This is a genomic window from Pseudomonas sp. A214 (assembly GCF_900156295.1).
Taxonomy (GTDB): domain Bacteria; phylum Pseudomonadota; class Gammaproteobacteria; order Pseudomonadales; family Pseudomonadaceae; genus Aquipseudomonas; species Aquipseudomonas rhizophila.
Window position 1 is genome coordinate 113830 of the sequence record NZ_LT707062.1, and the last position, 230686, is coordinate 344515.

The 230686-nt window shown below is 61.3% G+C and carries 190 protein-coding genes, 2 tRNA genes, 6 pseudogenes and 1 riboswitch (2 of these 199 running past the window's edge); of the genes and pseudogenes, 95 read left to right on the plus strand and 103 right to left on the minus strand.

Annotation, left to right across the window (positions count from 1 at the left end; genetic code table 11):
• On the minus strand, nucleotides 1-322 hold the 5' portion of the coding sequence (gene azu / locus BW979_RS00495; protein WP_047227329.1) for an azurin. Its footprint begins 125 nt before the window's first position; only the first 322 of its 447 coding nucleotides appear in the window; it begins with the start codon at nucleotides 320-322; the stop codon falls past the left edge of the window.
• Between the two features lie 156 nt (nucleotides 323-478).
• On the opposite strand from azu, the gene BW979_RS27945 reads away from it, so the two are divergent.
• The 3 genes from BW979_RS27945 to BW979_RS00505 all read left to right on the plus strand — a co-directional run bounded on the left by BW979_RS27945 (nucleotide 479) and on the right by BW979_RS00505 (nucleotide 1513).
• Complete coding sequence (locus tag BW979_RS27945) at nucleotides 479-604, plus strand: hypothetical protein (RefSeq protein ID WP_257220608.1); 126 nt, start codon at nucleotides 479-481, stop codon at nucleotides 602-604.
• A gap of 61 nt (nucleotides 605-665) precedes the next feature.
• On the plus strand, nucleotides 666-1253 hold the full coding sequence (locus tag BW979_RS00500) for a TIGR00730 family Rossman fold protein (RefSeq protein WP_047227328.1): 588 nt from the start codon (nucleotides 666-668) through the stop codon (nucleotides 1251-1253).
• A gap of 68 nt (nucleotides 1254-1321) precedes the next feature.
• Complete coding sequence (locus BW979_RS00505; protein ID WP_047227327.1) at nucleotides 1322-1513, plus strand: hypothetical protein; 192 nt, start codon at nucleotides 1322-1324, stop codon at nucleotides 1511-1513.
• A 107-nt stretch (nucleotides 1514-1620) separates the two neighbouring features.
• On the opposite strand, the gene BW979_RS00510 is transcribed toward BW979_RS00505, so the two are convergent.
• The 14 genes from BW979_RS00510 to rnr form a co-directional block, all read right to left on the minus strand.
• Nucleotides 1621-2514, minus strand: a complete 894-nt coding sequence (locus tag BW979_RS00510; protein WP_047227326.1) for a transglutaminase family protein — start codon at nucleotides 2512-2514, stop codon at nucleotides 1621-1623.
• Complete coding sequence (locus tag BW979_RS00515; RefSeq protein WP_076382890.1) at nucleotides 2514-5000, minus strand: circularly permuted type 2 ATP-grasp protein; 2487 nt, start codon at nucleotides 4998-5000, stop codon at nucleotides 2514-2516. Before BW979_RS00515 ends, BW979_RS00510 begins: the two co-directional genes overlap by 1 nt.
• Nucleotides 5001-5101: 101 nt before the next feature.
• The gene (locus BW979_RS00520) at nucleotides 5102-8377 is read right to left on the minus strand and encodes a transglutaminase family protein (RefSeq protein WP_076382892.1); all 3276 of its coding nucleotides are present in this window, start codon (nucleotides 8375-8377) and stop codon (nucleotides 5102-5104) included.
• A 175-nt stretch (nucleotides 8378-8552) separates the two neighbouring features.
• A complete protein-coding gene (locus BW979_RS00525; protein ID WP_076382894.1) occupies nucleotides 8553-9014 on the minus strand; it encodes a hypothetical protein in 462 nt (153 codons plus the stop codon).
• A complete protein-coding gene (locus tag BW979_RS00530) occupies nucleotides 9015-9476 on the minus strand; it encodes a hypothetical protein (RefSeq protein WP_047227322.1) in 462 nt (153 codons plus the stop codon).
• Nucleotides 9476-10393, minus strand: a complete 918-nt coding sequence (locus tag BW979_RS00535; RefSeq protein WP_047227321.1) for a hypothetical protein — start codon at nucleotides 10391-10393, stop codon at nucleotides 9476-9478. Before BW979_RS00535 ends, BW979_RS00530 begins: the two co-directional genes overlap by 1 nt.
• Before the next feature lie 224 nt (nucleotides 10394-10617).
• The gene (locus tag BW979_RS00540) at nucleotides 10618-12918 is read right to left on the minus strand and encodes a YgiQ family radical SAM protein (protein WP_076382896.1); all 2301 of its coding nucleotides are present in this window, start codon (nucleotides 12916-12918) and stop codon (nucleotides 10618-10620) included.
• Between the two features lie 220 nt (nucleotides 12919-13138).
• On the minus strand, nucleotides 13139-14536 hold the full coding sequence (gene dnaB / locus BW979_RS00545) for a replicative DNA helicase (protein WP_027911801.1): 1398 nt from the start codon (nucleotides 14534-14536) through the stop codon (nucleotides 13139-13141).
• Nucleotides 14537-14672: 136 nt separating this feature from the next.
• Entirely contained in the window at nucleotides 14673-15119 is a 447-nt protein-coding gene (gene rplI, locus BW979_RS00550) for a 50S ribosomal protein L9 (protein WP_047227319.1), read from the minus strand.
• A gap of 18 nt (nucleotides 15120-15137) precedes the next feature.
• Complete coding sequence (locus tag BW979_RS00555) at nucleotides 15138-16031, minus strand: hypothetical protein (protein ID WP_047227318.1); 894 nt, start codon at nucleotides 16029-16031, stop codon at nucleotides 15138-15140.
• A 36-nt stretch (nucleotides 16032-16067) separates the two neighbouring features.
• Nucleotides 16068-16298: a 30S ribosomal protein S18 gene (rpsR, locus tag BW979_RS00560; RefSeq protein WP_002551829.1), complete on the minus strand. Its 231-nt coding sequence runs from the start codon at nucleotides 16296-16298 to the stop codon at nucleotides 16068-16070.
• A gap of 28 nt (nucleotides 16299-16326) precedes the next feature.
• Nucleotides 16327-16755 carry a 30S ribosomal protein S6 gene (rpsF, locus tag BW979_RS00565; RefSeq protein WP_003186395.1) on the minus strand — a complete coding sequence of 143 codons (429 nt, stop codon included), beginning with the start codon at nucleotides 16753-16755 and terminating at the stop codon, nucleotides 16327-16329.
• Between the two features lie 302 nt (nucleotides 16756-17057).
• Nucleotides 17058-17825: a 23S rRNA (guanosine(2251)-2'-O)-methyltransferase RlmB gene (gene rlmB / locus BW979_RS00570; protein WP_047227317.1), complete on the minus strand. Its 768-nt coding sequence runs from the start codon at nucleotides 17823-17825 to the stop codon at nucleotides 17058-17060.
• The gene (rnr, locus tag BW979_RS00575) at nucleotides 17822-20440 is read right to left on the minus strand and encodes a ribonuclease R (RefSeq protein ID WP_047227316.1); all 2619 of its coding nucleotides are present in this window, start codon (nucleotides 20438-20440) and stop codon (nucleotides 17822-17824) included. The genes rlmB and rnr overlap by 4 nt, the downstream gene beginning before the upstream one ends.
• 226 nt (nucleotides 20441-20666) lie before the next feature.
• On the opposite strand from rnr, the gene BW979_RS00580 reads away from it, so the two are divergent.
• Nucleotides 20667-20753, plus strand: a tRNA-Leu gene (locus tag BW979_RS00580).
• A 175-nt stretch (nucleotides 20754-20928) separates the two neighbouring features.
• Nucleotides 20929-21015: transfer RNA gene (locus BW979_RS00585), tRNA-Leu, on the plus strand.
• Nucleotides 21016-21239: 224 nt separating this feature from the next.
• Here BW979_RS00585 and BW979_RS00590 read toward each other — a convergent pair.
• From BW979_RS00590 to BW979_RS00645, 12 genes are all read right to left on the minus strand, one after another.
• Nucleotides 21240-23174, minus strand: coding sequence for a methyl-accepting chemotaxis protein (locus tag BW979_RS00590; protein ID WP_047227315.1), 1935 nt, complete (start codon nucleotides 23172-23174; stop codon nucleotides 21240-21242).
• A 150-nt stretch (nucleotides 23175-23324) separates the two neighbouring features.
• Nucleotides 23325-24617 (minus strand): adenylosuccinate synthase, encoded by a 1293-nt coding sequence (locus BW979_RS00595; protein WP_003186407.1) that lies wholly within the window; start codon nucleotides 24615-24617, stop codon nucleotides 23325-23327.
• A gap of 54 nt (nucleotides 24618-24671) precedes the next feature.
• Complete coding sequence (locus BW979_RS00600; protein WP_047227314.1) at nucleotides 24672-25859, minus strand: ATP phosphoribosyltransferase regulatory subunit; 1188 nt, start codon at nucleotides 25857-25859, stop codon at nucleotides 24672-24674.
• A 313-nt stretch (nucleotides 25860-26172) separates the two neighbouring features.
• Nucleotides 26173-27042 carry a protease modulator HflC gene (gene hflC, locus BW979_RS00605; RefSeq protein WP_047227313.1) on the minus strand — a complete coding sequence of 290 codons (870 nt, stop codon included), beginning with the start codon at nucleotides 27040-27042 and terminating at the stop codon, nucleotides 26173-26175.
• Entirely contained in the window at nucleotides 27042-28214 is a 1173-nt protein-coding gene (gene hflK, locus BW979_RS00610) for an FtsH protease activity modulator HflK (RefSeq protein WP_047227312.1), read from the minus strand. The genes hflC and hflK overlap by 1 nt, the downstream gene beginning before the upstream one ends.
• A gap of 85 nt (nucleotides 28215-28299) precedes the next feature.
• The gene (gene hflX / locus BW979_RS00615; RefSeq protein ID WP_047227311.1) at nucleotides 28300-29601 is read right to left on the minus strand and encodes a ribosome rescue GTPase HflX; all 1302 of its coding nucleotides are present in this window, start codon (nucleotides 29599-29601) and stop codon (nucleotides 28300-28302) included.
• A gap of 12 nt (nucleotides 29602-29613) precedes the next feature.
• Nucleotides 29614-29874: an RNA chaperone Hfq gene (gene hfq / locus BW979_RS00620; protein ID WP_047227310.1), complete on the minus strand. Its 261-nt coding sequence runs from the start codon at nucleotides 29872-29874 to the stop codon at nucleotides 29614-29616.
• 91 nt (nucleotides 29875-29965) lie between these two features.
• Nucleotides 29966-30937, minus strand: a complete 972-nt coding sequence (gene miaA, locus BW979_RS00625; RefSeq protein ID WP_047227309.1) for a tRNA (adenosine(37)-N6)-dimethylallyltransferase MiaA — start codon at nucleotides 30935-30937, stop codon at nucleotides 29966-29968.
• Nucleotides 30937-32850: a DNA mismatch repair endonuclease MutL gene (mutL, locus tag BW979_RS00630; protein WP_076382898.1), complete on the minus strand. Its 1914-nt coding sequence runs from the start codon at nucleotides 32848-32850 to the stop codon at nucleotides 30937-30939. The genes miaA and mutL overlap by 1 nt, the downstream gene beginning before the upstream one ends.
• On the minus strand, nucleotides 32847-34277 hold the full coding sequence (locus BW979_RS00635; RefSeq protein ID WP_047227307.1) for an N-acetylmuramoyl-L-alanine amidase: 1431 nt from the start codon (nucleotides 34275-34277) through the stop codon (nucleotides 32847-32849). The genes mutL and BW979_RS00635 overlap by 4 nt, the downstream gene beginning before the upstream one ends.
• Nucleotides 34277-34747, minus strand: a complete 471-nt coding sequence (tsaE, locus tag BW979_RS00640; protein ID WP_047227306.1) for a tRNA (adenosine(37)-N6)-threonylcarbamoyltransferase complex ATPase subunit type 1 TsaE — start codon at nucleotides 34745-34747, stop codon at nucleotides 34277-34279. Before tsaE ends, BW979_RS00635 begins: the two co-directional genes overlap by 1 nt.
• Nucleotides 34735-36234, minus strand: coding sequence for a bifunctional ADP-dependent NAD(P)H-hydrate dehydratase/NAD(P)H-hydrate epimerase (locus BW979_RS00645; protein ID WP_076382900.1), 1500 nt, complete (start codon nucleotides 36232-36234; stop codon nucleotides 34735-34737). The genes tsaE and BW979_RS00645 overlap by 13 nt, the downstream gene beginning before the upstream one ends.
• Nucleotides 36235-36297: 63 nt before the next feature.
• Here BW979_RS00645 and queG point away from each other — a divergent pair, with 63 nt between their 5' ends.
• Nucleotides 36298-37377, plus strand: coding sequence for a tRNA epoxyqueuosine(34) reductase QueG (queG, locus tag BW979_RS00650; RefSeq protein WP_047227304.1), 1080 nt, complete (start codon nucleotides 36298-36300; stop codon nucleotides 37375-37377).
• Here queG and BW979_RS00655 read toward each other — a convergent pair.
• The gene (locus BW979_RS00655; protein WP_171061284.1) at nucleotides 37359-37973 is read right to left on the minus strand and encodes a trimeric intracellular cation channel family protein; all 615 of its coding nucleotides are present in this window, start codon (nucleotides 37971-37973) and stop codon (nucleotides 37359-37361) included. The genes queG and BW979_RS00655 overlap by 19 nt on opposite strands.
• A 260-nt stretch (nucleotides 37974-38233) precedes the next feature.
• A complete protein-coding gene (gene orn, locus BW979_RS00660; protein WP_047227302.1) occupies nucleotides 38234-38776 on the minus strand; it encodes an oligoribonuclease in 543 nt (180 codons plus the stop codon).
• 252 nt (nucleotides 38777-39028) lie between these two features.
• Here orn and rsgA point away from each other — a divergent pair, with 252 nt between their 5' ends.
• Nucleotides 39029-40060, plus strand: coding sequence for a small ribosomal subunit biogenesis GTPase RsgA (gene rsgA, locus BW979_RS00665; protein WP_047227301.1), 1032 nt, complete (start codon nucleotides 39029-39031; stop codon nucleotides 40058-40060).
• A gap of 168 nt (nucleotides 40061-40228) precedes the next feature.
• Here rsgA and motB read toward each other — a convergent pair whose 3' ends face one another.
• The gene (gene motB / locus BW979_RS00670; protein WP_047227300.1) at nucleotides 40229-41266 is read right to left on the minus strand and encodes a flagellar motor protein MotB; all 1038 of its coding nucleotides are present in this window, start codon (nucleotides 41264-41266) and stop codon (nucleotides 40229-40231) included.
• 1 nt (nucleotide 41267) lies between these two features.
• A complete protein-coding gene (motA, locus tag BW979_RS00675) occupies nucleotides 41268-42119 on the minus strand; it encodes a flagellar motor stator protein MotA (RefSeq protein ID WP_047227299.1) in 852 nt (283 codons plus the stop codon).
• Nucleotides 42120-42285: 166 nt separating this feature from the next.
• Here motA and BW979_RS00680 point away from each other — a divergent pair, with 166 nt between their 5' ends.
• From BW979_RS00680 to BW979_RS00695, 4 genes are all read left to right on the plus strand, one after another.
• A complete protein-coding gene (locus BW979_RS00680) occupies nucleotides 42286-43824 on the plus strand; it encodes an HDOD domain-containing protein (RefSeq protein ID WP_047227298.1) in 1539 nt (512 codons plus the stop codon).
• A 42-nt stretch (nucleotides 43825-43866) separates the two neighbouring features.
• Complete coding sequence (locus tag BW979_RS00685) at nucleotides 43867-44682, plus strand: rhodanese-like domain-containing protein (protein ID WP_076382902.1); 816 nt, start codon at nucleotides 43867-43869, stop codon at nucleotides 44680-44682.
• A 19-nt stretch (nucleotides 44683-44701) separates the two neighbouring features.
• Nucleotides 44702-45562: an archaetidylserine decarboxylase gene (gene asd, locus BW979_RS00690; RefSeq protein ID WP_047227296.1), complete on the plus strand. Its 861-nt coding sequence runs from the start codon at nucleotides 44702-44704 to the stop codon at nucleotides 45560-45562.
• A gap of 195 nt (nucleotides 45563-45757) precedes the next feature.
• Nucleotides 45758-47518 carry a hypothetical protein gene (locus BW979_RS00695; protein WP_047227295.1) on the plus strand — a complete coding sequence of 587 codons (1761 nt, stop codon included), beginning with the start codon at nucleotides 45758-45760 and terminating at the stop codon, nucleotides 47516-47518.
• A gap of 92 nt (nucleotides 47519-47610) precedes the next feature.
• On the opposite strand, the gene serB is transcribed toward BW979_RS00695, so the two are convergent.
• Entirely contained in the window at nucleotides 47611-48825 is a 1215-nt protein-coding gene (serB, locus tag BW979_RS00700; protein WP_076382904.1) for a phosphoserine phosphatase SerB, read from the minus strand.
• A gap of 133 nt (nucleotides 48826-48958) precedes the next feature.
• Between serB and BW979_RS00705 the strand changes: the two genes are divergently transcribed.
• Nucleotides 48959-50476, plus strand: a complete 1518-nt coding sequence (locus BW979_RS00705) for an AhpA/YtjB family protein (RefSeq protein ID WP_047227293.1) — start codon at nucleotides 48959-48961, stop codon at nucleotides 50474-50476.
• 237 nt (nucleotides 50477-50713) lie between these two features.
• Here BW979_RS00705 and BW979_RS00710 read toward each other — a convergent pair whose 3' ends face one another.
• From BW979_RS00710 to BW979_RS00735, 6 genes are all read right to left on the minus strand, one after another.
• A complete protein-coding gene (locus tag BW979_RS00710) occupies nucleotides 50714-51418 on the minus strand; it encodes a PqiC family protein (RefSeq protein WP_047227292.1) in 705 nt (234 codons plus the stop codon).
• Between the two features lie 179 nt (nucleotides 51419-51597).
• The gene (gene parC, locus BW979_RS00715) at nucleotides 51598-53862 is read right to left on the minus strand and encodes a DNA topoisomerase IV subunit A (protein WP_047227291.1); all 2265 of its coding nucleotides are present in this window, start codon (nucleotides 53860-53862) and stop codon (nucleotides 51598-51600) included.
• A gap of 10 nt (nucleotides 53863-53872) precedes the next feature.
• Complete coding sequence (locus BW979_RS00720) at nucleotides 53873-54394, minus strand: retropepsin-like aspartic protease family protein (protein ID WP_076382906.1); 522 nt, start codon at nucleotides 54392-54394, stop codon at nucleotides 53873-53875.
• Nucleotides 54391-55377 carry an esterase-like activity of phytase family protein gene (locus BW979_RS00725; RefSeq protein WP_076382908.1) on the minus strand — a complete coding sequence of 329 codons (987 nt, stop codon included), beginning with the start codon at nucleotides 55375-55377 and terminating at the stop codon, nucleotides 54391-54393. The genes BW979_RS00720 and BW979_RS00725 overlap by 4 nt, the downstream gene beginning before the upstream one ends.
• Nucleotides 55377-57281, minus strand: a complete 1905-nt coding sequence (gene parE, locus BW979_RS00730; RefSeq protein WP_076382910.1) for a DNA topoisomerase IV subunit B — start codon at nucleotides 57279-57281, stop codon at nucleotides 55377-55379. Before parE ends, BW979_RS00725 begins: the two co-directional genes overlap by 1 nt.
• A 41-nt stretch (nucleotides 57282-57322) precedes the next feature.
• Nucleotides 57323-57931, minus strand: a complete 609-nt coding sequence (locus BW979_RS00735; RefSeq protein ID WP_047227287.1) for a YqiA/YcfP family alpha/beta fold hydrolase — start codon at nucleotides 57929-57931, stop codon at nucleotides 57323-57325.
• Nucleotides 57932-58641: 710 nt separating this feature from the next.
• On the opposite strand from BW979_RS00735, the gene BW979_RS27700 reads away from it, so the two are divergent.
• Nucleotides 58642-58944, plus strand: a complete 303-nt coding sequence (locus BW979_RS27700; protein ID WP_047230570.1) for an IS3 family transposase — start codon at nucleotides 58642-58644, stop codon at nucleotides 58942-58944.
• A complete protein-coding gene (locus tag BW979_RS00750) occupies nucleotides 58941-59777 on the plus strand; it encodes an IS3 family transposase (RefSeq protein ID WP_047230569.1) in 837 nt (278 codons plus the stop codon). The genes BW979_RS27700 and BW979_RS00750 overlap by 4 nt, the downstream gene beginning before the upstream one ends.
• Before the next feature lie 255 nt (nucleotides 59778-60032).
• Here BW979_RS00750 and BW979_RS00755 read toward each other — a convergent pair whose 3' ends face one another.
• From BW979_RS00755 to BW979_RS00770, 4 genes are all read right to left on the minus strand, one after another.
• Nucleotides 60033-60389, minus strand: a complete 357-nt coding sequence (locus BW979_RS00755) for a DUF6124 family protein (protein ID WP_047230571.1) — start codon at nucleotides 60387-60389, stop codon at nucleotides 60033-60035.
• A 911-nt stretch (nucleotides 60390-61300) separates the two neighbouring features.
• A complete protein-coding gene (cpdA, locus tag BW979_RS00760) occupies nucleotides 61301-62116 on the minus strand; it encodes a 3',5'-cyclic-AMP phosphodiesterase (RefSeq protein ID WP_047225882.1) in 816 nt (271 codons plus the stop codon).
• A 123-nt stretch (nucleotides 62117-62239) separates the two neighbouring features.
• Nucleotides 62240-62692 carry a DUF1249 domain-containing protein gene (locus BW979_RS00765; RefSeq protein WP_047225883.1) on the minus strand — a complete coding sequence of 151 codons (453 nt, stop codon included), beginning with the start codon at nucleotides 62690-62692 and terminating at the stop codon, nucleotides 62240-62242.
• Complete coding sequence (locus BW979_RS00770; RefSeq protein WP_076382912.1) at nucleotides 62683-63300, minus strand: NUDIX domain-containing protein; 618 nt, start codon at nucleotides 63298-63300, stop codon at nucleotides 62683-62685. The genes BW979_RS00765 and BW979_RS00770 overlap by 10 nt, the downstream gene beginning before the upstream one ends.
• 214 nt (nucleotides 63301-63514) lie before the next feature.
• On the opposite strand from BW979_RS00770, the gene BW979_RS00775 reads away from it, so the two are divergent.
• Nucleotides 63515-64261: a DUF3298 domain-containing protein gene (locus BW979_RS00775; protein WP_076382914.1), complete on the plus strand. Its 747-nt coding sequence runs from the start codon at nucleotides 63515-63517 to the stop codon at nucleotides 64259-64261.
• Here the strand turns inward: BW979_RS00775 and cytX are convergent.
• Both cytX and thiC read right to left on the minus strand, forming a co-directional pair.
• A complete protein-coding gene (gene cytX / locus BW979_RS00780) occupies nucleotides 64230-65522 on the minus strand; it encodes a putative hydroxymethylpyrimidine transporter CytX (RefSeq protein WP_076382916.1) in 1293 nt (430 codons plus the stop codon). The genes BW979_RS00775 and cytX overlap by 32 nt on opposite strands.
• Nucleotides 65523-65692: 170 nt before the next feature.
• Nucleotides 65693-67582, minus strand: a complete 1890-nt coding sequence (gene thiC, locus BW979_RS00785) for a phosphomethylpyrimidine synthase ThiC (protein WP_076382918.1) — start codon at nucleotides 67580-67582, stop codon at nucleotides 65693-65695.
• A gap of 175 nt (nucleotides 67583-67757) precedes the next feature.
• A riboswitch (TPP riboswitch) is annotated at nucleotides 67758-67863 on the minus strand.
• Nucleotides 67864-68017: 154 nt separating this feature from the next.
• Here thiC and BW979_RS00790 point away from each other — a divergent pair.
• Entirely contained in the window at nucleotides 68018-69457 is a 1440-nt protein-coding gene (locus BW979_RS00790; protein WP_047225888.1) for a TolC family outer membrane protein, read from the plus strand.
• A gap of 124 nt (nucleotides 69458-69581) precedes the next feature.
• Here BW979_RS00790 and waaA read toward each other — a convergent pair whose 3' ends face one another.
• Both waaA and BW979_RS00800 read right to left on the minus strand, forming a co-directional pair.
• Nucleotides 69582-70856: a lipid IV(A) 3-deoxy-D-manno-octulosonic acid transferase gene (gene waaA, locus BW979_RS00795; protein ID WP_047225889.1), complete on the minus strand. Its 1275-nt coding sequence runs from the start codon at nucleotides 70854-70856 to the stop codon at nucleotides 69582-69584.
• Nucleotides 70857-70878: 22 nt separating this feature from the next.
• Nucleotides 70879-71769 carry a LysR family transcriptional regulator gene (locus BW979_RS00800; RefSeq protein ID WP_047225890.1) on the minus strand — a complete coding sequence of 297 codons (891 nt, stop codon included), beginning with the start codon at nucleotides 71767-71769 and terminating at the stop codon, nucleotides 70879-70881.
• Nucleotides 71770-71873: 104 nt separating this feature from the next.
• On the opposite strand from BW979_RS00800, the gene BW979_RS00805 reads away from it, so the two are divergent.
• The 4 genes from BW979_RS00805 (at nucleotide 71874) to BW979_RS00820 (ending at nucleotide 75396) form a co-directional block, all read left to right on the plus strand.
• Entirely contained in the window at nucleotides 71874-72206 is a 333-nt protein-coding gene (locus tag BW979_RS00805; protein ID WP_047225891.1) for a DMT family transporter, read from the plus strand.
• A gap of 205 nt (nucleotides 72207-72411) precedes the next feature.
• Nucleotides 72412-73587: an NAD(P)/FAD-dependent oxidoreductase gene (locus tag BW979_RS00810; protein ID WP_076382920.1), complete on the plus strand. Its 1176-nt coding sequence runs from the start codon at nucleotides 72412-72414 to the stop codon at nucleotides 73585-73587.
• A complete protein-coding gene (locus tag BW979_RS00815) occupies nucleotides 73584-74396 on the plus strand; it encodes an aldo/keto reductase (protein ID WP_047225893.1) in 813 nt (270 codons plus the stop codon). The genes BW979_RS00810 and BW979_RS00815 overlap by 4 nt, the downstream gene beginning before the upstream one ends.
• A 34-nt stretch (nucleotides 74397-74430) precedes the next feature.
• The gene (locus tag BW979_RS00820) at nucleotides 74431-75396 is read left to right on the plus strand and encodes a hypothetical protein (RefSeq protein ID WP_047225894.1); all 966 of its coding nucleotides are present in this window, start codon (nucleotides 74431-74433) and stop codon (nucleotides 75394-75396) included.
• Between the two features lie 152 nt (nucleotides 75397-75548).
• On the opposite strand, the gene hldE is transcribed toward BW979_RS00820, so the two are convergent.
• The 5 genes and pseudogenes from hldE to BW979_RS00840 all read right to left on the minus strand — a co-directional run bounded on the left by hldE (nucleotide 75549) and on the right by BW979_RS00840 (nucleotide 80820).
• Entirely contained in the window at nucleotides 75549-76970 is a 1422-nt protein-coding gene (hldE, locus tag BW979_RS00825; protein WP_047225895.1) for a bifunctional D-glycero-beta-D-manno-heptose-7-phosphate kinase/D-glycero-beta-D-manno-heptose 1-phosphate adenylyltransferase HldE, read from the minus strand.
• A gap of 90 nt (nucleotides 76971-77060) precedes the next feature.
• The gene (gene cysC / locus BW979_RS00830; protein WP_076382922.1) at nucleotides 77061-77672 is read right to left on the minus strand and encodes an adenylyl-sulfate kinase; all 612 of its coding nucleotides are present in this window, start codon (nucleotides 77670-77672) and stop codon (nucleotides 77061-77063) included.
• Nucleotides 77665-77780 (minus strand): annotated as a pseudogene (locus BW979_RS27705) (sulfotransferase family 2 domain-containing protein); the annotation flags it as partial. The pseudogene BW979_RS27705 and the gene cysC, both read right to left, overlap by 8 nt.
• Nucleotides 77781-77826: 46 nt before the next feature.
• Complete coding sequence (gene msbA / locus BW979_RS00835; protein ID WP_047225897.1) at nucleotides 77827-79632, minus strand: lipid A export permease/ATP-binding protein MsbA; 1806 nt, start codon at nucleotides 79630-79632, stop codon at nucleotides 77827-77829.
• Between the two features lie 15 nt (nucleotides 79633-79647).
• The gene (locus BW979_RS00840) at nucleotides 79648-80820 is read right to left on the minus strand and encodes an O-antigen ligase family protein (RefSeq protein ID WP_076382924.1); all 1173 of its coding nucleotides are present in this window, start codon (nucleotides 80818-80820) and stop codon (nucleotides 79648-79650) included.
• 111 nt (nucleotides 80821-80931) lie between these two features.
• Between BW979_RS00840 and BW979_RS00845 the strand changes: the two genes are divergently transcribed.
• Complete coding sequence (locus BW979_RS00845) at nucleotides 80932-81537, plus strand: lipopolysaccharide kinase InaA family protein (RefSeq protein WP_047225899.1); 606 nt, start codon at nucleotides 80932-80934, stop codon at nucleotides 81535-81537.
• On the opposite strand, the gene BW979_RS00850 is transcribed toward BW979_RS00845, so the two are convergent.
• The 13 genes from BW979_RS00850 to glnE all read right to left on the minus strand — a co-directional run bounded on the left by BW979_RS00850 (nucleotide 81523) and on the right by glnE (nucleotide 97904).
• Nucleotides 81523-82626: a glycosyltransferase gene (locus BW979_RS00850; RefSeq protein ID WP_076382926.1), complete on the minus strand. Its 1104-nt coding sequence runs from the start codon at nucleotides 82624-82626 to the stop codon at nucleotides 81523-81525. The genes BW979_RS00845 and BW979_RS00850 overlap by 15 nt on opposite strands.
• Nucleotides 82627-82674: 48 nt before the next feature.
• Nucleotides 82675-83439: a hypothetical protein gene (locus tag BW979_RS00855; protein WP_076386488.1), complete on the minus strand. Its 765-nt coding sequence runs from the start codon at nucleotides 83437-83439 to the stop codon at nucleotides 82675-82677.
• 56 nt (nucleotides 83440-83495) lie between these two features.
• Nucleotides 83496-84452, minus strand: a complete 957-nt coding sequence (locus BW979_RS00860; RefSeq protein WP_047225901.1) for a glycosyltransferase family protein — start codon at nucleotides 84450-84452, stop codon at nucleotides 83496-83498.
• Between the two features lie 115 nt (nucleotides 84453-84567).
• Nucleotides 84568-85698: a glycosyltransferase gene (locus BW979_RS00865; RefSeq protein WP_047225902.1), complete on the minus strand. Its 1131-nt coding sequence runs from the start codon at nucleotides 85696-85698 to the stop codon at nucleotides 84568-84570.
• Complete coding sequence (locus BW979_RS00870; protein ID WP_047225903.1) at nucleotides 85682-87439, minus strand: carbamoyltransferase family protein; 1758 nt, start codon at nucleotides 87437-87439, stop codon at nucleotides 85682-85684. The genes BW979_RS00865 and BW979_RS00870 overlap by 17 nt, the downstream gene beginning before the upstream one ends.
• A gap of 252 nt (nucleotides 87440-87691) precedes the next feature.
• On the minus strand, nucleotides 87692-89131 hold the full coding sequence (locus BW979_RS00875; protein ID WP_076382928.1) for a lipopolysaccharide kinase InaA family protein: 1440 nt from the start codon (nucleotides 89129-89131) through the stop codon (nucleotides 87692-87694).
• Nucleotides 89131-89883, minus strand: coding sequence for a lipopolysaccharide kinase InaA family protein (locus BW979_RS00880; RefSeq protein WP_076382930.1), 753 nt, complete (start codon nucleotides 89881-89883; stop codon nucleotides 89131-89133). Before BW979_RS00880 ends, BW979_RS00875 begins: the two co-directional genes overlap by 1 nt.
• Nucleotides 89880-90614 carry a lipopolysaccharide kinase InaA family protein gene (locus BW979_RS00885; RefSeq protein WP_076382932.1) on the minus strand — a complete coding sequence of 245 codons (735 nt, stop codon included), beginning with the start codon at nucleotides 90612-90614 and terminating at the stop codon, nucleotides 89880-89882. Before BW979_RS00885 ends, BW979_RS00880 begins: the two co-directional genes overlap by 4 nt.
• The gene (rfaP, locus tag BW979_RS00890; RefSeq protein ID WP_047225907.1) at nucleotides 90614-91420 is read right to left on the minus strand and encodes a lipopolysaccharide core heptose(I) kinase RfaP; all 807 of its coding nucleotides are present in this window, start codon (nucleotides 91418-91420) and stop codon (nucleotides 90614-90616) included. Before rfaP ends, BW979_RS00885 begins: the two co-directional genes overlap by 1 nt.
• Complete coding sequence (locus BW979_RS00895) at nucleotides 91417-92541, minus strand: glycosyltransferase family 4 protein (RefSeq protein WP_047225908.1); 1125 nt, start codon at nucleotides 92539-92541, stop codon at nucleotides 91417-91419. Before BW979_RS00895 ends, rfaP begins: the two co-directional genes overlap by 4 nt.
• On the minus strand, nucleotides 92541-93599 hold the full coding sequence (waaC, locus tag BW979_RS00900) for a lipopolysaccharide heptosyltransferase I (protein ID WP_047225909.1): 1059 nt from the start codon (nucleotides 93597-93599) through the stop codon (nucleotides 92541-92543). The genes BW979_RS00895 and waaC overlap by 1 nt, the downstream gene beginning before the upstream one ends.
• 1 nt (nucleotide 93600) lies before the next feature.
• Nucleotides 93601-94635, minus strand: coding sequence for a lipopolysaccharide heptosyltransferase II (waaF, locus tag BW979_RS00905; RefSeq protein ID WP_076382934.1), 1035 nt, complete (start codon nucleotides 94633-94635; stop codon nucleotides 93601-93603).
• 329 nt (nucleotides 94636-94964) lie between these two features.
• A complete protein-coding gene (gene glnE / locus BW979_RS00910; protein WP_076382936.1) occupies nucleotides 94965-97904 on the minus strand; it encodes a bifunctional [glutamate--ammonia ligase]-adenylyl-L-tyrosine phosphorylase/[glutamate--ammonia-ligase] adenylyltransferase in 2940 nt (979 codons plus the stop codon).
• A gap of 383 nt (nucleotides 97905-98287) precedes the next feature.
• Here glnE and aceE point away from each other — a divergent pair, with 383 nt between their 5' ends.
• The 5 genes from aceE to msrA all read left to right on the plus strand — a co-directional run bounded on the left by aceE (nucleotide 98288) and on the right by msrA (nucleotide 107906).
• The gene (aceE, locus tag BW979_RS00915; protein ID WP_047225912.1) at nucleotides 98288-100933 is read left to right on the plus strand and encodes a pyruvate dehydrogenase (acetyl-transferring), homodimeric type; all 2646 of its coding nucleotides are present in this window, start codon (nucleotides 98288-98290) and stop codon (nucleotides 100931-100933) included.
• Nucleotides 100934-100944: 11 nt separating this feature from the next.
• Nucleotides 100945-102585, plus strand: a complete 1641-nt coding sequence (aceF, locus tag BW979_RS00920; RefSeq protein ID WP_047225913.1) for a dihydrolipoyllysine-residue acetyltransferase — start codon at nucleotides 100945-100947, stop codon at nucleotides 102583-102585.
• A gap of 311 nt (nucleotides 102586-102896) precedes the next feature.
• Nucleotides 102897-104291, plus strand: coding sequence for an alkaline phosphatase D family protein (locus tag BW979_RS00925; RefSeq protein ID WP_076382938.1), 1395 nt, complete (start codon nucleotides 102897-102899; stop codon nucleotides 104289-104291).
• A gap of 194 nt (nucleotides 104292-104485) precedes the next feature.
• Nucleotides 104486-107179, plus strand: a complete 2694-nt coding sequence (locus tag BW979_RS00930; RefSeq protein WP_047225915.1) for a putative bifunctional diguanylate cyclase/phosphodiesterase — start codon at nucleotides 104486-104488, stop codon at nucleotides 107177-107179.
• A gap of 79 nt (nucleotides 107180-107258) precedes the next feature.
• A complete protein-coding gene (gene msrA / locus BW979_RS00935; RefSeq protein WP_047226186.1) occupies nucleotides 107259-107906 on the plus strand; it encodes a peptide-methionine (S)-S-oxide reductase MsrA in 648 nt (215 codons plus the stop codon).
• 118 nt (nucleotides 107907-108024) lie between these two features.
• On the opposite strand, the gene BW979_RS00940 is transcribed toward msrA, so the two are convergent.
• From BW979_RS00940 to tssI, 3 genes are all read right to left on the minus strand, one after another.
• Nucleotides 108025-108864: a 23S rRNA (adenine(2030)-N(6))-methyltransferase RlmJ gene (locus tag BW979_RS00940; protein ID WP_076382940.1), complete on the minus strand. Its 840-nt coding sequence runs from the start codon at nucleotides 108862-108864 to the stop codon at nucleotides 108025-108027.
• A gap of 94 nt (nucleotides 108865-108958) precedes the next feature.
• Nucleotides 108959-109693, minus strand: coding sequence for a DUF4123 domain-containing protein (locus BW979_RS00945; protein WP_076382942.1), 735 nt, complete (start codon nucleotides 109691-109693; stop codon nucleotides 108959-108961).
• Nucleotides 109690-111747: a type VI secretion system tip protein TssI/VgrG gene (gene tssI, locus BW979_RS00950; protein WP_076382944.1), complete on the minus strand. Its 2058-nt coding sequence runs from the start codon at nucleotides 111745-111747 to the stop codon at nucleotides 109690-109692. Before tssI ends, BW979_RS00945 begins: the two co-directional genes overlap by 4 nt.
• Nucleotides 111748-112013: 266 nt before the next feature.
• Between tssI and BW979_RS00955 the strand changes: the two genes are divergently transcribed.
• A complete protein-coding gene (locus BW979_RS00955; RefSeq protein WP_076382946.1) occupies nucleotides 112014-112508 on the plus strand; it encodes a DUF2165 family protein in 495 nt (164 codons plus the stop codon).
• Nucleotides 112509-112599: 91 nt separating this feature from the next.
• Here the strand turns inward: BW979_RS00955 and putP are convergent, their stop codons facing one another.
• Nucleotides 112600-114084, minus strand: a complete 1485-nt coding sequence (putP, locus tag BW979_RS00960; RefSeq protein ID WP_076382948.1) for a sodium/proline symporter PutP — start codon at nucleotides 114082-114084, stop codon at nucleotides 112600-112602.
• A 466-nt stretch (nucleotides 114085-114550) separates the two neighbouring features.
• On the opposite strand from putP, the gene putA reads away from it, so the two are divergent.
• Nucleotides 114551-118504, plus strand: a complete 3954-nt coding sequence (putA, locus tag BW979_RS00965; protein WP_076382950.1) for a trifunctional transcriptional regulator/proline dehydrogenase/L-glutamate gamma-semialdehyde dehydrogenase — start codon at nucleotides 114551-114553, stop codon at nucleotides 118502-118504.
• A 245-nt stretch (nucleotides 118505-118749) separates the two neighbouring features.
• Nucleotides 118750-120552, plus strand: coding sequence for an acyl-CoA dehydrogenase (locus BW979_RS00970; protein ID WP_076382952.1), 1803 nt, complete (start codon nucleotides 118750-118752; stop codon nucleotides 120550-120552).
• Between the two features lie 164 nt (nucleotides 120553-120716).
• Here the strand turns inward: BW979_RS00970 and BW979_RS00975 are convergent, their stop codons facing one another.
• Together BW979_RS00975 and BW979_RS00980 are read right to left on the minus strand one after the other, a co-directional pair.
• The gene (locus BW979_RS00975; RefSeq protein ID WP_047225923.1) at nucleotides 120717-121019 is read right to left on the minus strand and encodes a cell division protein ZapA; all 303 of its coding nucleotides are present in this window, start codon (nucleotides 121017-121019) and stop codon (nucleotides 120717-120719) included.
• Nucleotides 121016-121246 carry a hypothetical protein gene (locus BW979_RS00980; protein ID WP_047225924.1) on the minus strand — a complete coding sequence of 77 codons (231 nt, stop codon included), beginning with the start codon at nucleotides 121244-121246 and terminating at the stop codon, nucleotides 121016-121018. Before BW979_RS00980 ends, BW979_RS00975 begins: the two co-directional genes overlap by 4 nt.
• 324 nt (nucleotides 121247-121570) lie before the next feature.
• On the opposite strand from BW979_RS00980, the pseudogene BW979_RS28030 reads away from it, so the two are divergent.
• The 5 genes and pseudogenes from BW979_RS28030 to selO all read left to right on the plus strand — a co-directional run.
• Nucleotides 121571-122227, plus strand: a pseudogene (locus tag BW979_RS28030) (MCP four helix bundle domain-containing protein); the annotation flags it as partial.
• A gap of 303 nt (nucleotides 122228-122530) precedes the next feature.
• A pseudogene (locus BW979_RS28035) lies at nucleotides 122531-123130 on the plus strand (methyl-accepting chemotaxis protein); the annotation flags it as partial.
• Nucleotides 123131-123421: 291 nt separating this feature from the next.
• Nucleotides 123422-125164, plus strand: a complete 1743-nt coding sequence (locus BW979_RS00990; RefSeq protein WP_047225926.1) for a potassium/proton antiporter — start codon at nucleotides 123422-123424, stop codon at nucleotides 125162-125164.
• A gap of 34 nt (nucleotides 125165-125198) precedes the next feature.
• The gene (mscK, locus tag BW979_RS00995; protein ID WP_076382954.1) at nucleotides 125199-128561 is read left to right on the plus strand and encodes a mechanosensitive channel MscK; all 3363 of its coding nucleotides are present in this window, start codon (nucleotides 125199-125201) and stop codon (nucleotides 128559-128561) included.
• Between the two features lie 37 nt (nucleotides 128562-128598).
• The gene (gene selO, locus BW979_RS01000) at nucleotides 128599-130062 is read left to right on the plus strand and encodes a protein adenylyltransferase SelO (protein ID WP_076382955.1); all 1464 of its coding nucleotides are present in this window, start codon (nucleotides 128599-128601) and stop codon (nucleotides 130060-130062) included.
• Between the two features lie 124 nt (nucleotides 130063-130186).
• Here selO and BW979_RS01005 read toward each other — a convergent pair whose 3' ends face one another.
• The 4 genes from BW979_RS01005 to BW979_RS01020 form a co-directional block, all read right to left on the minus strand.
• Entirely contained in the window at nucleotides 130187-130588 is a 402-nt protein-coding gene (locus BW979_RS01005) for a helix-turn-helix domain-containing protein (protein ID WP_076382957.1), read from the minus strand.
• Complete coding sequence (locus BW979_RS01010; RefSeq protein ID WP_076382959.1) at nucleotides 130585-130881, minus strand: type II toxin-antitoxin system HigB family toxin; 297 nt, start codon at nucleotides 130879-130881, stop codon at nucleotides 130585-130587. The genes BW979_RS01005 and BW979_RS01010 overlap by 4 nt, the downstream gene beginning before the upstream one ends.
• Before the next feature lie 165 nt (nucleotides 130882-131046).
• Complete coding sequence (locus BW979_RS01015; RefSeq protein WP_047225931.1) at nucleotides 131047-131328, minus strand: hypothetical protein; 282 nt, start codon at nucleotides 131326-131328, stop codon at nucleotides 131047-131049.
• A gap of 165 nt (nucleotides 131329-131493) precedes the next feature.
• Nucleotides 131494-132399 carry a LysR family transcriptional regulator gene (locus tag BW979_RS01020; protein WP_188252209.1) on the minus strand — a complete coding sequence of 302 codons (906 nt, stop codon included), beginning with the start codon at nucleotides 132397-132399 and terminating at the stop codon, nucleotides 131494-131496.
• 156 nt (nucleotides 132400-132555) lie between these two features.
• Between BW979_RS01020 and ycaC the strand changes: the two genes are divergently transcribed.
• Nucleotides 132556-133182 (plus strand): isochorismate family cysteine hydrolase YcaC, encoded by a 627-nt coding sequence (gene ycaC, locus BW979_RS01025; protein ID WP_047225933.1) that lies wholly within the window; start codon nucleotides 132556-132558, stop codon nucleotides 133180-133182.
• A 173-nt stretch (nucleotides 133183-133355) separates the two neighbouring features.
• Nucleotides 133356-133778: a thioredoxin TrxC gene (trxC, locus tag BW979_RS01030; RefSeq protein WP_171061286.1), complete on the plus strand. Its 423-nt coding sequence runs from the start codon at nucleotides 133356-133358 to the stop codon at nucleotides 133776-133778.
• 122 nt (nucleotides 133779-133900) lie between these two features.
• On the opposite strand, the gene BW979_RS01035 is transcribed toward trxC, so the two are convergent.
• Entirely contained in the window at nucleotides 133901-134671 is a 771-nt protein-coding gene (locus BW979_RS01035; protein WP_047225935.1) for a ParA family protein, read from the minus strand.
• A gap of 359 nt (nucleotides 134672-135030) precedes the next feature.
• On the opposite strand from BW979_RS01035, the gene BW979_RS01040 reads away from it, so the two are divergent.
• The 21 genes from BW979_RS01040 (at nucleotide 135031) to BW979_RS01140 (ending at nucleotide 157457) form a co-directional block, all read left to right on the plus strand.
• Entirely contained in the window at nucleotides 135031-135750 is a 720-nt protein-coding gene (locus BW979_RS01040; protein WP_076386490.1) for a beta-ketoacyl synthase chain length factor, read from the plus strand.
• Complete coding sequence (locus tag BW979_RS01045) at nucleotides 135726-136535, plus strand: lysophospholipid acyltransferase family protein (RefSeq protein WP_047225936.1); 810 nt, start codon at nucleotides 135726-135728, stop codon at nucleotides 136533-136535. Before BW979_RS01040 ends, BW979_RS01045 begins: the two co-directional genes overlap by 25 nt.
• Nucleotides 136516-136776, plus strand: a complete 261-nt coding sequence (locus BW979_RS01050) for a phosphopantetheine-binding protein (RefSeq protein WP_047225937.1) — start codon at nucleotides 136516-136518, stop codon at nucleotides 136774-136776. Before BW979_RS01045 ends, BW979_RS01050 begins: the two co-directional genes overlap by 20 nt.
• A 9-nt stretch (nucleotides 136777-136785) precedes the next feature.
• A complete protein-coding gene (locus tag BW979_RS01055; protein WP_030140951.1) occupies nucleotides 136786-137040 on the plus strand; it encodes an acyl carrier protein in 255 nt (84 codons plus the stop codon).
• Entirely contained in the window at nucleotides 137037-137582 is a 546-nt protein-coding gene (locus tag BW979_RS01060; RefSeq protein ID WP_047225938.1) for a membrane protein, read from the plus strand. Before BW979_RS01055 ends, BW979_RS01060 begins: the two co-directional genes overlap by 4 nt.
• A complete protein-coding gene (locus BW979_RS01065; protein ID WP_047225939.1) occupies nucleotides 137579-139258 on the plus strand; it encodes an AMP-binding protein in 1680 nt (559 codons plus the stop codon). Before BW979_RS01060 ends, BW979_RS01065 begins: the two co-directional genes overlap by 4 nt.
• Nucleotides 139259-139419: 161 nt before the next feature.
• Complete coding sequence (locus BW979_RS01070; RefSeq protein ID WP_076382961.1) at nucleotides 139420-140154, plus strand: glycosyltransferase family 2 protein; 735 nt, start codon at nucleotides 139420-139422, stop codon at nucleotides 140152-140154.
• A complete protein-coding gene (locus BW979_RS01075; RefSeq protein WP_047225941.1) occupies nucleotides 140151-141095 on the plus strand; it encodes an LpxL/LpxP family acyltransferase in 945 nt (314 codons plus the stop codon). The genes BW979_RS01070 and BW979_RS01075 overlap by 4 nt, the downstream gene beginning before the upstream one ends.
• Entirely contained in the window at nucleotides 141076-142620 is a 1545-nt protein-coding gene (locus BW979_RS01080) for an HAL/PAL/TAL family ammonia-lyase (protein WP_047225942.1), read from the plus strand. The genes BW979_RS01075 and BW979_RS01080 overlap by 20 nt, the downstream gene beginning before the upstream one ends.
• On the plus strand, nucleotides 142613-143038 hold the full coding sequence (locus BW979_RS01085; protein ID WP_076382963.1) for an acyl-CoA thioesterase: 426 nt from the start codon (nucleotides 142613-142615) through the stop codon (nucleotides 143036-143038). The genes BW979_RS01080 and BW979_RS01085 overlap by 8 nt, the downstream gene beginning before the upstream one ends.
• Nucleotides 143035-143628 (plus strand): outer membrane lipoprotein carrier protein LolA, encoded by a 594-nt coding sequence (locus BW979_RS01090; RefSeq protein ID WP_047225944.1) that lies wholly within the window; start codon nucleotides 143035-143037, stop codon nucleotides 143626-143628. Before BW979_RS01085 ends, BW979_RS01090 begins: the two co-directional genes overlap by 4 nt.
• The gene (locus BW979_RS01095; RefSeq protein ID WP_076382965.1) at nucleotides 143612-145951 is read left to right on the plus strand and encodes an MMPL family transporter; all 2340 of its coding nucleotides are present in this window, start codon (nucleotides 143612-143614) and stop codon (nucleotides 145949-145951) included. The genes BW979_RS01090 and BW979_RS01095 overlap by 17 nt, the downstream gene beginning before the upstream one ends.
• A gap of 8 nt (nucleotides 145952-145959) precedes the next feature.
• On the plus strand, nucleotides 145960-147105 hold the full coding sequence (locus tag BW979_RS01100) for a sodium:proton antiporter (RefSeq protein WP_419417251.1): 1146 nt from the start codon (nucleotides 145960-145962) through the stop codon (nucleotides 147103-147105).
• Nucleotides 147092-148339: an NAD(P)/FAD-dependent oxidoreductase gene (locus BW979_RS01105; protein ID WP_076382969.1), complete on the plus strand. Its 1248-nt coding sequence runs from the start codon at nucleotides 147092-147094 to the stop codon at nucleotides 148337-148339. The genes BW979_RS01100 and BW979_RS01105 overlap by 14 nt, the downstream gene beginning before the upstream one ends.
• 10 nt (nucleotides 148340-148349) lie before the next feature.
• Complete coding sequence (locus tag BW979_RS01110; RefSeq protein WP_076382971.1) at nucleotides 148350-149078, plus strand: class I SAM-dependent methyltransferase; 729 nt, start codon at nucleotides 148350-148352, stop codon at nucleotides 149076-149078.
• Nucleotides 149075-149557 carry a DUF3261 domain-containing protein gene (locus tag BW979_RS01115; RefSeq protein ID WP_076382973.1) on the plus strand — a complete coding sequence of 161 codons (483 nt, stop codon included), beginning with the start codon at nucleotides 149075-149077 and terminating at the stop codon, nucleotides 149555-149557. Before BW979_RS01110 ends, BW979_RS01115 begins: the two co-directional genes overlap by 4 nt.
• Nucleotides 149554-150750, plus strand: a complete 1197-nt coding sequence (locus BW979_RS01120; protein ID WP_076382975.1) for a beta-ketoacyl-[acyl-carrier-protein] synthase family protein — start codon at nucleotides 149554-149556, stop codon at nucleotides 150748-150750. The genes BW979_RS01115 and BW979_RS01120 overlap by 4 nt, the downstream gene beginning before the upstream one ends.
• Nucleotides 150747-151214 carry a hotdog family protein gene (locus BW979_RS01125; RefSeq protein WP_047225951.1) on the plus strand — a complete coding sequence of 156 codons (468 nt, stop codon included), beginning with the start codon at nucleotides 150747-150749 and terminating at the stop codon, nucleotides 151212-151214. Before BW979_RS01120 ends, BW979_RS01125 begins: the two co-directional genes overlap by 4 nt.
• A complete protein-coding gene (fabG, locus tag BW979_RS01130; RefSeq protein WP_076382977.1) occupies nucleotides 151211-151939 on the plus strand; it encodes a 3-oxoacyl-ACP reductase FabG in 729 nt (242 codons plus the stop codon). Before BW979_RS01125 ends, fabG begins: the two co-directional genes overlap by 4 nt.
• On the plus strand, nucleotides 151939-153165 hold the full coding sequence (locus BW979_RS01135) for a beta-ketoacyl-ACP synthase (protein ID WP_047225953.1): 1227 nt from the start codon (nucleotides 151939-151941) through the stop codon (nucleotides 153163-153165). The genes fabG and BW979_RS01135 overlap by 1 nt, the downstream gene beginning before the upstream one ends.
• 239 nt (nucleotides 153166-153404) lie before the next feature.
• Entirely contained in the window at nucleotides 153405-157457 is a 4053-nt protein-coding gene (locus tag BW979_RS01140) for a dermonecrotic toxin domain-containing protein (protein ID WP_076382979.1), read from the plus strand.
• A gap of 105 nt (nucleotides 157458-157562) precedes the next feature.
• On the opposite strand, the pseudogene BW979_RS01145 reads toward BW979_RS01140, so the two are convergent.
• A pseudogene (locus BW979_RS01145) lies at nucleotides 157563-157842 on the minus strand (addiction module antidote protein).
• A 230-nt stretch (nucleotides 157843-158072) separates the two neighbouring features.
• On the opposite strand from BW979_RS01145, the gene BW979_RS01150 reads away from it, so the two are divergent.
• On the plus strand, nucleotides 158073-159014 hold the full coding sequence (locus BW979_RS01150; protein ID WP_076382983.1) for a lipid II-degrading bacteriocin: 942 nt from the start codon (nucleotides 158073-158075) through the stop codon (nucleotides 159012-159014).
• Nucleotides 159015-159469: 455 nt separating this feature from the next.
• Here the strand turns inward: BW979_RS01150 and BW979_RS01160 are convergent, their stop codons facing one another.
• Nucleotides 159470-160372 carry a LysR family transcriptional regulator gene (locus BW979_RS01160; protein ID WP_076382987.1) on the minus strand — a complete coding sequence of 301 codons (903 nt, stop codon included), beginning with the start codon at nucleotides 160370-160372 and terminating at the stop codon, nucleotides 159470-159472.
• Between the two features lie 140 nt (nucleotides 160373-160512).
• On the opposite strand from BW979_RS01160, the gene BW979_RS01165 reads away from it, so the two are divergent.
• Nucleotides 160513-161766: an MFS transporter gene (locus BW979_RS01165; protein ID WP_223194559.1), complete on the plus strand. Its 1254-nt coding sequence runs from the start codon at nucleotides 160513-160515 to the stop codon at nucleotides 161764-161766.
• Nucleotides 161767-161801: 35 nt separating this feature from the next.
• On the opposite strand, the gene gspM is transcribed toward BW979_RS01165, so the two are convergent.
• The 12 genes from gspM to BW979_RS01230 form a co-directional block, all read right to left on the minus strand.
• On the minus strand, nucleotides 161802-162158 hold the full coding sequence (gspM, locus tag BW979_RS01170) for a type II secretion system protein GspM (protein ID WP_230682596.1): 357 nt from the start codon (nucleotides 162156-162158) through the stop codon (nucleotides 161802-161804).
• 177 nt (nucleotides 162159-162335) lie between these two features.
• The gene (hemE, locus tag BW979_RS01175) at nucleotides 162336-163403 is read right to left on the minus strand and encodes a uroporphyrinogen decarboxylase (RefSeq protein ID WP_076382989.1); all 1068 of its coding nucleotides are present in this window, start codon (nucleotides 163401-163403) and stop codon (nucleotides 162336-162338) included.
• A gap of 240 nt (nucleotides 163404-163643) precedes the next feature.
• The gene (locus BW979_RS01180) at nucleotides 163644-165062 is read right to left on the minus strand and encodes an FAD-dependent oxidoreductase (protein WP_047225960.1); all 1419 of its coding nucleotides are present in this window, start codon (nucleotides 165060-165062) and stop codon (nucleotides 163644-163646) included.
• A gap of 33 nt (nucleotides 165063-165095) precedes the next feature.
• The gene (gene gltB, locus BW979_RS01185) at nucleotides 165096-169544 is read right to left on the minus strand and encodes a glutamate synthase large subunit (protein ID WP_047225961.1); all 4449 of its coding nucleotides are present in this window, start codon (nucleotides 169542-169544) and stop codon (nucleotides 165096-165098) included.
• Nucleotides 169545-169893: 349 nt separating this feature from the next.
• On the minus strand, nucleotides 169894-171456 hold the full coding sequence (locus tag BW979_RS01195) for an AAA family ATPase (protein ID WP_076382990.1): 1563 nt from the start codon (nucleotides 171454-171456) through the stop codon (nucleotides 169894-169896).
• 10 nt (nucleotides 171457-171466) lie between these two features.
• Nucleotides 171467-172567 carry a 3-dehydroquinate synthase gene (gene aroB / locus BW979_RS01200; protein ID WP_047225963.1) on the minus strand — a complete coding sequence of 367 codons (1101 nt, stop codon included), beginning with the start codon at nucleotides 172565-172567 and terminating at the stop codon, nucleotides 171467-171469.
• Between the two features lie 147 nt (nucleotides 172568-172714).
• Nucleotides 172715-173233: a shikimate kinase AroK gene (gene aroK / locus BW979_RS01205; protein WP_003196983.1), complete on the minus strand. Its 519-nt coding sequence runs from the start codon at nucleotides 173231-173233 to the stop codon at nucleotides 172715-172717.
• 4 nt (nucleotides 173234-173237) lie between these two features.
• Nucleotides 173238-175310: a type IV pilus secretin PilQ gene (gene pilQ, locus BW979_RS01210; protein ID WP_076382992.1), complete on the minus strand. Its 2073-nt coding sequence runs from the start codon at nucleotides 175308-175310 to the stop codon at nucleotides 173238-173240.
• A complete protein-coding gene (locus BW979_RS01215) occupies nucleotides 175307-175852 on the minus strand; it encodes a pilus assembly protein PilP (protein WP_076382994.1) in 546 nt (181 codons plus the stop codon). Before BW979_RS01215 ends, pilQ begins: the two co-directional genes overlap by 4 nt.
• Nucleotides 175849-176472, minus strand: coding sequence for a type 4a pilus biogenesis protein PilO (gene pilO / locus BW979_RS01220; protein ID WP_047225966.1), 624 nt, complete (start codon nucleotides 176470-176472; stop codon nucleotides 175849-175851). The genes BW979_RS01215 and pilO overlap by 4 nt, the downstream gene beginning before the upstream one ends.
• Nucleotides 176469-177035, minus strand: a complete 567-nt coding sequence (locus BW979_RS01225; RefSeq protein ID WP_047225967.1) for a PilN domain-containing protein — start codon at nucleotides 177033-177035, stop codon at nucleotides 176469-176471. Before BW979_RS01225 ends, pilO begins: the two co-directional genes overlap by 4 nt.
• Nucleotides 177035-178099, minus strand: a complete 1065-nt coding sequence (locus BW979_RS01230) for a pilus assembly protein PilM (protein ID WP_047225968.1) — start codon at nucleotides 178097-178099, stop codon at nucleotides 177035-177037. Before BW979_RS01230 ends, BW979_RS01225 begins: the two co-directional genes overlap by 1 nt.
• A gap of 207 nt (nucleotides 178100-178306) precedes the next feature.
• Here BW979_RS01230 and BW979_RS01235 point away from each other — a divergent pair, with 207 nt between their 5' ends.
• Nucleotides 178307-180751 (plus strand): penicillin-binding protein 1A, encoded by a 2445-nt coding sequence (locus tag BW979_RS01235; protein WP_172833808.1) that lies wholly within the window; start codon nucleotides 178307-178309, stop codon nucleotides 180749-180751.
• Between the two features lie 256 nt (nucleotides 180752-181007).
• On the opposite strand, the gene BW979_RS01240 is transcribed toward BW979_RS01235, so the two are convergent.
• The 3 genes from BW979_RS01240 to rpmE form a co-directional block, all read right to left on the minus strand.
• The gene (locus BW979_RS01240; RefSeq protein WP_047225970.1) at nucleotides 181008-182276 is read right to left on the minus strand and encodes a malic enzyme-like NAD(P)-binding protein; all 1269 of its coding nucleotides are present in this window, start codon (nucleotides 182274-182276) and stop codon (nucleotides 181008-181010) included.
• A 181-nt stretch (nucleotides 182277-182457) separates the two neighbouring features.
• Complete coding sequence (locus tag BW979_RS01245) at nucleotides 182458-183243, minus strand: thermonuclease family protein (protein ID WP_076382998.1); 786 nt, start codon at nucleotides 183241-183243, stop codon at nucleotides 182458-182460.
• Between the two features lie 41 nt (nucleotides 183244-183284).
• A complete protein-coding gene (gene rpmE / locus BW979_RS01250) occupies nucleotides 183285-183506 on the minus strand; it encodes a 50S ribosomal protein L31 (protein WP_047225972.1) in 222 nt (73 codons plus the stop codon).
• A gap of 292 nt (nucleotides 183507-183798) precedes the next feature.
• Here rpmE and BW979_RS01255 point away from each other — a divergent pair, with 292 nt between their 5' ends.
• The 10 genes from BW979_RS01255 (at nucleotide 183799) to BW979_RS01300 (ending at nucleotide 196941) form a co-directional block, all read left to right on the plus strand.
• Entirely contained in the window at nucleotides 183799-186018 is a 2220-nt protein-coding gene (locus BW979_RS01255) for a primosomal protein N' (protein ID WP_047225973.1), read from the plus strand.
• Between the two features lie 196 nt (nucleotides 186019-186214).
• Nucleotides 186215-187951, plus strand: coding sequence for an arginine--tRNA ligase (gene argS / locus BW979_RS01260; RefSeq protein WP_076383000.1), 1737 nt, complete (start codon nucleotides 186215-186217; stop codon nucleotides 187949-187951).
• A 1-nt stretch (nucleotide 187952) separates the two neighbouring features.
• Nucleotides 187953-188648: an SPOR domain-containing protein gene (locus BW979_RS01265; RefSeq protein ID WP_047225975.1), complete on the plus strand. Its 696-nt coding sequence runs from the start codon at nucleotides 187953-187955 to the stop codon at nucleotides 188646-188648.
• Nucleotides 188649-188929: 281 nt separating this feature from the next.
• A complete protein-coding gene (gene hslV, locus BW979_RS01270; RefSeq protein WP_003186641.1) occupies nucleotides 188930-189460 on the plus strand; it encodes an ATP-dependent protease subunit HslV in 531 nt (176 codons plus the stop codon).
• Between the two features lie 49 nt (nucleotides 189461-189509).
• On the plus strand, nucleotides 189510-190847 hold the full coding sequence (gene hslU / locus BW979_RS01275; RefSeq protein ID WP_047225976.1) for an ATP-dependent protease ATPase subunit HslU: 1338 nt from the start codon (nucleotides 189510-189512) through the stop codon (nucleotides 190845-190847).
• A gap of 169 nt (nucleotides 190848-191016) precedes the next feature.
• Nucleotides 191017-191394, plus strand: a complete 378-nt coding sequence (locus BW979_RS01280) for a gamma-butyrobetaine hydroxylase-like domain-containing protein (RefSeq protein ID WP_076383002.1) — start codon at nucleotides 191017-191019, stop codon at nucleotides 191392-191394.
• A 275-nt stretch (nucleotides 191395-191669) separates the two neighbouring features.
• Complete coding sequence (phaC, locus tag BW979_RS01285) at nucleotides 191670-193349, plus strand: class II poly(R)-hydroxyalkanoic acid synthase (protein ID WP_076383004.1); 1680 nt, start codon at nucleotides 191670-191672, stop codon at nucleotides 193347-193349.
• A 258-nt stretch (nucleotides 193350-193607) separates the two neighbouring features.
• A complete protein-coding gene (gene phaZ / locus BW979_RS01290; RefSeq protein ID WP_047225979.1) occupies nucleotides 193608-194465 on the plus strand; it encodes a poly(3-hydroxyalkanoate) depolymerase in 858 nt (285 codons plus the stop codon).
• Nucleotides 194466-194577: 112 nt separating this feature from the next.
• Nucleotides 194578-196260, plus strand: a complete 1683-nt coding sequence (gene phaC / locus BW979_RS01295) for a class II poly(R)-hydroxyalkanoic acid synthase (RefSeq protein ID WP_047225980.1) — start codon at nucleotides 194578-194580, stop codon at nucleotides 196258-196260.
• 60 nt (nucleotides 196261-196320) lie between these two features.
• Nucleotides 196321-196941 (plus strand): TetR/AcrR family transcriptional regulator, encoded by a 621-nt coding sequence (locus BW979_RS01300; RefSeq protein WP_076383006.1) that lies wholly within the window; start codon nucleotides 196321-196323, stop codon nucleotides 196939-196941.
• A 245-nt stretch (nucleotides 196942-197186) separates the two neighbouring features.
• Here the strand turns inward: BW979_RS01300 and BW979_RS01305 are convergent, their stop codons facing one another.
• From BW979_RS01305 to BW979_RS01315, 3 genes are all read right to left on the minus strand, one after another.
• Entirely contained in the window at nucleotides 197187-198059 is an 873-nt protein-coding gene (locus tag BW979_RS01305; RefSeq protein WP_076383008.1) for a phasin family protein, read from the minus strand.
• Nucleotides 198060-198069: 10 nt separating this feature from the next.
• Nucleotides 198070-198492, minus strand: a complete 423-nt coding sequence (locus BW979_RS01310) for a phasin family protein (RefSeq protein ID WP_076383010.1) — start codon at nucleotides 198490-198492, stop codon at nucleotides 198070-198072.
• A gap of 252 nt (nucleotides 198493-198744) precedes the next feature.
• On the minus strand, nucleotides 198745-199020 hold the full coding sequence (locus tag BW979_RS01315; protein WP_076383012.1) for a polyhydroxyalkanoic acid system family protein: 276 nt from the start codon (nucleotides 199018-199020) through the stop codon (nucleotides 198745-198747).
• Nucleotides 199021-199175: 155 nt separating this feature from the next.
• Here BW979_RS01315 and ubiE point away from each other — a divergent pair, with 155 nt between their 5' ends.
• From ubiE to BW979_RS28045, 11 genes and pseudogenes are all read left to right on the plus strand, one after another.
• Entirely contained in the window at nucleotides 199176-199946 is a 771-nt protein-coding gene (gene ubiE, locus BW979_RS01320; RefSeq protein WP_047225985.1) for a bifunctional demethylmenaquinone methyltransferase/2-methoxy-6-polyprenyl-1,4-benzoquinol methylase UbiE, read from the plus strand.
• Nucleotides 199946-200570, plus strand: a pseudogene (locus BW979_RS01325) (ubiquinone biosynthesis accessory factor UbiJ). Before ubiE ends, BW979_RS01325 begins: the two are co-directional and overlap by 1 nt.
• The gene (gene ubiB / locus BW979_RS01330) at nucleotides 200567-202171 is read left to right on the plus strand and encodes a ubiquinone biosynthesis regulatory protein kinase UbiB (protein WP_047225986.1); all 1605 of its coding nucleotides are present in this window, start codon (nucleotides 200567-200569) and stop codon (nucleotides 202169-202171) included. The pseudogene BW979_RS01325 and the gene ubiB overlap by 4 nt, the downstream one beginning before the upstream one ends.
• Nucleotides 202172-202252: 81 nt before the next feature.
• Nucleotides 202253-202651, plus strand: a complete 399-nt coding sequence (gene hisI, locus BW979_RS01335) for a phosphoribosyl-AMP cyclohydrolase (RefSeq protein WP_003196931.1) — start codon at nucleotides 202253-202255, stop codon at nucleotides 202649-202651.
• Entirely contained in the window at nucleotides 202644-202976 is a 333-nt protein-coding gene (locus tag BW979_RS01340) for a phosphoribosyl-ATP diphosphatase (protein WP_003186671.1), read from the plus strand. Before hisI ends, BW979_RS01340 begins: the two co-directional genes overlap by 8 nt.
• A gap of 24 nt (nucleotides 202977-203000) precedes the next feature.
• Nucleotides 203001-203288, plus strand: coding sequence for a twin-arginine translocase TatA/TatE family subunit (locus tag BW979_RS01345; protein WP_076383014.1), 288 nt, complete (start codon nucleotides 203001-203003; stop codon nucleotides 203286-203288).
• Nucleotides 203289-203298: 10 nt separating this feature from the next.
• The gene (gene tatB / locus BW979_RS01350) at nucleotides 203299-203718 is read left to right on the plus strand and encodes a Sec-independent protein translocase protein TatB (RefSeq protein WP_047225989.1); all 420 of its coding nucleotides are present in this window, start codon (nucleotides 203299-203301) and stop codon (nucleotides 203716-203718) included.
• A complete protein-coding gene (gene tatC / locus BW979_RS01355; protein ID WP_076383016.1) occupies nucleotides 203715-204509 on the plus strand; it encodes a twin-arginine translocase subunit TatC in 795 nt (264 codons plus the stop codon). Before tatB ends, tatC begins: the two co-directional genes overlap by 4 nt.
• Nucleotides 204506-205213 (plus strand): 16S rRNA (uracil(1498)-N(3))-methyltransferase, encoded by a 708-nt coding sequence (locus tag BW979_RS01360; protein ID WP_076383018.1) that lies wholly within the window; start codon nucleotides 204506-204508, stop codon nucleotides 205211-205213. The genes tatC and BW979_RS01360 overlap by 4 nt, the downstream gene beginning before the upstream one ends.
• 215 nt (nucleotides 205214-205428) lie before the next feature.
• Nucleotides 205429-206397: pseudogene (locus BW979_RS28040) on the plus strand (methyl-accepting chemotaxis protein); the annotation flags it as partial.
• Nucleotides 206392-207255 carry a methyl-accepting chemotaxis protein gene (locus BW979_RS28045; protein ID WP_442793065.1) on the plus strand — a complete coding sequence of 288 codons (864 nt, stop codon included), beginning with the start codon at nucleotides 206392-206394 and terminating at the stop codon, nucleotides 207253-207255. The pseudogene BW979_RS28040 and the gene BW979_RS28045, both read left to right, overlap by 6 nt.
• A gap of 147 nt (nucleotides 207256-207402) precedes the next feature.
• Here BW979_RS28045 and BW979_RS01370 read toward each other — a convergent pair whose 3' ends face one another.
• The 6 genes from BW979_RS01370 to BW979_RS01395 all read right to left on the minus strand — a co-directional run bounded on the left by BW979_RS01370 (nucleotide 207403) and on the right by BW979_RS01395 (nucleotide 217668).
• Nucleotides 207403-207870, minus strand: coding sequence for a chemotaxis protein CheW (locus BW979_RS01370; RefSeq protein WP_047225993.1), 468 nt, complete (start codon nucleotides 207868-207870; stop codon nucleotides 207403-207405).
• Complete coding sequence (locus BW979_RS01375) at nucleotides 207863-213781, minus strand: Hpt domain-containing protein (RefSeq protein WP_076383020.1); 5919 nt, start codon at nucleotides 213779-213781, stop codon at nucleotides 207863-207865. The genes BW979_RS01370 and BW979_RS01375 overlap by 8 nt, the downstream gene beginning before the upstream one ends.
• 221 nt (nucleotides 213782-214002) lie before the next feature.
• Nucleotides 214003-216063: a methyl-accepting chemotaxis protein gene (locus BW979_RS01380; RefSeq protein WP_047225995.1), complete on the minus strand. Its 2061-nt coding sequence runs from the start codon at nucleotides 216061-216063 to the stop codon at nucleotides 214003-214005.
• Nucleotides 216064-216276: 213 nt separating this feature from the next.
• Nucleotides 216277-216816, minus strand: a complete 540-nt coding sequence (locus BW979_RS01385; protein ID WP_047225996.1) for a chemotaxis protein CheW — start codon at nucleotides 216814-216816, stop codon at nucleotides 216277-216279.
• Between the two features lie 10 nt (nucleotides 216817-216826).
• Nucleotides 216827-217192 (minus strand): twitching motility response regulator PilH, encoded by a 366-nt coding sequence (gene pilH / locus BW979_RS01390; RefSeq protein WP_047226188.1) that lies wholly within the window; start codon nucleotides 217190-217192, stop codon nucleotides 216827-216829.
• 47 nt (nucleotides 217193-217239) lie between these two features.
• On the minus strand, nucleotides 217240-217668 hold the full coding sequence (locus BW979_RS01395) for a response regulator (protein ID WP_047225997.1): 429 nt from the start codon (nucleotides 217666-217668) through the stop codon (nucleotides 217240-217242).
• A 223-nt stretch (nucleotides 217669-217891) separates the two neighbouring features.
• Between BW979_RS01395 and gshB the strand changes: the two genes are divergently transcribed.
• The 7 genes from gshB (at nucleotide 217892) to BW979_RS01430 (ending at nucleotide 223894) form a co-directional block, all read left to right on the plus strand.
• Entirely contained in the window at nucleotides 217892-218845 is a 954-nt protein-coding gene (gene gshB, locus BW979_RS01400) for a glutathione synthase (protein WP_076383022.1), read from the plus strand.
• A 77-nt stretch (nucleotides 218846-218922) separates the two neighbouring features.
• Nucleotides 218923-219819, plus strand: a complete 897-nt coding sequence (locus BW979_RS01405) for an energy transducer TonB (RefSeq protein WP_047225999.1) — start codon at nucleotides 218923-218925, stop codon at nucleotides 219817-219819.
• A 179-nt stretch (nucleotides 219820-219998) separates the two neighbouring features.
• Complete coding sequence (locus BW979_RS01410) at nucleotides 219999-220568, plus strand: YqgE/AlgH family protein (RefSeq protein ID WP_047226000.1); 570 nt, start codon at nucleotides 219999-220001, stop codon at nucleotides 220566-220568.
• Nucleotides 220568-221005: a Holliday junction resolvase RuvX gene (gene ruvX, locus BW979_RS01415; RefSeq protein WP_047226001.1), complete on the plus strand. Its 438-nt coding sequence runs from the start codon at nucleotides 220568-220570 to the stop codon at nucleotides 221003-221005. Before BW979_RS01410 ends, ruvX begins: the two co-directional genes overlap by 1 nt.
• Nucleotides 221006-221090: 85 nt before the next feature.
• Nucleotides 221091-221597: a bifunctional pyr operon transcriptional regulator/uracil phosphoribosyltransferase PyrR gene (pyrR, locus tag BW979_RS01420; protein WP_047226002.1), complete on the plus strand. Its 507-nt coding sequence runs from the start codon at nucleotides 221091-221093 to the stop codon at nucleotides 221595-221597.
• A 24-nt stretch (nucleotides 221598-221621) separates the two neighbouring features.
• Nucleotides 221622-222626: an aspartate carbamoyltransferase catalytic subunit gene (locus BW979_RS01425; protein ID WP_047226003.1), complete on the plus strand. Its 1005-nt coding sequence runs from the start codon at nucleotides 221622-221624 to the stop codon at nucleotides 222624-222626.
• Nucleotides 222623-223894 carry a dihydroorotase gene (locus BW979_RS01430; RefSeq protein WP_076383024.1) on the plus strand — a complete coding sequence of 424 codons (1272 nt, stop codon included), beginning with the start codon at nucleotides 222623-222625 and terminating at the stop codon, nucleotides 223892-223894. Before BW979_RS01425 ends, BW979_RS01430 begins: the two co-directional genes overlap by 4 nt.
• Before the next feature lie 121 nt (nucleotides 223895-224015).
• On the opposite strand, the gene BW979_RS01435 is transcribed toward BW979_RS01430, so the two are convergent.
• On the minus strand, nucleotides 224016-224444 hold the full coding sequence (locus BW979_RS01435; protein ID WP_047226005.1) for an NINE protein: 429 nt from the start codon (nucleotides 224442-224444) through the stop codon (nucleotides 224016-224018).
• 249 nt (nucleotides 224445-224693) lie between these two features.
• Between BW979_RS01435 and BW979_RS01440 the strand changes: the two genes are divergently transcribed.
• Nucleotides 224694-225305, plus strand: coding sequence for a C40 family peptidase (locus tag BW979_RS01440; protein WP_047226006.1), 612 nt, complete (start codon nucleotides 224694-224696; stop codon nucleotides 225303-225305).
• A 144-nt stretch (nucleotides 225306-225449) separates the two neighbouring features.
• Here BW979_RS01440 and BW979_RS01445 read toward each other — a convergent pair whose 3' ends face one another.
• Complete coding sequence (locus BW979_RS01445) at nucleotides 225450-226484, minus strand: type IV pilus twitching motility protein PilT (RefSeq protein ID WP_047226007.1); 1035 nt, start codon at nucleotides 226482-226484, stop codon at nucleotides 225450-225452.
• 54 nt (nucleotides 226485-226538) lie between these two features.
• Between BW979_RS01445 and BW979_RS01450 the strand changes: the two genes are divergently transcribed.
• The 6 genes from BW979_RS01450 to BW979_RS01475 form a co-directional block, all read left to right on the plus strand.
• Nucleotides 226539-227231, plus strand: coding sequence for a YggS family pyridoxal phosphate-dependent enzyme (locus BW979_RS01450; protein WP_076383026.1), 693 nt, complete (start codon nucleotides 226539-226541; stop codon nucleotides 227229-227231).
• A 36-nt stretch (nucleotides 227232-227267) separates the two neighbouring features.
• Nucleotides 227268-228086 carry a pyrroline-5-carboxylate reductase gene (gene proC / locus BW979_RS01455; protein ID WP_047226009.1) on the plus strand — a complete coding sequence of 273 codons (819 nt, stop codon included), beginning with the start codon at nucleotides 227268-227270 and terminating at the stop codon, nucleotides 228084-228086.
• Nucleotides 228087-228096: 10 nt separating this feature from the next.
• Nucleotides 228097-228687, plus strand: a complete 591-nt coding sequence (locus BW979_RS01460) for a YggT family protein (RefSeq protein ID WP_047226010.1) — start codon at nucleotides 228097-228099, stop codon at nucleotides 228685-228687.
• A gap of 139 nt (nucleotides 228688-228826) precedes the next feature.
• A complete protein-coding gene (gene metX / locus BW979_RS01465; protein WP_047226011.1) occupies nucleotides 228827-229966 on the plus strand; it encodes a homoserine O-succinyltransferase MetX in 1140 nt (379 codons plus the stop codon).
• Between the two features lie 7 nt (nucleotides 229967-229973).
• Nucleotides 229974-230594, plus strand: a complete 621-nt coding sequence (gene metW, locus BW979_RS01470; protein ID WP_047226012.1) for a methionine biosynthesis protein MetW — start codon at nucleotides 229974-229976, stop codon at nucleotides 230592-230594.
• 25 nt (nucleotides 230595-230619) lie between these two features.
• Nucleotides 230620-230686, plus strand: the start of a protein-coding gene (locus BW979_RS01475) for a DUF4426 domain-containing protein (RefSeq protein ID WP_047226013.1). 368 nt of this gene lie beyond the right edge of the window; the window shows 67 of its 435 coding nt (coding positions 1-67); the start codon lies at nucleotides 230620-230622; its stop codon lies beyond the right edge, outside the window.

Consider the following 230686-nt stretch of genomic DNA (forward strand, 5'->3'; position numbering starts at 1 on the left):
CAATGAGCTTGGTGTGAGCGATGATGCGCGCATCGTCTTCTTTCAGGTAGTTCTTGTCGATGCCGGCTGCCAGGCCATCGGTAGCAATCGGCTGCATGTCAGCCTCTTTGCTCAGTACCCAGTTATGGCCCATGACGTTCTTCGGCAAGCTGCCTGAGTGAGTCAGTTCAACGGTGAAGGTCTTGCAGCTCTTGTCGATCTCGATGGCCTTGGTGCTGAAGGACATCTGGTCGGTCGAGTCGATGGTGGTCTTGCACTCGGCTGCCATCAGCTGGCTGCTGGCCAGCGTCAACAGGGATACTGCAGCAAGTTTGGCAAACATGGTGAATCTCCAAGGCATGGTTAGAAAAATTCCGTCAATGGGGAAGACTGCCTGAATTTCAGACAAGTTCCTATGACCTGAGTCAAAGATTGTATACAACTTAAGGCTATCAGCCTGATGAGCATAATCAACCAGCCAAAGGTATGAGGCGGCCATATGATCAGCTCCATCACCTCTCTGGAGTACCGCATCATGAACCTCAACGGCCTGCTGTGCAGCTTGCTTGCCGCCTACGCCTGCGGTGCCAGTGGCACCTACGAAAAACCCCGGCGCGAGGTTTAATTGCTTTGCGCAGCCAAAGCCAGGCTTTACTCTGGTCCAGTTACTGACCACGGAGTAAGGCATGTCTTTAGCGTCTGTTTGTGTATTTTGCGGCGCCAGCACCGGTAGCCACCCAGCCTATCGTGAAGCGGCGCAGGCCTTGGGGCGTGCGTTGGCAGAACGAAAACTGACCCTGGTCTATGGCGGCGGCGCGGTCGGCTTGATGGGCATCGTCGCCGATGCGGCCCTGGCGGCCGGCGGCGAAGTGATCGGTATCATCCCGCAGAGCCTCAAAGACAAGGAAATCGGCCACAGCGGCCTGACCCGCCTGGAAGTGGTGGACGGCATGCACGCCCGCAAGGCACGCATGGCTCAGCTCAGCGATGCCTTCATCGCCCTGCCCGGCGGCCTTGGCACGCTGGAGGAGTTGTTCGAAGTCTGGACCTGGGGCCAGCTCGGCTATCACAACAAACCGCTGGGGCTGCTGGAAGTGAACGGTTTCTACAGCAAACTCACCGGTTTTCTTGATCATATCGTCGGCGAAGGCTTCGTCCGTGGGCCCCACCGTGACATGCTGCAAGTGAGCGAATCACCCCACCACCTGCTCGATGCGCTGGACGAATGGCAACCGTCGGTGCAGCCAAAGTGGGCCGAACAAAAACCCAGCTAACGGCTCGACCCCGATACAGGGCAGAATACGCGCCGCTCAACCTCACCTTCGACCCCAGAGGATCGCCCATGGCCAAACCCAATTATTCCTTCGCCAAACGTCAGAGAGACTTGGCCAAGGAGCAGAAGAAAGAGGAAAAGCTTCAGCGCAAGAAAGCTACCGCTGAAGAAGAAGCAGCAGCACTGACCCCGGATACCGAAGGCGACGTGGCAGCAGACGTAGATGTTGATGCACCGAAAGATCAGACGCCCGACGCCTGATACCCTCAGGGCCCGATGATCTGATCCGGCCCCCCGGTTCTGTGTCCAGGGTCGGCAGCCTCGCTGCCGGCCCTCACAGCCCAGTCCGTTCCCACACTGGGATCTGTTTACGATTCAAGCGGCATCACCGTCACCCGCACTTCGGGGTCATGATCACCGCCGCCCAGAATGACTCCCCGCAACGGCGACACATCGGAAAAATCCCGGCCCCAGGCCAATGTGATGTGTTCCAGCGCCGGCTGAACGTTGTTGGTCGGGTCGAAGTCCACCCAGCCCAGCACCGGGCAAAACACCGAGATCCAGGCGTGCGAGGCATCGGCACCGATCAACCGTGGCTGACCCGGCGGCGGTTGAGTCAACAGGTAGCCGCTGACGTAACGCGCCGCCAACCCGCGGGAGCGCACGCAGGCCAGCATCAGGTGAGCAAAGTCCTGGCAAACGCCCCGCCGCCGTTCCAGCACCTCCACCAGCGGCGTTGCCACCTGGGTGGCTTCGGCATCGAAGGTGAACTCCTCGAATATTTTCTCCATCAGCGCCCGCACGCCGAGCATCAATGGGCGCCCCGGCGCGAAACAGCTTTCGGAAAACTCGACAAAGCTGCGCTTGAGGTGCACATAGGGTGACTCGAAACGATAGCGGCACGCATCCAGCAACGGAGCAGCCATTGGCCGGCCGCTGTAGGTCAACGCATGACGGGTTGACTCCCAGGCGGGGGACAAACTGAAGTCCAGCACAGGACGCGCCAACACTTCCACGCTCAGACGCGCGTTGACCAGCAACTCGTCATGGGGCCGTTCGAACGCCAGGCGGGTCAGTGGGTTGCCGAACACATCCAGCTCATCGCGGCGGGTCGTCGGCTCCGGGCTGATCAACAACTGCTGCTCGGTGCAACGCTGCCACTCACAGGGGCGCGGCCACAGGTGAGCAAGCTGCTGGGCCAGGGATACCGGGCTGTCGTAATGGTAGTGGGTGTCGTGGAATATCTGGTAACGAGCGCTCATCAGACGGACACCGTACGCTGGCTGACGTCATCGACGTGAGCGAAATGACGCAAGGCCAGGCGATCGGACACCTGGCCGCTGACGTCGGCCACTTCCTGCAACAGATCGGCCAAGCCATCGAGGGCTGCGCGCAGGCTGGCCTCGCCGAACAGCGGACTCTCCAGGCAACGCAGGTCAAAGCATGACAGGCGAGCGACCAGCTCTGGCAAGGCGGTTTCCCTGGGCGCGCCGAAGTCATCGTTCAAGCGCTTGAGGGTACGGGCCACCAGTTTCAACTGGAAGAGCACCGCGTGAGGGTTTTGTTCGTCCAGCAACAGCAGGTCGAGCACCGGAATCAACTGGGCCACCGCCAGGTAACGCGAACGATAGGTGATGCTGCTGTTGCCCAGTTCCAGCAACCAGTCCAGCCCCGCCTGGTCGAACACCGCCTCGCCTCGCAGGAACGCCGCAAGGCTGCTGCTGAGAAATTGCAGGCGCTCCAGACGACGACCGATCATCAGGAAACGCCAGCCCTCGTCGCGGGTCATGTCGTCCAACGCGAATCCGGACAACGCCGCCAGGGACATCACCAAACGGTTGAGAAAATCCAGCAACTCACCGAAATCCGGCTCCGCGGTTTCCAGCTCCATGGCTTCGCGCTGCAGCTCCACCAGTGCCTGCCAGTTCTCCCGGGACAGCTTGCCGCGAACCTGGGAGGCCGCCCACTGCAATCGCTGCAGGTTGGAACGCAGGCTGAACGACCAATCGTCCCCCAACAAGGCCGCCAGCAGTCGCTCGGGCAGCTCGCCCTCCTCCGGCAACAGCATCAGGCTTTCCCCCAGGGATACCGCCGACTGCAGCGCTTGCGGGTCGTCGCCATCGACATAGCGCGCCAGCATGATCCGCAGCAGCCGCGCACTGTCGTCACAGCGCTCGCAGTAGCGACCGAACCAGAACAGATTTTCCACGACGCGGGACGGCAGATAGGGATCACGCCGAACCAGATCGTGGACGCCCACGGTTCGCTGGGCCTTCCATTGTTCGCCACTGGGCGGCTGTTCTCCCAAGACCCAAGTGTCCTTACTGGCGCCACCTCGCTGCATCGACACCACTTCGGCGTCGGCCTCGGCCGCCACGCGGGTCAGGCCGCCCGGCAGCACCCGATAGTCATCCTCCCCGGAAACGGCATACACGCGCATGCCGATGGCCCGCGGCTGAAGCTGACCGTCTTCGGCTTGCCAGACCGGTGCCTGGGACAGCTGCGCCAGTTCCTGGGCGACATAGGCATAGGGACGCGCCTGCATGCGCGCGGCCAGAAGTGCACGCTGTTGTTCGTTCAGGTCGCGCCCCAATACCGGGCTGAAACTTTGGGAAGGAAACGCCGGTTTGATCAGCAAATGCGGCAGTTTTTCCAAGGCCTGGGCCAGCACCGGCGGCTCACCGCACCACCAGGTGGCGATGGACGGCAGTATCAGTTCCTCACCGAACAGAAACTGGCTGATCTTTGGCAAAAAGCCCAACAGGCCCGGTGATTCCAGCACGCCGCTGCCCAAGGCATTGGCCACCAGCACCCGGCCCTGGCGCACCGCCTCCAACAATCCCGGTACACCCAAGGCCGAATCGGTGCGCAGCTCCAACGGGTCGCAGAAATCATCGTCGAGCCGGCGCATGATGGCGTGAACCCGTCGTAGCCCGCTCAGGGTCTTGAGGTACACCGTGGCGTCGCGAACGGTCAGGTCGCTCCCTTCCACCAGCGGATAGCCCAGCTGGCGCGCCAGGTAAAGGTGTTCGAAATAGCTTTCGTTGAACCGTCCAGGCGTCAACAGCACCACCAGCGGCGACTCGCCATCACTGGGGGCCTGACGCGCAAGGGTCTGCTGCAAGGTGCGGAAGAAACCGGCCAGGTGCTTGACCTTCAGGTCACGATACAAATCGGGAAAGGCGCGGGAGACGATCATGCGGTTTTCCAGCGCATACCCGGCCCCCGAAGGCGCTTGGGTCCGATCCGCCGTGACCCACCAGCGACCGTCGGGCGTACGGGCCAGGTCCACGGCGTACAGGTGCAGGAAAATGCCGTCCGGCGGCGTGATGCCCTGGCACGGCCAGAGAAAATTGTTGTGCCCGAACACCAGTTCCGCCGGCAGCAGCCCTTCACTGATCAGCCGTTGCGGCCCGTACAGGTCGGCCAGTACTGCGTTGAGCAAGCGTGCACGCTGGGCGATGCCCGCCGACAGTTGCTTCCACTCCTGCGCATCGATCACGTGGGGCAGCAGGTCCAGCTCCCACGGCCGGTCGGCGCCCTTCGGGTCCGCATAGACGTTGTAAGTGACACCGTTTTCCTGGATCTGCCGGGCCAACAGTGCCTGACGCTGGAGCAGTTGGGCCGGCGTACTGCGCTGCAAATGGTCGAGCAGGCGGCGCCAGTGCCCGCGCACCGCGCCACTGTCGTCCATCAATTCGTGATAGGTGCCCGTCGTCAGCGGGTAACGGTCAAGCAGGTCAGGCATGGAAAGCTCGGCAGACAGCAATGAAACGTGAGACTAGCGCAAGCGCATGACACCCGGATAGTTGAAATATCCGGGTGTCGTGTACGACTTAGGGAGCGCTCTCAAAAACGTCGCAGATCGAGCGTGAGGGGAAACTCGTCGTCCACTGTCAGGTGAGGTATCGGAAGTTTCCCAGGCGTGTGTCCGAGACGGAAAAACCGCGCCATTCGCCGGCTCTCCGCCTCATTGGCATTGACCGGCAGGCTGTCGTAATTACGTCCCCCCGGATGAGCCACATGATACTGGCACCCCCCCACCGAACGTTGCATCCAGGTGTCGAGTAAATCGAAGACCAACGGCGCATGGACCGCAATGGTCGGTTGCAGACAGTTGGCCGGTTGCCAGGCGCGAAAACGCACCCCGGCGACAAATTCGCCGACCCGGCCGGTGGCTTGAAGCGGCACCGGTATACCGTTGCAGGTCAGCAGATACCGTTGCGGCGCCAGGCCGCTGAGCTTGACCTGCAAACGTTCAAGAGAAGAGTCCACATAGCGCACGGTGCCGCCCACCGCCCCCTCTTCTCCCAGTACATGCCAGGGTTCAAGGGCCTGGCGCAATTGCAGTTCGATGCCGCTGACCGCGTAATCACCCACCTTGGGAAAACGAAACTCCAGGTGCGCGGCGAACCATTCGGCCCGCAGCGGGTAACCGGCGGCGTTCAGTTCATTGATGACGTCGGCAAAATCCTGTTCGATAAAATGCGGCAACAGGAAGCGGTCATGCAGTTCGGTCCCCCACCGCGCCAGCTTCGCAGGCAGGTAGGGCTCACGCCAGAACCGCGCCACCAGCGCCCGCAGCAATAGCTGCTGGGCCAGGCTCATCCGGGCGTGGGGCGGCATTTCAAAAGCCCGCAGCTCCAATAGACCGAGACGCCCGGTGGCGCCGTCCGGCGAATAGAGCTTGTCGATGCAAAATTCGGCACGATGGGTGTTGCCGGTCACGTCGATCAACAGATTGCGCAACAGCCGATCAACCAGCCAGGGCGGGCACTCTTCGCCAGGTTGCGGCATTTGTGCGAAGGCAATTTCCAGCTCATACAACGCATCGTTGCGCGCTTCGTCCACCCGGGGCGCCTGGGACGTCGGGCCGATGAACAAGCCGGAAAACAGGTAGGACAACGACGGGTGGTTATGCCAGTAGCTGATCAGACTGCGCAGCAGGTCAGGGCGCCGTAGAAAGGGAGAGTCGGCCGGGGTTGCGCCCCCCAGTACGAAATGGTTGCCACCACCGGTGCCGGTGTGCCGACCGTCGATCATGAATTTCTCGGTGGTCAGCCGGGTCTGTCGCGCCTCTTCGTAAAGAAACTCGGTGCGCTCGACCAGTTCATCCCAGGTCGCGGACGGCTGCACGTTAACCTCGATCACACCCGGATCGGGGGTGATGCGAAAGTTACTCAGGCGCGGGTCGCTCGGTGGCTCGTAGCCTTCCAACAGTACCGGGCAATGCAGCTCCTCGGCTGTCGCTTCGATGGCGCTGACCAGTTCCAGATAATCCTCGACCCGCTCCAGGGGCGGCATGAACAGGTACAAACGCCCCTCGCGAGCCTCGGCACAAAACGCCGTGCGGGTCAGCCAGTCGGCGGATTCGTCAATCTGCGGGGCACGATCCTGCTCGGTTGCCGGCTCACCATGACGGGCCAGGCGTTCGGCATCGGGCAGCACCGGCAGGTCCTGGTTCGGGTCGGTGGGATGAATGAAGGGGTATTCGGCCGCTGTCACCCAGGGCTGGGAAGCCAATGGCAGGCGGTAGCCCAAGGGCGAATCCCCCGGAACCAACCGGCAGTGACTATCGCGCAGGTACCATCGACCGCTTTGCCATTGATCGCCCTTGGCGGTACGCGCCAGCGGCAGGACCTGCCCGATCACTTTATCCAGGCCCTGACTGAAGACCTTGCGCAACCGTTCCCGCTCCAAAGCATCTTCCAGGCGGGGGTCCTGGGCCGTGACGTTCGATGGCAATGCACCTTCGCGCCAGAGGTAATAGAAATTGTCCTCGTAGGCTGGGAACACGAATCGCGCAGGAATTTTCAAACGCTCGGCAACGCTTGTCAGAAAGCGCCCGGCCATTTCGCCGTCGGCGCCGTAGTCCTGCTGCTCGTCAGCGATCAACGCGCTGTTGTGCCAGATCGGCACTCCGTCACGCCGCCAATAGCAGTTGAGCGACCAGCGCGGCAACTGCTCACCGGGGTACCACTTGCCCTGGCCAAAATGCACAAGCCCCTGGGGCGCATAATGCTTGCGCATGCGCTGGAACAGCTCGGCGGAGAGGCGACGTTTGTCCGGCCCCAGCGCGGCGGTGTTCCATTCGGCGCCGTCCGGGTCATCAATCGAGACGAAGGTCGGTTCGCCCCCCATGGTCAGGCGCACATCGCCTTCCAGCAGGTCGGCATCAATTTTCCGGCCCAACGCCTGAATCGCCAGCCACTGCTCTTCGGTGTAGGGCTTGGTGACCCGTGGCGCTTCCCAGATCCGCTCGACGGACATTTCGTGGCTGAATTCGCACTCGCACGGTTCCACCAAGCCACTGATGGGCGCCGCCGAGGACGGATCGGGACTACAGGCCAACGGGATATGCCCTTCACCGGCGAACAACCCGGACGTCGCATCCAGGCCGATCCAGCCGGCACCGGGCAGGTAGACCTCGCACCAGGCATGCAAGTCGGTGAAATCCACCTCGGTACCGGACGGACCGTCGAGGCTTTTCACGTCGGCGGTCAACTGGATCAGGTAGCCGGAAACGAACCGCGCGGCCAGGCCAAGGTTGCGCAACAACTGCACCAGCAACCAGGCCGAGTCGCGGCAGGAACCGGACGCATGCTCCAGGGTGTGCTCCGGGGTCTGGACGCCCGGTTCCATACGGATCAGGTAGTTGATGTCTTCGCTCAGGCGCTGGTTGAGCGCCACCAGGAAATCCACCGCCGGCAACGGCGTGCGGTCGATGCCGTCCAGATAGGCCTGGAATCTCGGCGTCAACGGCAGGGTTTCAAGGTAAGGCGCCAACTCCTTGCGCTCGTCGGCGGCATAGGTGAACGGGATTTTTTCCGCGTAGGGCTCCAGGAAAAAGTCGAACGGATTGAACACCGCCATTTCAGCCAGCAGATCGACTTCAATGCGCAGCTCCCGGGTTTTCTCGGGAAACACCAACCGCGCCAGGTAATTGCCCTGGGGATCCTGCTGCCAGTTGATGAAGTGCTGATCGGGCGCGACCTTCAGCGCATAAGAAAGAATGCGCGTGCGGCTGTGGGCCGCCGGGCGCAGGCGAACGATCTGCGGACCGAGCTCGACAGCGCGGTCGTATCGGTAATGCGTGACATGGTGCAATGCGACGTGAATCGACACGACGTACCTCCTGCGAGCCTGGGCGTTATCGAAAGCGGCGCAAGACTTATGCCATGCAGGCAAGCCGGACACTTTCTTCGTCTACTCAAGGCAGTAGAGCACTAAAAGCGCGCGATGCTCGCATTCGGGTGCAAAGCTAAGCACATAAATGTGGCAGCGGCGGTAGCGAATCGACTCAACGCCGTGAGCGGGAGGCTTTGGCGGCCTGGATGAAGAGTTCGCGTTGGCGGCGGACTTCTACCAGCTTGCTGCGCATTTCGCGGTGACGTTTGCTGTTGAGCAATAGCAGCCCGAGCAATGGAAAAAACAGACCCGCCGCATAAACGAATCGATTCGGGCGATAACCAATAGTCGGCAAGACACACAACAGACAGACCACAAAAAGCCCGGCAAACACCCAGACCCAACCCGCTCTGCCGCGCACGACCATAAAGTTGCTATGGACCAGAACCAACGTACAAATAGCAATGCATACAGCGGAAATTTTCGCTTGGCTCGACAACGTAGCGCGCACAAAAAAACTGTCGAGAAGAGCAAAGAGCGCGAGTAAACACGATATTTTCGCCACGAATATCGTTGCGATGAAGGTCGGAAAGTAGCGCTTCATAAAATGGATGAAAGTCGGATAGTTTTCCATCTAGCGTCCTTTCCTTTTCTTCTGTAAACGGACGGCAGACCTTATCGCCATACGCTCCTCGCGCAACTCCGACAATTTCTGGCGCATCTCTCGATGGCGCTTACTGTTGAGCAATAGCAGCCCCAGCAACGGGAACAACAACCCCGTCACATAGGCAAAAGGATGCGGCTTGTAGCCGTAGGTGGGGAGGACCGTGAAGAGACACGCCAGATAGAACACAACGATGGCACGAACACCCCATGACCGCCCCCTGATCATGACGAAATGGCTCAACGCCAAGAGCAAAGAGAGGATCAACGCAACCAGAAAAGAATACTTGGCCCGTTCAGGATCGCCTCGAAAGTAAGTGCTAGAGACTAATGAAATTGAAGCGGAAACCGCGAAACAGGCTAGAAAAAAAGCGCAGATGAAGGTTGGAAAATAATGAGCGAGGAAAGCGTTCAATGAATGCTTGCGGTCCATTATTCAACTTCCTCATACAGCCCCACGGCAATTGTCTTCAGGTTCCCAGACAAGCTACTGCCCGTTAAGCCGATGGCTGCCCCCAGAGAGTCGCGAATCTGGGTCACGGTCGCGTGATTGATCTGGGTAGCCGTGAAACGCTTTGCAAGCGTCCCCGAACGCTGGCGAAGCTTTAATAGTTTGTTAGTCAGGCTTGGGTCCTTCAGTGTTAACAACTCTTTGGTCAATGCCTTTCTTTGCTGACGAGTCAAACCTTTGGAAAGCTCGTACCAACTCCTGCCAGTCGAGACCTTCCTCGCTTGCAAGAGTTTGAGCGTTGTTAAAGTGGATGCCCCGGCTCCCAGCAATGATGCGGCATCCAACACTGGCATTGCGTAGCGATACCAGTCCTCACTGTCCATATCATCATTAGCTGCTGGATCGTTGAGTTCGTTGTAGGTACGCATGCTCCCAACCACGCACTGCGCAGTACTGGCAGCGGCGGCGGTTGCCCCCACGGCTGTGACAACCAGGCTTGCACCCGCTGTAAATGGAACTGCGATCGTGCCACTGAAAACCACAATCCAGCCCAGAATGGCGCCAGCGCAGGATAACGTCGTATTGACAGCCTCTCCCACTAAACGAGACTCACGCGGGTTGTTCTTTACCTGATCAGCAAACTGAGCCGGCGCAATGTACTTCTGCGCCTCGCGCAAGATGATCCGCTTGGGCTTGATACTGCAAATCGGCTTGAACTCGCGCAGGGTCACCACGTTGAATTCGGCATCGATGTACACCACGCCAGCGCCGACGATACTGGGATCGGCGTCGATGGCCGCGAACAGGCGCGGCAGGTTGATCTGGCTTTCGATGCGTTGGCGGGCCATGAACTGGGAGGGGCTGTAGTCCATGCCGATACCCGGTAAAGGGGTACTCATATGAATCGTCCTTGAAAATCCGAGGGTGAGAACTTTATTGCCTGTGTGGCCGTGATTGCGGGCAAGCCGGGCCCTCCCAGGGCCAACACTGACAAGAGCGGTGTTTGGCTTTATTGCACGGAACTGACTGGCATTGGCGGTCGCCACGATAGCAAACGAGTAGCACAGCCGCTAGAAAGCAAAACGCCAGCTTTTAAGCTGGCGTTTGCAATGTGGCTTGGCGATCAGCGCGGTACGACTGGCTTGCGCGCCGGTTTCGGCCCTTTGCCCTTGGCGGCGTCCTTGCGCTCCTTGGCGGCCTGCTGGTTGCGGGCGAATGCCGCGGCCTTGGCCTGCTCGCGCTTGTCCCACGGGTTGCCGCCGTCGCTGGCGCGCGGTGGCAGACCGGTGTGCTGGGTCAGGATCTTGGTGGTTTCCTTGCCTACCTTGTGGCTGCCAGCCGGCGTCGAGTTCTTGCGACGGGCGCTCTGGTAGCTGTCGGTGGCTGGCTGGTGCAACGGAATCAATTGATTCTTGCCCGGCCCGATCAGGTCGGCGCGACCCATGCGGGTCAGCGCTTCGCGCAGCATCGGCCAGCCCTTGGGGTCGTGATAACGCAAGAAGGCCTTGTGCAGGCGGCGCTGCTCCTCGCTCTTGACGATGGTCACCGCGTCGCTCTTGTAGGTGACCTTACGCAGCGGGTTCTTGCCCGAATGGTACATGGCCGTGGCGGTGGCCATCGGCGACGGATAGAACGCCTGCACCTGGTCAGCGCGGAAACCGTTGCCCTTGAGCCACAGAGCCAGGTTCATCATGTCTTCGTCGGTGGTGCCCGGGTGGGCGGCGATGAAGTATGGAATCAGGTACTGCTCTTTGCCGGCTTCCTTGGTGTACTTCTCGAACATCCGCTTGAATTTGTCATAGCTGCCGATGCCCGGTTTCATCATCTGGTTGAGCGGACCTTCCTCGGTATGTTCCGGGGCGATCTTCAGGTAACCACCCACGTGGTGGGTCACCAGTTCCTTGACGTATTCCGGCGACTCGACCGCCAGGTCGTAACGCAGGCCGGAGGCAATCAGGATCTTCTTCACCCCAGGCAATGCCCGGGCGCTGCGGTACAGCTGGATGAGCGAAGAATGGTCGGTATTGAGGTTCGGGCAGATACCGGGGAACACACAGGATGGCTTGCGGCACGCGGATTCGATTTCCGTGCTCTTGCAGGCAATGCGGTACATGTTCGCGGTCGGGCCGCCGAGGTCGGAAATGACGCCGGTGAAGCCCGGGACCTTGTCGCGGATCTCTTCAATCTCGCGAATGATCGATTCTTCAGAGCGGTTCTGGATGATCCGGCCTTCGTGCTCGGTGATCGAGCAGAAGGTGCAGCCGCCAAAGCAGCCACGCATGATGTTCACCGAGAAACGGATCATCTCGTAGGCCGGGATCTTTTCCTTGCCGTACGCCGGGTGCGGAACACGCGCGTAAGGCATGCCAAACACGTAGTCCATTTCCTCAGTGGTCATCGGAATGGGTGGTGGGTTGAACCAGACATCGACTTCACCATGCTTCTGCACCAGAGCACGGGCGTTGCCCGGGTTGGTTTCCAGGTGCAGCACGCGGTTGGCGTGAGCGTAGAGCACCGCATCGCCACGAACCTTTTCCACCGACGGCAGACGAATCACGGTCTTGTCGCGAGTCATGCGCGGGCTCGCCAGAATCTGCACGACCTTGGCTTCGCTCGGGTCTTCAACCGGACCTTTCTCTTGCTCGATGGCGCAGGCAGCGGTGTCCTGGGTGTTCACATACGGGTTGATGATCTTGTCGATCTTGCCCGGGCGGTCGATGCGGGTGGAATCGACCTCGTACCAGCCTTGCGGGGTGTCGCGGCGGATGAACGCGGTGCCACGGACATCGGTGATGTCTTCAATCTTGTGGCCATAGGACAGGCGCTGGGCGACTTCGACAATCGCCCGCTCGGCGTTGCCGTAGAGCAGGATGTCGGCGCAGGCGTCGATCAGGATCGAGTTGCGCACCCGGTCCTGCCAGTAATCGTAATGGGCGATGCGGCGCAGGGAGGCTTCGATACCGCCGAGCACGATCGGCACATGCTTGTAGGCTTCCTTGCAGCGCTGGCTGTAGACCAGGCTCGCACGGTCCGGCCGCTTGCCCGCCATGCCACCCGGGGTGTAGGCGTCGTCGGAACGGATTTTCTTGTCGGCGGTGTAGCGGTTGATCATCGAGTCCATGTTGCCGGCCGCGACGCCAAAAAACAGGTTCGGCTCGCCGAGCTTCATGAAGTCGTCTTTGGACTGCCAGTTTGGCTGGGCAATGATCCCGACGCGAAAGCCCTGGGCTTCCAGCAGCCGACCGATGATCGCCATGCCGAACGACGGGTGATCGACGTAGGCATCACCGGTCACGATGATGATGTCGCACGAATCCCAGCCGAGCTGATCCATCTCCTCCCTGCTCATGGGCAGGAACGGCGCGGGGCCGAAACATTCGGCCCAGTACTTGGGATAGTCAAATAACGGCTTGGCTGCTTGCATGTCGATGACCGGTATGAAAGATGAAAAATCGCGGGCGCGGAATATAGCACAAAATTTGACCAATTCCGACGACTATGGTCGGAAATGGTGACGCCCTCATCGCGAGCAGGCTCGCTCCCACATTGAATCGCATTCCCTTTGAAGGAACTCGGTCAACTGTGGGAACGAGCCTGCTCCGGGCGGCGTTCCGACGATGGGGCCAGTTCAGGCGACGACGAACTTACTCATCATCATCAAAATTGTAGCTACCCGGCGCCAGGTTCTCGAATCGGGTGTATTTACCGATAAAGGCCAGGCGAATGAAGCCGATCGGGCCGTTACGCTGCTTGCCGATGATGATTTCGGCGATGCCCTTGTGCTCCGTCTCCGGGTGGTACACCTCGTCACGGTAGACGAACATGATCACGTCGGCGTCCTGCTCGATCGCTCCGGATTCACGCAAGTCGGAGTTCACCGGGCGTTTGTTGGGGCGCTGTTCCAGGGAACGGTTCAACTGAGAGAGCGCCACCACCGGGCAGTTGAATTCCTTGGCCAGGGCCTTGAGGGAACGGGAGATTTCGGAAATCTCGTTGGTCCGGTTGTCGCCACTGGAGCCCGGAATCTGCATCAACTGCAGGTAGTCGATCATGATCAGCGCGATATCACCGTGCTCACGCACCAGGCGACGGGTCCGGGCGCGCATTTCCGAAGGGCTGATACCGGCAGTATCGTCGATGAACAGCTTGCGGTCGTTGAGCAGGTTGACCGCCGAAGTCAGGCGCGGCCAGTCGTCATCTTCCAGTTGGCCGGAACGGACCTTGGTCTGGTCGATACGCCCCAGGGACGAGAGCATACGCATGATCAGCGATTCACCTGGCATCTCCAGGGAGTACACCAGAACGGCCTTGTCACTGCGCAGCACGGCGTTTTCCACCAGGTTCATCGCAAAGGTGGTTTTACCCATGGACGGACGGCCAGCGACGATGATCAGGTCCGATGGCTGCAGGCCGCTGGTCTTCTCATCGAGGTCGGTGTAGCCGGTGGACAGGCCGGTGATGGCGTTGTCGGTGTTGAACAGGGTGTCGATGCGGTCGATGGCCTTGGTCAGCAGATCGTTGACGCTCACCGGGCCACCGGTTTTTGGCCGGGCCTCGGCGATCTGGAAGATTTGCCGTTCCGCTTCATCGAGGATCTCGGCAGCGGTTCGGCCTTCCGGGTTGAAGGCGCTGTCCGCGATTTCGGTGCTGATACCGATCAATTGGCGCAAGGTCGCCCGTTCGCGCACGATCTGGGCATAGGCCTTGATGTTGGCGACAGACGGCGTGTTTTTTGCCAACTCACCCAGGTAACCGAGGCCGCCAACCTGAGACGTCTGGCCTTCCTTGTCCAATTGCTCGGCCAGGGTCACCACGTCGATCGGCATGTTCTGATCGGCCAATCTTGCGATGGCACGGAAAATCAGGCGGTGGTCATGTCGGTAGAAATCGCCGTCGGATACTTGATCGAGCACGCGTTCCCAGGCGTTGTTGTCCAGCATCAGACCACCGAGCACGGCCTGTTCGGCCTCGATGGAGTGCGGAGGCACCTTCAGGGCTGCGGTTTGCAGATCGTATTGCTCGGGAGCGGTGATTTCGTTCATGGCCACTTGATTCTTTTGGAAACGCAGGGGGTTTTGAAAATCAGCAATTGCAGAAAGACAAAGGGCACGACCTGTAAACAGGATCGTGCCCGATGTTACCGACTAGTACCCGAGGGTGCCAGCCGACAGGTATTGCTTAAGCTGCTACCACGACAACGCGTACGGTGGCTTCAACTTCGGCGTGCAGGTGCACGGCCACGTCGAATTCGCCTACGTTGCGGATGGTGCCGTTCGGCAGACGAACTTCGCTCTTCGACACTTCAACGCCAGAGGCGGTCAGTGCGTCAGCGATGTCGTGAGTACCGATCGAACCGAACAGCTTGCCTTCGTCGCCAGCGGTGGCAGTGATGGTCACTTCCAGCTCGGCCAGTTGGGCAGCACGGCTTTCAGCCGAGGTCTTACGGTCTGCTGCGGCTTTTTCCAGCTCAGCGCGACGCTCTTCGAACGCGGCCAGGTTGGCAGCGGTCGCAGCGGTGGCTTTGCCGTAAGGCAGCAGGTAGTTACGACCGTAACCGGCCTTAACGTTTACTTTGTCACCCAGGTTGCCCAGGTTGGTGACTTTTTCCAGAAGGATCAGTTGCATGTGAAAATCCTCTAACTTTTAACCTTCACCGTTCGCGTTGTCGGCGTCTTTCGGCGCCATACGACCGCGAAAATCAATCAGGCTGTCGACGATGGCCAGGACCACCAGCAACGGATAGATCAGCTGCATGAACAGCAACAACGTGACGTACAACCCCACCAGCCAGAACCTGGCCAGTCGCTTTTGCGCCACCAGCCCGTGAATCAGGGCCAGAGCGGCAAATACCAGCGGTACACTGCACAACGGCGTGAGCATGGCCATCTGCGGACCGAAGTTCGGCCCCAGAAGCATGCCCGCCAGCAGCAACATCGCCAGCCCAAGCGGGAAACGGATGGCGCGAAATTCGCGACCAAAACCACCCGGGTTGTACAACAACGCCTGCCAGTAGCGCCCGATAATCAGGCTCAGCACACTGACGATTTGTAACAAGGCCGCAATCAGGCCGGTCAGGACCGGTGCGATCAGGGACGCGAAACGCGCTTGCTCCTCTACCGACATCTGCTGGTAGAGATCACCGAGGGCCTCGGGCAGGATTTTTATCAAAGCCTGCGACAGCATCTCGATCTGGGGCGCGAAAGCCACCCCGAGCACCACTGAAAACACCACTCCCATCGCTATGCTGACCAGCAGCACGCGGTTCCAGGATTCGCTTGCGCGCAACACCAACGCCAGCGCCGAAGACCCCAGCAGCACCATCAGTGCCCGCGGGTCAGCGGAATACAACCACCAGAGCAAAGCCGGCAGCAGTCCCAGAGCAAGAACGCCAAGGGCGTCCTTCAATCCGCGCCGCAGGAGTACAAGACTCACCGCGGCAGCACCCAACCAATACAACAACGGCAATGCCGCGCATCCAGCCACTACCAGAGTGGCCTGCATACGACCGCGCATGATGAACTCAGCTAAGGCGCGCATGCATTCAATCCTTTGCTACGTGTCGACTGCCCGGTCTCAGCGGCCGTGGCTGTCGGTGTAGGCCAGCAGGGCCAGGAAGCGGGCGCGCTTGATAGCGGTGGCCAGCTGACGCTGATAACGAGCTTTGGTACCGGTGATACGGCTTGGAACGATTTTGCCGGTCTCGGATACGTAGGCTTTCAGAGTGTTGAGATCTTTGTAATCGATCTCTTTCACGTCTTCAGCGGTGAAGCGGCAGAATTTACGACGACGGAAGAAACGTGCCATGTGATTGGCTCCTTAAAAGGTCCGTGGATTACTCGTCAGCGTTATCGCTGTTGTCGCTGTCGCTATCGCTGTCATCGCCATCGGCGCTGTCAGAGTGCTCAGGACGGTCGCGACGCTCACGGCGCTCACTGCGGTTTTCTTCAGCCTTGAGCATCTCGGATTGGCCGGTGACGGCTTCTTCGCGACGGATGACCAGGTTACGGATCACTGCATCGTTGTAGCGGAAGTTGTCTTCCAGCTCGGCCAGGGCCTTGCCGGTGCATTCAACGTTCAGCATCACGTAGTGAGCCTTGTGAACATTGTTGATTGCATAGGCCAGTTGACGACGGCCCCAATCTTCCAGACGGTGGATTTTGCCGCCGTCTTCTTCGATCAGCTTGGTGTAACGCTCAACCATGCCGCCGACTTGCTCGCTTTGATCCGGGTGGACCAAAAAGATGATTTCGTAATGACGCATGAATGCTCCTTACGGGTTGTAGCCTGCCGCTCAAAAACGGTCAGACAAGGAGTGAATGACACTTATGGACTTGTGGACGCTAGACACATAAGTGCCTGCCATCACAGCAAGGGGCGCAATTGTAGAGAAGGGCCGAGGGCGGCGCAAGGTGATTGGTGATTATTTGAACAACCACCAATCCTTACCCACACAAACCAATGTGGGAGCGAGCCTGCTCGCGATGAGGGCGCTCCATTCAACATTTGCGTTGAACGGCACTCCGCTATCGCGAGCAGGCTCGCTCCCAAAGGAATACAACTGGATCAGGACTTCTTGGCGGCCGCAGCAGCCTTGACGCTACGCTGGCGCTGAGCCTCGAACAGACACACGCCGGTCGCGACCGAAACGTTGAGGCTGCTGACACTGCCGGCCATCGGCAGCTTGACCAGGTAGTCGCAATGCTCGCGGGTCAGGCGCCGCATGCCCTTGCCTTCGGCCCCCATGATCAGGATCGTCGGGCCCGTCAGGTCCTGGTCATAAATGCTGACCTCGGCCTCGCCCGCCGTGCCGACCACCCACAGGCCACGCTGCTGGAGTTTCTCCAGGGTACGCGCCAGATTGGTCACGGCCACCAACGGGATAACTTCCGCCGCGCCACAGGCGACTTTACGCACCACCGGCGTCAACGTCGCCGACTTGTCTTTAGGTACGATCACCGCCAATGCACCCGCCGCATCGGCCGAGCGCAGGCAAGCGCCAAGGTTGTGAGGATCGGTCACGCCATCCAGTACCAGCAACAATGGCGCGCCTTCGGTGCGATCGAGCAACTCGTCGAGCATCGCCTCGCCCCAGACCTGGCTCGGGCTGACCTCAGCCACCACCCCCTGGTGCACACCTTCAACCCAGGCGTCCATTTCCCGCCGTTCAGCCTGGCCGACCGCTACGCGATTCTCGCCAGCCAGCTCGATCAGGGTCTGGACCCGCGGATCACTGCGGCCTTCCGCCAGCCAGATCTGCTTGACCCGCTTGGGATGGTGACGCAGCAATGCTTCCACGGCATGCACACCGTAGATTTTTTCCAACTGACTCATGACTTGGCCTTGGGTTTACGCGCCCCGCCGCTCTTGGCTGGGGCCGAGCCCGCTTTCGGCGGGCCTTTACGGTGTTTGCTCGGCTTGCCGGTCGCCTTGTCCGGCGCCGACCGTCCGGTCTTTCCCCCAGACGCCGCTTTACCGCCGCTCTTGGCTTCGGCGAGCAACGCCTGTTTCATCTCACGACTTTTGCGCAGCTCGGCGTTTTTTGCCGCCGCATCGCTTGGGCGATAGGCTTCGACGGCCTTTTCCTTGGCCGGGCCGCGACGCCCGGACTTGGCCGCAGCAGGCTCGGCGGCGGTCTTGGCCGCAGGCGCAGAAGTTTCAGTGCCGCGCTTCTTGCGGCCAATCGGCGCGCTGATGGTTTTTTCCGCCATCTCGAAGTCGATCTTGCGCTCGTCGAGATCAACGCGCATGACCCGCACTTCGACCGTATCGCCAAGACGGAAGCTGCGGCCGGTGCGCTCACCCGCCAAGCGGTGATGCACGGGGTCGAAGTGGTAGTAATCGCCCGGCAGCGCGGTGACGTGCACCAGGCCTTCGACGTAGATGTCGGTCAGCTCGACGAACAGGCCAAAACCGGTCACGGCAGTGATCACGCCCGGGAACGACTCACCCACGCGATCCTTCATGAACTCGCACTTGAGCCAGTTCACTACGTCACGAGTCGCTTCATCGGCACGGCGCTCGCTCATTGAGCACTGCTCGCCGAGTTGTTCCAGGGCCGCCTCGTCGTAGGGGTAGATGCGCGCCTTGGGAATGGTCATCGCACCGGCACGTTTGACGTGCGGGGTGTCCATCTTCGAGTGGATCACGCTGCGGATCGCCCGATGCGTGAGCAAGTCAGGGTAACGACGGATCGGCGACGTAAAGTGGGTATAAGCTTCGTAATTCAGGCCGAAGTGGCCCTGGTTATCGGCGCTGTATACCGCCTGGCTCAACGAGCGCAGCATCACGGTCTGGATCAGGTGGAAATCCGGACGATCCTTGATACTGGCCAGCAGGGCCTGGTAATCCTTGGGCGACGGACCGTCCTTGCCTTTGTGCAAGGACAGGCCGAGCTCACCGAGGAAGGCCCGCAGTTTTTCCAGGCGCTCCGGCGGCGGGCCATCGTGGACCCGGTACAGCGCAGGAATCTCGTGCTTCTTCAGGAACTCAGCAGTGGCGACGTTGGCGGCCAGCATGCATTCCTCGATCAGCTTGTGGGCATCGTTGCGCACCGTCGGACGAATCTCGGCGATCTTGCGCTCGGAGCCGAAGATGATCCGGGTTTCCTGAGTTTCGAAATCGATCGCGCCACGCACGTGACGGGCCGCCAGCAGCACTTTGTAGAGCGAGTACAGCTCTTTGAGATGCGGCACGACATCGGTGTATTCGCCACGAAGCTTGCGCGATTCGGCAAGTTTCGGGGTTTCCAGCATCGCGCTGACCTTGTTGTAGGTCAGACGGGCGTGGGAATGGATCACCGCCTCGTAGAAGCAGTAGTCGGTCATCTCGCCGGATTTGGAGATGGTCATCTCGCAAACCATGGCCAGGCGATCGACGTGAGGATTGAGCGAGCACAAGCCGTTGGACAGTTGCTCTGGGAGCATCGGTACGACGCGCTCGGGGAAATACACCGAGTTGCCGCGCACCTGGGCTTCGGCGTCCAACGCCGAGCCGAGTTTCACGTAGCTGGAAACATCGGCAATCGCCACGTACAGCTTCCAGCCGCCGGAGAACAGGCGCAGCTTGCCAGGCTTGGCTTCGCAGTAGACCGCGTCGTCGAAGTCCCGGGCGTCTTCGCCATCGATGGTGACGAACGGCAGGTGACGCAGGTCGATGCGCTTCTCTTTGTCTTTCTCTTCGACTTCCGGTTTGAGCTTGGCGGCTTCTTTCAGGACCGCTTCGGGCCAGACGTGGGGAATGTCGTAGGTGCGCAAGGCAACATCGATTTCCATGCCTGGGGCCATGTAGTTGCCGACCACTTCCACCACATCGCCCTGGGGCTGGAAGCGCGGGGTTGGCCAGTGGGTGATTTTCACCTCGACGAACTGACCGACCTTGGCGTTGGCATTGCGGCCCGGGGTGACCAGCACTTCCTGCTGGATCTTCGGGTTGTCGGCGACAACAAAGCCGATGCCACCTTCTTCAAAGTAACGGCCGACGATGCTTTCGTGGGCACGGGACACTACTTCGACGATCACGCCTTCACGGCGGCCGCGGCGGTCCAGGCCGGAAACCCGGGCCAAAGCCCGGTCACCGTCAAACACCAGACGCATCTGCGCCGGGCTCATGAACAGGTCGTCGCTGCCGTCGTCCGGGATCAGGAAGCCGAAACCGTCACGGTGACCGGCGATGCGGCCCAGGATCAGGTCAAGCTTGTCCACGGGCGCATAGGTGCCGCGCCGGGTGTAGATCAACTGCGCATCGCGCTCCATGGCGCGCAGACGGCGGCGCAGGGCTTCGAGCTGGTCTTCGGTGGTCAGACCGAACTCTTCGACCAGTTGCTCGCGGCTAGCAGGCGAACCCCGATCGGCGAGATGCGCCAGGATCAGTTCGCGGCTAGGAATAGGGTTTTCGTATTTTTCCGCTTCACGAGCGGCCTCGGGATCGAGGGACTGCCAATCGGCCATTAGAGAGTTTTCACCTTGTCTATATGCGGGTTAGTTTGGCATAGGCGTAATGAAACGGGAAATTTCAAGCATCCAATGCCTTTTTCTGAAGCCTTTTGACCCCTCTTGAAGCCCGGAAATGCACCGCTCGTGAAATTTAGCGGTTTTTTTCTCGTGAGGGGTTTACAGTTAAAAACACGCTCCGTATAGTGCGCGCCATCGACGACGCACACACGTTGCCGATACTGCCCAGATGGTGAAATTGGTAGACACGCCAGCTTCAGGTGCTGGTGACCGCAAGGTCGTGGAAGTTCGAGTCTTCTTCTGGGCACCAATTTCGAGCGACAGATCAATGATCTGCCAGCTCCCCAAAAACCCGCGAAAGCGGGTTTTTGCATTTTCGGCCCCTGGAATCCGACTGGTAATTACTAAAACAAAAACAGGGGTTTACAGATCAAAACTCGCTCCGTATAGTGCGCCACATCGACAGCGGCAACGCTGAAGATGCTGCCCAGATGGTGAAATTGGTAGACACGCCAGCTTCAGGTGCTGGTGACCGCAAGGTCGTGGAAGTTCGAGTCTTCTTCTGGGCACCAATTCAAGCTTCAAGGTTACGGCCTTGAACTCACAAAAACCCGCGAAAGCGGGTTTTTGCGTTTCTGGGGTTGGCGATTTATTGGCTGACGACAAGATGCCTCTGAGCCACTGAAACCGCTATCGCGAGCAGGCTCGCTCCCACACGGGATCTCCAGCGCTCACAGATACTCTGTTCACAGTGGATCAATGTGGGAGCGAGCCTGCTCGCGATGAGGCCAGCCCATCAAGCCCGGAACTGCCCCAGGCTCGCCTTCAACTGCGCCGCCAGACTATCCAATACCTTGCCACTGGCCGTGGTCTCGACCACAGCCTGAGCCGCTTTCTCGGCCTGGGCGTGAATGGTTTCCACCCGCCCACGCACCGCTTGCGCACCTTGCGCCTGGTGAGCCGCCGCTTGCGTGGCCAGACCGATGGCCGCATGCACCTGCTCTACAGAGGTCTGTACCGACTGCTGCAAGCGCGCGCTGTCACGCAACACCAACAACCCCTCACTGGCCTGACGCCCGGCCTGGCCGATGGCAGCCACCGCCTCGCGAGCGCCCTGCTGCAGCGCGACGATATGCGCCTGGATGTCGCCGGTCGAACTCTGGGTCTTGCTTGCCAGCGCCCGCACCTCGTCGGCAACCACTGCGAACCCACGCCCGGTTTCCCCGGCCCGCGCCGCTTCGATGGCCGCGTTCAAGGCCAGCAGGTTGGTTTGCTCGGCAATGCCGTGAATGACCGTGAGCACCACTTCGATCTGCTCGCTCTGTTGCGCCAGCCGCTCGATGACTTTTGCCCCCGTATCGACCTGCCCTGCCAGCGCTTCGATCAAACCACCGACCTTGGCCGAGGTTCGGGTGTTTTCGTCGGTAGCCTTGCGAATCTCCACCACCTGCTGCAAGGCAGCCTGCATCGCCTGGCTTTCCGATTGCGCTTCATCGGCCATCTGCGACAGCGCCCGCAAGCTCTCGGCCACTTCATCACGCTGCATTCCGGCCGCCGCATCGGCACCGGAGTTACGCAAGGTCATTGCACCGATTTCCACACCGGTGCGCTGGGCCACATCCCCCGCCTCTCGCACGATGGGCTGCAACTTATCCACAAAACGATTGACCGCCGAGGCCATCTCGCCGATTTCGTCCTTGCTGCTGATTTGCACGCGCTTGGTCAGGTCGCCCTCACCCGCCGCCAGATCGTTCATCGCGGCAATCAACAGTTTCAAACGATTGACCACTCGCCGCCCCAACACCACCGCCAGCAGCACCAGCACGCCAAACCCCACCAGCGCTAGACCCAGGCCGATCCGCCAGCGCAAAGTGCCCGCAGCGTCCTGTACGGTGGTGGCGGTGTTGGCCTGCATTTGCGTCGCGGTGGACTGAGCCGACTCCAGGCGCCCGCGCATTGCCGTGGCGCTGTCGGCTGCCGCCCCCTTGAGGCTATCACCCACCAACTGGTCACCACTGGCGATCAAGGCCGAGAAGCGCTGGTCCAACGCCTCCAGGTCAGCTTCAACGGAGGCCGTGGAAACGCCCATCAACACCTTGCCGATCTCTACGCCGTTGGGGTTGATCGAGGCCTCAAGGTAATACACCGAAGGGTCGTTCTTCGCCGCGTCCAACACCTTGTCCAGCGCCCGGTCGCCCTGGCCTTTCTCCAACAAAGCCTTGTTGATCGGGTTCTCCCGATTCAGGTAGCGAGTCAGGTGCTGGCCGGTGGCGTCGTCATAAATGACGAAGAGTACGTTGGGATTGCGCTGGGCCCGACGGGCAAACTCGGAGAGCGCAGGCACGTCGCTGTCCCACATGGCGCGGGGCGCAACCGAAGCCAGGAGTTGCGCCATATCATTGGCAGAGTCCTTGAGCGATTTTTCCAGCGTCGCCCGCAACTGTGCCTGCTCATCCTTCAGTCGCGCAGATAAACCGGCGGTGAGGCGCTGACGAGTGCTGGCAGACAAGCTGTCCAGGCTCGACGTGACTTCACGCCCGGCCTGCTCCAGTTCGCCAGACAACTTCTGGCTGTCGCCGCCGAGCCGCGCCTCCAGATCAGCCTCCAGCGCAGTGACCGTGCTTCGCGTCAGCGCGACAGCGACCAGCACCTGCACCAAAAGGGCGACACCAAGAGTAACGAACACAGGCCGCAACAGGCGGCTTTGTAACAATGAGAGAACGGCCGACACAGGGAATCCCTCTACTAACGCCATTAATTTGATGGCACTTCACAAGAAGCACTTATTATTCATGGTGTATAGCAAGTGTCGTGCCGTCTGGCAGGCAGAAACGACAAAGGACCCAAACGAGGGTCCTTTGTGTTTTACATCAACGGCTTATCAGGCAAACGGGTGACGCAGAACGATGGTTTCGTTGCGGTCCGGCCCCGTCGAAATAATGTCGATCGGTGCACCGACCAACTCTTCGACGCGCTTGATGTAATTGCGAGCCGCTACTGGCAGCTCTTCCAGGGTCTTGGCACCCACGGTCGACTCAGTCCAGCCTGGCATCTGCTCGTATACCGGCTCCAGACCGATGTAGCTGTCAGCGTCAGTCGGTGCGTCGATGACCGCGCCGTCCTGATTCTTGTAGCCCACGCAGATGTTGATGGTTTCCAGGCCGTCCAGTACGTCCAGCTTGGTCAGGCACAGGCCCGAGATACTGTTGACGTCGATGGCGCGACGCAGGATGACGGCATCGAACCAGCCGCAACGACGGGCACGGCCAGTGGTGGCGCCGAACTCATGGCCACGCTTGGCCAGGAACGCACCAACATCATCGAACAGCTCGGTCGGGAACGGACCCGAACCGACGCGAGTGGTGTATGCCTTGGTAATACCGAGGATGTAATCCAGGTACATCGGGCCGAAACCCGAGCCGGTGGCGATGCCGCCGGCAGTGGTGTTGGAGCTGGTGACGTACGGGTAGGTACCATGGTCGATGTCCAGCAGCGACCCCTGGGCACCTTCGAACATGATGTCCTTGCCAGCGCGACGCAGCTCGTGCAGCTCGGCAGTGACGTCGAGCATCATCGGCTTGAGCAGCTCGGCGTACTCCATGCATTCATCCAGGGTCTTCTGGAAGTCGATGGCCGGCTCTTTGTAGTAATTGACCAGAACGAAGTTGTGGTAGTCCAGCAACTCGCCCAGCTTGGCGGCGAAGCGCTCACGGTGAAACAGGTCACCGATGCGCAGGCCACGACGGGCCACCTTGTCTTCGTAGGCCGGGCCGATGCCGCGACCGGTGGTGCCAATCTTCAGCTCGCCACGGGCCTTTTCGCGGGCCTGGTCCAGCGCAACGTGATAGGACAGGATCAGCGGGCAGGACGGGCTGATACGCAGGCGCTCGCGCACCGGTACGCCTTTCTCTTCCAGCTTGATGATTTCCCGCAACAAGGCGTCAGGGGCAACCACCACCCCGTTGCCGATCAGGCACTGCACGCCTTCGCGCAACACGCCCGACGGAATCAGGTGCAGTACGGTTTTCTCACCGTCGATCACCAAGGTGTGACCTGCGTTGTGGCCACCCTGGTAGCGCACTACGGCGGCAGCATGTTCGGTCAGCAGATCAACGATCTTGCCTTTGCCCTCATCACCCCACTGGGTGCCCAGGACTACGACATTCTTACCCATAACACTTGTCCTCATTCGCGCAAACTTGGTGCCGGCCGCGGCCGGCAGGAAAACTCAAGAAGCCAGCGGCAATACTTGCCAAAGCCCGTTCTGCTGAATCAATTGCCGGTCGCAGTCCGCTTCACGGGCGGCGGCCAAAGGCTGCCCAGGCAAGGCCTGGACGACACGCTGACCCTCACTGCGCAACTGGCAGACCGTCTGCCAGAGTGCTGCATCCGTACTGTCAGGCATCCAGATACCGCCAGACGGTAGCTCGACTTCAGCACGCCCCAGGGTCACCAGGGTTTTCAAATCGGTAGAGAAGCCGGTCGCCGGACGGGCACGACCGAAGTCGGCGCCAATATCATCGTATCGACCGCCCTGAGCGATGGACTGGCCAACCCCCGGCACGAACACCGCGAACACCACACCGGTGTGGTAGTGATAACCGCGCAGTTCACCCAGGTCGAAGTACAGCGGCAACTCGGGGAAACGCACCGACAGTCGCTCGGCAATCGCCAGCAAATCGTCCAGTGCCGCGAGCACCGGCGCCGGCGCATGGGCCAGCCGCTCGCGGGCAGCGGCCAGCACTTCGCGACCGCCGCACAGATCCACCAGCGCCCGCAACATGCCGGACAGATCGGCCGGCAGGCCTTCGGTCAGACTGATCACTTCATCGATGGCCTTGCGCTGCAAGGCATCGAACAACTGCTGCTCCACTTCGCCGGACAAACCGGCCGCACGCGCCAGGCCACGATAGATGCCAACGTGGCCCAGGTCCATGTGGACATCCGGTACGTCGGCCAGTTGCAGCATGGCAAGCATCAGGCTGATGACTTCCACGTCGCTGCTCGGGCTCGCATCGCCATACAACTCGGCACCCAGCTGGATCGGACTGCGCGAAGACGACAGGGCGCGCGGCTGGGCGTGCAGCACACTGCCGGCATAGCACAGACGGCTCGGACCTTCACGACGCAGGGTGTGGGCGTCGATACGCGCCACTTGCGGCGTGATGTCGGCACGAAAGCCCATCTGCCGGCCCGACTGCGGGTCGATAACCTTGAAGGTGCGCAGATCCAGGTCCTGGCCCGCGCCGGTCAGCAGGGATTCCAGGTACTCGATATGCGGGGTAACGACGAATTCGTAACCCCAGCTCTGGAACAGATCCAACACCTGCCGACGCGCTACTTCAATACGCGCAGCTTCCGGTGGCAGTACTTCTTCGATGCCATCTGGCAGCAGCCAGCGGTCTACCGTTGCCATTACGCCATTCCCCTATGGTCCGGGCGGCCAGCCCTCGGGCAAGCCTTGAGTGAAGCAGAAAGTGCCCGCCACATGCGCAAACCCCGCGCATGAGCAACGTGACGAATGGCCTGTAGTCGGCCTCGCCAAGCACTTTCCTCGAAAAACCTGTCGAGCCGTTCAACCCGACGCCTGCAACAAAAACCGCAATCGAACGTGCAGACGCAAAAAAGCCGGGAATTTCCCGGCTGCCGCATCATACACACGTTTTCCCAAAGGATCACCCCGCCCGACGCTTTAGCCGCCGGGCGGAGTGCTTCAGGTCAACGTCGCATCAAGGCTTGGACTTTTCCAGGTACTGGAAGAAGTCGCTGCTTGGGTCAAGGACCAGGACGTCGGATTTGTCCGCAAAGCTTTCACGGTAGGCACGCAGGCTACGGTAGAACGCGTAGAACTCCTGATCCTGACCATAGGCCTTGGCGTAGATCGCAGCGGCCTGGGCATCACCGTCACCGCGCAGCTCTTCCGATTCACGGTAGGCTTCGGCCAGCAATACGCGACGCTGACGATCGGCGTCGGCACGGATGCCTTCAGCCAGCTCGTTACCCTTGGCGCGGTGCTCGCGAGCTTCACGCTCACGCTCGGTGCTCATCCGCTCGAACACACTGCGGTTCACTTCCTTGGGCAGGTCGATGGCCTTGACCCGGACATCGACAACTTCGATACCCAGCTCTTTTTCCGCCATCGCGTTCAGCGAACGAGTGATGTCGGCCATGAGCGCATCACGCTCACCAGACACGACTTCATGCAGCGTACGCTTACCGAACTGGTCACGCAGGCCCGACTCAAGACGACGGGACAGACGCTCGTCGGCAATCTGCTTGAGACCGGAAGTCGCGGTGTAGAAGCGCTCGGCATCTTTCACGCGCCACTTGGCGTAGGCGTCCACCATCACGGCTTTCTTTTCCAGCGTCAGGAAGCGTTGTGTCGGTGCATCCAGTGTCATCAGGCGGGCATCGAACTTACGCACCTTGTTGACGTACGGCACTTTCACATGCAGGCCCGGCTGGACATCCGCCTGGACCACGCGACCGAATTGCAGCAACACCGCACGCTCGGTCTGAGCCACGATGTAGAAGCAGTTCCAGGCAGCGATCGCCACGACGACACCGACAATAAGGGCGATCAGCGATTTATTGCTCATCAGCGACTCTCCCTGGTACGTGCTTGCTGTTGCTGCTGCTCCGCCGCCGCGCGGGCATTGGCTTCATTGCTGGCCGCTGCCGTGCTGGACGGTGGCGTGCCGGTTTTACGACCGCCTTCGACCATCTTGTCCAGCGGCAAGTACAGCAGATTGCTCTGGCCGTTCTTGTTGCCGGTCACGAGGACCTTGCTGGTGTTGCTGAAGACTTCCTGCATGGTGTCCAGGTACAGACGCTCGCGGGTGACTTCAGGCGCCTTGCGATACTCGCTCACCAGTTTGGTGAAGCGATCCGCCTCACCCTTGGCGCGGGAGACCACTTCGTCGCGGTAACCGTTGGCATCTTCAATGATGCGCTGGGCCTGACCACGGGCTTCCGGCACGACGCCGTTGGCGTAGGTCTCGGCCTGGTTGCGCGAACGCTGCTCGTCTTCACGGGCACGGATCACGTCATCGAAGGCTTCCTGGACTTCACGCGGTGCCGCTGCGCTCTGAACGTTGACCTGGGTAACGGTGATACCGGTGCGATAGGTATCGAGGAACCTTTGCAGGCGCTCCTTGATTTCGCTGGCCATCAACTCACGACCTTCAGTCAGCACCTGGTCCATGGCGGTAGAGCCCACCACATGACGCAAGGCACTTTCAGTGGCGTGCTGCAGGCTGATTTCCGGTTGGTCGACGTTCAGTACGAAGTCTTGCAGATTGGAAATCTTGTATTGCACGGTCAGCGGCACTTCGACGATGTTCTCGTCTTCGGTGAGCATCTGGCCCTGCTTGGTATAGGCACGCTCACGCGTGACGTTTTCCATGAACTTCTTGTCGATCGGCGGGAAATAGATGTTCAGACCCGGACCGACAGTCTCGTAGTACTTGCCGAAGCGCAGCACCACGGCCTGCTCCTGCTCGTCCACGACATATACCGCGCTGTACAGCCAGACAGCCGCGAGCACGACGAGACCAATGCCGAGCAGGCCATAACCGCCACCCTTGCCCGAACGGCCACCACCATCGTCACCGCGTTTCTTACCACCACCGAACAAACCGTTCAGGCTTTCCTGCAGCTTTCGGAAGGCCTCGTCGAGATCCGGTGGCCCCTTGCGGTCGCCGTTGTTACGACGTTTTCCACCCCAGGGATCCTGATTATTCGAGTTGCCACCCGGCTCATTCCAAGCCATAGCGCTCTCCATCTGATAAAGCAAAGACGCACCCACGGCGCGCCGACCAATGCTACAGAATGCCTGACACAGCTTTCTCAGGCTTTTATTGCAAAGTGTGTTGCTCGATGAATTCCATCGGCTGCAGCCCTTCGCGACTGACCAGTCGATTGAGCTCCGTCCGAGGCAGGCGAACCGCCAGCAGGCAGACGCCTTCTTCGTCGTGTTCTTCTTTCTGCACCGCTCCGAGCTCAAAGAACTGGGCCCGCAGCCGAGCGAAACGTTGCGGCAACTTCAGCGTGCCAACAAACAAGTCGTTGCCCAGCAGCTCCGCCACGGCCTGCTTGAGCAGGTCGAGGCCGGAGCCGTCGCGGGCCGATAACCAGACCCGCTGCGGTTTGCCATCGGCATCACGCTGGATCTGCGGCTCCACGCCTTCGAGCAAATCGAGTTTGTTGTATACCTCGAGGATCGGCAAGTCCTGGGCTCCGATCTCGCCCAGCACCACCATGACCTGCTCGATCTGCAGCATCCGGTCCGGCTCGGCGGCATCGATCACGTGCAGCAGCAGGTCGGAGTTGCTCGACTCTTCGAGCGTAGCCCGGAAAGCCTCCACCAGCTTATGCGGCAAATGCCGAATGAAGCCCACGGTGTCGGCCAGCACAATCGGCCCGAGGTCGTCCAGATCGAGCCGGCGCAGGGTCGGATCGAGCGTGGCGAACAACTGGTCGGCGGCGTAGACATCGGACTGGGTCACGTTATTGAACAGCGTCGATTTGCCGGCGTTGGTGTAACCCACCAATGAAACCGTCGGGATATCAGCACGCTTGCGGCCACGCCGGGATTGCTCGCGCTGGCTGCGGACCTTTTCCAGACGCCCCTTGATCTGGCGCAGGCGAACCCGCAGCAGGCGCCGGTCGGTTTCCAGCTGGGTCTCACCCGGACCGCGCAGACCGATCCCCCCCTTCTGCCGCTCAAGGTGGGTCCAGCCACGAACCAGGCGCGTACTCATGTGCTCAAGCTGGGCCAGTTCGACCTGGAGCTTGCCTTCATGGGTACGGGCGCGTTGGGCGAAGATATCGAGAATCAACCCCGTCCGGTCGATCACGCGACACTCGAACACACGCTCGAGGTTACGCTCCTGACTGGGCGTGAGGATGTGATTGAAAATCACCAGGTCGACCTGCTCGGTTTTGACCAGGTCGCGCAATTCCTCGACCTTGCCGCTACCTATCAGGTATTTGGCGGTTGGCCGATGACGCGGCACGTTAAAAAACGCGACGGTCTCGGCGCCGGCCGAAAGTGCCAATTCCTGAAACTCCTGCGGATCTTCGCGCGCCTCAGGGTCTTGTCCATCCAAGTGAACGAGAATGGCCCGCTCACCCCCACCGTGGCGCTCAAAGAACAAAGGAGACTCCTATCAAGCGTTACCCGGTTCAGCGTCACCGGCTTCGGATTCGGTTGCGCTAGGCAGACGAATCGCACGCACAGGCACTACTGTCGAGATCGCGTGCTTGTAGACCATCTGGCTGACGGTGTTTTTCAACAGGATGACGAACTGGTCGAAAGACTCGATATGGCCTTGCAGTTTGATCCCGTTGACCAGATAGATGGACACCCCAACTTTCTCTTTACGTAAAGTGTTCAAGTAAGGGTCTTGTAGCGAATGCCCTTTTGACATGTGCCGCACTCCTTTAAGGATCAATAATTAAAATCGGAATCAGATGGCTTGGGCCGTCACACCCCCAAGGATAGACGGCAATTGCAAGGACTCAGCTCAATATGGAGATGGTCCCAAGGTATTTCAAGGCGCGCGGCAGATTGTCGCAATCAAGACTGTCAAGCCAATGCAAGTCAGTCCAGCTCCGCAGCCAGGTGAACTGGCGTTTCGCCAATTGGCGCGTGGCAATGATTCCACGCTCCTGCATCTCGGCTGACGTCAGCTTGCCGTCCAGATAGTCCCAGACCTGTCGATAACCCACCGCACGTATAGACGGCAACCCGGCATGCAGGTCACTTCGCTCACGCAGGGCTACGACCTCGTCTATGAATCCCTGTTCCAACATTAATGTGAATCTTTGTTCAATTCGCCGATGCAGCACTTGCCGGTTCGCCGGAGCGATGGCCAGATTGGCGACAGTATAGGGCAATTGTTGCATTCCCGAAGCGGCTGCTTCAGTACTTTGCGCAGATTGTCGCTGTCGCAGGGCCGTCATGCTCTGCCCGCTGACCCGATAGACCTCCAGCGCCCGGCTGAGCCGTTGCGGGTCGTTGGGGTGAATGCGGGCCGCCGACTCCGGGTCGATGACCGCCAGTTGCTCATGCAGGGCTTGCCAGCCAAGGCGTGCAGCCTCTTCTTCGATCTGCGCGCGCACGCTGGGATCGGCAGCCGGCATGTCCGCCAGCCCCTCGACCAGAGCCTTGTAGTACAGCATCGTGCCGCCCACCAGCAGCGGAATCTTGCCTCTGGCGGTGATGTCGGCCATGGCCTGAAGGGCATCGCGACGAAAATCCGCTGCCGAGTAAGCTTCGGCCGGATCCAGGATGTCGATCAGTCGGTGCGGGAACTCGGCCAGCAGCTCTTTTGACGGCTTGGCCGTGCCGATGTCCATGCCCCGGTAGACCAAGGCCGAATCGACGCTGATCAGCTCGCAGGGCAGCACTTTGGTCAACTCAATGGCCAGGTCGGTCTTGCCGGCTGCGGTCGGCCCCATCAGAAAGATCGCAGGTGGTAACTGGCTCATCAACGACCGCGCAGGAACAGTTTGTCCAGGTCGTCCAGGCCCAGTTGGGTCCAGGTCGGCCGGCCATGGTTGCATTGGCCGCTGCGCTCGGTGTTTTCCATATCCCGCAGCAGGCCATTCATTTCCGGCAAGGCCAGACGCCGGTTGGCGCGGATTGCGCCGTGGCAGGCCATGGTGCCGAGCAGTTCGTTCAGGTGCGCCTGGATCCGGTCGCTGGTGCCGTACTCCATCAGGTCCGCCAGCACGTCGCTGACCAGTCGGTTGGCCTCGGCCTGCTTCAACAACGCCGGGATCTGCCGGATCGCCAGGGTTTCCGGGCCCAGGCGCTGCAGCTCAAAGCCCAGGCGCTGGAACCAGCTCACATGCTCCTCGGCGCAATCGGCCTCACGCTGACTGACCGCCAGGGATTCAGGCACCAATAGCGGTTGCCCGCTAAGGCCTTCGCTGGCCATGGCGATCTTCAGCCGCTCGTACATGATCCGCTCGTGGGCGGCATGCATGTCTACCAGGACCAGGCCCTGGGCATTTTCCGCGAGGATATAGATGCCTTTGAGCTGCGCCAGGGCATAACCCAGTGGCGGAATGTCACCCTGGCCGTCCGGCAACGCCGCCGCACCGGCCTCAGGCAGGGGCTTGAAGAACTCGCGATAAGCCGCCTGAGCTTCGGCGGCGGGCACGCTCGATTGCGCACGCGGGGTGTATTGGTACTGGTAACCGCTGCCCGCGCCGGTCCCGGCGGCGTTGTAGGTCGGCTGGGGCTGGGGTTGCTCCAGCAGTGCGTTGGCGGCCAGGCGCATTTCGCCCTGAGGCCCGAATTCGCCAGCCTCCAGCCCCGTTGGCCGGACCATGCCGGCAACTGCCGCCGGTGCCGCCAATTGATCTTCGGGGCGCACATCGCCCAAGGCGCGGTGCAAGGTGCCGTAAAGGAAATCGTGCACCATGCGCCCGTCACGGAAGCGTACTTCATGCTTGGTGGGATGGACGTTGACGTCCACCACCGCGGGATCGACTTCGAAAAAAAGCACGAACGTTGGATGCCGACCGTTGAACAACACGTCGCGATAGGCCTGGCGCACCGCATGGGCCACCAGCTTGTCGCGCACCGCCCGCCCGTTCACGTAAAAGTACTGCAAGTCCGCCTGGCTGCGAGAAAAAGTCGGCAGCCCGACCCAGCCCCACAGGTGCAGGCCATTGCGCTCCACTTCGATGGGCAGAGCCTGCTCCAGGAACCCGGCACCGCACACCGCGCCGACGCGTCGAGCACGGGCCGCATCATCATGGGCCTCGTGCAGGCTGAGGATGGTCTTGCCGTTGTGGCGCAAATGGAACGCCACGTCAAAACGCGCCAGCGCCAGACGCTTGATGACTTCCTGCAAATGATCGAATTCGGTCTTCTCGGCCTTGAGAAACTTGCGCCGCGCCGGGGTATTGAAGAACAGGTCGCGCACTTCCACCGAGGTGCCCACCGGATGGGCCGCGGGCTGGACGCGAGAGGCCATGTCCCGGCCTTCGGTCTCGACCTGCCAGGCCTGGTCGGCTTCGCGGGTACGCGAGGTGAGCGTCAGGCGCGACACCGAACTGATGGAGGCCAGCGCCTCGCCACGGAACCCCAGGCTCATGACCCGCTCGAGGTCTTCCAGATCGCGGATCTTGCTGGTGGCGTGGCGCGCCAGGGCCAACGGCAGGTCGTCGGCAGGAATGCCGCCACCGTCATCGCGCACACGCAGCAGCTTGACACCGCCCTGCTCGACATCCACATCGATGCGCCGGGCCCCGGAGTCGAGGCTGTTCTCCAGCAACTCCTTGATCACCGACGCCGGACGCTCGACCACCTCACCGGCAGCGATCTGGTTCGCCAGCCGGGGGCTGAGCAGTTCGATGCGGGCAGTGCTGCCGGTCAGTTCATCGCTCATTGCTTGACCACCACTTCGTTGCCGGGAATGGTCAGGGTCTGGCCGATCTTGAGCTCGTCGCTCTTGAGATTATTGGCACTGCGCAACGACGCGGGCGACACCTGATAGCGCACCGCGATCATTGCCAGGGTTTCGCCAGGATTGACCCGATGGTCTCGCGGCCCCTGGGCGATCTTGCCGGAGTCTCGTAGCCAGGCGATGTAGGTGCCCGGTGGCGGGTTCTGCTGGAAGAACTGTCGCACGCCGCTGCTGATGGAACGGGCCAGGGCCTGTTGGTGGCTGGAGGATGTCAGCTTCGAGGCTTCGTTGGCGTTGGAGATGAACCCGGTTTCCACCAGAATCGACGGGATATCCGGTGACTTGAGCACCATGAACCCGGCCTGCTCGACGCGTCGCTTGTGCAGCGGCGTGACACGTCCAATGTTGCTCAAGACTTTTTGACCGACGTTCAGGCTGGACGTCAGCGAGGCGGTCATCGACAAATCGAGCAGCACGCCGGCGAGCATGCGGTCCTTGTCATCGAGGCTGACGTTACCGGCACCGCCAATCAGGTCGGAACGGTTTTCGCTGTCAGCCAGCCAACGGGCGGTCTCGGAGGTGGCCCCCCGGTCAGACAGGGCAAACACCGAGGCCCCGAACGCGGCTTTTGAAGGGGCGGCGTCGGCATGGATCGAGACGAACAGGTCCGCGCCCTTCTTGCGGGCGATTTCGGTACGGCCACGCAAGGGGATGAAATAGTCTCCGGTACGGGTCAGCTCCGCGCGAAAGCCCTTCATACCATTGACCTGGCGCTGCAACTCACGGGCGATGGACAACACCACGTCCTTTTCACGCTGCCCTCGCGAGCCAGAGGCACCCGGGTCCTCCCCCCCGTGACCGGCATCGATCACAACGATGATATCGCGCTTGCCGGAAGGCGCCGGCGGTAGCTTGAGAGCAGGCTCGGTCGGCGTGACCGGCACCGCCGGCACTGTGGCGACTTTGGTCGGCGGCGCAGGCGGTGGCGCGGCATCGCCCGGGTTGTCGAACAAGTCCACCACCAGTCGGTTGCCGTACTGGGCGTTGGGCGCCAGGGTGAAGCTTTTCGGGGTCACCGCCTTATTCAGATCGACGACCACCCGCAGGTCAGTCGGCGTGCGCTGAGCCGAGCGAATGGCCGTGATCGGCGTGTTGGCGGTGGCGGCTGTCAGCGGCGCCCCCAGGGATGCGCCATTGATGTCGATCACCAGGCGATCCGGAGCGGTCAGGGTGAATACGCTGTGCTGCACCGGCCCCGTCAGGTCGAACACCAGACGAGTGTTGTCCGGCGCCCGCCACAGACGAACGCTGCTGACCTTCGTCTGTGCCACAGCATCGACGGCCAGTGCCGTAAGCAACATTCCTACGACAGCAACCACCGCGCGAAAGCGCATACCAAACCCCATCATCAATTAGTTTCCAGTGCCAAAGCGGCACACCACGACTCGCCACGCGAGCCTTGCGGCGTCAGTATCAACGAACGCCCGCCGTTCTGCGCGCCAATGGTAATGGTCAGGTCGGGCTTTGGCAAAAAGCCTGCACCCTTCTGGGGCCATTCGATCAGACACAAGGCGTCATCTTCGAAGTAATCGCGGATACCGAGGAATTCCAACTCTTCAGGGTCCACCAGTCGGTACAGGTCAAAATGGAAGGCACGAATGTCGCCGATTTCGTAGGGTTCAACCAACGTGAACGTAGGGCTTTTCACTGCGCCGACGTGTCCCAGGCCACGAATAATGCCGCGGGACAAGGTGGTTTTTCCCGCGCCGAGGTCGCCCTCCAGAAAAATCAGACCATGGCCTGCCGTGGTACGCGCAATGCGCGCCCCCAATTGCGTCATGGCTTGTTCGTCCGCCACGTACAGGGTTACTTCAGACACGGTGAATGCTCCTCCAACAACTGACGAATGGCCGGGATCAGATCGGTCGCCGCCAATCCCCGGCCCGACTGACCGGCTTGCGCACCGGCATTGGCATGCAGCCACACCGCCAGGCAGGCGGCGTCAAAGCCATCCATGCCTTGGGCGAGCAACGCACCGACCACCCCGGCCAGTACATCCCCGAGGCCTGCCGTGGCCATGGCCGGATGGCCCTGGCTACAAACCGACAGGCGACCGTCTGGACTGGCAATCAGGCTGCCAGCGCCTTTGAGAATCACTGTGGCCGCGTATTGTTTGCTCAATGCGTGGGCCGCCGCCGGACGATCGGCCTGCACCTGAGCCGTGGAGATACCCAGAAGCCGCGCCGCCTCGCCCGGATGAGGGGTGATCACACAGTGCGCGGGCAAACTGACCGCGCCACTGCTCAGCAGGTTCAGCGCATCGGCATCCCACACCTGGGGCAGCAATGCGTTGGCCGCCGCCGACAACAAGCTACGTCCCCACGCAGCCTGACCGAGGCCCGGCCCCACCACCAACACACTGACCTGCTCAAGCAACCCCATCAATTGGTTTGCTGAGTGGGTGCCCTGCACCATGACTTCGGGTAAACGCGTCAGCGCAGCGGACACATGCTCGTTGCGAGTGGCCATGGACACCATCCCCGCGCCGCAACGCAGGGCACTCTCGGCGCTCATCTGGATAGCCCCGCCAAAACCTCGATCGCCGCCGATCAATAGAACATGACCGAACTTGCCTTTGTGGGGTGTGCGCGCGCGCGGCGTCAGACCCGGCAGATTAGCGGGCTGCAGAAGCCGGGCCGTGGCCGGCGCCGCCTCGACGATGTCGGGATCGGCATGCAGATCATTGAATATCAGTTCACCGACCCGGTCCGCCGCATCGCCTGTGAACAGGCCCAGCTTCAGGCCGATAAAGGTTACGGTCAGGTCGGCCGTCACTGCCGTACCCAGCACCCGTCCCGTGTCGGCACACAGCCCCGAAGGGATATCCACCGCGGCCACTGGCAGGCCACTGACATTGATGGTGTCGATTGCCCGAACGTAGGGCTCGCGTACTTCGCCACTCAATCCCGTGCCGAGCAAGGCGTCGAGCAGCACGCCGCGCAAGTCGGACTCGTCCGACCATGGCTCCACCGGCACACCCACCGCCACCGCCTCGGCGTGGGCATTGGCGGCATCCCCCTGCAAACGCCGGGGCTCACCCACCGTCAGCACCCGCACTGACCAGCCGGCACGGCGGGCCAGGGTCGCCACCAGATAACCGTCGCCGGCGTTGTTGCCATGCCCGGCCAGCACGGTCAGCTCGCTGGCGTCTGGCCAGTGCCGGACAATGGCGCGCCAGGTGGCGCGGGCGGCTCGCTGCATCAATTCGAAGCCAGTCGTGCCTGCCGCAATCAGCTGTGCGTCAAGGGCCCGAACCTGCGCGGCACTGTACAGCGCGTCGGGAAAATCATCTTTAGTGTGCGGCATGCGTCTTCGGGCTCCGATGTCTGGCAGAATTATACGCATCTCAGCTCCGGTTTCTCTCGCCTCATGCCCGTCATTCCCACAGACCTCCCCGCCCTCGCCCAATCCATCAAGGACTGGGGCCGCGAGCTGGGTTTCCAGCAGGTCGGCATCAGCGGCCTGGACCTGGCCGTGCATGAGCAACATTTGCAGCGCTGGCTCGACGCGGGCTATCACGGCGAGATGGACTACATGGGCGCCCACGGCAGCAAACGCTCGCACCCCGAGGAACTGGTGCCGGGCACATTGCGTGTGGTTTCCCTGCGCATGGACTACCTGCCGGGCGACACGCAAATGGCGCAGATGCTCGGCCAACCGGAAAAAGCCTACGTCTCGCGTTATGCATTGGGCCGCGATTACCACAAATTGATCCGTAAACGCGTGCAGCAACTGGCAGAAAAAATTCAGGCGGTCATTGGCCCCTTCGGTTATCGCGCCTTCGTTGACAGCGCACCGGTGCTGGAAAAAGCCATCGCCGAGCAGGCCGGCTTGGGCTGGATCGGTAAAAACACCCTGGTACTGAACCGCAAGGCCGGCAGCTATTTCTTCCTGAGCGAACTGTTCGTCGACCTGCCGCTGCCGGTTGACCCGCCCCACGCCAGCGAACACTGCGGAAAATGCACCGCATGCCTGGACATCTGCCCTACGAATGCCTTCGTCGGCCCCTACGTCCTGGATGCCCGACGCTGCATTTCCTACCTCACCATCGAACTCAAAAGCGCCATCCCCGAGGAACTGCGGCCATTGATCGGCAACCGGGTGTTCGGTTGCGATGACTGCCAGATCGTCTGCCCGTGGAACCGCTTCGCCCGACCGTCCGGAGAAAGCGACTTCAAACCGCGACACAACCTGGACAATGCCGGGTTGGCCGAGTTGTTCATGTGGGACGAGGAAAAATTCCTCAGCAGTACCGAGGGCTCGCCCCTGCGCCGCGCCGGGTACGAACGCTGGTTGCGCAACCTGGCGGTGGGGCTGGGAAATGCACCTTCAACCATCCCGGTCATGCAAGCGCTTGAAGCGCGGCGCGATTACCCATCGGAACTGGTGCGCGAGCATGTGGAGTGGGCGTTGCGCCAACACGCCGAGCGTCAGACCTCGTCGTTGTAGACGAACTTCGGCATTTCCCAGTGAAAGCGGATCGCCAGGAGCCGCAACAGGAAACCGCCGAACAAGGTGATGAGGATCGCCTGCTCGCTCGGCAACTGCAGATAGACACACAGCATGTAGCACCACGCCGCGGCAAACGAAACGCTGGCATAGAGCTCGCGACGGAAGATCAGCGGGATATCGTTGCAAAAAATGTCACGCAGGATGCCACCGAAAACGCCGGTAATCACGCCACTGACCGAAGCCACCAACATGCCATGGCCCATTTCCAGGGCGGTCATGCAGCCGATCAGGGTGAACGCCACCAGGCCCACGGCGTCAAGCACCAGGAACAACGAGCGCAAATGGCGCATCCAGCGCGCCAGGATCACCGTCAGCATCGCGGCCGCGGTGGTCAGCACCAGATATTCCGGGTGCCTGACCCAGGTGAGCGGGTAATGACCGAGCAGCACATCGCGCACCGAGCCGCCACCCAACGCGGTGACGCAGGCGATCAGCACCACGCCAAACCAGTCCATGCCACGACGCCCGGCAGACAAAGCCCCAGTCATGGCTTCGGCGGTGATGGCGATCAGGTAAAGCATCAGCAACATGATGGCGGTCCTTGCAGGAAGGCGCGCAGTCTAGCCAGTTTGGGCAGGCACCAAAAGAGGGCGCGACACCGTCTTCTGCCTGAGCGCCATGCCGCCCGTTCAAACTACCCCTGTGGCGAGGGAGCTTGCTCCCGCTCGGCTGCGCAGCAGTCGCCAAACCGGACAACTCGATCTACCTGAAGCTGTTGGGCCTGCTTCGCAGGCCAGCGGGAGCAAGCTCCCTCGCCACAAAAGCGTGCTCGCACAACAGCCGAGGAGCCGACTTAGAACTTGATGAAGTGCTTACGGTAGTGCTGCAGCTCGGCGATGGACTCGCGGATATCGTCCAGGGCCAGGTGGCTGCCGCCCTTCTGGAAGCTGTCACGCACCTCAGGTGCCCAGCGGGCGGCCAGTTCCTTGAGGGTGGAGACGTCCAGGTTGCGGTAGTGAAAGTAGCTTTCCAGGGATTTCATATGGGTATAGAGAAAGCGACGATCCTGGCAGATGCTGTTGCCACAGATCGGTGACTTGCCCTTGGGCACCCACTGCTCAAGAAAGGCGATGGTTTGGGCTTCGGCCTCAGCCATGCTGATTTTGCTCTCGCGCACCCGTTGGGTCAGGCCTGAGCCGCCGTGCTGGCGAGTGTTCCATTCGTCCATACCCGCCAGGACCTCGTCGCTGTGATGGATCGCGATCACAGGGCCTTCGGCCAGGGTGTTGAGATCACTGTCGGTGACGATGGTGGCCATTTCGATGATGACGTCGGTGTCCGGGTTCAGACCGGTCATTTCCAGGTCGATCCAGATCAGGTTCTGCGGGTTCTGCATGGGGGAGCTCCTCGGCGTAGCTGCGCAGTTTAGCTTAGGCTTTGAACGAAAAGTGCCTGCGCGACGATCATGCTGCGTTGAAAACAGCCTCGGAATGCTCATTGACCACCAGTCAACGACGTTTCCTCGCCTGTTTTCGCCCTGCCTGATCGCTGCTCGGCGACTTTTCGTTCAAACCCGAGGCAGGGCCTTGAGCGTGCTAAACTCGCGGCCGTTTTTACCTAATCGCTGCATTCTTCATACGGAACACCCATGGCCAAACGCCAACTCAATCGTCGTCAAAACTGGCGCATCGAAAAGATTCAGGGCGAGCGCGCCGCCCGCGCCGCCAAACGCGAATCCAGCGCGGTACAAGCGCTGGAGGGCGGCGACCTGGGCCCTGAACAGACCGGCCTGGTGATCGCGCACTTCGGTGTACAGGTCGAGGTCGAGGCCCGTGAAGGCGAATTGGCCGGCCAGGTATTCCGCTGCCACCTGCGAGCCAACCTGCCGGCCCTGGTCACTGGTGATCAGGTGGTCTGGCGTGCCGGCAACCAAGGCATCGGCGTGATCGTGGCTCAACTGCCGCGCCACACCGAACTGTGCCGTCCGGACAGCCGAGGCCAGCTCAAGCCGGTGGCGGCCAACGTCGACATGATCGTCATCGTCTTCGCCCCGCTACCCGAGCCCCACGCCAACCTGATCGACCGCTATCTGGTCGCGGCCGAACACGCCGGCATCCGCCCCTTGTTGCTGCTCAACAAATTCGACCTGATCGATGAACACAACGCCCCGGCGCTGAACGCACTGCTCTCGGTCTATCGGCACTTGGGCTACCCGGTGCTGGAGGTTTCGGCTCACCACGGCGACGGCATGGAAAAATTGCAGGAACAACTGGACGGGCGCATCAGCGTGTTTGTCGGCCAGTCCGGTGTCGGTAAGTCGTCGCTGGTCAACAGCCTGCTGCCGGAAGTCGAGACGCGCGTCGGGCCGCTGTCCGAGCTGTCCGGCCAGGGCACTCACACCACCACCACTGCGCGGTTGTTCCACTTCCCCGGCGGCGGTGAATTGATCGACTCGCCGGGCATCCGCGAGTTTGGCCTGGGCCACGTCAGCCGAGCCGATGTGGAAGCGGGGTTCATCGAGTTCAACGACCTGATCGGCACCTGCCGTTTCCGCGACTGCAAGCACGACCGCGAACCCGGTTGCGCCCTGCTCAAGGCGCTGGAAGACGGTCGTGTGCAGCAGCAACGGATGAACAGCTATCGCTCGATCATCGCCAGCTTGCCGGAAAGCAGTTACTGATCTGAAAGGAAGGCAAGCCGGACACAGTTGTGGCGAAGGGATTTATCCCCGCTGGGGCGCGAAGCGCCCCCCCTTTATCACCCCGAATATCAGATGAAAAAAGAGGGGCTGCTTCGCAGCCCAACGGGGATAAATCCCCTCGCCACAGGTTTACGCTCGCCAGTCAGGTCACTGCGCAGGCGGCTCGGCCGGTTTCGGCGCGAGATCATCGAACAGATTCAGACGTTCGCGCACCTCATGGGCGGGAATAGGCTGCTGGTCCGCCGGCAATGCGTTCGGATCCGCCGCCGCGCCGGGCGTAACCGGCACTTCACCCGGCGCGCCGGCGCCCTGGGCCGGGTCCGGCGCCGGGTCATCGGTTTGCGAACCTTCGATGGCTTTCTGGGCCTTCTTGGTCAACACCACGATATCGATCCGCCGGTTGACCGGGTTGAACGGGTCTTTGCGGTCGAACAGCGCCGAGGAGGCATAACCGACCACCCGCGCCACCTGCTCGTCCGGATAACTGCCGGCCACCAGGGCCCGACGAGCCGCATTGGCGCGATTGGCGGAGAGTTCCCAGTTACCGAAATCGCCTTTGCCGATGAAGGGCTTGGCATCGGTATGACCACTGATGCTGATCTTGTTCGGCACCGCTTTGATGGTGTCGGCCATGGCCAGCAGAATATCTTCGAAATAAGGTTTCAGGCGCGCGCTGCCAGAGTCGAACATCGGACGGTTCTCGGCGTCCATGATCTGGATGCGCAAGCCGTTCGGCGTGATTTCGAACAGGATCTGGTCCTTGAACTTCTGCAGTTGAGGGTTCTCTTCGACTTTGTTCTGCAACTCTTGCAGCAACAACTCCAGACGCTCTCGCTCGACCTCCTCGGCCATGCCTTCGGCGTCATTGGCGTCTACCTTCGCCTTGTCGGGCTGAGGCTGGGATTCGACTTCAGGGTTGAGGGTGTTTTCCGGCGCCAGGACCGGCGAGCCGCCCAGGTCGATGATATACGGCGTGCCGCTTTCGGAAAAACCCACCGGGTCCTTGAAATAACCGGCGATGGCGATTTTCTGCTCTGGAGTCGCGGTGGACAGCAGCCACAGCACCAGAAAGAACGCCATCATCGCCGTCGCGAAGTCGGCGAAGGCGATTTTCCAGGCGCCCCCGTGATGCCCGCCGGCTATGCGCTTGACGCGCTTGATAATGATCGGCTGGTTGTTTTCCATCTTAGCGACCGCGAACCGCTTGTTCTAACTCGGCGAAGCTTGGACGGTGCGCCGGGTACAGGACCTTGCGACCGAACTCCACAGCCAGCGATGGAGGCATGCCCGAAGCCGAGGCCACGAGCGATGCCTTGATGGCTTCGTAGACATTGAGTTCTTCCTTGGCGTCGTGGGCCAGGGAATGGGCCAACGGGCCAAAGAAGCCATACGCGGCGAGAATACCGAAGAAGGTACCTACCAGTGCCGCACCTACGTGCAGGCCGATAGATGCCTGGTCGCCTTCGCCCAGGGAGGCCATGGTCACCACGATGCCCAATACCGCCGCGACGATACCGAAACCCGGCATGCCGTCGGCGATGCCGTTGACCGCGTGAGACGGGTGCTCCAGATCTTCCTTGAGGCTGTACAGTTCCATGTCGAACAGGCCTTCGAGCTCATGGGGAGCCATGTTGCCGGACGACATGATGCGCAGGTAATCACAGACGAACGCCGTCATGCGCTCATCCTTGAGTACCGTGGGGTACTTGGCGAAGATCGGGCTGGACGCTGCGTCTTCGATATCCCCTTCGATCGCCATCATGCCTTCGCGGCGGCTCTTGTTGAGGATCTCGTAGATCAGCCCCAGCACCTCAAGGTAGAAAGTGTGGCTGAAACGCGAGCCGAACATGCTCAAGGACTTCTTGAGCACGTGCATCGTCATGTAGCCGGGGTTGGCTTGCAGGAATGCGCCAAGGGCCGCGCCGCCGATGATCAAGACCTCAAAGGGCTGGACCAGGGCGGCAATCTTGCCATGGGAGAGCACGTATCCGCCCAGAACGCTCGCGAACACGACAATGATGCCGATAATTTTAGCCATAGATAGAAAGTACTTATTTAAGTCGGGTTCAAGGTCATATTCGGAAGCTGAAAAATCTCTTCTTCTACTTATCGGCAAAACTGCGCCAGACTATAGCCAGTTCAGGCGAAAAGCCAATTTGCCCCGTTCCGGGCGTAGATACTCCCTATGATGATCGCGTCCAGCCATGGCTAATGAAACGAAGGTTCCAACTCCACGACCGAACACGCTCGAAGGCTGGGTCAAGCTGCTCGAGGGCGTCCATCTGCCAGTGCCGCAAGCCAGTCATGACCTGGTCTGCAAAGCCATTGCCGACAGCCGCCGCTCACTGCGCGACATTGCCGAGCTGATCCAGGACAGCCCCGCCCTGGCGCTGAGCGTCATTCGTGAAGCCAACCATCACACCCATGGCAACTTTGCCGAACCGGCAGAAAATCTCGAAGTGGCCATCAACCGCCTCGGCCTCAAGCGCACCGAAGAACTGCTCGCCCGACTGCCCTCGTTGCCGGAACAGCAAATCCCCCTCGCGCTGCGCCAACTGCAATTGATCAGCCAGCACGCAACGCAACAGGCCAATGGTTTTTTTGCCAGCCGCCTGGCGCGGCTATGGCAAGACATCCACTGGGGCAGCCTGCTGTTTCTGTCACCGCTCTGGCCGCTGGCCCTGACTCATCCGGGATTGCTGGGCGAGTGGGAATTGCGGGTTGTCCATAAAGGCCAGTCAGCGAGCAAAGTGGAGCGCGAGTTGTTCGGCGTCAGCCTGCTGAAAATCTGCCTGGCGCTGGTAGAGACCTGGCGCCTGCCGGTCTGGGTGGCGCAGGGCTACCGCCTGCTGCTCAACGAACGCCGCGAGCTGGTGAAAGTCCTACGCATCGCCCGGGACAGTGAACACCCGCTGCGCCAGCAGAATCGCCTGGACGATGACCCGACCCTGCGGCGCTGGCTCAATCAGCCAGCCAACACAGTGCTGCTAGCCAACGGCCTGGCCCTTTCAGCGCAACAGGCGTGGGACGGCCCTCACAGCACCCGCTGGCAATATCTGACAAGTTTGTATCTGCAGATGTCCATGGATGACGTCCAGCAGCAATTGCACCAGCAAGCCGTCATCAGTGCCCGCCACAACACCATGCCGGACCTCTGGCATCCGGCTGTGGCGTTGATCTGGCCCTGGGGCAGCCGACGCGTCCACCCGGGGCTGCTGCCGGCCGCCCCGCCCAGCGCCGAAGACCTGACCCAGTGGCGCAAGCAATGCGCCGAATTGCTGCTGGAACCGAGCCCGTTCAGCAACGCCATGCACCTGACCACCTCGGCACGGGACGCCTTGGTGGCCTGCGGCATGCGGCGAGTGATGATTCTGATGGCCGACCGCAGCCAGACCAGCTTGCGCGTGCATCAGATCGCCGGCCTGCCCAAAGAAGCGGCGGCCATGAGTTTTTCCATCAGCCAAAGCAAAGTGTTGCAACGGTTGCAGGCCCAGCAGGCCCAGGTTCGCCTGAACCCGGACAACAACGCTCAGTTTTCGGCGTTGCTGCCGCCGGGCCTGCGCAGCCTGTTTCGCGGCGAACACCTGCTGTTGCGTTCACTGACCTGCAACGGCCGGGTGATCATGCTGGTGGCGGTGGACCAGGGCGGCGGGCCCTTCTCGGACGTGACGGTGCAGGCCTTCGGCAAAACCGTGCAGTGTATCGAACGCGCCTTGCACAGCTTTACCAACCGCGGTCGCTGATCTTGATACAATCTTTTCCCTTTGCGCCCCTGGAGACCTCACATGCCTGACTTCTCTGGCTTGCCGCTGGTAATCGAGCCGAGCGACCTGCTGTCGCGCCTCGACGCCCGCGAACTGATTCTGGTGGACCTGACCAGCGCCGCCCGCTATAGCACCGGGCACATCCCTGGCGCACGCTTCGTCGACCCCAAGCGCACCCAACTGGGCCAGCCCCCGGCACCAGGCCTGTTGCCAGCAAAAGCCGACCTCGAGACGCTGTTCGGCGAACTGGGGCACAACCCGAATGCGGTCTACGTGGTCTATGACGATGAAGGCGGTGGCTGGGCCGGGCGCTTTATCTGGCTGCTGGATGTGATCGGCCATTCGAACTACCACTACCTCGACGGTGGTTTGCTGTCGTGGCTGGACGAAGGCCTGCCGGTGTCCACTGAAGTGCCGCCGCCCGCCACAGGCCCGGTGAGCCTGACCCTGCACGATGAACCCACCGCCACCCGCGAATACCTGCAAAGCCGCCTCGGTGCCGCTGACCTGGCGATCTGGGACGCACGCGGGCCGCTGGAATATTCCGGCGAGAAAGTCGTCGCAGCCAGGGGCGGACATATTCCCGGCGCGATCAACTTCGAATGGACCGCCGGCATGGATCAGGCACGCAACCTGCGCATCCGCAGCGACATGCCGCAGATCCTCGAACAGTTGGGCATCACGCCTGACAAAGAAATCATCACCCATTGCCAGACCCACCACCGCTCTGGCTTCACCTATCTGGTGGCCAAGGCGCTCGGTTATCCGCGAGTCAAAGGCTATGCCGGCTCCTGGGGCGAATGGGGCAACCACCCTGATACCCCCATCGAGCTCTGAAGGTTCTTAAGGACAGTTAATGAAAAACCGCTTGTTCATCCTCAGCCAATACCTGCTACCCCACCACCTGCTGTCTCGGCTGGCCGGCTGCATTGCCGAATGCCGCGTGCGCTGGTTCAAGAACGCCTTCACCCAATGGTTCGCCAAACGTTATCAGGTGGACATGTCCCAGGCGCTGGTCGAAGACCTTACGGCCTACGAGCACTTCAATGCGTTCTTCACCCGAGCGCTGAAAGAAGGCGCCCGCCCGCTGGACCCAACACCGGGAGCGATCCTCAGCCCCGCCGACGGTGCCGTCAGCCAACTCGGTCCCATCGAGCACGGCCGGGTATTCCAAGCCAAGGGCCACAGCTTCAGCGTGCTGGAACTGCTGGGCGGCGATGCAGCCAACGCAGCGCCGTTCATGGGCGGCGATTTCGCCACCATCTACCTGTCGCCCAAGGACTATCACCGCGTGCACATGCCACTGGCCGGCACCCTGCGGGAAATGGTCTACATCCCGGGACGGATTTTCTCGGTGAACCAGACCACCGCCGAAAACGTTCCGGAACTGTTCGCCCGTAACGAGCGCGTGGCGTGCATTTTCGACACCGAGCGCGGGCCGATGGCCGTGGTGCTGGTGGGCGCGATGATCGTTGCCTCCATCGAAACCGTCTGGGCCGGCCTGGTGACGCCACCCAAGCGCGAACTGAAAACCTTCCGTTACGACGAAGCCGCCCGGGCGCCGATCCACCTGGAGAAAGGCGCCGAGCTGGGCCGCTTCAAACTGGGATCGACCGCCATCGTGCTGTTCGGCCCGAATCAGGTGCAATGGGTCGAAGACCTGGTGGCCGGTTCGCCGGTGCAGATGGGCCAGGGGTTGGCATTGCCAAAAGCCTGATTCACGCCCTTGGAAGCCGGCCTGTGGGAGCAAGGCTTGCCCGCGATGAACGATAACGCAGTCTGAAACAAAGACCGCGGCGCCTGCATCGCGAGCAAGCTTGGCTTCCACAGCACATCCAGCGCGGCGCGCTTCTCTGTCAGCTGCTAGAGTTGGGAACATCCCTTTCATTTCCCGCCGGAGCCCATCCACGGCATGAATGAGACCAGCCCTCTCCAGCTTTCGCGCGTTCTGACACCGACCCAGTCGCGCCTGTCGTTCTGCGACGCCACGCCGCGCGACCTCAAGCGCTGGATCGCCAACCTGCCCAAGGCCAATATCGGCGAAACCGCACGCCTGTTGTACCAGGCCATCGGCGAACTCAACCAACTGATCACCCCCAGCGATAATCGCCTGCAACTGCTCGAATTGTTGCGGCCCGAGGTGTATTACGTCTGCAAACACCTGGAGCGGCATTTTTTGCAACAGGCCATCGTTCTGGATGAGCGCTCGCGCAAGATCGTCAACCTGTGCCAGGCCCTGCAAACCCAATTGGCCATGGGTTACAAACAGATCGTCGCGCGCATCTCGCCGAAATACTCCAAGGACCGCGCCCGGCTGCTGAGCACCGCGCTGCAACGCGCGATGCATGCCCTGGACGGCACGCTGCTGCGTATCAGCCAGTTGTATAGCCCGGTACCCGAAGGGCTGTGGCTCGATTTGCATCAGTTGTACCGAATCGCCTGCCACCATCGGCTGCAACACCTCAGCGTCAGCGATGAACTGGCCAGCCAGGTGCACCAGTTGAATGTCGAGCAAACCTACGTGGTCGCCCTGCTGCTGGGCACCTCACGCAGCAATCAACTGCGCCAGGGCCAGATTGCGCGACTCGTCGAGGTGCTCGAATCCTGGAGTCAGAAGGTCACGCTGGACCCGGCCACCACCGCCACGAGCCTGTTCGCCGTTGCACCGCAACTGGATATCGGGCCGCGCTATCGCTCCAAGTTCAGGGCCGAGCAACAGCCCAGCCTGCTGGGTTTCGATCCGCAGCCGCTGGTGCGCGCCATTGCCACTCATCTGGAGCAACCCGACGATCACACCTTGCCCGTGCCTGGCGCAATGAACGCCGACACCTTGCATCACCTGCAAGCGGCCTGGGGCGAAGCGGTCGAACGCAGCTTCCAGCGCACGGAGGGCAACGGCACGCTGACGCTCTGCGTGGGCATGAGCGCTTTGCACTATTACCTGGGCGGCGAGCGCTCTTTCAGCGAAATCCTCAAGGACTCTGCAACGCGCAAGGCCCGGTTCGAGGCCACACCGACCAAGACCAACGACACCTGGAGCCAGGCTTTCGACGCAGCTGCGGCCGGTGACAGTGATCTGTTGCCCTATGAAGAAATCGAGTACCCGGTCAATCCAGCCGATGACGACGGCGCCAGCTCCGACAACCAGCACCACTTCGCGACCTACGACCTGCCCATCATCAATCACAGCCCCGGAGGTTACTGCCTCGGCTGGCCGAAGGAGGTGCCTGAGCAACTGCAGGCCGGGGAAATGGTCGGCATTCGCGACACTAACGATCAAGCCTGGAGCATCGCCGTGGTGCGCTGGATCAGGCAAGTGCGCAATGGCGCCATGCAAATGGGTATCGAGCTGGTCGCGCCCCATGCCCAGCCTTGCGGGCTGCAACTGGTACGAGAGAAGGATGAGCATGGTCACTACCTGCGAGGGCTGCTGCTGCCTGAGATCAGCGCCATTGATCTGCCTCCCACCATGATCGCGCCCCGTCTGCCTTTCCAGGAAGGCCAGCAAGTGCTGATCAACACCAACGGCCAGGAACGCCGCGCCAGCCTGGACCGACGGGTGACCAGCACGCACAGCTTCAACCAGTTTGCTTATCGACAGGAAGACTCAGCGACCACCGGAGATGGCCACGACAATGAAGGGGATTTTGATTCGTTGTGGAAGTCGCTTTAGACCGCCAATACATAACCCTTTGTGAAGAGAGAGCTCTCTGTGGGAGCAAAACTTGCTCCCACAGATAAATCCCCTTGCCACAGGAGATTGAGTCAGAGCTGCCCGTCGCGATCCCTGAAGCCCAGCAGATACAACACCCCATCCAACCCCAGGGTTGAGATCGCCTGCCGGGCCGACTGCTTGACCAGCGGCTTGGCCCGGAACGCCACGCCCAGACCGGCGATCGCCAGCATTGGCAGGTCATTGGCGCCGTCGCCGACGGCGATGGTCTGTTCCAGGCGCAGGCCTTCCTTCTCGGCCAGTTCGCGCAACAGATCCGCCTTGCGCTGGGCATCGACGATCGGCTCGACGGCCACGCCCGTGACCTTGCCATCCACGACTTCCAGTTCATTGGCGAACACGTAGTCGATGCCGAGTTTGGCCTGCAACTGCTTGGCAAAGTAGGTGAAGCCCCCGGACAGGATCGCGGTCTTGTAGCCCAGACGCTTGAGTTCGGCGAACAGGGTTTCGGCGCCTTCGGTCAGGCGCAAGGAAGCGCCGATGGAGTCCAGCACGCTGACGTCCAGCCCCTTGAGTAGCGCCAGGCGCTCCTTGAAGCTAGCGCGAAAATCCAACTCGCCGGCCATGGCTCGCTCAGTGATGGCCGACACCTTGTCGCCCACGCCGGCGGCCTTGGCCAGTTCGTCGATGACTTCGGCTTCAATCAGCGTCGAATCCATGTCGAATACCGCCAGGCGACGGTTGCGGCGGAACAGCGAGTCTTCCTGGAACGCGATGTCGACATTCAACTCCTGGGCCACGCTGAGGAACTCGGCACGCAGCGCCTGGGGATCGGCCGGCTCGCCGCGCACGGAGAATTCGATGCAGCCCTTGCCCTTGTCATCCGGCGTATCCAGCGGCATGCGCCCGGACAAACGGTCGATGTGGTCGATGTTCAGGTCGTATTTGGCAGTGATCGAACTGACCCGCTGCAATTGCTCGGCGGTAACCTTGCGGGTCAACAGGGTCACGATGTGACGCTTCTTGCCCTGGCCATTGACCCAATGCTGGTAATCGGCTTCGGACACCGGGGTGAAACGCACCTGTTGGTCGAGCTTGTAGGCGGTGAACAGGATGTCCTTGAGCACCGACTTGCTTTGCTCGGCGTCCGGGATTTCAACCAGGATGCCGAACGACAGTGTGTCGTGAATCACCGCCTGACCAATGTCGAGAATGTTCACACCACCCTGGGCCAGAACGCCGGTAATGGCCGCAGTCAGACCCGGACGGTCACTGCCAGTGATGTTTATCAGGACGATTTCGCGCAAGGCGCACCCCCGCAGGTGGAAAAAAACCGCATTCTACCCACTTTCAGTGACCATCGGGCACCGTCGGTGCTTTGCCGGTCATGGGCCTGTCGCTATACTGCGCGTCAATTTCACGGACAAAGAGCCGAGCTCAGTGAACCGGCCCACGCCAGTCAAAACCGACAATTTCTTTCTGCTGATCTTCCGTGCACTGCGCCACCGTCGCGTGCCGATTGCATTGCGCATTGCCAGCCATAACGTGATCCTGGTCGCCCTGGCCCTGGTGATCTATGCCTGCGTGATGGGCCTGCAGTTCAAGCAGGCAATGCACGAACAGGCCGACGCCCTGGGCGAGAGCCTGACCACGCAGACCGCCACGTCCGCCACCGAGCTACTGGTGTCCAACGACATCCTCAGCCTCAACGTGCTGCTCAACAACCTCACCAAAAACAAACTGGTGGCCCACGCCGCCATTTATAGCGTGGACAACCGCATCCTCGCCGAAGCCGGCCAGCGTCCCAAGCCGGGCCTGCTGGGCGAATCCGGCGGCATGTACCAGAGCAGGATCACTTTCCAGGACGTGACCGCCGGGCAACTGCGCATCAGCCTGGACATGGACCAGTTCCAGCAGCCGATGACCATCAGCCTGCAAAGCATGGGCATCCTCAGCGCGATATTGCTGGCGCTGGCGCTGGCCTTGAGCTTGCGCCTGGGACGGCACATCTCTACGCCATTGCTGCAACTGCGGGTCTGGCTGCGGGATATCGACGAGCACACCCCAGCGACCCAGCGCCAGGACGAAATTGGCGATCTGGCTCGGCAACTGCACGCCAGCTTCGCCCCGGAACCTGCCCCCGTGCCGGAGCCTGAAGACATCGACTACAGTGACGACGACGAAGCCGAACCAGGTTTCGAAGTGCGTAACCTGCGGGACCCGGACTTCGATGAAAGCCAACCTCTACCCGCCTCCAGGCCCGGGCCACGCCGCGTGGTCCGCACGGTAGAGGACGATGAAGACGACGATGCTTTCGCCGACCTGCGTGACGACTCAATCGCCGATGAGCCGCAATCGGTCGCCAGACCCGTCGCCTCGGACCTGCCCCAACACAGTGCCGTGCTGGCCGTGCAACTGGGCGCCCAGGACCAACTGCGCCGGCTGCCCCAGGCGCGCCTGAAGGAACTGCTTGAGCGTTACCGCGACTGCCTCGACCAAGCCGCATCGCTGTATCAGGGCCAACTGCACACCCTGAACGATGGCAGCACGCTGATGCTGTTCCACACCGAGGACAGCGGTGATGACTACCTCACCAACGCCATTTGCTGCGGTGAGTTGCTCAGAGCCCTGGGACACCAGTTGCAGATCGAAGTCGCCGACAGCGGCATCACCCTGCAATTGCAGTTGGGCCTGACCTTGGGTGACGGGCTGTTCGGCCTGAGCCAGATCGACCTGCTGCTGACCGAAACCGCCCAGGACGCCCTGGCCCTGTCGCAACACAGCCGCAATCTGCTGCTGGTGGAGCGCAAGATCAACGACGACGCCCTGATCCGCCAGCGCGCCCGCATCCGCCCTATCGCCAGCCCGGAAGGCGCATGCTGCGTCGAGCGACTGATGGAGCCTTATCCGTCGATGCTGGAGCGACAACTGGCGCGGATGCATGAGCGTCAGGCCTGAGCCTCAACACCTGAAATGACGAAGCCCGCAGATGAGTGATTGTCTGCGGGCTTTTTTGTGGCCTTCGCCTACCTCATCGCGAGCAAGCTCGCTCCCACAGGGACCTCTGCCAGCCACAGATCCAGTGTGGGAGCGAGCCTGCTCGCGATGAGGCCGGCATAGACACCCGAGACTGCACCCCACAGAAACAACAAAGCCCGCATCAACGCGGGCTTTGTTTTGCATCCAGTTCAACCATCAGAACCTGAACACTTCCATGTCCGTACGGATCGGCAAGGCCATTGGAATCTTGTCCTTTTCCTTCTCGACCTTTTTGGTCGCTGCAGGAGCAGATTTGCGCGGCACCTCTGCGACAGGCGGCTGGTTGGCCAAAGGCTTGAGCGCCACGGACAGTTGCTCGGCCAGACGTTGCAGCAGCACGCCCTGAGCCTGAACCTGCGCAGCGGTACCGCCGGCATGTTGCTCCTGCAGATGAATGATCCGGTTCTCGCGAACCTTGCCGCGACGATCGATCAGGCGCCACTGGGCATCCAGTACCGCCGGTTGCGATTCGCCCGAATCCAGCCGGGTAATCGACAGCAAGACCTGAACATCCGGGGTAAAGCCCTGGGTGGCCGGCGCGAGTACCACGCGCTGGCTGTCCAGATGCCCGGCGACCTGACGCAGCAGCAGCTGGTCAATGTCCGACGACAGGCTGCCGGCCCAACGACCGTCGGTGGCGGCTTGCAGGCTGCCGTCCGGTTGGCGTTGCAATAGGGTTTCACGTTGCAGGTAATCGGCAATCAATACCGGGCCCAGTAATACCGCCATGCCTGCGCTTTGTGCAGGCTGGGCCGGGTTTCCGCTGTCGAGTTGATACAGCGACACTGGCTGATTGACGCTACAGCCCGCCAAGCCAAGCAGGCCGGCGAGCCACAAAATAGGAAGGCGCAGAGCAGTCATCGTCCCGTCCAGGTGGCGGCCACAAGGCTTACCACAGTGAAAAAATACTCGGTCAATATGAAGAACGCTCGGCCACGCCGGCGCTTGAAAGGGCCTATCATCCGTGAATATGCGCTCCGACTCCAGCGCGAAAGTGCCGATCTGCGGCTTTTAATCGCAGACCGAGCGCTCTAGCACGCTTAATTGAGGTTTTCGACGAGCAGTGCATCGACCCGCTGAAACCCTCTCGGAAGCTTGTTGCCCCGCCGACCGCGTTCACCTTTGTAGTGTTCAAGATCGTCTGCCTTCAACGAAAGCGTACGCTTTCCAGCCTGCAGCACAAGCGTGGCGCCTTCCGGCAACACTGCAATATCCGTGACATATTCCTCACGACTTGCCACCCGTTCGCCGGAAATACCGATGATCTTGTTGCCTTTACCTTTACCCAACTGTGGCAAGTCACTGATTTTGAAGACCAGCAACCGACCTTCGGTCGTCACCGAAGCCAGCCAGTTGTTCTCACGATCGGACACAGGTCGCGGCGCTATGACCTTGGCGTTATTCGGCAGGCTCAACAACGCCTTGCCCGCCTTGTTCTTGGCTTGCAGGTCCTCACCCTTGACGACAAACCCGTAGCCGGCGTCCGACGCAATAACGTACAGCCCGTCATCATCAGGCATCAGCACGCATTCAAAAGTTGCACCCGGTGGAGGAGTTAATCGACCGGTCAGTGGCTCGCCCTGTCCGCGAGCCGATGGCAGGGTATGCGCCGGCACCGAATAACTGCGCCCGGTGGAGTCGACGAACACCGCAAACTGGTTGGAACGCCCGGCCGCCAGGGCCTTGAAGCCATCCCCGGCCTTGTAGGAAAGCCCCGTCGCGTCAATATCATGACCTTTGGCAGAGCGTACCCAACCTTTTTCTGACAGCACGACAGTCACTTTCTCGTTCGGCAGCAGATCGTGCTCACTCAGCGCCTTGGCTTCGGCGCGCTCGACGATAGGCGAGCGACGGTCGTCGCCGTAGGTTTCGGCGTCCTTGAGCAGTTCGGTGCGCACCAGCTTCTTGAGCTTGGCTTCGCTGCCCAGCAAAGCTTGCAGCTTGGCCTGCTCCTTGAGCAGTTCATCCTGCTCGGCCCGCAGCTTCATCTCTTCCAGCCGCGCCAATTGCCGCAGGCGGGTATCGAGAATGTAGTCGGCCTGGATTTCGCTCAAGGCGAAACGCTCGATCAGGCTGGCCTTGGGGTGCTCCTCGGTACGGATGATATGAATCACTTCATCCAGGTTGAGGTAGGCAATCAGCAAACCGTCCAACAGGTGCAGGCGACGTTCGACCTTGTCCAGGCGAAATTGCAGGCGCCGGCGCACGGTCTTGACCCGGAACTCCAGCCATTCCACCAGCAGCGCCCGCAGGTTTTTCAGCTGTGGCTTGCCGTCCAGACCGATGATGTTGATGTTGACCCGGTAGCTGGACTCAAGATCGGTACTGGCAAACAGGTGCTGCATCAGCGCGTCATGATCAACCCGACTGTTGACCGGAATAATCACGATCCGGCAGGGGTTCTCGTGGTCGGATTCGTCGCGCAGGTCAGCGACTTGCGGTGCTTTCGACGGTTTTGCCTGCATCATCGCGGCAATCTGTTCCAGCACCTTGGCCCCGGAAACCTGGTGCGGCAGGGCGGTGACGATGATGTCGCCATCTTCGATGTGGTACACCGCGCGCATACGCACCGAACCGCGACCGGTTTCGTAGATCTTCAGCAGGTCGGCGCGCGGGGTGATGATTTCCGCTTCGGTTGGGTAGTCCGGGCCCTGAATGTGTTCGCAGAGCTGCTCCACCGTGGCTTTGGGCTCGTCCAGCAAGCGCACGCACGCGGTGGCCACTTCCCGCAGGTTGTGGGGCGGCACATCGGTGGCCATGCCCACGGCGATACCGGTGGTGCCATTGAGCAGGATGTTCGGCAAACGCGCTGGCAACACCAGGGGTTCATCGAGAGTACCGTCGAAGTTCGGCCCCCAGTCCGCGGTGCCCTGGCCCAGCTCGCTGAGCAGCACTTCGGAATAACGCGACAGCCGTGCCTCGGTGTAACGCATGGCAGCAAAAGACTTGGGATCGTCTGGCGCACCCCAGTTCCCCTGGCCGTCCACCAGGGTGTAGCGGTAGCTGAACGGCTGGGCCATCAGCACCATGGCTTCGTAGCAGGCCGAGTCACCGTGAGGATGGAACTTACCGAGCACGTCACCGACGGTACGCGCCGACTTCTTGTGCTTGGAATCGGCATCCAGCCCCAGCTCACTCATGGCGTAGATGATCCGCCGCTGAACCGGCTTCAGACCGTCGCCGATGTGCGGCAAGGCGCGGTCCATGATCACGTACATGGAGTAATTGAGGTAGGCATTTTCGGTGAAGTCAGCCAGCGACCGGCGCTCTACGCCGTCTAAGCTGTCTGCAAGAATGTCGCTCATGCGGGCCTCATCAGTTCGTTGTCTGGCGCAGCAACATGGTGCCGCCGCGCTGGGTAAATTCAAGTTTGTTCAGGGCGCTCATGCCCAGCAGCACTTGCGTGCCGCCCAGGCCTGGCGCCACCAGGGCACGGACATCGCGCAATACGATGTCACCCAATTGCAAACGGTCGATACGGGTGCGATAACCCTCGCTCAAACCGTTGGCGGTGCTCAACGTCACACCGAAACCTTTTTCCAGCTTGAGGCGCGCAGCCAGCTCCTGCGGGATCGCCACGTCCGTGGCGCCGGTGTCGAGCATGAAGTCCACCGGTTGGCCGTTGATCTGGCCGCTGGCGACAAAATGCCCCTGTTTATTGCTGACCAGCTTCACCTCGATAAAACCTTCACCCTTTTGCGAATACACCTCGGTATTGGGATTCTGCGCACGCTGCTCCCACTGGGCAAAAAACCGCGTCGCCAGAAACAGCGCCGCGCACCAGGCCAGTATCATCAACACCCGGCCGGCGCGCTTGCCCGGCGGTTGCTGGCTCATGGCGTGGCGCCCCAACCACCGTCCGGCGCGGCAAAGCGCCAGATGATCGGCCGCCGTTCACCGTCGGCCCGTGCCCCGTCGTTGTTATCCAGACCAACCCAGGCGCCCTCGGCATCCACCACCAGCGCTTCGGCCAAGCCGTAGTTCTGTGAATAACGACGGTTTTCCTGCAACGCCTCGGCGGCGAACGACCAGCAACGCTCCACTTGAGCGGTTTGCGAGTCACGCCGGCAAATCTGATAAGCGTTGCGCTCCAGGGTAAACAGCTTGCCGTCGAACAGTGACAGATCGGCGAAATCCCGTGATACCGCCCGGGCATTGAGAAACTGCTCAGGTTGCATCTGCTTCCCCGCTTCACTGAGCAACACGCAGTTGCCATCACACTCCCACACCGCTTGCTGACGCTTGATCAGCAACAACCCGCGACGCTCCCGCTCAGCGGCCAGCCATAGCTGATCACCGGCCGGATTGATCGCCAAGCCTTCAAACAACGCATTGAAATGCAGCAACATGCCGCTGGCCCGCGCCTGGCGGATCATCGCCGGTCCGATTTTCAACCAGGACGCGGCGCCCGTCGGCGACACCTGCAACACCGCGGCATGGGATTCACTGACCACGTAGCGATTGCCGGCACTGTCACAACTGATGCCTTCGAAATCCAGCTCGCCACCGCGCAGGTACGACGCAGCCCAGGTCCGCGATCTCAAACCCCACGGCAAACCGCTGTCCGGCACCGGCGGCACCTCGATTTCAACGGCTTCTGCCTGCCAGACCGGCGCATCAGAAGACTTGAGACGGTAGATCCGATCGTCATCGCGATCCGACACCGTCCACATTTCACCCCCGCACACGGCCAGCCCGGACAAGTTACCGCCACGCAAATCCTCGACGGCATGCTCGGACAGCAACTTCAACTGCGGTGCAGGACCTGCGACCACCACCCCCGCCCACAGCAACAACGCCAGGGCGAAACCGTTGCGCATCAGGCCAGCACCTCGGCCAGGTCCCCTTTGGATTCGAGCCAGGACTTGCGATCGCCAGCGCGTTTTTTCGCCAGCAGCATGTCCATCATTTCCGAGGTCGCTTCGAAATCATCCAGGGTCAACTGCACCAGGCGGCGCGTGTTCGGATCCATGGTGGTTTCGCGCAGTTGCGGCGGGTTCATCTCGCCAAGGCCCTTGAATCGGGTCACCTGCGGTTTGCCGCGTTTCTTTTCGGCCACCAAACGATCAAGAATGCCATCGCGCTCAGCCTCGTCCAGGGCGTAGTAGATCTCTTTGCCCAGGTCGATGCGGTACAGCGGCGGCATCGCCACGTAGACGTGACCGGCGTCCACCAGCGGGCGGAAATGCTGGACGAACAACGCGCAGAGCAACGTGGCGATGTGCAGACCGTCGGAGTCGGCGTCGGCGAGGATGCAGATCTTGCCGTAACGCAGTTGGCTCATGTCCGCGGCGCCCGGATCGACACCGATGGCCACGGCAATGTTATGCACTTCCTGGCTGGCCAGCACTTCGCTGCCGTCCACTTCCCAGGTGTTGAGGATCTTGCCGCGCAACGGCAGGATCGCCTGGAACTCTTTGTCCCGCGCCTGCTTGGCCGAACCGCCGGCGGAATCACCTTCCACCAAAAACAGCTCGGAACGCATCGGGTCCTGCCCGGCACAGTCAGCGAGCTTGCCGGGCAACGCCGGCCCCTGGGTGATGCGCTTGCGCTCGACCTTCTTGCTGGCCTTGAGGCGCCGGCCGGCGTTGTTGATCGCCAGTTCTGCCAGGGCCAAGCCGGTTTCCGGGTTAGCATTGAGCCACAGGCTGAACGCGTCCTTGACCACCCCGGAAACAAACGCCGCCGCTTCGCGGGACGACAGACGCTCTTTGGTCTGGCCGGAGAATTGCGGCTCCTGCATCTTCATCGACAATACGAAGGCAATGCGCTCCCAGACGTCTTCCGGCGCCAGCTTCACGCCACGGGGCAGCAGGTTGCGGAACTCGCAGAACTCGCGCATGGCGTCGAGCAAACCCTGGCGCAACCCGTTCACGTGGGTGCCGCCCTGAGCGGTGGGGATCAGGTTGACGTAGCTTTCCTGGACGCTTTCGCCGCCTTCGGGCAGCCACAACAGCGCCCAGTCCACCGCTTCCTTATTACCGGCCAGGCTGCCGCAGAATGGCTCGTCCGGCAGGCGTTCGAAACCGTTGACCGCGTCAACCAGGTAAGAACGCAGGCCGTCCTCGTAATGCCACTCGACTTTCTCGCCGGTGGCCTTGTCCTCGAAACTGACCAGCAGCCCCGGACACAACACGGCCTTGGCCTTGAGCACATGCTTGAGGCGGCTGACAGAGAATTTCGGCGAATCGAAATACTTCGGGTCCGGGGCGAAATACACGCTGGTCCCGGTGTTGCGCTTGCCGACGGTGCCGACCACTTCCAGTTCGGTGGCCTTGTAGCCATCGGCGAACGTCATCTGGTATTCGTTGCCGTCACGCTTGACCCGCACGCGGACCAGGGTCGACAAGGCGTTGACCACGGAAATACCTACCCCGTGCAAACCGCCGGAGAACTGGTAGTTCTTGTTGGAAAACTTGCCACCCGCATGGAGCTTGGTGAGGATCAACTCGACGCCGGATACGCCCTCTTCAGGGTGAATATCCACCGGCATACCGCGACCGTCGTCGCTGACTTCCAGCGAGTGATCGGCGTGCAGGATGACCTGCACCGAACGGGCGTGCCCGGCCAAGGCTTCGTCGACACTGTTGTCGATGACTTCCTGGGCAAGGTGGTTCGGCCGACTGGTGTCGGTGTACATGCCGGGGCGCTTGCGCACCGGGTCGAGGCCCGAGAGGACTTCGATGGCGTCTGCGTTATAAGAGCTAGCGCTGGGAGTGGCCATGGGGTCTCGTCGTCAGTGTTCAATGAAAAAGAGGCGATGGCTCACAGCGACGTGAAGTCGATCGCCTGGTACAAATCGGCGCCAATGCCGGCAAAACTCAACAGCGCCGGCAACTGCTGGGCAAACCCTTGAAAACTGTGGTCGCCGCCGGCCTGGATGCGCAAGGCACAGGCGCGGTAATACTGCTGGGCGTGGCGATAATCCAGCGTTTCGTCACCGGTTTGCAACCATACCTGATACCGCTGCGGATCCTGGGGCGCCGGCACTTCCAGTTCGGCCAGGGCCGTGACGTGGTCGTGGGTCAATTCCCAGGTTTCATCGGTGTACAAATTCTTCTGCGTGCCCAGGTAACCGTCGAACATCCGATGGGGGCTGACCGCAGGGTTGACCAGCAGGGCCTTGAGCCCGTGGCGCTCGGCCAAGTGAGTCGCATAGTAGCCGCCGAGCGAGCTGCCGACCAGCAGTGGGCGGCCCAGTTGTGCAATCGCCTGTTCCAGCTGACCGATGGCCTGGCGGGGGTGGTGATGCAAGGCGGGCACCTGTAGCTGGTCGCTGAGGCCGAGGCGTGCCATTACTTCGATCAACTGACTGGCCTTGGTCGACGCTGGGGCGCTGTTGAAGCCGTGGATGTAAAGGATCGAACCCGACATTGCCGACTCCCTGGGTGTTGGGCAAAGGGCGGAGTTTACAGGGAGATTGCGGTGATTGGGGGGGATTTGCCCGTGTTGTCGCCTCCTATGACCCGTCGATCACAGCACCCGTGGGAGCAAAGCTTGCTCGCGAGGCGGCTTTGTAGCCGATCTGTTTCTCCCGGTTGTACTTCGATCAAACTGTGGGAGCGAGCCTGCTCGCGATGGCGGTCTGATTGAGTACATATCCATTGCTGCGGTAACGGCTACTTATGGTTCCGCTCTTACAGCGGCTCACTTTTGAGAAGCCGGAATGCCGGCCCAGGCAAAAGTAAGCAAAACGCTTTTGCCCCACCACTCGGCACCTCGCCTAGGCTCGGCGTGCCCTCACTCCGGCATTGCTCCGTGGGCCCGCCGCGAAGGGCCATCCATGGCCCAGCGCGGCTATCCCGGCATCCATGCCGGGATGCCCACTCCACAATGCCTGCGTTCGGCCAGCGTGGTTAACGGGGCGCCCAAGATCAACGTCCACCGCGAGGCGGCCTGAGAGCCGACCTGGCTTAGGGTGATCGCGTTTCTCCTGTGGGAGCGAGCTTGCTCGCGATGGCGATGGGTCTGCTTGCATCAATGCTGAATGTGCCGCTGCCATCGCGAGCAGGCTGAACTGGCCTAATGATTTTGGACACTTCAATCGGGCGCTATGATGGCGCCCAAATCTGAGGTGTTTGGATATGCGCAAATCTTATTCCAGTGAGTTCAAGCTCAAGGCTGCCAGCATGGTGCTGGACGAGGGCCAGTCCGTTCCCGAAGTCTGTGCCAGCCTGGATATTGGCCCTACCGCCTTGCGCCGTTGGGTCGACCAGGTTCGCAAAGAGCGCTTGGGTTCGACCCCCGAGGGGGCTAAGGCGATTACCGCCGATCAGCGAGAGATTCAGCAGCTCAAAGCGTTGCTCAGGCAAAAAGACCTGGACATTGAAATCCTAAAAAAGGCCAGTGCTCTCCTGCTTTTGGACTCCAAAGATCATTCTCGTTGATCAACGAGCTGGACGAGCAGTACGGCGTTAACAATTGCTGTCGGGCGTTTGGGGTCAACCGCAGCAGCTTTTACGCCTGGCGTCAGCGCCAAGGCAAGGTGAAGCCTGAGCGGGAGAAACTCAAAGCCGTGCTGGTCGAGCATCACAAGGAATCCAGAGCATCCGCCGGGTCTCGCACCCTTTCCAAGGAACTGCAAGCAAAGGGGCATCGTGTCGGGCGACATCTGGCTCGCAGTTTGATGCGCGAAGCCGGTGTTGCCAGTCATCAGCGGCGGCGGCACAAGTACAAATCTTCCGGCGTGGAAGCGCTGGTAGCGCCGCATGTGCTCAAGCGCAAGTTTGATGTCACGGCGATCAACCAGGTGTGGTGTGGAGATGTGACGTACATCAAGGTGGGTAAGCGCTGGATGTATTTCGCGGCAGTGTTGGATTTGTTTGCTCGCCGGATCGTGGGGTGGTCGTTTTCAATGATTTCCGATGCCACGCTGACCTGCGAAGCGTTGCGAATGGCGGTTCAATTGCGAGGCTGTCCAAAAGAGGTGCTGTTTCATTCTGACCAAGGTTGCCAATACACCAGCCACAAATTCAGGAATGAGATGCGCAAGCATGGACTCCTGCACAGCATGAGTCGTAAAGGTGAGTGCTGGGACAACGCCCCGATGGAGCGTTTCTTTGGGAGCCTGAAATCAGAGTGGGTGCCAGACGATGGCTACAGCTCGGAGCATGAAGCCCGCGTGGATGTGCAACGTTATGTGATGCGATACAACAACGTCAGGCTCCATAGCTACAACGACTACCGGTCGCCGGTAGCCATGGAGAAACTGGCGGCGTGAAACCTTAACTGGTGTCCAGAATTACTTGACCAGTTCAGGCTCGCTCCCACAGGGATTTGTGGTGAATGCGATACCTGAGAACAACTCGAAAAAAATGTGGGAGCGAGCCTGCTCGCGATGGCGGTGGACCAGCTTGCATCAGCGTTGGATGGACCACCATCTTCGCGAGCAAGCTCGCTCCCACAGTTGGATTGAAGTACTGCCACCGGAGACAGGTCGGCGATAAGTGCTCCCCCACAATGCTTCCGCTCGGCGCTAGCGCGGATCGACGATATCCAACGCCCGGTTCGCCAACAATTCACTGAGTTCGATCATCTGCTGGACTCCCAGGGCGAAATGCCGACGCGAGCCTTCCAGGTCGAAGGTCAGGTCGCCGAGCATGGCGTTGGCGGAGGCTAGGGTTTCGCTGAGGTTGGCTAGGAGGGTTTCGGTGTCTGCGCTCTCCGCGACGGAGAACAGTTGGCTTGAGGGTTGTTTCTTCTTGGGTTGGGGCTTGGGGTCGAGATAATGGTCGATGGCGCGCTTGGCGGCTTCATCGAGTTTTTGGGGATCGAGACCGGCGTGGGGTGATGAGGGATCAGTTTCGGGGGGATTGGGTGTGGCTTTGAACATAGGGTGACACTCCGTTTACTGGTTGGAGCTACCACGTTCGTTTCCAAGCGAGGGGGTGGCAGCCGTACGCAGGTTGGAAAACCGGGGTAAACGAGCCCGACAGACCCGAAGGTCTCCCGCGCACAGCCGCCATAACGAAAGCATGGTCAAAAAACGACCGCAAGCATACGTTATGAAGGGCGCTTTCGCGCCGTCTACTTATCGGATTTCCAAGCCCGGCCGCTGAATTTGCAGCGACGGAAAAAGACTAGCGACAGCCCTTCCCACCCGGCAACCGCCAGAGTTCGTCGGAAAAATCTACTGCAGCCCGGAGGCCTGTCCGACCATTCCCACAATCCTGGTCGGCTGTCAGGCCGCCATCGCGAGCAGGCTCGCTCCCACACTGATTTCGGTCGCTTATAAGATCAGTGCCCACCGCCAATCTTGTGGGAGCAAAGCTTGCTCGCGATAGCGGTGAGTCTGCTTGCATCAATGCCGAATGTACCGCCGCCTTCGCGAGCAAGCTTTGCTCCCACAGGTCCAGCTCAAACAAGTCTGATGGGTGTACACCTGCAAGAGCCAGGCCGGCTCTCAGGCCGCCTCGCGGTGGAGGTTGATCTTGGGCGCCCCGTTAACCACGCTGGCCGAACGCAGGCGTTGCGTAGTGGGCAACCCGGCATGGATGCCGGGTTAGCCGCGCTGGGCCATGGATGGCCCTTCGCGGCGGGCCCACGGAGCAATGCCTTCGTTCGGGCATGCCGAGCCTAGGCGAGGCACCGAGTGGTGGGGCAGAAGCGCTTTGGTTACTTTCGCGCTTTTCGAAAGTGACCCGCCGTAAGGGCGGAACCATAAGCCGCCGTTACCACAGCAATGGATATGTACTCAGTCAAGCCGCCATCGCGAGCAAGCTCGCTCCCACAGTTGGGCCGAACTTAATACCCGTTGGAGCCATAGTCCGGGGTAAACGCAAACCCAACCACCCGCTCAACCCCCGTCTCCAACCGCCCATCCGGCAAAAGCCGCAACCACCGATACCCCGGCGCCTGCCCCCCCACCGCAAAATCCTCACTCCCCGGCTCAAACTGAATACAGGTCGAAGGCGAAGCCAACAAACGAATCCCCTCACGCACCTGATCAACCTCCTGATGCACATGCCCCCACAGAACAGCACGCACCTGAGGAAACCGATCCAACACCGCAAACAGCGCCTCAGGATTACGCAACCCAATCGGCTCCATCCACGCACACCCAATCGAAACAGGATGATGATGCAGGCACACCAAGTGATGTCGCTCCGGCGCCTCGCTCAAGGCATTGGCCAACAGAATCAACTGCTCCTCAGCCAAAAACCCCGGCACAGAACCTGGCACGGCAGAATCGAGCATCGTCACCCGCCAATTGCCAATGTCCACCACCGGATCGAGCAACGTACTCTTGACCGCCGCCTCAAGCATCACCTGCGGCTCATCATGGTTACCGGGAATCCAACGCGCCGGCGCGTCGATACGCGCACTCAGTTGCCGAAACGCCTCATAGGACTGCAGCGTTCCGTCCTGGGACAAATCCCCAGTGGCAAGCATCAGGTCAATGTTCGGCTGCTGCTTGAGCACCAAGTCAATGACCGCCCGCAGGCTGTCGCGGGTGTTCATGCCCAGCAACGAAGCGTCGGCCTCGGCAAACAGGTGACTGTCAGACAGTTGGACCAGCAGCGCCGTATCGGCGGTGGTCAAGGTGGATACGCTCGGCAAATCGCTCTCTCCCAGGCGCGACTACGCCATTGGATGAAGCGGCAATTATGCTGGGGAAGATCGAAAGGGGAAACCCGCGAACCGGAACCGGTTCACAACCAGTGTCCAGTTTTTGACCGGCAGCTACCGAACAACCTCGAATTCGTGGCCCAGCGCCAGGCAATGACTCAGCCATTCCCCCAGAAACAGGTTCAACTGGGCCTTTTCATCCGGTTGGTGCATCGACGCATTGGGATAAGGATAGATGCCGCGAAAACGTCGCGCATGTTCGGCGCTCACGACTTCGGCCATGCGCGCATCGTGATAGACCTGCACTTCCAGTTGCGGCACCGGCAACCAGGGCAGGCTGTGTTCCTGGCGCACTTGCAAGGTGGTGGTGTATGGGCAGGTTTGCAGCACTTCAATGGCCAGCACGCCGAGCATCTGGTCGCCATGGGTCACGGCGATGCGCCGGGGCGCGGGGTCGTTGCGCATGTCCGGCAACAAGCGCATCAGGCGGGCGTAGTTGGCCTCGCAGGCGGCCTGCAACCCGACCAGATCGACGCGATAACGGTCGCGCAGCTTGCTTAAGACCATAGCCCCCTCACTTCATCGCGATTCAAGGCCAGCCATTGCAAGGCAATGATGCTGGCCGCGTTGCAAATCTGCCCGTCGCGCACTGCTTGCAAGGCATCTTCAAAAGCCCAGACCTTCACACGAATGTCCTCGGCTTCTTCCACAAGCCCATGCAGGCCACCTGCCCCCGCACTGTCGCAACGCCCCAAATAAAGATGCACGAATTCATTACTGCCGCCCGGCGATGGAAAATACTTGGTCATCGGCCAGAGCGCAGCGAAGACAAGCCCAGCTTCCTCCTGCGCTTCGCGATGAGCAACTTCTTCCGGTTGCTCGTCCTTGTCGATCAGGCCGGCCACCAGTTCCACCAGCCAGGGGTTGGTGGTCTTGCCAATGGCGCCGACGCGAAACTGCTCGATCAGTACCACCTCATCGCGTTGCGGATCGTAGGGCAGCACGCACACCGCGTCATGACGCACGAACAGTTCACGGCTGATTTCACGGCTCATGCCACCGGCAAATAACTCGTGGCGCAGGTGGACGCGATCGAGTTTGTAGAAACCCTGAAAGCAGTTTTCACGCTTTACGATGTCCACGGCGCTCGGTGTGGCGTTGGCGAAATCGGTCATGACAGTCCTCGTTTGCAGCGGATCGATGCGAGGTTCCAGCCTCGGCTTCGCGCCATCCTAACGCGCCCGTACCGTTTGATGCAGCCCCTTTCCAGTCATCGGGATAGACGGCTGCCCTCAAAGCCACTCTAATGAGCTTAGTGGCGAACTGATTGCCCTGCCGACAGTCGAAGCGGGTAACTTTTCGCCTTTCCCTGTTTCATGAAGGACGCCCATGTCGCTTTTCAAAACCCTTTGCGTGGCCACTATTGCCCTGACCCTGGGCGCTTGCCAAAGCCTGTTCCAACCCAACTACCGCGCTCCGCTGGAAACTACCCGCGATGCCTCGGAACAACTGCAACCAGGATGCGCCAGCGCCGACTGCCCCCTGGTCAACATTGACACCCTGCGCTTTCCCGCCGAGCCGGCCTTGGACGGCATTATCGAGAAACGCCTGCTGCAAATGACCCGCACCACACCGGACGCTCCGGTGGCGCCGACGCTGGCCGCCTACCGCGAGCAGTTTTTGCGCAGCGCCGCGCCGCGCAACAGCAGTTACTTGCAAGCCAAGGTACGGGAACAGCATGACGGCTTGGTGATCATCGAATTGTCCAGCTACCTGGACACTGGTGGTGCGCACGGTACGCCGGGGCGCGGTTTCATCAACTATTCGCGCCAGCAGCACAAAGTATTGACGCTGTCGGACATGCTGCTGCCGGGCCAGGAAGAGGCGTTCTGGAAAGCCGTGCAGGTCGCCCACAACAGCTGGCTGATCAGCACCAAACTGGATCAGGAACCGGAGTTCGTGAAGCAGTGGCCGTTCCAGAAAACCCCGAACGTGGCGCTGACCTACGGCGGCGTGATCCTCAAGTACCAAGTGAGCACCATCGCGCCATACGCCCTGGGCCACATCGAACTGAAGATCGCTTACCCGCGCCTCAATGGCATCCTCAAGCCCGAGCTGTTTCCCGGCCGTAGTTGAAAGCCCGGCCCAGTATCAGTTGCAGCAACCCTGCCAGGACCAGCGACGGCAGGGTGGCGCCGATGTCCGGGTAGAAGTTGGCCAGCAGGTGATAGGTGCTCACCCCGCCCAGCCAGGCCAACAGTGCCGGCCAGCACAACGCCGCTGACACGACCCGGCTGGCGCGCTTGCGCAGGATGAAGTGGTCCACCAGCACCACCCCGAACAGCGGTGCGAACACCGAGCCGATCAGCAACAGGAAATTCTGATACTGCGCCAACGGCGCGAAGCAGGCGATCAAGGTGCAGACCACGCCAATCGCCAAGGCCAGGTGCTCGACTTTCAACCCCGTCAGCATGCCGCTGGACACCGCCGCCGAGTGGATATCAGCGAAGGCATTTTCCGATTCATCCAGCAAAATCAGCAGCAGCGGGATGCCCAGCCCGGCGCCCGCCAGGGCCAGCAACAGCGCGTTGACTTCACCGCTCGGCGCGAACGCCAGGGTGTAGGCCACGCCCAGGCTCATCAGCCAGAAATTACCGATAAAGAACCCCAGCGCGGTGCCGCCGAAGACGTTTTTTGCGCGTTTGCCGAAGCGCGAGTAGTCGGCAATCAGCGGCAACCAGGACAGCGGCATGGCTATCGCAATGTCGAAACCGACGGCAAACGGCATCGAACCATCTCCCGCCCGCGCCCACAACGCCGCCAGATCAGCCTTGGCAAACAGGTTCCAGGTCAGCCAGATGCACGCCGCCAGCAGCAGCCAGATGCCCCACTTGCGCAGGACCTTACGCACGAACGTCAGCGGCCCGCTCACTGCCAGCAGGGTCGCCAGTGCGCCGAAAAACAATGTCCACAGCAGTGGGTTCGAGCCCAGGCTGCCCTCGTTGAAGGCCCGGGCGCCGAGCAGGCTGGCGGCGTCACGCATGACGATGATTTCGAATGAGCCCCAACCGATCAACTGCAGCAGGTTCAACACCGCCGGCACGCTCGCGCCCTTGCCGCCGAGGCTGAGCTTGAGGGCAGCCATGGCCGACAGGCCGGTGTCACTGCCGATCACCCCGACGGCCGCCAGCAGCAGGACGCCCACCAGCGTGCCGAGGAAAATCGCCAGCAACGAACCGCTCAGGCCCAGGCCCGGCGCGAGCAAGGCGCCAACCTGCAAGACCATGAGGCCGATGCCGAGGGAGAACCACAGGGAAAACAGATCGCGGGCGCCGAAGACGCGCCTGTCCAGGGGGACGGCGGCGTCGGGGGAGTAGGTGCTGGGTTGGATGTTCAAAGTTGTTATCTCGGAGGGATATTTGTTGTTCTGATGATTGCTATCGCGAGCAGGCTCGCTCCCACAGGAGATTTGCGGCGAACACAAAATTTGTGAACAACCGAGATCCACTGTGGGAGCGAGCCTGCTCGCGATGACGGCGGTGAAGTCACCGCCGCCCTCAGCACCGATCAGACTTTCTTGTAAAGCTGACTACCTTCCTTCTTGAACCGCTCAGCCTGTTCCGCCAAGCCCTGGGCGACCTCGACATCCACCGCTTCAATGCGCTGGTTGGCCGCGTATTCGCGCACTTCCTGGGTGATTTTCATCGAGCAGAACTTCGGCCCGCACATCGAGCAGAAATGCGCGACCTTGGCCGAATCCTTGGGCAGGGTTTCATCGTGGTACGAGCGGGCGGTGTCCGGATCCAGGCCGAGGTTGAACTGGTCTTCCCAGCGGAACTCGAAACGCGCCTTGCTCAAGGCGTTGTCGCGGATTTGCGCGCCTGGGTGCCCTTTGGCCAGATCGGCCGCATGCGCGGCGATCTTGTAGGTGATGATCCCAGTCTTCACGTCATCCTTGTTCGGCAGTCCCAAGTGTTCTTTCGGGGTGACGTAGCAGAGCATGGCGCAACCGAACCAGCCAATCATCGCCGCACCGATACCGGAGGTGATGTGGTCATAGCCCGGCGCAATATCGGTGGTCAGCGGGCCGAGGGTGTAGAACGGCGCCTCGTCGCAGCACTCCAGCTGCTTGTCCATGTTCTCTTTGATCAACTGCATCGGCACGTGGCCCGGGCCTTCGATCATGCACTGCACGTCATGCTTCCAGGCGATCTTGGTCAGCTCGCCGAGGGTTTCCAGCTCACCGAACTGCGCTTCGTCGTTGGCGTCGGCAATCGAACCCGGACGCAGGCCATCGCCCAGCGAGAAGCTGACGTCGTAGGCCTTCATGATTTCGCAGATGTCTTCGAAGTGGGTGTAGAGGAAGTTCTCTTTGTGGTGCGCCAGGCACCACTTGGCCATGATCGAACCACCACGGCTGACGATGCCGGTGACGCGCTTGGCGGTCATCGGCACATAACGCAGCAGCACGCCGGCGTGGATGGTGAAGTAGTCGACGCCCTGCTCGGCCTGTTCGATCAACGTGTCGCGGAACAGCTCCCAGGTCAGGTCTTCGGCCACGCCGCCGACTTTTTCCAGGGCCTGATAGATCGGCACGGTGCCGATCGGAACTGGCGAGTTGCGGATGATCCACTCGCGGGTTTCGTGGATGTGCTTGCCAGTGGACAGGTCCATGACCGTGTCCGAACCCCAGCGAATCCCCCAGGTCAGCTTCGCCACTTCTTCTTCGATGGACGAGCCCAGTGCGCTGTTGCCGATGTTGCCGTTGATCTTCACCAGGAAATTACGGCCGATGATCATCGGTTCCAGTTCGGTGTGGTTGATGTTGGCCGGGATGATCGCGCGCCCCCGGGCGATTTCGTCACGCACGAATTCCGGGGTGATGACTTTCGGCACACTGGCACCGAAGCTGTGGCCGGCGTGTTGCTGGTCCAGCAGGCCGGCGGCGCGGGCCACTTCCAGCTTCATGTTTTCGCGGATGGCGACGTATTCCATCTCAGCGGTGATGATGCCTTTGCGCGCGTAGTGCATCTGGCTGACGTTGGCGCCGGGTTTGGCGCGACGCGGGTTGTTCACATGGGCGAAGCGCAGTTTGGTCAGCTCGGGATCGGCCAGGCGTTCCTGGCCGAAGTTGGAGCTCAGGCCGGCCAGGCGCTCGGTGTCGCCACGGGCTTCGATCCACGGTGAGCGCACATCGGCCAGGCCTTTGCGTACGTCGATGATCACATTCGGGTCGGTGTAGGGACCCGAAGTGTCGTACACCACCACGGGCGCATTGATTTCGCCGCCAAAGTCGGTGGGGGTCACGTCGAGGCTGATTTCGCGCATGGGCACGCGAATATCCGGGCGGCTGCCCTGGACATAGATTTTTTGCGAGCGGGTAAAGGGCTGAACCGATTGCTCATCGACCTTGGCCGAATCACTGAGGTTGGTCGCGTTTTTTGATTTTGTCGTCATCACGGGCTCTCCAGACACACATCCAGGCAGTGGATTTTTGTCGGAGCGAACCTGTAACGAATGGACGCGTCCCTGCACGAGAGTGCGGACGCTGTGCTTGCTGCTCGAGGATGCTCGAAGATCGAAAGTCGATTGTCGAACAACATCCCGGACGAAGCACAAGAGGACTCGCCGGGTGACGAGAAATCTTGTTCCCTACGCAGGCGCTAACCTGATCAGGTTCAACGGGATCCGAAATTATTCGATCTCAGCCTCATAGCAAGGCACCCCGACAAGAACCCGGCCAGTCTAGACATAACCACCGCAGAACGCCATCGCGACGGCAAAAGGCGTGATGAATGGCGCATATACAGGATTGTTGCCGTGCGTGCGCGCAACTACACTCGCTACGCCGCGCCTCTTGTGCGCAATCATTTGAGAAGTAGGGAACGCCTCATGCTGCGCAAACTCTCACTGGCCCTTGCCGTGTCTTGTGCGTCCAATGGAATGGCCTGGGCTGCCGAAGCGCCCTTGACCACCAAAACCGATCTGGTGAGCGTGTATCAGGAAGCGGTGGACAACAACGCCGACCTGGCCGCCGCCCGCGCCCAGTATGGCGCCCAGAAAGAAGTGGTGCCCCAGGCGCGCGCCGGGTTGTTACCCAACCTGTCGGCCGGTGCCGACCTGAACAACACCCGTACCGAGCTCGACGAGCCCGCCATGACCGCCTCCCGTAGCGGTACGGTCTACCAGGCCACGCTGTCCCAGCCGATTTTCCGTGCCGATCGCTGGTTTCAGTTCCAGGCGGCGAAGTCGGTCAACGAACAAGCGTCGCTGCAACTCTCGGCCACTGAACAGAACATGATCCTGCAAAGCGCCGAGAGCTATTTCAACGTGCTGCGCAGCCAGGACAACCTGGCCTCGACCAAGGCCGAGGAAGCGGCGTTCAAGCGTCAGCTCGACCAGTCCAACGAGCGCTTCGACGTGGGTCTGTCGGACAAGACCGACGTGCTGCAATCCCAGGCCAGCTACGACACCGCGCGAGCCAACCGGATCCTGGCCCAGCGGCAGGTCGACGACGCCTTCGAAGCCCTGATCACCCTGACCAACCGCCAGTACAACTCGCTCCAGGGCATCGTCCACACGCTGCCGATCCTGCCGCCGGCACCGAACGACGCCAAGGCCTGGGTCGATACGGCCGCCAAGCAGAACCTCAATCTACTGGCCAGCAACTACGCCGTCACGGCCGCCGAAGACACCCTGCGTCAGCGCAAGTCCGGGCATGCCCCGACCCTCGATGCGATCGCCCAATACAAAAAAGGCGACAACGATGGCCTCGGTTTTACCAACCCCAGCCCCACCGGTCAGCGTTATGGTGGCGATGCCGAGCAACGCACCATCGGCCTGCAATTGAGCATCCCGATCTACAGCGGCGGGCTGACCAGCTCTCAGGTGCGCGAATCCTACTCGCAACTGACTCAGACCGAACAACAGCGCGAAGCCCTGCGCCGGCAGGTGGTGGAGAACACCCGCAACCTGCACCGGGCGGTGAATACCGATGTGGAACAGGTCCAGGCCCGCCGCCAGTCCATCATCTCCAACCAGAGCGCAGTGGAAGCCACGGAGATCGGTTACCAGGTGGGCACGCGCAACATCGTCGATGTACTCGATGCCCAGCGTCAGCTGTACACCTCGGTGCGCAACTACAACAACGCCCGCTACGACTACATCCTCGACAACCTGCGGCTCAAGCAGGCAGCGGGTACGTTGAGCCCGTCGGATCTGCAGGACCTGTCGCGCTATCTCAAACCCGACTACAACCCGGACAAGGACTTTCTACCGCCGGATCTGGCACAGGCTGCGGCGGAGCAACTGCGCTCGCGGCCGACGCAGTAACCCCTCGGAGGGAAGCCCTGCCAGCGACCTCCTGTGGGAGCAAGGCTTGCCCGCGATGAATACAACTCGATCGCCCTGGAACTGGGGCGCTTGCATCGCGAGCAAGCGTTGCTCCCACAGATACTCAGTCGATCAACCGCCCCAACCCCTCCAGTAACCGCTGCAACGCGCCCTGATTGGTGCGCATCACCGCAAGCCCCGCCTCGGCCATGCGCTGGGCATCGCGAGGCAGTTCGAACAGGCGTTGTACCGCCAGGGCCAGGCTTTCGGCGTCTTCGACTTCCGTCAGCGCCCCGGCCTCGCGCAGTTGCGCGGCAATTTCGAGGAAGTTGAACAGGTGCGGCCCGCTGAGCACCGGTTTGGCCAGTGCCGCCGGTTCCAGCAGGTTATGGCCGCCGTTGGGTACCAGGCTGCCGCCGACAAACGCGCTGTCGGCCAGCGCGTAGAGAAACAACAGCTCGCCCATGGTATCGCCCAACAGCACCGTGGTCTGGGCAGTGACGGGCTGTGCGCTGGAACGCCGCACCGTGGCGAAACCTTCGTTCTCACACAATTGATGCACTGAATCGAAACGCTCGGGATGGCGCGGCACCAGGATCAGCAACGCATCGGGATAACTGGCGAGCAACCGACGGTGGGCGGCCAGCACCACCTCATCTTCGCCTTCATGGGTGCTGGCGGCGATCCATACCGGGCGCTCCGTCGCTTGCCACTCATGGCGCAAGGCGCTGGCGCTTTCCAGCAGTTGCGGATCGATGGTCAGGTCGAACTTGATCGAACCGGTGACCTCGACGGTTTGCGCCCGGGCACCCAACTGGCGCAAGCGCTCGGCCTCGGCTTCGGTCTGGACAGCGAACAGGCTCATCTCGGCGAGCATTGGCCGGGTGAGTTTGGGCAAACGTGCATAACCGCGCGCAGAACGCTCCGACAGTCGCGCGTTGGCCAGGGCAACAGGGATGCCGCGCCTGGCGCATTGATGAATGTGGTTGGGCCACAACTCGGTTTCCATGATCACCGCGAGCACCGGCCGAACCCGATCGAGGAAACGGTTGGCCGCGCAGGGCAAGTCGTAGGGCAAATAGCAATGCTGGATGCGTGGCTCGTTGGCGAACAACGCCTGGATGCGCTCGGAACCGGTGGGCGTCATGCAGGTGACCGTGATCGGCAGCTGTGGATAACGTTGCAGCAAGGCGCGGATCATCGGCGCGGCGGCAATGCTCTCGCCCACCGATACGGCGTGGACCCAGATGCCTCCCGGCACCATCACCGGCAACCCCCAGGAAAAACGCTCGCCGATGCGCCGGGCGTAGGCCGGCGCCTTGCGTGCCCGCAACCAGAGCCGAATCGCTACCAGTGGCAGCCCCAGATAAAACAATGCGCTATAGAGAGTTCTGTTCATGGCGGCGGAGTTTATCGGGTTTTCAGCCGATCGCCTGCAACTGCACGGCAAAACGTTCCGCCAGCCAGCGCGCGGCCGGGCCCAAAGGCTCGTCGCGGCGCCAGACCAGTTCCACCACCAGGGCCGGCGGGGTCCACTCACTGTTGAGCTCGACCATATCCCCCAGGTACGCCGGGTACTGCACCACATGCCGTGGCAGCCACGCCCAGCCCAGGCCGCTTCTCAGCCATTCGGCCAAGACGTAGAAACTGTCGGCGCGCCAGACCTGCGGGCTGGCCTGTTCACTCCCGGGGTAGACACTGGACTGGGTCGCCATGAGCAATTGCCGATGCCGGGCCATTTCCAGGCAGGTCACGTAATCATGGCTCGCCAGTGGATGCCCCCTGCCACAGACCGTGACCATCTCGACGCTGCCCAGCACCCGGCGCTCCAGCGCTTCGGGGATCTGGTCGTGATAAAACAACAACCCCAGGTCAGCGCGGCGCTCCACCAGTTTGCGCGCCACATCGCCCTGCGCGGCGCTGGCCAGTTGTACCTCGAGGGTCGGGAACCGCTCGGCCAGGGCCGCCAGGCTGTCGATGACCGGCTGATAGGGCATCGCCTCATCCTGAGCCAGGCGCAACATCGCCTCCTGACCGCGCATCAGGGCCAGGGCCCGGCCATTGAGACGCTCACACTGGCGCAGCACTTCCCGCGCCTCTTCCAACAAGGCCTCGCCGGCTTCGGTGAGCTTCGGCTGGCGGCCACTGCTGCGCTCGAACAGCGTCACGCCCAGGTCGGTTTCCAACAACGCAATCGCGCTGCTAATGGCCGATTGAGCCTTGCGCTGGTCCCGCGCCACGGCGGAAAACGAACGTTTCTCGGCGACACCGACAAACAGCCGCAGCTGCTCCAGATTCCACAGAACACTCATGCCCCGACCTATCTCGTATACAGATAGGTAATGACTTTACCCCATCTGACCGTGCCCTAAAATGTCCACACAGAAAGACGCACCCTTCAAGAGGATTTTCGCCTATGAACGCTTACTACTACCTGGCCATCGCCATCTGCGCCGAAGTGATCGCCACCGTGTCGATGAAAGCGATCAAAGGCTTGAGCACACCCCTGCCTCTGCTGCTGGTGATCGCCGGCTACGGCATCGCATTCTGGATGCTGACCCTGGTGGTGCGCACCGTTCCGGTGGGCGTGGCATATGCGGTCTGGGCTGGGATGGGGATCGTCATGGTCAGCGTGGCGGCGCTGTTCATCTACGGGCAGAAGCTGGACGTGCCGGCGATGCTGGGGATGGCGTTGATTGTACTGGGGGTGGTGGTGATCCAGCTGTTTTCCAAGACTGCCGGGCACTGAAAACATGGATTAGTGGGGCTGATAGCACATGTGCGGCAAGGAGAAATCTGTGGGAGCAAGGCTTGCCCGCGATAAAATGACGCGGTCTCTCTGGAACCGAGGCGCCGGTATCGCGAGCAAGCGTTGCTCCCACAGGTTGAGCGGCGAAAACTCCATCCATCGAGTCTGTATACTGCGCCCTCGTCTTGAACACTGAGGTCGCTGCATGCCATCCGTTATTTCCACCGACGTTCTGATTGTCGGCGCCGGAGTCGCCGGCCTCTGGCTGAATGCGCGCCTGCGCCGCCAGGGCTTTTCGACTGTGTTGGTGGAAAGCGCCAGCCTCGGCGGCGGGCAGAGCATCAAATCCCAGGGCATCATCCATGGTGGCGCCAAGTACGCCTTGCACGGTGCCCTCACCGGCGCCTCGGAAGCCATCGCCGACATGCCGCGCCGCTGGCGCGAAGCCCTGGCCGGCGAGGGCGAACTGGATCTGTCCGGCGTGCGCCTGCTGTCCGAAGCTCACTACCTCTGGTCTCCCGGCACCCTGGCCGGCAACCTCACCAGCTTCTTCGCCAGCAAGGCCGTGCGTGGGCGGGTCGATCAGGTCAAGGGCGAGCAACTGCCGCCGGCCCTGCAAGACAAGCGCTTCAAGGGCAAGGTCTATCGCCTGGCCGAGTTGGTGGTGGACGTCCCCAGCCTGCTTGCGCGGCTGGCAGATCTGGCCGGCGATGGTTTGCTGGCCGGCAAAGATATCGAGCCGTTGCGCGACGGCGACGAACTGATCGGCCTCAAGGTTGATGGCCGCGAGATCCGCGCCCAGCGTATCGTCCTCAGCGCCGGGGCCGGCACCGCCGATCTGCTCAGTGCCCTGGGCCTGGAGCAACCGGCCATGCAGCGTCGGCCATTGCACATGGTGCTGGTCAAGGGACCGAGCCTCAAGCCGCTGTACGCTCACTGCCTGGGGGGCGGGCCGAAGCCGCGCATCACCGTGACCACCCACCCGGCCGCCGATGGCCAATGGGTCTGGTACTTGGGCGGCGACATTGCCGAAGCCGACGGCGTGGCCCGCGAGCCCGCCGCGCAGATTGCTACCGCCCAGAAAGAACTTGGCCAATTGCTGCCCTGGGTCGACCTCAGCGCCGCACAATGGGCCACGCTGCGGGTCGACCGCGCCGAACCGCTGCAATCGGGCCTGACCCGCCCGGACAACGCCTTTCTCGCCGAACAGGATCGCCTGCTGGTGGGCTGGCCGACCAAACTGGCCCTGGCCCCGGACTTTGCCGATCGAGTGATCGCCACGCTGCAACGCGATGGCATCACCCCCAGCCATCCGGCGCCATTGCCGGACCTGCAGAAACCGCCCATGGGCATCCCGGCCTGGGAGCAACTGCTGCCATGAGCCAACCGACCCTGCACGACTTGCATCGCCCGCTGGGCAATAACGGCCCGCGGGTTTCACCCCTGGGCCTGGGGACCGTCAAGCTCGGCCGCGACCAGGGGGTCAAATACCCCAACGGTTTCCAGATTCCCGATGACGACGAAGCGCGCATGCTGCTCAAACTGGCGCGTGACCTGGGCATCAACCTGATCGACACCGCGCCGGCCTATGGCCGCAGCGAAGAACGCCTGGGCCCGTTGTTGCGCGGCCAGCGTCAGGATTGGGTGATTGTCAGCAAGGTCGGTGAAGAGTTCAGTGACGGCCAGTCGCACCACGATTTCAGTGCCGCCCACACCCGACTCTCGGTGGAACGCAGCCTCAAGCGCCTGGAAACGGACTACATCGACATGGTGCTGGTGCACTCCGACGGCAACGACCTGGCGATCCTCAACGACAGCGAGGTCTACCCAACCCTGGCGGCGCTCAAGCGCGAGGGCAAGATCGGCGGCTTCGGCTTTTCCGGCAAAACCGTCGAGGGCGGTTTGAAAGCCCTGGAGCAAGGCGATTGCGCGATGGTCACCTACAATCTGAACGAACGAAACGAGAAGACTGTCATTGACTACGCAGCCTTGCATGGCAAGGCCATTCTGGTGAAGAAAGCCTTGGCCAGCGGTCACGTCTGCCTGAACCCGGGTGTGGACCCGGTCCGGGCCAGCTTCGAACTGTTGTTTGAACATCCCGGTGTCGCCAGTGCTATTGTCGGCACCATCAATCCGCTGCACCTCGCCCATAACGTCGCGACCGTAGCCAAGGTCCTACGTAAAAACTGACGCCGCCCTGCGCGGCCTTAAGGAAGGAGCCGACATGCCGCGCACGCTCATCAGAAAAAACCCCAGCAACTTCAAGACCCTGCCCCTGTTCGTCGAAGCGACACCCGAAGGCCTGACTTACCAGAGCGTCGGGATGCCATTGAATTTTTCCCAGACCTTGCAGCGGCGCCGTCCGGTGACGGTGGACGACCCCGAGCGTTTTTCCCTGGAACTGGCAAACCTTGGTGTCTCGGTGCGCCTGACCCTGCACTGGCAGAACCGCGACTATTGGGTGCTGGTGCGCCAGCGTCGACAGGACCGCGGCGACGTGGTGCTCAAGTTGATTTCCGGTTATGTCCCGGCCCATGAGCTTAACCTGCCGCTGCTCACCGCCATCAGTGAAATTGCCGAAGAATGCCTTCTGGAAACCCCCGAGGGCTGGCTTGGTGGACGCTTCAATGACACCTGGTTGCCCGCGCCCTACGCCACCGCCCTGCATTATCGTGAAGCCTTGCCGTTTCGCCTGACGCCGCTGTCCGGTTCGGCCCGCCCAGTGCGCAGCGCCAACCTGCAACTGATCGAGCGACCACGCGCCTACGTACACCTGCCGACGGCCTCGCTGCAACTGATTTACGATTTGCGCCTGGATGTGCCCAAGGAAGCCAAGTCCCTGAGCCTGTTTCATGTGGATGAGCGCCTGGAGGGAGACCAACTGGTGGCGCGCCTGGACCGCAAGCGACCTGATCTTTACCTGATGCCGCTACAGGACGGCCAACCCTTGCCCGAGCTGTACACCTTGAAGAAGGATCAACTGTACCCGGCCAGCACCCGCGGGCTGTACCTGGCGGAGAGTTTTGCCAGGCAGGACGGCTGGCTGGTACGAGACGAGCGGATTCGCTGGAAGGATTGGCTGCACCAGCAAGGGCTGACGCCACCGGGCAAGGAGTCGGGGCTGACCCGGCTGAGGGGCAAGGCCCGGCAATTGCTCAAGAAGATCGTGCCGCGCAAGGTGGCTCGTTAACGTCATCGAGTTGGTGATGGGCCCTGTGGGAGCGAGCCTGCTCGCGATGGCGTTGGACCCGTCAGCCTCGATTTGGCTGACACATCGCTATCGCGAGCAGGCTCGCTCCCACAGGTTGGCGCATTGCCTGACACATTGTCACCAGCAAAGGCTCAGTGATTGCGGATCTTTTCCACAATCGCCGTCGTCGAGCTGTTTTCCACCAGCCCCAACACCTTCACAGTGCCGCCGTAGGCCGCGACAATGTCCGCTCCCACGACCTGATCGATCCCGTAGTCACCGCCCTTGACCAGCACATCCGGCTTGACCTCGCGCAGCAGGTTTTCCGGCGTGCCTTCGCTGAAGCTGATCACCCAATCCACCGCGCCAAGACCAGCCAGGACCGCCATGCGCCGGTCGACGCTGTTGATCGGCCGCCCCGGCCCTTTGAGACGACTCACGGATGCATCGTCGTTGACCGCGACGATCAGGCGATCGCCCTGGGCCCTGGCTTGCTCGAGATAGGTCACGTGGCCAGCATGCAGGATGTCGAAGCAGCCGTTGGTGAAAACGATTGTCTCGTTGTGGGCACGGGCGTCGTCGACGGCCAGCAGCAATTGCTCCAGGCCCAGCACGCCCCGCTCGGAGCCTTCTTCGCGCTGGATCGCGCGGCGTAGCTCCGGGGCGCTGATGGCGGCAGTACCGAGCTTGCCGACGACAATGCCCGCCGCCAGGTTCGCCAGGGCCACCGCATGGGGCAGTTCCTCGCCGGCGGCGATGGCCGCGGCCAGGGTGGAAATCACGGTATCGCCGGCACCAGTCACGTCGAACACTTCACGGGCACGCGCCGGCAGGTGCAACGCCGGATGATCGGGACGCAGCAGGGTCATGCCATGTTCGCCACGGGTCACCAGCAAAGCGCCGAGGTCGAGGTCTTGCATCAGCTGAGCGCCTTTGCTCACCAGTTCGTGCTCATCGGCGCAACCGCCGACGATGGTTTCGAATTCGCTGAGATTCGGCGTGATCACGCTCGCGCCGCGGTAGATCGAGAAATCCTTGCCCTTGGGGTCAGCCAGTACCGGAATGCCACGGGCACGAGCGGCCTGGATCAGCGCCTGATGGTTTTTCAACGCACCTTTGCCGTAGTCCGACAACACCAGCACCTTGACGCCTTCGAGCAGGTTATCGACCTCCGCCCCGAGGGCCAGGGGATCGGTGGCGAACGGTTCTTCGAAATCGATCCGCAACAGTTGCTGGTGACGGCTCATGACCCGCAGCTTGACGATGGTCGGCTGGTGCGCAACCCGCTGGAATATCGCCCGCACGCCGGCGCCATTGAGGCTATTGGTCAGGCTGTCGGCGGCTTCGTCGTCACCGGTCACCCCCACCAGAGAGGCCGGTGCACCAAGGGCGGCGATGTTCAAGGCAACGTTGGCGGCACCACCGGGACGGTCCTCGATGTGTTCGACCTTGACCACCGGAACCGGCGCCTCAGGGGAAATCCGTGAGGTACCGCCATGCCAATAGCGGTCGAGCATGACATCGCCGACCACCAATACAGGGGCTTGATCGAATCGCGGCATGGACAACTTCATGGAGCATCCCACATACAAAATGAACAGGGCCGCGATATTAGCACAGGGTTGGCGAAGGCTCGTCCATGGCCCTCCTGACCTGCGCTTTTTTCATTCCTTTTGCAGCAGTGCCGAAAGTCGGCCAACGGCTTGGGCCAGTTCCACCTCGCTGGTATCGATCTCACAGTCGGGCGACAGCGGCGCCTCGTAGGGGCTGTCGAGCCCGGTGAAATTCTTGATCCGCCCGGCGCGCGCTTCCCGATACAACCCCTTGGGATCACGCTGGGCGCAAACTTCAAAAGGCGTGCTTACATAAACCTCCAGAAAGACGCCCTGAGGGAACAATTTTCGCGCCGTCTCCCGATCAGCGCGAAACGGGGAGATTGCTGCCACTATCACGATCAGGCCGGCATCGACCATCAAGCGCGCCACTTCGCCAATCCGCCGGATATTTTCCTTGCGCGCCTCGGCGTCCATCCCCAGGTCACGGCACAACCCCCGGCGCAGGTTGTCGCCGTCGAGCAGGCAGGTGTGCAAGCCTTGCTGGTTGAGCTGCACCTCCAAAGCATTGCCCAGCGCAGACTTGCCCGCACCTGATAGCCCAGTCAGCCAGATACAACGCGGCCTCTGGGACTTGATCGCGGCCCGGTCCTTTGGCGCAACAGCCAGTGCGCAAGGGCCAATCTCTGACTTTGGCATCAACACCTTTGGCGCGTCACTCATAGCCGAGCATCTCGTAGTCACGTGGGTACACTCGCCGTACCAACCGGCGGGTACGCGCAAGCAGATTTCCCGAACCGGCAACCCCACGCGGTGCTGGGTACGGTTTAGTACAAATGCCTGCAGGAGCACAGCCCCCCACAGGCTTGACCCGTACTCAGGCGATGTCCTGAGTGGGAGCGTCCAATCCCATGGCGTGGAGACGAGCATAGTAGCCATTCTGCGCCAATAGCTCGCTGTGAACACCACGCTCGACAATCCGGCCCTGATCCATCACCAGGATCAGATCGGCCTTTTCGATGGTCGACAAACGATGCGCAATGACCAGCGTAGTGCGGCCTTTCATGACCTGATCCAGCGCGGCCTGGATATGCCGTTCGGACTCGGTATCCAGGGCCGACGTGGCTTCATCGAGAATCAGCAACGGTGCGTTCTTCAATAGGGCCCTGGCAATGGCCAGACGCTGACGCTGCCCGCCGGACAACAGCACGCCGTTTTCACCCACCTCGGTGTCCAGCCCCTTGGGCAGCTGCGCAATAAAGTCCATGGCGTAGGCGTCTTCAGCCGCCTTCTCAATATCGGCCCGTGGCGCGCCGGCCAAATCCCCGTAGGCGATATTGTTGGCCACCGTATCGTTGAACAGTGTGACGTGCTGGGTGACCTGGGCGACATGTCGACGCAGGTTGCGCAGGCGATAGTCTTCTATTTCCACCTCGTCGAGAAAAATCTGCCCGACGTCATGGTGATAGAAGCGCGGGATGAGGCTCGCCAGGGTCGACTTACCGCTACCTGAACGCCCCACCAGTGCAATCATCTGCCCAGGTGCCGCCGTGAAACTGATGTCCTTGAGCACCTCCCGATCAGCGCCAGGGTAGGTGAAACTCAGATTGCGAACCTCGAGACGGCCGCTGACGCGCTCCTTCTCGACCGTTCCCCTGTCGACTTCCGGCTCGACGTCCAGTTGTTCAAAAATGCTTTCAGCACCGGCCACGCCTTTCTGGATGGTGGAGCTGACTTCCGAAAGCTGGCGAATCGGCTTGGGCAACAAGCCCGCCGCGGTAATGTAGGCCACCAGATCGCCGGCCGTCGCATCGCCACGCAGAAAAAGCACCAGGAACATCAGAGCCGCCATGGCGGTGTAAATCACCAGTTGCAGCATGGGTGTATAGACAGCGCCGGTGCGAGTCATGCGCAGTTGTTTATCGGTATTACCCTGGCTGGCATTGGCAAAGCGCTGCTTTTCGTAGCCCTCGCCACCAAAACTGCGCACTACGCGGTACCCCTGGATGGTTTCGGACGCGACATGAGTAACGTCGCCCATGGCCACCTGGATTTTTTTACTTTGCTTGCGGAATTTTTTACTGGCGCTGCTCACCATTAATGCAATCAAAGGCAGGATCGCCAACATCACCAGCGTCAGCTTCCAGTTCATCCAGACGAGGTAAGCGAAGAGGAAGACCACTGTGAGACCTTCACGAATCACCACCTTGATAGCATCGGTGGCGGCGCCGGTAACCATGGTGACGTTAAACGTGATTCGGGAAATCAGATGCCCGGAGTTGTGCGTATCGAAGTAGCGGTTGGGCAGCACCAACAGCTTGTTGAACAGTTCGACCCGCAGGTCGTGCACCAGTCCCAGGGATACCCTGGCCAGGTAATAGTTTCCCAGGAACGACCCCAGGCCCTGCCAGGCAGCGATCAGAATGATCAGCAGCGGCACCGCCATCAGCAGTTTCAAGTCCTTGAGATACGGAACGGTGGGAAAGAGCACCGCATTGGGATTGCTCAGACCATCGACAAAATATTTGAGAATCCCCGCCAACATGGGTTGGGTGGACGCAAATATCACGAAGCCCAGGATACTCAGCAGGAAAATGCCAGCGTAGGGTTTGACGTATCCCAGCAAACGAAAATAGATCTTCAGGCTGGAATCCTGTTCCGTTTTGGGCGGTGCGTCACTCATTGTCGAGCTCACTGATTAAGAAGAACACGGAACTTTATCACAGGCGCCCGGCTTGGCCCGTGCCCAGACCAAAACCCCGGCCAAGCCGATCGGCAGCCAACTGATGAACCATTCCGCGCGAGGGGTTCCTGTCAGGCTCGCGGCGTCGAACTGCATCGCCAGGAATGAAAATACCCACATGCCCAGCACGCCTCGGCCCAGCAGGGTGTCCCGGGCACGCCAGGCTTCACGCAGCACAGCGAACCAGACCGTGCACCAAAGCAGCAGCCCAGGTAGCCCGAGCTGAATGGCAACGTGGCTGAACAGGTTATGCGCGTGATCAAAAGAGTGACCTGGAGTCGCGACCCTGTAGTCACCCGCCAACCCCAAGCCACCCCACGGCCGTTCGGCGATCATATGCAGGCTCGACATTAAAATCTCGGGCCGATAGGACGCACCTCTGGCCATCACCAGCGGCTCAAGCAACCAGAAGGTCAGCATGGCCAGCACCACAGTCATGGCGGCGATGACCCGTGTACGCTGGTCGGTGCAGTAAAGAGGCATTGCCAGCACACTTAGCAACAAGGCCAGGGCCGCGCCGCGACTCTGGGACATCACGACAAAGACACCCAGCACAGCCAACGCCAACGCCCAAAGTACCTGCAACCCGATATGGCGCGGCACCCAGTGCAGCATCCAGACCGCCGCCAGCCCAATCACGTAGGTGCCCAGGATCGGATGGGAAAGCTTGCCCAACCCCTCCAGGCGCGCCACCCAGTTGCGCCCTTCAATGCCGTAGAAGTCGACAATCGACACCAGCGCGACGAGCGCAAGCCCCAGCCCTCCCCACTGCATGATACGAATCACTCGCTCGGGCTGACGATTGGCAAGGATTGGGAAAAACAACAGGAACGCCAGGATATAGAGCAGTCGCTTGGCTTCGCGGCCTGGCTCCGGCACCTCGGACCATAACAGTGTAATCAGCGCCCAGGCCGCCAACGCCAGAAGCGCCAGGTAAATCAACCGCTGGGCACGCCACACCTCCAACAGCCGATGGCGCGCTGACCAAGCGAAGATAATCACCGGCAACCAGAGAAACGCGATCAAACCTTGCTGATAGACCTTGTTGGTCGGTGCCAGGGCTATCGCCATCAAAAACCATAACAAGCCAAAGGCCATCCACGCCTGTGCCCAACGCGTCGCGTACATCTATCGCTCCTAAACGGTCTACCAGCCAAAACCGGCATGGTTAAAACACAAACTTTTGGGCATCATGGCCCGCTACGGCACCGGTTCTTTTTTCAACAAGGCTTTCCTACGATGCAATCCTCACGGCTTCCCCAAGCCGCTTTGAATCAATTGATTGAAGGCGCCAGTATTCTGGAGGCCGACGGCCACGGCCCGAAAGTCTATCTGTTGCAGGATGGGAATATCCTCAAATTGTTTCGCCTCAAGCGGTTTTTTTCTTCGGCCCTTTTACGGCCTTATTCAGCGCGGTTCATCAACAACGCGACCCGATTGCAGGAACTCGGCGTGCCTACGCTCGAAGTGCTGGCCTTCTACAAATTGCAAAAGCCCGGCATGACCGCCGTGCTGTATCGACCTCTGCCAGGAAAAACCCTGCGTCAACTATCGAATCAGGAAAACTTCAGTTGGCAGCAGACCCTTCCGACACTGGTCGAGCTGATTCGCAGCCTTCACGCTCGTGGCATTTATTTTCGCTCATTGCACCTGGGTAACATCGTCGTCACTCCTGAGAACAAGCTGGGACTGATCGATGTGGCCGACATGCGCTTCCTGCGCTCCCCACTGCCACGCCGCCTTGTGCGTCGCAACCTGCAACATTTCGCTCGTTATATTGCCAGGGAGAACCTGAACGAGAGCTTTCCCATGCAGGCACTGGAAAGCGCCTTACTGTCTGCCTGAGATCAACTCCCGAGCAGTCTGGCTGAAACTCAGCCAAGCCTGCTCAGGGGCCAGCGCCTGGTACTGGGCCTGCGCCACGGCGTCGGCTGGAGCCTGTGAGGCCAGCGTAATCACCTCACTCCATGCCACTTCGTCATTGACCGGTGCGTACCAGCCGGTATCCCCCAGTTGCTCACGGAATACAGCGATTTCGCTGGCCAGTACCGGGATGCCTGCCAGTATTGCTTCCTGAAGGATCAGACCAAGCCCTTCGTCGAGTGACGGAATCAACACCCAGTCGAATGCCTTATAAAGCGTCGCGACATCCTCCAGATGCCCAGTCAACAAGACCTTGCCAACAAGATCCGGCTGGGCGATCCGAGCCTGGAGCGCATCGCGTCTCGGCCCTTCACCTACAATGACCAAGCGCCAATCGCCATGGCCCGACGCCGCTCGCGCGAACGCGTCCAACAAGCTGGCAAATCCCTTTTTACCCACCAGCCGGCCGACGGCACCAAATACACGCCGATCTGCAGAGGACAAACCCAAACGAGCGCGAGCCTCCTCACGGGGCTTGAGTGAAGCCTGAAAGGCAACCGGATCGAACGCGCTGCGTAATGCAACGACCGGCAGGCCGAGTTCGTCCTGCAGCGACGTAGCCAAGGTCTCGGAGACTGCCGCCAGACTCAGGCGCGAAGCGGGAAACCCGCGCAGCAACTCACGGCTTGTAATGTGCAGGCGTGTCGCGCCATGGAAGATCACCACCACGCGGATCTGAGGCATGTCCTTGAGCACAGGCAAGAGAGTCCGGGCCACGCCCAGGCCATCGAGCAATACCACGCGGGCATCACTGTCGAGCAAAGCCTCCCGAAAACGGCTTCGCATCCAGGGTCTGAACAGACGCCAGATGTGCCGCCCCTTGAGTCGGGCTGACGTCAGATTCCACTCATGCGCGGGCCCGACATCGACCTGACAGTCAGAAGCCGCCCCCTGCAAAAGCCAGGTTTTTACGGGCATCCCAGGCTCGATTCGCGAAAGGATCTGATGATGGACCTTGTGTACCGAAGCAAACGGCAAACCGCCTGCCCACATAACATTGATAATGCTCATCAAGCAGCAAACCTTTTATCGCCGACCAGGATTCGTGCTTCGAGACATCTAATAATTGATAATCCAGCCAACGCAGACTCCGAGCAAAAGAACCAGAAAGAGCTTGATTTGCTCTCTGCGTCTGCGACGCGCTTTGCGCTGACGCTCGACAGGGACTTCGACATGGACGCCGAATCCGGTATGCAAAACAGCATCCCCTTCCAGCGTGACCGCCGTCAAGTTCAGTTGCGCATAGCGAAGCGACAGTGCCTTCTCGCCGCCATAGCCCGCAAACGGGGCACACAGCTGATACTCCTTCAGGCGTCGCAGGCCGGGATTGAGGGAAAAACTCTGCCACTCGGGCTTGTCGGATATAAGCGGATAACACGGCACGCCGCCGACGATCTCACGCTCGCCCAGGCGAATGTAAGGGCTGTGTACACACAGGTCGTAAACATAGTTGCGCAGCCAGACCTGTAGGATCTCTGGACGTAATTCGAGAATCTTGCGCGAGTCTTCTACAAAGGCCGGGCGATAGAACTCCCAGTCGTCTTCACAGTGAAAAATGTAAGGGGTCTTCACATGCCCGTACGCCAGGTCAATAGACGCCAATTGCCCCAGCTTCGGTCGATTGACTAATACGGTACAGCGATCCCTCCAATGCGCTGGGATAACTGCATTTACGCCCTCGTCGCCGGCATCTTCGGTAATGAAGACTTCACGAATCGGCGCGGTGTTGAAATGGTCGAAGCTCTCAAGGGTTCGCTTGAGCAGATCGAGCCGACCGCAACTGGTCACCACCAGGGTAATGTCACTTTCGTCGGAAAACTGCACCTGAAATACCATTTAGTCAAACGCCATCCGAACGCCAGATGGCTGAACGGTTCCCGTCAAACGCCCAGTTTCAGGCGCAATTTTTCCAGCAGACTCAACGGTGCACGAGGCCGCAAGGGCGGCTCCAGTGCCTCAACGATTTTTTGCCCGATGCGTGCGAAACTGAACTGTTCCAGCGCCAGCTCGTGGCCGTTGCGCGCAATACGATGGGCCAGTTCGGGGTCAGCTCGCAGTCGGTAAAGCTTTTCCTGAAGCTGCGCAACGTCGCAATACAACACCACGTTATGCATGTCCTGCAACCCCAGCGCACGCGCTTCATCGACCCCCTGATCGAAAGCCAGCAGCACACAACCACAGGCCATGGCTTCGAAATTCTTGATCATGAACTCGCCCATACCCACATCGGCGCTGACAAAAAAACGAATGCGGTTCAGGGTCTCGCAATACTCTTCCCCGGACTTGGTGCGGGTTACCACCAGCGGCTCAACGCGTGCCAACTCATCCAGCAGTATCTTGCGCCCACTGTAGGCGGCGCTGTTGGTGCTTCCTACAAAGGCCAGTTCGATATCCCGCTCGCGATTCTGATTTTGCAATAACGATTGATCGTAGCCTTTGGGTACGAACACCGCATCGAAACCTTCGGTGCGAAGACGTTGAGCAACCATGAAACCGGAGCTGATGACCCGCACCCATGGCAGACGACGATAATGGGCACTGAACTTGCCCGTGTATTTGCACGCAATGTAGTTCTGATAGGCGTCGTGTTCCAGGATCACCAGATTCGGGATCGTGCGAATGAATGCCGCCTGGCGGATCTCCTGCTTGAAGCGCAGGAAAAATACGATCCGATCGTAACGCGATACGTCCACGTGACGCCGGAAATACCCTCGCAAGTTACGCTGCTCATTGCTGTCGAGCCAGCGCAGGTCACACTCGCAATGGGCTGCCACGCCTTCATAGAGGCGGTCCAGGATGGCCCGCTGCTCTTTCTGGACCAAAAATAAAACTTTCATCGTCTTCCTTGCGGCACCGAACGACTTGATAAATAACCCGGTATCGCGCCGGGCGGACTTCCCCGCCTCATCATGCGAGGCTGCTACGCCGACGCCAACTGCGGATCTTATTGGATCAGGCCCTTGACGCCAGTTCGGCGACCATAGGCAAACGCCAGAAAGCCTCACGAGCAGCCCGATCGGAAAAGCGTTCACGCAAGCGATCAAGCATCAGCTCTGCACACCTGCGACGCTGCAACTCGTCCATGGCCGCCAAGTGTTGCAGTCCCTGCGCCATATGCTCGGCATCGCCTAGCGGAAATAAAATGCCGACACCCTCCACCACTTCCTTTGCTCCACCGCAGGCGGTGGCCAGTAGCGGCACACCGGCGGCCATGGCTTCGAGCAGCACCATGCCGAACGGCTCATGGTCAGAACTCAGAGCGAATACATCAAAGGCGCGAAAATAGCGACGCGCTTCAGGCACCTGACCGAGGAACAGCACACGGTCGGCAATGCCCAGTTCCAGCGCCAGTTCCTTAAGGTCTTGTTCCAGACGGCCCTTGCCGAGAATCACCAACTGGCTATTGGCGGGCAAATACTCCAGCGCCAGGGCAAAACCTCGCAACAGCGTGGCCTGGTCCTTGTCCGGGTGCAGACGGCCAACATTGCCGACAATCCAGGCCTGGGCATCCAACCCCAGGCTATGCCGCGCTTCGTCCCGGGACACCAGGCCAGCCTGTACGGCTTCCAGGTCGATACGGTTGTAGAGGGTCTGGATCCGGCTAGCCGGCCATTTCGGCAAGAGACGACGAATGTCGTCACGCACTGCATCGGAGACACCAAGCAGGCTCAGGCGTTTGCGGAAAAACTGGACGAACACCCGTCTGGTCAACCGCTGATAGTCCCCCAACGCGTGGTGCACTCCGATCACCGGCAGACCGGTAGCGAGCAAGGTGATGTAGATCGGCTTAAAGCGATGGGCGATGCAAAAACTGAAATTGCGCGAGGCGGCAATCTTTCTCAAATCGCTGATCGCGCCCAGCTTCAAGCCTCTGATGGCACTGGAGCTGTACTCCATGAACAGCACCTCGTCAGAGGCGCAACGGGCGGCCACTTCCGTATCGGCCGCCCCGGTAAGAAACACTGTCGTCACGCGATAGCCAGTGCCTGCGAACAGACTGGCATACTGACGGGCGCAGTCGAGGAACGGCCCATCGTAACCGTGACAGAACTGCAATACATGCCGCTCAGCCGAACGTGTCATATGCATCCACGCCGTCTTTGACCACCAGAATATCCTCCATGATCAGGTATTGCAGGTCAGAGCCAAAGAACATATTCAGAGCGTCCGTAGGCGAGCAGATCATCGGTTCGCCACGGCGGTTGAGTGAGGTGTTCAGGGATACGCCGTTGCCGGTCAGTACTTCCAGGGCCTTCATCATGTCGTAATAGCGTGGGTTGTATTCACGCTTGAGTACCTGGGCCCGGGATGTGCCGTCTTCGTGGACGACTTCCGGCACGCGGGTTTTCCACTCTTCAGCCACTTCGAAGGTGAACGTCATGAACGGCGCGGGGTGATCGACCTTGATCATCTGCGGTGCGACCGTGTCGAGCATCGACGGGCAGAAAGGCCTCCAGCGCTCGCGGAACTTGATCTGTTCGTTGATGCGATCGGCCACGCCGCTGGCGCTCGGGCAACCGATGATCGAGCGACCGCCCAAGGCACGCGGGCCAAACTCCATGCGCCCTTGGAACCAGGCCACCGGGTTGCCGTCGACCATGATCTTGGCGATGCGCTCAGGGGTGTTGTCGATCTTGCGCCACGCAGGCTTGCTCGGATGGCGGGCGCAGGCGGCGATGACGTCTTCGTTGCTGTAGGCCGGGCCGAGGTAGACGTGTTCCATCTTCTCCACCGGCACGCCACGGGCGTGGGACACATAAGCTGCCGCCCCCACGGCGGTGCCGGCATCGCCGGAAGCCGGTTGCACGAACAGTTCCTTGACGTCGTCACGGGCGATGATTTTCTGGTTCAGCTTGACGTTCAACGCACAGCCACCGGCGAACGCCAGCTTGCCGGTTTCCTTGAGCACGTCGCCCAGATAGTGGTCGATCATCTGCAGCGCAAGTTTCTCGAACAGCGCCTGCATGCTGGCCGCGTAGTGGATGTACGGCTCGTCGGCGATGTCGCCTTCACGTTTCGGGCCGAGCCATTCGATCAGCTTCGGCGAGAAGTAGAAGCCTTTGCCCTTCTCTTTATAGCGACGCAGGCCGATCACGTTGGCGTAGTCGGTATTGATCACCAGTTCGCCATTTTCAAACGAGGCCAGGCGCGAGAAGTCGTACTTGCTGGCATCGCCGTAAGGCGCCATGCCCATGACCTTGAACTCACCGTCGAGCATCTCGAAACCCAGGAACTCGGTGATCGCGCCATACAGGCCGCCGAGGGAGTCCGGGTCGAAGAATTCCTTGATCTTGTGGATCTTGCCGTTTTCGCCGTAGCCGAAGAAGGTCGTGGCGTATTCACCCTTGCCGTCGATGCCCAGGATCGCGGTTTTCTCCTGGAAGCCCGAGCAGTGGTACGCACTGGAGGCGTGGGCCAGATGGTGCTCGACCGGCTCGATCTTGATCTTTTTCGGATCAAAACCCAGCTGCTCCAGGCACCAGACAATCTTGCGGCGATAGCGCTTGTAGCGACGGTTGCCCATCAGGATCGCATCGAGGGCGCGATCCGGGGCGTACCAGTAACGCTTGGCGTAATGCCAGCGCGCTTCGCCGAACAGGCTGATCGGGGCGAACGGGATCGCCACCACGTCGACGTCGGACGGCTTGATGCCGGCCTGTTCCAGACAGAACTTCGCCGACTCGTAGGGCATGCGGTTCTTTGCATGTTTATCGCGTACGAAGCGCTCTTCCTCGGCCGCCGCGATCAGCTTGCCGTCGATGTACAGCGCTGCGGAGGGATCATGGCTAAGGGCGCCGGACAGGCCAAGAATCGTCAATGCCACAGGGGTCTAGCCTCTTAATGTCTGCATGCGAGGCGACAAACGCCTCGAAAAAAGATGTGCCGCACGCCGGGGCGCGGGGCAGCTAAAGGGCGGGATTATAGCTTAAAAGCGTTGGCAAGCCTCGTAGGAGCTGCCGAAGCTGCGATCTTTTGATTTTGATCTTTCCCTTGAACCTCAAGGGGTAAAACAAAGATCGCAGCCTTCAGCAGTTCCTACACAGAAGACGTGCCAAAGCAGCTATCGGGGCACCCTTCAAAAACTTTTGGGCAACCGCTGATCAATCACCTGATACAACGCACTGTCTTGCGGCCAGTTGCGCATGAACCGCGCACGATCCCTGGCATAGGCGGGGGTGAAGCTGGAGAGGCTGCGGTGCTGGCACATGGAGTCCAGGTCGATCAGCGCCCAGCGATCGTCCTGCCAGAGCAGGTTGTGGCCCTTGAAATCGCCGTGACTGATACGCTCGCGGATCAGGCCGGCGAACAACCGGTCCAGCGCCAGCAACTCAGGCTCGGGAGCGGCGCCGTTTTCGACGTAAGGGGCCAGGCGTTCGATGATGTCAGGCCCCGACAGGTGCTCGGTCACCAGGTAGGCGCCGCGACGCAGCCACAGAAAACGCTTTTCCAGCAGCGCCAGCGGCTTGGGCGTGGCGATACCGAGGAACGTCAGGCGATGACCTTCGCGCCAGGCATGCCAGGCGCGGCTCGGACGCCAGAAGCGCTTGAGCCAGTGGGCGAAGTTTTTGATGTTGTAGCGCTTGATCAACACAAAGCGCCCGTCCACATCGACTTTACCAACGCTCGCCGACCCACCGGTCTTGTATAAGTGGCCTTGGTCAAGCAAGGCATCGGCCTGCTCCAGTACCGGCGCCATGACCGCCTCTTCATCACGACGAATCGCTCGCAAACCGAACGGACCACGCTGCACGCTGAACAGACTGCACTCACGCCCGACTTTTTCCAGAAAGTCATTCAGGCGCCAGGCGTACACCTTGTCGATCTGTTTTTGCAGCGCCTCCATGGGCAATGCGTGCTCGGCGTTGCCCAGCAGGTAATGCACCAACAACTCTTCGTTGAAAGGCTCGAGGGATTTGGGCAACTGGGCGAAAAATACCCCCAGGTTTTCGAGCACTTTGTTGCGCGACAATGGCTGGCCCGGGGTTTCGGCGCGGATGCCGCCTCCGTCGATCAAATAGAGTTTGCCGCCGTGACGCAACAGATTGTCCAGGTGCAAATCTTCCTGCCACAGGCCTTTGCTGTGCAGTTGTGCAATCGCTCCCAACGCCTCGGCCAGTACCGCCGTTTGTTCGTCGGCGAGCAGTGGCAGGCCCTCGACCTGTTTCCAGGCGTCCCCGAGGCTTTCGGCCCCCTCGAGCAATTCGAACAGCAGCCAGCCACCCTCGCCTTCTTTCAGGCCATCGGCCAGCAACAGCGGCGTAGTCAGCCCCTGCTCGGCCAGCAGGCGCACGCCTTGCAGTTCGCGGTGAAAGTGCCTGCCCGCTTTACTGCCGACCAGCAACTTGGCCAACACCGGACGACCGCGCCAGACGCCAGCACCGACGTAGCGCTGTCCCGGCAACACACGCAACAGGGAAAGCAGCTGCAATTGCGCCGGGCCGGCGGCGTCCGCCAGCTCCAGGCTCAAAGGCAGGCTGGGACTGCGGCCGGCGTTCTTCAATTCGGATAAATGCATCAACGAGCCTCCTTATGGCTGCGCCGGGCGGTCAGACGAGTCATCCAGCGGTCAACCAGTGCACTCTTGAGCGGTTGATCCAGGTAGGTGCAGAGCATCTGGCGCACATCGTCGTCACTCCAGGCTCGCGCGCGACGCAGCAAGGGCTCCAGGTCCTTGATTCGATCCCGCTGACCGAACAATAGCGGCCGGGTCTTTTCGAGGTCGATCAACTGCGCCTGATAACCACTGGCGGTGGCTTGCAGAAAAATGTGCTTGGGGTAGAAGCAACCATGGACCTGGCGCATGCCGTGCAGGCGTCGCGCCAACTGCCCGCAAGCCTGCAGGACGGTGGCGCGTTGCGTCGCCGCCAGGCTGGACCAGCGTTGCAGCAATGAATCCAGGTCATCCCAACCGTCCAGGGCACGCGTCAGCAGAATCGCCCGCACCTCCCCGCCCACATTGCGCTGACCATAGAACACCGCTTGCAGAGCCGGAATCCCCAGTTGGCGGTAGCGGCTGATATTGCGAAACTCCCGGGAAAAGCTGGGCTCGCCGAAGGGGTGGGACCACGTCCTGGTGAGGTAATTACTCTGGCGCTTGAGGTAATAACCCCGCCCTTCCAGTTCCAGCCGGAAGACACTGCTCCAACCGCCGCCCGCAGTGTTGGGTTCATCCACCGCATCCAATTGCAGGTCCCAAAGGGCTTCGAAGCTATCCAGGCCGTGGCGTTGCAACAATGACTGGTCTTCAGTCGCCAGAAAATCAGTCATTCACGCCCCTCGAAAAATCTCACTACGTGACGGATGCGCTTCTTGTCACACGCATCGAGCCGGTTACGCTGGCGATACTGCAGGTAAAAACGCAGGCGCTGAGTGGCCGACAAATGATACTTGGCGACCTTGTCCAGGCACGCCAGGTCTTTGGTGATGCGATAGTTGAGCCAGAAACCGCGCCAGAAATCGCCGTTGGGGCAATCGATAAAGAACAGCCGTGACTGCTCGTCGATCAGCAAGTTGCGCCATTTCAGATCGTTATGGGTAAAACGATTTTCGTGCATGGTCCGGGTATAGCCGGCCAGTTGCCGACTCACCCCGTCGACCCAGGCACGATTGGCCAGCCTTGGATCGTGACGCCTTGCCAATGCCGAGAGGTCTTCGGTGCCCGGCAGCTCGCGCGTGATCATCGCGCCACGGTCATAGGCTGCGCCACGTCGCTCCAGCCCCCAGGCCACGACTTCGGCAGTGGGGATGCCCCACTTGGCGAAGCGCTTGAGGTTCTGCCATTCGGACTTGACCCGCGGCTTACCCAAGTATCGCCGCAGCCCCTTGCCGGCCCCGGTGTAGCGCTTGACATAGTAATTCACGCCGCTGCGCTGTACCCGAATCACCTCGGACAGCGGGTCCCGCGTCAGACGCTCGCCCTCTAGGGCGAACACTGCATCAAGACTGCCGAAATCCTCTGCCAGCTCAGCGTAGGAAGGCTCCAGTACCCAACCCGACATCAGAGCGCGCCCCCGTACCGCAGCTTGCGCGCATAAAGCCGGTTGGCTTTGCCTTCGAGCCAGGTCAGCAGCGAAGCTTCTTCGGCCAGGATCCGCCGTAGCGGCTGCTGGAAATAACCCTTGAGGAAGCGCAACTTGTCACGCCGGGTCAGACCGATGTCCAGTGCAGAGAAATACAGCGCCGCCAGGTCCTTGTTGCGCCAACGAAGGGGGATGGCCGGACGGATCTGCGCACGGTGCAGGTCAATCACAGAAAGTTTGAAATCCGTGGCGGTCACGGGCTTATCGGTGTGCAGCAGAAAGTGGCAGATGTAGCAGTCGCGATGGTTGACCCCGGCCCGATGCATCATGCCGGTCATGCGCGCCACTTCGGCGATCAGGGCTCGCTTGAGCTTCGGCTGTGGCGGCTGCTTGACCCAGTCCATGCTGAGATCTTCAAGACTGACGGTCGGCGCCAGTTCTTCGGTGACGATGAACGAATGCTGGTCGGCCGGGTTGCTGCCTTTCTCGCCATAGGCGACGGCGGTCATGGTTGGCACACCGACTTGCTGCAAGCGCTGGATGGCTTTCCATTCCTGTCCCGCACCCAGTACCGGCAACTTGGCGGTCAGCAGGTTCTTGAAGATCTCGCGCCAACCGATGCCACGGTGGATTTTCACGAAAAAGCCACGACCATCCACCTCCGTGCGCAAGGTGCGCCGGGCTTCCAGTTCGCGATAGACCTCGCCCTTGAGCGCCTCGACTTCGGCGAACGCATCGCGTCCGGCCCAAAGGCTCTTGAACGGTTCGGCCAGCATCAATTTCATTGTGCGTGCTCCGCCAATATCACATCGGCCGCGTGCTGCGGCATGCTGTAGAGGTCGGCCGTCTCGGCGAAGGCCAGACCGTTGCGGCTCCAGGCCGCGCGTGCGTCGGCGTCACCCAACATCCGCCCCAGGTACTCGGTGAGCTGCGCCTGTTCGAACGGCTCGTCCAAGACCAGGCCACTGTCGGCCTCGGCGATGTAATGGGCGTATCCACACACCGCGCTGACCAGCACCGGCAAGCCGGCCACCAGCGCTTCAAGCAGTACGGTGCCGGTGTTCTCGTTGTACGCCGGGTGGATCAACAGGTCGGCGCCCAGCAGGAAACGCGGAATGTCGCTGCGGCCCTTGAGGAAGCGTACGTTGTCACCAAGCCCCAACGCGGCGCTCTGCAATTGGAATACTTTGGGGTCGTCCTGGCCGATTACAAACAGGCGGGTGCGTTTTTTAAGCTGCGAAGGTAGCGCGGCCAGGGCCTTGAGGCTGCGATCCACGCCCTTGGTCTTGAACCCGGAACCGATCTGCACCAGCAGCAGGTCATCATCGGCCAGATCGAATTCGGCACGAAACGCGGCGCGAACCTCATCGGCGTCGGCGGGCCGGCGACGATCCTGGGCGATGCCCGGTGGCAGCAGGTGAAAGCGCTCCAGCGGCGTAGCGTAGTGCTTGATGAACAAAGGCTGTTGCACTTCGGAAATCATCAGTATTTCGGTCTTGGCATCCTTGGCGAATACCGCTCGCTCGTACTCGGAAAAGTGGCGGTAACGCCCCCAACGCCGGTACAGCGAATTGCGCAGGTTCTGCGCCTTGTCTTCAAAGCAGCCGTCAGCGGCGTAATACACGTCCAGGCCGGGCATTTTGTTGAAGCCGATCAAACGGTCGACCGGACGCTTGGCCAGGTCATTTTCCATCCACGCACTGAGTTTCTCATTACGACGGTGGTTGAACAGCGCCTTGACCGGCGCCACCAGCACTTCGAAGCCCGGCGGGACGTCACCTTCCCAGATCAGCGTGTAGACGCGGATCTGGTGACCACGCCGCTGGCATTCCAGGGCGATGCGCATGAAGTCACGCTGCAGGCCGCCGAAAGGGAAGTATTTATAAAGGACAAAAGCCAATTGCATCAGCGCGGCTCCTCAGCCAATAACGTGCTCAAGTGGCTGGCAACACGCTCGGGATTCAGACGCGTGAAGCACAGAGGCTGCTCGCGTTTCAGGTCAAACCGACGGGCATCTTCGGCGGTCGGCGGATAAGTGCATTGTTTCTGCATGCAGGGCGCGCAAGGGAAATCACTGGCAAGGTGAATCTGCCCCTTGCCATAGGCACCGGTCAGCACCGGATTGGTGGGGCCGAGCAGTGAAATGGTCGGTACATCCAGGGCCGCGGCCAGATGGCCAAGGCCGGTGTCCACGGCCACACAGGCCTGTGCGCCGGCCAACACCTTGCCCATCCCACCCAGATTCAGCTTTGGCAATACCAGGGCGTTGCGCAGGCCATTGGCAATCCGCTCGGCCCGGGCTTTCTCCAGCGGGCTGCCCCATGGCAGCTTCACCACGACGCCGAACTGCCCCATGCGCTCAACAAGTTGACGCCAGTAGAGCTCAGGCCAGTGCTTGGATTCCCAAGTCGTGCCGTGCAGGAACACCACGTAAGGGTAACTGCGCGGCAATTCAACCAGGCGATCGACATTCAGGCCGTAGCTGCCCATGGTTTTGGGCAGGTCATAACCCAGTGCCACAGCAAACAACTGGCGCACGCGCTCTACCGCATGCTGACCGCGAGCCACGCCCAGGCGACGGGAATAGAAGCGCGCTGCAAGGGGTTCGCGGGCCGATTCTTTATCCAGGCCTGCCACCGGGGCCTTGACGTAGCGGGTCAGCCAGGCGCTTTTCAGCAGGCCTTGGGCGTCGATCACCAGATCGTACTTCTTGGCACGCACGCTTTGCTTGAAACGTCGCCACTCGCCGCTTTTGATGGTTTGCCAGAGGTTCTTGCGCCAGCGACGAATCGCCACCGGAATGACTGTATCCACCGCCGGATGCCAGGTAGGAATTTCGGCAAAGCCTTCTTCCACCACCCAGTCGAACCTGATGCCGGGAATCGCCCGCGCCGCGTCGGTCAGCGCTGGCAGGGTGTGAACCACATCCCCCAGCGAAGAGGTCTTGATCAGCAATACCCGCAAGTTACTGAACCTCCACCGGTGCGCCCTGCAAACGCCCCAGGGCATCGTTCACCGACGGCGGCATGAGCTGGCGCAGGCAGTTGTAATGACCGAAGCGACAGGTGCGGTCGAAGCACGGACTGCATTCGATGCCCAGGCGTACGACTTCGACTTTTTCGGCCAGCGGCGGCGTAAAGCCCGGCGAAGTGGAACCGTACACGGCCACCAGTGGCCGGTTCAGGGCGGCGGCCACGTGCATCAGGCCGGAGTCGTTGGACACCACCGAATCGGCGCAGGACAACAGGTCGATGGCTTCGGCCAGGGAGGTATCGCCGCTGAGGTTCACCGACTCCTCCCGCAGGCCCGGGATCAGGCGCGAGCGGATGTCCTCGCCCACCGAATGATCGTTTTTCGAACCGAACAACCAGACCTGCCAGCCTTCGCGAATCTTCGTCTCGGCGACCTGGGCGTAATGCTCCGCCGGCCAGCGCTTGGACTCACCGAATTCGGCGCCTGGGCAGAGAGCCAGTACCGGGCGGTCCAGGCTCAGACCGAACTTGGCCAGCGCCGCTTCGCGGGTCACCGGGTCGATCGCAAGACTTGGGCGCGGATACGGCTTGGGCAACTCGACACCTGGCTCGTAGGCCAGGGCCATGAAGCGCTCGATCATCAGCGGGTAGCGTTCTTTGTCCAGCGTGCGCACGTCATTGAGCAAGCCGTAGCGGAACTCGCCACGCCAGCCGGTGCGTTTGGGGATACTGGCGAAGAACGGCACCAGTGCCGATTTCAACGAATTGGGCAACAGGATCGCCTGGTCGTACTGACCGGCCAGGGACTTGCCGATGCGTCGACGGGTCGCCAGCTCCAGCACACCGTGGCCGAGCGGGAAGCTCAAGGCCTTGCGCACCTGGGGCATGCGCTCAAGAATCGGCCGACTCCACTCGGGGGCCAACACGTCGATTTCGCACTGTGGGTGGCGCTGCTTGAGGCACTGGAACAGTGTCTGCGCCATCACCATGTCACCGACCCAACTGGGCCCTACGATCAGAATATTCATGTGGCTTCCAAAAACGATGCGGGGAGGCCTACGCCTCCCCGCCTCGACAATCACTGTGGCTTAGGACGTTGCCTGCTGCCGTCACTCTACAACTGCGGGAGCGAGCCTGCTCGCGATGAGGCTCTCACATCCAATATCAATGTCGCCTGACACTCCGCTATCGCGAGCAGGCTCGCTCCCACAGGGAAATTCATCTACTTCAAGTATGGTGCAGCACCACAAATCCATTGTGAGAGCGAGCCTGCTCGCGATGGGGCCGGCACATCCAACATCAATGTCACCTGATACTCCGCCTTCGCGAGCAAGCCCGCTCCCACATTACTTAATCTTCAGCTCAGCCCCAGTTCTCGCCAGATTCGCAGCACCTGCCTGCGCTCATCCACAAACTGGTCGCCTGTAATCACCCCGGCGTCTTTCTGTAGAGCCTGGCGGTGGGCGGCTGAGCGGTAGGCTTTGTAGGCCTCGCGCAGCAGGGTAGCGTCTTCGACCGGCATCAGCCCGACGTCCTGCAACCCTTCCAGAATGCGGATGTTATCGGTGTAGCGCAGCAGCGACGGGTGCTCCTCGGACCACGCCAGGGCCGCGTATTGCACCATAAATTCAATGTCGACGATACCTCCGGCATCCTGCTTGAGGTCGAACGGCGCGGTGGCTTCGAAGGCATTCGCTGCGGTTCCGGCAGCGGTGACCTTGCTGCCGAGGTTATCGCGCATCTTGGCGCGCATCTCGCTGACTTCCTGGCGCAGCGTCGACAAATCACGCTTGCGCCCCAGCACCTGGGCACGAACTTTCTCGAACGCCTGACCCACGTCCTGGCTGCCCACCAGCACCCGAGCCCGCACCAAAGCCTGATGCTCCCAAGTCCAGGCCTCGTTCTCCTGATAGCGTGCAAAAGCCCCGAGGGAGCTGACCAGCAACCCCGACGCCCCGGACGGCCGCAAGCGCATGTCCACTTCGTAGAGCTGTCCAGAGTTGGTCTGGGCCGTCAGCAAATGGATGATTCGCTGGCCGAGCCGGGTGAAAAACTGCGCGCCGTCGATGGGTTTCGGGCCATCGGTTTCCGCCTGCGGATCGCCATCGTGGATGAACACCAGATCCAGGTCGGAACCATGCCCCAATTCCAGACCGCCGACTTTCCCATAACCGACAATGATGAAGCCCGGATCGCACAGGCTGCCGTCAGTGCGCAGCGGCACGCCATACTTGGCCACGGTCTGGCGCCAGGCCAGGGCCAGCACTTGTTCAAGAATTGCTTCGGCCAGCCAGGTCAGGTAATCGCTGACTTTCATCAACGGCAGGCTGCCGGCGATTTCCGAGGCGGCCACCCGCAAACGGTGCGCAAGCTTGAAATGCCGCAACGCCTCCATCTGCTGCTCGAGATCATCCTCGGGGATGCGTGTCAGGCGTTCACGCAACTCCGCCGCCAGTTCCGGCGCCAGGGGCGGCTTGAAAAGTCGCCCCTCGTTGAGCAATTCATCGAGCAACAGGGGAAAGCGGGTGATCTGCTCGGCAATCCACGGGCTCGCCGCGCACAGCGTCAGCAGGCGTCGCAGGGCGCCGGGATTTTCCGTCAGCAGCACCAGATAGGCCGATCGGCGCGCCACGGCTTCCACCAGCGGCAATACGCGCTCAAGCACCAGGTCCGGATTGGCATGCTCCACCGCCTGGGCCAACAGGCGCGGAATGAATGCATCCAGACGCTCGCGCCCCAGACGCTGCATGGCGCGCAATTGCGCACTGCCGCGCAGGGCGGCCAGGGCTTTGAGCGCCTTGGGTGCGTCGGCGAAGCCGCCCTCCTCCAGTTGACGACACGCCGCCCCTTCATCCTGGCTGTCTTCCCACAGCGGCAACCATTCGCCGCCCACCGTCACTTCGCTTTCGCCATCCTGCTCTTCATCCGGGTCGGCGATGACCTGGCCGAAGTGCCAGGCTACGCGACCGCGCCAGTACATCAATTGCTCATGGAAGGCCGCCCAGTCGGCAAAACCCAGCAGGAACGCAATGCGCGCCTGATCCTGCGGGGTGTCCGGCAGCATCTGGGTCTGGCGGTCGGCGATGGCCTGGATCGCGTGCTCGGTGTAACGCAAGAATTCATAACCCTGGCGCAGCTCATCGACCACCTTGGCCGGCAGATAGCCCTGGCCTTCCAGGGTCGCCAGCACTTTCAACAGCGGGCGCTGCTGCAAACTCAAGTCACGACCGCCATGGATCAACTGGAACGCCTGGGCAATGAACTCCACCTCACGGATGCCGCCCGAACCCAGCTTGATGTTGTCGGCCATGCCCTTGCGCCGCACTTCCTGCTGGATCAACTGCTTCATGGTGCGCAGCGCTTCGATGGCGGAAAAATCCAGGTAACGGCGATAAACGAACGGACGCAGCATGTCGAGCAGTTGCGCGCCGGCCACCTGGTCACCCGCCACCACCCGCGCCTTGATCATCGCGTAGCGTTCCCAGTCACGGCCCTGATCCTGGTAATACTGCTCCAGCGCGTTGAAACTCAGCACCAGCGCTCCGGCCGAACCATAGGGGCGCAGGCGCATGTCGACACGGAATACGAAGCCGTCGACGGTCATTGGGTCCAGGGCCTTGATCAGGCGCTGCCCCACACGAATGAAAAACTCCTGGTTATCCAGGGCCCGCTTGGCGCCAACGGTCTCGCCGCCCTCGGGGTAGGCGAAAATCAGATCGATGTCCGACGACAGGTTCAGCTCCACCGCGCCAAGCTTGCCCATGCCCAGGATAACCATGTGCTGCGGTTCACCACTGCGCCGCCCGGTAGGCGTACCGAATTGCTGACTGTGGCGCTGGTACAGCCATTGATAGGCCTGGTCGATGCAGGTATCGGCCATGTCGGAGAGATCGCGGCAGGTCTGGACCAGGTCGGCCTGGCGGGTCAGGTCGCGCCAGATGATCCGCACCTGTTGGCGGCTGCGCTGGCGACGCAGGATGCGACCCAGTTCGTCTTCAGTCTCGGCGGCCTGGACGGCTGCGCCAATCTGAGCGCACATTTCGCCGGGAGCCAGGTGGCGGTCCAGTTCGCCGCTGCGCACCAGTTCCAGCAACATAGAGGGGTCACGAACACTCTGCTCGATAAAAAAATCACTGGCGGCGGCGACACGGTTGAACTCGCTCCAGCGTTCGGGCGCCCAGGTGGACAGCCCGTGGTCGTCGTCCAGGGAAGCGACCGCCGCACGGAACGACTGCTCGGCACGACTGACCAATGACTGGAGAATTGCCGGAACTTCGGTAAGCGGGGGCAGGCTCATGGTCTATCCTTGATCGGCGCGGGGAAAGGCTGGATGTAGTGTTTTTTCAACTGCCACTACCTGATCGACTGTCGAACAAAGATGATAAATAGCTGAAAATCTGATTTTATTGGCAGCCGACATCAAGTTTTTACCTGTACGAGTTGGCTAACGACCAACAGTAACGATTATTCTCACAACGAAACGAGGGGCCATAAGCCGCTCATGTGTAGTTTTACTACTCGTCTATACATTCGAAAGGCTGAAACGGCCGACGATTTGTAGTAAAACTACACGCCGCCGAAACAACCTTCGGCAATCCAAGAATTTATACCGTCTGCCCACAAGGCCAGTCGCAAACTCAGGCAACCGATTCTGGTAGCCTTTCCGCCCTGGAGCAAGCCATGCAAGACCTCGATCCCGTCGAAACCCAGGAATGGCTGGACGCCCTGGAATCGGTTCTCGACAAAGAAGGCGAAGACCGTGCTCACTATCTGATGACCCGTATGGGCGAACTCGCAACCCGCAGCGGTTCGCAATTGCCTTACGCCATCACCACGCCATACCGCAACACAATCCCCGTTACCCACGAAGCACGCATGCCCGGCGACCTGTTCATGGAACGCCGCATTCGCTCGCTGGTACGCTGGAACGCGATGGCCATGGTGATGCGTACGAACCTGAAAGATTCTGACCTGGGCGGTCACATCTCCAGCTTCGCCTCCAGCGCAACCTTGTACGACATCGGCTTCAACTATTTCTTCCAGGCCCCGACCGACGAACACGGCGGCGACCTGATCTACTTCCAGGGCCACACCTCGCCAGGCGTTTACGCCCGTGCATTCATGGAAGGCCGCATCAGCGAAGAGCAGATGAACAACTTCCGCCAGGAAGTGGATGGTCAGGGCCTGTCGTCCTACCCGCACCCTTGGCTGATGCCTGATTTCTGGCAGTTCCCGACGGTATCCATGGGTCTGGGCCCGATCCAGGCCATCTACCAGGCGCGTTTCATGAAGTACCTGGAAGCCCGTGGCTTCATTCCCGAAGGCAAGCAGAAAGTCTGGTGCTTCCTGGGCGACGGCGAGTGCGACGAGCCGGAATCCCTGGGCGCGATCTCCCTGGCTGGCCGCGAGAAGCTGGACAACCTGATCTTCGTCATCAACTGCAACCTGCAGCGCCTCGACGGCCCCGTTCGCGGCAACGGCAAGATCATCCAGGAACTCGAAGGCGTGTTCCGTGGCGCCCAGTGGAATGTGACCAAAGTCATCTGGGGCCGTTTCTGGGACCCACTGCTGGCCAAGGACGTCGACGGCATCCTGCAGCGCCGCATGGACGAAGTCATCGACGGCGAATACCAGAACTACAAGGCCAAGGACGGCGCGTTCGTCCGTGAGCACTTCTTCAACACGCCTGAACTCAAGGCAATGGTTGCCGATCTGTCCGACGACGAGATCTGGAAGCTCAACCGTGGCGGCCACGACCCGTACAAGGTCTACGCGGCGTACCACGAAGCAGTCAACCACAAGGAACAACCGACCGTCATCCTGGCCAAGACCATCAAGGGTTATGGCACCGGTGCCGGCGAAGCGAAAAACACTGCGCACAACACCAAGAAAGTCGACGTCGACAGCCTGAAGTTGTTCCGCGACCGCTTCGACATCCCGGTCAAGGACGAGGAACTGGAAAACCTGCCGTTCTTCAAGCCGGAGCCCAACAGCGCCGAAGCCCGCTACCTGAGCGAGCGTCGCACCGCACTGGGTGGTTTCGTGCCCCAGCGCCGCGCCCAGAGCTTCAGCGTGCCGACCCCATCGCTCGATACCCTCAAGGCGATCCTTGACGGCTCGGGCGACCGTGAAATCTCCACCACCATGGCCTTCGTGCGGATCCTCGCGCAATTGGTCAAGGACAAGGAAATCGGCCCGCGCATCGTTCCAATCATCCCGGACGAAGCCCGTACCTTCGGTATGGAAGGCATGTTCCGTCAGTTGGGCATCTACTCCTCCGTCGGCCAGCTCTACGAGCCAGTCGATAAAGACCAGGTGATGTTCTACAAGGAAGACAAGAAGGGCCAGATCCTCGAAGAAGGTATCAACGAAGCAGGCGCCATGAGCTCCTTCATCGCTGCCGGTACTTCGTACTCCAGCCATAACCAGCCGATGCTGCCGTTCTACATCTTCTATTCGATGTTCGGTTTCCAGCGTATCGGCGACCTGGCCTGGGCCGCTGGCGACAGCCGGACCCGTGGCTTCCTGATCGGCGGTACCGCCGGCCGGACCACGCTCAACGGCGAAGGCCTGCAACACGAAGACGGTCACAGTCACATCCTGGCTGCCACCATCCCGAACTGCCGCACCTTTGATCCAACCTACGGCTACGAGCTGGCAGTGATCATCCAGGACGGCATGAAGAAGATGACCGAAGAGCAACAGGACGTCTTCTACTACATCACCGTGATGAACGAATCCTACCAGCAGCCAGCCATGCCGGCCGGCGTGGAGGAAGGCATCATCAAGGGCATGTACCTGCTCGAAGAAGACACCCGCGAAGCGGCGCACCACGTCCAGCTGATGGGCTCCGGCACCATCCTGCGCGAAGTGCGTGAAGCAGCGAAGATCCTGCGTGAAGAGTTCAACGTCGGCGCTGACGTATGGAGCGTTACCAGCTTCAACGAACTGCGTCGCGATGGCCTGGCCGTGGAGCGCAGCAACCGTCTGCACCCGGGCCAGAAGCCGAAACTGAGCTACGTCGAAGAATGCCTGAACGGCCGCAAAGGTCCGGTCATCGCCTCTACCGACTACATGAAACTGTTCGCCGAGCAGATCCGTCAGTGGGTTCCTTCCAAGGAATTCAAGGTGCTGGGCACCGACGGTTTCGGCCGTAGCGACAGCCGCAAGAAGCTGCGTCACTTCTTCGAAGTCGACCGTAAGTTCGTTGTGTTGGCAGCCCTGGAAGCCCTGGCTGACCGTGGCGATATCGAACCCAAGGTGGTGGCCGAGGCCATCGTCAAGTTCGGCATCGATCCGGAAAAACGCAACCCACTGGACTGCTGAGGAGAATTTCCGTGAGCGAACTCATTCGCGTACCTGACATCGGCAGCGGTGAAGGTGAAGTAATTGAACTGTTTGTGAAGGTCGGCGACCGTATCGAAGCCGAGCAGAGCATCCTGACGCTTGAATCGGACAAGGCCAGCATGGAAGTGCCTGCGCCGAAGGCCGGTATCGTCAAAAGCCTGAAAGTGAAGCTGGGCGATCGCCTGAAAGAAGGCGACGAACTGCTGGAGCTGGAAGTCGAGGGCGCCGCTGCGGCGCCTGAGGCGGCGGCTCCTGCTGCCCCGGCGGCGGCTGAAAAGCCTGCCGCCGCACCGGTTGCCGAGGCGGCTCCCGCCCCTGCCGCCGCGCCTGCCGCTGCCACGGTCCAGGACATTCATGTTCCGGACATTGGCTCCTCGGGCAAGGCCAAGATCATCGAAGTGCTGGTCAAGGTCGGCGACACCGTCGAAGCCGACCAGTCGCTGATCACCCTGGAATCCGACAAAGCCAGCATGGAAATCCCGTCGCCGGCCGCCGGCGTGGTGGAAAGCGTCGAGATCAAGCTGGAAGACGAAGTGGGCACCGGCGACCTGATCCTGAAGCTGAAAGTGGCCGGTGCTGCGGCACCTGCTGCCCCAGCCCAGGCTGCTGCGCCTGCCGCCAAGGCCGAAGCCGCTCCAGCTCCGGCTCCGGCTGCCGCGCCTGCCGCCAAGGCCGAGACAGCTCCTGCTCCTGCCGCCACACCTGCACCCAGCGGTGCCAAGGTGCATGCCGGCCCTGCGGTGCGTCAGCTGGCCCGTGAATTTGGTGTCGAGCTGTCCGCCGTCAGCCCAAGCGGCCCACATGGCCGCGTGCTGAAAGAAGACGTGCAGACTTACGTCAAGGCCATGATGCAGAAGGCCAAGAACGCTCCGGCCGAAGGCGCTACCGGTGGTGCGGGCATCCCGCCGATCCCGGCAGTGGATTTCAGCCGCTTCGGCGAAACCGAAGAAGTGGCAATGACTCGCCTGATGCAAATCGGCGCGTCGAGTCTGCATCGCAGCTGGCTGAACATTCCACACGTGACTCAGTTCGACCAGGCCGACATCACCGAACTGGAAGCTTTCCGCGTCGCGCAGAAAGCCGTGGCCGAGAAGGCTGGCGTCAAGCTGACCGTGCTGCCCCTGCTGCTCAAGGCCTGTGCGCACCTGCTCAAGGAATTGCCGGACTTCAACAGCTCGCTGGCCCCAAGCGGCAAGGCTGTCATTCGCAAGAAATACGTGCACATCGGGTTTGCCGTCGACACCCCGGAAGGCCTGCTGGTACCGGTCATCCGCAACGTCGACCAGAAGAGCCTGCTGCAACTGGCTGGCGAAGCCGCTGCCCTGGCCGAAAAAGCCCGGAGCAAAAAGCTCACCGCCGACGACATGCAGGGTGCCTGCTTCACCATTTCCAGCCTCGGCCACATTGGCGGTACCGGCTTCACGCCGATCGTCAACGCGCCGGAAGTGGCGATCCTGGGAGTCTCCAAAGCCACCATCCAGCCCGTCTGGGACGGTAAAGCCTTCCAGCCGAAGCTGATGCTGCCACTGTCGCTGTCCTACGATCACCGTGTGATCAACGGCGCCGCCGCTGCACGCTTCACCAAGCGTCTGAGCGACCTGCTGGGCGACATCCGTACCATCTTGCTGTAACACCGGGCGACCCTCCTCACGGAGGGCCCTTCGGACCGCTGTTTTCCGAGCGCCACGCTCGTACCTCAACCCCGCCCGTTTGGCGGGGCTTTTTTTTGCCTGAAATAAAGTCGAACTTGCAGAGCAGCCCGTTCCAGGGCCCAACTTTCCTACTGCACTCCACCTAGATGACTACGTCATCTATTGGACGTTTCCCACAACACACGCCCCCTCTCCTATCAATATTTATCCCATGCATCGCTTTAGGATGAGTTCAGGGAAGCCATTAACTACTTACCTAAAAAAACTTTAACTTCGAATGGACTCGAATGATGTTCAAACCCACTGTTGGCCCTATTGTCGGCCACACGACACCTCATCACACGCGGATATTCCTGCGAGGGGATAACGATAAGAACAGCCTGGTATTTGCCGCCATCCGTTACCGGCGCCAGGGAGATTCAATCTGGTCGAAAGGACACTTTGTTCAGTTGCATGCTTACCGCGACATGTCCGATGTCATCGTATTGAAGAACCTTCAAGCCGATACCGCCTATGAATACCAAGCCGGCTGGTTCAGCCGCCTGAGCCCTACTCATACAATCGAAACCGTCCAGGAACTGCCGCTGCAATGGCCTCGGGATATTTACCAGATGCGCACGCCGTCCAGCAAAATCAGTGCACCGCGCAGTTATATCGTGGGTTCCTGCCGCTACCTGCGGGTGACGGCCGGCGTCCCCTCCAGACCTGAACTGGGCGACCGGACTTTCGCTGGCATCAACCGCATCGTGGCCCAGGCCGACCCGCCGATCAGTGCTGTAGTGATGACCGGCGACCAGGTTTATCTAGACGATTTGAATATTGTCGCCCCGGACCGGAACCCAAAGGATATTCTTTTCAAATACCGCACCGCCTTTTCCCAGCCGCATATTAGAAAGTTGATGGCGGGAACACCGAGCTACATGATTCTCGACGATCATGAAATCAAAGATAATTGGCCTGCCAGCAAGAAAAAAGGCGACGAAAACTTTTATGCCAATGCCGTGGATGCCTATGCGCTTTATCAAGCCAGCCATAGTCCGGCACATGAACTGTTAAGTGACGGAACATTAAGCAAACCATTGAGACAATGTTGGTATCAGTTCGCTCACGGCGATATCGAATGGTTCGTCACCGACAGTCGGACCCAGCGCAATCTATCGGCGGATGATCGACGTATCCTGGATCAAGCGCAGGAACGATCGCTGATCAAATGGCTGGTCAACAGTCCGGCGCGGGTCAAGTTCATCGTGACCGGCGTGATGTTCTACCCGGACCGCAAGCTCAATACCTCGGACGCCTGGCAGGCCTTCCCGGAACAGCGTCTGCGCCTGCTGGAAACCGTTCGCCGCCATCGGATCAAGAACGTTATTTTCGTGTCCGGCGACGTCCATGGCTCTCTCACCAGTCGCCTGAGTCACAGCCAGGACCCTGACTTCGAGGTACATACCATCGTTTCCTCGCCGTTTTGCAACAGCAAACTGCTTCCTTATGCCAGCGCCGCGAGTTTTATTTTTGGTGATGCCATGGCTCGGACGCCCAGCGGGGACTATCGCTATGGGTTGAGCGGCAAGGTCATCAGCCAGGACAACTTCGCCCACCTGAAAGTCACGGCGCAGAGCGTTCAGGTCACGTTTCACGACCGTGATGGCAGCCCATTACAGACAGTAGATATCCCGCTGCGCTGACGGGTGGTATAACCACCCATGCCGTCTGATCGGCGGGCGACTGGAGAAATCCCTTCGTCGGCCGATAAAAGGTTTATAGCACTTGGCCTTCATCTCTCTTGTCAGCCAGTGCCGCAATGATGCAACCTTGCGGCAGTCCGTAATAACGAGGGCGTCAGCCCGGCGCGATCAGCATTTTCGAAGCGAGTTTCCCCATGAAAAGCCAACCCGATGCCGCCAGCCGTATGGCGGCCGAGGTAGTGACGCAGTTACCGGTGCCCTCGCGGCTCGGCATGCTGCGTTTCGAACGGCTGAATGAAGCAAGCTGGGCTCTGCTGTTCCTCGACCCCAACTGCGAGCGTTACTTCGGTCTGCCGGCCGTCGAGCTTTGCTCGCTGGTCAGTTCGCCCTACGCCAGCCTGATGGAGCCCGAAGCGCGCTATCAACTCCACGATGCGATCCAGCAGCAGTTGGCCCAGGCCCCGCATTACCTGATCCGCTACACGCTCCACACCGCCAAGGGCGCCATGAATATGCTGGAAATGGGCGAGCCCTATAAACAGCACAATCGCCATCTACTACGCGGCTACCTGCTGGCCGTGGACGATTTGCTGGCAAGCGAGCCGTCGATGCCGGCCCTGGACCTGGAAACTCAAAACTCGCGCCTGCAAATTGCCCTGGAACTGAACCAGCGCGCCCAGCAGGAGCAGCTGCAACACCTGGACCGGGTGCGCGCCCAGCAGGACCTGATCCTGCTGCTGACCCGCCAGCGCTACAGCGCCAACAATTCCCTGCAGGAAGCCGCCGAGCTCATCACCCGCAGCGCCTGCGACATCTACCAGATTGATTGCGCCAGCATCTGGAACCTGGAAGATGGCCAGTTGGTGCCGATTTCGGCTTATAACCGCGCCTCCCAAGACTACTTTCTGCCGGACGTGATCAACGCCAACGAGTTTCCTGACTACATGGAGGCGCTGCAGACCTGCCGCGCCATCGACGCGCACAATGCGATGCGCGACCCGCGTACCCGGGAAATGGCCGCAAGCCTGCGCACCCGTGAAGTCAACGCCATGCTCGACGCCAGCGTTCGTATCGACGGCCAGGTGGTGGGCGTACTGTGCCTGGAGCAGATAGGCGTCACCCGCGCCTGGCAGTCCGACGAGATCGCCTTTGCCGGTGAACTGGCTGACCAGTTCGCCCAGGTCATCAACAACCACAACCGCCGGACCGCCACCAACGCCCTGCACTTGTTCCAGCGCGCCGTGGAGCAGAGCGCCAACGCGTTCCTGCTGGTCAATTGCGACGGCGTGGTGGAATACGTCAACCCCAGCTTCACCGCCATCACCCAATATTCCACCGAGGAAGTCCACGGCCAGCGCCTGTCGGAACTACCGGCCCTGGAAAACCTCAGCGAGCTGCTGTTCGATGCACCGTCGGCCCTCGCCCAGAGCAATAGCTGGCAAGGTGAATTCAAGAGCCGACGCAAGAATCTGGAACCCTACTGGGGCCAATTGTCGATTTCCAAGGTCTATGGCGATAACCGTGAACTGACCCACTACATCGGCATTTACGAAGACATCACCCAGACCAAACTGGCCCAGCAGCGCATCGAGCGCCTGGCCTACACCGACAACCTGACCAACCTGGGCAACCGCCCGGCGTTCATCCGCAACCTCGATGAGCGCTTTGCCCGGGACAGCGATTCGCCCATCAGCCTGTTGCTGGTGGACATCGACAACTTCAAGCGCATCAATGACAGCCTCGGCCATCAGACCGGCGACAAGCTGCTGATCAGCCTGGCCCGCCGCCTGCGCAACAGCCTGAGCCCCAGCGGCAGCCTGGCACGGTTCGCCAGTAATGAATTCGCCGTACTGCTGGACGACACCGACCTGGAAGCCGGGCAGCAGATCGCCAGCCAGTTGCTGATGACGCTCGACAAGCCGATGTTCGTCGATAACCAACTGATCAGCGTGACCGGCTCCGTGGGCCTGGCCTGCGCGCCACTGCACGGCCGCGACCCCCAGACCCTGATGCGCAACGCCGGACTCGCCCTGCACAAGGCCAAAGCCAACGGCAAGCATCAGGTCCAGGTATTCACCGAGGCGCTGAACGCCGAGGCCAGCTACAAGCTATTCGTGGAAAACAACCTGCGCCGCGCCTTGACCCAGAACGAGCTGGACGTGTTCTACCAGCCAAAACTGTGCCTGCGCAGCGGTCGCTTGCTGGGCATGGAGGCGCTGCTGCGCTGGAACCATCCCGAGAAGGGCATGATTCGCCCGGACCAGTTCATCAGCGTGGCCGAAGAAACCGGCCTGATCATCCCCATCGGCAAATGGATCGCCCGTCAGGCATGCCGCATGAGCAAGCAATTGACCGCCGCCGGCCTGGGCAACCTGCAAGTGGCGATCAACCTCTCGCCCAAGCAGTTCTCCGACCCGGACCTGGTCGCCTCGATCGCCAGCATCCTCAAGGAAGAACAACTGCCGGCCCGCCTGCTGGAACTGGAACTGACCGAAGGCCTGCTGCTGGAGGCCACCGAAGACACCCACCTGCAGCTCGACCAACTCAAGCGCCTGGGCCTGACCCTGGCCATGGACGACTTCGGCACCGGTTACTCATCCCTGAGTTACCTGAAAAAATTCCCGATCGACATCATCAAGATCGATCGCAGCTTCATCCACGAGATCCCGGACAACCAGGACGACATGGAAATCACTTCCGCGGTGATCGCCATGGCCCACAACCTGAAACTCAAGGTGGTGGCCGAAGGTATCGAAACCGCACAGCAACTGGCGTTCCTGCGGCGCCACCGCTGCGACGTCGGCCAGGGCTACCTGTTCGACCGACCGATCCCCGGCGCGGAGCTGATCGAGAAGCTCAAGCGTTATCCGCGCGGCCCAATTGCCTGACAAGCGGTGTAACACTCGGGCACACTGACGGTCTCATTGCTTACATTCGCTCAACTCAATCTGACTGAGAGGACTGATGATGGTCTTGCGCTCGGAAATCCTGGTGAACAAAAACGTGCTCCCTACTCAAGAACAAGCTCTGCCTGGCCGCGAAACCCCAATGACCGTGCCGGAAAAACACTTCGTCCACGATGCGCCGCTGCTGGGTCCGTTTGCCATGGACGTGGATTTCGCGATCTTCGGCCTGGGCTGTTTCTGGGGCGCGGAACGCAAGTTCTGGCAGCGCGAAGGCGTGGTCAGTACAGCGGTGGGTTACGCCGGTGGCTTTACGCCGAACCCGACGTACGAAGAAGTCTGCTCGGGCCTTACCGGCCACAGCGAAGTGGTCCTGGTGGTCTACGAGCCAGAAAAAGTCAGCTACGAGCAGCTTCTGAAGATGTTCTGGGAGCTGCACAATCCGACCCAGGGCATGCGCCAGGGCAATGACATCGGCACCCAGTACCGCTCGGTGATCTATGCCACCAACCCAACCCAACTGGCTGCCGCCAAGCACAGCGCGCAAGTATTTCAGGCTGAATTGACCAAGGCCGGTAAAGGCGTCATTACCACCGAGATCGAAGAAGCCCCGACGTTCTTCTTCGCCGAGGCTTATCACCAGCAATATCTGGCGAAGAACCCTGAAGGTTATTGCGGAATTGGCGGTACGGGCGTGACTTGCCCGATCTGACTTTTTGCCGCTGAAAAGCTTCGCGAGCAAGCCCGCTCCCACATGGTTCTGAGTCTGACCAATGTGGGAGCCGGCTTGCTCGCGAAGGCGCCCTATCAGACGGTATCAATGCATCTGATCAGCTTTCAGCGATCAACCAATCCATCTGCCAGCCGCCCTGGGTCTGCCCAAGCTTCTTCGACAACCAAGGCAGCAGCTCGCGCAATTCCTCCTCCAGCCCCCATGGCGGATTGGCAATCGCCAAGCCGGAGCCGTTCAGGCTATTGGGCGTGGCCAGCGGATGCACCAGCAATTCCACTCGCAACAATTTCGGCGCACCGGTGCCGGCCAGGTCCTGGTAGAAACGGCGCAACATCCGCTGGTCTTTCACCGGGTACCAGATTGCTGCCACTGTCTGGCGCATCCGGCCGATGGCCTCCTTGAGTGACGCGGCGCAGCGTTGCATCTCGTCCAGCTGTTCAAAGGGCGGATCGATCAGCATCAGGCCGCGCTTTTCCGCCACCGGCAGCAGCGCCCGGGGCACATGCCAGCCTTCGCCCAAGTGCACCGCCACGCGACGATCGCCTTTCATGTTGTCCTTGAGCAGCACACCGTCTTCTGGATGTTTTTCGTTCAGAAGTACCCGATCCTGTGGACGGGTCAGGCGCCGCGCCAGTTCCGGTGACCCCGGGTAGTAACGCAACTGCCCGTCCGGGTTCATTTCGTGCAGCACTTTCATGTAGTCGGCGGTCAGCGCGGGCAGATCCTCCTGGCCCCACAACCGCGCGATGCCTTCAAGGTATTCGCCGGTACGATTGGCCTGATCGCCCTGCAAGTCGTACAGCCCGATGCCCGCATGGGTATCGAGATAGGCGAAGGGCTGCTCCTTGCGCGACATCAAAGCGATGAGACGGGTCAAGGTCAGGTGTTTGAACACATCGGCGTGATTGCCGGCGTGGAAGGCGTGGCGATAATTCATGGCGGCTCCTGCGAAGGCCGAGGAGTTTACCTTGAAGCGCGCCCAACGTCAGGGGGTCGCAGCCGAGCGGACGGGCCGTGACCACACCCGGTGGTCATCTGCCCAACTCCTGCATCAAGTATTCTTGCAGGGGGGCTTTTGGCCCATGGACCATCCCTGGCGCCCCAAGAAAATGCCTGATCTTGCAGCGCAGGATGCTTTCGTCGGCCTGTTCGAACAGATACGGATGCTCTTCGCTCAACCACTTGAGCAGGTTATTGAGCAGACAGTCCGTCGTATCCCCGGCCAGTTCCTGCAACAACAGCGCAGGCACTTCCCACCAGGGGAACGCCCGGGCCGGGCGCAGGGCATTTCCCGGGATCTCGAAAGACCGACCGTTGATCAGGCAACGGCTGATGGCGGGCAACAGCTGGCTGACCTCCACCGCATCCGATCGCAGGATCGGCTGGATAAAACGCCCATCCCAAAAGCGGAAAAAGACCGACTTGCCACCGGGCAGGAGAACCTGGGTGAGCCCACGCAGATGTTCGGCAAGGCTTTGCTGGCTGCAAGCGGTCACCGCCAGCCAGCCCCAATCAAGCGAGTCGGTCGTCGCGACCCAGTCAAGAAACTCGCTGTCCGGGGCGACAGCTCCGACATAGGGCATGACCGTTTCCCAGTCGGCGTAAGGCGTATCGGCCCAGATCGGGCTGGGCGCCACCGTCATCGAACGCCTCCAGGCCATCAGCGGCCCGGCGGTGCTGGCGCTGCTGAAAATGGCGTAGAGCTGCTCGGATGCCTGCAAGGGCTGTTGCTCAAGCCAGGCGCGGGGAGATTGACCGGTACTCATGGACGCTCCTGGACACCAGCCCGCCTGGGCATCACCGGCAATGGTTCGCAGACGCCTCCTTTGCAACGCTCACACTCCTCACAGAATGGCGCCTGGCCCTGCAGGCTGAAAACTTGCGCGAGGGAAAGTTGCGCGGCTGCGGCCGCGACAAGTGCTTCGGGACTGCCAGGTGAACCTGGCGCGGCATTCCTGGCCGTCATCGGTGCCCCACCCACCTGGATCGGCACGCTGCTGAAGATCCCCCCAGCCCCGATGTTGATCCAATGCCCACCGGCCTGAATGGTCGCGCTGACGCCGCCATCCAGTACCACTTGCTGCCCGGCGCTGACGTGAAATTGCTGGGTGGCATTGAGGGTCTGACTGGTTACCCGAATATACCGCTCGCCGGCCACCACCAGATGATCATCCTGCCTGACCTCAACCTGGCGCTGACCATGGGTGATGCGCAACTCATCGGCCTTGAGCTCATGCCGCGCGGTGCCGGTGACAACGATGCTGCGTTCGTGATCAACCTGAACCCGCTGATCATGCAGCACATGCTGGGTCCAGTTGCGTTGAGCCCGCAGGTAAATCTCCTCGGCGCCCTGGCGATCCTCGATGCGCAATTCGTTATAACCGCCCCCGCCAGGGCTGCTCTGGCTGCGCAATATGCTGCGGGTTTTATCGGCCGGCAGGTCCAGGGGCACCGGGGTCGCGCCGTTCGGCAGGCAGCCCACGACCAATGGCTTGTCCACATCACCGTCGATGAAACCCACCAGCACCTCCATGCCGACCCGGGGAATCATCACGCTGCCATAGCGATCATGGGCCCAACCCGTGGCCACCCGTAGCCAGCAACTGGAGTGCTCGTCGCGCTGACCGTGGCGATCCCAGATCAGTTGCACCTTGACCCGTCCGTATTCATCGCAATGGATCTCGCTGTCCACCGGCCCCGTCACCACCGCCGACTGATAACCGTGGGCGGCTGGCTTTTGGTGGGACAGGGGCGGACGAAAGAAAACATCCCAGGGGGTGGCGAGGAACGTATTGCTGTAGCCCTGGAACTCATCCGGGCTGTCACTGACCGTTTCCTCCAGCACTTGTGGCTGGCGACCATGGTGGGTGACTTGCGTGAGCAGCCAGAGATCGTTCCATTGCGCTCGAGGATGCCCGTTGATTTGGAGGAAGTGCCCACTGACGAGTGCGCATTGGTCGCTGCGCCCCTCGGCCAGACGGTGGTCGGCGCCATGGCGCTCCAGTGCGCGCCGGGTAAGGTGCCGGCCATGGTCGCGATCGGAAAACCGGCCGGGGTAGTGATACGCCTCCAGAGCCGGTTGCTGCTGACTGTCCAGACTGGTTTGCAACAGCAGACCGGGCTTTTGAAAATCGTAGTCACGCAGCGTCACCGCCGTGGTCCGGGTCTGTAGACGCACAGCCAGGCGCTTGATCGCCGGCTCGCTGGCGGCCATGCCACTGCCGGGCAGATACAACGTCGCCTCGGGCAGGCGGGGAAACACCGTCTGGTCGTCACCGAACACCAACAGATGGCCGTCGCGGCTGTGCCGGAAGTGATAATGGATCCCGGCCTCGGCGCAGATCCGCCCGATGAAGGCCAGGTCGCTTTCACCAAACTGCACACAGTATTCGCGTTCGGGGTATTGCCCACCGAGGTTGAACTGGAACGCGTCACCCTGAATCCCGTGATCCGTCAGGATCAGGGTAATGATTGCCGGCACGCTCAGGTGCTGGAAAATCCGCTGGTTGATTCGATGGTCCAGGTAAGCCAGGCGTGGTACCAGTCTGATCTGGTAACGAGTCAAGCGCTTGCCCGAGTCGCCTTGGGCCGCGCTATAAACCTGGCCGTGTATGCCCCGCCCCTGATCATCAAAAGCCAGAAAGGCCTGACGATGCAGGAGCTCTTCCAGCGCCAGATCCGGCCGCTCACTGACCAGTTCCAGATCAAAGCAATAGGGTTGACTGATGGCTTCCTTGCCCCTGAACTCAAGCACCTTGAGTTCATTCGGCCCGCTGTCGAGTGCCAGGGTGAAACGTGGTTGGTTGGCAGGCGCGAACATCCGATGTGCCTCTGCTGAATAAAAGCGGGCGATTCTGCATGAGCACCAGGGAGAGTTGATCGGACCTCAGGAAAAACAGAATTGCCTTACATTCAAGGAGATTAAAGCCGCATTGTCCGCTGCGTTTTCCGACAGACATTCCGCGCATGGTGGTGACCGAAGTCGCCGCAGGAAACAATCAGCAAATTCCTACAACCTGACGGCCTCAGGACCGCACTGGGCCGTGCTAACGTCCTTTCGTCGCAAAAAAGCAAAGGACGCAACCCATGACGACTCGCTACGCAAAAATCGCAATGACCCTGGCTCTCGCCGCTTTCGCCTTGCTGACCGTGTTCAACAACATCACGGACTACCATTCCAACTTCAATTTCGTCCATCACGTGCTGAGTATGGACACCACCTTTCCCGACAATGCCGCGCGCTATCGCGCCATCGACCAGCCTTGGGCATGGCACGGCGCCTACTGGCTGATCATCCTTGGCGAAGCGCTCACCGCAGGCTTGCTGGGCTATGGCGCGCTCGAACTATGGCAGGCACGTAAAACCCCGAGCGTGGTTTTCGCTCAGGCCAAACGCTGCGCCATCATCGGTTTGACGGTGGGTTTCTTCGTCTGGTTCTTTGGCTTCATGGTCGTCGGCGGGGAATGGTTTCTGATGTGGCAATCAGAAATCTGGAATGGCCAGGACGCAGCCTTCAGGTTCTACATGGCGCTACTGGGCGTGCTGATATTTCTCAATCAGCCCGACACAGAGCTGGACTGATGCCCATAAAAAACGGCCCGTCTCCATGGGAGGACGGGCCGCTTCTCTATTCAGAACCTTCGCGCGAGCCGTCAAGGCCTCGCTGGAGGTCTTACTGGTTCAGGCGGAAATCTTTCTCAGCCGCTTCGAAGCGCTGCAGCATACCGGCGGTAGGCGAGCCCATCTTGCTGACGAAGTAGATAGCCAGGCTGGCGAAGATGAAGCCTGGGATGATTTCGTACAGGCCCAGCAGCTCGAAGTGTTTCCAGACGATCACGGTGATCGCCCCCACCAGGATGCCTGCCAGCGCGCCGTTACGGGTCATGTTTTTCCAGATCACCGAGATCAGGACCACAGGACCGAAGGCAGCACCGAAACCGGCCCAAGCGTAGCTCACCAGACCCAGGACACGGTTCTCCGGGTTGGCAGCCAGGAAGATGGCAACCAATGCCACCAGCAACACCATGGCGCGACCGACCCAGACCAGCTCCAACTGGGAAGCATGCTTGCGCAGGAAAGCCTTGTAGAAGTCTTCGGTCAGGGCACTGGAGCACACCAGCAACTGGCAGCTCAGGGTGCTCATGACAGCTGCCAGGATCGCCGACAGCAGCACACCGGCCACCCAAGGGTTGAACAGCAGCTTGGCCAGCTCGATGAACACACGCTCAGGGTTCTCGGTCACGGGGCCGGCCACTTCCGGGTGCGCCGAGAAGTAAGCGATACCGAAGAAGCCGACAGCCACGGTGCCGCCCAGGCAGAGAATCATCCAGGCCATCGAGATACGACGAGCCTTGGCGATGGACTTGACCGAGTCAGCAGCCATGAAACGCGCCAGGATGTGCGGCTGGCCGAAGTAGCCCAGGCCCCAGCCCATCAGCGAGATCACGCCGATGAACGTGGTGTTTTTCAGCATGTCGAAAGCAGTAGGATCTTTCGCTTCGATGGCCAGGAACGTGGTGTCCACGCCGCCGGTCGCCAGCAGCACGATGATCGGCGTGAGGATCAGCGCGAAGATCATCAGGGTCGCTTGTACGGTGTCGGTCCAGCTCACGGCCAGGAAGCCACCAATGAAGGTGTAGGCAATGGTTGCCGCCGCACCGGCCCACAGCGCTGTCTCGTAGGACATGCCGAAGGTGCTTTCAAACAGACGGGCACCGGCCACGATGCCGGAAGCGCAGTAGATGGTGAAGAACACCAGGATCACCACCGCAGAGATGATCCGCAGCAGGCCGCTGGTATCTTCAAAACGGCTGGAGAAGTAATCCGGCAGTGTCAGCGCGTCACCGTTGTGCTCGGTCTGTACCCGCAGGCGACCGGCCACGAACAGCCAGTTCAGGTAGGCACCGATGATCAGGCCGATGGCGATCCAGCCTTCCGACAGGCCGGACATGTAGATAGCACCGGGCAAGCCCATCAACAGCCAGCCGCTCATGTCGGAGGCACCGGCGGACAATGCAGTCACGACGCTGCCCAGGCTGCGACCGCCCAGGATGTAATCGGAAAGGTTATTGGTGGAGCGATAAGCCATCAGGCCGATCAGGACCATTACAGCGATATAGATCACGAAAGTGATCAGGGTGGGATTACTAACACTCATGAGTTACGCCCTGGCTTTGTTTTTATGTAGCGGTGGCAGTAGGAAGCGTCGACAAGACAACCATAGACCTTGCTTGACGTTTCCAGGACCCGCGAATTTATGACTGATGTTTCCCCAGGAAAGCCATCAGCCGATGCCCCTCGGCTTCGAGCCGGTTGCACCTTGGCGACGAATGCTATTCAACAAATGAAATAAGGTGCAACCAGTTTCGCTCGATTCAGTTGCACCCAGTCGGTTTTTTCGCCAAATGACCGTTTTTTGCTCCCTTTTAGTGCGATATCAACCTTTGGCTAGAAGCCAATGCACTAAGCAGAAGCACCGCTCACGCCGCGAATTTTGCTTTCCTGATGAGCTGCTTATTTTTTCGACGAAAAAAGGTTGCACCCGGTTGCACCTCGGCCAGCTCGCAGCTAATCTTGCCGCCAGCTGATGCCACGCAATACGTGGTAAACATGAGGATAAAAATATGGCTACCACCACCCTTGGGGTCAAACTCGATGACCCAACCCGCGAACGCCTCAAGGCGGCCGCAACCTCGATTGATCGCACGCCCCACTGGCTGATCAAGCAGGCAATTTTCAATTACCTGGAAAAACTCGAGGGTGGTGCAACCCTGACCGAACTGAACGGTTCGACTCGCGCCGACAACGATGAAGCCGGCGACGTCCAGGTCGACCACGCGCACCAGTGCTTCCTGGAGTTTGCCGAAAGCATTTTGCCGCAATCGGTCCTGCGCGCCTCTATCACCGCCGCTTACCGTCGTCCGGAGCCGGAAGTGGTGCCGATGCTGATCGAGCAGGCGCGCCTGCCGGCCGACATGGCCGAAGCCACCAACAAACTGGCCTCCTCGATTGCTGAAAAACTGCGCAACCAGAAGAGTGCCGGCGGCCGTGCCGGTATTGTTCAGGGGCTGTTGCAGGAGTTTTCCCTGTCGTCCCAGGAAGGCGTGGCACTGATGTGCCTGGCCGAGGCGCTGCTGCGTATCCCGGACAAAGGTACTCGCGACGCACTGATCCGCGACAAGATCAGCACCGGCAACTGGCACCCGCACCTGGGCAACAGCCCATCGCTGTTCGTCAACGCCGCCACTTGGGGCCTGCTGCTGACCGGCAAACTGGTCGCCACCCATAATGAAGCGGGCCTGACTTCCTCCCTGAGCCGCATCATTGGCAAGAGTGGCGAGCCGATGATCCGCAAGGGCGTCGACATGGCCATGCGCCTGATGGGCGAGCAGTTCGTCACCGGTGAAACCATCGCCGAAGCCCTGGCCAACGCCAACAAATTCGAGACCAAGGGTTTCCGCTATTCCTACGACATGCTGGGTGAAGCCGCACTCACCGAACATGACGCCCAGAAGTACCTGGCCTCGTACGAACAAGCCATCCACTCGATCGGCAAGGCGTCCCACGGCCGCGGGATTTATGAAGGTCCGGGCATTTCCATCAAGCTCTCGGCCCTGCACCCCCGCTACAGCCGCGCCCAGTACGAGCGCGTCATGGAAGAGCTGTACCCGCGCCTGCTGTCGCTGACCCTGCTGGCCAAGCAATACGACATCGGTTTGAACATCGACGCCGAAGAAGCCGACCGCCTCGAACTGTCCCTGGACCTGCTGGAACGCCTGTGCTTCGAACCACAGCTGACTGGCTGGAACGGCATTGGCTTCGTGATCCAGGCCTATCAGAAGCGTTGCCCGTACGTGATCGACTACGTCATCGATCTGGCCCGCCGCAGCCGTCATCGCCTGATGATCCGCCTGGTGAAAGGCGCTTACTGGGACAGCGAGATCAAGCGCGCCCAGGTCGAAGGCCTGGAAGGCTATCCGGTCTACACCCGCAAGGTGTACACCGACGTTTCCTACATCGCCTGCGCCCGCAAACTGCTGTCGGTGCCGGAAGCCATCTACCCGCAATTCGCCACGCACAACGCCCATACCCTGTCGGCCATCTACCACATCGCCGGTCAGAACTATTACCCGGGCCAGTATGAGTTCCAGTGCCTGCACGGCATGGGTGAACCGCTGTACGAGCAGGTTGTAGGCAAAGTTTCCGAAGGCAAGTTGAACCGTCCGTGCCGCGTGTACGCTCCGGTCGGCACCCACGAGACACTGCTGGCTTATCTGGTTCGTCGCCTGTTGGAAAACGGTGCCAACACCTCGTTCGTCAACCGCATCGCCGACCAGTCCATTTCCATTCAGGAGCTGGTGGCCGATCCGGTGGCCAGCATCGAGCAGATGGCAACCCTGGAAGGCGGCTTCGGCCTGCCGCACCCGCGCATCCCGCTACCGCGTGACCTGTATGGCAGCGAGCGCGCCAACTCCAGCGGCATCGACCTGGCCAACGAACATCGCCTGGCCTCGCTGTCCTGCGCCCTGCTGGCCACCGCCCATAACAACTGGAAAGCCGCGCCGATGCTCGGTTGCGCAGCCAGCGAAGAAACACCGGCACCGGTGCTGAACCCGTCCGATCACCGTGACGTGGTCGGCCATGTGCAGGAAGCCACGGTCGCTGACGTCGACAACGCCATCCAGTGCGCCCTCAACGCGGCGCCGATCTGGCAGGCCACGCCACCGGCCGAGCGCGCTGCGATCCTGGAGCGCGCCGCCGACCTGATGGAAGGCGAGATCCAGCCGTTGATGGGCCTGCTGGCCCGCGAAGCCGGCAAGACCTTCGCCAACGCCATCGCCGAAGTGCGTGAAGCCGTGGACTTCCTGCGTTACTACGCAGTGCAGGCCCGCAACGACTTCACCAACGATGCCCACCGCCCACTGGGCCCGGTGGTCTGCATCAGCCCGTGGAACTTCCCGCTGGCGATTTTCAGCGGACAAGTGGCCGCCGCGCTGGCCGCCGGTAACCCGGTACTGGCCAAGCCTGCCGAGCAGACGCCGTTGGTGGCTGCGCAAGCCGTGCGCCTGATGCTCGAAGCCGGCATTCCGGAAGGCGTTCTGCAACTGCTGCCGGGCCGTGGCGAAACCGTCGGTGCCCGCCTGGTGGGTGATGATCGGGTCAAAGGCGTGATGTTCACCGGCTCCACCGAAGTCGCTCGTCTGTTGCAGCGCAACATCGCCGGGCGCCTGGACAACCAGGGGCGTCCGATCCCGCTGATCGCCGAAACCGGTGGCCAGAACGCGATGATCGTCGACTCCTCGGCCCTGACCGAACAAGTGGTCATCGACGTGGTGTCTTCGGCATTCGACAGCGCCGGCCAGCGTTGCTCCGCTTTGCGGGTCCTGTGCTTGCAGGAAGACTCGGCCGACCGCGTCATCGAAATGCTCAAGGGTGCCATGGCTGAATCGCGTCTCGGCAACCCGGAGCGTCTGTCGGTAGACATCGGCCCGGTGATCGATGCTGAAGCCAAGGCCGGTATCGAGAAACACATCCAGGCCATGCGCGACAAAGGTCGCACCGTGTACCAGATGGCAATCGCCGACAGCGCCGAGTGCAAACGCGGCACGTTTGTGATGCCGACCCTGATCGAGCTGGAAAGCTTCGACGAGCTGCAGCGTGAGATCTTTGGTCCGGTGCTGCACGTAGTGCGCTACAAGCGCAAGGAACTGGATCAACTGATCAACCAGATCAATGCCTCCGGTTATGGCTTGACCCTGGGCGTACACACCCGCATCGACGAGACCATCGCCAAGGTGATCGATAACGTCCATGCCGGTAACGTCTATGTGAACCGCAACATCGTGGGTGCCGTGGTCGGCGTGCAACCGTTCGGTGGCGAAGGCCTGTCGGGCACCGGTCCCAAGGCCGGTGGTCCGCTGTACCTGTACCGCCTGCTGTCGACACGGCCTACCGATGCGATCCAGCAGTCGTTCGTCCGTGACGACGCCCTCAACGCGCCAGACCTGCGCTTGCGTGACGCCATGAGCAAGCCGCTGACCGCCCTGCAAGCCTGGGCAGACAGCCAGAAACTCGCCGAATTGAGCGCCCTGTGCGTACAGTTCGCGGCTCAGTCGCAAAGCGGTATCACCCGCCAACTGACCGGCCCGACCGGCGAACGCAACAGCTACGCCATTCTGCCCCGCGAGCACGTGCTGTGCCTGGCGGACGTAGAGGGCGATCTGCTGACGCAACTGGCCGCGGTGCTGGCGGTAGGCGGCTCGGCTGTTTGGCCGGAAACCGACACCAGCAAAGCTCTGTTCGCACGCTTGCCGAAAGAAATTCAAGCGCGCATCCAGCGGGTTTCCGACTGGGCCAAGGACGAAGTGGCTTACGACGCCGTCCTGCATCATGGCGACTCGGATCAACTGCGCAGCGTTTGCCAGCAAGTGGCCAAGCGTGCCGGCGCCATTGTCGGAGTCCAGGGCTTGTCCCAGGGCGAAACCAACATCGCACTGGAGCGCCTGGTGATCGAACGGGCGTTGAGCGTCAACACCGCTGCGGCGGGTGGCAACGCCAGCCTGATGACCATCGGCTAAACCGATGTAGACCAGGCATCTGCAATGGGTGCCTGGTCATCGAAATCCCTGTGGGAGCGAGCCTGCTCGCGATAGCGGTGGATCAGTCGACAACATTCCTGACTGACCCACCGCTATCGCGAGCAGGCTCGCTCCCACATTTAGATTAGTGTTGCCCTCACCTCTGCATCACTGCCATCAATCATCCTGTTCAGCCTCTATTGCCACGCCTAGACTCGGCCCATTCCAAAAAAAGGTAAGCCGCCATGTCCGAGACGTTGCTCAGTTCCCGAAATCTGGCTTTCGAGCTGTATGAAGTCCTTGATGCCGAGGGCTTGACCCAGCGCGAGCGGTTCGCCGAGCACAATCGCGAAACCTTCGACGCGGCCATCGGCACCGCCCGCAGCATCGCCGAAAAATATTTCGCACCGCATAACCGCAAGAACGATGAAAACGAGCCGCGCTACGAGGACGGTCAGGCGATCCTGATTCCGGAAGTAAAGCCGGCGGTGGATGCCTTCCTGGAGGCCGGTTTTCTCAATGCCGCACGCAGTTTCGACGCCGGCGGCATGCAATTGCCGACGCTGCTGTCCCAAGCCTGCTTCGCGCACTTTCAGTCGGCCAACGCCGCTTCGACCTCTTACCCGTTCCTGACCATGGGCGCGGCGAACCTGATCGAAAGCTTCGGCAGCGAGGAGCAGAAACAACGTTTCCTGCAACCGATGATCGATGGTCGCTTCTTCGGCACCATGGCCCTGACCGAACCCCACGCCGGATCTTCGCTATCGGATATTCGTACCCGTGCGGAGCCGGCATCCGACGGCACTTATCGGCTCAAGGGCAACAAGATCTTCATCTCCGGCGGCGATCATCCGCTGTCGGAAAACATCGTGCACATGGTCCTGGCGAAACTGCCGGACGCGCCACCCGGCGTTAAGGGCATCTCGCTGTTTATCGTGCCCAAGTTCCTGGTCAACGACGACGGCAGCCTCGGCCAGCGTAACGACGTGCTGCTGGCCGGGCTGTTCCACAAGATGGGCTGGCGCGGCACCACCTCCACGGCGCTGAACTTCGGCGACAACGGCGAATGCGTCGGTTACTTGGTAGGAAAACCGCACCACGGCCTGAGCTACATGTTCCAGATGATGAACGAAGCGCGGATCGGCGTTGGCATGGGTGCGGTCATGCTGGGTTACGCCGGCTACCTGTATTCCCTTGAATACGCCCGCGAACGTCCGCAGGGCCGGGTGCCCGACAGCAAGGACCCCACCACCGCTCCCGTGGCGATCATCCAGCACGCCGATGTACGTCGCATGCTGCTGACCCAGAAGGCCTACGTTGAAGGCGCATTTGACTTGGGCCTGTACGCCGCACGCCTGTTCGACGACACCACCACCCTTGAAAGCGAAGCCGAGCGCAGACGCGCCCATGAGTTGCTGGATCTGCTGACCCCCATCGTCAAATCCTGGCCATCGGAGTTTTGCCTGAAAGCCAACGAACTGGCGATCCAGATTCTGGGGGGCCACGGCTATACCCGCGAATACCCGGTCGAACAGTATTACCGCGACAACCGCTTGAACCCGATTCACGAAGGCACCCACGGCATCCAGTCCCTGGACCTGCTGGGACGTAAACTGGCGCAAAACGGCGGTGCAGGGCTCAAGCAACTGATCCGCCTGGTGGCCGACACCAGCGAACGCGCCCAGGCGTACGAATCATTGGCGGCGTTGCGTCAGCCGCTGGAAGCCCTGGTGGCGCGCCTGCAAACGGTGACCCTGGGCCTGCTGACGGACCTGGCCCAAGGCAAGGTCAACAGCAGCCTCGCCAACTCGGCGCTGTATCTCAAGGTGTTTGGGCACATGGTGATTGGCTGGCGCTGGCTGGAGCAGGCGATTCGGGCCGAGGAAGGCCTGGCCAAGGGGAACGCAGCGGACACCGACTTCTATAAAGGCAAGCTGCAAGCAGCGCGGTATTTCCTGACCTGGGAAGTCCCAGGTTGTCAGCATGAGCTGGCGCTGCTTGAGGCGCGGGATGATACCTGCCTTGGGATGCGGGATGAGTGGTTCTGATCCAGTTCTTGCGGCGCGGCTGAAATCCAATCGCGAGCAGGCTCGCTCCCACAGTGGATCGGCGGTGAACACGGATATTGCGTTCACTCAGCCCCATGTGGGAGCGAGCCTGCTCGCGATGACTTAAGTACAGACAACGACGCTTTGTAAGCCAAGTTGCGACTTCAAGCCTGCTGAATCGTCTTGGAAATGACCTCGACCGTGGCGCTGACTTGCTCTTGGTAACGGTCGAGTTCCGCTTGATGTTGCTTCTGCATTTCCATCTGCTGCGAGCACAGGTTCATGGCCGCCAGCACCAGCAGACGATCACCGATCAGCGTCGGGTATTTCCTTTTGGTGTCGGCCAGAGCGGCCTTGAGCATCGAAGCGGCGTCCAGCAGGGCCTGTTCCTGCCCGGCCGGCGCCTTGATTGAATAGTCCTCTCCCAGAATCGAGACGACCGTCACCCCGTCGGCGCCATGCTTCATGCGCTGACAGGACCGGCGCTGGCGCGCTCGATCAGGGCCTGGATGCGCGCGGCGGTGGTGCCGTGCAGCTCTTCCTGTTCCATCAGGCTCAGTTGCAGGCTTTCATTTTCATCCTTGGCCTTGGCCAGTTCCGCGTTCAGGGTCTCATTCAGGCCGGCCAGTTGACGGTTCTGTTGCACCAGGTCGTTGACCAGTTGTTCCAGTTGGCTGAGGGATGTTTCCAACATATTGATTTCCAGGCTTTTTCAAGGGGGCGCGTACGATAAAGAAAAGTCACCGTCAATGCCACGACTTGGGGCGGCGGTGCTTCGCTGGCGAGCTGTAAAGACTGTGAATGGAAGATCTGGTTCCCGCCCTTCGTCGCGCAGCAGGCGCTGCCCTGCGACAAAAGCACGCAGCGACTCAAGACTTTAGTCGTATGACCGATAAGTCAGGGAACACCTGTCACCACCCCCGCACGGACGCGCCCCCTTCCGGTACTTTCCATGTCCCTACGTAATATGAATATCGCGCCGCGGGCGTTCCTGGGGTTTGCCCTGATCGGCGCCCTGATGCTGGCCCTCGGGGTGTTCGCCCTGAGCCAGATGAGCAAAATCCGTGCATCCGGCGAAAGCCTCGTCCAGAACAGCGTGCCCAGCATCAAGGCCCTGGATGAATTCACCTCGCTGACCCTGCGTCTGCGCGTGCTGTCCTATCGCTTGCTGGTCAACCGCGAACCGGACGTCCAGCAGAAAACCTTCAGCTTGTTCGAGCAACGCAACCAGCAGATCCAGACGGCTCAAAGCGCCTACGAAAAACTCATCAGCTCCCCGCAAGAGCGGGCCGCCTACGATCAATACGTTCAATTGCTGGGCCAATACCGCCAGCTCGAAGAGCGGATGAAAACGTTGTCGCGCAACAATCAGCTCGATGAACTGCGTGCATTGCTCAACACTGAACTGCTGAGCAACTCAGACGCCATCAACGCGGCGATCGCCCGCTTGGTGGACATCAACAACCAGCAAGCCGAGGCCCTCAATCAGGGTGCGACCCAACAATATTCAACGGCCTTCAATTGGGTGGTCACGCTGCTGGTCATCGCCACCGGCCTGACCCTGCTGTTCGCCTGGCTGCTGACCAACAGCATTACCCGTCCGATCGGCAGCGCCCTGGACGCCGCCGAAGAAATCGCCAAGGGCAACCTGACCCGACCGATTACCGTGGATGGCAACGATGAAGCCGGTCGCCTGCTGCGGGCGATGTCGACCATGCAGGACAAACTGCGCGACACCCTGCAACGGATCTCCGGCTCGGCCACCCAACTGGCTTCCGCCGCCGAAGAGCTCAACAGCGTCACCGACGAAAGCGCCCGTGGCCTGACCCAGCAGAATAATGAAATCGAACAGGCCGCCACCGCAGTCAACGAGATGACCAGCGCCGTCGAAGAAGTGGCGCGCAACGCGGTCAGCACCTCCGAAGCCTCGAAAGACGCCACCGCCTCTGCCGGTGACGGTCGCGACCTGGTACAGGAAACTGTCAGCGCCATCGAGCGCATGAGCGCCGATGTGCAAAGCACCGCCACGTTGATCGGCGACCTGGCCAACGAGTCCCGTGACATCGGCAAGGTGCTGGACGTGATCCGCGGCCTGGCTGACCAGACCAACCTGCTGGCCTTGAACGCCGCCATCGAAGCGGCCCGTGCCGGTGAGGCCGGTCGTGGTTTCGCCGTGGTGGCCGACGAAGTGCGCGCTCTGGCCCATCGCACCCAGCAGTCGACCAGCGAGATCGAACGCATGATCGGCAGCATCCAGAGCGGCACCGAACACGCCGTGGATTCGATGCGCAACAGCACCGAACGTGCCGAGTCGACGCTGAACATCGCCCGTGGTGCCGGCCTGTCCCTGGACACCATCAACACCGCCATCGTCGAAATCAACGAACGCAACCTGGTGATCGCCAGCGCCGCCGAGGAACAGGCCCAAGTGGCCCGTGAAGTGGACCGCAACCTGGTGAACATCCGCGACCTTTCGGTGCAATCGGCCACTGGCGCCAACCAGACCAGCGCCGCCAGTGCCGAACTGTCGCGCCTGGCCGTGGACTTGAACAGCATGGTTGGGCGGTTCAGCCTTTAACCCGCGTAACGGTTGATCGTCCACAGACCGTGCGCGATCAACCCTCCAGCTTTTGTGGCGAGGGAGCTTGCTCCCGCTGGGCTGCGAAGCGGCCCCATAACCTCAAAAGCGACGACTGCTTCGCAGCCGAACGGGAGCAAGCTCCCTCGCCACGGTATTGCTGCCGCGCTTGTACCCCACAATCCGCCAACCTTTTTTGACAGCATCACATTTCAACAGGTTAGAATCGCTGGCACGCAGACTGCATGGTCAGTTTGCGCCCGCCCCCCACGCTTGCTCGGAGTACTGCCTTTGACTGCGACGACCATCAACAGCCTGTTCTTGATCGGCGCGTTGCTGGTAGGTGCGAGCATTCTGGTCAGTTCTCTTTCGTCCCGCCTGGGCATCCCGATTCTGGTGATCATCCTGGCCGTGGGCATGGTTGCCGGTGTCGACGGCGCCGGGATTCTGTTCGATAACTACGCCACGGCCTATCTGGTCGGCAACCTCGCGCTGGCGGTCATTCTGCTGGACGGCGGCTTGCGCACGCGGGTGTCGAGCTTTCGCGTGGCGTTGTGGCCAGCATTGTCGCTGGCCACCGTTGGCGTCCTGATCACCACCGGGCTGACCGGCCTGGCGGCGGCGTGGCTGTTCAATCTGAACCTGATGCAAGGTCTGCTGATTGGCGCCATCGTCGGCTCGACCGATGCCGCGGCGGTGTTTTCGCTGTTGGGCGGCAAGGGCCTGAACGAGCGGGTCAGCGCGACACTGGAGATCGAGTCCGGTAGCAACGACCCCATGGCGGTGTTCCTGACCGTAACCCTGATCGGCATGCTCGCCAGCGGTGAAACCGGTCTGCATTGGAACCTGCTGGGGCACTTGTTGCGTGAATTCGGCATCGGCGGGGTGATCGGCCTGGGTGGTGGCTGGCTGATGCTGCAACTGGTCAACCGCATCAACCTGGCCAACGGGCTCTACCCGATCCTCGTCATCAGCGGCGGCCTGGCGGTGTTCGCTCTGACCAATGCCCTGCACGGCAGCGGCTTCCTCGCGGTTTACCTGTGCGGCCTGGTGATCGGCAACCGCCCGGTGCGCAGCCGTCATGGCATCCTGCACATGCTCGATGGCATGGCCTGGCTGGCGCAGATCGGCATGTTCCTGGTGCTGGGGCTGCTGGTCACGCCCCATGACCTGTTGCCGATCGCCCTGCCGGCCCTGGGCCTGGCCTTGTGGATGATCCTGATCGCACGTCCGCTGTCGGTGATGGTGGGGCTGTTGCCGTTCAAGGCTTTCCATGGCCGCGAGAAAGTGTTCATTTCCTGGGTCGGCCTACGCGGCGCGGTGCCAATCATCCTGGCAGTGTTCCCGTTGATGGCCGGCCTGCCCAACGCCCAGCTCTACTTCAACCTGGCGTTCTTTATCGTGCTGGTGTCGTTGCTGGTGCAGGGTACGAGCCTGCCGTGGGTCGCCAAACTGTTGCACGTTACCGTCCCGCCAGAACCCCTGCCGATCTCCCGGGCAGCGCTGGAGGTCCACGTCACCAGCGAGTGGGAACTGTTCATCTATCGCCTCGGCGCGGAGAAATGGTGCATCGGCTCGCCCCTGCGGGATCTGAAAATGCCCGACGGTACACGGATCGCGGCCCTGTTCCGTGGCCAGCAACTGCTCCATCCGTCGGGTAGTACGGTGCTGGAAGTTGGTGATTTGCTGTGTGTGATCGGCCATGAACACGATTTGCCGGCCCTTGGAAAACTGTTCAGCCAGGCACCGCAAAGGGGCTTGGATCTGCGCTTCTTCGGCGACTTCGTACTCGAAGGAGACGCCCAGCTGGCCGCGGTTGCGGCCCTGTACGGGCTGAAGCTGGACGGCATCGACCCGGACATGTCCCTGGGCCGTTTCATCGCCCAGAAAGTCGGTGGCGCGCCAGTAGTCGGTGACCAGGTGGATTGGAACAACACCCTTTGGACCGTTGCGGTCATGGACGGGAACAAGATCGGCAAAGTGGGCGTCAGATTCCCCGAAGGAAGTCGCCCGGGTCCCGGCTTGTTCCTCTAAACTGCTCCCACTTTCACTTGCTCGACCGGTCTCTATGCCTACCCTGCGCTCCTTTTTAACCATTGCCCTGCTGGGCCTGAGTCTTTCCGTCTGCCCACTGCAAGCCGCCGAACCGCTCACCAGCGCTTCGGTCCAGGCCAGCCTGGACAAAATCGCTGACCGCAAACTGCCGGAAGCCGAGCAGAAGGCCTTGCAGGAGACCCTGCAAAAGACCTTGGCACAGCTCACCAGCAAGGCCGAATACGAGCAGAAGCTGGTCGATCTCAAACAGCAGCTGGCCAGTGCCCCCAAGCAAAACATTGAAAACCAGCGCGAGCTGGCCCGGCTCAAGAGCACCCCCGTGGTGCCGGTGGCGCAGCGTTACGCCAACCTGCCGGTGCCCCAGCTCGAACAGATGCTGACGGACCGCTCCACCCAGCAGAGTGACCTGCAAAAAGCCCTGGCCGATGCCAACAGCCTGATCATCACCGCCCAGACCCGCCCCGAGCGCGCCCAGGCCGAAATCGCCAGCAGCCAGACCCGCATCCAGCAGATCAACACCATCCTCAAGACGGGCAAGGATGCCGGTAAAACCCTGAACGGCGAACAGCGCGACCAGCTCAACGCCGAACTGGCCGCACTCAATGCCCTGATTCCGCTGCGGCGCCAGGAGCTGGCCGGCAACAGCCAGTTGCAAGACCTGGGCAACAGTCAGCACGACTTGCTGACGGAAAAGATCGACCGCATGGAGCAGGAAATCCAGGACCTGCAGACGCTGATCAACCAGAAGCGACTGGCCCAGTCCCAGGAAACGGTGACCCAGCAATCCATCGAAGCCCAGAAGGCCGGCGGCAGCAGCCTGCTGGCGACCGAAAGCACGGCCAACCTGAAACTTTCCGACTATCTGCTCAAAAGCACCGACCGCCTCAATGAGGTCACCCAGCAGAACCTGCAGACCAAGCAACTGCTGGACAGCGTTACCCAGACCGACGCGGCCCTGGACGAGCAGATCAGCGTACTCAAGGGCAGCCTGCTGCTGTCCAAGATTCTCTACAAACAGCGCCAGACCCTGCCGCGCCTGGAACTGGACAAGAATCTGGCGGACCAGATTGCCGACATTCGCCTGTACCAGTTCGAAGTCAGTCAACAACGCGAGCTGCTGAACAACCCAAGCGCCTATGTCGACAATCTGCTGGCCTCGCAGCCTGCCGAGCAAGTCACGCCGCAACTGCGCAAGACCTTGCTGGAACTGGCCCTGACCCGGGTCGACCTGCTGGAAAGGCTGAACCGCGAGTTGAGCGCGGTGCTTAACGAATCCATCACCTTGCAGCTCAACCAGAAGCAACTGCTCAGTACCGCCCAAAACTTGCGGGCGACCCTGGAAGAGCAAATGTTCTGGATTCCCAGCAACAAGCCGCTGGATTTCGAATGGATGCGTGGCGTGCCGGCGCGCCTGGAAAAACAGGTCGACTCGCTACCCTGGGCCTCGAGTCTCAGTGAGCTGGCGGACGGCCTGACCCAGCGGCCGCTGCTGTTCCTGCCCCTGGCGCTGCTCATCGGTGCGCTGCTGTGGCGACGCAAGAATCTGTATGCCCGGTTGAACAAGGTTCACCAGGACGTCGGCCACTTCAAGCGTGACAGTCAGTGGCACACCCCCCAGGCGATTCTGATCAATATCCTGCTGGCAATGCCGGTAGCCCTGGCGCTGGCCCTGTGCGGCTACGCCCTGCAGATCGACGCCCGGGGCCAGAACGCCAACCTCGGCGCGGCGCTGCTGCAGATCGGCCAGGCCTGGCTGGTGTTCTATACCGCCTATAGGGTGCTGGCGCCCGGTGGCGTGGCCGAGTTGCATTTCCGCTGGGAAAAACCCCAGGTCGAATTCCTCCAGGGCTGGATCCGCCGGCTCGGGCTGGTGGTACTGGCGCTGGTCGCGGTGGTGGCCGTGGCCGAATTGCAACCCTCGGCCCTGGCCGACGATGTATTGGGCATGCCGGTGGTGCTGACCTGCTACGCCCTGATGGCCTGGCTGCTCAGCCGCCTGTTGCTCAGCAGCCCGACCCACCAGAACACCTCGCTGTTCCGCAAGGCCGTCGGGGTGATGTTCACCGCGCTGCCCATCGCCCTGTTCGTAGCCGTGTGCTTCGGCTACTACTACACCGCCCTGAAGCTCAGCGACCGACTGATCAATACCCTGTACCTGCTGATGTTCTGGCTGGTGATCGAGGCCACCTTCGTGCGCGGCCTGTCGGTCGCGGCGCGGCGCCTGGCCTACCAGCGCGCCCTGGCCAAGCGTCAGGCGACCAAGGAAGCCGGTGATGGCGAAGCAGTGGTCGAGGAGCCGACCCTGGACATCGAAAAGGTCAACGAACAGTCCCTGCGCCTGATCCGCCTGGCGCTGCTGGGCGGTTTCATCGCCGCGCTGTATTGGGTCTGGTCGGACCTGATCAGCGTGTTCTCCTATCTGGACAACATCACCCTCTACGAATACACCAGCGGCACCGGCGCCAACATGAGCATGGTGCCCATCAGCATCGGCGATATGCTCGGCGCGCTGATCATCATCGGCATCACCTTTGCCCTGGCGCGTAACCTGCCGGGCCTGCTGGAAGTGTTCGTGCTGTCGAAACTGGACCTGGCCCAGGGCAGCGCCTATGCCGCCACCACGCTGCTGTCCTATGTGATCGCTGGCATAGGCTTCGTCACCACACTCTCCACCCTGGGCGTGAGCTGGGACAAACTGCAATGGCTGGTAGCCGCGCTCTCGGTGGGCCTGGGCTTCGGCATGCAGGAAATCTTCGCCAACTTCATCTCCGGGATCATGATTCTGTTCGAGCGTCCGGTGCGGATCGGCGACACCATCACCATCGGCAACCTGTCGGGCACGGTCAGCAAGATCCGTATCCGCGCCACCACCATCACCGACTTCGACCGTAAAGACATCATCGTTCCGAACAAAACGTTCATCACCGGGCAGTTGATCAACTGGTCGCTGACCGACACCGTCACCCGGGTAACCCTCAAACTGGGGGTCGACTACGGCTCAGACCTTGATCTGGTCAAGGAACTGCTGCTCAAGGCTGCCCGCGAGAACCCGCGCGTGCTGAAAGAACCAGAACCGCTCGTGTACTTCCTCAACTTCGGGGAGAGTACCCTGGACCATGAGCTGCGCATGCATGTGCGCGACCTGGGTGACCGCAATCCTGTGCTGGACGAGATCAACCGGTTCATCAGTCGCGAATTCAAGAAGCAGAACATCAGCATTGCCTTTCGGCAGGTAGAAGTTTCCTTGAAAAATCTTCAAGGCCTGGAATACAAGCTGACACCTGTCTTGCCTGGAGACAAAACCGCGACGCCTGAGCCTCCCCTCACGCCAGGGCCCAAGTCCTTGCCAGAGCCGCCGGCAGCCACCCTCGACTGATCGCGCGACGCCTGCGGGCATCGCGCCGGAGACGGCCATGAAAACCCTGGAAACATTGACCTTCGATAACCGCTTCGCCCGTCTTGGCGACGGTTTCTCGGCCCACGTGCTACCCGAGCCTATCGACAATCCCCGGCTGGTCGTTGCCAGCGACCAAGCCATGGCATTGCTGGACCTGGACCCAGTCGAAGCCCAGGCGCCGCTGTTCGCCGAGCTGTTCGGCGGACACAAGCTGTGGGCTGAAACCGAGCCCCGGGCGATGGTGTATTCGGGGCACCAGTTCGGCCATTACAACCCACAACTGGGGGACGGCCGCGGGCTGCTACTGGGAGAGGTATACAACGAGGCCGGGGACCACTGGGACCTGCACCTCAAGGGCGCCGGCCAGACACCGTTCTCACGCATGGGCGATGGACGGGCGGTATTGCGCTCCTCGATCCGCGAGTTCCTGGCGTCCGAAGCGCTGCACGCCCTGGGCATACCGACTACACGCGCCTTATGCGTGATCGGTTCCGACACCCCGGTATGGCGCGAAAAGCAGGAGCGCGCCGCCATGGTGTTGCGTATGGCGCCGAGCCATGTGCGCTTCGGGCATTTCGAATACTTCTACTACACCAAAAAGCCCGAGTTGCATGCCACCCTCGCGGAGCATGTGCTGAACATGCACTTTGCCGAGTGCCGCGAACAACCGGAGCCGTACCTGGCGATGTTCCGCGAAATCGTCGAGCGCAACGCCGAATTGATCGCCAAATGGCAAGCCTACGGCTTCTGCCACGGTGTGATGAACACCGACAACATGTCGATCCTGGGCATCACCTTCGATTTCGGGCCGTTCGCCTTCCTCGACGACTTCGACGCCAACTTCATCTGCAACCACTCCGACGACCAGGGCCGCTACTCGTTCAGCAACCAGGTGCCAATCGGCCAATGGAACCTCAGCGCACTGGCCCAGGCCCTGACACCGTTCATCAGCGTCGAGGCCCTGCGTGAAACACTCGGTTTGTATTTGCCGCTGTACCAGGCCCACTACCTGGACCTGATGCGCCGCCGCCTGGGCCTGACCAGCGCCGAGGAGGATGACCAGAACCTGGTGGAGCGCCTGCTGCAATTGATGCAAAACAGCGGCGTCGACTACAGCCTGTTCTTCCGCCGGCTAGGCGATCAGTCCCCCGAACAGGCCGTCGCCGCCCTGCGCGATGACTTCGTCGACCTCAAGGGCTTCGACGCCTGGGGCGAGCTATACGTTGCCCGCGTCAGCCGCGAAGGCCCTGCCGATCAAGACCTGCGTCGCGTCCGCATGCACGCGGTGAACCCACTGTATGTGCTGCGCAACTACCTGGCGCAGAAAGCCATCGACGCCGCCGAGGCAGGCGACTACGAAGAAGTCCGCCGCCTGCACACGGTGCTGAGCAGGCCGTTCGAAGAACAGCCGGGCATGGACAGCTACGCGCAACGCCCGCCGGAGTGGGGCAAACATCTGGAGATCAGTTGTTCGTCGTAAAACCTTCAGTCCTGCGAGGGCAAGGCATGTGGGAGCAAGGCTTGCCCGCGATGAAAGCAACTCGGTCTTCCCCATAAACCGAGGAGCCTGTATCGCGAGCAAGCTTTGCTCCCACAGGGAAACGTCAAATAAAGGTTTCAACCGACACGCCGAAGCGCCCCGCCAGCCAGCGGATCTGCCTCAAATTGAGCTGGCGCTTGCCGCTCAACACCTCCGATACCACCGACTGGGTGCCGACGCCCGGCAAGTCGCTCTGGCTCATGCCATGCTCGCGCATCAGGTAGCGAAGTGTCTCGACGCCGCTGGCCTTGGGCATTGGCCGATGTTGGTGATCCCAAGCCTCGATCCATTCGCCGATGATGTCCACCAGGCTCATAAGGGGATGGGCTTCGTCTTCACCAATCAATTCCAGCAATTCATCGAGAGCTGCGACCAACCGGTCGTAGTCCTCCTCGTTCCTGGGTTTGCGCAGCAGGGGCGACACAAACTCCCAATGGGCGGCGACTTGTTCGATTAGTGCACTCATCCCTTTTCCTCCTTCCACTTGCCTCTGTCGTATTCCTGATGATCCAGCACGCATTTGATGTACAAGCGCTGAGGCCGATAGCGAACCACGGCAACCAGTCGCAATTTATTGCCACCAATATCGAACACATGGAGCGGACCGACCTTGTCGGTTGCGGGAAAAATGGATTTCATCGCAGCGAAGTCAGCCGGGCTGTTGCGTTTGATAAGCCGATACCATTGATCCAGCGAATTGGCGCAGCGCGGCCATTTTTCCTTGGCCTCCCAGATGCGCTTCTCAGTGATCACATGCATGCAATGTCCTTATCGCATTTTGCTATGGAGGAGTTAAACACAGATCGGACGCATCGCAAATTGCGATAGAGCCAAATAGACAGAAGGTTGCCGAAGTGTTTTTTTAGCCTAGTCACTCAAGGCTTCAAGACTTCGGCAAAAAATGTGAGCGGATGTGAGCCTTGCTCACCCCACCTTATCGTTGCCCTGCTCAGGCGTCTCGATGCCCGGTTCTGCCTCGCCACTCTCTGCTTCACCAGCCGGTTTGGCCGGCGGTTTTTTCTCGGGGTAGCCGGGCATGCCGCGGGCGTCTTCGGGAGTCAGTTCATCCCGTTCGTGGCGACGGTCGATGGCGTAGGACGGGGCGGCGTTCGGATCTTCGTCGCGGCCGGCGGTGCCGAGTACGAAGCCGTCGTCGTTAGGGTTGGTGGGTGCCTGGGGGATGGTTGGGTCTTGAGGATTGCTCATGGGGCCTCCTGGGTTGCGAACAGGTGCTGTGTGTTTTTTGAGGGCCTGGGGCGTTTTCAGTGCGGCGCACCTGATGAATGGCAGTCTTGATAAATGTCCTGGGAAAATGCCTGGGTCGTGAGTCCACTCCCACAAGGGAAATCCGGTGGTAATGCTGCCTGCGCCCTACGCCATATCACTCTGGCTGAATTCTTCGGCCAGAAAATCAATCAGCGTGCGCACCGACGGCAGCAACCCGCGCCGGGAGGCGAAGATCGCATGGACGATCCCGCACTTGGGCGTCCAGCCCGGCACCAATTCCACCAGCCGGCCAGCAGCCAGGTCTTCGCGCACCACCACGGCGGGCAGGTGAGCGATGCCGATACCCGCCAGTACCGCGTGACGCAGGGCCAGCAGGTCATCGGTGACCATGCGTGGTTCATGGCGAATCAACGCGCTGGCGCCGTCCGGGCCGAACAATTCCCACTGGTATTCACGCTGCGCCGCCCCCCAGTGCACGCTCGGCAAACCGTGCAGGTCTGCCGGTGAAGCGGGTGAGGACAGGCGCTCGCGGTAGGCCGGGCTGCCTACCAGGCACTGGGTGCTGTTGCCCAGTACTTTCATGACCATGTCGGTGTTTTCCAGCGGCGGAAAACGTACCCGCAACGCGATATCGAACCCCTCATGGATCAGGTCGACCCGGCGGTTGGTGCTCTCAATGAACAACTCCACCCGTGGGTACTTGAGCATGTAGCGGGTCAGCATCGGCCCGACCCAGCTGTTGAGCAACGCTGTCGGGCAACTGATACGCACCAGGCCCTGGGGCTCGGAGCGGTTGCGCTCGATCACTTCGGCCGCGCTCTCGGCCTCGACCCGCATCGCCAGGCAGCGCTGGTAGTAGGCCTGGCCGATCTCCGTCAACGAGCAATGACGACTGGAGCGATGGATCAACCGCACCCCAAGGCGTTCTTCCAGTTGGGCAATGCGCCGGCTGAGCTTCGATTTGGGCATGTCCAGCGCTCGGCCGGCGGCGGCGAAACCGCCGTGCTCGACCACTTGGGTGAAGTAGTAAAGCGTGTTGAGGTCTTCGATGATCGTTCTCCAAATAGAACGCTAAGGCCGATTTTTACAGTCTAGCGCATCAAAGGTGCCAGTTTTAATCTATGTCCATCGCTTAGCAACACACCAACACTGAAAACTTTAACCACGCCGAACCGTTCGGCAGCCAAAACTTAGAGGACTAACGCCATGACCACTTCCTACAAGCGTCTCGACAAAGATAACGCCGCCGTTCTGCTGGTGGACCACCAGGCTGGCCTGCTGTCGCTGGTGCGTGACATCGACCCGGACCGCTTCAAGAACAACGTGCTGGCCCTGGCCGACCTGGCCAAATACTTCGAGCTGCCGACCATCCTCACCACCAGTTTCGAAACCGGCCCCAACGGCCCGTTGATGCCCGAGCTCAAGAGCCTGTTCCCGGACGCGCCGTACATCGCCCGTCCCGGCCAGATCAACGCCTGGGACAACGAAGATTTCGTCAAGGCGATCAAAGCCACCGGCAAGAAGCAACTGATCATCGCCGGCGTCGTCACGGAAGTCTGTGTAGCCTTCCCGGCACTGTCGGCCCTGGCCGAAGGTTTCGAGGTGTTCGTGGTCACCGATGCCTCTGGCACCTTCAACGAGCTGACCCGTCAATCGGCCTGGGACCGCATGTCCTCCTCGGGCGCGCAATTGATGACCTGGTTCGGTCTGGCCTGCGAACTGCACCGCGACTGGCGCAACGATGTGGAAGGGCTGGCGACCTTGTTCTCCAACCACATCCCGGACTACCGCAACCTGATGACCAGCTACAACACGCTGACCAGCGCGAAGTAACCGGCAACGCGTAACCCCTGTGGGAGCGAGCCCGCTCGCGATGACGGCAGGACAGTCAATGACGTATTGACTGTCAGGCCGCAATCGCGAGCAGGCTCGCTCCCACAAGTGTTTGCGGTGTGCTCTACACGGTGGTCAAATCTTTACCAATGATCTTTTCTGGAGTTGTCCCAATGCTGATCCCCTGCCCCCACTGCAACGGGCTCAACCGCATCCCCGCCGAACGCCTGGGCGATGAGCCCAAGTGCGGGCGCTGCAAGGCCCAGGTGTTATTGAGCAAACCGTTCGAACTCAAGCAAGGCGACTATGCCAGCCAGATCAAGGGTGACCTGCCGTTACTGGTGGATGTGTGGGCCGATTGGTGCGGGCCATGCAAATCCTTCGCGCCCGTGTTCGAACAGGCCGCCACGCAACTGGTGGGTAAATGCCGCCTGGCCAAGCTCGACAGCGAAGCCAACCAGCAGCTATCGGCACAGCTGGGTATCCGCTCGATACCCAGCCTGATCCTGTTCAAGGACGGCCGCGAAGTGGCGCGCCAGAGCGGGGCATTGCCGTTGCCGCAGTTGATGAGCTGGTTGCGCGGCCAGGGGATTTGACCTCAGCACTGTGGGAGCGAGCCTGCTCGCGATAGCGGACTGCCTGGCTACCTCTATGTTGAATGTGCCACCGCAATCGCGAGCAGGCTCGCTCCCACAGTGGACTTGTATACGCCAGTCAATCAGGCGCTTTCCAGCAAGCTATGCAACTCCATGAACTGCTGGGTCAGCTTGTGACGCGGGTCCAGATGGATCAGGGGCAAGCTCGCCTGATGGGATTCTCGCATGCGCACCGAACTGCTCAGGTACACCGGCAAAACCGGCAAGCCTTCGGCAATGAGTTCGTCAAGGATCTGCTGCGGCAGGCTGGCCCGCGCCTGGAACTGATTGACGACGATGCCTTCGACTTCGAGCCCTTCGTTGTGGTCGTCCTTGAGCTCTTCTATTTCCGCCAACAGACCGTACAACGCCTGACGTGAAAAGCTGTCGCAATCGAAGGGAATCAGCACACGATCAGCGGCGATCAGTGCCGAAACCGCATAGAAGTTCAAGGCGGGCGGGGTATCCAGATAGATCCGGTCGTAATCCTCGCCCAGCTCTTCGAGCAACTTGCGCAGTTTGTTGATCTTGTGTTTCGCCTCAAGCTTGGGTTGCAGATCCGTCAGCTCGGCGGTGGCAGTGATGACGTGCAGGTTGTCGAACGGTGTTTCGTAGATATCCACCTTGTTCTTTTTCGAGAAGGGCCCGGACGACAGGGTTTGCTTGAAGAAATCGGCGATACCCATGGGGATGTCGTCGCCGGTAAGGCCCGTCAGGTATTGAGTCGAATTGGCCTGGGCATCCAGGTCCACCAACAGCGTGCGATACCCCTCGCTGGCACTGACCGCTGCCAGATTGCAGGCGATGCTGGACTTGCCCACGCCACCTTTCTGATTGAATACCACGCGCCGCATGTCAAAACCTCCGTGTATCAAAGATTCCCGAGTGTAGTAGGCCTCGATACCCCTTCGCTACCTTCGCTGCGGACGGACTACGACGCCGGAGGTTTTTTTCCACCCCTGAAGCATCAACTTGGCGCGAGAGTGACAGAAACGTCCGACAGACATACTCGTCATAATCGCGACAATGGCTCTTGTCTGCGCCTGGACGAACGAACCGGTACATTTCGCTGAGCAAAATGTAACCAGCATTTGCTACAAGCCAACCGCACCCGGATAATGCGCGCCACTTGGGTCGCAAGACCATGCAGGGTTGGACGCGGGTCAAACCACTGAACCGTGACAATAAAAGCCCGCAGGGGTGGGGTGTATTTGTGATCAATTTCAACATCGCCCAATGGCGCGCGTGGGCCCCTGGGCTCGAAAGCGTGGACGACTGGCAGGCATGGAGCCGACAGCCGGTCGTGTTGCCCGCCAGCGATGCCGCCCCTGACGTTTCGTTTCTGCCGGCCATGCAGCGCCGTCGCCTCAGTCGCCTGGCGCGGATGGCCTTCAGCGTGGGCTGGCCGCTGGCCGAAGGCCGGTCGAACCTGCCGTTGGTCTTTATTTCCCGTCACGGCGAAACCCCGCGTACTTTTGAGATTCTCAAGGACCTGGCAGCCAACCAACCGTTATCGCCGACTCAATTCAGCCTGTCGGTGCATAACGCCGTGATCGGCCTGTGGTCGATCCTGCGCGGCGAAACCAGCGAAATGACCGCCCTGGCGGCCACGGGCGACGGGCTGGAACACGGGATCCTGGAAGCCGTTGCGCTGCTGAACGAGGGAGCGGCGGCGGTGCTGCTGGTGATCACCGAAGAGCAGCCACCCCAGGTCTACGCTCCCTGGGTCAACGATGTGCCCTTCCCCTATGCAGTGGGCTTGCTGTTGACTCCAGGCGACGATTGGCAACTGGACCTGTCCACCCAGGCCGGTCAAAGGCCCGCCAGCGACTGGCCCCATGCCCTGGGTTTGTTGCGTACGCTGCTGAACAACCTATCCACCTGCCAACATGCCTGGAAGAATCGTGTATGGACCTGGCAACGCAACCGGTGAACGGTAAACATCGCGACGCCTACTACTGGCGCCTGATCGCGACTGCGGCAAGCTTCGTCCTGTTCGGGCTAGGAGGGCTGTGCCTGCGATTGCTGGTGTTTCCATTGCTGGCCTGGCTGCCCGGCGACGCCCAGGCCCACCGCCTGCGAGCCCGCCGCACTGTGGGGCGACTGTTCTGGTTCTTTATCCGTTTCATGGCCCGCACCGGCGTGCTCACCTATCAGATCGACGGCGCGGAGAAACTCGGTCGCCCCGGGCAAATGATCATCGCCAACCATCCGTCGCTGATCGACGTGGTGTTCCTGATCGGCCTGGTGCGCGACGCCAACTGCGTGGTCAAGCAGAGCCTGTGGGAAAACCCCTTCACCCGCGGCCCGCTGCGTTCGACCCAATACATCAGCAACGACGGCAGCATGGACATGCTTGATGCCGCCAGCGACGCCCTGCAGGACGGCCAGAGCCTGATCGTGTTCCCCGAAGGCACCCGTACTCGGCCAGGCCAACCACCGGCCTTTCATCGGGGCGCAGCGGCCATCGCGCTGCGAGGTGCGAAAATCCTCACTCCGGTGACCATCAAGGTCAGCCCCACCACTTTGACCAAGGCCGAACCCTGGTATCGCATCCCTCAGCGCCGCGTGCACTTCAGTTTCCACGTGGGGGCCGATATAGATCCACAGGCGTTCGCCGCGCTCGGCCCTGCGCCGCAGGCTTCGCGCAGGCTCAACGATTTTCTGCATCACTATTACATCAAGGAGCTCGCCGAAGATGAGCGATCTGCACCATGACATCAAACAGCTGATCATCGACGCCCTCGGCCTGGAGGACATCAGCACCGACGATATCGGCGACCATCAGACCCTGTTCGGCGAAGGCCTGGGCCTGGACTCGGTGGATGCCCTGGAGCTGGGCCTGGCGATCCAGAGGGAGTACGGGATCAAGATCGATGCCGACGCCAAGGACACCCGCAACCATTTCAGCAATGTGGCAAGCCTTGCGGCCTTCGTCACTGCAAATCGCGTAGCCTGAGACCGGACCATGCAAACTCGTGACGACATTTTCAATACCCTGCGCGATGCTCTGGTCGAGCTTTTCGAGCTGGACCCTGAGCGCGTGACGCTGGAGTCGAACCTGTACCAGGACCTGGAAATCGACAGCATCGACGCAGTCGACCTGATCGACCACATCAAGCGCCAGACCGGCAAGAAGATCGCCGCCGAAGAATTCAAGTCGGTGCGCACCGTCAACGACGTGGTCGAGGCGGTCTATCGACTGGTTCAACCGGCCGCATGACCCGGCTGATTGGCCTCGGCCTGCTGCTGGTGGGCCTGTTGTACCCCTTTGCGGTGTATTTCGGCATGGAGCATTTCGCCCCATGGCAGTTCGGCCTGCTGCTGGGTAGCCTGTGGCTGGCCCGGGCATTGCTCGGTAAAAGCGGGCCCGGCAGCCGCTGGATGGCGGTTACGGCAATTGCCTTCAGTGTTTTGCTCGCGCTGTTCGACAGCCCGCTCCTGCTGCGCTGGTATCCGGTGCTGATCAGCGCCTTCATGCTCGGGCTGTTCGCCCTGAGTCTGAAATACGGTCCGCCGATGGTCGAGCGCCTGGCGCGCCTGCGCGAACCGCAGCTGCCGGCCAACGCGGTGGTGTATACCCGCCAGGTCACGGTGGTCTGGAGTGTGTTTTTCCTGTGTAACGGCTTGCTCGCCGCCGCCCTCACCCTCTGGGCGCCGCTGAGCTGGTGGATGTTGTACACCGGCCTGATTTCCTACGGATTGATGGGGCTGCTGTTTGCCATTGAATGGCTTATACGACAACGGGTAAGAGGCCGCCCATGAATTGGATAACACTTGAGCAGATGTTGCTCAGCGCCCAGCCGGACCGTGCTGTGGCCGTCGACCCGGCGCTGAGCCACTCGCAACTGCGGGACGCGGCGCTGGGCCTGGCCGCCGGTCTGCAGGCCCGCGGCGTACGGCGCATAGCGGTGCACCTGGAAGACGCCGCCGACCTGGCGGTGGCCCTGCTCGGTGCCTGGCGCGCCGGGGCCAGCGTCCTGCTCCCGGCCGACCTGCAAGCCCAGACCCGCCAGCGCTGGTCGGCGGACGTCGACCTGTGGTTGACCGATCAACCCACGGACATCCGTCTCGACGACCTGCGACAAGCCCCCCTTGAGGCCACTGAACTGGACCTCGATCAGTGCTGGCTGAGCCTGTGCACCTCCGGGTCAAGCGGCGAGCCCAAGCGCATCGAGAAAAATCTGCGTCAGTTGAGCAACGAAGTCCAGGCCCTGGAACAATTGTGGGGCACCGACCTGGGCCCGGCCTGCGTGATCGGCAGCGTCGCCACCCAGCACATCTATGGCCTGCTGTTTCGGGTGCTGTGGCCGCTGTGTGCCGGGCGTACATTCGTGCGCCGGCAACTGGCTTTTCCCGAAGACCTGCAACGCGCCAGCCGTCAGTACCCGGCTTTTGCCTGGGTCGCCAGCCCGGCCTTGCTCAAGCGCATGGGCGATAACCTCGACTGGCCAGCCTTGAGCTGCGTACGCCGGGTATTTTCCTCCGGTGGTGCCTTGCCGACCGAGGCCGCCCAAAGCCTGCACCAGCGGCTGGGGCAATGGCCGACGGAAATCTTTGGCAGTTCGGAAACCGGCGGCATCGCCTGGCGTCAGGGCGCAGGCTTATGGCAGCCCTTCGCCGACGTAAAGCTGAGCCAGGACAGTGACGGCGCCTTGCTGATCGCCTCGCCTTATCTGCCGGCCGGCCATGTGGAACACACCGCCGACGCGGCGCGGATCGCCGGGGATGGACGCTTCGAACTGCTCGGACGGCTGGATCGCATCGTCAAGCTTGAAGAAAAACGCATCTCCCTGCCCATGCTGGAACGGGCGTTGATGGCCCACGACTGGGTCAGCGAAGCCCGACTGGGGGTGGTCCAGGAAAATCGCGCCTCCCTCGGGGCGCTGCTGGTGCTGAGCGAAAGCGGCCTGCACGCCTTGCGCAACCTGGGTCGACGCGCCGTGACCGAGGCCTTGCGCCGTCACTTGAGCGAACACTGCGAAACCCTCGCCTTGCCTCGGCGCTGGCGCTGGCTGCGGCAGTTGCCGCTCAACGCCCAAGGCAAGCTGCCCCAGGCCGAAGTCGAAGCCCTGCTGATGGCTGCGCGCCCCAAAGCCCCGCAAGTGCTCGAACAGGTCGAAACCGACGGGCAATGGAGCCTGCAACTGCTGGTGCCCCCGGACCTGGCGTATTTCAGCGGCCACTTTCCCACCGCACCGGTCCTCCCCGGCGTGGTGCAGGTCGACTGGGCCTTGAGCCTGGGCCGACAACTGATGGACCTGCCGCCGCGGTTCGTCGGCATGGAAGTGCTGAAGTTCCAGCAACTGATGCGCCCCGGCGATGAAATCCAACTGCACCTGCGTTTCGACCGCGAGCGCGGCAAGCTGTACTTCGCTTATCGCAATGACACGGCGGCCTGTTCGAGTGGGCGGATTGTCCTGGGGGTGGCCGATGATTGATTGCACCGCCCTCCTGTGGCGAGGGAGCTTGCTCCCGCTGGGCTGCGAAGCAGCCCCAAGTGTTTCAAATCGCCGGGCGAGTGCTGCGCACTCGAGCGGGAGCAAGCTCCCTCGCCACAATAAGCGCCCTGTTCACAATGGATCGGTGGAAGGCGCAAACCATGCATAACCCCTGCGCCGTCATCCCGGTCTACAACCACGAAACCGCCGTCGCGACCGTGGTGCAGGCACTGCTCGCCAACGGCTTGCCCTGCGTGCTGGTGGACGACGCCAGCAGCCCGGCCTGCGCGGCGGTATTGGAGCGGCTGGCCGAGGGCGAGCAGGTTCATCTGGTCAGGCTGGCGGTCAATCAAGGCAAGGGTGGCGCGGTGATGACCGGTCTGCGGGAAGCGTCGCGCCTGGGCTTCAGCCACGCCCTGCAGGTCGATGCCGACGGGCAACACGATCTTGGCGACGTAAGGAACTTCATCGAGCAATCCCGCGCTCACCCGGAGGCGGTGATCTGCGGTTATCCCCAATACGATGAGAGTGTGCCCAAAGGCCGCTTGTATGCACGCTACCTGACGCATGTCATGGTCTGGATCAACAGCCTGTCCCTGCAAATCCGCGACTCGATGTGCGGGTTTCGGGTCTACCCCCTGCCACCGGTCCTGACGCTGATCAATTCGGCGAACATTGGCAAGCGCATGGATTTCGACTCCGACATCCTGGTGCGCCTGGCCTGGCGCAATCAACCGATGCGCTGGTTGCGTACCCGGGTTCACTACCCCTTGGACGGGGTTTCGCACTTTCGCCTGTTCCACGACAACGTACTGATTTCCAGCATGCACACCCGGTTGTTCTTCGGCATGCTGGTGCGCTCCCCCCTGATTCTCTGGCGACGGTGGCGAACATGAGCCTTGAGACAGACAAGCAGCACTGGGCCGACCGCCAGGAGCGCGGCAGTTTCTGGCTGATGAAACTCACCGCGTTCGCCGCCAAGGTGTTGGGCCGCCGCTTATTGAGTCCGTTGCTCTACGGCATCGTCCTGTACTTCTTCATTTTCGGCCGCAGCGCCCGGCAGGCAGCCTGGCAATACCAGCAGCGCCTGGCCGACTGGAGCGGCCGCACCGAGCTGCGCCCAAGCCATTGGCGAGTGTTCGGGCAGTTCATGGCGTTTGCCGACTCCCTGCTGGACAAGCTCGACGTCTGGAACGGCAAGCTGAGCCTGGAACAGATCGAAATCGTCGATCCGGCATTGCTGCGCAATCACTTGCGCGACGGCCGTGGGCAGATGCTGGTGGGCGCACACCTGGGCAACCTGGAAATGTGCCGGGCCCTGGCCGAGCTGGGCGAGAAAGTGACCATGAACGTGCTGGTGCACACCAAGCATGCCGAACAGTTCAATCGTTTGCTGGGGGAAGCCGGCGCCACGCATCTGCGGCTGATCCAGGTCAGCGAGCTGGACCCGGTGATCATGCTGCAACTGAGCGAACGCCTGGAACGCGGCGAGTGGCTGGCGATAGCCGGCGACCGCATACCGCTGCACGGCGCACGCACTGTGACCGTGGACTTCATGGGTCGCCCGGCGGCATTTCCCCAAGGGCCCTGGCTGCTGGCCGGGCTGCTCAAATGCCCGATCAACCTGCTGATGTGCCTCAAGCACGAGGGACGCTATCGGGTCACCCTCGAACCCTTCGCCGAGGCCGTGGTGTGGAAACGCAGCGACCGCGAGCAGGTCATCACCCATTGGGCCGGCCTCTACGCCCAGCGCCTGGCGCACTATTGCCTCCAGGCACCGCAACAGTGGTTCAACTTTTACCCTTTCTGGAAGACCGATGACGATGCCCACTCTTGAGCCGGTAACCTTCGGCGAACGCCCCTTGCGCATCGAGGACGTACTGGCCCTGGCCAATCGTCAGGTGCAGACGCGGTTGCAGGATGATCCGGCATTCCGCCAGCGCATCGCCAAGGGTGCGCAATTCCTCGACTCTTTGCTGGACAAGGAAGGCGTGATCTACGGCGTGACCACCGGTTACGGCGACTCCTGCGTGGTGGCCGTGCCGTTGCACCACGTCGAGGCCCTGCCCCGTCACTTGTATACGTTCCACGGTTGCGGCCTGGGCAAACTGCTGGACCCGCAGGCCACCCGCGCCGTGCTGGCGGCACGCTTGCAGTCGCTGTGCCACGGCGTGTCCGGGGTGCGCGTGGAACTGCTGGAGCGACTCCAGGCCTTTCTCGAACATGACATCCTGCCGCTGATTCCGGAAGAAGGCTCGGTGGGCGCCAGCGGGGACCTGACGCCCCTGTCCTACGTCGCCGCCACCCTCTCCGGCGAGCGGGAAGTGATGTTCGCTGGCGAACGCCGCCTGGCCGCCGATGTGCACCGCGAACTCGGTTGGACTCCGTTGGTGCTGCGGCCCAAGGAAGCCCTCGCGCTGATGAACGGCACCGCCGTGATGACCGGCCTGGCCTGCCTGGCCTTCGCCCGCGCCGACTACCTGTTGCAACTGGCAACCCGCATCACCGCGCTGAACGTGGTCGCGCTGCAAGGCAACCCGGAGCACTTCGACGAGCGCCTGTTCGCCGCCAAGCCGCATCCGGGGCAAATGCAAGTGGCCGCGTGGCTGCGCAAGGACCTGGCGATCGACGCCCCCACCGCGCCGCTGCATCGCCTGCAGGATCGCTACTCCCTGCGCTGCGCCCCCCACGTGCTCGGCGTGCTGGCCGACAGTCTGAACTGGTTGCGTTCATTCATCGAAATCGAGCTCAACAGCGCCAACGACAACCCGATCATCGACGCCGAAGCCGAGCGCGTACTGCACGGCGGGCATTTCTACGGCGGGCATATCGCCTTTGCCATGGACAGCCTCAAGAACCTGGTGGCCAACGTCGCCGATCTGCTGGACCGCCAGCTCGCGCTATTGGTCGACGAACGCTACAACCACGGCTTGCCGAGCAACCTGTCCGGCGCCAGCGCCGAGCGAGCGATGCTCAACCATGGCTTCAAGGCGGTGCAGATCGGCACCAGCGCCTGGACCGCCGAAGCCTTGAAAAACACCATGCCGGCCAGCGTGTTCTCGCGCTCCACCGAATGCCACAACCAGGACAAAGTGAGCATGGGCACCATCGCTGCCCGGGATGCGATCCGCGTGCTGGAACTGACCGAACAAGTGGCCGCCGCGACGCTGCTGGCCGCCAACCAGGGCGTGTGGCTGCGCAGCCGTGCCGAAGATGCCCGACCGCTGCCGCCGGCCTTGGCCGACATGCACGAACAGCTGGCCGTGGATTTCCCGCCAGTCATCGAGGATCGCGCTCTGGAAGGCGAATTGCGCCTGTGCCTGCAACGCATCGCCGAACAACACTGGAGGCTGCATGCGTAGCCAAGGGGTGTTGCACGTCGAAACGCAGATCGTGGTGCCGTTTTTCGATGTCGATTCGATGAACGTGGTCTGGCACGGTCATTACGTCAAGTACCTGGAAGTGGCCCGCTGCGCCTTGCTCGACCTGATCGGCCACAACTACAACGACATGCTCGCATCCGGCTATGCGTGGCCGGTGATCGACCTGCAACTGCGCTACGTGCGCAGCGCCGTGTTCGGTCAGACCCTGACCGTGCGCGCCAGCCTGGTGGAATGGGAGAACCGCCTGAAGATCAATTACCTGATCAGCGACGCAGCCACGGGTGAACGTCTGACCCGCGCCAGCTCGGTGCAAGTGGCGGTGGACGTCGCGAGTCGCGAAATGCTGCTGGCCTCGCCGCGGGTCTTTGTCCAAGCCGTCGAGAGGAAACTACCGTGAAACGCCTGTTCATCTGGCTGCTGCTGTGGGGCCTGGCGCCCTTTGCCCAGGCGTTCGACTTGCAACAGTTGAGCGAACAACTGGCGCGCCCGGACGTGATCCACGGCCAGTTCATCCAGGAAAAGCACCTGCGCGCCCTGCCCCAGCCGCTCACCAGCAAGGGCCGTTTCGTATTGGCAAAAAACCATGGCCTGCTGTGGCTGCTGCAAACCCCGCTGCAGCAGGATTACCGCATCACCCCCCTGGGAATCGCCCGGCGCGATGGCGGCACCTGGCAGACACTGCCGAACAAGAGTGCCGGCGCCGAGCAGAATCGTTTGTTCCTTGCGGTGTTACAGGGCGACAGCAGCGGCCTGCAACGGGACTTCGACCTCAGTCTGTCGGGCCAACCGCAGCAGTGGAAGCTCACCTTGACCCCGCGCTCGGTGCTGCTCAAACAAATCTTCAACCAGATCAACATCGATGGCGGCGAACTGGTGCAGCGTATCGAACTGCTGGAAACCCAGGGTGACCGTACCGTGCTGCGCATGCAAAACAGCACCAGCGCGAAAGCCTTGAGCGAAGCGGAGCAACATGACTTTGCCGAGTGAACACAAGCTGCCGCGACTGTTCCTGATTCTGCTGTTGGCGGTGATGGCGCTGGCCGGTTGGCAGTGGCGCAATGGCGCGCCGCTGTCGGCCAACCTCATGGAGCTGGTGCCCGGTACCGCTCCTGATGCGCTTGAACTCATCGCCGAACAACGCATGCAAGAACCCCTCAACCGCGAGGTGCTACTACTGGTCGGGCACACCGAGCGCCAACAGGCGATCGCTTTGGCGCAAACCCTTGGCGAGCAATGGCAAGCCAGCGGTTTGTTCGACAAGGTCCAGTGGACGTTGCAGGCCGATCTGCCGGCCTTGCGCGCGCAATTGCTCAAGGGGCGACTGGCAATGCTCTCGGCCGCGGATCGGCAACAATTGATCGATCAGCCCCAGGCCTTCATCCAGCAACGGGTGCAGGCGCTCTTCGATCCGTTCAGCGGCTTCAGCCTGGTGCCGAGCCAGGACGACTGGCTGGGCCTGACCGGGCGCATCCAGAACAGCCAGCCCCAACGCGGTGCGATACAGCTGGACGTGGGCAGCGGCGCGCTGATTGCCGAAGCCGACGGCAAAAACTGGGTGATGCTGCGGGCCCGCACCCATGGCAACGCTTTCGACATGGACCTGCCGCTGCAAGTGGCCGACCTGCTGCAACGCAGCCGTGATCAGGCGGGCCTGGCCCAAGGGCAATTGCTGGCGGCCAGCGGCCTGCTGTACGCCGCCAGTGGCCAACAACAGGCTTCGCGGGAAATCACCTGGGTGGGCGGCGGGGCGACAATCGGCATTTTGCTGTTGCTGTTGCTGGCCTTCCGACGCTTGCGAGCGTGGCTGGCATTCGTGCCGGTACTGGTGGGTATCCTGTTCGGCGCGGTGGCCTGCGTGGCGCTGTTCGGTCGCATGCATGTCATGACCCTGGTGCTGGGTTCCAGCCTGATCGGTGTGGCGGTGGATTATCCGCTGCACTACCTGTCCAAAAGCTGGAGCCTCAAACCGTGGCGCAGTTGGTCGGCCCTACGCCTGACCCTGCCGGGACTGAGCCTGAGCCTGGCGACCACCTGCATCGGCTACCTGGCCCTGGCCTGGACGCCGTTCCCGGCCCTGACCCAGATCGCGATCTTTTCCGCCGCCGGTTTGATCGGTGCTTACCTGACAGCGGTTTGTCTCTTGCCGGCACTGCTCAAGGGCGTGGACTTACACCCGGCCCAGTGGCCGCTGCGGCTGTGCGAACACCTGCTCAGGGCGCGCGAAGCGTTGCTGGCGCGGGTGCGAACACCGGTCTTGTTAGGGCTCTTGCTGATCTTCTGCGCCGGCGGCCTCTGGCAACTGACCACGAAAAACGACATTCGCCAATGGATCGGCACGCCTGAGCAGTTGACCGACGAAGCCCAGGCCATCGCCCGTATCACCGGCTTCCAACCCACCAGCCAATTCTTCCTGATCCGCGCCGATAATCAGTCACACCTGCTGGAACGTCAGACGGTGCTCAACGAGCGGCTGGAGCAGTTGATTGGCCTGGAGAAGCTGGAGGGCTACCTGTCGCTGAACCAACTGGTCAGCCCGCCCGCCGAACAGCAGAAAGTGCGTGACGCCCTGGCCCGGTTGCCGGCGTTCTGGCAACCGCTGCTGGACCTGGGAGTGCCGGTCGCCGCACTGCAAGCCGAACTGACGCAATTGCAGGCCTTGCCGGTGACCGACATCGATACCGCACTGGCCGGCCCCCTGGCCGAACCGTACCGCACACTCTGGCTCGGCCCGACGGCGGAGGGCGTGGCGGCGGTGGTCAGCCTGCAAGGCTTGAATGATGCAGCGCTGCTCAGGGTGCAGACGCTGGATCTGCCCGGCGTACAACTGGTCGATCGTCTGGGGGACCTGAACCGGGTCTTTGCCGCCACGCAAGTCAGCGCCGCCGAATTGAAACTGGCCTCCTGCGTGCTCATCCTGCTGTTATTGACCTGGCCGTTCGGTGTCGGCGGCGCCCTTCGCGTCGTCGCGCTACCGTTGCTGGCGGCGCTGTGCAGCCTGGCGAGCCTCGGCTGGCTGGGCCAGCCACTGACCCTGTTCGGCCTGTTCGGTCTGTTGCTGGTCACCGCCATCGGTGTCGATTACGCGATCCTGATGCGCGAACAGATAGGCGGCGCCGCGGTGAGCCTGCTGGGCACCCTGCTGGCGGCAGTCACCACCTGGTTGTCGTTCGGCCTGTTGGCAGTTTCCAGCACGCCGGCGGTGAGCAACTTCGGCCTGGCGGTCAGCCTGGGGCTGGCCTTCAGTTTCATGCTAGCGCCGTGGGCCGGGCATCAGGCCCACGCGGCAGCGGTTACGGAGCCGGCCCAGTGATCATCCTGATGTTCTGGCTTATGGCCCTGGGGCTGTTCGCGGTGGCGACAGTCATCGGCCGTCGCTTCGGGCTGATCCCGATTGTCAGCCAATTGCTGTTGGCGACGCTTGGCCTGCCGTTGCTGATGTACTTCTGGATCGAACCAGGCTGGCAGCTCAGCGGCGCGCAACTGGTGGCGCCGGTGTGGCTGAGCAGTCTCTACAGCCTCGCCTTCGCCCTGTTGCTGGGGCACATCCTCAGCGACGTGATCGACCTGCGGCTGGACCGCCAGAGCGTGAAAGTCGCCCTGCCCAGCTTCGGCGTTCCATTCGCCTGCGGTTTGGCGACCGCGCTCTGGCTGCTACCGCCCCAGCCCTGGATCAGTTCCCTGGCGGTGGGGCTGCTGTTTGCGATCACCGCCATCCCGGTGCTGTACCTGTACCTGCGTCACATCGACTACCCGCCCGCCGCCACACGGCGCCTGGTGCAAACCGCGATTCTGATCGACTTGATCTGCTGGAGCCTGTTCGCCCTGGCCCAAGGCAGCCTGCACCTGGCCAGCCTGTTGCTGCCGTTGGCCGGTGCCTGTGTGCCGCTGCTGTTGCGACTGCTTGGCCTGCGCCAGCCGCTGCTGCACAGCGGGATCTTTTTCGCCTTGCTGGTGGTGGCCGAACACTACCGGCTCAACGCGCTGATTGTCGGCATCGGCTATCTGCTGTGCATGGCCGCGCTCAAGGTGCCGCTGGTGTTACCGCTCAACACGAACTGGATGCAAGGTTTGCAGACCTACCTGGCGATCCCGCTGATCCTCACCTTCGGCATCGTGCAGATCAACGTCCACAGCGCCCTGAGTCGCCTCGACTGGCTCCAGATCGGCGCATTGCTGCTGTTACCCATCGCCAGCAAACTGCTGGGCAACTGGCTGGGATTGGGCTGGGCCGGGGCCTCGTTCCCTGGCGCCAGTCGCTGGCGCGAAAGTGTCTTGCTGAACATTCGCGGCTTGAGTGAAATCGTGTTCCTCAACCTGCTGTTACAACAACAGCTCATCAGCCCGGCGGTGTACTTTGCGCTGATGCTGATGGGCCTGATCGCGACATTGCTGCCGGCCCTGGCCGGCTTCCACCGTATTCCCTCGATTGCCGTCCCGGCCAGGAGCTCCAGTGCCAACAGTTGAAATGGAACGTCGACAGGTCGTCGTCATCGGCGCAGGTCCCTCTGGCGCTATCGCCGCCGCGCTGCTCAAGCGCAAGGGCCACGATGTGCTAGTCATCGAGCGCCAGCATTTCCCACGGTTTTCCATCGGCGAAAGCCTGTTGTCCCATTGCCTGGACTTCGTCGAAGAGGCCGGCATGCTCGACGCGGTGAATGCCGCCGGGTTTCAGCGCAAGAATGGCGCGGCGTTCGCCTGGGGCGAGCGCTACAGCGCCTTCGATTTCGGCGATACCTTCAGCAAAGGCAAGCCCACCACCTTCCAGGTGCAGCGCGCCGACTTCGACAAGCTGCTGGCCGATCAGGCGGCGTTGCAAGGTGTCGAGATCCGTTATGGACAGGCCATCACCGGCGCCGACTTCTCACTTGCCAAACCACAACTGGGCGTCCAACGCGAAGACGGCAACGCGTACCTCGTAGAGGCCGATTTCGTCCTCGACGCCAGCGGCTATGGCCGGGTCTTGCCACGCCTGCTGGACCTTGAGGCGCCCTCGAACTTTCCGCTGCGCCAGGCGGTGTTCACCCACATCGAAGATTGCATCGATGCCCCAACCTTCGACCGCGAAAAAATCCTTATCACCACTCACCCGACCCAACGCGATGTGTGGTTCTGGACCATCCCGTTCAGCGACGGGCGCTGTTCAGTCGGCGTGGTCGCGGCGGCGGAACATTTCGCCGGTCGCACTGACGATCTTGACGCTTGCCTGCGCGGCTTCATCGACGAAACACCAAGCCTGGCCGGTGTACTCAGCAACGCGATATGGGACACCCCGGCGCGAACCATTGGCGGCTATTCGGCCAATGTCAAAACACTGCATGGTCCCGGGTTCGCCCTGCTGGGCAACGCCGCGGAATTCCTCGACCCGGTGTTCTCTTCCGGCGTGACCATCGCCATGCGCTCGGCCAGCATGGCCGCTGGGGTGCTGCATCGGCAGTTGCAAGGAGAAAGCGTGGACTGGCAAAGCGAATTCGCCGAGCCACTCAAACGTGGCGTCGACACCTTCCGCTGCTACGTCGAGGGCTGGTACGCCGGCACCTTCCAGGACGTGATTTTCTACACCGACGGCTCGCCAGACATTCGCCGCATGATCAGCGCGATCCTCGCCGGTTATGCCTGGGATGAGCGCAATCCGTTCGTCAGCGAACCCAAGCGGCGCCTGCGCATGCTGTCGGAAATCTGTGCGAGCCCGGCACCATGAGAAAGCAGCCATGAGCTACCTGAGCGACAACTACGTCGAAGAGACTCGCTTCGGCTTCTGGTTCCTGCGCAGCCACACCTGGCAGCACCATGTCTTGCGGGTGGCGATCAATGACCTGCGCAACCTTTTCAGCGGCCCGTTGCCGGTGGCTCCGGTGCTGCTCGATGCCGGTTGCGGCCAGGGCAAGTCGTTCCAATACTTGCACCAGGTGTTCGCGCCACAACGCCTGATCGGCGTCGACGCCGACCCTCACAGCCTGGACCTGAGTCTTGCGGAAGCCGCACGCCAAGGCATCGCCGTGGAACTGGTCGGCAGCGATTGCGCGACGTTGATGGTGCCTGATGACAGCGTCGACCTGCTGTTCTGCCATCAAACCTTTCATCACCTGGTGGAGCAGGAAAAAGCCCTCGCCGAGTTCTATCGCGTGCTCAAGCCCGGCGGCTATCTGATGTTCGCGGAGTCCACGGCGGCCTATATCGATACCTGGGTGATCCGCTGGCTGTTCCGTCATCCCATGCACGTGCAAAAAAGTGCCGCGCAGTACCTGGAGATGATCCGCGATCAGGGTTTCCAGTTCGAAGCCGCCAACGTCTCGTATCCCTATCTGTGGTGGAGCCGCGCCAGGGATTTCGGCCTTCTCGAACGCTTCGGCCTGCGCCGCCCGCGGCCCTTTGGCGAGCGGGAGGAAACCCTGATCAATGTAGTGGCCCGTAAACCCGTTGAAGGGACTGTCGAATGATTCGTGCGCTGCTTTTGGGCTGCTTGCTGTTGCTCGGGGCCTGCGCCAGTCAGGCGCCGTTGCCGGAACGCACACCAACCCTGGCACTGCCGCTGCAGTTGCATATCGAGCGGCAAATGGCCGGACAGCGCCAGGATTGGCTGCTGGTGATCCAGCGCGAAGGCGCCGGTATCCGCTGGTCGATGCTGGACCCACTGGGCATTCCCCTGGCCCGCCAACGCCTGGTGGACGGCCAGTGGCAAGCCGACGGACTGCTGCCACCCAATGCCGAAGCCCGTGAGCTTTTCGCCGCGCTGTTGTTTGCCCTGACGCCTGAAACCGAGCTGCCGGACAACTACCCCACCGCCCGGCAAGAGGTTCGGCAACGAACCCTGGGCCAACGCTGGCAAGTGCGCTACAAGCAACCGCTGGATTTTGAACTGGGCCTGCACGAAGGCCCGCACTACCGCATCATGCCGTTGACCGAGAGTACCCCATGACCGCTTATTTGAATGCCCTGGGGGTAATTTGCGCCCTGGGCCGGGGTAAAGATGAAGTGGCGCGCAACCTGTTTGCCGGCGACTGCGGCGGCGTGCGCGTGCAGGATGGCTGGGTGGCCGAACGTAAATTGCCGGTGGCCTCGGTGCCCGGTGAACTCGCTTGCATACCGCAATCTTTGATCGCGCACCGCAGCCGCAACAATCAGTTGCTGCTCGAAGCGGGGCTGCAGATTCGCGATGAGATCGATCAGGCCATCCAGACCTACGGTCGCGCTCGCATCGGTGTCGTGCTGGGCACCAGTACCTCGGGCATCGAAGAAGCCAGTCAGGGCATTGCCCATTACCTGCGTGAGCAGCACTTCCCCGACGGCTACGACTACCAGCAACAGGAGCTGAGCGCACCGGCCAACTTCCTTTGCGACTGGCTGGAGCTGAGCGGCCCGTCCTATGTGATATCCACCGCCTGCACATCCAGCGCCCGGGCCTTAATGAGCGCCCGACGCCTGCTCGACCTGGGCCTGTGCGATGCGGTGCTCTGCGGCGGCGTGGACAGCCTGTGCAAACTGACCCTCAACGGCTTTTCGGCCCTGGAAGCGGTATCGGGGGAGCGCTGTAATCCGTTTTCGGTCAACCGCAGCGGCATCAACATCGGCGAGGCCGCGGTGCTGTTTCTCATGAGCAGGACGCCGGGACATCCGGCACCGATCGCCTTGCTGGGTGACGGCGCCAGCTCCGATGCCCACCATATTTCAGCGCCGGAGCCCAGTGGTCGCGGCGCTCGCCAGGCCATGGAAAAAGCCTTGCGTCGCGCCGGCCTGCAACCCGGCCAGATCGATTACCTGAACCTGCACGGCACCGCCACGCAACACAACGACGCCATGGAAAGCCAGGCAGTGGCCGGGCTGTTTCCAGCGGGCGTGCCCTGTTCGTCGACCAAGCCCATGACCGGCCATACCCTTGGGGCCGCCGGGGCGCTGGAGGCGGCGTTCTGCTGGTTGAGCCTGAGTACGCAAAACACCGCCCAGGCCTTGCCGCCGCATGTCTGGGACGGCCAGGCCGATCCTGCACTGCCGGCATTGAAGTGGGTCACTACCGACACCCGCCTGAACCCGACATCACCGCGCCGCCTGATGAGCAACTCGTTCGCCTTCGGCGGCAACAACGTCAGCCTGATTATCGGAGACGCCCCATGATTGACTGGCCGCTCGCCGAACTGCTGCCCCACGCCGGCGACATGATTCTCATCGACCGCGTCCTGGCGTTCGATGATGAGCAGATCCACACCCTCGCCACCGTCAAGCCCGGCGGGTTGTTCAGCCGCGACGACGGCGGGCTGCCGGCCTGGGTCGGCATTGAATTGATGGCCCAGAGCGTCGCCGCGTTTGCCGGTTGTCATGCACGCCGCCGCGGCGACGCCGTGGAGCTGGGTTTTTTGCTCGGCACCCGCAAGTTCGAATGCAATGTCGAATTTTTCCCGGCCGGGACCGAATTGACCATCCACGGTTTGCGCTCGCTGGAAGACGACAACGGCATGGGCGTGTTCGAATGCCACATCAACGCGCCGGGCATTCATGCCATGGCCCGGTTGAATGTGTTCCGGCCACCTCAGCCAGCCCACTACCTTCATGAACCGTCCGCAACAGGAAATACGCCATGACTGAATCCGTACTGGTCACCGGCTCCAGCCGTGGCATCGGCCGTGCCATCGCCCTGCGCCTGGCCCAGGCCGGGTACGACATCGTGCTGCATTGCCGCAGCGGGCGCGCCGAGGCTGAGGCCGTCCAGGTCGAAATCCAGGCGCTGGGCCGCAATGCCCGGGTGCTGCAATTCGACGTGTCGGACCGCAGCGCGTGCAAAACCATTCTCGATGCTGATGTTGAAACCCACGGTGCCTATTACGGCGTGGTGCTCAACGCCGGCCTGACCCGCGACGGCGCATTCCCGGCCTTGAGCGAGGACGACTGGGATGTAGTGATGCGGACCAACCTGGACGGTTTCTACAACGTCCTGCACCCGGTGATGATGCCGATGATCCGTCGGCGCGCCGCTGGGCGAGTTGTTTGCATCACCTCCGTTTCGGGGCTGATCGGCAATCGCGGCCAGGTCAATTACAGCGCGTCGAAAGCCGGCCTGATCGGCGCGGCAAAGGCGTTGGCAATCGAGTTGGGCAAGCGCAAGATCACTGTCAATTGCGTCGCGCCCGGACTGATCGATACCGCCATGCTCGATGAAAACGTGCCCGTGGAAGAACTGATGAAAATGATCCCCGCCCAGCGCATGGGTACCCCGGAAGAAGTCGCGAGCGCGGTGAATTTCCTGATGTCCGCCGAGGCCGGCTACATCACCCGGCAGGTCCTGGCCGTCAACGGAGGCCTGTGCTGATGAAGCGCGTCGTCGTTACCGGCATGGCCGGCATCACCTCTCTGGGCAGCGACTGGGAAACCATCGCCGCCAACTTCGCCGCCAACCGCAGCGGCATACGACGCATGGATGAATGGGACCGCTTCACCGAGCTGAACACTCGCCTGGCCGGGCCTGTCGATGATTTCCAGGTCCCGACCCACTGGACGCGCAAGCAACTGCGTAGCATGGGTCGTGTATCGCGCCTGGCCGTCGGCGCCGCCGAACAGGCCCTGGCCGATGCGGGGCTGTTGGGCGATGAGTCGATCAAGGACGGTCGCATGGGCGTCTCCTGTGGTTCGTCAACCGGCAGTACCGACGAGATCAAGGCGTTCGGCAACATGCTGCTCAACAGCGTGGCCGAAGGGTTGAACGCCAACTCCTATGTACGGATGATGCCCCACACCACGGCGGCCAATATCAGTATCTTCTTCGGGCTTACCGGACGGCTGATCCCCACCTCCAGCGCCTGCACCAGCGGCAGCCATGGCATCGGCTATGCCTATGAGGCAATCAAGTTCGGTCGCCTGCCGCTGATGCTCGCCGGCGGCGCGGAAGAGCTCTGCCCGACCGAAGCGATGGTCTTCGATGCGCTGTACGCCACCAGCCTGAAAAACGACGCCCCGCAGACCAGCCCACGGCCCTATGACAAGGACCGCGATGGCCTGGTGATCGGTGAAGGCGCCGGCATGCTGGTACTCGAAGAACTGGAACACGCCCTGGCCCGAGGAGCGCGAATCCATGCCGAAATCGTCGGCTTCGGCAGCAACGCCGACGGTCAGCACGCTACCCGTCCCGAACTGAGCACCATGCGCCGGGCCATGGAACTGGCCCTGGAAGACGCTGGCCTGGAACCTGCCGCCATCGGCTACGTCAACGGCCACGGCACCGCCACCGAACAGGGCGACATCGCCGAAACCCTGGCCACCAGCAGCCTGTTTGGCGAACACATGCCCATCAGTTCGCAGAAAAGCTTTCTCGGTCATACCCTCGGCGCCTGCGGTGCGCTGGAATCGTGGTTCAGCATCGAAATGATGAACCGCGATCTCTACGTGCACACCTTCAACCTCGATGAGGTCGATCCCCAGTGCGGCAAGCTCGACTACCTGTGCAATGAGTTCAGGTCCATGAGCAACGAGTACGTGATGAACAACAACTTCGCTTTTGGTGGGGTCAACACCTCGTTGATTTTCCGCCGCTGGCGCTGAGTTGGATTGATATCCCTGTTGCCCGTGATCAAGGAATGAGGGGCTGCGACCGGCATTGATCGGCTTGCACCAGGCAGCCAAACAATCTGTGGGAGCAAAACTTGTCCCCACAGATGCAGTGGCTTCGACCGTTTCGTTCGTACACCGCCTGACACCGCTGCAGGCGGTATCTATCTACCACCCTGCCTTCATTCTTCTCCCATAGGTTGCTCCTTCCGAAAATTTCTCAGGAAGAGAACATGCTGGAAGACAACCCGTTACAGGCCGACAGTGCCATGGCCACAAGTGCTGCGCTGATAAACCGGCTCAATGCCTCGCAGCAGCAGATGATCCACCTGAACGGCGCCGTTCCGCGTGCGTCGAAGGTGACAGCCCAACATATGGAGTACTGGCTGGCGAAAGCCTTTCCCAGCCTGGCGAACACTCTGGTAGCCAAAGACATACTGGTGTGCCGGCGGCAGGACGAGCCGACTTCAAAACGAACGGTGGTGCAGACTGTTCCCCTCGATACGCTTTTCTGGCGCGCGATCGCCGGCGAGATCAACGCGCACGAGTTCTTCCTCGAATTGAACAACATCGACATCGTCACGGGTAAGGACGATGCCACGCAAATGCCGGCAGTCCTCAATAGTCGTGACGCAAAGGAAGAGATCAGGCGGCGGATAAGCGTCACGCCCGCGTCTCATGCACGACTGCTGGAGCGGGCGCTGGAGCATTTTTGGGATAAACCTGCCGAGTTCAGCCAAGGCCGCAGTGTCAGCGACTGGCTGGCCGATGAGTTCGGCACGCAACTCAAGGCACAGGCGGATCTCCACCAGCAGGACGCTGTGTTGAGCCTGCCGATGCACAAAGCGGTGGCGGACTTCGCCCTGTCGGCGCCGGACGGCGCGTCCCGTGCCAAGCTGGCGGAGCGTGTCCGGCCCGGGGTCTACGGTTTGAATCTGACCCCCGAAGGGTGGGGGTTCAGCGTACCGATGCCGGGGGCGGTTGCGCTGACGCAGCATGATAATGCCGATCATCCGGGGGGCGCGGTGCTATGCAGCCCGGGTAGCCCACTGGAGGTTTACGCTGACTTGACGGCGTTGAAGGCCAGCCTGGTGGAAGACCGCACTCAGGATACGGTGAGCACGGCGTCAATGGCGCAGAACTTTCTCGCTCGCCTGGTCACTGACCTGCGAGCGGCGCAGAAAACCGCCGTGAGCGAGGTTCTATCCAGCGGCCCGGCAGAGGGAGAGAGTCTCACCACCTGGATGGCCAGGATAGATGCGGCGGCGGACCTCAGGCACAAGCTGGATCTGTCCGGCGCCATGGACGAGCGCGAGTTACGGCTGAACCGGAAAAAACTGCACGACTGGCTGCACCGCGACCCTAACGTTATCGGCAGCGACCGTCTGGCCTGGTGGAAGGCCGTGCAGGACTTGCAGCAAACCCTGACAGATTCGCCACCACCGCCGGACCCGGTCACCCTGGCAACCCCTGACGCCCTTCATGACCGGACTCGCACCCTGCTTGCCAGGTTCATCAAGGAGAAGTACCCACCGGTCGATCCTGACCAGGTCTCTCTGAGTATCCGCAAGCATCTGCTCGATCCGCACGCCCCGACAGGCGAGTCGCCATTCGGCTCCGGGCTCTCGTCGGGCAAGGTGAAGGGCCTATTTGATGACCGCCGCTCCCTGACGCAGTGGGCAATGTCCAACCTGACGCCGGAGGAACGCACGGCCAGCGACACCACGGTGGAAGGTCCGCTGAGTTTTGCGCAGATTGTAGAAGTCATTGAACGGGCAAACATCGGTGCCCGGCTCTCGCCCGCGTTGCAGCTCGCAGCCCGGGAACAGCAAGCACAGTGGATGTCCCTGAAGGCCAAACAGATGCGTGCGCAGGCGTGGGCCGCCCATATCTCGGGCGACCTTACCCACGACAAGGACAATACCGGGCTGAACCTGGTGCTGGCGGCGCTGGACAGCCCGACGCCGCAGGGGCGCAGCAAGGTCAACGGACACGAGGTGGTGGTCCGTCAGATCCAGTGGGGCGACAGCGTACTCAAGGAGTTGCTGGCCTTTGGGGTGAAGACCCTTGGCAGCCGGCCTTCGTTGACCCTGTACACACCAGAAGCACCGGACGGCAAGCAGTTCAGGGACGTCGATGCCGGAAGCGACCGGGAGCTGGAGGCGGCCCTGGTGCGGGCGCTCACCGCCACGCCGGAAATGACCCGCTGGCTGATTTCGCACCTGCCGCTGCTCAAGCAAGCCGATCAGCTTGCCAGCCTGGTGCCGTCCGCGGAAAACCTGACCCTCAACGAGAAGATCAAGAAAGTGACGCAACCCACGTTCTCCTGGATCAAGCACAGGGTTCAGGACGACTTCGCATTGAAAGTCTATTCGCCCGTGGTTAAAGGCAACCTTTTCAAAGCGCTGCATGAGACGCAGATCACCCAAGCGATCCAGACGGCGGACCTGCTGACCGTGACCAACGCCGAGCGCGACAGCACAGCGGCACAAGATGGGCGCAGGACTGCAGTCATGCTACTGACGGGGGCGATGTCAATGTTCTATGCAGGCCGGCTGGGTGGGGTACTGGGCCGCGCGATTCTGCCCGTGATGACCGGCGGTGCTGCGGTGTCGGCGATAAAGGATGAGGGCGGCAGCTTCAGCCAGTGGACGAGTGATCTTATCAGCGGGCTCGGTGAGGTACTGGCAGAGGGTGGTCAGGACCTGATCATGTCCCGCGCGGCACGGCGCCGGGGTAAGCCTCGCCCGGCGCTCTCAGCCTTGCCCCGCATGCCGGACCCGGAGCTCGAACCGTTTATCCTCAGAGGGTTCGACGGCAAGGGACTGGTGCCCGAGGGGCGCAATCGGTACAGGGACGCCGGTGGGCAGGGTTATCTGAAGCTGGGCAAGGACTACTGCAAAACCGCCATACAAGCAGGCGAACGAATCATCTACGGGCCGAACAACCGTACCGACCAGCGGACGGTAACCTGGGAAAATGGCCGCTGGCAGATCGAAGAACCAAAACGGCTGCTCGGTGGTGGAGTCATACAAAGCCTGTTCGGTCGGACTCCGGAAACCCCGCAACAGAAAACCTATAACGCGTTGGTAGAGGGCGTCCTCGTCGACCATCAGTGGCCGTCTCGGGCAGTGGTGAATACGGCAAAAAAAGTCATCTACTCGATGCCCGAGGAACTGGCAGAGCGTATCGTGCGCGAGAGCATGAATGACATCCACGTACGCGACATAGACACTTATCGCTCACGAATAAACTGGATAAACAAAGGACACCAGGACCTCACGCAACATAAAAAGGCCCACGACAGCCTGCTGTATAAATACAACGTATGGCAGGCCGTCGACTACTGCACCAGAGACATCGACTCCCAGGCAAGAGGGATCCAGCTGACGGCCGCTCAAAAGATAAAAGTATTCGACATGACCCTGCCGCTGAAAAGGGAGCTTTTCGACAGCGAAGGCAACTTCAAGATGATGATGTCCTCCTTGCCCGACAATCTCACCGGCGCGTCATTCATTACCATCATCCCTGAACAGGGGAAAAAGAAAGCCGCCATGACTAAAATCCAGGACGATATTCATGACGTGGTCGAGGCAGCGGAAAAGCGCGTCTGGGTCGATCTGGGCGAACGGTACTCAGGGACGGGACCCGAGGTGGAAGCGGCCAGGGAACAATATAAACAGAACCCTGAAAATTTCCGGGCGTATAAAAGTAACAAACTCAGCGCGTTCAGGGACGAGATGAAAAAAAGACACAAGCCCGGCCTCCTGACCGAAATCCGCAACCATAAGATTCCTTATGTCATCGTCAACAAGGGCAAGTCGCAGCGGAAAACGTTATTGGTCACCGGCGAGGACATCACGAACTTCAGTAAAAACCTCTCGAACTACGACACGTTTGATATCGAGGTCGTGACCCAAGTCCCGACGAAGAAAGTCACCGGCAAACCTGCGGCCGCGACCGCCCCCCTCGCTGTTGCGGAAGGCCCGGTTGTCGCAGACAAATTTTCGACAAGCACCAGCCTGCTGGCCGAGTCACAGATGTCATATGACACTTTTACTGAGGCAGCCAAAACGAAAATAACGGAAATCATGGCTGACATTCGTGCAGGCCGGGTCACCACCAAGCGCATCAACCGGTATTACTGGTACGACATGGCGCAACTGTCACCCGGAAGTGGCAGAGGCGCATGGCGCGCTGCCTTTGAACGCAAGGGCGATACCTGGACCCTTCAAGGGTTTTATGACTATCACGTCAATAGGCCGGCGACGGTTTGGGAGGGTTAAGGAATACGGTAAATAGTTGGGCCGATGCTGAGGCTGTAACGAAGAAGGGCGCCTTATGGCGCCCTTCACAAACAGACTGGCTTGTCATTCATCATGCTGACCTGTTCAGGTGCTGGCATGCAGTTTCAGTCCCAACGCTTTGACAACTTTTCAAAATAGTGCCGAACTCAGGATTTCCTTCCCCCGACAAGGCGCGGTAAAGATTTTCCCGGGACAGCCCGGCATCACGGGCCAATTCCGCGAGCTCGTGCAATGGTTCCCGAGGCTTTGCGATGAATGCAGGATCGTCTCCTGCCTCCTCCATGCATGCGTCCAGGTAGTTAGCCATGTCCTCTTCGGTCTTGAGGTACTCGGCAGAGTCCCAGCGAGTGAGTTGTTCGGTCATGGGTTTTGCTCCTGCCAGGATTTCGCTGCGCCTGGTCTGTTTCTCAGGCGGGTACTGAATTCGTCGCCAAGCCTAGGCAGGCAACTTCCGCAACTTTCGTAATCCATTTCCCAAGCGGCCATTAGGTCATTGAGCCAACTCCTGCCCTATGCTTAAGTAAAAGTCCAGACAAACATACAAAACTACAAAACTACAAAACCTCAGACTTTAAACTCAAAAGGATTTGAACCATGAAACAGAAAGAAATCACTTTACCCGCCACTGATATCACGGGCACTTGGAGAGGTTCCTTAGGTGGATACTGGTCTACGGACGGAATTATCATTGACGGAACTTATATATATCCACCTCCTCAACCCGACGTATTGACAGAAGATGATGACCTCTACATAACCGACCTTATAAAAACTCAAACGGGACTGGATGATTTCACCTTCAACCTTAGAATCCTCGACAAAGCCATAAACCATAAAAACGCCTATGGAGCAATAAAAGACATATGGCGAATTATCGAAAAAGAGCGCGGCTGGGTAGCACCTTACTGGCGTATAAATGATGTATTTTTTAAAAACAAAATGATTAGCTTCAGCCTGGCTGATGCGCTTGAAAGAAGCGGCTTTACGTCTAGAGAAGCCATCATCGCTGTGGCCAACTCAAAATACGCCCGCAGTACAACATTCAAACTCGAAACACCAAAATTATCTGGAGGCACATTCAGCCCAGTAAAAGCATTAGCACACTATTTATGGGGGAAGGGTGAGAAGCTCGAAGTCGACATAAATAGCATTGGCTTACAAATAAAAGAACACAACCTGTCTTTATTAAAACAGACCATTGAACATACCAAGACACCCGGAAAGTATCACCTCGTGGATCCAAAGGTGGGTTATGACACCGGTAGAGACAGTTGGATCAGTGGTGCTTATCTGGGGCGAATCACTCTTCGCGTCGAAGGTGACTTCATTCGCCACAAGGACACCTCCTGGCAATTTCTGGGAACAGTCAAGGCCTACCATGATTTTTATGATTTCAATAAAAGCAATAGACCGCTGGCACTGGAACAATTAACTACCGCCGGCAGGGTTCTACCAGGAAAAAGTTACGAAATCGATATATCAGGCGAACACAAAATACACTTGATAGGGAAGGGTTTCCAGACCCCGAATTTTTAAGCGAAACGCCATGACCATGGGCAACACTTTGTTATCGACAATGAGATAAATCATGAAAACCCACAACTATTTATCGCTCTATTTAATCAGCCTTTCAACCACTCCATTCATCGGCGGCTACAATTTATACTCGAACTTCACAAACAATCTTTACGCTGCCGACCATGATATTATCGCCATCCCATTTTCAGCGATTATTGGCACCCTACTCATATCACTACTATGCCTTCTCTTCCAGCACCCTTATCGCTTGAAAAAAATAAACAATTCGCCCAGCAACCTCCTCACAAAGCTCGCGAGCTACGTCTCCACCGCTTTAACCGTAGCCATATTGGTCCACCATGTAAGCTACTGGACATCCCCACACCACTTGCAGATTTTCAGCATATTCTTAATCACTCTCTGCCTTTACATTTATTACCAACTTCAACTTTATGGAGTCATCGGTACCTACTCTAAGAAACAGACAAATCCACGACATTAGTCAACAACTCCACAAACGCCCTTGCCATCGGCGAGCACTGATCCTTGCGTTGCACCAGCCACACCGCCGACATTGCCGCCGGATCAAGCAGTGGCCGGTAGACCACGCCGTCAATACGCATGCGCTGGTAGGACGCCGGCAGGACCGAGACGCCCAGCCCCGCCGCCACCAGGCCGATGATGGTCATGGCCTCACCGGCCTCCTGGGCGAAGTTCGGGCTGAAGCCGGCGTCGCGGGCCAGGCTCAGGAGTTGTGCATAGAGGCCGCTGCCGTAGCTGCGGGGGAAGAACACGAACGGTTCCTGGGCCAGTGCAGAGAGGAACAGCCCCCCTTCGCTGCCCTGGGCCAGTGGATGCTTGGAACTGAGCACGGCCACCAGCGGCTCGCGGCTCAATTCGATCTCCTGCAGAGAGTCGGGCAGCGGCAAGGGCCGCATGATGCCCACCTCGATTGCCTCGTCCACCAGGGCATCAGCCACTTGGGTGCTGCTCATTTCCCGAAGGTTCAGGTGTACAGCGGGAAAGCGCTGGCGAAACGTGAAAATCGCCTGGGGGATGGTGGAGTTGAAAGGCGCCGATGATGTGAAGCCGATTTTCAGCTCGCCCAGTTCGCCCAACTCTGCGCGGCGGGCGACATCGGCGGCCTTGTCGACCTGGGCCAGCACCTGTCGGGCCTCTTCGAGAAACAAACGTCCGGCTTCACTCAGTTCGACGCGACGATTGGTGCGATTGAACAGCCGCGCGCCGATCTCTTGCTCCAGTGCCTGGATCTGCTGGCTAAGGGGCGGCTGGGAGATGCCCAGCGCCAGCGCGGCGCGACCAAAATGCAGTTCTTCGGCAACGGCTATGAAGTAACGCAGATGACGCAGTTCCATAAGCAATCCAATAGGTCGTAGAACGTCTTAAACAGGTCGAACAATATATTGGATAGAAACATTAACCGGCTATATGCTTTTTCCATTGCCTGCCTGGTCGTGCTCCTGCGAGGTTCACCGTGAAAACTGCTGTCGCTCCACTGGCCCATGAGATCCCGCCGCCTGCCGATGATGGCGTCACCGGACGCAAAGACATCTACATCGAAAAAGGCACACCGTTGTTCATGCGTACGGTGCTGGCGTTGTTTTGTGGCGGTTTTGCGACCTTCGCCCTGTTGTATTGCGTGCAACCGATGATGCCGCTGCTCTCCGAAGAGTTTTCCATCAATGCCGCCCAGAGCAGTCTGATCCTGTCGGTGGCGACCGGCCTGCTCGCCGTGGGGCTGCTGATCACCGGCCCGATTTCCGATCGCATCGGCCGCAAGTCAGTGATGGTCGCGGCGCTGTTTGCCGCGGCGTTGTGCACCATTGCCAGCGCGATGATGCCGACCTGGCAGGGTGTACTGGTGCTGCGCGCTCTGGTGGGGTTGTCGTTGAGCGGCGTGGCGGCAGTCGCGATGACTTACCTGGGTGAAGAAATCCATCCCAAGCACATTGGCCTGGCGATGGGCTTGTACATCGCCGGCAACGCCATCGGAGGCATGAGCGGCCGCTTGATCGCCGGGGTGCTGATTGACTTCGTCAGCTGGCACGCCGCGATGCTGGTGGTCGGTGGCCTGGCCTTGATCGCGGCGGCGGTGTTCTGGAGGATTCTTCCCGAGTCACGCAATTTCCGCCCCCGCTCGCTGCATCCGCGCAGCTTGCTGGACGGTTTCACCATGCACTTTCGCGATGCCGGGTTGCCGCTATTGTTTCTCGAAGCTTTCGTATTGATGGGTGCATTCGTGACGCTGTTCAACTACATCGGCTATCGCCTGCTGGCCGGGCCTTATCACTTGGACCAGGCCTTTGTCGGGTTGCTCTCGGTGGTCTACCTGTCGGGTATCTACAGCTCGGCGAAAGTCGGCGCACTGGCCGACAAACACGGCCGTCGCAAAATGCTCTGGGCGACTATCGCGCTGATGCTGGCCGGTCTTGCGCTGACCATGACCACGCCGCTGTGGCTGGTGATCCTGGGCATGCTGGTGTTCACCTTCGGCTTCTTCGGCGCTCACTCGGTCGCCAGCAGTTGGATCGGCCGCCGCGCAACCAAAGCCAAGGGACAGGCCTCGTCGTTGTACCTGTTCAGCTACTACGCCGGCTCCAGCGTCGCAGGTACGGCTGGCGGGGTAGCCTGGCATCTGGGCGGATGGAACGGTGTCAGCCTGTTCATCGGCGGCTTGCTGGTGGTGGCGTTGCTGGTGGCGGTGAAACTGGCGAAGTTGCCGGTGTTGCCGGGCAACGCTCAGGTTTGAGCGGACACTGTTCAGGCGCTGGCCCGCCGCTCAAGTCATTGCCCCAACACCATCCGCGCGTCCAGGACACCGTTGCGCACTTCCAGGCTCAGCACCTGCAAGGAGGCGCCGTCCCGCTCGTGTCGATCCAGCCAGTCGAGCAGTCGATTGGCATCGCCACTGACGGCAAGCCGTAACGAATCACCGTCGATCTCCAGCTCCGCCAGCTCCAGCCCCGCGGCCGTCGCACTGTCGTTGATCCTGACGGACAAAGGGCTCGTGGCGGTCGTAGCGCCGGTGGGTTCCAGGCGCTGGATCCGGGCAGCGAGTTCGGCCTGCTGCCAATACTGACGCTCGGCCAGGTCGAGCCGATGTCGGGTGGGCTGCCAGATCGAGGTAAATAGAAGGAACAATCCCTGAATCTATTTTTCCGAGTCCAGAAGAAAAACTTCTTACAGGCAAAGTTAGTTACTAAACAAAAGAAAACAGATAAACCGACAAAGATAGCCAACTTGTTTCATTGAATAATTAGCAGGCAAAAAAAAGCCTGCCTGGAACGAATCCCGACAGGCTGGATGAGCGAGCTACGATCAGTCGTGGTATTGCGCCGACAACTCATGCACCGCGCGCAGGAAAGCACCGGCGTGTTCCGGATCGACTTCCGGCGTAATGCCATGGCCAAGGTTGAACACATGACCGCTGCCCTTGCCATAGCTGGCGAGGATGCGCCCGACTTCGGTGCGGATGGCTTGCGGTTTGGCGTAAAGCACAGTCGGATCCATGTTGCCTTGCAGAGCGACTTTGCTGCCGACACGCTCGCGGGCGTTGCCAATGTCGCAGGTCCAATCCAGGCCCAGAGCGTCGGCACCGGCATCGGCGATGCTTTCCAGCCACAGGCCGCCGTTCTTGGTGAACAGGATCACCGGTACTTTACGACCTTCATGTTCGCGGATCAGGCCGCTGACGATCTTGCGCATGTAGGCCAGGGAAAACTCCTGGTACGCCGCCGCCGAGAGATTGCCGCCCCAGGTGTCGAAGATCTGCACCGCTTGCGCACCGGCCAGGATCTGCCCGTTGAGATAGGACGTCACCGACTGGGCCAGCTTGTCCAGCAGCAGGTGCATGGCTTGCGGGTTGTCGTAGAGCATCGCCTTGGTCTTGCGGAAGTCTTTCGACGAGCCGCCTTCGACCATGTAGGTGGCCAGGGTCCAGGGGCTGCCGGAGAAGCCGATCAGCGGCACGCGACCGTTGAGTTCTCGACGGATGGTGCTGACCGCGTCCATGACATAACCCAGGTCCTTCTGCGGATCGGGGATCGGCAGGGCTTCGATGTCGGCCAGAGTGCTGACGACTTTCTTGAAGCGCGGGCCTTCGCCGGTCTCGAAGTACAGACCCAGGCCCATGGCGTCGGGAATGGTGAGAATGTCGGAAAACAGAATCGCCGCGTCCAGCTGCGGGTAACGATCCAGCGGCTGCATCGTGACTTCGCAGGCGAACTGGGGATTCATGCACAGGCTCATGAAGTCGCCGGCCTTGGCCCGACTGGCGCGGTATTCCGGCAAGTAGCGACCGGCCTGACGCATCATCCACACGGGGGTGACGTCTACGGGTTGCTTGAGCAAAGCACGGAGGAAACGGTCGTTCTTCAGGGCAGTCATGTCGGCATCCGGAAAAAAAGTGCGGGCATTTTCTCAGAGCGCGACGCAAAAGGCACGGCAAGAGCCGTGCCTTTTATCTATCGGGGCAATTTGTCGCGGTATCAGGCAACACCTAAAACCACTGTGGGAGCAAGCTTGCTCGCGATGAGGGCATCACATTCAACATTTTCGTCGACTGATTCGCCGCTATCGCGAGCAAGCTCGCTCCCACATTTGATTGCATTCCCATTCAGGAAATGATCAGACCCCCAAGTAATCCAGAATTCCTTCCGCCGCATTGCGGCCTTCGAAGATCGCCGTCACCACCAGATCGGAACCCCGAACCATGTCGCCGCCGGCGAAGATCTTCGGGTTGCTGGTCTGGTGCTTGTACTGGCCCTGTTCCGGGGCCACGACGCGGCCCTGGCTGTCGGTCTGGATGCTGAACTGCTCAAACCACGGCGCCGGGCTTGGGCGGAAGCCGAAGGCGATGACCACGGCATCGGCCGGGATGATCTCTTCGGAACCGGGGATCGGCTCGGGGCTGCGACGACCGCGGGCGTCCGGTTCGCCGAGACGGGTCTCGACCACCTTCACGCCCTCGACCTTGTCTTCACCGACAATGGCGATCGGCTGGCGGTTGTAGAGGAACTTCACGCCCTCTTCCTTGGCGTTCTTCACTTCTTTGCGCGAGCCGGGCATGTTCGCTTCGTCACGACGATAGGCGCAGGTCACCGACTTGGCGCCCTGGCGAATCGAAGTGCGGTTGCAGTCCATCGCCGTGTCACCGCCGCCGAGCACCACGACCTTCTTGCCTTTCATGTCGACGAAATCTTCCGGCGACTTTTCAAAGCCCAGGTTGCGGTTGACGTTGGCGATCAGGAAGTCCAGCGCGTCGTAGACGCCCGGCAGGTCCTCGCCGGCAAAGCCGCCCTTCATGTAGGTGTAGGTGCCCATGCCCATGAATACGGCATCGTACTCTTCGAGCAGTTGCTCCATGGTCACGTCCTTGCCTACTTCGGTGTTCAGGCGAAACTCGATGCCCATGCCGGTGAAGACTTCGCGACGATTGCTCAGCACGGTCTTTTCCAGCTTGAACTCGGGGATGCCGAAGGTCAGCAGGCCGCCGATTTCCGGGTTCTTGTCGAACACCACCGGGGTCACGCCACCGCGCACCAGCACATCGGCGCAACCCAGGCCCGCCGGGCCCGCGCCGATGATCGCCACGCGCTTGCCGGTCGGCTTGACCTTGGACATGTCCGGGCGCCAGCCCATGGCGAACGCGGTGTCGGTGATGTACTTCTCCACCGAACCGATGGTCACCGCGCCAAAACCGTCGTTGAGGGTGCATGCACCTTCACACAGGCGGTCCTGCGGGCACACCCGGCCGCAGACTTCCGGCAGGGTGTTGGTCTGGTGGGACAACTCGGCGGCCTGGAGGATGTTGCCCTCGGCCACCAGCTTCAGCCAGTTGGGAATGAAGTTGTGCACCGGGCACTTCCATTCGCAGTACGGGTTACCGCAGCCCAGGCAGCGGTGGGCCTGGTCGGCCGACTGCTGGGGTTTGAAAGGCTCGTAGATTTCCACGAACTCTTTCTTGCGTTGACGCAACAGTTTCTTCTTCGGATCCTTGCGCCCGACATCGATGAACTGGAAGTCATTACTCAGACGTTCAGCCATTGTTAAAACCTCATCAAACTCTTCAGGCGCATATCACTGCGGGTTGGCACGGGTGCTGGAAAGCAACGATTTCAGGTTGGCAGCCTTGGGCTTGACCAGCCAGAAACGACGCAGATAGTCATCGAGGTTTTCGGCAAGTTCACGACCCCACTCACTGTCGGTTTCCTCGACGTATTCGTCCAGCACGCGCTGCAAGTGGCTGCGGTAGGCTTCCATCGCCTCGCCGCTGATCCGCTGGATTTCCACCAGTTCGTGATTGACCCGGTCAACGAAGGTGTTGTCCTGGTCGAGCACGTAGGCGAAACCGCCGGTCATGCCAGAGCCGAAGTTGTAACCGGTCTTGCCCAGGACACAGACGAAACCACCGGTCATGTACTCGCAGCAATGATCACCGGTGCCTTCCACCACAGTGTGGGCCCCGGAGTTACGCACGGCGAAACGCTCGCCCGCGGTGCCGGCGGCGAACAGCTTGCCGCCGGTAGCGCCGTACAGGCAGGTGTTGCCGATGATGGCACTGTCCTGAGTCTTGTAGACGCTGGCCTTGGGCGGAACGATGACCAGTTTGCCGCCGGTCATGCCCTTGCCCACGTAATCGTTGGCATCGCCTTCCAAGTACATATTCAGGCCACCGGCGTTCCAGACGCCGAAGCTCTGGCCTGCAGTGCCCTTGAAGCGGAAGGTGATCGGCGCCTTGGCCATGCCCTGGTTGCCGTGCTTGCGCGCGATTTCGCCGGAGATCCGCGCGCCGATGGAACGGTCGCAGTTGCAGATATCCAGGTCGAACTCGGCACCACTGAGGTCGTTGATCGCCGAAGCGGCCATGTCGACCATCTTCTCGGCCAACTCACCCTTGTCGAACGGCGGGTTGCGATCAACCTGGCAGAACTGTGGCTTGTCCGCCGGGATGAGATCGCTGCCCAGCAACGGCGTCAGGTCCAGGTGATGCTGCTTGGCGGTCTGGCCCTCGAGCACTTCCAGCAGGTCGGTACGGCCGATCAGCTCTTCGAGCGAGCGCACGCCCAGCTTCGCCAGCCACTCGCGGGTTTCCTCGGCGACGTAGGTGAAGAAGTTCACCACCATGTCGACGGTGCCGATGTAGTGGTCCTTGCGCAGCTTTTCGTTCTGGGTCGCCACACCAGTAGCGCAGTTGTTCAGATGGCAGATACGCAGGTATTTGCAACCCAGGGCGATCATCGGCGCGGTGCCGAAGCCGAAGCTCTCGGCGCCGAGGATGGCCGCCTTGATCACGTCCAGGCCGGTTTTCAGGCCGCCATCGGTCTGCACCCGGACCTTGCCGCGCAGGTCGTTGCCGCGCAGGGTCTGGTGGGTCTCGGCCAGGCCCAGTTCCCACGGCGCGCCGGCATATTTGATCGAGGTCAGCGGCGATGCGCCGGTGCCGCCGTCATAGCCGGAGATGGTGATCAGGTCGGCGTAGGCCTTGGCCACACCGGCGGCGATGGTGCCAACGCCGGCTTCTGCCACCAGCTTCACCGAGACCAGCGCCTTCGGGTTCACCTGCTTGAGGTCGAAGATCAGTTGCGACAAGTCTTCGATCGAATAGATGTCGTGATGCGGCGGCGGTGAGATCAGGGTCACGCCGGGTACTGCGTAACGCAGCTTGGCGATCAGGCCGTTGACCTTGCCGCCGGGCAGTTGGCCGCCTTCGCCGGGCTTGGCGCCCTGGGCAACCTTGATCTGCAGCACTTCAGCGTTGACCAGGTACTCCGGTGTCACACCGAAGCGGCCGGTGGCCACCTGCTTGATTTTCGAACTCTTGATAGTGCCGTAGCGCGCCGGGTCTTCACCGCCTTCGCCGGAGTTGGAACGCGCGCCGAGGCGGTTCATGGCTTCAGCCAGGGCTTCATGAGCTTCCGGAGACAAGGCACCCAAGGAGATACCGGCGGAATCGAAGCGCTTGAGCACCGATTCCAGCGGCTCGATTTCGCTGATGTCCAGCGGCGTGTCCAGGGTCTTGACCTTTAGCAGGTCGCGAATCATCGACACCGGACGGTTGTCCACCAGCGAGGTGTATTCCTTGAACTTGCCGTAGTCGCCCTGCTGCACGGCGGCTTGCAAGGTGTTGACCACGTCCGGGTTATAGGCGTGGTATTCGCCACCGTGGACGAACTTCAGCAGGCCGCCTTGCTGGATCGGCTTGCGCGGGCTCCAGGCTTCGGCCGCCAGGGCTTTCTGTTCGGCTTCGATGTCGACGAAACGCGCACCCTTGATGCGGCTCGGCACGCCACGGAAGCTCAGCTCGCAGACTTCTTCGGACAGGCCGATGGCCTCGAACAGTTGCGCACCGCGGTACGAAGCGATGGTCGAGATCCCCATCTTCGAGAGGATCTTGAGCAGGCCCTTGGTGATGCCTTTGCGGTAGTTCTTGAACACCTCATAGAGGTCGCCCAGCACTTCACCGGTACGGATCAGGTCACCCAGCACTTCATAGGCCAGGAACGGATACACCGCCGAGGCACCGAAACCGATCAGCACCGCAAAGTGATGCGGATCGCGAGCGGTGGCGGTTTCCACCAGGATGTTGGAATCGCAACGCAGGCCTTTTTCGGTCAGGCGATGGTGCACCGCACCGGTGGCCAACGACGCGTGGATCGGCAACTTGCCCGGGGCGATGTGACGGTCGGTCAGCACGATTTGGGTGCGACCGGCGCGCGCGGCTTCTTCAGCCTGGTCGGCAACGTTGCGGATCGCCGCTTCAAGGCCGACGCTTTCGTCGTAGTTCAGGTCGATGACCTGACGCTGGAAACCCGGGCGGTCGAGGTTGGTCAGCGAGCGCCATTTGGCCGGGGAAATGACCGGCGAACTGAGGATGACACGCGAGGCGTGTTCCGGCGACTCCTGGAAGATGTTGCGCTCGGCACCGAGGCAGATTTCCAGGGACATCACGATCGCTTCGCGCAGCGGGTCGATCGGTGGGTTGGTCACCTGAGCGAACTGCTGGCGGAAATAGTCGTACGGCGTACGCACGCGCTGGGACAGCACGGCCATCGGCGTGTCGTCGCCCATGGAACCGACCGCTTCGTAGCCCTGCTCACCCAACGGACGCAGCACCTGGTCACGCTCTTCGAACGTCACCTGGTACATCTTCATGTACTGCTTGAGCTGATCGACGTCGTAAAAAGCCGAACCGTGATCGTTGTCCTCCATGGTCGCCTGAATGCGCAGGGCGTTCTTGCGCAGCCATTGCTTGTACGGATGACGGGACTTGAGACGGTTGTCGATGGCGTCGGTGTCGAGGATCTGGCCGGTTTCGGTGTCCACGGCGAAAATCTGGCCCGGGCCCACACGGCCCTTGGCGATGACGTCTTCGGGCTGGTAGTTCCAGACACCGATTTCCGAAGCCAGGGTGATGAACCCGTTGGTGGTGGTTACCCAGCGCGCCGGACGCAGACCGTTACGGTCGAGCAGGCACACGGCGTAGCGGCCGTCGGTCATGACGATACCGGCCGGGCCGTCCCACGGTTCCATGTGCATGGAGTTGTATTCGTAGAACGCACGCAGGTCCGGGTCCATGGTCTCGACGTTCTGCCAGGCCGGCGGCACCAGCATGCGCACGCCACGGAACAGGTCGATGCCGCCGGTGACCATCAGTTCCAGCATGTTGTCCATGCTCGAGGAGTCCGAGCCCACACGGTTGACCAGCGGGCCGAGCTCTTCCAGATCCGGCATCAGATCGTTGGCGAACTTGGTGCGACGGGCCAGCGCCCAGTTGCGGTTGCCGGTGATGGTGTTGATCTCGCCGTTGTGGGCGAGGAAGCGGAATGGCTGGGCCAGCGGCCATTTCGGCAGGGTGTTGGTGGAAAAGCGCTGGTGGAACACGCAGATCGCGGTTTTCAGGCGCTCGTCGCTCAGGTCCGGATAGAAGGCGGTCAGGTCCGCCGGCATCATCAGGCCTTTATAGATGATGGTCTTGTGGGAAAAGCTGCAGATGTAGTGATCGGTGTCGGCGGCGTTGGCCACGGACGAACGACGACGGGAGCTGAACAGCTTGATCGACATGTCCTGGTCGCTCAGACCTTCGCCCGCGATGAACACTTGTTCGATCTGCGGCAGACGCTCAAGGGCCAGGCGGCCGAGGACGCTGGTGTCGATCGGCACCTTGCGCCAGCCCACCAATTGCAGGCCGGCGGCCAGGATCTCGCGATTCATGTTTTCGCGAGCCGCTTGGGCCTTCACCGGGTCCTGATTGAAGAACACCATGCCCACCGCGTACTGCTTGGGCAGGGTCACGCCAAACGTTTCCTGGGCAATGGCACGCAGGAACTCGTCAGGCTTTTGAATCAGCAAGCCACAACCGTCACCGGTCTTGCCGTCGGCGTTGATCCCACCACGGTGGGTCATGCAGGTCAGGGCCTCAATGGCCGTTTGTAAAAGGGTATGGCTGGGTTCGCCCTGCATATGAGCAATCAGGCCGAAACCGCAGTTATCCTTGAATTCATCTGGTTGGTACAGACCTGCTTTCATAGACACTTTCTCACCAGGCTGCCTCTTATCGAGGCAAATTTCTTTTCAATTCAGCCAGTTGCGTGCCGCGCCGAACGTACGCCAGCTTTGCGGAGGCAAAAGGGAGGTCATTGTACACACCGACACAAGGGCTCACAAATTTGACGACGAAACGTCGCAAATCCATGTCGCATTTGTGAAAGGTTTAAAGCTATACGCTGTGCTAGTCAAAACTTTTTTGGGTTCGACCGCTGCGACTCAAACGCTACTGTGACGCAGACACCACAAGGCGCGCGGCCTGAAAGGTCGCTCGCCCTTGCGGAAATTTTGAGGTGCCGGGAGAGGCGGCCTGGGTAAGGCCGCCGAATCTTCAGCGAGTTGCTGCCAGTTCCTGTTGGACGCTGGCGACAGTGCGAGGCCAAGGTTTACCAGCCTGAACCTTCGCTGGCAAGGCCTTGATGGCGGAAACGGCTGCATCACGGTTGGCGAAATTGCCGTAGGTGATGACATAAAGCGGTTTGCCGTTGAGCATTTTCTTGAAATAACGGTACTCGCCGCCCTGCTCCTTGACGAATTTTTGCGCAGACGCTTCGGAGCTGGTGCCGAGGATCTGTACCACGTAGCTGCCTGGAGCCTGACCGGCGTACCAGTTACCGCCAGCGGTCTGAGTGGCCGGCTTGGCGGCCGGAGCTGGAGCAGGTTTGGCGGTGGCCACCTGGGCGGGAGCCGGCGCTGGTTTGGCGGCCGGAGCGGGCGCCGGGGCTGGGGCTGGAGTTGGCGCTGGTGCCGGGCCAGCTGGCACACCCGCCGGTGGGGCGCTGGTCGTCACGGTTGGCGGCGTATCGCTGGTGTCATCGATCGGTGGTGGCGCGCCGTCGTCACCCTCGGTGATACCGCCAGCGGCCTCAGCCAAGGGACTGCGCATGACCGGTTGCGACTGGCCGACCAGCGGCAGCGGCATCGGCTGAGTGTTACCGGCGAACTCCACCTCCGGAGCACCGCCATTGGGCTGCGCTGCGTCCTGGCCCAGAGGCAGTTGTGCCTGCTCGTTGGCGGGTGCGCCGGTGGTCGGCGCCTTGCTGCGACCCGGCATCAGCCAGGCGGCGGCGATCGCGACCACGACGACGGCGGAAATCGCCAATACGTGTTTCTTCGGCATGTTGAACCCCATACTTGGACGCTTTACCGCTGAGCGGCTGGCAATCATGACTTCGATGAGAGCATCGCGGGCCACCTGATTAATATTTCCAGGCCAGCCATCGGAGCTTTCGTGAATCTCAGAGATCTGATCCGCGGTGAAAAGTTCGATGCCCCGACCGGCGCCTTCAAGGCGTTGGGCCAGGTATTCACGGGTTTCTTCTTCGGTGTAGGGCGCCAGCTCAATGACGTGGAAGCGCTCTTGCTCAAGATTCAGCTGCTCCAGATCGGCGATCAGCGACGACTCACCAAACAGGAAGACGTGGGGACGGCCTTCCGGCGCACCGGCAGCCAGAGCCAGCAAGGCTTCCAGGGCCGACTCGTCGAGTTGCTCGGCGTCGTCCACCAGCAGATAGACTTCCTGCCCGGTCAGCGCCAGTTGCACGATCTGATCCAGAATCGCACCGACTTCAGCCTGGGCGACATTCAGCGCCTGGGCCACCTGACGCAATACACCGGCTGCATCACCGGCGCCACGAGCCGACACCACCACGCTTTGCACCGACTGTTTGTTGGTGCTGGCCACCAGGGCCTGGCGCAGCAAGGTCTTGCCGCTGCCTTGAGGGCCGGTGACCACCAGCAACAGCTGGCTGTAACGCGCCAGGTGATGCAACTGGCCCAGAACCGGTTTGCGTTGGGCGGGGAAAAACTTGAAGCCTGGAACCCGTGGCGCGAAAGGGTCATGACTCAACTGGAAATGGCCGAGGAAAGCCTCGTCGGCATGCAAACTAGTCATCGGAATCTTATTAACCTTTAAGCTGAGCCAGGGCGCGATAATCCGCTCCCAGCGTGGCCTGTAGAACCTCTTTCGGATAATCGTCGGTCACCACAGCTTCGCCCATGTGGCGCAGCAGCACCAGACGCAGGCGACCGTCGATCACTTTTTTGTCGATTGCCATGTGTTCGAGAAAATCGGCTTCGGTCATTTCTTCGGGCGGGATCACCGGCAACCCGGCGCGCTGGAACAGAGCAATACCGCGATCGCGCTCCTGTTCACTGATCCAGCCCAAACGCGCGGACATCTCCAGGGCCATGACCGTACCGGCCGCAACCGCTTCGCCATGGAGCCAGACACCATAGCCCATGTGGGTTTCGATGGCGTGGCCAAAGGTATGCCCCAGGTTGAGCGTGGCGCGCACGCCCGACTCGCGCTCATCGGCACCGACCACCGCAGCCTTGGCCGCACAGGAACGTTCGATAGCGTAGGTCAGCGCAGCCTGATCCAGCGCACGCAGGCGGTCGACGTTTTCTTCCAGCCAGCCCAGGAACGGTTCGTCGCAGATCAGCCCGTACTTGATGACTTCAGCCAGCCCCGCAGACAGCTCGCGGGCGGGCAATGTATTGAGGGTCGCGGTGTCGATCAGCACCACGTTGGGCTGGTAGAAAGCACCCACCATGTTTTTGCCCAGCGGATGGTTGATCCCGGTCTTGCCGCCCACCGACGAGTCCACCTGGGACAACAGGGTCGTGGGGATCTGGATGAAATCAACACCGCGCTGATAGCAAGCGGCGGCGAAACCGGCCATGTCGCCGATCACGCCGCCGCCCAAGGCCACCACCGTGGTGCGGCGGTCATGCCGCGCGGTCAGCAGGCCATCGAAAATAAGCTGCAGGGTTTCCCAATTCTTGAAGGCTTCGCCGTCAGGCAGCACCACGGAAATGACCGAGAAAGCCGACAGGCTGCGGGTCAGACGCTCCAGATACAAAGGTGCGACGGTTTCGTTGGAGATAATCGCCACTTGCCGTCCGGCGATATGCGGCGCCAGCAAGTCGGGCCGGTCCAGCAAACCTTCGCCAATGTGAATCGGGTAGCTGCGCTCGCCCAGGTCGACCTTAAGTGTCTGCATGTGTCCCCACAGTGAAGATGGAATCAGGCGTCCTGCCTGCAATTAACGAAAGTCCACGGTGCCTGTTGTGATGTCAATCGATGGCCATCGGCCACGTCCCGGCGGGCCATGACGGGACGCCGAGGATAGCGCATTTCCCGCGACGCATTAACGGGGTGGCAGTTGCTGCAGGCGATCAAGAATGTCCAGCACCACCATCCGCGGCGGCCGCTCGTCGGTTTCCACCACCAGATCAGCAATCTCCCGGTACAGCGGATCACGCAGCTCCAGCAGGTCGCGCAAGGTCTTGGCCGGGTCGGCGGTGCGCAACAGCGGACGGTTACGATCCCGAGCGGTGCGACCCACCTGCTGCTCGACGGAGGCGTGCAGATAGACCACTCGTCCGCCGGCATGCAATGCCCGACGATTGGCCTCGCGCATCACCGCGCCGCCACCGGTGGCCAGTACCACGCCGTCGAACGCGCACAGTTCGGCGATCATCGCCTGCTCACGGTCACGAAAGCCGGGCTCGCCTTCCTTATCGAAGATCCATGGGATATTGGCACCCGTGCGCAATTCAATTTCCTTGTCGGAATCTTTGAATGGCAGGCGCAGCTCTTTGGCCAGCAAACGGCCGATGGTGCTTTTTCCAGCGCCCATCGGCCCAACAAGAATCAAATTTCGCACAGAATCAACGACTCACAGCAATCGCCTGGTTATTCATGATACGCGGAGTGAGGAACACCAGCAGCTCGGATTTTTGCTCCGAAACCACATCACGCCGGAAAAGGCGGCCAAGATACGGCACATCGCCAAGAAATGGCACCTTATCTACGACCTTGCTCTGAGTATTTGAGAAAACCCCGCCAATCACAATGGTCTCGCCGTCATTGACCAGCACCTTGGCGTTGACTTCGTTTTTCTTGATTGGCGGCACATCATTCACCTTGTTCAGGTAATCCGGCTCATCCTTGGTGACCTTGACCTCCATGATGATGCGGTTGTCCGGGGTGATCTGCGGGGTCACCTCCAGAGACAGCGAGGCCTCCTTGAACGACACCGAGGTGGCACCACTGGAACTGGCTTCCTGATAGGGAATCTCCGTGCCCTTGAGGATTTTTGCCGTCTCTTTGTCGGACGTCACCACCTTGGGCTGAGAGACGATTTCCCCGTTGCCGGTTTTCTCCATGGCCGTCAATTCCAGGTCCAGCAGTACATTGTCGGTGATGAAGGCGATGCCGATGCCGGAGGTATTGCCCGACGCGCCCAGATCGACAAACGGCTGGTTGGTGCTGGTGCTGCCCGGCGTGCCGATGGTGGTGGAGTCGCCGGTGGTGACCCCTGAAGTGTTCCAGTTGCCTTTGTTCTGGATCGATCCACCCCAGCGCACGCCCAGGCTCTTGTCGTAGTCAACGTTGGCCTCGACAATCCGCGCCTCGATCATCACCTGGCGCACCGGGATATCTAGCTGCGCCACGATCCGGCGCAGTTCGTCGAGCCGGTCCTGGGTCTGGTAGGCAATGATGTTGTTGGTTCGCTCATCGACCGTGATCGTACCGCGCTCATCGGCCTTGGCTTCGGCGCTGGTCACCGACTGGAACAGCTTGGCGATGTCCGCAGCCTTCGCATAGTTGACCTGCAACAGCTCACGCCGTAGCGGCGCCAGGTCGGCAATCTGCTTCTGGGATTCGAGTTCCTGGCGCTCACGGGCCGCGATTTCGTCGGCGGGGGCGACCAGCAGCACATTGCCGACCTTGCGCTTGTCCAGCCCTTTGGTCTTGAGCACCAGGTCCAGCGCCTGGTCCCAAGGCACATTTTGCAGGCGCAGGGTAATGCCGCCCTGCACCGTGTCACTGGCCACCAGGTTGAGGTTGGTGAAATCGGCAATCAGTTGCAGGACCGAGCGCACCTCGATGTCCTGAAAGTTGAGGGACAGCTTTTCACCGCTGTAGGCCTCGCGACTAGCATCGCGTTTTTGCAGATCCTCGACAGTCATGGGTCGGACACTGACGGTCAATTTGTTGTCCGTCTGGTAGGTGGAGTAATCGAAAGTACCGCTGGGTTCGATGCTGATGGTGGCCCGGTCGGCGCCGGCACTGGCATTGACGAACTGCACCGGGGTGGCGAAGTCCTTGACGTCCAGGCGCACGCGCAGCGGTTCGGGTAACCGGGTCTTGGCGAAGTTGAGGATGATCTTGCCTTCACGCTCCTGGATGTCCGGGGCGATCGAGGGGTCCGACAGATCGATCACCACGTTGCCTTCGCCCTGGGTGCCGCGCTGGAAATCTACCCCTCGGATCGCCTTGCCCACCGGCGCACTGGCTCTGGTGGGCACAGCGCTGGGAGCCGCCGGGCGTGGCGCCTGGGCAGTAGCGCTGGCAACCGCTCCCTTGCCGACCACCACGAGCAGGCTGTTGCCCTCCACCCGCGCGGTATAGGGCGCAAGCTGGGTAAGGCCAATGATCAGACGGGTACGATCAGCCGCCTCGACCACCGTGGCGCTTCGCGCATTGCCAGCACCAAGATCATGTCTCTTGTGGGCCAACTGGCTGGTCACCCCCGGCAGATCCAGAGCGATCCGGGCCGGCTGCTCGGTCGTGTAGCCCCGAGGCGCAGGGGGCGGCCCGTCGAAGGTGAGTTTCAACTCGATGCGGTCCCCCGGCAGCGCCGCGACATCCAGCGTTTTCAGATTGACCGCATGAACCATCGGCGACAACAGCGCTATCCATAGCGAAATACCGAGGGCTGGAAAAAACCTGTTCATTGTTCGAGTTCCACTATTGAGTGCTCTTTCAGAGGAATGGTCCGTGGCCGTTCCAGCCAGGCGCCCTCGCCATCAGGAACGATTTCGACCACCTCGACCTGGGTGGCGCTAATGCCGACGATCCGCCCGTCGTTGCGTCCCAGATAGTCACCGACCTTGAGCCGGTGCACCCCGCCCGCGCCGCGCAGGAGCGCGAAGGAGCCGCTGACGTTGGAAATCGTCCCGACCATTTCAAACTGCTCGATGTTGAAGCCTTCCAGGTATTGCTTGACCCGAGTCGGGTCGGGCCGGACGTTGCGTGCCCCCTTCTGGCGGCCGGCCTGATCCACCCTGACCTGCCGTGAAAACGGGCTGCGCAGGTCGGCGGCGCTGTAAGTGAAGGTTTCGTAAGGCCTGAACGTCGGCGTTGGCTCGATCTTGCCGGGCGGGCGCAGCCGCACTTCGTTCATGTAGGCGTCCAGGTCGCTGAAGCCGTTATCGTTGTTGCAGCCCGCCAGCACGACCAGCCCCGCCAGCAGGATAATGCGCCAAGCCGGCTTCATGGCTGCACCTCCTGCTCGTTGTACCGGTAGGTCTTGGCCTGGATGCTCATGCGCAGTTTCGCTCCTGCGTCGGGCTCCATCGGGGCGATGTCGAAATCGTGCAGCGTGACGATCCGTGGCAGTCCGGCAACGCCGCTGACGAAGGTTGCCAGGTCATGATAGTCGCCGGTCACAGTAATCTGGATCGGCAGTTCGATGTAAAACGGCTGGGTGACCTCCGGTAACAGCTTGATCTCCTCGAACTCCAGACCACTGCCCAGACCGGTACGGGTGATGTCCTCCAGCAGGCCTGGCACTTCGGTGTCACTGGGCAATTGCCGCAACAGCACGCCGAAGGAGGCTTCCATCTGCTTCATCTGTTCGGTGTAGCGCTCCAGGTTCGCGGCCATGTGAGCTTTGCCCGCAAACTGTGCCTTGAGGGTGTTTTCTTCTCCGCGCACTTGCTGCAGTTGGTTCTCCAGGTCACTCAAGGCAAAGTTGTAGCCCAACCCCAGCACCAGGATGACCAGCAGGATGCCGCTCAACCATTTGACCGGCATCGGCCAGGAGCCAATGTTGTTGGTATCCAGCTCACTGATGTCGATCTTGCGCAGCGCTTCGAACCACTCTCCCGGCTTCATTGGGCGTCCTCGACAATGGCCGGACGGGTCTGGCGAACCGTCAGCTGGAAGACGTTGGCCTGATCGAGCTGACCGGCCGTGGTGGCCTTGACTTCCGTCAGGCTGGGCGCATCGAACAGGTCCGATGAGTCCAGGTTACGCATCAGGTCCGAGACCCGGTTGTTCGATTCCGCCGCGCCCTTGATGGAGAGGGTCTTGTCTTCCATCTTCACTTCGGTGAAATACACCCCGTCAGGCAGGGTGCGCGCCAGTTGATCGAAGATGCGCCCGCTCACCGGCCGGTTACCCTGCAAGTCCTGGATGATGCGCATGCGCTCCAGCAGTTGCTGGCGGCGGGCCTTGAGTTCGCTGATCTGCTTGATGCGCTCGTCCAGCACGGCTATCTGCTCGCTGATATGACTGTTGCGAGCCATCTGGTGGTCAATGGCACTGTCCAGGTAGCGGACCGCAATCAGCGTCAGGCCCACCGCACCGACCAATGCGCCCACCAATGCCAGCAAAAAGCGTTTGCGACGCTCCTCACGCAGCTCCTCTCGCCAGGGAAGAAGGTTGATCCGCGCCATCAGTCGAAGCTCCTGAGGGCCAGCCCGCAGGCAATCATCAAGGCCGGTGCGTCACTGGCCAGGGCACCGGCGTTGACCTTGCTGCCCAGGGCCATGTTGGAAAACGGGTTGGCCACCTGGGTCGGCGTGCCCAGGCGCTGTTCGATCAGCCGGTCCAGGCCTGCGACCGAGGCGGTGCCTCCAGCCAAGAGGATGTGGTCCACCGCACTGTACTGGCCCGAGGCGAAGAAAAACTGCAAGGACCTCGATACCTGTTGCACCAGGGCCTCGCGAAAAGGTTGCAGGACCTCACCGAGGTAATCGTCCGGCAGGCCACCCTGCTTCTTTGCCTGCCCGGCCTGCTCGGGTGACAGGCCGTAGCGGCGCTGGATTTCTTCGGTGAGCTGGCGACCGCCGAACAATTGTTCGCGGGTATAGATGATGCGCCCGTTATGCAGCACGCTCAGGGTGGTCATGGTGGCGCCTATGTCGATCACCGCCACCGTCAGCCGCTCCTGGGACGCGGCCAGTTGCGTGGCAAGCAGCCCGAAGGCGCGCTCCAGCGCGTAGGCCTCCACATCGACCACCTTGGCCGTGAGCCCGGCGAGCGCCAGCGCAGCCTCGCGAACTTCGACGTTTTCCTTGCGACAGGCGGCCAACAGCACCTCGACCCGCTCGGCGCTGCGCGGTGAAACGCCCAGGACTTCGAAGTCGATGGCCACCTCGTCCAGCGGATAAGGAATGTATTGATCGGCTTCGATCTTGAGCTGGTTTTCCATGTCGTCGTCGGAAAGTCCGGCGTCCATCTCGATGGTCTTGGTGATCACCGCCGACCCCGCTACAGCCACCGCCACGTTGCGCAAGGGTGTTCTGGCCTTGGCGAGCACCCGTGACAATGCCTGGCCCACGCCCTCGAGCTCGGCGATGTTCTTTTCGACCACGGCGTTGGCCGGCAACGGCTCGACCGCGTAAGACTCGACACGGTAGCGGTCACCCTGGCGGCTCAACTCGAGCAGCTTCACCGACGTGGAACTGATGTCTATCCCCAAAAGCGTATGGGCTTTTTTATTGAAGAGTCGTAGCACTACCAATTCCCTATGACTATCCGTGAGTTACGGACTCTCTAATATGCGTTGCGTTCAATCACTCCGGCCCGACGGACGTCCGGGTGGCGTTACCGACGAAAAAAAATGCTTATAATGCCCAGCGTTTTTTTTCGCTTTGTTGCAAGCACGGGTCCTTCCCTGCACCTGGCGCCTTTTCATTCTTTGCCTGGATATCCAAAAGCCTTGATTCGTCTGCTGAAATTTTTCGGATGGTCCATCCTCGCCGTTTTCTGCGGACTGCTCCTGGGTCTGAGCGGTGCGTTTCTTTACCTTAGTCCGGGATTGCCGTCCGTGGAGGCGCTGAGAAGTATTCAGTTGCAGATTCCATTGCGGGTGTACAGCAGCGACGACAAGTTGATCGCAGAGTTTGGCGAAATGCGCCGCACGCCGATCCGTTTCGCCGACATTCCCCCCAATTTCATCAATGCGTTACTAAGTGCTGAAGACGACAACTTCGCCAATCACTACGGCGTCGATCCGGGCAGCCTGATGCGGGCGGCTAGCCAGCTGATCAAAAGCGGCCATATCCAGTCCGGTGGCAGCACCATCACCATGCAGGTGGCGAAAAACTTCTTCCTGACCAGTGAGCGCAGCTTCTCGCGCAAGACCACCGAGATCCTCCTGGCCCTGCAAATCGAGCGACAGCTGACCAAGGACGAGATCCTGGAGCTGTACGTCAACAAGATCTACCTGGGCAACCGCGCCTACGGTATCGAGGCGGCGGCGCAGGTGTATTACGGCAAGTCGATTCGTGATGTGAGCCTGGCGCAGATGGCGATGATCGCCGGCCTGCCCAAGGCACCGTCGCGCTTCAATCCACTGGCCAACCCGGCGCGCAGCAAGGAACGTCGCGACTGGATCCTGGGGCGCATGTACAAGCTGGGCAAGATCAGCGAGGCCGAATACACCGCAGCGATCAATGAGCCTCTGAACGCCAGCTACCACGTGCCGACCCCCGAGGTGAACGCGCCGTACATCGCCGAAATGGCCCGTGCCGAGATGGTTGGGCGTTATGGCAGCGACGCCTACACCGAGGGTTTCCGCGTGGTCACCACGGTGCCGAGCAATCTGCAGGAGATGGCCAACACCGCGCTGCACGAGGGCCTGATCACCTACGATCAGCGCCACGGCTACCGCGGGCCTGAATCGCGCCTGCCAGGCAAGACCAAAGAAGCCTGGGCCGAGGAATTGACCAAGCAGCGCACCATCAGCAGCCTGGAACCGGCGATCGTCACTCAGGTGGACAAGGACGGCATCATGGTGCTGACCCGCAATGGCGAGCTGGAAGAGCACGTGAGCTGGGAGACCATGAAATGGGCCCGCCCATTCCTCAACACCAACAGCATGGGCGCCAACCCCCGACAACCGTCGGACGTCGCCCAGGTGGGTGATCTGATCCGGGTACAGCGCCAGCCGGACAACACCCTCAAGTTCAGCCAGATCCCGGCCGCCCAAGGCGCCCTGGTGTCGCTTGACCCGCAGGACGGCGCCATCCGGTCCCTGGTCGGTGGCTTCGCCTTCGAGCAGAGCAATTACAATCGTGCGATGCAGGCCAAGCGCCAGCCGGGTTCAAGCTTCAAACCGTTCGTGTACAGCGCCGCCCTCGATAACGGCTACACCGCCGCCAGCCTGGTGAATGACGCACCGATCGTGTTTGTCGACGAATACCTGGACAAGGTCTGGCGCCCGAAGAACGACACCAATACCTTCCTGGGTCCGATCCGCATGCGCGAAGCGCTGTACAAGTCGCGTAACCTGGTATCGATCCGTTTGCTGCAGGCGCTGGGTGTGGACCGTACCATCGACTACATCAGCAAGTTCGGCTTCAACAAGCAGGACTTGCCGCGCAACCTGTCCCTGGCCCTGGGCACCGCAACCCTGACCCCGATGGAAATCGCCACGGGCTGGAGCACGTTCGCCAATGGCGGATACAAAGTCACCCCGTACCTCATCGACAAGATCGAAAGCCGCAACGGCGACACGTTGTTCCTCGCCAACCCACCACGGGTGCCTTCAGGCGAACAGGCCAGCGACGGCGTCGCCGCACCGGCCAGCGAGACGTTCACGGTAGAGGCAACACCAAGTGAAGCCACGACAGCGCCAGCCGTACCGCAAGCGCCGGTCATCGCCGAGCGCATCATCGATGGCCGCACCACCTACATTCTCAACAGTATGCTGCAGGACGTGATCAAGCTCGGCACCGGCCGCCGCGCCCTGGCCCTGGGCCGTACCGACCTGGCCGGCAAGACCGGCACCACGAACGAATCCAAGGACGCCTGGTTCTCGGGCTACAACGGCGATTACGTCACCACCGTCTGGACCGGGTTCGACCAGCCTGAAAGCCTCGGTCGGCGCGAATACGGCGGCACCGTGGCGCTGCCGATCTGGATGAGTTACATGGGCGCTGCCCTCAAGGACAAACCGCCACACACCCAACCGGAACCCGAAGGCATCCTCAGCCTGCGGGTTGACCCGGTCAGCGGCCGAGCAGCCACCCCAGGCACTCCGGGAGCGTACTTCGAGCTGTTCAAGAGCGAAGACACCCCACCGTCAGTCAACGAGCTGGGCAACGGCGTAGCGCCAGGCAGCCCGCTACCGGCGGATGAGGCGGCGCCGATCGATTTGTTCTGATCGGGCCTCTCGCAAAAGCCCCGCCTTCGAAAGAAGCGCGGGGCTTTTTTCAGGCCCTCAAATTACACACTCCCCTGTAGGAGCTGAGCTTGCTCGCGATGGCGGCAGGTCAGCTTGCATCCATGCTGAATACCAGACTGCAATCGCGAGCAAGCTCGGCTCCCACAGGATTTGCGGTGGTCACACAAAATCGGCAGGTACAAAAAAGCCCCGACTCAAAGAAGAGCCGGGGCTTTTTATTGAACGCTACAACGGCTTAACCGTTGAACACGTCATCCACGCTCTTGAGCGGGTAGTTCTTCGGATACGGCAGGGTAGCTACGCCGGTCTCGATCGCGGCCTTGGCCACGGCGTCGGAGATCAGGGTGATCAGGCGGGCATCCATTGGCTTGGGAATGATGTACTCACGACCAAATTCCAGCTTGATGCCGCCGTAGGCATCGCACACTTCCTGAGGCACTGGCAGCTTGGCCAGTTCGCGCAGGGCGTTGGCGGCCGCGACTTTCATTTCTTCGTTGATGCGCTTGGCGCGAACGTCCAGGGCACCACGGAAAATGAACGGGAAGCCCAGTACGTTGTTGACCTGGTTCGGGTAGTCCGAACGGCCGGTGGCCATGATCACGTCGCTGCGGGTAGCGTGAGCCAGTTCCGGGGAGATTTCCGGATCCGGGTTCGAGCAGGCGAACACGATCGGGTTCGGCGCCATGCGCAGCAGGTTTTCCGGGCTCAGCAGGTTCGGACCCGACAGGCCAACGAATACGTCGGCACCGTCCAGCGCGTCGGCCAGGGAGCGCTTGTCAGTGGCGTGGGCAAACACGGCCTTGTACTGGTTCAGGTCGTCACGGCCGGAATGGATCACGCCGGTACGGTCAACCATGAAAATGTTTTCGATCTTGGCGCCCATGCTCACCAGCAACTTCATGCAGGAGATGGCCGCAGCGCCGGCACCCAGGCAGACGATCTTGGCTTGTGGCAGGGTTTTGCCAGCGATTTCCAGGGCATTGATCATGCCGGCCGCGGTCACGATCGCGGTGCCGTGCTGGTCATCGTGGAACACTGGAATGTCGCACTGCTCGATCAGGGCACGTTCGATCTCAAAGCACTCAGGCGCCTTGATGTCTTCCAGGTTGATGCCACCGAAGGTGATGGAGATACGCTTGACAGTGTCGATGAAAGCTTGCGGGCTTTCGGAGTCGACTTCGATGTCGAACACGTCAATACCGGCGAAACGCTTGAACAAAACGCCCTTGCCTTCCATGACCGGCTTGGAGGCCAATGGGCCGAGGTTACCCAGGCCGAGAATCGCGGTGCCGTCGGAAATGACTGCCACCAGGTTGCCCTTGCCGGTGTATTTGTAGGCCAGCTCAGGGTCGCGAGCGATTTCGCGTACTGGTTCGGCTACGCCGGGGCTGTAGGCCAGCGACAGATCGCGGGCAGTAGCGGTGGCCTTGGTGAGCTCGACACTCAGCTTCCCTGGACGAGGATTAGCGTGATATTCGAGAGCGGCAGTTTTCAGATCAGACATGTGGGCATTCCGCTTTTTACTGTGTTGGACAGACGGACCGCCGAGGATACGCGCCTCGCAAAGTCCCTACAAGACTGACCAGTCACCCCTGTCAAGCGCGCCCCCCTACGACTTTGGGCCAAGAGCCGCAGAACACAAGGCCTACATGCATACAATCAGAAGCATAAATGTCTACAATTTTTTATCGAGACGCGCGACTCAACATCCCTGAATCGGTCAACGGCAGTAACCAGCGCGCCTGCCCCGGCTCAAGCCCGCCGCGACGCGAACGGTCGACCACCCAGCCACGCGCTTCGATCCGCTTGCCTTTGAGTCGCTCGAGCGACGCCATATCGAAGCGACTCACCAGATTGGGGGCAACGCGCAATACAACCGGCCCCTCCAACTGGAGCCAAATACCGCCGCGATTGCGCGAGACGTCGATCACGCGGCCAGTGAGCACGGCAAAGCCTGGTGCCTTGATATTGTACGCCTCAAGCACAGGCGAACGCTTCCACACCCCGACGCCCGCTTCCCGCGCCTGGCGTTCGGCAGCGCGCTGACAATGCGCCAGATCGACATTCGGCGCGACCACCACGTGAAATCCCAAGCCCTCGGCGAGCAACTGCGCTTCCAGGTTCTGACCGTCGGCGCTGTAGACATGGGCCAGCGTGCGACCGTAGCGATCCTTGTCTTCCTTGCCGGGCAGCAACCCCACGCGTCCCGCACTGGCGCCCACCAATGCCTCAAGGCGCCGGCGTGCAGCGACGGCGAACGGCTCATCGGAACGCCCTCGACGCCCCAGTTCAGGACTGTTGAGACCGATCATGCGCACGCTGCGGCCATCAGCCAGGCGCAGGGTATCGCCGTCCACCACCTTCTGGACCATCACATGGGCCAGGCCAGGTGGCGCCGGGCAGAAGGCCTGCGCGCTGCTCAGCCAAATCGCGGACACAAAAAAGGCGCCCACAAGGGACGCCTTCTTCATCAGTCTGGAGCAGCCGAAACGACCATCCAAAATGATTAGCCTCAGGCTTTTTTGGTAGCGCCAAAAGCACCGAAACGATCGGCGAACTTCTGAACGCGGCCGCCGGTATCCAGAGTCTTTTGCTTACCGGTGTAGAACGGGTGGCATTCGTTGCAAACGTCGATCGACAGGGCTTTGCCGTAGGTCGAACGAGTTTCGAACTTATTGCCGCAGCTGCAGGTCACGGCAATTTCTGGGTATTCCGGATGGATATCGGTTTTCATGGGGTTTTCCTCAGGCTAGCGTGCCGCCACCCAACACTATTGTTGAATACCGCACGTAATTAGGCCGCGGATTCTACCAGACAACATCAATCACGCAAGCTATGACTTGTACCAACCGTCTGCTAGGCTCCCCGCCTCATGCGCAAGCTCTTCTGTGGGAGCGAGCCTGCTCGCGATGGCGGTGGATCAGCCGCATGGGTATTGGTTGACACTCCGCCATCGCGAGCAGGCTCGCTCCCACAAGGGTTGTGCCAAGCCTTCTGAATTTGTCTGTATATCGAGACCCTCCCGCGTGCCCGACGCCATCCTGCGCCTCGCCCTGCCTTCGCCTCTGCGCCGCCTGTTCGACTACCGGGCCCCGGCCGGGGTCCTGCGTGAGCAGTTGCATCCGGGCATGCGCCTGCGGGTGCCGTTCGGCCGACGGGAGATGATCGGGATTCTGGTCGAGGTCGCCGACCACAGCGAAGTCCCAGCCGACAAACTGAAGCCGGCCCTGGCCTTGCTCGATGCGACGCCGCCGCTGCCCGCCTCGCTGTTCAAGCTGTGCCTGTGGACCTCCCAGTACTATCAACACAGCCTCGGCGACACCCTGAGCTGGGCGCTGCCGGTACTGTTGCGCCAGGGCGAACCGGCCGAGGCACGCCAGGAGCGGTTCTGGTCGGTAGCACCGGGCGCCTCGCTGGACGACCCGCGCATCGCCCGCGCCCCGCGTCAGCGTGAGGCCCTGGCGACCCTGGCCCAGCATCCCCACGGCGTGGCCCATCAGCTATTGAGCAAACTGATGCTCAGCAAGGACAGCCTCGACCTGCTGCTGGCCAAGGACCTGGTCCAGGTAGACATCCGCCGGCACGCTCCGGGTGTTCGCCATGAGCATTGGCTGGCCCAGCCGGAACTGCCGCTCAATGCTGAACAGCGGGCCGCCTGCGAGGCGATTCGCGCCGGTTTCGACAGCTATCACGCCTTCTTGCTGGCCGGCGTCACCGGCAGCGGCAAGACCGAGGTCTATCTGCAACTGATCCGCCAGACCCTGGAAGCCGGCAAGCAGGCCCTGGTACTGATTCCGGAAATCAACCTTGGGCCACAGACCCTGGCGCGCTTCGAACAACGGTTCAACGCGCGGATCGCCCTGGTGCATTCGGCGGTCAACGACCGAGAACGCCTGGAAGCCTGGCTCGCCGCCCGGGACGGTGAGGCCGACATCATCATCGGCACCCGCTCGGCCCTGTTCACACCGATGAAAAACCCCGGCCTGATCATCATCGACGAAGAACATGACGGCTCTTATAAGCAGCAGGAAGGCCTGCGCTACCACGCCCGCGATCTGGCCCTGGTGCGGGCGCGCCAGGAAAACATTCCCATTGTTCTCGGTTCAGCCACGCCGTCCCTGGAAAGCCTGCACAATGCCTACACCGGACGTTACGGGCTCCTGCGCCTGAACGAACGGGCCGGCGGCGCCAAGCAGCCACGGTTTCTGCGCCTGGATGTAAAGAGTCGTCCGCTGGACAGCGGCATTTCCGGGCCGATGCAACAAGCCATCGGCCAGACCCTGGCCGCCGGGCAACAGGTCTTGGTGTTCCTCAACCGCCGGGGTTTCGCCCCGACCCTGCTGTGCCATGACTGCGGCTGGATGTCGGGCTGCGAACGCTGCGACGCACGCATGACCGTGCACCAACGCCACGGCGAGCTGCGCTGCCATCATTGCGGCCACGCCGAACGAGTGCCGAGGCACTGCCCGCAGTGCGGCAAAGTGGACCTGCGCCCGGTGGGGGCCGGCACCGAACGCGCTGAAGAACGGCTGGGCATCCTGTTTCCCGATTACCCGGTACTGCGGGTCGATCGCGACAGCACTTCGCGCAAGGACGCCATGAATCAGTTGTTCGCTACCATTCAGAAAGGCCAGCCGTGCATCCTGGTGGGCACGCAGATGCTCGCCAAGGGGCATCACTTTCCTCGGGTCACGCTGGTGTCGATCCTTGATGCCGACGGCGGACTGTTCTCCGGCGACTTCCGTGCCAGCGAGCGCATGGCGCAGTTGATCGTTCAGGTCGCAGGCCGGGCCGGACGGGCCGAGGAGCCGGGCAAGGTAATTATCCAGACCCACCTGGCCGACCATCCGCTGCTGATACAACTGACCGAACAAGGCTACTTCGCCTTCGCCGAGCAGGCCTTGAGCGAGCGTCGCGGCGCCGGCCTGCCGCCGTTTGCTCACCTGGCATTGTTGCGGGCCGAAGCCCATAAGCCCGGGCAGGCCGAAGCGTTCCTTGACGAAGCCTGCAGCGAGGCCGAACGCTTGCTGGGGCAACAGAACCTCACCGGCATCGAACTATTGGGCCCGGTACCGGCTCCGATGGAACGACGGGCCGGGCGTTACAGGGCTCAACTTCTACTACAGGCCAATGCCCGGGCCCCTTTGCATCGGCTATTAAGTACCTGGCTGCTGGCGCTGGAGCAGATGCCCAGCGGGCGGGCGGTGCGCTGGTCGCTGGATGTGGATCCGGTGGATTTGTATTGATCCAGACATCCTCATCGCGAGCAGGCTCGCTCCCACATTGGAATGCAATTTCCTGCTCGCGATGAGGCCCGAATAGCCACCACACATCCCCACCCGACCCGCTACAGTTGGCAAGCTTGCCTTCGCCACGGATAATGCCCAGTTTTTCCACCAGCGCATCGAAGCGCCGCCGCGCCTGCGGTTGAAAGAGAAGACCATGAAAGACACCATTCGCCAGCTCATCCAGCAAGCCATCGCCCAACTCGTCGCTGAAGGTGTGCTGCCAGAAGGCCTGTCGCCGGCGATTCAGGTCGAAAACACCCGTGACAAGACCCACGGCGATTTCGCCAGCAACATCGCGATGATGCTCGCCAAACCGGCCGGCATGAAACCGCGGGACCTGGCCGAAAAGATCATCGCCGCGCTGCCGGCTGACGAAAACGTCAGCAAGGCTGACATTGCCGGCCCAGGCTTCATCAATTTCTTCCAGAACACCCAGGCCCTGGCCTCACGCCTGGACGCGGCCCTGGCCGACGAACGCATCGGCGTGCGCAAGGCCGGTCCGCTGCAACGCACCGTGGTCGACCTTTCGGCCCCCAACCTCGCCAAGGAAATGCATGTCGGCCATCTGCGCTCGACCATCATTGGTGACGGCGTGGCCCGGGTACTGGAGTTTCTCGGCGACACGGTGATCCGCCAGAACCACGTCGGCGACTGGGGCACCCAGTTCGGCATGCTGATGGCCTACCTGCAGGAAAACCCGATCACCAGCGATGAGCTGTCGGACCTGGAGAACTTCTACCGCGCCGCCAAGCAACGCTTCGACGAGTCGCCCGAATTTGCTGACCGCGCCCGTGGCCTGGTGGTCAAGCTGCAGGCCGGCGATGCCGAGTGCCTGGCGCTGTGGACCAAGTTCAAGGACATCTCCCTGTCCCACTGCCAGAAAATCTACGAACTGCTGAACGTCAAATTGACCATGGCTGACGTGATGGGCGAAAGCGCCTACAACGACGACCTGATCAACGTGGTCAACGACCTCAAGGCCAAGGGCATGCTGGTGGAAAGCAACGGCGCCCAGTGCGTATTCCTCGAGCAGTTCAAGACCGCTGACGGTGAGCCGCTGCCGGTGATCATCGTCAAGGCTGACGGCGGCTACCTCTACGCCACCACCGACCTGGCGGCCGTGCGCTACCGCAACAACGTGCTCAAGGCCGATCGAGTGCTGTATTTCGTCGACCAGCGCCAGGCCCTGCACTTCCAGCAAGTGTTCGAAGTCGCACGCCAGGCCGGTTTCGTGAGCCATCCGATGGAGATGGAACACATGGGCTTCGGCACCATGAACGGCGCCGACGGTCGTCCGTTCAAGACCCGCGACGGTGGCACGGTCAAGCTCATCGACCTGCTGAGCGAAGCCCAGGACCGCGCCTACACCCTGGTCAAGGGCAAGAACCCGGACCTGGCCGAAGACGAACTGCGCCAGATCGCCAAGGTCGTGGGCATCGACGCGGTGAAATACGCCGACCTGTCCAAGCACCGCACCAGCGACTACAGCTTCAACTTCGACCTGATGCTCAACTTCGAAGGCAACACCGCGCCCTACCTGCTGTACGCCTACACCCGCGTGGCCGGTGTGTTCCGCAAGCTCGGCAAGAACTTCGATGAGGTCGACGGCCGGATTGTGCTTCAAGCCCCTCACGAACAGGAGCTGGCGGCGAAACTGGCGCAGTTCGGTGAAGTGCTGAACAACGTCGCAGACAAAGGCACCCCACACACCCTGTGCGCGTACCTGTACGATGTGGCCGGTCTGTTCTCCAGCTTCTACGAGAACTGCCCGATCCTCAACGCCGAAACGCCAGAGCAAATGCAGAGTCGCCTGCGCCTCGCCGCACTGACCGGGCGCACCCTCAAGCAAGGCCTGGAACTGCTGGGCCTGGAAACGCTGGAGCGCATGTAAGTTGGCCGCCAAGAAAAAACCTGCACCCAAACGCGGCGCCAGTCGTTACCAGCCCCCAGCCAAACAGCCGATTCCCGGCTGGTTGTGGATGGCTATCGGCCTGACCGTCGGCGCTTTCATTGTGTTTCTGATGAAACTGGAGCCGGGCCAGGGCGATGACGTCAAGCGCGTGCGCCAAGAGCAACAGAAAGCCACGCGCATCGCCGAGGCCAACAAGACCCCGCCGAGCCCGACGCAACCGGTCAAGCCCAAGTACGACTTCTACACCCTGCTGCCGGAATCGGAAGTCATCGTGCCGCCCGATGCCGTGCCGGAGAAAACCCTGCCGACGCCACAGGTGCCCACCACGCCGGTAACTCCGGCCGAAGCGGCGAAGATCGACACCGCTCGCGCTCAGGCAGCCCTGGCCGGCATCACGCCGCCGCCGGCTCCGCCCGTGCAGAAAGCCGCTCCGGTGACGAAGTTCTTCCTGCAGGCCGGCTCGTTCCGCAAGGAAGCCGACGCCGACAAGGTACGCGCGCAGATCATTCTGCTGGGCCAGTCCGTGGCGGTGGAGTCCGGCACGGTGAAGGAAGAAACCTGGTATCGGGTGCTGGTCGGTCCGTTCAGCAATCGCGAAGAACTGACAAAAGCCCAAAAACAATTGGCCGGCAGCGGTTTCAGCAACCTTTTGTTACAACAGCGCCAGAGCCGCTGAAGCAGGTGAACGCAGCCCTGTGGCGAGGGGATTTATCCCCGCTGGGCTGCGCAGCAGCCCCTAAAGGCTTGATGCGATAGACCTGCCATACCGCGCCGCAGATCTTAGGGGCGCTGCGCGCCCCAGCGGGGATAAATCCCCTCGCCACAGGGGCCGTGATCAGCCCTCAAAGCAAAACAAGCCACTCGTCCCCTCTCCCACCCCACAGTTGAAAAAACCCACGCCACCCCCATATGAGTTCCATCCGGGCATTTTCGCCCCGCTGCGTGGAGACTCTTCCCTTGACCACCATCGTTTCAGTCCGCCGTCATGGCAAAGTCGTCATGGGCGGCGACGGCCAGGTTTCACTAGGCAACACCGTGATGAAAGGCAATGCGAAGAAAGTCCGCCGCCTGTACCACGGCCAGGTCATCGCCGGCTTCGCCGGGGCCACCGCCGATGCTTTCACCCTGTTTGAGCGTTTCGAAGGCCAGCTTGAGAAACATCAGGGCCATCTGGTGCGTGCCGCCGTGGAACTGGCCAAGGAATGGCGTACCGACCGCTCCCTGAGCCGCCTCGAAGCCATGCTCGCGGTCGCCAACAAGGACGCCTCGCTGATCATTACCGGTAACGGTGACGTCGTTGAACCCGAGGATGGCCTGATCGCCATGGGTTCCGGCGGCGCCTACGCCCAGGCCGCAGCCAGCGCCCTGTTGAAAAAGACCGATCTGTCGGCCCGCGAAATCGTCGAGACTGCCTTGGGCATCGCCGGCGACATCTGCGTCTTCACCAACCACACCCAGACCATTGAGGAGCAGGATCTCGCGGAATAAGCCTGGCCCTGTGCCACGGCTCATTCCTGCTTGAGGACCGCCAAATACTATGTCCATGACTCCCCGCGAAATCGTCCACGAACTCAACCGCCACATCATCGGCCAGGACGATGCCAAGCGCGCCGTCGCCATCGCCTTGCGTAACCGCTGGCGTCGGATGCAGCTGCCTGAAGAGCTGCGCGTCGAAGTGACCCCCAAGAACATCCTGATGATCGGCCCGACCGGTGTCGGTAAAACCGAAATCGCCCGTCGCCTGGCCAAACTGGCCAACGCGCCGTTCATCAAGGTCGAAGCCACCAAGTTCACCGAAGTCGGTTATGTCGGTCGCGACGTCGAATCGATCATCCGCGACCTGGCCGATGCCGCCATCAAGTTGCTGCGCGAACAGGAAATCACCAAGGTTCGTCACCGTGCCGAAGATGCTGCCGAAGAGCGCATCCTCGACGCGCTGCTGCCGCCAGCGCGCATGGGCTTCAACGCCGAATCCGCTGCGACCCAGGATTCCAACACTCGCCAGCTGTTCCGCAAGCGCCTGCGCGAAGGCCAGCTCGACGACAAGGAAATCGAGATCGAAGTGGCCGAAATGGCCGGCGTCGACATCTCCGCGCCGCCCGGCATGGAGGAAATGACCAATCAATTGCAAAGCCTGTTCGCCAACATGGGCAAGGGCAAGCGCAAGAACCGCAAGCTCAAGGTCAAGGAAGCGCTGAAACTGGTTCGCGATGAAGAAGCCAGTCGCCTGGTCAACGAAGAAGAGTTGAAGGCCAAGGCCCTAGAGGCCGTCGAGCAGCACGGCATTGTGTTCATCGACGAAATCGACAAGGTCGCCAAGCGCGGCAATGTCGGCGGCGCCGACGTGTCCCGCGAAGGCGTGCAACGCGACCTGCTGCCGCTGATCGAAGGCTGCACGGTCAACACCAAGCTGGGCATGGTCAAGACCGACCACATCCTGTTCATCGCCTCCGGTGCGTTCCACCTGAGCAAGCCCAGCGACCTGGTGCCCGAGCTGCAAGGTCGCCTGCCGATCCGCGTCGAGCTCAAGGCCCTGACGCCGGAAGACTTCGAACGCATCCTGAGCGAACCCCACGCGTCCCTGACCGAACAGTATTGCGCCCTGCTCAAGACCGAAGGCCTGAACATCGAGTTCGCGCCGGAAGGCATCAAGCGCCTGGCGCAGATCGCCTGGCAGGTCAACGAGAAGACCGAGAACATCGGTGCCCGGCGCCTGCACACCCTGCTCGAACGCCTGCTCGAGGAAGTCTCGTTCAGTGCCGGCGACCTGGCCAGCGCCCATAACGAAGCGCCGATCCTCATCGATGCCGAGTACGTCAACAGCCACCTGGGTGAACTGGCAGAGAACGAAGACCTGTCGCGGTATATCCTGTAAGTCACCGACAGGTTTCCTCGGACCTGTGGGAGCGAGCTTGCTCGCGATGGCGGCGTATCATTCAACCAATGCGTTGACTGTCAAACCGCTATCGCGAGCAAGCTCGCTCCCACATGGACCTTTGTCGTTTTTGCAGATCAAGGCTCCCTTCAGAAACGGATCAGAGGCCATGACCAAACTCCCCAGCGCCATCAACCTGCACAAAGCCTCCAAGACCCTGACGCTCAAATACGCGCCGGACGAGGAGTATCACCTGCCCGCCGAATTCCTGCGGGTGCACTCGCCTTCCGCCGAGGTCCAGGGCCACGGCAAACCGATCCTGCAATACGGAAAAATCGGCGTCGGCCTGACCAAGGTCGAACCGGCCGGCCAGTACGCACTGAAATTGACCTTCGACGACGGTCACGACAGCGGACTGTTCACCTGGGACTACCTGTACCAGTTGGCGGTACGCCAGGAGGACCTGTGGAACGATTATCTTGCCGAACTCAAGACGGCCGGAAAAACCCGCGACCCGAACGAGTCGGTCGTCAAGCTGATGCTCTAACTCAAGGGCTGGCGCTTTAGGGCGAATTTTCTAGACTCATCTGCTTGAATGCCCCCGCGGCAACGTCAATGACTGGCCTGCTTGCGAAAAAAATTAAACTCGGGTAACCAATGGAGCTGGCAAGTTCCCTGCAAAGGAATCGGCGAATTCCTTGCACATGTTTCCTCATTGCCTCGATGCGGAATTAACGGTCACCCGAGCAGCGTACCTGGCATTGGCTATGGGCTTTCTGGCATGGCCCAGGTACTCGTCTGAAGGACAATGGAGCGTCGTAGATGAGCAACAAGAACAACGATGACCTGAAGTACCAAGCCTCGGAAAATACCCTGGGGTTGAATCCTGTCGTCGGCTTGCGCAGAAAAGATCTGCTGGCCTCTGCCCGAATGGTGCTGACCCAGGCCATCAAACAACCGCTGCACAGCGTTAAGCACGTCGCCCATTTCGGCGTCGAACTCAAGAACGTCCTGTTCGGCAGATCCGAGCTGCAACCTGCGGGCGATGACCGTCGCTTCAACGACCCGGCCTGGAGCCAGAACCCGCTCTACAAACGCTATCTGCAAACCTACCTGGCGTGGCGCAAGGAGCTGCACGCCTGGATCGACGAGAGCAACCTTTCGCCCCAGGACATCAGCCGCGGGCACTTCGTGATCAACCTGATGACCGAGGCCATGGCCCCGACCAATTCGGCAGCCAACCCGGCGGCGGTCAAACGCTTTTTCGAAACCGGCGGCAAGAGCCTGCTGGACGGCCTTTCGCACCTGGCCAAGGACCTGGTGCACAACGGCGGGATGCCGAGCCAGGTCGACATGGGCGCATTCGAAGTCGGCAAGAGCCTGGGCGTGACGGAAGGCGCCGTGGTGTTTCGCAACGACGTGCTGGAGTTGATCCAGTACCGCCCCATCACCGAACAGGTCCACGAGCGCCCACTGCTGGTGGTGCCGCCGCAGATCAACAAGTTCTACGTCTTCGACCTGAGCCCGGACAAGAGCCTGGCGCGCTTCTGCCTGCGCAGCAATGTGCAGACGTTCATTGTCAGCTGGCGCAACCCCACCAAGGAGCAGCGCGAGTGGGGCCTGTCGACCTACATCGAGGCACTCAAGGAAGCGGTGGACGTGGTCACGGTCATCACCGGCAGCAAGGATGTGAACATGCTCGGAGCCTGCTCGGGCGGCATCACTTGCACCGCGCTGCTGGGGCATTACGCCGCTCTGGGCGAGAAGAAGGTCAACGCCCTGACCCTGCTGGTGAGCGTGCTCGACACCACCCTGGACACCGACGTGGCGCTGTTCGTCGACGAGCAGACCCTGGAGGCGGCCAAGCGTCACTCCTATCAAGCCGGCGTGCTTGAAGGTCGCGACATGGCCAAGGTCTTCGCCTGGATGCGTCCCAACGATCTGATCTGGAACTACTGGGTCAACAACTATCTGCTGGGCAACGAGCCGCCGGTGTTCGACATTCTGTTCTGGAACAACGACACCACCCGGCTGCCGGCGGCGTTCCATGGCGACCTCATCGAGATGTTCAAGAACAACCCGCTGATCCGGCCCAATGCACTGGAAGTGTGCGGCACACCGATCGACCTCAAGCAGGTCACCGCCGACATCTTCTCCCTGGCCGGCACCAACGACCACATCACCCCTTGGAAGTCCTGCTACAAATCCGCGCAGCTGTTTGGCGGCAAGGTGGAATTCGTGCTGTCGAGCAGCGGTCACATCCAAAGCATCCTCAACCCGCCGGGTAACCCCAAGTCGCGCTACATGACCAGCGAGGACATGCCGGCCAAGGCCGAGGACTGGCAGGAGAACTCCACCAAGCACACCGACTCCTGGTGGCTGCATTGGCAGGCCTGGCAGGCAGAACGCTCGGGCAAACTGAAAAAGGCACCCACGGTGCTGGGCAACAAGACTTATCCGGCGGGAGAAGCGGCGCCGGGCACGTATGTGCATGAGCGGTAACTGGTGCAACTCGTCTGTTGCAGCCGTGAGGTTACTCACGAAAGCATGTCAACAGCCGACATTAATGCAAGGCCCACGCCGCTGGTGAACGCAAACTTGCGTTAACAGCAGATCCAATGTGGGAGCGAGCCCGCTCGCGATAGCGGTGCGTCAGGCAACAGTGATGTTGAATGCAACGGCCTTATCGCGAGCAGGCTCGCTCCCACAGGGATCGGGGGAAAAATGAAAGACAGCGACCCAACCCACAGGGCTTGAAGCATGCCGCAACCGTACATCTTCCGTACCGTCGATCTGGATGGCCAGACCTTGCGCACCGCGGTACGCCCCGGCAAGCCTCATTTGACGCCCCTGCTGATTTTCAACGGCATCGGCGCCAACCTTGAGCTGGTGTTCCCGTTCATCCAGGCCCTGGACCCGGACCTGGAAGTCATCGCCTTTGACGTTCCCGGCGTCGGCGGCTCGTCGACGCCCAGCCGGCCGTATCGCTTTCCCGGCCTGGCAAAACTCACCGCGCGGATGCTCGATTACCTCGATTACGGACAGGTCAACGTGATCGGCGTGTCCTGGGGCGGCGCCCTGGCCCAGCAATTTGCCCATGACTACCCTGAGCGCTGCAAAAAGCTGGTGCTGGCGGCCACCGCCGCTGGCGCAGTGATGGTGCCGGGCAAACCGAAAGTGCTGTGGATGATGGCCAGCCCCCGGCGCTACGTGCAACCGTCCCACGTTATGCGTATCGCCCCACTGATCTACGGCGGCTCGTTCCGCCGCGACCCCAGCCTGGCGGCCAGTCATGCGGCCAAGGTGCGTTCGGCCGGCAAGCTGGGTTATTACTGGCAACTGTTCGCCGGCCTGGGCTGGACCAGCATCCACTGGCTGCACAAGATCCACCAGCCGACCCTGGTGCTGGCCGGCGACGACGATCCACTGATCCCGTTGATCAACATGCGCATGCTGGCCTGGCGCATCCCCAACGCCCAGCTGCACATCATCGACGACGGCCATCTGTTCCTGATTACCCGGGCCGAGGCTGTGGCGCCGATCATCATGAAGTTTCTGGAGGAAGAACGTCAGCGCGCGGTCATGCACCCGCATCCCGCGCCGCTGGGTGGCGGCTGACACCGCCCAAAAGCGCCTGGCAGGACGCCGGATCGCGCAACTACCCGGAACAGCGACTATGTTGTCTGGTTCGGTGTGTTTGTTTTTAGCCTGATGACGAAGGAGTTGACTCATGCGCGACAAACCGGCGAAGGGTTCCATGCCCGCCCCTGCCAACTTCATCAACGCACAAAGTGCGGTCACCGGCCTGCGGGGCCGGGACCTGCTTTCCACCCTGCGCAGTGTTGCCGTACACGGCTTGCGCAACCCAGTGCACAGCGCCCGGCATGCGTTGAAGTTGGGCAGCCAGTTGGGCCGCGTGCTGCTAGGGGAAACCCTGCACCCCACCAACCCCAACGACAAGCGTTTCGCCGATCCCACCTGGGAGCTCAATCCGTTCTACCGTCGCAGCCTGCAGGCCTACCTGAGCTGGCAGAAACAGATGAAGAGCTGGATCGACGAATGCGACATGAGCCCCGATGACCGTGCCCGGGCTCACTTCGCTTTCGCCCTGCTCAACGATGCCGTATCGCCTTCCAATACCTTGCTCAACCCGCTGGCGGTCAAGGAGCTGTTCAATTCCGGCGGTACCAGCCTGATTCGTGGCATCAGCCACTTGGTGGACGACCTGCTGCACAATGACGGGCTGCCGCGGCAAGTCACACCTCATGCCTTCGAAGTCGGCAAGACCCTGGCGACTACACCGGGGGCGGTGGTGTTTCGCAACGAAATGCTCGAGCTGATCCAGTACAAGTCCATGAGCGAAAAGCAATACGCCAAGCCGTTGCTGATCGTGCCGCCGCAGATCAACAAGTTCTACATCTTCGACCTGAGCCCTTCCAACAGCTTCGTCCAGTACGCCCTGAAAAACGGTTTGCAGGTGTTCATCATCAGTTGGCGCAACCCCGATGTACGTCATCGCGAATGGGGCCTGTCCAGCTATGTCGAGGCGACGGAAGAAGCCATGAATGTCTGCCGGGCGATCACCGGCGCCCGTGAGGTCAACCTGATGGGCGCCTGCGCCGGCGGCATGACCATCGCTGCCCTGCAAGGCCATCTGCAAGCCAAGCGCCAACTGCGCCGGGTCGCCAGCGCCACTTACCTGGTGAGCCTGCTGGACAGCCAGATGGAGAGCCCGGCCACACTGTTCATTGACGAGCAGACCCTGGAAGCCGCCAAGCGCCGCTCCTATCAGAAAGGCATCCTCGATGGCCGCGACATGGCCCGGGTGTTTGCCTGGATGCGTCCCAATGACCTGATCTGGACTTATTTCATCAACAACTACCTCCTGGGCAAGGAGCCGCCGGCGTTCGACATCCTCTACTGGAACAACGACTGCACCCGACTGCCGGCGGCCTACCATGGCGACCTACTGGACTTCTTCAAGCACAATCCCTTGACCCACCCCGGCGGCCTGGAAGTGTGCGGCACACCGATCGACCTGCAAAAAGTGACGGTGGACAGCTTCAGCGTGGCGGGCATCAATGACCACATCACGCCATGGGACGCGGTCTATCGCTCAACGCTGTTGCTCGGTGGCGAGCGGCGCTTCGTGCTGTCCAACAGCGGTCACGTCCAAAGCATTCTCAACCCGCCGGGCAACCCCAAGGCCAACTACGTCGAAAACCCGAAACTGAGCAGCGACCCGCGAGCCTGGTATTACGACGCCAAGCACATCGAGGGCAGTTGGTGGACCCAGTGGCTGGGTTGGGTCCAGGAACGCTCCGGCGCCCAACACGAAACACAGATGACCCTGGGCAACGCGAACTACCCGCCCCTGGAAGCGGCGCCGGGAACCTATGTGCGCGTGCGCTAAGGGCTCACTCCACGGCCAGACACTGGGCCGTGGCACGATTTCCATCACTAAGAAGACCGGATGAAAACCCGCGACCGCATTCTTGAATGCGCCCTGCAGTTGTTCAATGAGAAGGGCGAACCGAACGTTTCCACCATGGAAGTCGCCAACGAAATAGGCATCAGCCCAGGCAATCTCTATTACCACTTTCATGGCAAGGAGCCCCTGATCCTCGGGTTGTTCGAGCGCTTCCAGAGCGAACTGGCACCGCTGCTGGACCCACCGGCAGATGTACAACTGGCGCCGGAAGATTATTGGCTGTTCCTGCACCTGATCGTCGAACGGCTGGCTCAATACCGGTTTCTGTTCCAGGACCTGTCGAACCTGGCCGGACGCCTGCCAAAACTGGCCAAGGGCATCCGCCAGTTGCTCAACGCCCTGAAACGCACCCTGGCCTCGCTGCTGGCGCAACTCAAGGCCCAGGGGATGCTGGTCAGCGATACCCAGGCATTGGGGCAACTGGTGGAACAGATCACCATGACCTTACTGTTCTCGCTGGACTATCAGCGAATCCTCGACCGCGAGGGTGAAGTTCGACTGGTGGTCTATCAGGTCATGATGCTGGTAGCGCCGCATCTGCCGCCGGCGGCAAAGGTTGCCACCGAGCAACTGGCGTTGCGGTACCTGGAAGAGCACGACTAACGACCAGCAGAGGAAGATCCCTTGTGGGAGCGAGCCTGCTCGCGATGGCGGACGCACATCCAACATCAATGTGGCTGACACACCGCTATCGCGAGCAGGCTCGCTCCCACAATGTTTTCTGGGTGATTTCAGTATTTGCATCACCGCCCCCCTGTAGGAGCAAGCCCACTTCTGCGGTGCATCAAATGAATACGCATAAAAAAACCCGACCTTCACAGGCCGGGCGTTTTTGTTTGCCCTGGATATCAGGACTGGGTGGTAGGCGTCGATGGAGCCGGCGCAGCGGTCGGGGTAACCGCCGGAGTCGGAGCCGAAGCGGAGTTCGCGGGGCTCGTCGGGGCGGCCGGTTTGGCGGCAGCAGTCGGCGCCTTCGGTGCGGCAGCTTTTGGCGCAGCCGGTTTTTTCACCGCAGGCTTTTTCGCCGCGGCGGGTTTGGCCGCCGCTTTTGCCGCAGGCTTGGCAGCAGGTTTGGCGGCCGCGGTTTTGGCAGCCGGCTTGGCCGCTGCTTTGGTCGCGGGTTTGGCTGCTACCGGCTTGGCCGCTGCCTTGGCGGCAGGTTTGGCGGCTGCGGTTTTCGCCGCCGGCTTGGCCGCTGCTTTTGCCGCAGGCTTAGCGACGGCTTTCGCCGCGGCCTTGACCAATGGCTTGGCTGCCGTCTTGGTGGCAGGTTTGGCTGCCGCAGTCTTGGCCGCCACTGGCGCGACCTTGGCGCCGGTGAGTTTTTCGATCTGCTTGGTCAGGGTGTCGACCTTGCTGTGCAGCGCCTTGACTTCATTGCGGCTCGGCACGCCCAGCCGAGAGATCGCGCTGTTCAGGCGCTTGTCGAAAGCCCCTTCCAGTTCGTCCCACTTGCCCAGTGCGCGATCCTTCACACCGCCGATTCGCGACTTGGCGGACTCGACGGAGTCCTTGGTGGCATCGACTTGTTTGCCGACCGCCGTCTTGGTGAGTTTTTCGGCCTTCTCGCCGTCCTTAACCAGGGACTCGAAGAGTTTGCTGCCGTCAGTGTCAATCTTCGAGTACACGCCTAAACCAGCAAGCCAGATTTTGCGGGAGTATTTTTCAATCTTCCCGGCCCACGAGCTGCCTTCTTTTTCGGTGATTTTTTTGCCAGCCATCCCGTTCTCCTTAATGTTTACGCGCGACACGTTCAAGCAATGCCGTCAGCTCATCGAGCTTAGCAGAGAGTGTCTCAACGTCATGTTTAGACGGAATGCCGATACGATTCAAGGCACTTGCAACACGGGCGTCGAATACCTTCTCGACTTTATCGAGTTGTACTTCAACCCGGGCCTTGAACGTGTTGACGTCAGTCTTGGCTTCAATCAGTTCGCTGTTGGCCGCCTCGAGTTTTCCGGCAATGTTCTTTTTGCCTTTGGTTTCAACAACTTCACCGGCTTTTACCAACTCCTGGAAGTACTCGCTGCCTTCCTGGCCGACCTTGGTGTAGGCGCCCAGGCCCGCCAGCCAGATCTTGCGCGCGTACGTTTTCACGTCGCTGAGCGTGGAAGATTCAACGTCGGTTTTTTTCTTCAAAATAACTTTGGCCATGGTGCACCTCACTCGATAACAGGTTTGAGGAACTGCCCGTACACGGTCGGGCTCAGGCACAAAGTAGTGACAATAATTAGAAACGGCACCCTAACTACTGCCACAGAATCCGAGGTGATGACTTCCCCTGTGGGAGCGAGCCTGCTCGCGATGGCGATAGACCGGCAACATTGATGTTGAATGACACGCCGCTATCGCGAGCAGGCTCGCTCCCACAGGTGAATGAGTGATGAACTTGAGTCATCTCTTCAATCAAGCCAATGCTTTATCCAACGCCTTTTCAATTTCCGTCTTGATCGTGCCGCTCATGGCCGACATCAACATGCCCAGTTCGACATCGACGCGGATCGAGTCCTCGCCCACATGCACCTCGCCTTTGACCCCGGAGCGCTTGAGCTTCAGCGTGTCGCCCGACCACTGCGGCTCCAGGCCATAGCTGTCGGACAGTTTCTGCGCCAACTGGTCGGCTTTCGCGCGGGCCGCTTCCTTGCCCAGGCCATGGGCACGCTCAACTGTTATACGGGCCATCTGATGACTCCTGTTTTATCGGGACTTGCCTGCACGTTTCTGACCCTGGCTGCGTCAAAACGTCCCGGCGGTCGCTCATCTTACCTTCAGGCTTGCCAAGACAAAGCCCTCCACCGGGATTAGAATGTCCCGCATTCTTTTTTGGTGACAGCGATATGACTGATCAGCGCAAAGGCAGCGATGCCGAACCCACCACTCACTTCGGCTTCAAGAACGTGCCGGAAAGCCAGAAGGCGGAAAAAGTCGCTGAGGTTTTCCACTCGGTAGCCGCCAAATATGACTTGATGAACGATCTGCTCTCGGGTGGCATGCACCGTCTGTGGAAGCGTTTCGCGATCGAACTGTCGGGTGTGCGCAGCGGCAATCGGGTGCTGGACATCGCCGGTGGCACCGGCGACCTGACGAAGAAGTTTTCTCACATTGTCGGGCCGACCGGTCAGGTGGTGCTCGCTGACATCAACGAGTCCATGCTCAAGGTCGGTCGTGACCGCCTGCTGGACCTGGGTGTGGCCGGCAATGTCGAGTTCGTCCAGGCCGACGCCGAGAAGCTGCCCTTCCCGGACAACCATTTCGATTGCGTCACCATCGCCTTCGGCCTGCGCAACGTCACCCACAAGGAAGACGCCCTGCGCTCGATGCTACGAGTCCTCAAGCCCGGTGGTCGCCTGCTGGTGCTGGAATTCTCCAAGCCGACCAACGCGCTGATGTCCAAGGCCTACGACGCCTACTCGTTCGCCTTCATGCCACTGATGGGCAAGCTGATCACCAACGACTCGGAAAGCTATCGCTACCTGGCCGAATCGATCCGCATGCACCCGGATCAGGAAACCCTGAAGTCGATGATGGTCGAGGCCGGTTTCGACCGCGTGACCTACCACAACATGACCTCGGGCATCGTGGCCCTGCACCGCGGTATCAAGCCCTGATGCTGCTCACCGGCCTGCTCGCCAGCGTCGAACTCGGCGTCAATCGCGTCCTGCGCCTGGACAGTACGGCGCTGGCGCGCTTGGCGCACTTAAGCGGCAAGGTGATTGCGGTGGATTGCCGCAGCCCCGCATTGCGGCTGTTCATCCTGCCCAGCGACGAAGGCCTGATGCTCGCCGCACACTGGGAAGCCGAGGCCCACTGCACCCTGCGTGCCCCGGCATCGAGCCTGGTGAACCTGGCCCTGAGCAAGGACAAGACCGCCGTGCTGCATGGCCCTGAGGTGGAACTGGACGGCGACAGCGGCGTGCTGCTGGAGCTGGCGGCGATTCTCCAGGACCTGGAGCTGGACTGGGAATATGAAGTATCCCGCTGGCTCGGGCCGGTGGCCACTCAGCTACTCAGTGGCCATCTGCGCAGCCGCACTCGCTGGTATCGCCAAGGCTTCGCCAGCCTGGGGCAGAATCTGAGTGAATACCTGGCCGAGGAATCGCGTACTCTCGTAGGCCAACGCGAAGCCGACGCCCGCTTTAATGAACTGGACCAGATCAAACTTGACCTGGAACGTCTCGAGGCGCGTTTCGAGCGCCTTTCCCGCTCCCTTGAAACCAAGCGATAACGCATGAAGCTGCTTGCCGTCCGCCGTTTGTTGCGCATCCAGCGCGTCGTGATCCGCTATCGCCTCGATGACCTGCTGTTCGCCCTGCCGCTGCCCTGGTTTTTGCTGGCGCTGCGCTTCGTGCTGCCGTGGCGCTGGTTTCCCCGGCGAACGCTGGACCTGAGTCGCGGCGCACGCCTGCGCCTGGCCTTGCAGGACCTGGGACCGATCTTCATCAAGTTCGGGCAGATCCTCTCGACTCGTCGCGACCTGTTGCCCGAAGACATCGCCGATGAATTGATGATGCTTCAAGACCGCGTGCCGCCGTTCGATTCAAAGGTCTCGGTGGCCCTGATCGAAGAGCAACTGGGCAAGAAGATCAGCGAAGTGTTCAGCCGTTTCGACGTCGAGCCGTTGGCCTCGGCCTCCGTGGCCCAGGTTCACGCTGCGCAGCTCAAGAGCGGCGAAGAAGTGGTGGTGAAGGTTATCCGCCCGGGTCTCAAGCCGATCATTGCCCAGGACCTGGCGTGGCTGTTCATTCTCGCCCGGGCCGCCGAACGACTATCGGCCGATGCGCGCCTGTTGCACCCGGTTGACGTGGTCCTGGATTACGAAAAAACCATTTACGACGAACTCGATCTGCTGCGCGAAGCCGCCAACGCCAGCCAACTGCGGCGTAACTTCGAAGGCTCGCCGCTGCTCTATGTGCCGCAAGTCTATTGGGACTGGTGCCGTCCGAAAGTGTTGGTGATGGAGCGTATCTACGGCATCCAGGTCACCGACCTGGCGACCCTGGCCGACCAGCGCACCGACATGAAACTGCTGGCCGAGCGCGGCGTGGAAATCTTCTTCACCCAGGTGTTCCGCGACAGCTTCTTCCACGCCGACATGCACCCGGGGAATATCTTTGTCAGCACCGTGCAACCGTGGAGCCCGCAATACATTGCCATCGACTGCGGCATCGTCGGCAGCCTGACTCCCGAAGACCAGGACTATCTGGCCCGCAACCTGTTCGCCTTCTTCAAGCGCGACTACCGCCGCGTCGCGCAACTGCACATCGACTCCGGCTGGGTGCCGGCCGAGACCAAACTCAACGAATTCGAAGCGGCGATCCGCACGGTATGCGAACCGATCTTCGAAAAACCGTTAAAAGATATTTCATTCGGCCAGGTGCTGATGCGCCTGTTCCAGACCGCGCGTCGCTTCAATATGGAGGTTCAGCCGCAGTTGGTACTGTTGCAGAAAACCTTGCTGAACATCGAAGGCCTTGGTCGCCAGCTATACCCGGACCTGGACCTGTGGAACACCGCCCAGCCGTTCCTCGAACGCTGGATGCGTGAGCGCGTGAGCCCCAAAACCTTGCTGGGCAACGTGCAGAGCCAGTTCGAGCAGCTCCCGCACCTGGCCAACATGACCCGCGACCTGCTCGAACGCATGTCCCAACCCCACGCCCACGATCCCGCGCCGCCGTGGAAAGAGCGCGGGGACGACTGGTTCATGCGCCTGCTCGGCGCCGCTCACCTGGGTGGCGGTGCAGTACTGGCGAGCGGGGGCCCGTTGAGTCAGCTGGGCCACTGGCCCGCCGGCATCATGGTCATCGTTGGTTTGTATCTGGTCGTTCGTCGATAGCCAGCATCGGTTCACGCTGGCACACTGTTTCAAGGCTGGGCCCGTCGACTTGAGATGCGCGGCCCATTGTCGGAGTCGAAGATGAAAAACTGGCAGGACGAGATCAAATGGGACGCTGACGGCCTGGTGCCGGCCATCGCCCAGGATCACAAGACCGGGCGCGTGCTGATGATGGCCTGGATGAACCGTGAAGCGCTGGCCCTGACCGCCGCTGAGAACCGCGCCATCTATTGGTCACGTTCGCGTGGCAAGCTGTGGCGCAAGGGTGAAGAGTCCGGGCACGTGCAGCACCTGCACGAGATGCGCCTGGACTGCGACGGCGACGTCATCATCCTGATGGTCGAGCAGGTCGGTGAGATCGCCTGCCACACCGGCCGTCAAAGCTGCTTCTATCGCGTCTTCGAGAACGGCGACTGGAAAACCGTCGACCCGGTGCTCAAGGACCCGCACGCCATTTATTCAGGACATACCCATGAGTGACACCCTGACCCGCCTGGCCCAGGTGCTGGAAGAGCGCAAAGGCGCAGCGGCCGACAGTTCCTATGTCGCCAGTCTGTACCACAAGGGTTTGAACAAGATTCTGGAAAAGGTCGGTGAAGAGTCGGTCGAGACCATCATCGCCGCCAAGGACGCCGCCATCAGTGGCGACTGCAGTGACGTGATCTACGAGACCGCCGACCTGTGGTTCCATAGCCTGGTCATGCTTGCCCAACTGGGGCAGCACCCGCAGGCTGTACTGGATGAACTGGACCGTCGTTTCGGTCTGTCCGGGCACGTCGAGAAAGCCTCGCGTCCGTCCGCCTGATCAACTTACGAGAGGAATAGCCACATGGGTATTTTTGACTGGAAACACTGGGTCGTCATTCTGGTGGTCGTGGTACTGGTGTTCGGCACCAAGAAACTCAAGAACCTGGGCACTGACGTTGGCGAGTCGATCAAGGGCTTTCGCAAGGCCATGAACGACGACGAAAAACCGGCCGACCCGGCAGCGACGCCCGCTCAATCAGCGCAGCCGAGCCAACCGGTACACCCACAGGCCACTCAACCTGTGAATGCCCCGCACACCATCGATGTGCAGGCACAGAAAGTCGAAGAGCCGGCCCGCAAAGACTCGTGAGCACTGACTAATGTTTGGGATCAGCTTCACTGAACTGCTGCTCGTCGGCCTCGTCGCCCTGCTGGTACTGGGCCCCGAGCGGCTGCCGGGCGCTGCGCGCACCGCAGGTCTATGGATCGGGCGGCTCAAGCGCAGCTTCAATGCGATCAAACAGGAAGTTGAACGTGAAATCGGGGCCGACGACATTCGTCGGCAACTGCACAACGAACACATTCTGTCTCTGGAGCAGGAAGCGCGGAAAATCTTCACCCCGACCCAGCAGGAGCCGACACCGGTTCAGCCGGCGGTCGAGCCGACGATTGCCCCCCAGGCGCCGGTGGATGACACGCCGCCTGTAGCAGCCGCGCCCGCGAACCCCGTGGAGCCCGCCCCGACAGTGGCGGCACCAGCCGTTCCTAACGACCCTACTTTGCCGCCGCGAGCCCCATGAGCGATATTCCTGAAAACGACCAGCCGATGCCGCTGGTATCGCACCTCACCGAGTTGCGCACCCGCCTGTTGCGTTGCGTGGCGGCGATTTTCGTCATCTTCGCCGGGCTGTTTGCCTTCACCCAACAGATCTACACCTTCGTTTCCACACCGCTGCGCCAGTACCTGCCGGAAGGCGCGACGATGATCGCCACCGACGTGTCGTCACCGTTCCTGACGCCGCTCAAGCTGACGATGATGGTCTCGTTGTTCCTGGCGATCCCGGTGATCCTGCACCAGATCTGGGGCTTCATCGCGCCAGGCCTGTACAAGCATGAAAAACGCGTTGCCGTGCCGCTGCTGGTGTCCAGCATTCTGCTGTTCTACACCGGCATGGCCTTCGCCTACTTCTTCGTATTCCCGTTGATCTTCAAGTTCTTTGCCGCCGCCACTCCCGCGGGCGTGGAAATGATGACCGACATCACCAGCTACCTGGATTTCGTCATGACGCTGTTCTTCGCCTTCGGCGTGGCGTTCGAAATCCCAGTAGCCGTGGTACTGCTGGTGTGGATCGGCGTGGTCGACGTTGCGTACCTGAAGAAAATTCGTCCGTACGTGATCATCGGCTGCTTCGTGGTCGGCATGATCCTGACCCCGCCGGACATCTTCTCCCAGACCCTGCTCGCCGTGCCGATGTGGCTGCTGTTCGAGATCGGCATCCTGTTCGGCGGTCTGGTGCGCAAGCGCCGGGAAGAAGCAGACGATCAGCCGGTCGACGACCATAACGACCAGCCGCCAGCGACCCAAGCGTGAACCTGCTGCTGCTTGAAGAGGCCGACTTCATCGGGCCTGACCGCGTCGTGCTGAGCGATCGCCGCTTGACCCACATGCAGCAAGTGCACCGTAGCGCCGTCGGTGACAGCCTGCGGGTCGGGCGTATCGGCGGGTTGATGGGCACGGCCCAGGTGCTGCGCCTGGAAGCCCATGAAGCCGAACTGCAAGTGACACTCGACCAACCTGCGCCGGTCAAGCTGCCACTGACACTGGTGCTGGCCCTGCCTCGACCGAAAATGCTCCGGCGAGTGCTCCAGACCATCGCCAGCATGGGCGTGCCGCGCGTGGTACTGGTCAACAGTTACCGCGTGGAAAAGAGCTTCTGGCAGACCCCGTTCCTGGAGCCCGAGGCCATTCGCGAACAACTGATCCTTGGCCTGGAGCAGGCGCGCGACAGCGTGCTGCCAGAGATCATCATTGAAAAGCGCTTCAAGCCCTTCGTTGAAGACCGCCTGCCGGCCATGGCGAACGGCACCTGCGGTCTGGTCGGCCATCCGGGGAACTACCCCCCCTGCCCTCGCGCGCTGGAGGAACCCGTGACCCTCGCCATCGGCCCCGAAGGCGGCTGGATTCCTTACGAAATCGACCTGCTGGCCAAGGCCGGACTGCAACCGGTACAACTGGGCGAACGCATCCTGCGCGTCGAAACCGCCGTTACCGCGCTGCTCGCACGGTTGTTCTGACCCCCTGCCGCTTGCCCGTTTTTTGTGGCGAGCGCCAGGATTCTCAGTTCATTTCTACAGATCCCTCCCGCCCCGCCGATACAGCTCCCATAAAACCAATTCAGTGCAGCAAGGGAGAAATCAGCATGTTCCGAATGCTTACCCAGAGTCTGGGAAACGTAAGCGTCAATCGCAAACTCGGCTTCGGCTTCGGTCTGGTGCTATTTCTAACCTTGATGATCGCTTTCACCGGCTGGAGCGGCCTGGGCAATGTCATTAGCCGTGGCGACAAGCTGGGCTACATTTCCAGCCTGAACGAGTTGAGCAAGGACCTGCGCCTGGCACGCCTGGACTACTACACCACGCGGGGTGAAAACGGTCCGCAGGAAGTCAACGATCTGCTTGCCAAACTCGAGACCGGCCTGACCGCAGCCCGCCAGATGATCGAGCAGCCGGCCGACGTGGCGCTGATCGACAAACAACTGGCCGCTGTGGCCGAGTACAAAAGCGCCTTCGCCGAGATGGCCAGCGCCACCGTCAGTCGCGAAGATGCCCGCAGCAAACTCGGCGCCAGCGCCGACAACGCCGTGGCCCGCGTCGCCGAGGTTGAAAAAGCCACGCTGCAAAGCGAGAACGTCGCCCAATTCAACAGCGTGGTATCCCTGAGCAAGGCGATCCAGCAAGCGCGTTATCAGGTTCGCGGCTACACCTACAGCGGTAAGAACGAAGCCCAGCAACCGGCCCTTGACGCCATTACCGATGCCCTCAAACTTCTCGCACGCCTACCGGCGCAGTTGCCTGAGGAGCACTCCGCCAACCTGCAGCAAGCCAGCGATTCGATCAACGCCTACCGTGCGGCGGTCAGTCAGTTTCGCGATTCCCAGCTTGATACCGCCGCGGCGCTCAAGCGCATGACCGAGCAAGGCGAAGTATTGCTTGAGTCCAGCAAAAGCCTGACCGTGTCCCAGACCGCCGTGCGCGACCAGGACGCCGCCCAGGCCAAGACCGTCCTGGTATCGGCTGCCGTGCTGGCCATGTTGTTCGGCGTGATCGCAGCATTGGTCATCACCCGGCAGATCGTCGGCCCGCTGGACCAGACCCTCAAAGTCGCCGAGCGCATTGCCGCGGGCGACCTGACCCACAACCTCACCTCCGAGCGCCGCGACGAACTCGGTCAATTGCAGCGCGCCATGCAGAGCATGACCGTGGGCCTGCGGCAGTTGATCGGCGGCATCAGCGACGGCGTTACACAAATCGCCAGCGCCGCCGAACAACTCTCGGCCGTGACCGAGCAGACCAGCGCCGGGGTCAACAGCCAGAAAGTGGAAACCGACCAGGTCGCCACCGCCATGCACGAAATGACCGCCACGGTGCAGGAAGTGGCGCGCAATGCCGAGGAAGCTTCCGAAGCGGCCGTCGCGGCTGACCAGCAGGCACGCGAGGGTGAAAAAGTGGTCGGCGAAGCCATCGCCCAGATCGAACGCCTGGCCCTCGAAGTGGGTAACTCCACCACAGCCATGGGCGACCTCAAGCGCGAAAGCGACAAGATCGGCAGCGTGCTGGACGTGATCAAGTCCGTAGCCCAGCAAACCAACCTGCTGGCCCTCAACGCGGCCATCGAAGCGGCCCGTGCGGGCGAAGCCGGACGTGGTTTCGCGGTGGTGGCTGACGAGGTCCGCAGCCTGGCCCAGCGCACCCAGAAGTCCACAGAAGAAATCGAAGAACTGATCGTCGGCCTGCAGTCAGGCACCGAGCAGGTCGCGACCATCATGGACAACAGCCGCAGCCTGACCGACAACAGCGTCGAACTGACCCGCCGCGCCGGTGGTTCCCTGGAAAACATCACCCGCACGGTCTCGGCCATTCAGTCGATGAACCAGCAGATCGCCGCTGCGGCCGAGCAGCAGAGTGCCGTGGCCGAGGAGATCAACCGCAGCGTGCTGAATGTGCGCGATGTGTCGGAGCAAACTGCGTCGTCCAGTGAAGAGACGGCCGCTTCGAGCGCTGAATTGGCGCGGTTGGGGGTTCATTTGCAGACGTTGGTGGGGCGGTTCAGGGTTTGATGACTTGGGGCTGCTTACTTGAGTTTTGTGTGTATATCCGTTGCTGCGGTAACGGCGGCAATGGATATGTACTCAGTCAACAAAACCCTGGCCGGCTATCAGCCCGACTTCGCGAGCAAGCCCGCTCCCACAGGTACCGTGTCTGACCTAGCTTTTTGCCAACCCCGAGGCAACGACCAACTCTTCCAGGGCCAACAAATCCGGCACCTTCGCCACATGCTCGCCCACTTGTACCGCCGCCTGTTCCAGCCCACACAGCGGTACATCGACGTAGCTCAACTGGGTGTCGAGTTTGTAGGAACGCGGGATACCCTGGACCAGCAGCGCAATGAACCGCAACTCCGGGCGCCCGCCCAGGGCATTGAGCACGACGATGCGCGCACGCTCGCCGATCACGGTTTTCTGGCCGCAGGCCGACTCGAAACTCAGCAACGGGATTTGCCGTTCGCGCCAGCTCACCCAACCCAGGAACCACGGCGGAGTGTCCATATCGAACGCGCTGCTCTGGTAGTCGATCAGCTCGGCCACGGCCACGTTGGGTAAAATCAGATGCCGGTCGGCCAAGGGTAGCAGCAGCCCAGTGATGTGCCCGGTACGCGGGTGAAGGTCATGCATGGGTTTTGCTCCAGCGGGCGATGCTGTCGAGCAGCACCGATTCCTGGTACGGCTTGCCCAGGTAGTCGTTGACGCCGATGGCCATGGCGCGGTCGCGGTGTTTCTGGCCGGTGCGGGAGGTGATCATGATGATCGGCAGGTGGGCCAGGCGCGGGTCATTGCGTACTTGCGTGGCCACTTCGAAGCCGTCCATGCGCGGCATTTCGATGTCCAACAACATCAGGTCGGGGGAGTGTTCGGCCAGCAGCGCCATGGCATCCACGCCGTCCTTGGCGGTGAGCACGTGCATGCCGTGGCGCTCCAGCAGGCGGCTGGTGACCTTGCGGACCGTCACCGAGTCGTCCACCACCAGCACCAGCAATGCTCGCGGGTGTTCGCCCTCGCCTTGCGCCGCTGCCGGGCGGCGTGGGACCTGATGAGGCAAGGCGCGGATCGGCGCCAACAGGTCGAGAATCAACACCACCCGGCCATCGCCCAGGATCGTCGCCCCCGACAAGCCCTGCACCGCCGAAAATTGCGGGCCGAGGCTCTTGACCACGATCTCCCGGGTCCCGGCGGTAGCGTCCACTTGCACCGCGATATGCCGCTCGCTGCATTGCATCAGCAGCACCGGCAACGGTTGGCTCTGGCCCAACAGTTTCGGGCGAGCGCCGGTTTTCAATAGCTCACCCAGGTAGCACAGCTCATAGCGTTGCCCGGCGTAGGTGTAGGTCGGCGGGTCGAGCTGGTAATAGCCATCCAGTTCAGCGGGCAACACCCGGACGATACTTTCGATGGTGTTCAGTGGGATCGCGTACTGGTCTTCGTGACATTGCACCATCAACGCCCGGTTCACCGCCACGGTAAACGGCAGGCGAATGCGGAAATGCACGCCCTGCCCCGGTGTGGAGTCGATGACCATGCTGCCGCCCAGTTGCCGCACCTCTTCGTGGACCACGTCCATGCCGACGCCGCGCCCGGAAATCTGGGTGATTTTTTCGGCGGTGGAAAAGCCCGGCTGCAAGATGAATTGCAGCACGTCGCGGTCGCTGATGTCGCTGTCCGGTGCCAGCAGACCACGCTTGATCGCCTTGCTGCGCACCGCCTCCAGCGGCACGCCGGCGCCGTCGTCGCGAATGTCGAAAATGATGTCGCCACCTTCCCGGGACAGGTCGAGGCTGATGCGCCCCCGGGCCGGTTTCCCGGCAGCGATGCGCACGTCGGCTGGCTCCAGGCCGTGGTCGACGGCGTTGCGCAGCATATGCTCCAAGGGCGCGGCCATGCGCTCCAGCACGCTACGGTCCATTTCGCCTTCAGCATTGCCAACCACGAACTCCACGTCCTTGCCCAACTCCTGCGCCACTTGCCGCACGATGCGTTTGAGGCGCGGCAACATGCGCTCGAACGGCACCATGCGCGTGCGCATCAACCCTTCCTGAAGTTCGGTATTGACCCGCCCCTGCTGTTGCAGCAGGTTCTCAGCGTCGTGATTGCTGCGTTCGAGGGTTTCCTTGAGATCGAGCAAGTCCGAGGCCGATTCGAACAGCGCCCGGGACAATTGCTGCAACTGGGAATGCCGGTCCATCTCCAGCGGGTCGAATTCTTCGTAGCCCAGGCGCTCGGCCTCGACCTGCTGGCGACTGAGGATCCGGCCCTGGGTTTCGGTATCAAGACGGCGCAACTGGTCGCGCATGCGCTCGATAGTGGTTTCCATCTCGCCCAGGGCCACGCGCGCGTCGTTGACCTGCTGTTCGATACGCCCACGGAAAATCGAGGTTTCCCCAGCCAGGTTCACCAGGTCGTCAAGCAATTCGGCGGAGACTTTGACCATGTCCGCGCCGTCGCTCGGGGTGCCGGTCTCAGGCCTTGTGGGTGCAGGCGGCGGGGTCGGGGCCGGTTCCGGCGCGGGGACGACTTTGGGCGTCTCGCTGTCCTGCGGATGATTCACCGCCTGGATCTGCGCGATCAGCCGGTCGGCAACGGGGCAGGGGTGGCCGGCGCGTACCGCATCGAGCATCTGCGCCAGCCGGTCATGGCTGCTTTGCAGCAAGGCGAACAGCGCTGGAGTCGGTTGGAGCAGCCCCGCCGACAAGCCTTCATAGAGATTTTCCAGCTCATGGGCCAGGTCGCCGATGGGGACGATTTCCACCATCCGCGCACCACCCTTGAGGGTGTGCAAATCCCGCAACAGCGTTTCCAGGGCCTGACGGTTCGATGGTTCGTCCTGCCAGCGCAGCAGCGCTGAGCCTGCGCTGTCGAGAATGTCGAAACCTTCTTCGAGGAAGATTTCCAGCAGCTCCGGGTCATGTCCGGCCCCCTCGCCCTGAACCGCCCCTGCCGAATCGATTGGGTTCGGCTTGTCCTGACGGAACCGGCGAATGGCGTCGATCAGCGCAACGGGATCGCCCAACGGCTGGCCCTGCTGCAACTGCCCGAGCAGCAGATCGAGGCGTTCGTGACTGCTGCTGAGCAGTTGCTCGAGTTCCTCGCTGTGGCTGTAACGGCGGTCCACCAGCCCTTCGTAGAGATTTTCCAGCTCCTGGGCCAGGTCGCTCACCGGCCGGATATCGGCCATTCGTGCGCCGCCCTTGAGGGTGTGCAAGTCGCGTTGCAACGAGGACAGCGGCGCTGCGTTGTCCGGGTCGGCCAGCCAACGTTGCAGGGCCTGGGCGGCGCTTTCGAGGATGTCCTGCGCCTCTTCGAGGAAGATCGAGGCAATGTCGTCGTCCACTGAGGTCTCAGCAGGGGCGCTGCGCTGCAGTTCCGCTGTCGCGTTACCCAGTTCGCGGATGCTCAGGGTGCGGCTGCCATCGCTGCGGATCAGGCCGGTGGCGGATGGGTCCAGGCTCTCTTGGAGCAAGCCGCGCAGGGCCTGCACCCGCTCGGGCTGCGAGTGCACGTGTTGCCCGGCGGCCAATTCATCGAGCATGTCGATCAAGGCTTCATGGGCGCGCTGCGCTTCCTGGAAAAACACGTCGCTGACTGCCAGGCTGCTTTCCTCCACTGCGCCATAGAGATCGAGCAAGGCTTCACAGAGCTCGTCCACCGGGTGCAAGTCGGCCAAGTGCGCGCCTTCGCCGAGGGTGGTCAGCTCGTCCAGCAGTGCACTGAGTTCCTGGCCTTCGCCGGGGTGCTGCTGCCAACGGCGCAACAGGTTTTCGGCATCGAGCAGGATGTCCATGCCCTGGGCGAGGAAGTTGTTGATCAGTTGGGGATCGCGCTTGGTCCGCAAGCCTTTGTCCGGTGCACTGAGGGCCGTTTGCAGGCGCTCGGCCAGCAGCGTTTGGGTTCGCTGGATCAGCTCTTCTGCGCCGGGGATCGGCGCCAGGGGGTCACCGTGCAACTGACGCAAGCCCAGGCGCAACAGGCCCTCGGCCTCCAGCAGCAATTCAGTTTCATCAAGGTCGAGGGCGATCAGGTGCGCCTTGTATTCCCGGGCCAACTGGTCCATCGCGCCGGCCAGCTCGGCAATCGGCAACACGCCGGCCATTGATGCGCTGCCCTTGAGGGTATGCAAGGCTCGCTGCAATTCGTCGTTGGCCTGCAGCGGCAAGTGTTCGGCGGCCTGGTCGAGAAAGCGATTGAGGCTGGCAAGGTGACCCTGGGCTTCGTTGTCGAATATCTTCAGCAACAACGGGTCGAGGGCGGCGACATCCTGGGCGTCTTCATCGTCATCGACGCCCTTTGCCAGCGCATGGGCACGGGCGGCCAGACGGTCGACATCGTCGCGCTGACGCTGGCGGTTGTCTGCAAACTCGCTCACCAGGGCCGGTAGCAACTGCACCGTGTCATCGAGCAACTGCCGGACCGCAGCACCCGGCTCAACACTGCGCTCCAGCACCCGGTTGAGCAGGTTTTCCACAGCCCAGGCCAGCTCACCCAAGACCAGCGCCCGCACCATCCGACCGCTGCCCTTGAGGGTATGGAAGGCCCTGCGCAATTCGGCCAGGGCGCCATGGTCGTCAGGGTGAGCGGCCCAGCGCGGCAGGTATTCGCGCAAAACGTCGAGCACCTCGTCGGCTTCTTCAAGGAAGACCTCGCGCAGCTCGTCGTCCACCGGATGCTCGTCCAACGGCGGCGGCAACAGGCTACCCGGCGTGCTCCGGGCCGGCGGGTTGACCGCCGAGACCGGGCTGGCCAGCATTTGGGCCAAGGACTGCACGGTCTGCGGGTCATCCAGCTCCTGCAAGTCCTGCATGACCTGGGCCTCGTTCGGGCTCAGCACATCGTCAAGCAACGGCACCCGGGCTTCGTCGGGGAAATAACCGAGGGCACCCAAGCTGCGCTCGACCACGTCCAACAAGGGTTCGCCGGGCGTTTCCGGGTCTTCGCTCAAACGTTCCAGGTAATATTCGAGGCCGGTGATTACGTCGGCCAGGTGATCGAGCTCTTCCCAGCCCGGCTGGGCGTGATCCAACAGCAGATGCTCGCGAATGAAACCATTGCACGCCTCCACAAGGCTGGCGGCGCGGCTCAAGGGGATCATCGCCAGCGCGCCGCGCACCTGGGTCAGCAACGCCGGTAGCGCTTGCAGTTGTTCGCTGTTCCAGTCGGCGTCGATGTAGTCGACGATCATGTCCTTGGCCTGTTGCAGGCAGGTGTGGGCTTCCTTGATAACAATCTGGTGGATCTGGGTCAGGTCTGTGGTGGGCAGGTGGCTGTCTTCAGGGCTCTCGGGCTCGACGGTGCCGACCATGCCGGCCAGAGTGGCCTCGACGTAGAGCAAGGCCCCGGCGACATCCATGAGCGTCGCGTCATCCGGCTCGCGATGACCTTGGGCGAGGCTCAGGACCACCGCCAATTGATCGATGATCACTTTTCGCGGCTGACCGAAGCCGAGCACCGCCAGGGTGTCGGCGATCTGTCGCAGGGGCGCCAGCAGGCTGTCCAGCTCCGAGGCGTGCTGGCGGTCACTGCGCACGAACAGGTCGAGCCGCTCCTTGACCCGCACCAGCTCTTCGCAGAGTGCGGCGAGCACCGAGCGCATGGCATCGCGGTCCGGTCCGGCCAGGCGTGCGCGTTCTTCGTCGACCATGGCGCTGTCGGGCAGCGCGTCGTCCAGTGAGTAGCGTTCTTTCATGATCTGCATCTGCCCGCTGGGATGTTCGGCCTTGGCAATATAGAACAACAAACTCGTCAGCAACTGTGGCGGCGCCGGTTGATTGATGCCTTGCAGGCCCTGGTCCAACAGGCGCTTGAGTTCCTTGTCCGCTTCCTTGAATAAGCTGCGCAGGGCCGGGCTATTGGCGATACGCCCCTCGCGCATGCCTTCGACCAGGGCCGACGCCACCTGCCACAGCGCATTGAGCGGTGCGGCGGCGCACAGCCCTTCCAGGCGGTGGAAGACCTTGGCCAGATAGCCGAGATGGGTGGCGTCGTCCTGTTCGCGCAACAGCCCCACCAGGGCCACTTGCAGGGTCTGGCGCAGTTTGCGCAAGGTGTTGGGCAGGTCAGGCGGTTCGAGTCGCTTCAAGGCCTCGTCACTGAGCGGCGCGATCAGCGGTAACTCTGGACTGAACAGGCTGGTCTCCGACAACAGGCTCTCGCCCCGGGCGCTGCGCAAATCATTGATCAATGGCAGCACCACCAACGGCAGATCGCGGCGGGCACCTTGGATGCGGTCCAGATAGATCGGCAACTGCCCAAGGGCCTGGCTCAACAGACTGATGGCTTCGTCGCGATGGGCGATGCGGTTGTCCTGCAGGGCGACGCATAGCTGTTCCATCTCCTCGGCCAGCAGCGCGGCACCATAGAACTCGACCATCTGCAGGCCGCCGTGCACCTGATGAATGCACGCCAGGCAATGCGCGAGGGCATCCGCCGCCTGCGGGTCGTCCACCAGGCGGTTGAGCGCCAGATGGGCCTGCTTCAGCGTTTCGGCAATCTCGCCCTTGACCCACTCCAGGGCCACATAGTCGTGCCGATCACCCATAACCACTCCAAATCAACAGTCTAAGACGCAGGAACATCAGCCCTTGTGGCGAGGGGATTTATCCCCGCTGGGCTGCGAAGCGGCCCCCTGCAATGCAGAATCCAACATCTATGTCCCAGACTGGCTATTTTGGGACTGCTTCGCAGTCCAGCGGGGATAAATCCCCTCGCCACAAAAGCTTCCTCGCCACATGACCCTTCTCAATATACAGATCCAGCCAGTTACGCCTTGTTCTCATCCGCCGCAGCCGCCGCCGGCAAAGTAAACCCCGACACCGAACGACGCAGCTGACTGGCCATTTTCGCCAGGTTGCCGATGCTCTCGGCGGTGGCGGTGGAGCCGGAAGAGGTTTGCGTGGTGATCTGCTGGATCACGTTCATGGTCAAGGAAATCTGCCCCGCCGACGTGGTCTGTTGCTGCGCCGCGTTGGAAATGCTCTGGATCAGCGCCGCCAGGGTCTTGGACACGCCTTCGATTTCTTCCAGGGCCACCCCGGCATCCTGGGCCAGTCGGGCGCCGCGCACCACTTCGGTGGTGGTCTGTTCCATGGAAATCACCGCCTCGTTGGTGTCAGCCTGAATCGCCCGCACCAGGGTCTCGATCTGCCGGGTCGCCGCCGAAGAGCGCTCCGCCAGCCGCTGCACTTCATCGGCCACCACCGCGAACCCGCGCCCGGCGTCACCGGCCATGGACGCCTGGATAGCGGCGTTGAGGGCCAGGATGTTGGTCTGGTCGGCAATGTCATCGATCAGGCTGACAATGTCGCCGATTTCCTGAGACGACTCCCCCAGGCGCTTGATGCGCTTGGCCGTGTCCTGGATCTGCTCGCGAATGTTGTCCATGCCATGAATGGTGTTGTGCACCACCTCGTTGCCTTTGTTGGCGATCTCCACGGAGCGCTCGGCCACCGCCGACGACTCGGCGGCATTGGCCGAGACCTGATCGATGGACTGGGCCATTTCATTGATTGAAGTCGAAGCTTCGGATATCTGCTGGGCCTGATGTTCGGAAGCCTGCGCCAGGTGCATCGCCGTAGCCTGGGTTTCCTGCACCGCAGCGGCGACCTGGCCGGCGGTGAGGTTGATGGTGGCCACAAGGTCACGCAGTTGGTCCACCGAATAGTTGATGGAATCGGCGATGGTGCCGGTAAAGTCTTCGGTAACCGAGGCGGTCACGGTCAGGTCGCCATCGGCCAGGTCTTCGATCTCGTCCAGCAGACGCATGATCGCGTTCTGGTTGCGCTCATTCTTTTCTGCGGTTTCACGCAACTGCCGGTTGGTTTCGCGGACCATCACCAGCCCGATCAGGATGATCGACATCAGCGCCAACAGACCCAGCACATAACCACCGATGGCGTTTGCGGAACGCCCGCCGGCCAGGTTTTCGAACGCGGTGGCCAGGTGCGACGCTTCGTCCAGCAAGGTTTGCGACAGGTTGAAGATGTTGCCTGCCGACTCGCGGACCTTGAACAGCTCAGGAGAGGTTTCGAGGATTTCGTCCACCGAGCCGGAGACGAATTCGAAGAGTTCGCTGATCTCACTCAGGCGAGCCCGGGCATCGCGGTCCTGTACTTGGGAGATCTTCAAGGCCGGGTCACCTTGCGACATGCCATTGAGCACCTGACCAAAACGTGCGGCATCGCGGCCAAAGGTATCGGCGGCCTGACTGGCGTTTTCATCCCCCGCCAGCACGGTGTTCACCGCCCCGAGAATCCGTTCGGCCAGCAACGACTGGCGCTGGGCCATGGCGACCTGCGCGGCGGGCGCGCCGCGCTGCAGGAGAATTTCGACGACCTTTTCGTACTCGACCTGCAATTGCGGCACGGTTTCGGCGAGGGTCGCCGCCACCTGATGCAGCGACAGCACAGTCTGTTCGCTGGACAGGATGGCATCGGTGTTCTTGAGCAGGCGTTCCCAGTCCAGCTGTACGGCACGCATCTGCGGGCGCAGGGCAGCAGGTGCCGGTGGCAGGCCGGTCACCGGGTCGCCTTGCTTCAGGTAGCCCCAGCGCTGGGCGAAATCATTGCGCGCCTCGCTCAGCAACTTGAACGCCGCGGCCTTGCCGGCGGCCGCCTCGGTGGCGTTCTTCGCGATGCGCTGGGACAGCACCCGCAACTCACCGGCGTGGCCAATGTACTGCTTGTCGTAGTTGGACTGGGTGTTGAGGTAAGCGAAGTTGGCGAACAGCAGCATGATGAAGACAATCAGCGCGACGAACAGCACGATGATCTGCGAACGACTGCGCGACGCTTCCAGAGGCTTACCTGTATTTGCTTTGCTCATCGGTTCTCGCCTGTACTGCCCAATCCAACCCACTCACCACTGCCAACTGTAAGCAAGCCCTTGTAGTGCAGCCTGCTCAATCAGTGTGACTCTGTGGGAGCAAGGCTTGCCTGCGATGAAAACAACACGGTTTCCCGCCTACCGAGGCGCCGCCATCGCGAGCAAGCTTTGCTCCCACTGGCTCGTTCCCACAAGGGACCGTGTGGCATCTCGTCAAACAGCTACATCCATGAACCCCGGCGAGCGCGTCAGCGCAAACGGGCTGAACACCTGCCACTGCCGTTCACCGCGAAACCGGCCCTTGACGAAGGCCGACTCCGGGCCGTCAAGGTCGTCCATCAGCGTCGGCTCCAGGCTGTCCTGGGCAAAATGCTGCAATCCGAGGACTTCATCCACCAGCAACCCGGTAAAGACCTCGTCATGATCCACCACCAGCACCCGCCGCTGCTTGCGCACGCTCGACAGCTCATGGCCGAAGAAACCGCACAAATCCATCAACGGCAATAAGCGCCCGCGCAGATTAGCCACACCACGAACCCATGGCTTGACCCCGGGCAAATGTGTGTAGCGCGGTTCGTGCAGCACTTCGCTGACTTCGCCCATGGGCGCCACGTACCAGTGTTCGCCGAGGCGAAAACCGATGCCGCTCCAGCTGTCGCCGTGGGTCGGTTGTGACGGCAGGTCCGCCCCCAGCAGCCGGCAACGCCGGTCGATCTGCAGGAGCAGTTCGAAAGCGGTCAGGGATTGGCTCATGGCCGTGTCATCAACCCGCCAGCACGTTGTTCAGGGTCTTGATCAGGGTTTCTTCGTCCACCGGTTTGGTCAGGTAGTCCTTCGCGCCTTGGCGAGTGCCCCAGACCTTGTCGGTGTCCTGGTCCTTGGTGGTGATGATGATCACCGGGATGTGCCCGGTGTCCGGATCCTTGGTCAACTGGCGCGTGGCCTGGAAACCGTTGAGGCCGGGCATGACGATATCCATCAGGACCGCGTCGGGCTTTTCCTGGCGAGCCAGGGCCACGCCGTCGGCGCCGTTTTCGGCCTTCAGGACCTGGTGGCCGTGCTTTTCCAGCATGCCGGTCAGTTTGTACATTTCGGTCGGCGAATCATCGACGATCAGAATTCGTGCCATGGTGTTCCCCATTTTTTGTTGACCCCAGGCCCGATGGCCGAGTGTCATTAATGTGCCTGGTGCGGCTGGACAGCGGCAAAGCCCGGAACATGAGCCCGTATCGCGCCCAGCAGTTCTTCCTTGCTGAAAGGCTTGGTCAAAAACTGATCGGAGCCGACGATGCGCCCCTTGGCCTTGTCGAACAAACCGTCCCGGGACGACAACATGATCACCGGCGTGGCCTTGAAAACGCTGTTGTTCTTGATCAGGGCACAAGTCTGGTAACCGTCCAGGCGCGGCATCATGATGTCGACAAAGATAATGCCCGGATGATGGTCGGCGATCTTGGCCAGGGCATCGAAGCCATCGACCGCCGTGATGACCTCGCAACCCACGTTGCGCAACAAGGTCTCGGCGGTGCGGCGGATGGTCTTCGAGTCGTCGATGACCATGACCTTCAAGGCGCTGGGTTGCTGCTGCGTAAGATGCTCTGCCATTGCCACTGCAAACCGGTTTTTAACGCGTAAGTGTGAACGACAGCGCAAACCCTTGATGTTCAAGGCCCGCACGTCACATGCCAGCCTTTTTAGCACAGTCTCCATCGCCGATCTATCGGCCGCTCGGTACAGTGGTTTTTCCTTGACCGCCAATCTTCCGGGCGCCACTCTGACGCCACTTTTTCACACCATTTGTGCCCATCAATTTTCGAGGAACCAAGCCATGAGCGTACGCGTCGGCATTGTCATGGACCCTATCGCCAGCATTTCCTATAAAAAGGATAGCTCGCTGGCCATGCTGCTGGCCGCTCAGAAGCGCGGCTGGGAGCTGTTCTACATGGAACAGCGCGACCTCTACCAGGCCGAAGGCCAGGCACGGGCGCGGATGAAGCCGCTGAACGTCTTCGCCAACCCCGAAAAATGGTTTGAGCTGGGCGCCGAACGCGATGCGCTGCTCAGCGACCTGGACGTGATCCTCATGCGCAAGGATCCGCCCTTCGACATGGAGTTCGTGTATTCCACCTACCTGCTGGAGCAGGCCGAAAACGCCGGTGTGCTGGTGGTCAACAAACCCCAGAGCCTGCGCGACTGCAACGAAAAGCTGTTCGCCACGCTGTTCCCGCAATGCACGCCGCCCACCATCGTCAGCCGTCGCCCGGACGTGCTGCGTGAATTCGCCGACCATCACGGCGACGTGATCCTCAAGCCCCTGGACGGCATGGGCGGCTCCTCGATTTTCCGTCACACCGCCGGCCACCCCAACCTGTCAGTGATCCTCGAAACCCTGACCCTGCACGGTCAGCAGCAGATCATGATCCAGGGATACCTGCCGGCCATCGTCGATGGCGACAAGCGCATCCTGATGATCGACGGCGAACCGGTGGACTATTGCCTGGCGCGCATTCCCGCGGCCGGCGAAACCCGCGGCAACCTGGCGGCCGGCGGGCGTGGCGAGGCGCGTCCGTTGACTGAAAAGGACCGCTGGATCGCGGCCCAGGTCGGCCCGACCCTGCGGGAGAAGGGTCTGCTGTTCGTGGGCCTGGACGTGATCGGCGAGCACCTGACGGAAATCAACGTCACCAGCCCGACCTGCATCCGCGAGATCGACAACGCCTTCGGCACCGACATCGGCGCGATGCTGATGGATGCCATCGATCAGAAGCTCAAGGCTCGTTGATCCAGATCCTGCTGAAGGAAACCCACATTGCGTTATCATGCCCGGCCTGAAAAAAACGCGATGTTGGTTTCCTTGCCATGACCCTCCCGTCCGATCTGCCCCAAGAGCTCGCCCATCGCGGCGTGCGCCCGGCTGATCGTCTCGGTTTTACCCTGTTCCTGGCGGCATTGATCCACTTGGCACTGCTGCTGGGCGTCGGGTTTGCCACGGTAGAACCCAAACAGATCAGCCAGACCCTGGAAATCACCCTGGCCACCTTCAAAAGCGAAGCCAAGCCACAAAAAGCGGACTTCCTCGCCCAGGAAAACCAGCAAGGCAGTGGCACCCTGGAAAAAAAGGCGACGCCCAAGACCACCCAGATCGCGCCGTTCCAGGACAATAAAGTGCAGAAGGTCACACCGCCGCCAGCGGCCAAGCCCGAGGTCCGGGAGACGGCGCCCAAGGCAGCCGTGACCACCGTGGCGCCGAAGCCGAAAAAAGCCCCGGTCAAGGAAGAGGTCAGGCCCGACCCCAAACCCAAGGCCCCGGTGCCCACCTTCGACAGCGCCCAACTGTCCAGCGACATCGCCAGCCTGGAAGCCGAGCTGGCCCAGGAACAGCAGTTGTATGCCAAACGCCCGCGTATCCACCGCCTGAGCGCCGCCTCGACCATGCGCGACAAGGGCGCCTGGTACAAAGATGAGTGGCGCAAGAAAGTCGAGCGCATCGGCAATCTCAACTACCCCGACGAAGCCCGGCGCAAGCAGATCTATGGCAACTTGCGGCTGCTGGTCTCGATCAACCGCGACGGCTCGTTGTATGAAGTGCTGGTGCTGGAGTCCTCCGGCCAGCCATTGCTGGATCAGGCCGCCCAGCGGATCGTGCGCCTGGCCGCGCCGTTCGCACCGTTTACCGGGGACCTGTCGGACATCGACCGCCTGGAAATCATCCGCACCTGGAAGTTCGCCCGGGGCGATCGTCTCTCCAGCAACTGACCCCATCCCCTTGTGGGAGCGAGCCTGCTCGCGATAGCAATCGAACATCCAGCATTGATGTCGCCTGACACACCGCATCGCGAGCAGGCTCGCTCCCACAGGGGTTTCGTGACAGTCTCCGGCATTTGCTGCACATCCCCAGCTTGTCAGTTCGCCCCTGCGCCGCCACACTAGCGCCTATGAAAAACGTCAGCCCCACCTACCTCAAGCATCACTTCCTGATTGCCATGCCACACATGGCCGATCCGAACTTTGCCCACACCTTGACCTACATCGTCGAGCACACGGCCAATGGGGCCATGGGGCTGGTGATCAATCGGCCGCAGGAACTGAACCTGGCGGACATTCTTGAGCAGTTGCGCCCGGATGTAGAACCGCCACTCTTGTGCCAGCACGTCCCGATTTTCATCGGCGGCCCGGTGCAGACCGACCGAGGCTTCGTGCTCCACCCGACGGGGCCGTCCTACCAGGCCACCGTGGACCTGGATGGCGTATCGCTGTCCACCTCCCAGGATGTGCTGTTCGCCATCGCTGACGGCGTAGGCCCGGAAAAAAGCCTGATCGCCCTCGGCTATGCCGGTTGGGAAGCCGGGCAATTGGAAGCCGAGCTGGCCGATAACGCCTGGCTGACCTGCCCGTTCGACGCCGACATCCTGTTCAACACCAGCAGCGAACTGCGCCTGGAAGCAGCGGCCAGCCGGCTGGGGGTCAACCTCAGTCTGCTCACCAGCCAGGCAGGACACGCCTGATGGCCCTGCGCTTGCTGCTGGGCTTCGATTACGGCACCAAACAGATCGGCGTGGCGGTCGGCCAGGTGATTACCGGCCAGGCCCGCGAGCTGTGCACCCTCAAGGCGCAGAACGGCGTTCCCGACTGGAACCAGGTCGAAGCGCTGATCAAGGAGTGGAAACCCGACGCCGTGGTGGTCGGCCTGCCCCTGAACATGGACGGCACGCCCAGCGAGATGTGCGTTCGTGCGGAGAAATTCGCCCGCAGGCTCAACGGCCGCTACAACCTGCCTTTCTATACCCACGACGAGCGTCTGACCACGTTCGAGGCCAAGGGCGAACGCCTGGTACGTGGCGGGCAGAAAGGCAGTTACCGCGACAACCCGGTAGACGCCATCGCGGCCGCCCTGCTGCTGCAAGGCTGGCTCGACGCCAACGCCGCCCTGTTCGAAACCTGATTTTTTTGAAAGCGCCGCCAGGGCGCTTTCTTTTAGCGATAAACCGGGCCTCTGACCACCGGCCCGGGAACCTGAAGGAGCCAGCATGAGCCTGCCCAATCCCGCCGAACTGATCAGCCAGATGGCGATTCGTCTCACGGCGCATCTGGAACAACGCGGCATCAGCGAACCGCGCTACATCGGCATTCGCACCGGTGGCGTCTGGGTCGCCCAGGCCTTGCTCGAAGAACTGGGCAGCGATGCGCCGCTGGGCACCCTCGATGTGTCGTTCTACCGCGACGACTTCAGCCAGAACGGCCTGCACCCGCAAGTGCGCCCTTCGGCCCTGCCGTTCGAGATTGAAGGCCAGCATCTGGTACTGATCGACGATGTGCTGATGAGCGGCCGGACCATCCGCGCCGCCATGAACGAACTGTTCGATTATGGCCGCCCCGCCAGCGTGACCCTGGTGTGCCTGCTGGACCTGGACGCCGCCGAGCTGCCGATCCGCCCGAACGTGGTCGGCGCGACGCTGACGCTGGCCGCCCACGAGCGAGTCAAGCTGTCCGGCCCCGCGCCGCTGCAACTCGAACTGCAAGACCTTGCCCTTTAACTGCCCTTGTAAGAGTCCATTGCGATGACGCCTCTCGAAACCAAGCGAGCGCTACAGCTCAACGATCAGGGCCAGCTGCGGCACTTCCTGTCCCTCGACGGCCTGCGCCGCGAGCTGCTGACGGAAATCCTCGACACCGCCGATTCGTTCCTCGAAGTCGGGGCCCGGGCGGTCAAGAAAGTCCCGTTGCTGCGCGGCAAGACCGTGTGCAACGTGTTCTTCGAAAACTCCACCCGCACCCGCACCACCTTCGAACTGGCGGCCCAGCGACTGTCGGCGGACGTGATCACCCTGAACGTGTCCACCTCCTCGGCGAGCAAGGGCGAAACCCTGCTCGACACCTTGCGCAACCTCGAGGCCATGGCGGCCGACATGTTCGTCGTGCGTCACGGTGATTCCGGCGCGGCGCATTTCATTGCCGAGCATGTATGCCCGCAAGTGGCGATCATCAACGGCGGCGACGGCCGTCACGCCCACCCAACCCAGGGCATGCTGGACATGCTGACCATCCGTCGGCACAAGGGCAGCTTCGAGAACCTGTCGGTGGCTATCGTCGGCGACATCCTGCACTCGCGGGTGGCCCGTTCGAACATGCTCGCCCTCAAGACCCTCGGCTGCCCGGACATCCGCGTGATCGCGCCGAAAACCCTGCTGCCCATTGGCGTCGAGCAGTATGGCGTGAAGGTCTACACCGACATGACCGAAGGCCTCAAGGACGTGGACGTGGTGATCATGCTGCGCCTGCAGCGCGAACGCATGACCGGCGGCCTGCTGCCGAGCGAAGGCGAGTTCTACCGCCTGTTCGGCCTGACCACCGCGCGCCTGGCCGGGGCCAAGCCGGACGCCATCGTCATGCACCCGGGGCCGATCAACCGCGGGGTGGAGATCGAGTCGGCAGTGGCCGACGGACCACATTCGGTGATCCTCAACCAGGTGACCTACGGCATCGCCATCCGTATGGCCGTGCTGTCCATGGCCATGAGCGGGCAAACGGCCCAGCGCCAATTCGACCAGGAGAACGCCCAGTGAAGCTCAGCATTCTCGGCGCACGCGTGATCGATCCGGCCAGCGGCCTGGATCAAGTGACTGACATCCATATCGATGCCTGCAAAATTGTCGCCCTTGGCGCCGCTCCAGCCGGTTTTACCGCCGTTGATACCCTCAACGCCCAAGGCTTGGTGGCCGCTCCGGGGCTGGTGGACCTGAACGTCGCCCTGCGCGAACCCGGTTACAGCCGCAAAGGCAGTATCGTCAGCGAAACCCAGGCTGCCGCCGCCGGTGGCGTGACCAGTTTGTGCTGCCCGCCGCAGACCAAGCCGGTACTGGACACCTCGGCCGTGGCCGAGCTGATCCTCGATCGCGCCCGCGAAGCCGGCAACACCAAGGTCTTCCCTATCGGCGCCTTGAGCAAAGGCCTCGATGGCGAGCAACTGGCAGAACTCATTGCGCTACGCGACGCCGGTTGCGTGGCGTTCGGCAATGGCCTGAACAGTTTTCGCAATACCCGCACCCTGTGCCGCGCCCTGGAATACGCTGCGACCTTCGGCCTGACGGTGATCTTCAACTCCCAGGATCACGATCTGGCTGAAGGTGGGCTGGCCCACGAAGGCCCGACCGCCAGTTTCCTCGGCCTGCCAGGCATTCCGGAAACCGCCGAGACCGTGGCCCTGGCCCGGGACCTGCTGCTGGTGGAACAAAGCGGCGTGCGCGCACACTTCAGCCAGTTGACCAGCGCCCGCGGCGCCGCACTGATCGCCCAGGCCCAGGCTCGCGGCCTGCCCGTCACCGCCGATGTAGCGCTGTACCAACTGATCCTGACCGACGAAGCGCTGATCGACTTCAACAGCGTCTATCACGTCCAGCCGCCGCTGCGCACCCGCGCCGACCGCGATGGCTTGCGCGAGGCTGTGAAGTCCGGGGTGATCTCGGCCATCTCCAGCCATCACCAGCCCCACGAGCGCGATGCCAAGCTGGCACCATTCGGCGCCACGGAACCGGGCATCAGCAGTGTCGAACTGTTGCTGCCACTGGCCATGACACTGGTGGAAGACGGATTGCTGGACCTGCCGACCCTGCTCGCACGCCTGAGCAACGGCCCGGCCGACGCGCTGCAATTACCGGTGGGTAAACTGGCAGTGGGCGCGGCGGCGGACCTGGTGCTGTTCGACCCGGCGGCGTCCACTGTGGCGGGTGAAGCCTGGCGCTCCAAGGGTGACAACTGCCCGTTCCTTGGCCACAGTTTGCCGGGGGTGGTGCGTTATACGCTGATGGATGGGCGGATTACTCACCAGGCCTGACATCGCGTCGGTCTTATCGCGAGCAGGCTCGCTCCCACAGGGATCTTCGGTGAACACATAACCTGTGAACACCTTGATCCAGTGTGGGAGCGAGCCTGCTCGCGATGCAGGCGACTCGGTCTTAGTGAAAAGCCCCGCGCTTCTGCGCATTGCGAATCGAGACCTGATCGTTCAGCGTCCAGAAGTCATACAGCACCCCCAGGAAAAACACCCCGCCAGTCAGCAGGTAAAGGATGCCGGTGAGCCATTTGCCCTGGTACATGCGGTGCACACCCAGCACACCGAGAAACGTCAGCAGAATCCACGCCACGCTGTACTCGAGGGGACCCGGGGTGAAGCGCAGATCGGCCTCCCGATCCATGGCCGGAATCAGGAACAGGTCGATCAGCCAGCCGATGCCCAACAGGCCAAAGGTGAAAAACCAGATCGTGCCGGTGACCGGCTTGCCGTAATAGAAGCGGTGGGCGCCGGTAAAGCCGAAAATCCACAAGAGATAGCCGATCACTTTGCTGTGGGTATCGCGTAAAGCGTCCTGCTGATAGCTGTTCATGAATCGCCTCTTTTGCCTCGATAGATAAATTTGTTCGGATTATTTGTGACTTTTTTATGGATTGCCGACAAGCGGTCTCCAGCGTCAGGAACCCGGTAAACCCCCGTGCTGTCTGGGTTCTGTCAGACAATCAGGTCAATATGTCGCAATTATGCGGGTTTCACCTGGGGTTGCGATTCGACAAACGGCCTCGGAACAGTAAAAAAAGCTGTTATAAAGTTGCGCGCTTACCTTCAAGAGCCCTGCCTAATGCGTCCATTTATCAAGACATGGCTAACCATTTGCCTATTATTGCCCCTGGCCGCCCACGCCACCAATCGTGAGCAACGTCTTCCCAACGTCAACGGCTACACCCCCAAATCCCATGTTTCTGCTCCTTCGAGCAAGAACAAGCGAAACGCCCAGCGTTTGAGCACCGCCAATAGCAAGCTGGTTCCGGTCATGACCGCCAAGACAAGCAGCAACGTCTTGAGCCGTGCCGTGAACGTACTGGGAACACCTTACCGTTGGGGCGGCAGTAGCCCAAGCAAAGGTTTCGATTGCAGCGGCCTGGTGAAGTACGCCTTCAACGATGCCACCTTCGACCTGCCGCGCACTTCCAATGCGATGGCCAGCGGTCACGGCCAGAAGGTCGATCGCAAGGACCTCAAGCCCGGCGATCTGATTTTCTTCAAGCTCAAGAGCCGCCGGGTCAACCACGTGGCCATCTACCTGGGTAACGACCGCTTCATCCACGCCCCGCGCCGTGGCAAGTCGGTCACCATCGACACCTTGAACAAGCCGTACTGGAACAGCCACTACGTCCTTGCCAAGCGGGTGCTGCCCAAAGAGCCGAAAGGGATGCAGCTGGTTCAGCGCTGATTTGAAAGTGGCACATTTGCCAGTTCATGCAAACTGTGGGAGCGAGCCTGCTCGCGATAGCGGTACATCCGTCAACTTCAATGTTGGCTGATCCAACGCTATCGCGAGCAAGCTCGCTCCCACAGGAGGTTTTGTGGCCTATCCTCAGAAGTTATCCGGCGTACGCGCCCGCTCCCGCGCATGTTCGCGGCTGATCAGCCCCTTGTTCAGCAAATCCTTCAAACACATATCCAATGTCTGCATCCCCAGCGACCCACCGGTCTGGATCGCCGAGTACATCTGCGCCACCTTGTCCTCGCGGATCAGGTTACGGATCGCCGACGTTCCCAGCATGATTTCATGAGCCGCGACCCGGCCGCCGCCAATCTTCTTGACCAGCGTCTGTGAAATCACCGCCTGCAAGGATTCGGACAACATCGAACGAACCATGGATTTCTCATCCCCCGGGAACACGTCCACCACCCGGTCGATGGTCTTGGCCGCCGAGGTGGTGTGCAAGGTGCCAAACACCAGGTGACCGGTTTCGGCGGCGGTCAGGGCCAGGCGGATGGTCTCCAGGTCACGCATCTCCCCCACCAGAATCACGTCCGGGTCTTCGCGCAGGGCTGAGCGCAGGGCCGTGGAGAAACTTTGGGTGTCGCGGTGCACTTCGCGCTGGTTGATCAGGCATTTGCGCGGCTCGTGGACAAACTCGATGGGATCTTCGATGGTGAGGATGTGATGGTGTTTGTGGGTGTTGAGGTAGTCGATCATCGCCGCCAGGGTGGTGGACTTGCCGGAGCCGGTCGGCCCGGTCACCAACACCAGCCCGCGAGGCGCCTCGGTCACTTTGCGAAACACTTCGCCCATCCCCAGGTCTTCCATGGTCAGGACTTTCGACGGGATGGTTCGGAACACCGCACCTGCACCGCGATTCTGGTTGAACGCATTGACCCGGAACCGTGCGACGCCCGGCACGTCGAAGGAAAAGTCGGTTTCCAGAAACTTCTCGTAATCTACCCGCTGCCGGTCGTTCATGATGTCGTAGATCAGCTCATGGACCTGCTTGTGGTCCAGGGCCGGCAGGTTGATCCGCCTCACATCGCCATCGACACGAATCATTGGCGGCAGCCCGGCGGACAAGTGCAGGTCCGATGCGCCCTGTTTGGCGCTGAACGCCAGTAACTCAGTGATATCCATAGCGCTCCTCAATTCCAGTAGAATGCCGCGAACCTCACCGCTGGCGCTTCTTTAATGTCCACGATAGCAGACAACATTGCTCAGGTTAGATCGCGTATCCGCGCAGCCGAACAAGCCGCCCACCGCGACGAACACAGCGTGCAGCTGCTGGCGGTGAGCAAGACCAAGCCCGCCCAGGCCCTGCGTGAAGCCTATGCCGCCGGCCTGCGGGACTTTGGCGAGAACTATCTGCAGGAGGCGCTGGGCAAACAGGCCGAACTGACCGACCTGCCCTTGATCTGGCACTTCATCGGCCCCATTCAATCGAACAAGACGCGCGCTATCGCCGAACATTTCGACTGGGTGCATTCCGTGGATCGTTTGAAAATTGCACAACGCCTGTCCGAGCAGCGCCCGGCCGACCTACCGCCGCTGAATATCTGCATCCAGGTCAACGTCAGCGGTGAAGACAGCAAATCCGGCTGCACCGCGGCGGACCTGCCCGCTCTGGCCAGCGCCATCAGCGCGTTGCCACGCCTGAAGCTGCGTGGGTTAATGGCGATTCCCGAACCGACCGAGGAGCGTGCCGCCCAGGATGCCGCCTTCGCAGCGGTTCAACGCTTGCAAGCCGATCTGAAGCTACCGCTGGACACCCTTTCCATGGGCATGAGCCATGACCTCGAGTCGGCCATTGCCCAGGGCGCCACCTGGGTGCGGATCGGTACAGCGCTGTTTGGTGCGCGCGACTATAGCCGTAGCTCGTCGTAAGCCATGCTGACTCAACTCTCTAATCAAGGACCTGTCATGAGCAACACACGTATTGCCTTCATCGGCGCCGGCAACATGGCCGCCAGCCTGATCGGCGGCCTGCGGGCCAAGGGTCTGGACGCTTCGCAGATCCGCGCCAGCGATCCTGGGGCCGAGACTCGCGCCCGGGTGAGCACAGAGCACGGCATCGAAACGTTCGCCGACAACGCCCAGGCCATCGAGGGCGCGGACGTCGTCGTGCTGGCGGTCAAGCCACAGGCGATGAAAACTGTCTGCGAGGCCATTCGTCCAAGCCTCAAACCCCATCAGATGGTGGTGTCGATCGCCGCCGGCATCACCTGCGCCAGCATGAACAACTGGCTCGGGTCCCAGCCGATCGTGCGCTGCATGCCCAACACCCCGGCGCTGCTGCGCCAGGGCGTCAGTGGGCTGTTCGCGACCGCACAAGTGACCGCCGAACAGCGCCAGCAGGCCGAAGAGCTGCTCTCGGCCGTAGGCCTGGCACTGTGGCTGGAAACCGAGCAGCAACTGGATGCGGTGACGGCGGTGTCCGGCTCGGGCCCGGCATACTTTTTCCTGCTGATCGAAGCCATGACCGCCGCCGGTGAAAAACTCGGCCTGCCGCGCGAAACCGCCGCCAAACTGACGTTGCAGACCGCCCTGGGCGCCGCCCACATGGCAGTGTCCAGCGATGTCGATGCGGCCGAACTGCGGCGCCGGGTGACTTCGCCAGCCGGCACCACCGAAGCCGCCATCAAATCGTTCCAGGCCGGGGGCTTCGAAGCCCTGGTGGAAAAAGCACTCGGCGCCGCCGCGCACCGCTCGGCCGAAATGGCCGAACAACTGGGCCAATAAGGAGCCATTCATGATCGGATTGAACACTGCAGCGGTCTACGTGCTGCAAACCCTCGGCAGCCTGTACCTGCTGATCGTACTGCTGCGCTTTGTGCTGCAACTGGTGCGCGCCAACTTCTACAACCCGCTGTGCCAGTTCATCGTCAAGGCCACCCAGCCATTGCTCAAGCCACTGCGCCGGATCATTCCGAGCGTGTTCGGCCTGGACATGTCGTCGCTGGTACTGGCGATCATCGTGCAACTGGCGCTGATGGCCCTGACCCTGCTGCTGACCTACGGCACCACCGGCAACCCGCTGCAACTGCTGATCTGGTCGATCATTGGCGTGACCGCGCTGTTCCTGAAGATTTTCTTCTTCGCCCTGATCATCAGCGTGATCCTGTCCTGGGTCGCTCCCGGCAGCCACAACCCGGGCGCCGAACTGGTGAACCAGATCTGCGAGCCGGCGCTGGCACCGTTCCGCCGCATCGTGCCGAACCTCGGCGGGCTGGATATCTCGCCGATCCTGGCGTTCCTGGTGCTCAAGCTGATCGACATGCTGGTGATCAACAACCTGGCAGCGATGACCATGATGCCGGAAATCCTGCGGTTGCTGATCTAAAACGCTGCAGCCTTTCCTATGGCGAGGGAGCTTGCTCCCTCACCATGGGTAAAGCGGCGGACAATCAGCTCCGCCCTTTGCTTGCCGCTTGCCACAGCGGTCTTTAGACTTACGCCTCATTTCAACGAGAGCAGGGTCGATGCCAGCTGCCTTTCCCCCCGATTCCGTTGGTCTGGTGACGCCGCAAATGGCGCATTTCAGCGAGCCCCTGGCCCTGGCCTGCGGTCGTTCGTTGCCAGCCTATGACCTGATTTTCGAAACCTACGGCACCCTCAATGCCACGGCGAGCAATGCCGTGCTGATCTGCCATGCCTTGTCGGGGCATCACCACGCCGCCGGCTATCACAGTGTCGACGACCGCAAGCCGGGCTGGTGGGACAGTTGCATCGGCCCGGGCAAGCCCATCGACACCAACAAGTTCTTCGTGGTCAGCCTGAACAACCTCGGCGGCTGCAACGGTTCCACCGGCCCCAGCAGCGTCAACCCGGACACCGGCAAGCCCTTCGGCGCCGACTTTCCGGTTCTGACCGTGGAAGACTGGGTCCACAGTCAGGCACGCCTGGCGGACCGCCTCGGTATCGCCCAGTGGGCCGCAGTGATCGGCGGCAGCCTGGGCGGCATGCAAGCCCTGCAATGGACCATCACTTACCCGGACCGTGTGCGCCACTGCCTGGCAATCGCCTCGGCCCCCAAGCTGTCGGCGCAGAACATCGCCTTCAACGAAGTGGCGCGCCAGGCGATCCTCACCGATCCGGAATTCCATGGCGGCTCGTTCCAGGAACACGGCGTGATTCCCAAGCGCGGGCTGATGCTGGCGCGGATGGTCGGGCATATCACCTACCTGTCCGATGATTCCATGGGTGAGAAATTCGGCCGCGGTCTCAAGAGCGAAAAGCTCAACTACGACTTCCACAGCGTCGAATTCCAGGTGGAAAGCTACCTGCGCTACCAGGGCGAAGAATTCTCCGGACGCTTCGATGCCAACACCTACCTGTTGATGACGAAAGCCCTGGACTACTTCGATCCGGCGGCGAACTTCGACGATGACCTGGCAAAAACCTTTGCAGGCGCCACCGCCAGGTTCTGCGTGATGTCGTTCACCACCGACTGGCGCTTCTCCCCGGCCCGCTCACGGGAGCTGGTGGACGCGCTGATGGCTGCCCGCAAGGACGTCTGCTACCTGGAAATCGACGCGCCCCAGGGTCACGACGCCTTTCTGATCCCGATCCCGCGCTACCTGCAGGCGTTCGGCAACTATATGAACCGTATAACGCTGTGAGGACGCCATGAGAGCCGATCTGGACATCATCCAGGAATGGATCCCCGCCGGCAGCCGCGTGCTCGACCTGGGCTGCGGCAACGGCGAACTGCTGACCTGGCTGCGCGACCACAAGCAGGTCACCGGCTACGGCCTGGAAAACGACCCGGACAACATCGCCGAGTGCGTGGCCAAGGGCATCAATGTCATCGAGCAGGACCTGGACAAGGGCCTGGGCAACTTCGCCAGCAACAGCTTCGACATCGTGGTCATGACCCAGGCGCTGCAAGCGGTGCACTACCCGGACAAGATCCTCGACGAAATGCTGCGGGTCGGGCGCCAGTGCATCATCACCTTCCCCAACTTTGGTCACTGGCGCTGCCGCTGGTACCTGGCGAGCAAGGGGCGCATGCCGGTGTCGGAATTTCTGCCCTACACCTGGTACAACACGCCGAACATCCACTTCTGCACCTTCGAGGATTTCGAGGCATTGTGCCGCGAACGCCAAGCCAAGGTCATCGATCGCCTGGCGGTGGACCAGCAGCACCGCCACGGGTGGGCCAGCAAGCTATGGCCTAATCTGTTAGGTGAAATAGGCATCTATCGGGTCAGCAGCCCAGGCCTTGCCGATCATCAGGTCGCGGTGTGAACCCCGGCCTTTCCAGGAGCACGACATGAAACGTCTAGCGTTGTTTCTCATTACCGCCTGCCTGAGCGCCGGAGCCATGGCCGCGGATGTCA

Coding starts and splice junctions, on each gene's coding strand:
- BW979_RS00770 (WP_076382912.1), bottom strand. CDS start 63,300: ATGACCGATTTCGCCAACGCCACACCGAGCGCCGTGGACATCGTAAAG.
- waaF (WP_076382934.1), bottom strand. CDS start 94,635: ATGAATATTCTGATCGTAGGGCCCAGTTGGGTCGGTGACATGGTGATG.
- BW979_RS00810 (WP_076382920.1), top strand. CDS start 72,412: ATGCCATCCGTTATTTCCACCGACGTTCTGATTGTCGGCGCCGGAGTC.
- rsgA (WP_047227301.1), top strand. CDS start 39,029: ATGGCCAAACGCCAACTCAATCGTCGTCAAAACTGGCGCATCGAAAAG.
- trxC (WP_171061286.1), top strand. CDS start 133,356: ATGCTGATCCCCTGCCCCCACTGCAACGGGCTCAACCGCATCCCCGCC.
- selO (WP_076382955.1), top strand. CDS start 128,599: ATGAAAACCCTGGAAACATTGACCTTCGATAACCGCTTCGCCCGTCTT.
- BW979_RS00925 (WP_076382938.1), top strand. CDS start 102,897: ATGTTCAAACCCACTGTTGGCCCTATTGTCGGCCACACGACACCTCAT.
- BW979_RS01035 (WP_047225935.1), bottom strand. CDS start 134,671: ATGCGGCGCGTGGTATTCAATCAGAAAGGTGGCGTGGGCAAGTCCAGC.
- phaC (WP_076383004.1), top strand. CDS start 191,670: ATGAGCAACAAGAACAACGATGACCTGAAGTACCAAGCCTCGGAAAAT.
- BW979_RS00695 (WP_047227295.1), top strand. CDS start 45,758: ATGAATGAGACCAGCCCTCTCCAGCTTTCGCGCGTTCTGACACCGACC.
- parC (WP_047227291.1), bottom strand. CDS start 53,862: ATGAGCGACATTCTTGCAGACAGCTTAGACGGCGTAGAGCGCCGGTCG.
- msrA (WP_047226186.1), top strand. CDS start 107,259: ATGGTCTTGCGCTCGGAAATCCTGGTGAACAAAAACGTGCTCCCTACT.
- BW979_RS01345 (WP_076383014.1), top strand. CDS start 203,001: ATGGGTATTTTTGACTGGAAACACTGGGTCGTCATTCTGGTGGTCGTG.
- cysC (WP_076382922.1), bottom strand. CDS start 77,672: ATGAGTGACGCGCCAAAGGTGTTGATGCCAAAGTCAGAGATTGGCCCT.
- BW979_RS01425 (WP_047226003.1), top strand. CDS start 221,622: ATGACGCCTCTCGAAACCAAGCGAGCGCTACAGCTCAACGATCAGGGC.
- gshB (WP_076383022.1), top strand. CDS start 217,892: ATGAGCGTACGCGTCGGCATTGTCATGGACCCTATCGCCAGCATTTCC.
- BW979_RS00930 (WP_047225915.1), top strand. CDS start 104,486: ATGAAAAGCCAACCCGATGCCGCCAGCCGTATGGCGGCCGAGGTAGTG.
- BW979_RS01010 (WP_076382959.1), bottom strand. CDS start 130,881: ATGCATGTGATCACTGAGAAGCGCATCTGGGAGGCCAAGGAAAAATGG.
- BW979_RS00820 (WP_047225894.1), top strand. CDS start 74,431: ATGCCGCGCACGCTCATCAGAAAAAACCCCAGCAACTTCAAGACCCTG.
- BW979_RS00800 (WP_047225890.1), bottom strand. CDS start 71,769: ATGAGTGTTCTGTGGAATCTGGAGCAGCTGCGGCTGTTTGTCGGTGTC.
- rlmB (WP_047227317.1), bottom strand. CDS start 17,825: ATGAGTCAGTTGGAAAAAATCTACGGTGTGCATGCCGTGGAAGCATTG.
- putA (WP_076382950.1), top strand. CDS start 114,551: ATGGCTACCACCACCCTTGGGGTCAAACTCGATGACCCAACCCGCGAA.
- BW979_RS01150 (WP_076382983.1), top strand. CDS start 158,073: ATGAAACAGAAAGAAATCACTTTACCCGCCACTGATATCACGGGCACT.
- BW979_RS01375 (WP_076383020.1), bottom strand. CDS start 213,781: ATGGGTGATCGGCACGACTATGTGGCCCTGGAGTGGGTCAAGGGCGAG.
- metX (WP_047226011.1), top strand. CDS start 228,827: ATGCCAGCTGCCTTTCCCCCCGATTCCGTTGGTCTGGTGACGCCGCAA.
- ubiB (WP_047225986.1), top strand. CDS start 200,567: ATGAAGCTGCTTGCCGTCCGCCGTTTGTTGCGCATCCAGCGCGTCGTG.
- BW979_RS00940 (WP_076382940.1), bottom strand. CDS start 108,864: ATGAATTATCGCCACGCCTTCCACGCCGGCAATCACGCCGATGTGTTC.
- BW979_RS00645 (WP_076382900.1), bottom strand. CDS start 36,234: ATGCCGCACACTAAAGATGATTTTCCCGACGCGCTGTACAGTGCCGCG.
- BW979_RS00815 (WP_047225893.1), top strand. CDS start 73,584: ATGAGCCAACCGACCCTGCACGACTTGCATCGCCCGCTGGGCAATAAC.
- BW979_RS01125 (WP_047225951.1), top strand. CDS start 150,747: ATGATTGACTGGCCGCTCGCCGAACTGCTGCCCCACGCCGGCGACATG.
- BW979_RS00850 (WP_076382926.1), bottom strand. CDS start 82,626: ATGAGCATTATCAATGTTATGTGGGCAGGCGGTTTGCCGTTTGCTTCG.
- BW979_RS00500 (WP_047227328.1), top strand. CDS start 666: ATGTCTTTAGCGTCTGTTTGTGTATTTTGCGGCGCCAGCACCGGTAGC.
- rpsF (WP_003186395.1), bottom strand. CDS start 16,755: ATGCGTCATTACGAAATCATCTTTTTGGTCCACCCGGATCAAAGCGAG.
- BW979_RS01060 (WP_047225938.1), top strand. CDS start 137,037: ATGACCCGGCTGATTGGCCTCGGCCTGCTGCTGGTGGGCCTGTTGTAC.
- hslU (WP_047225976.1), top strand. CDS start 189,510: ATGTCCATGACTCCCCGCGAAATCGTCCACGAACTCAACCGCCACATC.
- BW979_RS01305 (WP_076383008.1), bottom strand. CDS start 198,059: ATGGCTGGCAAAAAAATCACCGAAAAAGAAGGCAGCTCGTGGGCCGGG.
- BW979_RS01005 (WP_076382957.1), bottom strand. CDS start 130,588: ATGAGTGCACTAATCGAACAAGTCGCCGCCCATTGGGAGTTTGTGTCG.
- BW979_RS01100 (WP_419417251.1), top strand. CDS start 145,960: ATGTTCTGGCTTATGGCCCTGGGGCTGTTCGCGGTGGCGACAGTCATC.
- miaA (WP_047227309.1), bottom strand. CDS start 30,937: ATGAGCCAGTTACCACCTGCGATCTTTCTGATGGGGCCGACCGCAGCC.
- mutL (WP_076382898.1), bottom strand. CDS start 32,850: ATGAGCGATGAACTGACCGGCAGCACTGCCCGCATCGAACTGCTCAGC.
- ubiE (WP_047225985.1), top strand. CDS start 199,176: ATGACTGATCAGCGCAAAGGCAGCGATGCCGAACCCACCACTCACTTC.
- BW979_RS00595 (WP_003186407.1), bottom strand. CDS start 24,617: ATGGGTAAGAATGTCGTAGTCCTGGGCACCCAGTGGGGTGATGAGGGC.
- BW979_RS00955 (WP_076382946.1), top strand. CDS start 112,014: ATGACGACTCGCTACGCAAAAATCGCAATGACCCTGGCTCTCGCCGCT.
- BW979_RS01370 (WP_047225993.1), bottom strand. CDS start 207,870: ATGCATGACCTTCACCCGCGTACCGGGCACATCACTGGGCTGCTGCTA.
- BW979_RS01440 (WP_047226006.1), top strand. CDS start 224,694: ATGCGTCCATTTATCAAGACATGGCTAACCATTTGCCTATTATTGCCC.
- ycaC (WP_047225933.1), top strand. CDS start 132,556: ATGACCACTTCCTACAAGCGTCTCGACAAAGATAACGCCGCCGTTCTG.
- BW979_RS00880 (WP_076382930.1), bottom strand. CDS start 89,883: ATGACTGATTTTCTGGCGACTGAAGACCAGTCATTGTTGCAACGCCAC.
- BW979_RS00790 (WP_047225888.1), top strand. CDS start 68,018: ATGCTGCGCAAACTCTCACTGGCCCTTGCCGTGTCTTGTGCGTCCAAT.
- rpsR (WP_002551829.1), bottom strand. CDS start 16,298: ATGGCACGTTTCTTCCGTCGTCGTAAATTCTGCCGCTTCACCGCTGAA.
- BW979_RS01180 (WP_047225960.1), bottom strand. CDS start 165,062: ATGGCTGAACGTCTGAGTAATGACTTCCAGTTCATCGATGTCGGGCGC.
- BW979_RS01195 (WP_076382990.1), bottom strand. CDS start 171,456: ATGACTAGTTTGCATGCCGACGAGGCTTTCCTCGGCCATTTCCAGTTG.
- pilQ (WP_076382992.1), bottom strand. CDS start 175,310: ATGAACAGGTTTTTTCCAGCCCTCGGTATTTCGCTATGGATAGCGCTG.
- BW979_RS01215 (WP_076382994.1), bottom strand. CDS start 175,852: ATGAAGCCGGCTTGGCGCATTATCCTGCTGGCGGGGCTGGTCGTGCTG.
- BW979_RS27945 (WP_257220608.1), top strand. CDS start 479: ATGATCAGCTCCATCACCTCTCTGGAGTACCGCATCATGAACCTCAAC.
- BW979_RS00530 (WP_047227322.1), bottom strand. CDS start 9,476: ATGGACCGCAAGCATTCATTGAACGCTTTCCTCGCTCATTATTTTCCA.
- BW979_RS00765 (WP_047225883.1), bottom strand. CDS start 62,692: ATGGTCTTAAGCAAGCTGCGCGACCGTTATCGCGTCGATCTGGTCGGG.
- BW979_RS00885 (WP_076382932.1), bottom strand. CDS start 90,614: ATGTCGGGTTGGGTACTGGAGCCTTCCTACGCTGAGCTGGCAGAGGAT.
- BW979_RS27700 (WP_047230570.1), top strand. CDS start 58,642: ATGCGCAAATCTTATTCCAGTGAGTTCAAGCTCAAGGCTGCCAGCATG.
- BW979_RS00720 (WP_076382906.1), bottom strand. CDS start 54,394: ATGAGCCAGCAACCGCCGGGCAAGCGCGCCGGCCGGGTGTTGATGATA.
- BW979_RS01310 (WP_076383010.1), bottom strand. CDS start 198,492: ATGGCCAAAGTTATTTTGAAGAAAAAAACCGACGTTGAATCTTCCACG.
- BW979_RS00865 (WP_047225902.1), bottom strand. CDS start 85,698: ATGACACGTTCGGCTGAGCGGCATGTATTGCAGTTCTGTCACGGTTAC.
- BW979_RS00535 (WP_047227321.1), bottom strand. CDS start 10,393: ATGAGTACCCCTTTACCGGGTATCGGCATGGACTACAGCCCCTCCCAG.
- tatB (WP_047225989.1), top strand. CDS start 203,299: ATGTTTGGGATCAGCTTCACTGAACTGCTGCTCGTCGGCCTCGTCGCC.
- phaC (WP_047225980.1), top strand. CDS start 194,578: ATGCGCGACAAACCGGCGAAGGGTTCCATGCCCGCCCCTGCCAACTTC.
- orn (WP_047227302.1), bottom strand. CDS start 38,776: ATGCAGAACCCGCAGAACCTGATCTGGATCGACCTGGAAATGACCGGT.
- BW979_RS01395 (WP_047225997.1), bottom strand. CDS start 217,668: ATGGCAGAGCATCTTACGCAGCAGCAACCCAGCGCCTTGAAGGTCATG.
- rfaP (WP_047225907.1), bottom strand. CDS start 91,420: ATGAAATTGATGCTGGCCGAACCGTTCAAGAGCCTTTGGGCCGGACGC.
- BW979_RS00515 (WP_076382890.1), bottom strand. CDS start 5,000: ATGCCTGACCTGCTTGACCGTTACCCGCTGACGACGGGCACCTATCAC.
- argS (WP_076383000.1), top strand. CDS start 186,215: ATGAAAGACACCATTCGCCAGCTCATCCAGCAAGCCATCGCCCAACTC.
- aroB (WP_047225963.1), bottom strand. CDS start 172,567: ATGCAGACACTTAAGGTCGACCTGGGCGAGCGCAGCTACCCGATTCAC.
- BW979_RS01055 (WP_030140951.1), top strand. CDS start 136,786: ATGCAAACTCGTGACGACATTTTCAATACCCTGCGCGATGCTCTGGTC.
- BW979_RS00775 (WP_076382914.1), top strand. CDS start 63,515: ATGTCGCTTTTCAAAACCCTTTGCGTGGCCACTATTGCCCTGACCCTG.
- BW979_RS00840 (WP_076382924.1), bottom strand. CDS start 80,820: ATGTACGCGACGCGTTGGGCACAGGCGTGGATGGCCTTTGGCTTGTTA.
- tatC (WP_076383016.1), top strand. CDS start 203,715: ATGAGCGATATTCCTGAAAACGACCAGCCGATGCCGCTGGTATCGCAC.
- thiC (WP_076382918.1), bottom strand. CDS start 67,582: ATGACGACAAAATCAAAAAACGCGACCAACCTCAGTGATTCGGCCAAG.
- BW979_RS00875 (WP_076382928.1), bottom strand. CDS start 89,131: ATGCATTTATCCGAATTGAAGAACGCCGGCCGCAGTCCCAGCCTGCCT.
- BW979_RS01015 (WP_047225931.1), bottom strand. CDS start 131,328: ATGAGCAATCCTCAAGACCCAACCATCCCCCAGGCACCCACCAACCCT.
- hisI (WP_003196931.1), top strand. CDS start 202,253: ATGAAAAACTGGCAGGACGAGATCAAATGGGACGCTGACGGCCTGGTG.
- BW979_RS01280 (WP_076383002.1), top strand. CDS start 191,017: ATGACCAAACTCCCCAGCGCCATCAACCTGCACAAAGCCTCCAAGACC.
- BW979_RS01385 (WP_047225996.1), bottom strand. CDS start 216,816: ATGAGCCAATCCCTGACCGCTTTCGAACTGCTCCTGCAGATCGACCGG.
- BW979_RS01225 (WP_047225967.1), bottom strand. CDS start 177,035: ATGGCGCGGATCAACCTTCTTCCCTGGCGAGAGGAGCTGCGTGAGGAG.
- hflC (WP_047227313.1), bottom strand. CDS start 27,042: ATGAGCAATAAATCGCTGATCGCCCTTATTGTCGGTGTCGTCGTGGCG.
- BW979_RS00860 (WP_047225901.1), bottom strand. CDS start 84,452: ATGAAAGTTTTATTTTTGGTCCAGAAAGAGCAGCGGGCCATCCTGGAC.
- BW979_RS00680 (WP_047227298.1), top strand. CDS start 42,286: ATGGCTAATGAAACGAAGGTTCCAACTCCACGACCGAACACGCTCGAA.
- msbA (WP_047225897.1), bottom strand. CDS start 79,632: ATGAGTGACGCACCGCCCAAAACGGAACAGGATTCCAGCCTGAAGATC.
- BW979_RS00635 (WP_047227307.1), bottom strand. CDS start 34,277: ATGATGGGGTTTGGTATGCGCTTTCGCGCGGTGGTTGCTGTCGTAGGA.
- BW979_RS01160 (WP_076382987.1), bottom strand. CDS start 160,372: ATGGAACTGCGTCATCTGCGTTACTTCATAGCCGTTGCCGAAGAACTG.
- BW979_RS01120 (WP_076382975.1), top strand. CDS start 149,554: ATGACCGCTTATTTGAATGCCCTGGGGGTAATTTGCGCCCTGGGCCGG.
- BW979_RS01450 (WP_076383026.1), top strand. CDS start 226,539: ATGTCCACGATAGCAGACAACATTGCTCAGGTTAGATCGCGTATCCGC.
- ruvX (WP_047226001.1), top strand. CDS start 220,568: ATGGCCCTGCGCTTGCTGCTGGGCTTCGATTACGGCACCAAACAGATC.
- BW979_RS01300 (WP_076383006.1), top strand. CDS start 196,321: ATGAAAACCCGCGACCGCATTCTTGAATGCGCCCTGCAGTTGTTCAAT.
- BW979_RS00980 (WP_047225924.1), bottom strand. CDS start 121,246: ATGTTGGAAACATCCCTCAGCCAACTGGAACAACTGGTCAACGACCTG.
- BW979_RS00845 (WP_047225899.1), top strand. CDS start 80,932: ATGCAATCCTCACGGCTTCCCCAAGCCGCTTTGAATCAATTGATTGAA.
- BW979_RS01070 (WP_076382961.1), top strand. CDS start 139,420: ATGCATAACCCCTGCGCCGTCATCCCGGTCTACAACCACGAAACCGCC.
- BW979_RS00725 (WP_076382908.1), bottom strand. CDS start 55,377: ATGCGCAACGGTTTCGCCCTGGCGTTGTTGCTGTGGGCGGGGGTGGTG.
- BW979_RS00600 (WP_047227314.1), bottom strand. CDS start 25,859: ATGGCAACGGTAGACCGCTGGCTGCTGCCAGATGGCATCGAAGAAGTA.
- tssI (WP_076382944.1), bottom strand. CDS start 111,747: ATGTTCGCGCCTGCCAACCAACCACGTTTCACCCTGGCACTCGACAGC.
- putP (WP_076382948.1), bottom strand. CDS start 114,084: ATGAGTGTTAGTAATCCCACCCTGATCACTTTCGTGATCTATATCGCT.
- gltB (WP_047225961.1), bottom strand. CDS start 169,544: ATGAAAGCAGGTCTGTACCAACCAGATGAATTCAAGGATAACTGCGGT.
- BW979_RS00975 (WP_047225923.1), bottom strand. CDS start 121,019: ATGAAGCATGGCGCCGACGGGGTGACGGTCGTCTCGATTCTGGGAGAG.
- BW979_RS01435 (WP_047226005.1), bottom strand. CDS start 224,444: ATGAACAGCTATCAGCAGGACGCTTTACGCGATACCCACAGCAAAGTG.
- motA (WP_047227299.1), bottom strand. CDS start 42,119: ATGGCTAAAATTATCGGCATCATTGTCGTGTTCGCGAGCGTTCTGGGC.
- mscK (WP_076382954.1), top strand. CDS start 125,199: ATGCCTACCCTGCGCTCCTTTTTAACCATTGCCCTGCTGGGCCTGAGT.
- parE (WP_076382910.1), bottom strand. CDS start 57,281: ATGGCCACTCCCAGCGCTAGCTCTTATAACGCAGACGCCATCGAAGTC.
- BW979_RS01050 (WP_047225937.1), top strand. CDS start 136,516: ATGAGCGATCTGCACCATGACATCAAACAGCTGATCATCGACGCCCTC.
- BW979_RS00755 (WP_047230571.1), bottom strand. CDS start 60,389: ATGTTCAAAGCCACACCCAATCCCCCCGAAACTGATCCCTCATCACCC.
- hldE (WP_047225895.1), bottom strand. CDS start 76,970: ATGAAGTTGTCCATGCCGCGATTCGATCAAGCCCCTGTATTGGTGGTC.
- BW979_RS01065 (WP_047225939.1), top strand. CDS start 137,579: ATGAATTGGATAACACTTGAGCAGATGTTGCTCAGCGCCCAGCCGGAC.
- BW979_RS01460 (WP_047226010.1), top strand. CDS start 228,097: ATGATCGGATTGAACACTGCAGCGGTCTACGTGCTGCAAACCCTCGGC.
- asd (WP_047227296.1), top strand. CDS start 44,702: ATGAAAAACCGCTTGTTCATCCTCAGCCAATACCTGCTACCCCACCAC.
- phaZ (WP_047225979.1), top strand. CDS start 193,608: ATGCCGCAACCGTACATCTTCCGTACCGTCGATCTGGATGGCCAGACC.
- hemE (WP_076382989.1), bottom strand. CDS start 163,403: ATGACTGCCCTGAAGAACGACCGTTTCCTCCGTGCTTTGCTCAAGCAA.
- BW979_RS01245 (WP_076382998.1), bottom strand. CDS start 183,243: ATGAAGAAGGCGTCCCTTGTGGGCGCCTTTTTTGTGTCCGCGATTTGG.
- BW979_RS00555 (WP_047227318.1), bottom strand. CDS start 16,031: ATGCGCGCCTTAGCTGAGTTCATCATGCGCGGTCGTATGCAGGCCACT.
- pyrR (WP_047226002.1), top strand. CDS start 221,091: ATGAGCCTGCCCAATCCCGCCGAACTGATCAGCCAGATGGCGATTCGT.
- glnE (WP_076382936.1), bottom strand. CDS start 97,904: ATGAGCCTGCCCCCGCTTACCGAAGTTCCGGCAATTCTCCAGTCATTG.
- BW979_RS01340 (WP_003186671.1), top strand. CDS start 202,644: ATGAGTGACACCCTGACCCGCCTGGCCCAGGTGCTGGAAGAGCGCAAA.
- BW979_RS01045 (WP_047225936.1), top strand. CDS start 135,726: ATGGACCTGGCAACGCAACCGGTGAACGGTAAACATCGCGACGCCTAC.
- BW979_RS01445 (WP_047226007.1), bottom strand. CDS start 226,484: ATGGATATCACTGAGTTACTGGCGTTCAGCGCCAAACAGGGCGCATCG.
- BW979_RS00685 (WP_076382902.1), top strand. CDS start 43,867: ATGCCTGACTTCTCTGGCTTGCCGCTGGTAATCGAGCCGAGCGACCTG.
- BW979_RS01315 (WP_076383012.1), bottom strand. CDS start 199,020: ATGGCCCGTATAACAGTTGAGCGTGCCCATGGCCTGGGCAAGGAAGCG.
- BW979_RS01405 (WP_047225999.1), top strand. CDS start 218,923: ATGACCCTCCCGTCCGATCTGCCCCAAGAGCTCGCCCATCGCGGCGTG.
- BW979_RS28045 (WP_442793065.1), top strand. CDS start 206,392: ATGACCGTGGGCCTGCGGCAGTTGATCGGCGGCATCAGCGACGGCGTT.
- BW979_RS00540 (WP_076382896.1), bottom strand. CDS start 12,918: ATGCAAGCAGCCAAGCCGTTATTTGACTATCCCAAGTACTGGGCCGAA.
- BW979_RS00735 (WP_047227287.1), bottom strand. CDS start 57,931: ATGTCGGGTTCGATCCTTTACATCCACGGCTTCAACAGCGCCCCAGCG.
- BW979_RS00505 (WP_047227327.1), top strand. CDS start 1,322: ATGGCCAAACCCAATTATTCCTTCGCCAAACGTCAGAGAGACTTGGCC.
- hfq (WP_047227310.1), bottom strand. CDS start 29,874: ATGTCAAAAGGGCATTCGCTACAAGACCCTTACTTGAACACTTTACGT.
- BW979_RS01080 (WP_047225942.1), top strand. CDS start 141,076: ATGACGATGCCCACTCTTGAGCCGGTAACCTTCGGCGAACGCCCCTTG.
- BW979_RS00510 (WP_047227326.1), bottom strand. CDS start 2,514: ATGAGCGCTCGTTACCAGATATTCCACGACACCCACTACCATTACGAC.
- BW979_RS00970 (WP_076382952.1), top strand. CDS start 118,750: ATGTCCGAGACGTTGCTCAGTTCCCGAAATCTGGCTTTCGAGCTGTAT.
- BW979_RS00525 (WP_076382894.1), bottom strand. CDS start 9,014: ATGGAAAACTATCCGACTTTCATCCATTTTATGAAGCGCTACTTTCCG.
- BW979_RS01085 (WP_076382963.1), top strand. CDS start 142,613: ATGCGTAGCCAAGGGGTGTTGCACGTCGAAACGCAGATCGTGGTGCCG.
- fabG (WP_076382977.1), top strand. CDS start 151,211: ATGACTGAATCCGTACTGGTCACCGGCTCCAGCCGTGGCATCGGCCGT.
- BW979_RS00710 (WP_047227292.1), bottom strand. CDS start 51,418: ATGACTGCTCTGCGCCTTCCTATTTTGTGGCTCGCCGGCCTGCTTGGC.
- BW979_RS00895 (WP_047225908.1), bottom strand. CDS start 92,541: ATGCAATTGGCTTTTGTCCTTTATAAATACTTCCCTTTCGGCGGCCTG.
- BW979_RS01240 (WP_047225970.1), bottom strand. CDS start 182,276: ATGTCTGATCTGAAAACTGCCGCTCTCGAATATCACGCTAATCCTCGT.
- waaA (WP_047225889.1), bottom strand. CDS start 70,856: ATGAACAGAACTCTCTATAGCGCATTGTTTTATCTGGGGCTGCCACTG.
- pilO (WP_047225966.1), bottom strand. CDS start 176,472: ATGAAGCCGGGAGAGTGGTTCGAAGCGCTGCGCAAGATCGACATCAGT.
- hflK (WP_047227312.1), bottom strand. CDS start 28,214: ATGGCTTGGAATGAGCCGGGTGGCAACTCGAATAATCAGGATCCCTGG.
- aceE (WP_047225912.1), top strand. CDS start 98,288: ATGCAAGACCTCGATCCCGTCGAAACCCAGGAATGGCTGGACGCCCTG.
- BW979_RS01380 (WP_047225995.1), bottom strand. CDS start 216,063: ATGAGCAAAGCAAATACAGGTAAGCCTCTGGAAGCGTCGCGCAGTCGT.
- BW979_RS01135 (WP_047225953.1), top strand. CDS start 151,939: ATGAAGCGCGTCGTCGTTACCGGCATGGCCGGCATCACCTCTCTGGGC.
- proC (WP_047226009.1), top strand. CDS start 227,268: ATGAGCAACACACGTATTGCCTTCATCGGCGCCGGCAACATGGCCGCC.
- metW (WP_047226012.1), top strand. CDS start 229,974: ATGAGAGCCGATCTGGACATCATCCAGGAATGGATCCCCGCCGGCAGC.
- BW979_RS00805 (WP_047225891.1), top strand. CDS start 71,874: ATGAACGCTTACTACTACCTGGCCATCGCCATCTGCGCCGAAGTGATC.
- rnr (WP_047227316.1), bottom strand. CDS start 20,440: ATGGCCGATTGGCAGTCCCTCGATCCCGAGGCCGCTCGTGAAGCGGAA.
- BW979_RS01115 (WP_076382973.1), top strand. CDS start 149,075: ATGATTCGTGCGCTGCTTTTGGGCTGCTTGCTGTTGCTCGGGGCCTGC.
- rplI (WP_047227319.1), bottom strand. CDS start 15,119: ATGCAACTGATCCTTCTGGAAAAAGTCACCAACCTGGGCAACCTGGGT.
- BW979_RS01075 (WP_047225941.1), top strand. CDS start 140,151: ATGAGCCTTGAGACAGACAAGCAGCACTGGGCCGACCGCCAGGAGCGC.
- BW979_RS01410 (WP_047226000.1), top strand. CDS start 219,999: ATGAAAAACGTCAGCCCCACCTACCTCAAGCATCACTTCCTGATTGCC.
- BW979_RS00945 (WP_076382942.1), bottom strand. CDS start 109,693: ATGAGTACCGGTCAATCTCCCCGCGCCTGGCTTGAGCAACAGCCCTTG.
- BW979_RS01110 (WP_076382971.1), top strand. CDS start 148,350: ATGAGCTACCTGAGCGACAACTACGTCGAAGAGACTCGCTTCGGCTTC.
- queG (WP_047227304.1), top strand. CDS start 36,298: ATGCCCGTCATTCCCACAGACCTCCCCGCCCTCGCCCAATCCATCAAG.
- BW979_RS01140 (WP_076382979.1), top strand. CDS start 153,405: ATGCTGGAAGACAACCCGTTACAGGCCGACAGTGCCATGGCCACAAGT.
- BW979_RS01095 (WP_076382965.1), top strand. CDS start 143,612: ATGACTTTGCCGAGTGAACACAAGCTGCCGCGACTGTTCCTGATTCTG.
- dnaB (WP_027911801.1), bottom strand. CDS start 14,536: ATGAACGAAATCACCGCTCCCGAGCAATACGATCTGCAAACCGCAGCC.
- rpmE (WP_047225972.1), bottom strand. CDS start 183,506: ATGAAAACCGATATCCATCCGGAATACCCAGAAATTGCCGTGACCTGC.
- pilH (WP_047226188.1), bottom strand. CDS start 217,192: ATGGCACGAATTCTGATCGTCGATGATTCGCCGACCGAAATGTACAAA.
- motB (WP_047227300.1), bottom strand. CDS start 41,266: ATGGAAAACAACCAGCCGATCATTATCAAGCGCGTCAAGCGCATAGCC.